The 225,999-nt window shown below is 66.3% G+C and carries 214 protein-coding genes and 3 pseudogenes (2 of these 217 running past the window's edge); 103 read left to right on the top strand and 114 right to left on the bottom strand.

Annotated features, from left to right (window positions below):
* Both BME24068_RS04140 and tdh read left to right on the top strand, forming a co-directional pair.
* Window positions 1-787, top strand: the 3' portion of a protein-coding gene (locus tag BME24068_RS04140; RefSeq protein WP_174925234.1) for a glycine C-acetyltransferase. The gene continues 413 nt to the left of window position 1, outside the view; only the last 787 of its 1,200 coding nucleotides appear in the window; the start codon falls outside the window, past its left edge; its stop codon occupies window positions 785-787.
* Between the two features lie 13 nt (window positions 788-800).
* A complete protein-coding gene (tdh, locus tag BME24068_RS04135; protein WP_096508881.1) occupies window positions 801-1,829 on the top strand; it encodes an L-threonine 3-dehydrogenase in 1,029 nt (342 codons plus the stop codon).
* A 265-nt stretch (window positions 1,830-2,094) separates the two neighbouring features.
* Here tdh and BME24068_RS04130 read toward each other — a convergent pair whose 3' ends face one another.
* A complete protein-coding gene (locus BME24068_RS04130; protein WP_096508882.1) occupies window positions 2,095-3,039 on the bottom strand; it encodes a LysR family transcriptional regulator in 945 nt (314 codons plus the stop codon).
* 155 nt (window positions 3,040-3,194) lie between these two features.
* Here BME24068_RS04130 and leuC point away from each other — a divergent pair, with 155 nt between their 5' ends.
* The 8 genes from leuC to BME24068_RS04090 all read left to right on the top strand — a co-directional run bounded on the left by leuC (window position 3,195) and on the right by BME24068_RS04090 (window position 11,369).
* Window positions 3,195-4,619, top strand: coding sequence for a 3-isopropylmalate dehydratase large subunit (gene leuC / locus BME24068_RS04125; protein WP_174925233.1), 1,425 nt, complete (start codon window positions 3,195-3,197; stop codon window positions 4,617-4,619).
* Window positions 4,612-5,268, top strand: coding sequence for a 3-isopropylmalate dehydratase small subunit (gene leuD, locus BME24068_RS04120; protein WP_096508884.1), 657 nt, complete (start codon window positions 4,612-4,614; stop codon window positions 5,266-5,268). Before leuC ends, leuD begins: the two co-directional genes overlap by 8 nt.
* A 41-nt stretch (window positions 5,269-5,309) precedes the next feature.
* A complete protein-coding gene (locus BME24068_RS04115; protein ID WP_096508885.1) occupies window positions 5,310-6,329 on the top strand; it encodes a 4-hydroxythreonine-4-phosphate dehydrogenase PdxA in 1,020 nt (339 codons plus the stop codon).
* Window positions 6,330-6,441: 112 nt separating this feature from the next.
* Window positions 6,442-7,329: an alpha/beta fold hydrolase gene (locus tag BME24068_RS04110; RefSeq protein ID WP_203368117.1), complete on the top strand. Its 888-nt coding sequence runs from the start codon at window positions 6,442-6,444 to the stop codon at window positions 7,327-7,329.
* Between the two features lie 92 nt (window positions 7,330-7,421).
* Window positions 7,422-8,714 (top strand): MFS transporter, encoded by a 1,293-nt coding sequence (locus BME24068_RS04105; RefSeq protein WP_096508887.1) that lies wholly within the window; start codon window positions 7,422-7,424, stop codon window positions 8,712-8,714.
* A 212-nt stretch (window positions 8,715-8,926) separates the two neighbouring features.
* Window positions 8,927-10,015, top strand: a complete 1,089-nt coding sequence (locus BME24068_RS04100) for a porin (protein WP_174925232.1) — start codon at window positions 8,927-8,929, stop codon at window positions 10,013-10,015.
* A gap of 205 nt (window positions 10,016-10,220) precedes the next feature.
* The gene (locus BME24068_RS04095; protein ID WP_174925231.1) at window positions 10,221-10,835 is read left to right on the top strand and encodes a TetR/AcrR family transcriptional regulator; all 615 of its coding nucleotides are present in this window, start codon (window positions 10,221-10,223) and stop codon (window positions 10,833-10,835) included.
* A 54-nt stretch (window positions 10,836-10,889) separates the two neighbouring features.
* On the top strand, window positions 10,890-11,369 hold the full coding sequence (locus BME24068_RS04090; RefSeq protein WP_096508890.1) for a nuclear transport factor 2 family protein: 480 nt from the start codon (window positions 10,890-10,892) through the stop codon (window positions 11,367-11,369).
* 481 nt (window positions 11,370-11,850) lie between these two features.
* Here BME24068_RS04090 and BME24068_RS04085 read toward each other — a convergent pair whose 3' ends face one another.
* On the bottom strand, window positions 11,851-12,936 hold the full coding sequence (locus BME24068_RS04085) for a tartrate dehydrogenase (protein WP_096508891.1): 1,086 nt from the start codon (window positions 12,934-12,936) through the stop codon (window positions 11,851-11,853).
* A gap of 117 nt (window positions 12,937-13,053) precedes the next feature.
* On the opposite strand from BME24068_RS04085, the gene BME24068_RS04080 reads away from it, so the two are divergent.
* A complete protein-coding gene (locus BME24068_RS04080; RefSeq protein ID WP_174925230.1) occupies window positions 13,054-13,977 on the top strand; it encodes a LysR substrate-binding domain-containing protein in 924 nt (307 codons plus the stop codon).
* Between the two features lie 149 nt (window positions 13,978-14,126).
* Here BME24068_RS04080 and argC read toward each other — a convergent pair whose 3' ends face one another.
* Window positions 14,127-15,074: an N-acetyl-gamma-glutamyl-phosphate reductase gene (gene argC, locus BME24068_RS04075; RefSeq protein WP_174925229.1), complete on the bottom strand. Its 948-nt coding sequence runs from the start codon at window positions 15,072-15,074 to the stop codon at window positions 14,127-14,129.
* A 118-nt stretch (window positions 15,075-15,192) separates the two neighbouring features.
* Here argC and BME24068_RS04070 point away from each other — a divergent pair, with 118 nt between their 5' ends.
* Window positions 15,193-16,077, top strand: coding sequence for a LysR family transcriptional regulator (locus BME24068_RS04070; protein WP_096508894.1), 885 nt, complete (start codon window positions 15,193-15,195; stop codon window positions 16,075-16,077).
* 142 nt (window positions 16,078-16,219) lie between these two features.
* Here the strand turns inward: BME24068_RS04070 and BME24068_RS04065 are convergent, their stop codons facing one another.
* The 4 genes from BME24068_RS04065 to BME24068_RS04050 all read right to left on the bottom strand — a co-directional run bounded on the left by BME24068_RS04065 (window position 16,220) and on the right by BME24068_RS04050 (window position 19,677).
* The gene (locus BME24068_RS04065) at window positions 16,220-16,684 is read right to left on the bottom strand and encodes a hypothetical protein (RefSeq protein WP_098554401.1); all 465 of its coding nucleotides are present in this window, start codon (window positions 16,682-16,684) and stop codon (window positions 16,220-16,222) included.
* Window positions 16,685-16,744: 60 nt separating this feature from the next.
* Entirely contained in the window at window positions 16,745-17,962 is a 1,218-nt protein-coding gene (locus BME24068_RS04060) for a patatin-like phospholipase family protein (protein ID WP_162826148.1), read from the bottom strand.
* A 136-nt stretch (window positions 17,963-18,098) separates the two neighbouring features.
* On the bottom strand, window positions 18,099-18,884 hold the full coding sequence (locus BME24068_RS04055; protein ID WP_115531340.1) for a 3-hydroxybutyrate dehydrogenase: 786 nt from the start codon (window positions 18,882-18,884) through the stop codon (window positions 18,099-18,101).
* Window positions 18,885-18,936: 52 nt separating this feature from the next.
* Window positions 18,937-19,677, bottom strand: a complete 741-nt coding sequence (locus tag BME24068_RS04050; RefSeq protein WP_096501016.1) for an acetoacetate decarboxylase — start codon at window positions 19,675-19,677, stop codon at window positions 18,937-18,939.
* 468 nt (window positions 19,678-20,145) lie between these two features.
* Here BME24068_RS04050 and BME24068_RS04045 point away from each other — a divergent pair, with 468 nt between their 5' ends.
* On the top strand, window positions 20,146-20,727 hold the full coding sequence (locus tag BME24068_RS04045; RefSeq protein ID WP_174925228.1) for an undecaprenyl-diphosphatase: 582 nt from the start codon (window positions 20,146-20,148) through the stop codon (window positions 20,725-20,727).
* Between the two features lie 35 nt (window positions 20,728-20,762).
* Here the strand turns inward: BME24068_RS04045 and BME24068_RS04040 are convergent, their stop codons facing one another.
* The 3 genes from BME24068_RS04040 to BME24068_RS04030 all read right to left on the bottom strand — a co-directional run bounded on the left by BME24068_RS04040 (window position 20,763) and on the right by BME24068_RS04030 (window position 22,673).
* The gene (locus BME24068_RS04040; protein ID WP_096501010.1) at window positions 20,763-20,987 is read right to left on the bottom strand and encodes a hypothetical protein; all 225 of its coding nucleotides are present in this window, start codon (window positions 20,985-20,987) and stop codon (window positions 20,763-20,765) included.
* A gap of 116 nt (window positions 20,988-21,103) precedes the next feature.
* Window positions 21,104-21,925, bottom strand: coding sequence for a siderophore-interacting protein (locus tag BME24068_RS04035; RefSeq protein WP_174925227.1), 822 nt, complete (start codon window positions 21,923-21,925; stop codon window positions 21,104-21,106).
* A gap of 37 nt (window positions 21,926-21,962) precedes the next feature.
* A complete protein-coding gene (locus tag BME24068_RS04030) occupies window positions 21,963-22,673 on the bottom strand; it encodes a PadR family transcriptional regulator (RefSeq protein ID WP_174925226.1) in 711 nt (236 codons plus the stop codon).
* A 245-nt stretch (window positions 22,674-22,918) separates the two neighbouring features.
* On the opposite strand from BME24068_RS04030, the gene BME24068_RS04025 reads away from it, so the two are divergent.
* Window positions 22,919-24,373, top strand: a complete 1,455-nt coding sequence (locus BME24068_RS04025) for an aldehyde dehydrogenase family protein (RefSeq protein ID WP_174925225.1) — start codon at window positions 22,919-22,921, stop codon at window positions 24,371-24,373.
* Window positions 24,374-24,463: 90 nt separating this feature from the next.
* Window positions 24,464-26,077, top strand: a complete 1,614-nt coding sequence (locus tag BME24068_RS04020; RefSeq protein WP_174925224.1) for a GMC family oxidoreductase — start codon at window positions 24,464-24,466, stop codon at window positions 26,075-26,077.
* A gap of 67 nt (window positions 26,078-26,144) precedes the next feature.
* On the opposite strand, the gene BME24068_RS04015 is transcribed toward BME24068_RS04020, so the two are convergent.
* Window positions 26,145-27,032, bottom strand: a complete 888-nt coding sequence (locus BME24068_RS04015) for a SphA family protein (protein ID WP_174925223.1) — start codon at window positions 27,030-27,032, stop codon at window positions 26,145-26,147.
* Between the two features lie 415 nt (window positions 27,033-27,447).
* On the opposite strand from BME24068_RS04015, the gene BME24068_RS04010 reads away from it, so the two are divergent.
* Window positions 27,448-28,422, top strand: a complete 975-nt coding sequence (locus BME24068_RS04010) for a helix-turn-helix domain-containing protein (protein WP_239007631.1) — start codon at window positions 27,448-27,450, stop codon at window positions 28,420-28,422.
* 48 nt (window positions 28,423-28,470) lie between these two features.
* On the opposite strand, the gene BME24068_RS04005 is transcribed toward BME24068_RS04010, so the two are convergent.
* Entirely contained in the window at window positions 28,471-29,421 is a 951-nt protein-coding gene (locus tag BME24068_RS04005; protein WP_174925221.1) for a helix-turn-helix domain-containing protein, read from the bottom strand.
* 628 nt (window positions 29,422-30,049) lie between these two features.
* Between BME24068_RS04005 and BME24068_RS03995 the strand changes: the two genes are divergently transcribed.
* Entirely contained in the window at window positions 30,050-31,537 is a 1,488-nt protein-coding gene (locus BME24068_RS03995) for an NAD-dependent phenylacetaldehyde dehydrogenase (protein WP_174925220.1), read from the top strand.
* Between the two features lie 71 nt (window positions 31,538-31,608).
* Here BME24068_RS03995 and BME24068_RS03990 read toward each other — a convergent pair whose 3' ends face one another.
* The 5 genes from BME24068_RS03990 to BME24068_RS03970 all read right to left on the bottom strand — a co-directional run bounded on the left by BME24068_RS03990 (window position 31,609) and on the right by BME24068_RS03970 (window position 36,548).
* Entirely contained in the window at window positions 31,609-32,700 is a 1,092-nt protein-coding gene (locus BME24068_RS03990; RefSeq protein WP_096500992.1) for a porin, read from the bottom strand.
* 180 nt (window positions 32,701-32,880) lie between these two features.
* On the bottom strand, window positions 32,881-33,603 hold the full coding sequence (locus BME24068_RS03985; protein WP_174925219.1) for an SDR family NAD(P)-dependent oxidoreductase: 723 nt from the start codon (window positions 33,601-33,603) through the stop codon (window positions 32,881-32,883).
* On the bottom strand, window positions 33,581-34,702 hold the full coding sequence (locus BME24068_RS03980; protein ID WP_174925218.1) for a 2,3-butanediol dehydrogenase: 1,122 nt from the start codon (window positions 34,700-34,702) through the stop codon (window positions 33,581-33,583). Before BME24068_RS03980 ends, BME24068_RS03985 begins: the two co-directional genes overlap by 23 nt.
* A gap of 1 nt (window position 34,703) precedes the next feature.
* Window positions 34,704-35,996, bottom strand: coding sequence for an MFS transporter (locus tag BME24068_RS03975; protein ID WP_174925217.1), 1,293 nt, complete (start codon window positions 35,994-35,996; stop codon window positions 34,704-34,706).
* 18 nt (window positions 35,997-36,014) lie between these two features.
* Window positions 36,015-36,548 carry a 2,4'-dihydroxyacetophenone dioxygenase family protein gene (locus tag BME24068_RS03970; protein ID WP_096500984.1) on the bottom strand — a complete coding sequence of 178 codons (534 nt, stop codon included), beginning with the start codon at window positions 36,546-36,548 and terminating at the stop codon, window positions 36,015-36,017.
* Between the two features lie 177 nt (window positions 36,549-36,725).
* On the opposite strand from BME24068_RS03970, the gene BME24068_RS03965 reads away from it, so the two are divergent.
* Entirely contained in the window at window positions 36,726-37,691 is a 966-nt protein-coding gene (locus BME24068_RS03965; protein ID WP_174925216.1) for a helix-turn-helix domain-containing protein, read from the top strand.
* A 75-nt stretch (window positions 37,692-37,766) separates the two neighbouring features.
* On the opposite strand, the gene BME24068_RS03960 is transcribed toward BME24068_RS03965, so the two are convergent.
* The 5 genes from BME24068_RS03960 to BME24068_RS03940 all read right to left on the bottom strand — a co-directional run bounded on the left by BME24068_RS03960 (window position 37,767) and on the right by BME24068_RS03940 (window position 43,707).
* Window positions 37,767-39,332 (bottom strand): GMC family oxidoreductase, encoded by a 1,566-nt coding sequence (locus tag BME24068_RS03960; protein WP_174925215.1) that lies wholly within the window; start codon window positions 39,330-39,332, stop codon window positions 37,767-37,769.
* A 146-nt stretch (window positions 39,333-39,478) separates the two neighbouring features.
* Window positions 39,479-40,447: a helix-turn-helix domain-containing protein gene (locus BME24068_RS03955; protein ID WP_174925214.1), complete on the bottom strand. Its 969-nt coding sequence runs from the start codon at window positions 40,445-40,447 to the stop codon at window positions 39,479-39,481.
* A gap of 345 nt (window positions 40,448-40,792) precedes the next feature.
* The gene (locus tag BME24068_RS03950; RefSeq protein WP_239007630.1) at window positions 40,793-41,593 is read right to left on the bottom strand and encodes a hypothetical protein; all 801 of its coding nucleotides are present in this window, start codon (window positions 41,591-41,593) and stop codon (window positions 40,793-40,795) included.
* 216 nt (window positions 41,594-41,809) lie between these two features.
* Window positions 41,810-42,757 carry an aldo/keto reductase gene (locus BME24068_RS03945; protein WP_096500975.1) on the bottom strand — a complete coding sequence of 316 codons (948 nt, stop codon included), beginning with the start codon at window positions 42,755-42,757 and terminating at the stop codon, window positions 41,810-41,812.
* 329 nt (window positions 42,758-43,086) lie between these two features.
* Window positions 43,087-43,707 carry a LysE/ArgO family amino acid transporter gene (locus BME24068_RS03940; protein WP_096500973.1) on the bottom strand — a complete coding sequence of 207 codons (621 nt, stop codon included), beginning with the start codon at window positions 43,705-43,707 and terminating at the stop codon, window positions 43,087-43,089.
* Window positions 43,708-43,812: 105 nt separating this feature from the next.
* On the opposite strand from BME24068_RS03940, the gene BME24068_RS03935 reads away from it, so the two are divergent.
* Window positions 43,813-44,706 carry a LysR family transcriptional regulator ArgP gene (locus BME24068_RS03935; RefSeq protein ID WP_174925213.1) on the top strand — a complete coding sequence of 298 codons (894 nt, stop codon included), beginning with the start codon at window positions 43,813-43,815 and terminating at the stop codon, window positions 44,704-44,706.
* A 46-nt stretch (window positions 44,707-44,752) separates the two neighbouring features.
* On the opposite strand, the gene fnr is transcribed toward BME24068_RS03935, so the two are convergent.
* The 3 genes from fnr to BME24068_RS03920 form a co-directional block, all read right to left on the bottom strand.
* Window positions 44,753-45,499, bottom strand: coding sequence for a fumarate/nitrate reduction transcriptional regulator Fnr (fnr, locus tag BME24068_RS03930; protein WP_096500969.1), 747 nt, complete (start codon window positions 45,497-45,499; stop codon window positions 44,753-44,755).
* Window positions 45,500-45,629: 130 nt separating this feature from the next.
* Complete coding sequence (locus BME24068_RS03925; RefSeq protein ID WP_096500967.1) at window positions 45,630-46,097, bottom strand: universal stress protein; 468 nt, start codon at window positions 46,095-46,097, stop codon at window positions 45,630-45,632.
* 601 nt (window positions 46,098-46,698) lie between these two features.
* Window positions 46,699-47,106 carry a DUF3005 domain-containing protein gene (locus BME24068_RS03920; protein WP_096500965.1) on the bottom strand — a complete coding sequence of 136 codons (408 nt, stop codon included), beginning with the start codon at window positions 47,104-47,106 and terminating at the stop codon, window positions 46,699-46,701.
* Between the two features lie 277 nt (window positions 47,107-47,383).
* On the opposite strand from BME24068_RS03920, the gene BME24068_RS03915 reads away from it, so the two are divergent.
* Both BME24068_RS03915 and epsC read left to right on the top strand, forming a co-directional pair.
* Window positions 47,384-47,617 carry a hypothetical protein gene (locus BME24068_RS03915; protein WP_096500963.1) on the top strand — a complete coding sequence of 78 codons (234 nt, stop codon included), beginning with the start codon at window positions 47,384-47,386 and terminating at the stop codon, window positions 47,615-47,617.
* A gap of 137 nt (window positions 47,618-47,754) precedes the next feature.
* On the top strand, window positions 47,755-48,675 hold the full coding sequence (gene epsC / locus BME24068_RS03910) for a serine O-acetyltransferase EpsC (RefSeq protein WP_096500961.1): 921 nt from the start codon (window positions 47,755-47,757) through the stop codon (window positions 48,673-48,675).
* Between the two features lie 232 nt (window positions 48,676-48,907).
* Here the strand turns inward: epsC and BME24068_RS03905 are convergent, their stop codons facing one another.
* The 3 genes from BME24068_RS03905 to BME24068_RS03895 form a co-directional block, all read right to left on the bottom strand.
* Window positions 48,908-49,711, bottom strand: coding sequence for an SDR family oxidoreductase (locus BME24068_RS03905; RefSeq protein ID WP_174925212.1), 804 nt, complete (start codon window positions 49,709-49,711; stop codon window positions 48,908-48,910).
* On the bottom strand, window positions 49,711-50,340 hold the full coding sequence (gene folE, locus BME24068_RS03900) for a GTP cyclohydrolase I FolE (protein WP_096500957.1): 630 nt from the start codon (window positions 50,338-50,340) through the stop codon (window positions 49,711-49,713). The genes BME24068_RS03905 and folE overlap by 1 nt, the downstream gene beginning before the upstream one ends.
* Window positions 50,341-50,449: 109 nt before the next feature.
* A complete protein-coding gene (locus BME24068_RS03895; RefSeq protein ID WP_096500955.1) occupies window positions 50,450-51,376 on the bottom strand; it encodes a LysR family transcriptional regulator in 927 nt (308 codons plus the stop codon).
* Window positions 51,377-51,492: 116 nt separating this feature from the next.
* Between BME24068_RS03895 and pobA the strand changes: the two genes are divergently transcribed.
* From pobA to BME24068_RS03860, 7 genes are all read left to right on the top strand, one after another.
* Window positions 51,493-52,725 carry a 4-hydroxybenzoate 3-monooxygenase gene (gene pobA, locus BME24068_RS03890; protein ID WP_174925211.1) on the top strand — a complete coding sequence of 411 codons (1,233 nt, stop codon included), beginning with the start codon at window positions 51,493-51,495 and terminating at the stop codon, window positions 52,723-52,725.
* A 145-nt stretch (window positions 52,726-52,870) separates the two neighbouring features.
* Entirely contained in the window at window positions 52,871-53,587 is a 717-nt protein-coding gene (locus BME24068_RS03885) for a 3-oxoacid CoA-transferase subunit A (RefSeq protein WP_006756646.1), read from the top strand.
* A 19-nt stretch (window positions 53,588-53,606) separates the two neighbouring features.
* Window positions 53,607-54,263 carry a 3-oxoacid CoA-transferase subunit B gene (locus tag BME24068_RS03880; RefSeq protein WP_174925210.1) on the top strand — a complete coding sequence of 219 codons (657 nt, stop codon included), beginning with the start codon at window positions 53,607-53,609 and terminating at the stop codon, window positions 54,261-54,263.
* Between the two features lie 88 nt (window positions 54,264-54,351).
* Entirely contained in the window at window positions 54,352-55,710 is a 1,359-nt protein-coding gene (locus BME24068_RS03875) for a 3-carboxy-cis,cis-muconate cycloisomerase (protein WP_174925209.1), read from the top strand.
* Window positions 55,711-55,724: 14 nt separating this feature from the next.
* Window positions 55,725-56,510 (top strand): 3-oxoadipate enol-lactonase, encoded by a 786-nt coding sequence (gene pcaD / locus BME24068_RS03870; protein ID WP_174925208.1) that lies wholly within the window; start codon window positions 55,725-55,727, stop codon window positions 56,508-56,510.
* Between the two features lie 10 nt (window positions 56,511-56,520).
* The gene (gene pcaC, locus BME24068_RS03865; RefSeq protein WP_044846455.1) at window positions 56,521-56,907 is read left to right on the top strand and encodes a 4-carboxymuconolactone decarboxylase; all 387 of its coding nucleotides are present in this window, start codon (window positions 56,521-56,523) and stop codon (window positions 56,905-56,907) included.
* 213 nt (window positions 56,908-57,120) lie between these two features.
* Complete coding sequence (locus BME24068_RS03860) at window positions 57,121-58,479, top strand: MFS transporter (protein ID WP_096500946.1); 1,359 nt, start codon at window positions 57,121-57,123, stop codon at window positions 58,477-58,479.
* Between the two features lie 131 nt (window positions 58,480-58,610).
* Here the strand turns inward: BME24068_RS03860 and BME24068_RS03855 are convergent, their stop codons facing one another.
* The 4 genes from BME24068_RS03855 to BME24068_RS03840 all read right to left on the bottom strand — a co-directional run bounded on the left by BME24068_RS03855 (window position 58,611) and on the right by BME24068_RS03840 (window position 62,517).
* Complete coding sequence (locus BME24068_RS03855; protein ID WP_096500944.1) at window positions 58,611-58,859, bottom strand: hypothetical protein; 249 nt, start codon at window positions 58,857-58,859, stop codon at window positions 58,611-58,613.
* A gap of 107 nt (window positions 58,860-58,966) precedes the next feature.
* A complete protein-coding gene (locus BME24068_RS03850; RefSeq protein WP_096500942.1) occupies window positions 58,967-59,584 on the bottom strand; it encodes a LysE family translocator in 618 nt (205 codons plus the stop codon).
* 281 nt (window positions 59,585-59,865) lie between these two features.
* On the bottom strand, window positions 59,866-61,155 hold the full coding sequence (locus BME24068_RS03845) for a PAS domain-containing protein (protein WP_174925207.1): 1,290 nt from the start codon (window positions 61,153-61,155) through the stop codon (window positions 59,866-59,868).
* Between the two features lie 627 nt (window positions 61,156-61,782).
* Window positions 61,783-62,517: a PA3715 family protein gene (locus tag BME24068_RS03840; RefSeq protein WP_174925206.1), complete on the bottom strand. Its 735-nt coding sequence runs from the start codon at window positions 62,515-62,517 to the stop codon at window positions 61,783-61,785.
* 367 nt (window positions 62,518-62,884) lie between these two features.
* On the opposite strand from BME24068_RS03840, the gene BME24068_RS03835 reads away from it, so the two are divergent.
* Both BME24068_RS03835 and BME24068_RS03830 read left to right on the top strand, forming a co-directional pair.
* Complete coding sequence (locus BME24068_RS03835; protein ID WP_174925205.1) at window positions 62,885-64,198, top strand: dicarboxylate/amino acid:cation symporter; 1,314 nt, start codon at window positions 62,885-62,887, stop codon at window positions 64,196-64,198.
* 450 nt (window positions 64,199-64,648) lie between these two features.
* Window positions 64,649-66,583: an NHL repeat-containing protein gene (locus BME24068_RS03830; RefSeq protein ID WP_174925204.1), complete on the top strand. Its 1,935-nt coding sequence runs from the start codon at window positions 64,649-64,651 to the stop codon at window positions 66,581-66,583.
* Between the two features lie 84 nt (window positions 66,584-66,667).
* Here the strand turns inward: BME24068_RS03830 and BME24068_RS03825 are convergent, their stop codons facing one another.
* The 10 genes from BME24068_RS03825 to BME24068_RS03780 form a co-directional block, all read right to left on the bottom strand.
* Window positions 66,668-67,969 carry an XAC2610-related protein gene (locus BME24068_RS03825; RefSeq protein ID WP_174925203.1) on the bottom strand — a complete coding sequence of 434 codons (1,302 nt, stop codon included), beginning with the start codon at window positions 67,967-67,969 and terminating at the stop codon, window positions 66,668-66,670.
* Between the two features lie 186 nt (window positions 67,970-68,155).
* Window positions 68,156-68,605: a GNAT family N-acetyltransferase gene (locus BME24068_RS03820; RefSeq protein ID WP_174925202.1), complete on the bottom strand. Its 450-nt coding sequence runs from the start codon at window positions 68,603-68,605 to the stop codon at window positions 68,156-68,158.
* Between the two features lie 65 nt (window positions 68,606-68,670).
* The gene (locus BME24068_RS03815; protein ID WP_174925201.1) at window positions 68,671-69,627 is read right to left on the bottom strand and encodes an LAPAL motif-containing putative phage structural protein; all 957 of its coding nucleotides are present in this window, start codon (window positions 69,625-69,627) and stop codon (window positions 68,671-68,673) included.
* Between the two features lie 196 nt (window positions 69,628-69,823).
* Window positions 69,824-70,846 (bottom strand): MerR family transcriptional regulator, encoded by a 1,023-nt coding sequence (locus BME24068_RS03810; RefSeq protein ID WP_174925200.1) that lies wholly within the window; start codon window positions 70,844-70,846, stop codon window positions 69,824-69,826.
* Window positions 70,847-70,918: 72 nt separating this feature from the next.
* The gene (locus BME24068_RS03805; RefSeq protein ID WP_174925199.1) at window positions 70,919-71,878 is read right to left on the bottom strand and encodes an amidohydrolase family protein; all 960 of its coding nucleotides are present in this window, start codon (window positions 71,876-71,878) and stop codon (window positions 70,919-70,921) included.
* Complete coding sequence (locus BME24068_RS03800) at window positions 71,856-72,803, bottom strand: YncE family protein (protein WP_096500922.1); 948 nt, start codon at window positions 72,801-72,803, stop codon at window positions 71,856-71,858. Before BME24068_RS03800 ends, BME24068_RS03805 begins: the two co-directional genes overlap by 23 nt.
* Window positions 72,804-72,862: 59 nt before the next feature.
* Window positions 72,863-74,155 (bottom strand): MFS transporter, encoded by a 1,293-nt coding sequence (locus tag BME24068_RS03795; protein ID WP_174925198.1) that lies wholly within the window; start codon window positions 74,153-74,155, stop codon window positions 72,863-72,865.
* A gap of 101 nt (window positions 74,156-74,256) precedes the next feature.
* Window positions 74,257-75,174 (bottom strand): dihydrodipicolinate synthase family protein, encoded by a 918-nt coding sequence (locus BME24068_RS03790; protein ID WP_174925197.1) that lies wholly within the window; start codon window positions 75,172-75,174, stop codon window positions 74,257-74,259.
* An 8-nt stretch (window positions 75,175-75,182) separates the two neighbouring features.
* Window positions 75,183-76,355 carry an L-rhamnonate dehydratase gene (locus tag BME24068_RS03785; RefSeq protein ID WP_174925196.1) on the bottom strand — a complete coding sequence of 391 codons (1,173 nt, stop codon included), beginning with the start codon at window positions 76,353-76,355 and terminating at the stop codon, window positions 75,183-75,185.
* A 49-nt stretch (window positions 76,356-76,404) separates the two neighbouring features.
* Window positions 76,405-77,451 carry a 4-hydroxythreonine-4-phosphate dehydrogenase PdxA gene (locus tag BME24068_RS03780; protein WP_174925195.1) on the bottom strand — a complete coding sequence of 349 codons (1,047 nt, stop codon included), beginning with the start codon at window positions 77,449-77,451 and terminating at the stop codon, window positions 76,405-76,407.
* A 156-nt stretch (window positions 77,452-77,607) separates the two neighbouring features.
* Between BME24068_RS03780 and BME24068_RS03775 the strand changes: the two genes are divergently transcribed.
* The gene (locus BME24068_RS03775) at window positions 77,608-78,555 is read left to right on the top strand and encodes a LysR family transcriptional regulator (protein ID WP_096500912.1); all 948 of its coding nucleotides are present in this window, start codon (window positions 77,608-77,610) and stop codon (window positions 78,553-78,555) included.
* A gap of 12 nt (window positions 78,556-78,567) precedes the next feature.
* Here the strand turns inward: BME24068_RS03775 and BME24068_RS03770 are convergent, their stop codons facing one another.
* Both BME24068_RS03770 and BME24068_RS03765 read right to left on the bottom strand, forming a co-directional pair.
* Window positions 78,568-78,750, bottom strand: coding sequence for a hypothetical protein (locus BME24068_RS03770; protein ID WP_174925194.1), 183 nt, complete (start codon window positions 78,748-78,750; stop codon window positions 78,568-78,570).
* A 97-nt stretch (window positions 78,751-78,847) separates the two neighbouring features.
* Entirely contained in the window at window positions 78,848-80,122 is a 1,275-nt protein-coding gene (locus BME24068_RS03765) for an MFS transporter (RefSeq protein ID WP_174925193.1), read from the bottom strand.
* A gap of 308 nt (window positions 80,123-80,430) precedes the next feature.
* On the opposite strand from BME24068_RS03765, the gene BME24068_RS03760 reads away from it, so the two are divergent.
* Window positions 80,431-81,138: a hypothetical protein gene (locus BME24068_RS03760; protein WP_174925192.1), complete on the top strand. Its 708-nt coding sequence runs from the start codon at window positions 80,431-80,433 to the stop codon at window positions 81,136-81,138.
* Between the two features lie 134 nt (window positions 81,139-81,272).
* Here BME24068_RS03760 and BME24068_RS03755 read toward each other — a convergent pair whose 3' ends face one another.
* Entirely contained in the window at window positions 81,273-81,428 is a 156-nt protein-coding gene (locus BME24068_RS03755; RefSeq protein ID WP_174925191.1) for a DUF3309 family protein, read from the bottom strand.
* A 214-nt stretch (window positions 81,429-81,642) separates the two neighbouring features.
* On the opposite strand from BME24068_RS03755, the gene BME24068_RS03750 reads away from it, so the two are divergent.
* The 6 genes from BME24068_RS03750 to BME24068_RS03725 all read left to right on the top strand — a co-directional run bounded on the left by BME24068_RS03750 (window position 81,643) and on the right by BME24068_RS03725 (window position 87,224).
* Window positions 81,643-82,317 carry a histidine phosphatase family protein gene (locus BME24068_RS03750; RefSeq protein ID WP_174925190.1) on the top strand — a complete coding sequence of 225 codons (675 nt, stop codon included), beginning with the start codon at window positions 81,643-81,645 and terminating at the stop codon, window positions 82,315-82,317.
* A 19-nt stretch (window positions 82,318-82,336) separates the two neighbouring features.
* Window positions 82,337-83,368, top strand: coding sequence for a phosphotransferase (locus BME24068_RS03745; RefSeq protein WP_174925189.1), 1,032 nt, complete (start codon window positions 82,337-82,339; stop codon window positions 83,366-83,368).
* A gap of 75 nt (window positions 83,369-83,443) precedes the next feature.
* Window positions 83,444-84,208 carry an SDR family oxidoreductase gene (locus tag BME24068_RS03740; protein ID WP_096500900.1) on the top strand — a complete coding sequence of 255 codons (765 nt, stop codon included), beginning with the start codon at window positions 83,444-83,446 and terminating at the stop codon, window positions 84,206-84,208.
* Between the two features lie 7 nt (window positions 84,209-84,215).
* Window positions 84,216-84,974, top strand: coding sequence for an SDR family NAD(P)-dependent oxidoreductase (locus BME24068_RS03735; RefSeq protein WP_096500898.1), 759 nt, complete (start codon window positions 84,216-84,218; stop codon window positions 84,972-84,974).
* Window positions 84,975-85,012: 38 nt separating this feature from the next.
* Window positions 85,013-86,257: an acyl-CoA dehydrogenase family protein gene (locus tag BME24068_RS03730; RefSeq protein ID WP_096500896.1), complete on the top strand. Its 1,245-nt coding sequence runs from the start codon at window positions 85,013-85,015 to the stop codon at window positions 86,255-86,257.
* A 61-nt stretch (window positions 86,258-86,318) separates the two neighbouring features.
* Complete coding sequence (locus tag BME24068_RS03725; protein WP_174925188.1) at window positions 86,319-87,224, top strand: LysR family transcriptional regulator; 906 nt, start codon at window positions 86,319-86,321, stop codon at window positions 87,222-87,224.
* A 71-nt stretch (window positions 87,225-87,295) separates the two neighbouring features.
* On the opposite strand, the gene BME24068_RS03720 is transcribed toward BME24068_RS03725, so the two are convergent.
* The 4 genes from BME24068_RS03720 to BME24068_RS03705 form a co-directional block, all read right to left on the bottom strand.
* Complete coding sequence (locus BME24068_RS03720; RefSeq protein WP_174925187.1) at window positions 87,296-90,337, bottom strand: FAD-binding and (Fe-S)-binding domain-containing protein; 3,042 nt, start codon at window positions 90,335-90,337, stop codon at window positions 87,296-87,298.
* A gap of 51 nt (window positions 90,338-90,388) precedes the next feature.
* Complete coding sequence (locus tag BME24068_RS03715) at window positions 90,389-91,153, bottom strand: 2-keto-4-pentenoate hydratase (RefSeq protein ID WP_174925186.1); 765 nt, start codon at window positions 91,151-91,153, stop codon at window positions 90,389-90,391.
* A gap of 55 nt (window positions 91,154-91,208) precedes the next feature.
* On the bottom strand, window positions 91,209-92,483 hold the full coding sequence (locus BME24068_RS03710) for an MFS transporter (protein WP_096500890.1): 1,275 nt from the start codon (window positions 92,481-92,483) through the stop codon (window positions 91,209-91,211).
* 149 nt (window positions 92,484-92,632) lie between these two features.
* Window positions 92,633-93,853, bottom strand: a complete 1,221-nt coding sequence (locus BME24068_RS03705; RefSeq protein WP_174925185.1) for a pyridoxal-phosphate-dependent aminotransferase family protein — start codon at window positions 93,851-93,853, stop codon at window positions 92,633-92,635.
* A 183-nt stretch (window positions 93,854-94,036) separates the two neighbouring features.
* On the opposite strand from BME24068_RS03705, the gene BME24068_RS03700 reads away from it, so the two are divergent.
* Window positions 94,037-94,741, top strand: a complete 705-nt coding sequence (locus BME24068_RS03700) for a GntR family transcriptional regulator (protein ID WP_096500886.1) — start codon at window positions 94,037-94,039, stop codon at window positions 94,739-94,741.
* 50 nt (window positions 94,742-94,791) lie between these two features.
* Here BME24068_RS03700 and BME24068_RS03695 read toward each other — a convergent pair whose 3' ends face one another.
* The 7 genes from BME24068_RS03695 to BME24068_RS03665 form a co-directional block, all read right to left on the bottom strand.
* A complete protein-coding gene (locus BME24068_RS03695) occupies window positions 94,792-95,862 on the bottom strand; it encodes a porin (protein ID WP_174925184.1) in 1,071 nt (356 codons plus the stop codon).
* A 112-nt stretch (window positions 95,863-95,974) separates the two neighbouring features.
* Entirely contained in the window at window positions 95,975-97,075 is a 1,101-nt protein-coding gene (locus BME24068_RS03690) for a porin (protein ID WP_174925183.1), read from the bottom strand.
* A gap of 166 nt (window positions 97,076-97,241) precedes the next feature.
* Window positions 97,242-98,876: an HAL/PAL/TAL family ammonia-lyase gene (locus tag BME24068_RS03685; RefSeq protein WP_174925182.1), complete on the bottom strand. Its 1,635-nt coding sequence runs from the start codon at window positions 98,874-98,876 to the stop codon at window positions 97,242-97,244.
* A 17-nt stretch (window positions 98,877-98,893) separates the two neighbouring features.
* Window positions 98,894-100,216, bottom strand: coding sequence for an MFS transporter (locus BME24068_RS03680; protein WP_174925181.1), 1,323 nt, complete (start codon window positions 100,214-100,216; stop codon window positions 98,894-98,896).
* 30 nt (window positions 100,217-100,246) lie between these two features.
* Complete coding sequence (locus BME24068_RS03675; RefSeq protein ID WP_174925180.1) at window positions 100,247-101,896, bottom strand: thiourocanate hydratase; 1,650 nt, start codon at window positions 101,894-101,896, stop codon at window positions 100,247-100,249.
* Between the two features lie 15 nt (window positions 101,897-101,911).
* Window positions 101,912-103,003, bottom strand: coding sequence for a thiohydantoin desulfurase (locus BME24068_RS03670; protein WP_174925179.1), 1,092 nt, complete (start codon window positions 103,001-103,003; stop codon window positions 101,912-101,914).
* 260 nt (window positions 103,004-103,263) lie between these two features.
* Window positions 103,264-104,154, bottom strand: a complete 891-nt coding sequence (locus BME24068_RS03665; protein WP_096500873.1) for a LysR family transcriptional regulator — start codon at window positions 104,152-104,154, stop codon at window positions 103,264-103,266.
* Window positions 104,155-104,253: 99 nt separating this feature from the next.
* Here BME24068_RS03665 and BME24068_RS03660 point away from each other — a divergent pair, with 99 nt between their 5' ends.
* The gene (locus BME24068_RS03660) at window positions 104,254-105,642 is read left to right on the top strand and encodes a dihydroorotase (protein WP_174925178.1); all 1,389 of its coding nucleotides are present in this window, start codon (window positions 104,254-104,256) and stop codon (window positions 105,640-105,642) included.
* A complete protein-coding gene (locus BME24068_RS03655) occupies window positions 105,639-106,910 on the top strand; it encodes a Zn-dependent hydrolase (protein WP_174925177.1) in 1,272 nt (423 codons plus the stop codon). Before BME24068_RS03660 ends, BME24068_RS03655 begins: the two co-directional genes overlap by 4 nt.
* 51 nt (window positions 106,911-106,961) lie before the next feature.
* On the opposite strand, the gene BME24068_RS03650 is transcribed toward BME24068_RS03655, so the two are convergent.
* From BME24068_RS03650 to BME24068_RS03585, 14 genes are all read right to left on the bottom strand, one after another.
* Entirely contained in the window at window positions 106,962-108,089 is a 1,128-nt protein-coding gene (locus tag BME24068_RS03650) for a J domain-containing protein (protein ID WP_174925176.1), read from the bottom strand.
* Window positions 108,090-108,185: 96 nt separating this feature from the next.
* Window positions 108,186-108,608 carry an FCD domain-containing protein gene (locus BME24068_RS03645; protein ID WP_240327302.1) on the bottom strand — a complete coding sequence of 141 codons (423 nt, stop codon included), beginning with the start codon at window positions 108,606-108,608 and terminating at the stop codon, window positions 108,186-108,188.
* 110 nt (window positions 108,609-108,718) lie between these two features.
* Entirely contained in the window at window positions 108,719-109,042 is a 324-nt protein-coding gene (locus BME24068_RS03640; RefSeq protein WP_096500865.1) for a DUF4148 domain-containing protein, read from the bottom strand.
* 153 nt (window positions 109,043-109,195) lie between these two features.
* Window positions 109,196-110,158, bottom strand: a complete 963-nt coding sequence (locus BME24068_RS03635; protein ID WP_174925365.1) for a LysR family transcriptional regulator — start codon at window positions 110,156-110,158, stop codon at window positions 109,196-109,198.
* 57 nt (window positions 110,159-110,215) lie between these two features.
* The gene (locus BME24068_RS03630; RefSeq protein ID WP_174925175.1) at window positions 110,216-110,509 is read right to left on the bottom strand and encodes a hypothetical protein; all 294 of its coding nucleotides are present in this window, start codon (window positions 110,507-110,509) and stop codon (window positions 110,216-110,218) included.
* Between the two features lie 377 nt (window positions 110,510-110,886).
* On the bottom strand, window positions 110,887-111,873 hold the full coding sequence (gene cynR / locus BME24068_RS03625; protein WP_174925364.1) for a transcriptional regulator CynR: 987 nt from the start codon (window positions 111,871-111,873) through the stop codon (window positions 110,887-110,889).
* A gap of 152 nt (window positions 111,874-112,025) precedes the next feature.
* The gene (locus BME24068_RS03620) at window positions 112,026-113,438 is read right to left on the bottom strand and encodes an efflux transporter outer membrane subunit (protein ID WP_174925174.1); all 1,413 of its coding nucleotides are present in this window, start codon (window positions 113,436-113,438) and stop codon (window positions 112,026-112,028) included.
* Window positions 113,432-114,331: an efflux RND transporter periplasmic adaptor subunit gene (locus BME24068_RS03615; protein WP_174925173.1), complete on the bottom strand. Its 900-nt coding sequence runs from the start codon at window positions 114,329-114,331 to the stop codon at window positions 113,432-113,434. The genes BME24068_RS03620 and BME24068_RS03615 overlap by 7 nt, the downstream gene beginning before the upstream one ends.
* Before the next feature lie 2 nt (window positions 114,332-114,333).
* Window positions 114,334-114,558 carry a DUF1656 domain-containing protein gene (locus BME24068_RS03610; RefSeq protein ID WP_096500857.1) on the bottom strand — a complete coding sequence of 75 codons (225 nt, stop codon included), beginning with the start codon at window positions 114,556-114,558 and terminating at the stop codon, window positions 114,334-114,336.
* Window positions 114,555-116,621: an FUSC family protein gene (locus tag BME24068_RS03605; protein WP_174925172.1), complete on the bottom strand. Its 2,067-nt coding sequence runs from the start codon at window positions 116,619-116,621 to the stop codon at window positions 114,555-114,557. The genes BME24068_RS03610 and BME24068_RS03605 overlap by 4 nt, the downstream gene beginning before the upstream one ends.
* Window positions 116,622-117,114: 493 nt before the next feature.
* A complete protein-coding gene (locus BME24068_RS03600; protein ID WP_174925171.1) occupies window positions 117,115-119,493 on the bottom strand; it encodes a DNA polymerase II in 2,379 nt (792 codons plus the stop codon).
* Window positions 119,494-119,573: 80 nt separating this feature from the next.
* Window positions 119,574-119,825 carry a hypothetical protein gene (locus tag BME24068_RS03595; RefSeq protein WP_239007628.1) on the bottom strand — a complete coding sequence of 84 codons (252 nt, stop codon included), beginning with the start codon at window positions 119,823-119,825 and terminating at the stop codon, window positions 119,574-119,576.
* A gap of 335 nt (window positions 119,826-120,160) precedes the next feature.
* Complete coding sequence (locus BME24068_RS03590) at window positions 120,161-120,451, bottom strand: hypothetical protein (RefSeq protein WP_174925170.1); 291 nt, start codon at window positions 120,449-120,451, stop codon at window positions 120,161-120,163.
* Between the two features lie 101 nt (window positions 120,452-120,552).
* Window positions 120,553-121,599 carry an AraC family transcriptional regulator gene (locus BME24068_RS03585; RefSeq protein ID WP_174925169.1) on the bottom strand — a complete coding sequence of 349 codons (1,047 nt, stop codon included), beginning with the start codon at window positions 121,597-121,599 and terminating at the stop codon, window positions 120,553-120,555.
* A 94-nt stretch (window positions 121,600-121,693) separates the two neighbouring features.
* Between BME24068_RS03585 and BME24068_RS03580 the strand changes: the two genes are divergently transcribed.
* The 3 genes from BME24068_RS03580 (at window position 121,694) to BME24068_RS03570 (ending at window position 123,516) form a co-directional block, all read left to right on the top strand.
* The gene (locus BME24068_RS03580; RefSeq protein ID WP_174925168.1) at window positions 121,694-122,677 is read left to right on the top strand and encodes a sterol desaturase family protein; all 984 of its coding nucleotides are present in this window, start codon (window positions 121,694-121,696) and stop codon (window positions 122,675-122,677) included.
* Between the two features lie 252 nt (window positions 122,678-122,929).
* Window positions 122,930-123,217, top strand: a complete 288-nt coding sequence (locus tag BME24068_RS03575; protein ID WP_174925167.1) for a transcriptional regulator — start codon at window positions 122,930-122,932, stop codon at window positions 123,215-123,217.
* A 47-nt stretch (window positions 123,218-123,264) separates the two neighbouring features.
* A complete protein-coding gene (locus BME24068_RS03570; RefSeq protein WP_096500845.1) occupies window positions 123,265-123,516 on the top strand; it encodes an energy transducer TonB family protein in 252 nt (83 codons plus the stop codon).
* 17 nt (window positions 123,517-123,533) lie between these two features.
* Here the strand turns inward: BME24068_RS03570 and BME24068_RS03565 are convergent, their stop codons facing one another.
* From BME24068_RS03565 to BME24068_RS03555, 3 genes are all read right to left on the bottom strand, one after another.
* Complete coding sequence (locus tag BME24068_RS03565; protein ID WP_174925166.1) at window positions 123,534-125,159, bottom strand: histidine-type phosphatase; 1,626 nt, start codon at window positions 125,157-125,159, stop codon at window positions 123,534-123,536.
* Window positions 125,160-125,343: 184 nt separating this feature from the next.
* Window positions 125,344-125,778 (bottom strand): HAD family hydrolase, encoded by a 435-nt coding sequence (locus tag BME24068_RS03560; protein WP_174925165.1) that lies wholly within the window; start codon window positions 125,776-125,778, stop codon window positions 125,344-125,346.
* A 320-nt stretch (window positions 125,779-126,098) separates the two neighbouring features.
* Window positions 126,099-127,457, bottom strand: coding sequence for an NAD(P)/FAD-dependent oxidoreductase (locus BME24068_RS03555; RefSeq protein WP_174925164.1), 1,359 nt, complete (start codon window positions 127,455-127,457; stop codon window positions 126,099-126,101).
* A gap of 100 nt (window positions 127,458-127,557) precedes the next feature.
* Here BME24068_RS03555 and BME24068_RS03550 point away from each other — a divergent pair, with 100 nt between their 5' ends.
* Window positions 127,558-128,511, top strand: coding sequence for a LysR family transcriptional regulator (locus tag BME24068_RS03550; protein WP_174925163.1), 954 nt, complete (start codon window positions 127,558-127,560; stop codon window positions 128,509-128,511).
* A 30-nt stretch (window positions 128,512-128,541) separates the two neighbouring features.
* Here the strand turns inward: BME24068_RS03550 and BME24068_RS03545 are convergent, their stop codons facing one another.
* Entirely contained in the window at window positions 128,542-128,751 is a 210-nt protein-coding gene (locus tag BME24068_RS03545; protein ID WP_174925162.1) for a hypothetical protein, read from the bottom strand.
* Between the two features lie 191 nt (window positions 128,752-128,942).
* On the opposite strand from BME24068_RS03545, the gene BME24068_RS03540 reads away from it, so the two are divergent.
* Both BME24068_RS03540 and BME24068_RS03535 read left to right on the top strand, forming a co-directional pair.
* Window positions 128,943-129,848 carry an AraC family transcriptional regulator gene (locus BME24068_RS03540; RefSeq protein ID WP_096500833.1) on the top strand — a complete coding sequence of 302 codons (906 nt, stop codon included), beginning with the start codon at window positions 128,943-128,945 and terminating at the stop codon, window positions 129,846-129,848.
* 242 nt (window positions 129,849-130,090) lie between these two features.
* Window positions 130,091-130,984 (top strand): NmrA family NAD(P)-binding protein, encoded by an 894-nt coding sequence (locus BME24068_RS03535; protein WP_174925161.1) that lies wholly within the window; start codon window positions 130,091-130,093, stop codon window positions 130,982-130,984.
* A gap of 84 nt (window positions 130,985-131,068) precedes the next feature.
* Here BME24068_RS03535 and tssE read toward each other — a convergent pair whose 3' ends face one another.
* The 7 genes from tssE to tssK all read right to left on the bottom strand — a co-directional run bounded on the left by tssE (window position 131,069) and on the right by tssK (window position 139,187).
* Window positions 131,069-131,494, bottom strand: coding sequence for a type VI secretion system baseplate subunit TssE (gene tssE, locus BME24068_RS03530; protein ID WP_096500829.1), 426 nt, complete (start codon window positions 131,492-131,494; stop codon window positions 131,069-131,071).
* A gap of 22 nt (window positions 131,495-131,516) precedes the next feature.
* Window positions 131,517-131,891, bottom strand: a complete 375-nt coding sequence (locus BME24068_RS03525; RefSeq protein ID WP_174925160.1) for a hypothetical protein — start codon at window positions 131,889-131,891, stop codon at window positions 131,517-131,519.
* 43 nt (window positions 131,892-131,934) lie between these two features.
* Window positions 131,935-134,658, bottom strand: coding sequence for a type VI secretion system ATPase TssH (gene tssH, locus BME24068_RS03520; RefSeq protein WP_174925159.1), 2,724 nt, complete (start codon window positions 134,656-134,658; stop codon window positions 131,935-131,937).
* A 136-nt stretch (window positions 134,659-134,794) separates the two neighbouring features.
* A complete protein-coding gene (locus BME24068_RS03515) occupies window positions 134,795-135,280 on the bottom strand; it encodes an Hcp family type VI secretion system effector (protein WP_006494514.1) in 486 nt (161 codons plus the stop codon).
* A gap of 108 nt (window positions 135,281-135,388) precedes the next feature.
* Window positions 135,389-137,110 (bottom strand): OmpA family protein, encoded by a 1,722-nt coding sequence (locus BME24068_RS03510; RefSeq protein ID WP_244110707.1) that lies wholly within the window; start codon window positions 137,108-137,110, stop codon window positions 135,389-135,391.
* On the bottom strand, window positions 137,107-137,838 hold the full coding sequence (locus tag BME24068_RS03505) for a DotU family type IV/VI secretion system protein (protein WP_174925157.1): 732 nt from the start codon (window positions 137,836-137,838) through the stop codon (window positions 137,107-137,109). The genes BME24068_RS03510 and BME24068_RS03505 overlap by 4 nt, the downstream gene beginning before the upstream one ends.
* Entirely contained in the window at window positions 137,835-139,187 is a 1,353-nt protein-coding gene (gene tssK / locus BME24068_RS03500) for a type VI secretion system baseplate subunit TssK (protein WP_174925156.1), read from the bottom strand. Before tssK ends, BME24068_RS03505 begins: the two co-directional genes overlap by 4 nt.
* Window positions 139,188-139,784: 597 nt before the next feature.
* Between tssK and tssB the strand changes: the two genes are divergently transcribed.
* From tssB to tssJ, 14 genes are all read left to right on the top strand, one after another.
* Window positions 139,785-140,297 (top strand): type VI secretion system contractile sheath small subunit, encoded by a 513-nt coding sequence (tssB, locus tag BME24068_RS03495; RefSeq protein ID WP_096500817.1) that lies wholly within the window; start codon window positions 139,785-139,787, stop codon window positions 140,295-140,297.
* 73 nt (window positions 140,298-140,370) lie between these two features.
* Window positions 140,371-141,903 (top strand): type VI secretion system contractile sheath large subunit, encoded by a 1,533-nt coding sequence (gene tssC, locus BME24068_RS03490; protein ID WP_174925155.1) that lies wholly within the window; start codon window positions 140,371-140,373, stop codon window positions 141,901-141,903.
* An 83-nt stretch (window positions 141,904-141,986) separates the two neighbouring features.
* A complete protein-coding gene (locus tag BME24068_RS03485; protein WP_174925154.1) occupies window positions 141,987-144,455 on the top strand; it encodes a type VI secretion system Vgr family protein in 2,469 nt (822 codons plus the stop codon).
* 30 nt (window positions 144,456-144,485) lie between these two features.
* Window positions 144,486-146,276: an esterase/lipase family protein gene (locus BME24068_RS03480; protein WP_174925153.1), complete on the top strand. Its 1,791-nt coding sequence runs from the start codon at window positions 144,486-144,488 to the stop codon at window positions 146,274-146,276.
* Complete coding sequence (locus tag BME24068_RS03475; protein WP_174925152.1) at window positions 146,273-147,172, top strand: T6SS immunity protein Tli4 family protein; 900 nt, start codon at window positions 146,273-146,275, stop codon at window positions 147,170-147,172. Before BME24068_RS03480 ends, BME24068_RS03475 begins: the two co-directional genes overlap by 4 nt.
* Window positions 147,173-147,198: 26 nt before the next feature.
* Window positions 147,199-147,381: a hypothetical protein gene (locus tag BME24068_RS03470; RefSeq protein ID WP_174925151.1), complete on the top strand. Its 183-nt coding sequence runs from the start codon at window positions 147,199-147,201 to the stop codon at window positions 147,379-147,381.
* Window positions 147,378-148,277: a T6SS immunity protein Tli4 family protein gene (locus BME24068_RS03465; RefSeq protein ID WP_162826152.1), complete on the top strand. Its 900-nt coding sequence runs from the start codon at window positions 147,378-147,380 to the stop codon at window positions 148,275-148,277. The genes BME24068_RS03470 and BME24068_RS03465 overlap by 4 nt, the downstream gene beginning before the upstream one ends.
* Before the next feature lie 332 nt (window positions 148,278-148,609).
* Window positions 148,610-149,695, top strand: coding sequence for a T6SS immunity protein Tli4 family protein (locus BME24068_RS03460; protein ID WP_174925150.1), 1,086 nt, complete (start codon window positions 148,610-148,612; stop codon window positions 149,693-149,695).
* A 10-nt stretch (window positions 149,696-149,705) separates the two neighbouring features.
* The gene (locus tag BME24068_RS03455) at window positions 149,706-150,959 is read left to right on the top strand and encodes a hypothetical protein (protein WP_174925149.1); all 1,254 of its coding nucleotides are present in this window, start codon (window positions 149,706-149,708) and stop codon (window positions 150,957-150,959) included.
* Window positions 150,960-151,433: 474 nt separating this feature from the next.
* Window positions 151,434-155,213 (top strand): ImcF-related family protein, encoded by a 3,780-nt coding sequence (locus BME24068_RS03450; RefSeq protein WP_174925148.1) that lies wholly within the window; start codon window positions 151,434-151,436, stop codon window positions 155,211-155,213.
* Between the two features lie 8 nt (window positions 155,214-155,221).
* Complete coding sequence (tssA, locus tag BME24068_RS03445; protein WP_174925147.1) at window positions 155,222-156,802, top strand: type VI secretion system protein TssA; 1,581 nt, start codon at window positions 155,222-155,224, stop codon at window positions 156,800-156,802.
* Window positions 156,803-156,811: 9 nt separating this feature from the next.
* On the top strand, window positions 156,812-158,626 hold the full coding sequence (tssF, locus tag BME24068_RS03440) for a type VI secretion system baseplate subunit TssF (RefSeq protein ID WP_174925146.1): 1,815 nt from the start codon (window positions 156,812-156,814) through the stop codon (window positions 158,624-158,626).
* On the top strand, window positions 158,590-159,738 hold the full coding sequence (gene tssG / locus BME24068_RS03435; RefSeq protein WP_174925145.1) for a type VI secretion system baseplate subunit TssG: 1,149 nt from the start codon (window positions 158,590-158,592) through the stop codon (window positions 159,736-159,738). Before tssF ends, tssG begins: the two co-directional genes overlap by 37 nt.
* A 67-nt stretch (window positions 159,739-159,805) precedes the next feature.
* Complete coding sequence (tssJ, locus tag BME24068_RS03430; RefSeq protein WP_174925363.1) at window positions 159,806-160,333, top strand: type VI secretion system lipoprotein TssJ; 528 nt, start codon at window positions 159,806-159,808, stop codon at window positions 160,331-160,333.
* A 142-nt stretch (window positions 160,334-160,475) separates the two neighbouring features.
* Here tssJ and BME24068_RS03425 read toward each other — a convergent pair whose 3' ends face one another.
* Entirely contained in the window at window positions 160,476-161,684 is a 1,209-nt protein-coding gene (locus tag BME24068_RS03425; RefSeq protein WP_096501040.1) for a benzoate/H(+) symporter BenE family transporter, read from the bottom strand.
* A 159-nt stretch (window positions 161,685-161,843) separates the two neighbouring features.
* On the opposite strand from BME24068_RS03425, the gene BME24068_RS03420 reads away from it, so the two are divergent.
* The gene (locus tag BME24068_RS03420) at window positions 161,844-162,743 is read left to right on the top strand and encodes a LysR family transcriptional regulator (protein WP_174925144.1); all 900 of its coding nucleotides are present in this window, start codon (window positions 161,844-161,846) and stop codon (window positions 162,741-162,743) included.
* A 27-nt stretch (window positions 162,744-162,770) separates the two neighbouring features.
* Here the strand turns inward: BME24068_RS03420 and BME24068_RS03415 are convergent, their stop codons facing one another.
* Window positions 162,771-163,793, bottom strand: a complete 1,023-nt coding sequence (locus BME24068_RS03415) for a fatty acid desaturase (protein WP_174925143.1) — start codon at window positions 163,791-163,793, stop codon at window positions 162,771-162,773.
* Between the two features lie 280 nt (window positions 163,794-164,073).
* Between BME24068_RS03415 and BME24068_RS03410 the strand changes: the two genes are divergently transcribed.
* Window positions 164,074-164,898 carry a phosphate/phosphite/phosphonate ABC transporter substrate-binding protein gene (locus BME24068_RS03410; protein ID WP_174925142.1) on the top strand — a complete coding sequence of 275 codons (825 nt, stop codon included), beginning with the start codon at window positions 164,074-164,076 and terminating at the stop codon, window positions 164,896-164,898.
* A gap of 13 nt (window positions 164,899-164,911) precedes the next feature.
* Here BME24068_RS03410 and BME24068_RS03405 read toward each other — a convergent pair whose 3' ends face one another.
* Entirely contained in the window at window positions 164,912-165,652 is a 741-nt protein-coding gene (locus BME24068_RS03405; protein WP_174925141.1) for a GntR family transcriptional regulator, read from the bottom strand.
* Between the two features lies 1 nt (window position 165,653).
* Window positions 165,654-167,342 carry a sigma-54-dependent Fis family transcriptional regulator gene (locus BME24068_RS03400; RefSeq protein WP_096500784.1) on the bottom strand — a complete coding sequence of 563 codons (1,689 nt, stop codon included), beginning with the start codon at window positions 167,340-167,342 and terminating at the stop codon, window positions 165,654-165,656.
* A gap of 304 nt (window positions 167,343-167,646) precedes the next feature.
* Here BME24068_RS03400 and BME24068_RS03395 point away from each other — a divergent pair, with 304 nt between their 5' ends.
* The 17 genes from BME24068_RS03395 to BME24068_RS03315 all read left to right on the top strand — a co-directional run bounded on the left by BME24068_RS03395 (window position 167,647) and on the right by BME24068_RS03315 (window position 181,359).
* A complete protein-coding gene (locus tag BME24068_RS03395; RefSeq protein ID WP_239007626.1) occupies window positions 167,647-167,859 on the top strand; it encodes a phenol hydroxylase subunit in 213 nt (70 codons plus the stop codon).
* A 16-nt stretch (window positions 167,860-167,875) separates the two neighbouring features.
* On the top strand, window positions 167,876-168,871 hold the full coding sequence (locus BME24068_RS03390) for a ferritin family protein (RefSeq protein WP_096500780.1): 996 nt from the start codon (window positions 167,876-167,878) through the stop codon (window positions 168,869-168,871).
* A 36-nt stretch (window positions 168,872-168,907) separates the two neighbouring features.
* Window positions 168,908-169,177: an MmoB/DmpM family protein gene (locus BME24068_RS03385; protein WP_096500778.1), complete on the top strand. Its 270-nt coding sequence runs from the start codon at window positions 168,908-168,910 to the stop codon at window positions 169,175-169,177.
* A gap of 38 nt (window positions 169,178-169,215) precedes the next feature.
* Window positions 169,216-170,766: an aromatic/alkene/methane monooxygenase hydroxylase/oxygenase subunit alpha gene (locus tag BME24068_RS03380; RefSeq protein WP_174925140.1), complete on the top strand. Its 1,551-nt coding sequence runs from the start codon at window positions 169,216-169,218 to the stop codon at window positions 170,764-170,766.
* An 86-nt stretch (window positions 170,767-170,852) separates the two neighbouring features.
* Complete coding sequence (locus BME24068_RS03375) at window positions 170,853-171,209, top strand: phenol hydroxylase subunit P4 (protein ID WP_096500774.1); 357 nt, start codon at window positions 170,853-170,855, stop codon at window positions 171,207-171,209.
* A gap of 25 nt (window positions 171,210-171,234) precedes the next feature.
* The gene (locus tag BME24068_RS03370; RefSeq protein WP_174925139.1) at window positions 171,235-172,299 is read left to right on the top strand and encodes an NADH:ubiquinone reductase (Na(+)-transporting) subunit F; all 1,065 of its coding nucleotides are present in this window, start codon (window positions 171,235-171,237) and stop codon (window positions 172,297-172,299) included.
* Window position 172,300: 1 nt separating this feature from the next.
* Complete coding sequence (locus BME24068_RS03365; protein WP_174925138.1) at window positions 172,301-172,657, top strand: 2Fe-2S iron-sulfur cluster-binding protein; 357 nt, start codon at window positions 172,301-172,303, stop codon at window positions 172,655-172,657.
* A gap of 17 nt (window positions 172,658-172,674) precedes the next feature.
* Window positions 172,675-173,619: a catechol 2,3-dioxygenase gene (locus BME24068_RS03360; protein WP_096500768.1), complete on the top strand. Its 945-nt coding sequence runs from the start codon at window positions 172,675-172,677 to the stop codon at window positions 173,617-173,619.
* Window positions 173,620-173,639: 20 nt separating this feature from the next.
* Complete coding sequence (locus BME24068_RS03355; protein WP_096500766.1) at window positions 173,640-174,089, top strand: GlcG/HbpS family heme-binding protein; 450 nt, start codon at window positions 173,640-173,642, stop codon at window positions 174,087-174,089.
* A 67-nt stretch (window positions 174,090-174,156) separates the two neighbouring features.
* Complete coding sequence (locus BME24068_RS03350; RefSeq protein ID WP_096500764.1) at window positions 174,157-175,668, top strand: 2-hydroxymuconic semialdehyde dehydrogenase; 1,512 nt, start codon at window positions 174,157-174,159, stop codon at window positions 175,666-175,668.
* Window positions 175,669-175,696: 28 nt separating this feature from the next.
* Entirely contained in the window at window positions 175,697-176,479 is a 783-nt protein-coding gene (dmpE, locus tag BME24068_RS03345) for a 2-oxopent-4-enoate hydratase (protein WP_174925137.1), read from the top strand.
* 41 nt (window positions 176,480-176,520) lie between these two features.
* Complete coding sequence (locus BME24068_RS03340) at window positions 176,521-177,441, top strand: acetaldehyde dehydrogenase (acetylating) (protein ID WP_174925136.1); 921 nt, start codon at window positions 176,521-176,523, stop codon at window positions 177,439-177,441.
* Window positions 177,442-177,486: 45 nt separating this feature from the next.
* The gene (gene dmpG, locus BME24068_RS03335) at window positions 177,487-178,533 is read left to right on the top strand and encodes a 4-hydroxy-2-oxovalerate aldolase (protein ID WP_174925135.1); all 1,047 of its coding nucleotides are present in this window, start codon (window positions 177,487-177,489) and stop codon (window positions 178,531-178,533) included.
* Window positions 178,530-179,318 (top strand): 2-oxo-3-hexenedioate decarboxylase, encoded by a 789-nt coding sequence (gene dmpH, locus BME24068_RS03330; RefSeq protein WP_096500756.1) that lies wholly within the window; start codon window positions 178,530-178,532, stop codon window positions 179,316-179,318. Before dmpG ends, dmpH begins: the two co-directional genes overlap by 4 nt.
* A gap of 19 nt (window positions 179,319-179,337) precedes the next feature.
* Window positions 179,338-179,529 carry a 2-hydroxymuconate tautomerase gene (locus BME24068_RS03325; protein ID WP_096500754.1) on the top strand — a complete coding sequence of 64 codons (192 nt, stop codon included), beginning with the start codon at window positions 179,338-179,340 and terminating at the stop codon, window positions 179,527-179,529.
* A 37-nt stretch (window positions 179,530-179,566) separates the two neighbouring features.
* Window positions 179,567-180,388: an alpha/beta fold hydrolase gene (locus tag BME24068_RS03320; protein WP_174925134.1), complete on the top strand. Its 822-nt coding sequence runs from the start codon at window positions 179,567-179,569 to the stop codon at window positions 180,386-180,388.
* Between the two features lie 68 nt (window positions 180,389-180,456).
* Complete coding sequence (locus BME24068_RS03315) at window positions 180,457-181,359, top strand: SphA family protein (RefSeq protein WP_174925133.1); 903 nt, start codon at window positions 180,457-180,459, stop codon at window positions 181,357-181,359.
* A 116-nt stretch (window positions 181,360-181,475) separates the two neighbouring features.
* Here BME24068_RS03315 and dbpA read toward each other — a convergent pair whose 3' ends face one another.
* From dbpA to BME24068_RS03290, 5 genes are all read right to left on the bottom strand, one after another.
* Window positions 181,476-182,873: an ATP-dependent RNA helicase DbpA gene (dbpA, locus tag BME24068_RS03310; protein WP_096500748.1), complete on the bottom strand. Its 1,398-nt coding sequence runs from the start codon at window positions 182,871-182,873 to the stop codon at window positions 181,476-181,478.
* A complete protein-coding gene (locus tag BME24068_RS03305; protein WP_040140903.1) occupies window positions 182,870-183,067 on the bottom strand; it encodes a hypothetical protein in 198 nt (65 codons plus the stop codon). The genes dbpA and BME24068_RS03305 overlap by 4 nt, the downstream gene beginning before the upstream one ends.
* Before the next feature lie 266 nt (window positions 183,068-183,333).
* Complete coding sequence (gene mqo, locus BME24068_RS03300) at window positions 183,334-184,977, bottom strand: malate dehydrogenase (quinone) (RefSeq protein ID WP_174925132.1); 1,644 nt, start codon at window positions 184,975-184,977, stop codon at window positions 183,334-183,336.
* A 532-nt stretch (window positions 184,978-185,509) separates the two neighbouring features.
* On the bottom strand, window positions 185,510-185,839 hold the full coding sequence (locus BME24068_RS03295) for a hypothetical protein (RefSeq protein WP_174925131.1): 330 nt from the start codon (window positions 185,837-185,839) through the stop codon (window positions 185,510-185,512).
* Window positions 185,840-185,900: 61 nt separating this feature from the next.
* Window positions 185,901-186,389, bottom strand: coding sequence for an Lrp/AsnC family transcriptional regulator (locus tag BME24068_RS03290; protein WP_096500740.1), 489 nt, complete (start codon window positions 186,387-186,389; stop codon window positions 185,901-185,903).
* Between the two features lie 125 nt (window positions 186,390-186,514).
* Here BME24068_RS03290 and BME24068_RS03285 point away from each other — a divergent pair, with 125 nt between their 5' ends.
* Window positions 186,515-187,552, top strand: a complete 1,038-nt coding sequence (locus tag BME24068_RS03285) for a histone deacetylase family protein (protein WP_174925130.1) — start codon at window positions 186,515-186,517, stop codon at window positions 187,550-187,552.
* A gap of 72 nt (window positions 187,553-187,624) precedes the next feature.
* Window positions 187,625-188,770: a branched-chain amino acid ABC transporter substrate-binding protein gene (locus BME24068_RS03280; protein WP_174925129.1), complete on the top strand. Its 1,146-nt coding sequence runs from the start codon at window positions 187,625-187,627 to the stop codon at window positions 188,768-188,770.
* A 30-nt stretch (window positions 188,771-188,800) separates the two neighbouring features.
* On the opposite strand, the gene BME24068_RS03275 is transcribed toward BME24068_RS03280, so the two are convergent.
* Entirely contained in the window at window positions 188,801-189,682 is an 882-nt protein-coding gene (locus BME24068_RS03275) for a mechanosensitive ion channel family protein (RefSeq protein ID WP_174925128.1), read from the bottom strand.
* Window positions 189,683-189,978: 296 nt separating this feature from the next.
* On the opposite strand from BME24068_RS03275, the gene BME24068_RS03270 reads away from it, so the two are divergent.
* From BME24068_RS03270 to BME24068_RS03255, 4 genes are all read left to right on the top strand, one after another.
* Complete coding sequence (locus BME24068_RS03270) at window positions 189,979-191,349, top strand: M23 family metallopeptidase (RefSeq protein ID WP_174925127.1); 1,371 nt, start codon at window positions 189,979-189,981, stop codon at window positions 191,347-191,349.
* Window positions 191,350-191,851: 502 nt separating this feature from the next.
* On the top strand, window positions 191,852-193,135 hold the full coding sequence (locus BME24068_RS03265) for a DUF6402 family protein (RefSeq protein ID WP_239007624.1): 1,284 nt from the start codon (window positions 191,852-191,854) through the stop codon (window positions 193,133-193,135).
* A 98-nt stretch (window positions 193,136-193,233) separates the two neighbouring features.
* Complete coding sequence (locus tag BME24068_RS03260; RefSeq protein WP_174925126.1) at window positions 193,234-193,542, top strand: hypothetical protein; 309 nt, start codon at window positions 193,234-193,236, stop codon at window positions 193,540-193,542.
* A 617-nt stretch (window positions 193,543-194,159) separates the two neighbouring features.
* Window positions 194,160-194,681, top strand: coding sequence for an RrF2 family transcriptional regulator (locus BME24068_RS03255; RefSeq protein ID WP_096500723.1), 522 nt, complete (start codon window positions 194,160-194,162; stop codon window positions 194,679-194,681).
* A gap of 85 nt (window positions 194,682-194,766) precedes the next feature.
* Here the strand turns inward: BME24068_RS03255 and BME24068_RS03250 are convergent, their stop codons facing one another.
* The 3 genes from BME24068_RS03250 to BME24068_RS03240 all read right to left on the bottom strand — a co-directional run bounded on the left by BME24068_RS03250 (window position 194,767) and on the right by BME24068_RS03240 (window position 197,632).
* Window positions 194,767-195,972 (bottom strand): NAD(P)/FAD-dependent oxidoreductase, encoded by a 1,206-nt coding sequence (locus BME24068_RS03250; protein WP_174925125.1) that lies wholly within the window; start codon window positions 195,970-195,972, stop codon window positions 194,767-194,769.
* A 360-nt stretch (window positions 195,973-196,332) separates the two neighbouring features.
* A complete protein-coding gene (locus tag BME24068_RS03245) occupies window positions 196,333-197,067 on the bottom strand; it encodes a fucose-binding lectin II (RefSeq protein ID WP_096500719.1) in 735 nt (244 codons plus the stop codon).
* Between the two features lie 175 nt (window positions 197,068-197,242).
* Window positions 197,243-197,632: a fucose-binding lectin II gene (locus BME24068_RS03240; protein WP_096500717.1), complete on the bottom strand. Its 390-nt coding sequence runs from the start codon at window positions 197,630-197,632 to the stop codon at window positions 197,243-197,245.
* A gap of 678 nt (window positions 197,633-198,310) precedes the next feature.
* On the opposite strand from BME24068_RS03240, the gene BME24068_RS03235 reads away from it, so the two are divergent.
* Window positions 198,311-198,715 carry a peptide ABC transporter ATPase gene (locus BME24068_RS03235; RefSeq protein ID WP_174925124.1) on the top strand — a complete coding sequence of 135 codons (405 nt, stop codon included), beginning with the start codon at window positions 198,311-198,313 and terminating at the stop codon, window positions 198,713-198,715.
* Between the two features lie 28 nt (window positions 198,716-198,743).
* On the opposite strand, the gene BME24068_RS03230 is transcribed toward BME24068_RS03235, so the two are convergent.
* The 4 genes from BME24068_RS03230 to BME24068_RS03215 form a co-directional block, all read right to left on the bottom strand.
* Complete coding sequence (locus BME24068_RS03230; RefSeq protein WP_174925123.1) at window positions 198,744-199,226, bottom strand: RES family NAD+ phosphorylase; 483 nt, start codon at window positions 199,224-199,226, stop codon at window positions 198,744-198,746.
* Window positions 199,223-199,729, bottom strand: coding sequence for an antitoxin Xre/MbcA/ParS toxin-binding domain-containing protein (locus BME24068_RS03225; RefSeq protein WP_174925361.1), 507 nt, complete (start codon window positions 199,727-199,729; stop codon window positions 199,223-199,225). Before BME24068_RS03225 ends, BME24068_RS03230 begins: the two co-directional genes overlap by 4 nt.
* Before the next feature lie 264 nt (window positions 199,730-199,993).
* Window positions 199,994-200,317, bottom strand: coding sequence for an XRE family transcriptional regulator (locus tag BME24068_RS03220; RefSeq protein ID WP_096500709.1), 324 nt, complete (start codon window positions 200,315-200,317; stop codon window positions 199,994-199,996).
* The gene (locus tag BME24068_RS03215) at window positions 200,314-200,748 is read right to left on the bottom strand and encodes a SymE family type I addiction module toxin (RefSeq protein ID WP_239007622.1); all 435 of its coding nucleotides are present in this window, start codon (window positions 200,746-200,748) and stop codon (window positions 200,314-200,316) included. The genes BME24068_RS03220 and BME24068_RS03215 overlap by 4 nt, the downstream gene beginning before the upstream one ends.
* A 365-nt stretch (window positions 200,749-201,113) precedes the next feature.
* On the opposite strand from BME24068_RS03215, the pseudogene BME24068_RS03210 reads away from it, so the two are divergent.
* A pseudogene (locus BME24068_RS03210) lies at window positions 201,114-201,254 on the top strand (MarC family protein); the annotation flags it as partial.
* Window positions 201,255-201,386: 132 nt separating this feature from the next.
* Here the strand turns inward: BME24068_RS03210 and BME24068_RS03205 are convergent.
* Together BME24068_RS03205 and BME24068_RS03200 are read right to left on the bottom strand one after the other, a co-directional pair.
* Window positions 201,387-202,196, bottom strand: coding sequence for a TlpA family protein disulfide reductase (locus BME24068_RS03205; protein ID WP_174925122.1), 810 nt, complete (start codon window positions 202,194-202,196; stop codon window positions 201,387-201,389).
* A gap of 193 nt (window positions 202,197-202,389) precedes the next feature.
* Window positions 202,390-203,403, bottom strand: coding sequence for a hypothetical protein (locus BME24068_RS03200; protein ID WP_174925121.1), 1,014 nt, complete (start codon window positions 203,401-203,403; stop codon window positions 202,390-202,392).
* A gap of 204 nt (window positions 203,404-203,607) precedes the next feature.
* On the opposite strand from BME24068_RS03200, the gene BME24068_RS03195 reads away from it, so the two are divergent.
* Window positions 203,608-204,333 carry a class I SAM-dependent methyltransferase gene (locus tag BME24068_RS03195; RefSeq protein ID WP_174925120.1) on the top strand — a complete coding sequence of 242 codons (726 nt, stop codon included), beginning with the start codon at window positions 203,608-203,610 and terminating at the stop codon, window positions 204,331-204,333.
* Here BME24068_RS03195 and BME24068_RS34870 read toward each other — a convergent pair.
* Window positions 204,311-204,492 (bottom strand): annotated as a pseudogene (locus BME24068_RS34870) (hypothetical protein); the annotation flags it as partial. The gene BME24068_RS03195 and the pseudogene BME24068_RS34870 sit on opposite strands and share 23 nt — an antisense overlap.
* On the opposite strand from BME24068_RS34870, the pseudogene BME24068_RS03190 reads away from it, so the two are divergent.
* A pseudogene (locus tag BME24068_RS03190) lies at window positions 204,483-204,647 on the top strand (MocR-like pyridoxine biosynthesis transcription factor PdxR); the annotation flags it as partial. The pseudogenes BME24068_RS34870 and BME24068_RS03190 sit on opposite strands and share 10 nt — an antisense overlap.
* A 43-nt stretch (window positions 204,648-204,690) precedes the next feature.
* On the opposite strand, the gene BME24068_RS03185 reads toward BME24068_RS03190, so the two are convergent.
* Complete coding sequence (locus BME24068_RS03185) at window positions 204,691-205,728, bottom strand: aldo/keto reductase (RefSeq protein WP_174925119.1); 1,038 nt, start codon at window positions 205,726-205,728, stop codon at window positions 204,691-204,693.
* A gap of 130 nt (window positions 205,729-205,858) precedes the next feature.
* On the opposite strand from BME24068_RS03185, the gene BME24068_RS03180 reads away from it, so the two are divergent.
* The 6 genes from BME24068_RS03180 to BME24068_RS03155 all read left to right on the top strand — a co-directional run bounded on the left by BME24068_RS03180 (window position 205,859) and on the right by BME24068_RS03155 (window position 211,499).
* Window positions 205,859-206,746 (top strand): LysR family transcriptional regulator, encoded by an 888-nt coding sequence (locus BME24068_RS03180; RefSeq protein ID WP_174925118.1) that lies wholly within the window; start codon window positions 205,859-205,861, stop codon window positions 206,744-206,746.
* Window positions 206,747-206,932: 186 nt separating this feature from the next.
* Complete coding sequence (locus BME24068_RS03175; RefSeq protein ID WP_040139054.1) at window positions 206,933-207,232, top strand: ArsR/SmtB family transcription factor; 300 nt, start codon at window positions 206,933-206,935, stop codon at window positions 207,230-207,232.
* 20 nt (window positions 207,233-207,252) lie between these two features.
* On the top strand, window positions 207,253-208,605 hold the full coding sequence (locus BME24068_RS03170; RefSeq protein WP_174925117.1) for a pyridoxal phosphate-dependent decarboxylase family protein: 1,353 nt from the start codon (window positions 207,253-207,255) through the stop codon (window positions 208,603-208,605).
* A gap of 118 nt (window positions 208,606-208,723) precedes the next feature.
* Window positions 208,724-209,947: a Zn-dependent hydrolase gene (locus BME24068_RS03165; protein WP_096500695.1), complete on the top strand. Its 1,224-nt coding sequence runs from the start codon at window positions 208,724-208,726 to the stop codon at window positions 209,945-209,947.
* 127 nt (window positions 209,948-210,074) lie between these two features.
* Window positions 210,075-210,542 (top strand): cupin domain-containing protein, encoded by a 468-nt coding sequence (locus BME24068_RS03160; protein ID WP_174925116.1) that lies wholly within the window; start codon window positions 210,075-210,077, stop codon window positions 210,540-210,542.
* Window positions 210,543-210,677: 135 nt separating this feature from the next.
* Window positions 210,678-211,499 (top strand): SDR family NAD(P)-dependent oxidoreductase, encoded by an 822-nt coding sequence (locus tag BME24068_RS03155; protein ID WP_096500693.1) that lies wholly within the window; start codon window positions 210,678-210,680, stop codon window positions 211,497-211,499.
* A 119-nt stretch (window positions 211,500-211,618) separates the two neighbouring features.
* On the opposite strand, the gene surE is transcribed toward BME24068_RS03155, so the two are convergent.
* The 3 genes from surE to BME24068_RS03140 all read right to left on the bottom strand — a co-directional run bounded on the left by surE (window position 211,619) and on the right by BME24068_RS03140 (window position 213,624).
* Window positions 211,619-212,398 (bottom strand): 5'/3'-nucleotidase SurE, encoded by a 780-nt coding sequence (surE, locus tag BME24068_RS03150; protein ID WP_096500691.1) that lies wholly within the window; start codon window positions 212,396-212,398, stop codon window positions 211,619-211,621.
* 196 nt (window positions 212,399-212,594) lie between these two features.
* Window positions 212,595-212,897, bottom strand: a complete 303-nt coding sequence (locus tag BME24068_RS03145; protein ID WP_162826153.1) for an AzlD family protein — start codon at window positions 212,895-212,897, stop codon at window positions 212,595-212,597.
* Window positions 212,887-213,624 carry an AzlC family ABC transporter permease gene (locus BME24068_RS03140; RefSeq protein ID WP_098554568.1) on the bottom strand — a complete coding sequence of 246 codons (738 nt, stop codon included), beginning with the start codon at window positions 213,622-213,624 and terminating at the stop codon, window positions 212,887-212,889. The genes BME24068_RS03145 and BME24068_RS03140 overlap by 11 nt, the downstream gene beginning before the upstream one ends.
* Window positions 213,625-213,749: 125 nt before the next feature.
* Between BME24068_RS03140 and BME24068_RS03135 the strand changes: the two genes are divergently transcribed.
* Together BME24068_RS03135 and BME24068_RS03130 are read left to right on the top strand one after the other, a co-directional pair.
* Window positions 213,750-214,208 carry an Lrp/AsnC family transcriptional regulator gene (locus tag BME24068_RS03135; protein WP_096500687.1) on the top strand — a complete coding sequence of 153 codons (459 nt, stop codon included), beginning with the start codon at window positions 213,750-213,752 and terminating at the stop codon, window positions 214,206-214,208.
* Window positions 214,209-214,433: 225 nt separating this feature from the next.
* Window positions 214,434-215,003 (top strand): hypothetical protein, encoded by a 570-nt coding sequence (locus BME24068_RS03130; RefSeq protein ID WP_174925115.1) that lies wholly within the window; start codon window positions 214,434-214,436, stop codon window positions 215,001-215,003.
* A 193-nt stretch (window positions 215,004-215,196) separates the two neighbouring features.
* On the opposite strand, the gene BME24068_RS03125 is transcribed toward BME24068_RS03130, so the two are convergent.
* From BME24068_RS03125 to BME24068_RS03100, 6 genes are all read right to left on the bottom strand, one after another.
* On the bottom strand, window positions 215,197-215,484 hold the full coding sequence (locus BME24068_RS03125; RefSeq protein ID WP_096500685.1) for a helix-turn-helix domain-containing protein: 288 nt from the start codon (window positions 215,482-215,484) through the stop codon (window positions 215,197-215,199).
* The gene (locus BME24068_RS03120) at window positions 215,471-215,896 is read right to left on the bottom strand and encodes a type II toxin-antitoxin system RelE/ParE family toxin (protein WP_239007621.1); all 426 of its coding nucleotides are present in this window, start codon (window positions 215,894-215,896) and stop codon (window positions 215,471-215,473) included. The genes BME24068_RS03125 and BME24068_RS03120 overlap by 14 nt, the downstream gene beginning before the upstream one ends.
* A 142-nt stretch (window positions 215,897-216,038) precedes the next feature.
* Window positions 216,039-216,671, bottom strand: coding sequence for a LysE family translocator (locus BME24068_RS03115; RefSeq protein ID WP_174925114.1), 633 nt, complete (start codon window positions 216,669-216,671; stop codon window positions 216,039-216,041).
* A gap of 176 nt (window positions 216,672-216,847) precedes the next feature.
* Window positions 216,848-217,708, bottom strand: a complete 861-nt coding sequence (locus tag BME24068_RS03110; RefSeq protein ID WP_174925113.1) for a protein kinase family protein — start codon at window positions 217,706-217,708, stop codon at window positions 216,848-216,850.
* A 50-nt stretch (window positions 217,709-217,758) separates the two neighbouring features.
* Window positions 217,759-218,091, bottom strand: coding sequence for a DUF2322 family protein (locus BME24068_RS03105; protein ID WP_096500677.1), 333 nt, complete (start codon window positions 218,089-218,091; stop codon window positions 217,759-217,761).
* A 120-nt stretch (window positions 218,092-218,211) separates the two neighbouring features.
* Window positions 218,212-218,916 carry a flavin reductase family protein gene (locus tag BME24068_RS03100; protein ID WP_174925112.1) on the bottom strand — a complete coding sequence of 235 codons (705 nt, stop codon included), beginning with the start codon at window positions 218,914-218,916 and terminating at the stop codon, window positions 218,212-218,214.
* Window positions 218,917-219,146: 230 nt separating this feature from the next.
* Between BME24068_RS03100 and BME24068_RS03095 the strand changes: the two genes are divergently transcribed.
* Window positions 219,147-219,473: a thioredoxin family protein gene (locus tag BME24068_RS03095; protein ID WP_096500673.1), complete on the top strand. Its 327-nt coding sequence runs from the start codon at window positions 219,147-219,149 to the stop codon at window positions 219,471-219,473.
* A 10-nt stretch (window positions 219,474-219,483) separates the two neighbouring features.
* Window positions 219,484-219,903 carry a secondary thiamine-phosphate synthase enzyme YjbQ gene (locus BME24068_RS03090; RefSeq protein ID WP_174925111.1) on the top strand — a complete coding sequence of 140 codons (420 nt, stop codon included), beginning with the start codon at window positions 219,484-219,486 and terminating at the stop codon, window positions 219,901-219,903.
* Window positions 219,904-219,957: 54 nt separating this feature from the next.
* On the opposite strand, the gene atsR is transcribed toward BME24068_RS03090, so the two are convergent.
* From atsR to BME24068_RS03075, 3 genes are read right to left on the bottom strand one after another with little or no spacing between them, the layout of a single operon-like run.
* Window positions 219,958-221,769: a hybrid sensor histidine kinase/response regulator AtsR gene (gene atsR, locus BME24068_RS03085; RefSeq protein ID WP_174925360.1), complete on the bottom strand. Its 1,812-nt coding sequence runs from the start codon at window positions 221,767-221,769 to the stop codon at window positions 219,958-219,960.
* Window positions 221,770-221,784: 15 nt separating this feature from the next.
* Window positions 221,785-222,285, bottom strand: a complete 501-nt coding sequence (locus tag BME24068_RS03080) for a putative pterin-binding protein (protein ID WP_096500671.1) — start codon at window positions 222,283-222,285, stop codon at window positions 221,785-221,787.
* A 42-nt stretch (window positions 222,286-222,327) separates the two neighbouring features.
* A complete protein-coding gene (locus tag BME24068_RS03075; protein ID WP_174925110.1) occupies window positions 222,328-223,200 on the bottom strand; it encodes a response regulator in 873 nt (290 codons plus the stop codon).
* Between the two features lie 359 nt (window positions 223,201-223,559).
* On the opposite strand from BME24068_RS03075, the gene BME24068_RS03070 reads away from it, so the two are divergent.
* From BME24068_RS03070 to BME24068_RS03060, 3 genes are all read left to right on the top strand, one after another.
* On the top strand, window positions 223,560-224,147 hold the full coding sequence (locus BME24068_RS03070; protein WP_174925359.1) for a tetratricopeptide repeat protein: 588 nt from the start codon (window positions 223,560-223,562) through the stop codon (window positions 224,145-224,147).
* A 120-nt stretch (window positions 224,148-224,267) separates the two neighbouring features.
* Window positions 224,268-225,095 (top strand): hypothetical protein, encoded by an 828-nt coding sequence (locus BME24068_RS03065; protein WP_096500665.1) that lies wholly within the window; start codon window positions 224,268-224,270, stop codon window positions 225,093-225,095.
* 117 nt (window positions 225,096-225,212) lie between these two features.
* Window positions 225,213-225,999, top strand: partial view of a hypothetical protein gene (locus BME24068_RS03060; protein WP_174925109.1) — the 5' portion only. It continues 230 nt past the right edge of the window; the window shows 787 of its 1,017 coding nt (coding positions 1-787); its start codon is at window positions 225,213-225,215; the stop codon falls past the right edge of the window.

The raw sequence follows: 225,999 nt of genomic DNA, 5'->3' as shown, positions 1-225,999 counted from the left end.
CATCATCGACGGCATCCGTCTGTGCAAGGCGAAGCGGTTTCGCTACAAGAACAACGACCTGTCCGACCTCGAGGCGAAGCTCAAGGAAGCCGACGCAGCGGGCGCGCGCCACAAGCTGATCGCGACCGACGGCGTGTTCTCGATGGACGGCATCATCGCCGACCTGAAAGGCATCTGCGACCTCGCCGATCGCTACGGCGCGCTCGTGATGGTCGACGATTCGCACGCGGTCGGCTTCATCGGCGCGCATGGCCGCGGCACGCCCGAGCATTGCGGCGTCGACGGCCGCGTCGACATCATCACCGGCACGCTCGGCAAGGCGCTTGGCGGCGCATCGGGCGGTTATGTCGCGGCCCGCCGCGAGATCGTCGAGCTGCTGCGTCAGCGTTCGCGCCCGTACCTGTTCTCGAACACGCTGACGCCGAGCATTGCCGCAGCGTCGCTGAAGGTGCTGGAACTGCTCGGCAGCGACGAAGGCGCGACGCTGCGCGAGCGCGTGCGCGAGAACGGCGTGCGTTTCCGCGAACAGATGACGGCCGCGGGCTTCACGCTCGTGCCGGGCGCGCACCCGATCATCCCGGTGATGCTCGGCGACGCGCAACTCGCGACGAACATGGCCGACCGGTTGCTCGCCGAAGGCGTCTACGTGATCGGCTTCTCGTTCCCGGTCGTGCCGCGCGGTCGTGCGCGCATCCGCACGCAGATGAGTGCCGCGCATACGCCCGAACAGGTCGATCAGACGGTCGCCGCGTTCGTGCGCGTCGGCAAGTCGCTCGGTATCGTCTGACGGAGGCGCGATCATGAAAGCACTGGCAAAGCTCGAGCGCGGCCCGGGCCTCACGCTCACGCGCGTGAAGCGCCCCGAAGTCGGACACAACGACGTGCTGATCAAGATTCGCCGCACGGCGATCTGCGGCACCGACATCCATATCTGGAAGTGGGACGACTGGGCCCAGAAGACGATTCCCGTACCGATGCACGTCGGACACGAATACGTCGGCGAGATCGTCGAGATGGGGCAGGAAGTGCGCGGCTTCGCGATCGGCGATCGCGTGTCCGGCGAAGGTCACATCACGTGCGGTTTCTGCCGCAACTGTCGCGCGGGCCGCCGGCATCTGTGCCGCAACACCGTCGGCGTCGGCGTGAACCGCGAGGGCGCATTCGCCGAGTATCTGGCGATTCCCGCATTCAACGCGTTCAAGATTCCGCCGGAGATCTCCGACGATCTCGCGTCGATCTTCGATCCGTTCGGCAACGCGACGCATACGGCGCTGTCGTTCAACCTCGTCGGCGAGGACGTGCTGATCACCGGCGCGGGCCCGATCGGCGTCATGGCGGTCGCGATCGCGAAGCACGTCGGTGCGCGCAACGTCGTGATCACCGACATCAACGACTACCGCCTCGAACTCGCGCGCAAGATGGGCGCAACGCGCGCGGTCAACGTCGCACGCGAGTCGCTGCGCGATGTGATGGCCGACCTGCGGATGACGGAAGGCTTCGATGTCGGCCTCGAGATGTCGGGCGTGCCGAGCGCGTTCACGAGCATGCTCGAGGCGATGAATCATGGCGGCAAGGTCGCGCTGCTCGGCATTCCGCCCGCACAGACGGCGATCGACTGGAACCAGGTGATCTTCAAGGGGCTCGAGATCAAGGGTATCTATGGTCGCGAGATGTTCGAGACCTGGTACAAGATGGTCGCGATGCTGCAAAGCGGCCTCGATTTGTCGCCGATCATCACGCACCGCTTCGCGGCCGACGATTTCGAGCAAGGCTTCGCCGCGATGCTGTCCGGCGAAAGCGGCAAGGTGATTCTCGACTGGACGACCTGAATGCCGAAGGGCGGCGCGGCCGTCGCGTCGCCTGCCCGCCCGTATCGGCGTTCGACTTCCCGGCCGTCCGCAGGTCGGGTGCGTGCATAAGGTGAGAAGATTCGGGAGCGCGGTTCAGCCGTCGAATCGGCTCCGCTTCGACGGCTCGATACCCTCCACCGCACACGAGTCGTACCGTAGCGCGCGCCTCCTTGCTGCCGGTTTTCGCGCCGTTGCGCTGTGATTCACCGCGTTTCCGTCGAGCGCCGCCGAAGCCGCTCACCCGTCATTCGCCGCGCGCCATCCAGTTCCGCGCGTTCGCTTTGCCCGCCGCGCGCCCCGCCGTGCCGCCGAACCATTCGACGAGAAAGTCGATGAACGCCACGACCTTCGCCGAAGCGTTGAGCCGCTCACCGCATACCGCATGGACGTCCGCGCCCGGCAGCGACCATTCCGGCAATACCACCGCCAGCGCCCCCGAGCGCAAATGCGGGTAGACGTCCCACTCCGAGCGCATCAGCACGCCGTGGCCTTCGAGCGCCCAGACGAGCGCGGTCTCGCCGTCGTTGCTGCTCAACGCACCGCGGACCTTGATCGTTTCCTGCTTGCGCCCCCGGCTCAGGTGCCACGTCCCGTAGGCCGCATCGTTCTCGCGCAGCACGATGCACTTGTGCGCATGCAGATCGCGCGGCGTGGCGGGCGTCCCGGCCTGCTTCAGATAGGCCGGCGACGCGCATAGCAGCCGGCGGTTCGGTGCGATCCTGCGCGCGACGAGCCGCGAATCGGGCACCTCGCCGAACCAGATGCCGACGTCGTAGGCCTCGTCCGCGAGGCGAATCGAACGATCGGTCAGCGTCAGTTGCACTTCCACTTCCGCATAGCGCCGCGCGAACTCGGATATCGCCGGCGCGATGTGGCGCCGGCCGAAGCCGAAGGTCGCGTTCACGCGCAGCAGCCCTTTGGGTATCGCTCGCGCGCTCGACACCATCCGGTCGAGTTCCTCGAGTTCGAGCAGCAGCCGCGCCCCGTGCGACAGATACAGCTCGCCCTCCTGCGTGACGCTGATGCGCCGCGTGGTGCGGTTCAGCAGCCGGACCCCGAGCCGGGCCTCCAGCCGCGCCAGCCGTGCGGTGACCGCGGGCGGCGTGACGCCGACTTCGCGCGCCAGCGCCGACAGGCTGCCGTGCTTGACCAGTTGCACGAAAAACGCGAGATCGGAGATGGAATCCACTGACAGACCTATTTATAAACTGAAGTTAAAAATAGATTAAATGAAAATGCATTATATGCATCAACCATCTCTATAGACTAGTTCCCATAGCAAGCCCGCTTGCATTCAACGTCCTTCACTGACGTATTCCCTCGCCCCATTCCATCGGAGGAGATGTGTCGCGCACGCTGTATCAGAAACTCGTCGATTCGCATACTGTCGCGAAGCTCGACGCAGAGCACGTCCTGCTTTACGCGGATCTGCACATCATGAACGAGTACACCAGTCCGCAGGCGTTCAACGGCCTCGTCGAGCGCGGCGTCGGCGTGTTGCGGCCGGGGCAGCAGATGGGCGTGGTCGATCATGTGATTCCGACGCGGCCCGATCCGGTCGGCAAGCGCGTGATCGCGATCGATGCGGCCGCACGCCAGGCGGCGAATTTCACGCGCAACTGCGCGCGATACGGCATCAAGCTGTTCGACGTCAACGATCCGCTGCAGGGCATCGAACACGTCGTCGCGCCCGAATCGGGCCTGATTCGCCCCGGCATGGTCGTACTGTGCGGCGACAGCCACACCACCACCTACGGTGCATTCGGCGCGCTCGGGTTCGGCATCGGCACGTCCGAGATCGAGCACGTGCTGGCCACGCAGACGCTGTCGTATCGCGTCGCGCATACGATGCGCATCCGGATCGACGGCCGGTTGCCGGCGGTCAGCACTGCGAAGGATCTCGTACTGTGCGTGATCGCGAAGATCGGCGCGCAGGGCGCGCGCGGCTATGCGGTCGAATACGTCGGCGACGCGATTCGCGCGCTGTCGATGGAAGCGCGGATGACGCTGTGCAACATGACCGTCGAGGCCGGCGCGCGCGCGGTGCTGATCGAGCCGGACGACATCACTTTCGCGTACCTGCGCGCGCATCGCGGCAACCTGGACGAAGCGCGGATGGAAGCGGCGATCGACGCATGGCGCACGCTGCGCACGGATGCCGGCGCCGGGTTCGACCGTGAAATCGCGATCGACGCCGGCGACGTCGCGCCGTACGTCACGTGGGGAACGAGCCCCGACCAGGCGATTCCGGTCGACGGCCTGATTCCCGCGCCGCAAGACGGCGCGGACCGCGTCGCGAGTGCAGCCACCGCCCGCGCGCTGGACTATATCGGTCTCGCGCCGGGCGCATCGATCGAGGGCACGCCGATCGACCGGGTGTTCATCGGTTCGTGCACGAACGGTCGTATCGAGGACCTGCGCGCTGCCGCCGCGATGCTGCGCGACGGGATGCGGGTCGCGCCGACGGTGCGCGCGATGATCGTGCCGGGCTCCGGCACGGTGCGCGCGCAAGCCGAACGGGAGGGGCTGTCGGAGATCTTCATCAGGGCCGGCTTCGAATGGCGTCAGCCGGGTTGCTCGATGTGTCTCGCGATGAACGACGACGTGCTGCGCCCCGGCGAGCGCTGCGCGTCGACCACCAACCGCAATTTCGAGGGCCGTCAGGGGCGCGACAGCCGCACGCATCTGATGAGCCCCGCCATGGCCGCCGCGGCAGCGATCGCCGGGCGCATCACCGACATCCGCAAATGGGAGCACCGCGATGCCTGATTTCTCGCGCATGAACGGCGTGGCCGCGCCGCTGCCGATCGCCAATCTCGACACCGATCAGATCATGCCGAAGCAGTTCCTGCTCGGCACCGACAAGTCGGGCCTTGCCGCCGGCCTGTTGCATGACTTGCGCTTCCTGCCGGATGGCAGCCCCCGCGCCGGCTTCGTGCTGAACATGCCCGCTTATGCCGGTGCGAAGGTGCTGGTCGGCGGCGCGAACTTCGGTTGCGGCTCGAGCCGCGAACACGCGGTGTGGGGGCTGCAGCAAGGCGGCATCGAAGCGGTGCTCGCGCCGAGCTACGGCGAAATCTTCTACTACAACGCGGCGAACAACCGGCTGCTCGCCATCGTACTGAAACCGGAAGAGATCGACGCCATCACCGCGGAGATCTCGAACCCGGCGACCCATCGCATCGCGATCGACGTCGCGGGGCAGACGGTGCGCACCGCATCGGGCCGCACCTATGCGTTTCGCATGGACGAGCGGCACCGGCAGATGTTCCTCGACGGCCTCGACGTGCTCGGCGCGTCGCTGAGGATGCTGCCGCAGATCGACGCATTCGAAGCGCGTCATCGCGCGGACAACCCCTGGGCGAGCGTACTGCCGCTGTCCGGCGACGCGGGTGAACGGCCCGCGCATCGCGAATGAACCCCTGTCTTCCAACTACAACCGATATGGAGAACCCCCGCATGAAACCCCTGATCGGCCTGATGCTCGGCGACGTCACCGGGATCGGCCCGGAACTGATCGTCAAGCTGCTGTCGCTTGCCGAGACGCGGCAGAAAGCCGACGTCGTGATCGTCGGCGACGAGCGCGTGCTCGAACTCGGCATGAAGGACGCCGGCCAGCGTATTCCGTACGTGAAGATCGCGCACGTGAAGGACGCGGTGCACGATGCGGCGGCGGTGCCGTTGATCGACCTGCACAACATCGACCCGGCCCGCTTCCCGCGCGGCGAACTGAACGCGGAATCGGGGCGCCTCACCGGCGAGACGCTCAAGGTGATGACCGACCTCGCGCTGGCCGGCGAGCTGGACGGCATCTGCTTCGCGCCGCTGAACAAGGCAGCGCTGCATCGTGGCGGCTGGAACTACCACGACGAGCACCAGATGTTCGCCGACTGGACGGGCCACGTCGGGTACTTCGGCGAAGTCAACATCATTCCGCAGTTCTCGACGTTTCGCGTGACCTCGCACGTCGCGTTGCGGCAGGCCGTCGACATGGTGAAGCCCGACCGGATCGAAGGCGCGCTCACGCTCGCTCACGACACGATGCGCGCCTTCGGCAAGACCGCGCCGCGCATCGGCGTCGCCGCGCTCAACCCGCACGGCGGCGAAAACGGCCTGTTCGGCGACGAGGAGATCCGGATCATTCGTCCGACGCTGGAAGCCCTGCGCGAGAAAGGTCTCGCGAGCGAAGGCCCGTTCCCGTCGGATACGGTGTTCATCAAGGCGCGCCGCGGCGACTTCGACGCGGTGGTGATCATGTATCACGATCAGGGGCAGATCGCGACGAAGCTGCTCGGCTTCTCGCAGGGCGTCACGTTGACCGGCGGCCTGAAGACCGTCTACGCGACGCCTGCCCACGGGGTCGCGTACGACATCGTCGGGCGCGGCGACGCGGACGTCGGTGCAACTGCGGCCGCCTTCGACGTCGCGACGCGCACCGCGAGCGCCCGGAAGGCGTCGCGCGAGGCGCTCGCGCACTGAACGAGATACGCGGCGTCCGCACCGGCCGCATTCCGCCCCGCTGCGCCGCCTGGAGACGGCGCGCGCAGCGCATCTGCAACAACGCGTTTACGCATTGCCATAGAGGTCAGTCATGCCCATGTTCGAAAATTTCACCAAAACGACGATCAAGACCAGCGGAGCCGAAATCGTGACGGTCAAGGGCGGCGAAGGGCCGCCGCTGCTGCTCATGCACGGCAACCCGTTCAATCACCTGTCGTGGCACAAGATCGCGCCGCGTCTCGCGAAGGAATTCACGGTCGTCTGCACCGATCTGCGCGGCTACGGCGACAGCTCGAAGCCGCCCGGCGGCGGCGACCATTCCGACTACTCGTTCCGCGCGATGGCGCAGGATCAGGTCGAGGTGATGGAAACGCTCGGCTTCACGAAGTTTTTCGCTGCCGGCCACGACCGCGGCGCGCGGGTGCTGCACCGGATGTGTCTCGATCACGGGAGCAAGGTGCTCAAGGCGGCGTTCATGGACATGCTGCCGCAGCACCATCTGCTGAACAACGTGACGCGCCAGTGGGGCAAGTTCTCGTGGCACTGGTTCTTCATGGTGCAGGACTACCCGACGCCGGAGACGATGATGGGCGCGGATCCGGAATTCTTCATCCGCCGCAAGCTGTCGAAGACCGACCAGGGCACGAGTTTCTTCGGCCCCGAGGCGCTCGCCGACTACATCCGCTGCATCAAGAATCCCGACGTGATCCACGCGATGTGCGAGGACTACCGCGCGACCTTCGGCATCGATCTCGACATGGACACCGCCGACTACGACGCCGGGCGCCGCGTGGACGTGCCGTCGCTGATCCTGTGGGGCGAGAAGGGCGGCGTCGGACGCAATCACGATGCCGCGCAGGTGTGGAGCCGCTACGCGAATCGCATCGTGCGGACCGCCACCGTCCCGTCGGGCCACTATCTGCAGGAGGAGTGTCCCGACGAAACCTACGAGGCGCTGAGCAGCTTCTTCCGGGCGTAGGCTTCGCGTCGGTTGTCCCGACCACGCATGCCGGCCGTCGCGACGCGACGCCGGCGCGCGGGTCCCACATAAAACAATGAATGGAGGAAGACATGTCCCTTTCGCAGCCGCAGCGAAGCAGGGCGAGGATCACGTTCGTCCTGCTCTGCATCATGGCGTTCATCATGTACGTCGACCGGACCAACATGTCGGTCGCCGCGCCCGTGATGAGCAAGGAACTCGGCTTCAGCAACACGCACCTCGGCTTCATCTTTTCCGCGTTCGCGCTCGCATACAGTTGCTTCATGATCCCCGGCGGCTGGCACAGCGACCGGATCGGCTCCCGCAAGGGCCTGTTGCTGTACGGCTCGCTGTGGGCGATCGCGACCATCGCGACGGGGCTGGTCGGCAGCCTGGTCGCGCTGGTTGCGGCACGTTTCTTCGTCGGCGTCGGCGAAGCGCCGATCTATCCGACGGCCGCGCGGATGATCGCCCGGGTGATCCCGGAAGAGCGCCGCGGCGCGGCACAGGGCGTGATGCATGCCACCGGGCGCATTGCCAACGCGCTCGCGCCGCTGATCGTCACCGGCCTGATCGTCGCCTTTTCATGGCGGCTCACGTTCATCATTCTCGGCGCGGTTACGCTCGTCTACATGGCGGTGATGTATCTGGGGCTCAACGAAGCCAGGCGGCATGACGACGCGTCGCCCGCCAGCCCCGCGCCGGTACGCAGCCCGGTCGACTGGCGGGACATGATGCGCCGGGTGTGGCCCGCCAGCGCGGCATGCTTCTGCCACGGATGGGTGCTCTGGTTCTTCCTGAACTGGATTCCCACCTTCTTTTCGCAGCGCTACGGGATGAAGCTGTCGCACAACGCGATCTTCTCCGCGCTCGTACTGCTCGGCGGCTCGCTCGGCACGGCAGCCGGCGGGATACTGACCGACTGGCGTTTCACCCGCACCGGCAACCGGTTGCGCGCACGCCGTGAAGTCATCATCTTCGGGTTCCTGTCGTCGATCGTCTGCCTGCTGCCGCTGCTGTTCACCCGCGACGTCACCATCAGCTCGCTCTGCCTCGGCTTCGCGTTCTTCTGCTCCGAACTGGCCGACTCGCCGTTGTGGGTGGTCGGCACGGAAGTCTCGCGCGAGCACTCGGCCACGTCCAGCGCGTGCACCTTCACCGGCATGGCGCTGGCGGGCGCCGTGTCGCCGATCGTCGTCGGCCTGCTGCTCGACGTGTCGCACGGCAGATGGGTGGTTGCATTCGCCGCGTCGATCGTCGTGCTGCTGCTCGGCCCGCTGTTCACGTTGTGGATCCGGCTCGACGATACACCGCCTTCCGCGGGCCGCGCGGAGGAACCGGCAAAGCAGGCCGGCCCCGACGCCGCACCCGCGATGTCCCGCTAGGCCGTCGTGCCGGGCCGGTGAAGATCGGCGGGATCCGCTCGGGCCGCCGGCGGCCGAGGGCGGGCGGCCCGGGAACGGGACACGTCCGCCAATACGATCGAGCCCGGCTCGACGTATTCGTCATCAAATTCAGTACAACTACTCGATAGATCGGCGATCGCTCCATCTCCGTCACGCGGTGGAACGGCAGTCGACACAACCAGGAGACAGTGATGAGCAACAGAGGGGCAACCCGCGGCATGAAGCCGCTTTGGGCGGGTATCGTCGCGGCGTCGTTGAGCGCGGGCGCGCATGCGCAATCGAGCGTGACGCTGTATGGCGTCGCCGATGCCGGCGTGGAGTTTCTCACCGGTGCGCCCGATGCGGCCGGCCACGCTTCGCATCTGGTGCGCGAGGAGTCCGGCGGCGTCAAGAGCAGCCGGATCGGACTCAAGGGCACGGAAGATCTGGGCGGCGGCCTGAAGGCGATCTTCACGCTGGAAGGCGGCATCGACATTACCCAGGGCAAATCGCAGCAAGGCGGACGCATCTTCGGCCGCCAGGCGTTCGTCGGTCTCGACAGCCGTTACGGCGCGCTGACGTTCGGCCGGCAGCGCGTGCCGATGTACGACTTTTCCGTGCGCTACGATCCGCTCGACTATGCCGTCTACGGCCTGAAGCAGACCGACGGGCAATTCACGGGCCGGGCCGACAACTCGGTCAAATACCACGGCCGTGCCGGCGCGGTCAGCTTCGAGGCGCTGTACAGCACCGGATACGACGCGACGATCGCGAACGGCGGCCAGGTGCCCGGAGAATTCAAGGTCGGTCGGGAAATCGGCGCCGCCGTCCAGTACGCCACCGGCCCGTTCGCGGCGATGGTGGTCTACGACATGCGCAACGGCACGTCCATCGCCACCCAGTCCGGCAAGGAGCAGCATTTCGCCGCGGCGGCGACCTATCGGATCGGCAAGGCCAAAGGGTTCGTCGGCTACCGGTGGCTGAGCAGCACCCTGCCGCTGGACTCGAGCACGCAAGCCCATGCCAACGAGTTCTGGGGCGGCCTCGAATATCGCGTGTCCGCGCCGCTCACGCTCGCCGGCGCCGTCTTCTGGACCGACATCACGTCGGCCGGCCAACGGCCGCTCTATCTGGCCGCGACCGCGAAATACCAGTTGTCGAAGCGGACGGCGCTCTATTCCGAGATCGGCTACGTGAAGAACAGCCACGGCTCGAATCTCGGCCTGAACGGCTACGATACCGACGTCGTTGCCGGCCACAATCAGACGGGCGCGATGCTGGGTATCGTTCATTACTTCTGAACCCGACGGGGGGGCGCCCGGCCTCCAGGGGATTCCTTCCTCCGGCGGCCGCGACTTCCGCCTGGCGCCGTGTCATTGCCGATCGTCGACGACCCGGCGAAGCCCCCCGCCCGAGCACCTTTTCGTTACCCGTTCACCCCTTCCGCCGGAAGGGCTTTCCGATGAATCGGTTGACGGAGGAGAATGATCGTTCTACCGTTAACCCATGAACACACATGACCCCCTGCCCGTCGAGCCGGACGTGCGCGCCCGGCTGCTCGACGCGGCCGAAGCGCTGATCTACTCGGGCGGAATCCACGCCACGGGCGTCGATGCGATCGTGAAGCGGTCCGGCGCGGCGCGAAAGAGCTTTTATTCGCATTTCGAATCGAAGGAAGCGCTGGTCGTCGCGGCGCTCGAACGTCGCGACGCGCGCTGGATGCGCTGGTTCGTCGACGCGACGCTGGCGCGTGGCAAGTCTGCGCGCGCGCAACTACTCGGCATGTTCGACGTACTGCGCGACTGGTTTTCGCAACCCGACTTTCACGGCTGTGCGTTCCTGAATGCGTCCGGCGAGATTGCCGACGCCGACGATCCGGTGCGGGTCGTCGCGCGCATGCACAAGGCGCGGTTGCTGGCGTTCGTGCGCGAGCGGTTCGACGCGTACGCCGACGAAGCCGGGATCGAGCGTCGCGGGCTCGCCCGCCTCGCGCGTCAATGGCTGGTACTGATCGACGGCGCGATCGGCGTGGCGCTCGTCAGCGGCGATGCCAATGCCGCGCGCGACGCGCGCGCAACCGCCGACCTGCTGCTCGATACGGTTTCCCGATCATCGAAGTAGTCCGTCCCGACGGCCGCGCTCGTGCGCGGCCGGAACCCTGAACAGGAGCATCCCATGTCCGTTTCCCCGGAAGTTCGTCCGCCCGTTCCGCCCTTCACGCTCGACACGGCGCGCCAGAAAGTGCGCGCCGCGGAGGATGCATGGAACACGCGCGATCCGCAGCGCGTGTCGCTTGCCTATACGCCGCAGAGCCGGTGGCGCAATCGCGCGGAGTTCGTGACGGGGCGCGACGAGATCGTCGGCCTGCTGCAGCGGAAATGGACGCGCGAGCTCGACTATCGGCTGATCAAGGAGCTGTGGGCGTTCGGCGGCAATCGCATCGCGGTGCGGTTCGCGTACGAATGGCATGACGATGCCGGCAACTGGTTTCGTTCATACGGAAACGAGAACTGGGAGTTCGACGAAAACGGCCTGATGGCGCATCGCCACGCGAGCATCAACGATTTGCCGATCCGTGAAGCGGACCGTTTGTACCACTGGCCGCTCGGTCGTCGTCCGGACGATCATCCCGGCTTGTCCGATCTCGGGCTGTGACACGCACGATGGTGTCGCGCCCGATCGTCCGTCGAGCGCGATGCCTGTGTTCAAAGGTGAGGAAATACGGGGGCAGCGCGTTGAGGTGAGCGTTTTCGGGAGAAGGCGCTTTCCGTGCCTGCGGTGTGGTGTTTTACGCGCGGCACCTCACCGATCGATCTTCGCGTGAGGCCGCGCGATTGCGCTGACGGAAGTATCGGACGCACGCGCATTCGCAAGACATGCGGTGAGGTTCGATCGGTGGGTATCCACACTCGATGCAACTCACCGCTCGATTTCAACGCGATACTCATCGCACCGATGCGCCGATGCACAACCGTGCGTGTCATCGAATCGCGTGGCTCACCGTTCGACATCGATACGCATGCACCGATACATACATCGGAATCGGAACAGGTGCGCAGCGGCATGCCGTGTCGCTCACCGCTGAACACGGCATGCATCGACGCCCATCCAGCTGCGCATCGTTCGCGGCGATCGTTCAGCCGGCGATCCGCGCCGCGATCGCCTCGCCCACTTCCCGTGTCCCTGCCTGACCGCCGAGATCGCGCGTGCGCGGCCCCGTGCGCAGCAGGTCCTCGATCGCCGCGACGATCGCGTCGTGCGCTTCGCGCTCGCGTCCCGCGCCGTTGCCGAGGAAGTCGAGCATCATCGCCGCCGACCAGATCATCGCGATCGGATTCGCGACGTACTGGCCCGCGATGTCGGGCGCGGAGCCGTGCACCGGCTCGAACAGCGACGGGAACGTGCGATCCGGATTCAGGTTCGCCGACGGCGCGATGCCGATCGTGCCCGTACAGGCCGGCCCGAGGTCGGAAAGAATGTCGCCGAACAGGTTCGATGCAACGACCACGTCGAAGCGGTCCGGCTGCAGCACGAAGCGCGCGCACAGGATGTCGATGTGCTGCTTGTCGACGGCGATCCCGGGATAGCGTTCGGCCATCTCGGCCGCGCGCGCGTCCCACCACGGCATGCTGATCGCGATGCCGTTGCTCTTCGTCGCGACGGTCAGGCGCTTCGCCCGGCGCTGCGCGAGATCGAACGCGAACTTCAGCACGCGCTCGGTGCCGTGGCGCGTGAAGATCGACTGCTGCATCACCACTTCGCGTTCGGTGCCTTCGAACATCGTGCCGCCGACCGACGAATATTCGCCCTCGGTGTTCTCGCGCACGATCATGAAGTCGATGTCGCCCGCCTTGCGGCCGGCGAGCGGCGACGGCACGCCATCGAACAGGCGCGCGGGCCGCAGGTTGATGTACTGATCGAATTCGCGGCGGAATTTCAGCAGCGAACCCCACAGCGAAATGTGATCGGGCACCGTCGCGGGCCAGCCGACCGCGCCGAACAGGATCGCGTCCATGCCCGACAACTGCGCTTTCCAGTCGTCCGGCATCATCTTGCCGTGCTGCGCGTAGTACTCGCAGCTGGCCCAGTCGATCTGCTCGAACTCGAAGCGGATGCCGAAACGCGCCGTAACGGCGTCCAGCGCGCGCAGCCCCTCGGGCATCACTTCACGGCCGATGCCGTCGCCGGGAATCACGGCAATCTTGTAGGTTCTGTCGCTCATGCAAGTCTCCTAGGCTGGTCGGGCCGCCGGCAGCATGCGCAGCGGAACATGCCGCCATTTTATTTATTTCCATTCGGATTAAAATCCAGCGAAAGGTTAATCGACTTTCCACGAATCGTGAATAAATCGCCGAATCTCGACGACCTGCGCGTGTTCAGCCTGGTCGTCCGTCTGACGAGCTTCAGCGCGGCCGCCGAGCAACTCGCGGTGTCGCCTGCCTATGTCAGCAAGCGCATCGCGTTGCTCGAGGCGCAACTCGGCACGCGGCTGCTGCATCGATCGACGCGCCGCGTGACGGTCACGGAGGCCGGCGAGCGCGTGTTCGCGCGCGCCGAGAAGATTCTCGACGACGTCGACCATCTCGTCGAAGACGTGTCCACCACGCGCACGGTGCCGCGCGGCACGCTGCGCATCTCGAGCAGCTTCGGCTTCGGCCGGCATGTCGTTGCGCCGGCGCTGCTCGACTTCTCCACGCGCTACCCGCAGCTGAACGTGCGGCTCGATCTGTTCGACCGGCTCGTCGACGTCGCGGGCGAAGGCTACGACCTCGACGTGCGCATCGGCGACGACATCGCCGATCACCTGATCGCGCGCCGCCTCGCGGCGAACTATCGCGTGCTGTGCGCGTCGCCCGACTATCTCGCGCGACGCGGCACGCCGCGCTCGCTCGCGGATCTCGCGTCGCACGACTGTCTCGCGATCAAGGAGCGCGACCATCCGTTCGGTGTCTGGCGGCTGAACCTGCGCGGCGAAACGGCAACCGTGAAGGTCGGCGGCGCGCTGTCGACGAACCACGGCGAAGTGGCCGTGCAATGGGCGCTGGCCGGGCGCGGGATCGTGTTGCGCTCGATCTGGGAAGCGGGGCCGCTGATCGAACGCGGCGCGCTGTGCCGCGTGCTGCCGGAAGCGCACCAGCCGGCGAACATCTGGGCCGTGTATCCGGAACGCGTCGCGGCGTCGGCGAAGGTGCGCGTGTGCGTCGATTTTCTGGCCGAGACGTTCGCCGGCCTGAACGCTGCGGCGAACGACGATCCGGGCTGAAATCGGCCAAAGGTGAGCTTTTTCGGGGGCAGGTTCCGGGTATCGTCTGACGCGCGTTTACGGTTCGCAACAGCGTCGTGAGCCGTAAACGCGATGGCGTTGCCGATCTGCTTGCCGAGGGCCGGCTCGCGACGAGGTCGACAGGCGACCTACGCCGCTTCCGCCACGCTCGTCGCGCCGAGCATCAGGTCGAGATTCTGCACGGCCGCGCCGGATGCGCCTTTGCCGAGATTGTCGAACACGGCGGAGAGCAGCACTTGACCGTGCTCGTCGTTGACGAACACGCCGAGCCGCAGGTCGTTCGTACCGTTCAGCGCCTCGGGATCGAGATGCGTGATCGTGCGCGCGTCCGCGAGCGGCGTGACCTCGACATGGCGCGCGCCGGCGTAATGGTGCGCGAGACATGCATGCAGCAACTCACCGGTCGTGCCGGCCGGGAGAAGGCGCAGGTTGATCGGCACGGTCAGCACGATGCCTTGCCGATAGGCGCCGTAAGCCGGCACGAACAGCGGACGATGCGCGAGCCCGGCATGCAGCTGGATCTCGGGCACGTGCTTGTGCGCGAGCGCGAGGCCATAGACCTGCAGCGGTTTCGCGCGAGCGGCACCGTTCGACTCGAATGCGTCGACGGCGCTGCGTCCGCCACCCGAGTAACCGGACACGGCATGGACGCTCACCGGGTAGTCGCGCGGTAGCAGGCCCGCCTGTTGCAGCGGCCGAAGCAGGCCGATCGCGCCCGTCGGATAGCAGCCCGGATTGGTGACGCGCCGTGCGCGTGCGATCTTCTGCGCGTGCCCCTCGACCATCTCGGGAAAGCCGTAGACCCATTCCGGATCGGTACGGTGGGCCGAGCTCGCGTCGATCACGCGTACCGCCGGATTCCGGATGAAGCCGACCGCTTCGCGCGCGGCGGCGTCGGGCAGGCACAGAATCGCGATGTCGGATGCGTTGATCGCTTCGGCGCGCCGCGCGGGGTCCTTGCGCTCCGCGTTCGGCAGCGTGACGAGCCGCAGGTCGGTGCGATCGCGCAGGCGCTCGTGGATCTGCAGTCCGGTCGTACCTTGATCGCCGTCGATGTAGACAGTGGGGAAGCTCATGATGGTCGCGCTCCTTGCTTCGGACGTCGGGAAAACCGTATCGTCCGTCGAACGCCTAGAATAGGAAAAGTTGAATTTCCTGATTACCGGATTCAGTTTTCCTGAACGAGAGGTGGGCATGCGCGAGATCAGCCTGGACCGGCTGCGTACGCTGGTCGCAATCGCCGACCAGGGATCCTTCGTGGCCGCGGCGCAATTGCTTCATCTCGCGCCGCCGACCGTCAGTCTTCACGTCGCCGAACTCGAAAGCCGCGTCGGCGCGCCGTTGCTGTCGCGTACGCGCGGCAACGTGCGGCCGTCGACCATCGGCGAAGTGCTGGTGGAGCGGGCGCGCCGTCTGCTGGCCGAGGTCGAGTCGACACTCGACGACGTGCAGCGGCAGGTGCAGGGGCTGACCGGACGCGTGCGCCTCGGCGCGTCCACCGGAGCGATCGCCCATCTGTTGCCGCAGGCGGTGGCCCGGTTGCGCGAGCAGCATCCGGATATCGATGTCCAGATCGCGGTGCTCACGTCGTCCGACACGCTGGCGCGCATCGCGCAGGGCACGCTCGACGTCGGGCTGGTTGCGCTGCCGCAGCCGGCGGTCGCGGGGCTGTCGATCCGCGCGTGGCGGCGCGATCCGGTGCTGGCCTTTCTACCCGCCGACTGGCAGTTCCCGGCGCGTGTGACGCCGGCCTATCTGGCTGCGCGTCCGCTGATTCTCAACGATGCGACCACGCGCCTGTCGCGGCTCACGACCGAATGGTTCGCGCTCGGCGGCCACCGGCCCGAACCGCGTATCGAACTCAACTACAACGATGCGATCAAGAGCCTGGTTGCCGCGGGTTACGGCGCGACGCTGCTGCCGCACGAGGCGGGTGCCCCGCTGCCCGACGCACGGATCGTGATGCGGCCGCTGCGTCCAGCGTTGTGGCGCGAACTGGGCATCGCGCATCGGGCCGGCCCGGTCGAGCGGCCGACACAGCATGTGCTCGATGCGTTATGGGCGCTTGGCGCGCGATAGGGGGCGGTGGTGCGGGTGGGTTCGCTCGCCATCGTGCGCGGGCGGGGGGCGTTGTGCGGAACGTGCGTCGCAGGTGAGGCGCGGCCGGGCGCAGCATGCATCGCGCGAAGCCGCGCCGGCGCTTGCCCGCTGCCGCAGTCCGTTACAGCCGGTTGTCCTTCGCGAGCATCAGCACGCGCGCCCAGCGCTGCGCGTCGCGCTTGTCCATCATCGGCAGTTTCCATTCGCCGCGTACGCCATCGCGCACGCGCACGACGAGATGCCAGCGGCCGTCGATCGGCGCGGCCTCGCAGCCGTCGAGTTGCGACAGCGTATAGCGGCCGTCCGCGCCGTCATGCGACAGCCACAGCAGCCCCTGCGTCGCGGACACGCGCAACTCGCCCCATGCGCGATGCACGATGTGGGTCCAGCCTTGTTCTTTCGTGTTCGGTGCGATGTCGCGGCGGCGTTTGATCCACCACGCGATCAGCGCGATCAGGATCGCGGCGGCGAGCACGGCGGCCGCGATCGCGACCGGCTGGCCGAACTGCGCTGCGATGACGTGAAACAGGTGAACGGCGCCCCATCCCAGGGCGATGAGCGCGAATAGCGCAATGAAAATCGGCATGTCGAATCGGTAGGAAAGACGGCCCGGCGCATCCATCGCGCCGGGCCGTCGCACGCGGCATTACCGGCGGCGGTGAATGTCGTGCGTAACGAAGCCCGCGTCGTTGACGGGCAGCGCGAGGCCGTCCTTGACCGCGAGCGTCTTGCGGATGTCGTCGAGGCCTGCGGACCAGTGGTCGCGCATCGTCGACAGACCGAACTGATAGTCCTTGTAGTGGTGCTCGTACGCCTTCTGCTGATAGATCAGGTGCTGGATGTTGTACTTCTTCCCGCTCGACATCGCGTCAGCCTCGATGCACCACGGGTCGTTCTTGCGCTGCTCTTCCGGCACCTGGTCGAGCACGTGACGCAGCACGTTGCGGTAGCGCTGTTCGCGCTGCAGCGTGTCGGTGACGAAACGCGTGCGGCTCGAATACTGCACGTCCTTCGTGCGTTCCGCGACGTCGGCCATGGTACGCGGCAGCGGCCCGCGCGCGCTCCACAGATCGACCTGGAACGCGAGCGTGTCGCGGCGCGGACGCGCGCGCAGCACTTCCATCAGCGGCGTGTTCGACACGACGCCGCCGTCCCAGTAGTACTCGCCGTCGATCTCGACCGGCGGGAACGCGGGCGGCAGCGCGCCGGACGCCATGAAGTGCTCGGGCGCGAGGCGAACGCGCGAGTTGTCGAAGTACACGAAGTTGCCGGTGCCGACGTTGACCGCGCCGACCGACACGCGGGTCTCGCCCGAGTTGATCCGGTCGAAATCGCACAGCTTGAGCAGCGTCGCGCGCAGCGCCGACGTGTCGTACCAGCTGATCTTTTCCGGATGATCGGCCACGCCCGGCAGCGGCGGCGGGAAGCGCGGCACGAAGAAGCCTTGCTGGCCCTGCATCATCGCGCTCGCGGCTTGCGACGCCGTGAAGAACGTGCGGACCTGGTCGATGCTGTTGAACAGTGCGAATTCGAACGCGGCCGGAATCGCGGGAAAGAACGCCGGCTGGCAGATCGTTTCCCAGAATTCGCGCAGCCGTTCGACGCGATGTTCGGGGGCATTGCCCGCGATCAGCGCGGTGTTGAGCGCGCCGATCGAGATGCCGGCGATCCAGTCGAGGGGAATGCCCGCCTCGTGCAGACCTTCGAACACGCCGGCCTGATACGCGCCGAGCGCGCCGCCGCCTTGCAGGACGAGCGCGATCGTTTCGTACGGCAGCGACCGCGCAGCGGCCGGCGCGCCGGCTTCGTGATGCAGGTCCGCCGCATCGACGGCCTGCTTTTCTGTACGCGCGTGCGGTTTCATCAATGACTCCGAGAAATCCCGCCATGGATGGCGGAGAGGAACGGAGTGACGCCGATCGGCGGCACGCCGCGTTCCATCGTGACAATGAGCGGTGATGCGGGAGTCGCCTCCCCGTCGGGGAGGGGAGGCGGGGGCGTTACTGCATGAACCAGCCGTGGCTGACGACGAACGACTGGCCGGTGAGCGCGGCGCTCGGGAACGCCGACAGGAACAGCACCGTCTGCGCGACGTCCTGCACCGTCGTGAACACACCGTCGACCGTGTTGCCCAGCATCACCTTCTTGATCACGTCCTCTTCGCTGATCCCGAGCTCCTTCGCCTGCTCCGGAATCTGCTTGTCGACCAGCGGCGTGCGCACGAAGCCCGGACACACCACGTGCGAGCGCACGTTGTGCTTCGCGCCTTCCTTCGCCAGCACGCGTGCCAGACCGAGCAGGCCGTGCTTGGCCGTCACGTACGCCGACTTCAGCGGCGACGCTTCGTGCGAGTGCACCGAGCCCATGTAGATCACGACGCCGCCGCGATCGTCCTTGTACATGTGCTTGAGCGCGGCCTTGGTCGTCAGGAACGCGCCGTCGACGTGGATCGCCTGCATCTTCTTCCAGTCGGCGAACGAGTAGTTCTCGATCGGGTTGACAATCTGGATGCCTGCGTTCGACACGAGGATGTCGACCGAGCCGAACGCTTCGGCCACCTTGTCGATGCCGCTGTTGACCGCGTCCTCGTTGGTCACGTCCATCGCGACGCCGATTGCCTTGCCGCCTGCCTTGTTGATCTCGTCGGCAACCGCGTTTGCGCCGTCCTGGTTCAGGTCGGCGATCGCGACGGCCGCGCCCGCTTTCGCGAGTTCGAGTGCGATTTCCTTGCCGATGCCGCTCGCGGCGCCCGTGACGACTGCGGTCTTGCCATTCAGGTTGCTCATTTCGAATTTCCCGTGGTGAAAGGATTGACAGGGAGAAAGGACTGCGGACGTGTTACTGAGCCAGGTAATCGTAGACGACTTCGCCCAGGCCGAGTGTCAAATCTGCTACGAGGTGGCGTGCCTCGACGATCTCGAGAACCGGCAGATCGGCCACCGGCGCGAGCGCGTGCGGCGCCAGTTCGAGCGATGCGGGGCCCGTCCACGCGCCCTTCATCTTGATGTCCTGCATGTAGTAGCGCACCAGTTCGCACACGCGTGCGGTGCCGTCGACGTGCGGGATGATCTTCAGCAGGAAGTTCGGGCCGGCGAGACGCTTCAGCTGCTCGTCGATGTCGAGTTCCTTGTGCTTGTAGCCCATCGTGCCGGTCGCGACGCGCACCTTGCCGTAGTCGAGCGTGCCCAGGATGTGATCGGTGTTCACGTGCAGCGTGGGCGATGCGAGCTTCTTCGGGAAACCCCACAGCTCGCGGCCGCCGGCGATCGGCGGGTGATCGTCGAGATACATCGCGAGCGTGTAGCCGCCGGCCTGGCCGTTGTATTCGACGGGAATCACCTGGCCGCTTTCGGTGTAGTCGCCGAAGCCGGTCGAATCGGCCATGCGAATGAATTCGTAATGAACGAGCGGCTCGGTGATCTGCAGCGGCTCGGGGACAATTTCACGGAGACGATCCGGATCGGTGCGATACGTGATGATCAGAAACTCACGATCGACGAAACGGTACGGGCCCATCGGGAACGCGGGGCTGGTCAACGGCATCGCAAACGCTTTCGATCGGACATCGCTGGGTTTCATGCGGACTCCTTGTTGTTGATCGCTTCGTGGATGAGTGGTCGTAATCGTATGCCTGTGCGTTGCCGTTGTGCGATGCCGCATCTGGAATTAATTGTTGCCGATTTCGACGTATCAGCGATGTAAATGTTGAGGCGAGCGACACAAACGGCGTGGATTGCGCCCGGCGGCCCGATCTTCGCACGCGTCAATGACGCCACGATGTGAAAAGGGTGAGCCTTTACGGGATAAGTGGTGAGGGTTTCCGGGAGAAGGTCGCGCGGGAATGTGACAATTGTGTGAACTTGTGTTGCGGTGCGGGCTCTAAGTGCGTTCGCCGCGACGAACCGGCCCCGGCCCCGGTTCAGGCGATCCGGACACCGGTGCAGGTCGCCCGGCGCATTAAGCACCCCTTAAGCGAGTGAGCACTAGCATCGTTCGCATCCGACCGGCGCGACCGGTCCCCCCCTTACGTTTCACGCAACCGGATTCATGCAGAACCTCAATCTCACCCTGTTTTCCGCCATCAATGCCGGCGCCGCGCCGAACCCCGGCGTGGCCCGCCTCGCGATCTTCGCCGCCGACTGGCTCGTCTATGCGCTGCCCGTCATGCTGTTGCTGACCTGGATCTTCGGCGAGCGGCCGACGCGGCGTCAGGCGATCGAAGCCGGCGTCGGTACGTGCCTGGCGCTCTTGCTCGCGCAGGTGATCGGGCATTTCTGGTTCTCCCCGCGGCCGTTCATGGCCGGCGTCGGCACGCAACTGATTCCGCATTCGCCGGACAGCTCGTTTCCGAGCGACCACATGACGTTCGCATGGAGCCTCGCGGTCGGCATGCTGCTCGCCGGTACGACGCGGCTGACCGGGTTCGTGATGGTCGCGATGGCCGTGGCGATCGCATGGGGCCGCGTGTATGCCGGCGTGCACTGGCCGTTCGACATGGCCGGCGGCGTGCTGGTCGGCACGGCCGGCGCGCTGGCCGCGCACCTGTACGGGCAACGTGTGGTCGAGCCGCTCGAACGGATCGGCGACGCGGTGCACGCAGTCATGATGGGGCGCGAGCGCGCGCCGTAAGCGGGGCAAGCAGGAGAAGTACGGGCCGGACGCCGTCAGCCGGGCGTCTTGGCCGATTCGGCCGAAGCGGACGTGCCGCCGCCCGCTTCGTGCAGTTCGGGCGTCTCGCCCGGGTGTTGCGCGGCGTCGCGTTCGAGCGAGCTTTCCTTCAGGATCGCGCACATCGCGACGAACAGCGCGAGAACGACTGCGGCCAGGCCGCAATATCCGGCGATCTTCAGGTTGCGAAGGAACGGCGACGCGTGGCTTTCTTTTGTCATGACCGGGCGCTCCTGTACGGGCTGCGGCGGCTGTCGTCCGACAGCGGCGTCGCAGACATACATATATACCAGCCGCGCCGCCGATGCCAACCCCGCCGGCGCGCGCCCTTTCGCGGTCAGTCTTCCAGCGTCTCGTGCACGGCCGCCGCGCCGCGCTTCCAGTATGCCGCCGCGCGGATGCGCGACTTGTGGACCCCGCGCTCGCCGGTCAGGTGCAGGCGCACCGCGCGCATCGACTGCGCTTCGCCGGCCGCCCACACGTAACCGTCGCCGGACGGCGGCAGCGGCAGTTCGCGCACGGCGTTCAGCAGCACGTCGTCGTCCTCCGTCTCGGCTTCGGCGCGAAAGCGCCAGATTTCATGCACGTCGGCACGCGTATCGAACGCGATCTGCGCGCTGCGATCCGCGACCTCCAGCACCACCGCTGCGCGCGAGCCGGCCGGCAATTGCTCGAGACGCCGCGCGATCGCGGGCAGCGCCGTATCGTCGCCGATCAGCAGATGCCAGTCGAAATCGATCGGGACCACGAACGACCCGCGCGGGCCGCCGATGCCGAGCCACTGGCCGACGCGTGCCTGCGCGGCCCACTGCGATGCGGGGCCCGGATGGTTCAGCACGAATTCCAGATCCAGTTCGCAGGCGGCGCGGTCGAAGCGGCGCGGCGTGAAGTCGCGCGCGACGGGCTTCGGTTCACCCTCCGGAAATTCCGGGCCGTTCGCGCCGAGTGTCGGCAGTGCCGGCCGATCGGCGCCGGGCGCCGGGAAAAACACCTTCACGTGATCGTCGAACGACGACGATTCGAAATCCGCGAGGTCGGGGCCGCCGAGCGTGACGCGCAGCAAGTGCGGCGTCACGGCGTGCACGCGCACGACCTGCAGCAGGCGGAACTTGAGGGTATGGCGCACGCGGGTGACGGCGCGCTCGGATGTGTTTTGCATCAATCCGTTCTCCTATGGTTTGACGGGGCGGCGCGGGTTACGCGCCGGTGCCGCCTTCGATTTCGGCCGTCGCGCGGCGCATGATGGCCGCGATGCGACGCTGTTCGTCGGCATCGGCGGCGCTCTTGTGCAGCAGCGCGCGCTTCAGGGCGAGCCGAGCCTCGACGAACTCCGGCAGCCAGCCGGGCTGTGCTTCGTCCGGTGCTTCGTTGCCCGCCGCTTCGCCGGCAAAGGCGCGGCGCATGAACTCCATCTTGCGCGCGAGATGCGTGAGGCGCGCGAACAGGGTGTCGACGCGTTCGCGCTGCGCATCGAGATGCGCGCGGCCGGCGTCGGTGAGGGCGTAACGCTTGCGGTTGCCTTCCGCCTGCGACGCGACGAAGCCGACTTCCTCGAGATACGTGAGTGCCGGGTACACCATGCCGGGGCTCGGGCTGTAGAAGCCGTTCGAGCGCGTGTCGAGCGCCTTGATGAGCTCGTAGCCGTGGCTCGGCTGCTCGGCGACGAGCGCGAGCAGCAGCAGTTGAAGATCGTCGGAGCTGAACTGGCGGCCGCGCGGCATGCCGTCGTCGCCGAAATCGCCAAAGCCGCCGCGTCCGCCACGGCCGCCGAACGGGCCGCCACCGAACGGATCGTGGCCGCGCCGATGGCGGCCGATCGCGTGCCAGAGACCGGCGAACCATTCAGGGCCGGCATGCGCACCATGACCGTCGCATCGGGCATGGCCGCGGGAGGGGTTGTGTCGCATGATCGTATCCTATATGTCGTAAAACATATCTAAAGATATATATCGAAAGATAGGGTGTCAAGGGGGATTATTTGGGGTTCGATGGTGGGTTGCTTCGGCGGCCCACGCCGCCCGCCCATGCACGTGAATCCTGCATCCGGTGCACGGACGTACCAGCAGCGCCAAAAGCCTCGTCCTACAGTGGGCCAGATAAGCCGATCCAGCCGTCATGCGCGGGATCGGCCCTCAATCTGGAGACGAACGACATGGCAGCCGAATACACCCTCAAACACCGGATCGCGGGCGAGCAGCGCGAAGCCGCCCGCGGCGAATGGTTCGAGAAACGCGAACCGTGCACGGGTCAGTTGCTCGCGCGCGTGGCGGCCGGCACCGACGCCGACGTCGACCTGGCCGTGCGCGCGGCCCGTGCGCAATTCGACGGCGGCGCCTGGAGCCGGTTGCCGGGCGCCGCGCGCGCGCAATTGCTGCACGCGCTGGCCGACCTGCTCGAGCGCGACGCCGAGCGCTTCGTCGAGCTGCTGGCGCGCGAACAGGGCCGCCCGGCCATGGAGGTGCGCATGATGGATCTACCGATGTCGATCGACACGCTGCGCTACTTCGCCGGCTGGGCCGACAAGCTCGAAGGCCGGCAGATTCCGACCGGCGGCTTCATGGGGCGTCCGACCGTCAACTACACCGTGCGCGAGGCCGTCGGTGTCGCCGGCCTGATCGTGCCCTGGAATGCGCCGCTGATGATCGCGTGCTGGAAGCTCGCGCCGGCGCTCGCGGCGGGCTGCACGGTCGTGATGAAGCCGTCGGAAGACGCGCCGCTCGCCGTGGGCGCACTGGCGGACCTGGCCGCGGAGGCCGGGTTTCCGCCGGGCGTCGTGAATCTCGTGCACGGCATCGGCGCGTCGGTCGGGGCCGCACTGGTCAATCACCCCGGCGTCGACAAGATCAGTTTCACGGGCAGCACCGAGGTCGGCCGGACGATCGCGCGCGAAGCCGGCGCGACGTTCAAGCGGCTGACGCTCGAACTCGGCGGCAAGGCGCCGCAGATCATCTTCGACGACGCGAATCTCGAGCAGGCGGTCGCCGGCGTCGCGATGGGGCTGTTCGTCAACCAGGGGCAAACCTGCGCGGCGGGCACGCGCGTGCTCGTGCAGCGCCGTCGCTACGACGAAGTCGTCGGCGCGCTCGCGCACGCGGCGCGCTCCGTGAAGGTCGGTACGCCGTTCGATCCGCAGACGCAAATGGGCGCGCTGATCAGTGCGCGTCACGCCGATCGCGTGAAGACGCATATCGCGACGGCCCTGCGCGACGGCGCAACGATGGTCGCGGGCGACGAGCCGGTGCCGTCGCAGGGCTTCTTCGTGCGGCCGACGGTCTTCGCGAATGTCGATCCGGCGATGCGCATCGCACGCGACGAAGTGTTCGGCCCGGTCGGCACGATCATGCCGTTCGATACGGAAGACGAGGCGGTCGCGCTGGCGAACGACACCGTCTATGCGCTGTCCGCATCGATGTGGACGCGCGACCTCGCCACCGCGCACCGCACCGCCGCGCGGCTGCGGGTCGGCGCGGTCGCGGTGAACGCATGGAGCCCGCTCGACGCGCGGCTGCCGTGGGGCGGCTTCAAGGACAGCGGCGTCGGGCGCGACCTGTCGCAGAGCGGGCTCGATGCGTACCTGGAAGAGAAGGTCGTCACGATCGCGATGTAGCGGCCCGCGCGCCGCGCGCGGACCCTCCGACCACACAACCACAAGACCACGGGCGTTGCATCGCATGCCCGCTTACCCCTATCGACTGACATGACTACACAAGACCTGACCTTCGATTACGTCGTCATCGGCGCGGGTTCCGCCGGTTGCGTCGTTGCCGCGCGGCTGATTCAGCAGAACGCCGGCTCGGTCCTGCTGCTGGAAGCCGGCACCCGCGACGACAATCCGTTTCACCGGATTCCGGGCGGCGTGATGATGGTGTTCCAGAAGAAATCGTGGCCGTACATGACCGAACCGCAGCCGAACGCGAACGATCGCCGGATGATCATCGCGCAGGGCAAGGTGCTGGGCGGCGGCAGTTCCGTCAACGGAATGATCTATATCCGCGGCCAGCGCGACGACTACGACGACTGGGCGACGCAGTGGGGATGCACGGACTGGCGCTACGACGACGTGCTGCCGTACTTCATGAAGGCGGAAGCGAACGAAAGCCTGGGGCCGGCGTATCACGGCCAGACGGGGCCGCTACCCGTCAGCGAGAACCGCTATCGCCATCCGCTGACGGCCGCATTCATTCGCGCCGGACAGGAAATGGGGCTGCCCTACGTCAACGATTTCAACGGCGAAGTGCAGCAGGGGATCGGCTATTACCAGACGACGACGCGCAACGGCGAGCGCGCGAGTACGGCGCGAACGTATCTGGCGTCGGTGCGCAACGATGCGAAGCTGAAGGTGGTGACGGGCGCGCTCGTGCACCGGATCAAGACGGATGCGGGGCGCGCGGTCGCGGTCGAATTCAGCGAAGGCGGCAATGCGCCGGTGTCGGTGCAGGTGCGCAACGAGGTCGTCGTGAGCGCGGGGGCGATCGGGAGTCCGAAGGTGCTGATGCTGTCGGGCATCGGGCCGGCGGAGCAGCTCGCCGCGTTCGGTATCGATACGGTGGCGGCATTGCCGGTCGGCAAGAACTTCCACGATCATCTGCACATGTCGGTGCAGGCGTCGATTCGTACGCCGACGAGCCTCTATGGCGAGAACGAAGGGCTCAGGGCGATGCGCCATTTCCTGCAGTGGAAGTGCTTCAGGAGCGGGTTGCTGACCAGCAACATCCTCGAAGGCGGCGCGTTCATCGACACGCTGGGCACCGGGCGCCCCGACGTCCAGTTCCATTTCCTGCCGCTGCTCGACAACTTCGACAATACGCCGGGGGAGAAGCCGCCGGCGGGCGAACACGGCATGTCGGTCAAGGTCGGCCATCTGCAGCCGAAGTCGCGCGGGCAGGTGCAATTGCGCAGCACGGATCCGGCGGATCTTCCCCGGATCGACGCGAACTTCCTGAGCGATCCGGCCGATCTCGAAGGGCAGATCCGCGCCGTCCAGGCGGGGCTCCGGATCCTGTCGGCGCAGGCGCTGCGCGCGCACGTGAAGGACATCGTCGCGCCTGCGCGGGTCGATCCGGACGATCTGCCGGCGATCGAGAAATTCGTCCGTCAGGACATCAAGACCGTCTATCACCCGGCCGGCACGTGCCGGATGGGCACGGACCCGCGGACGTCGGTGGTGGACCAGAAGTCGCTGCGCGTGCACGGTTTCTCGAACCTGCGCGTGATCGATTGCTCGATCTGCCCGCAGGTGCCGAGCGGCAATACCAATGCGCCGGCGATCATGATCGGCGAACGCGGCGCCGATCTGCTGCTCGGCCGGTGAACGGTGCGGCGCAGGGACGACCTGCGCCGCCGCCGCGTCGGCCGCAGCCGGCGCGGACGCTCTCGGGTCACAGCGGAAACACGGCCTTGAGCCAGAATGCCGCCCCTTCGGGGCGGTTCCGCACATCGGTTTCCATCTGGTATTTGGCGGTCACGAACCAGCCCTTCCCGCTGTCGTACTTGATCGACGGCCCGATCGCGAACGACTGGCCGCGATTGCCGGCGATGGTCTGCCCGCCCTGCGCATCGTCCGTCATCTGCCGGTAGTAATAGCCGCCCGCACCGACCGTCAGTCCGTTGCCGAACCCCCAGCCCGCCGAGTAGTCGACGATGAACTCCTGGCCGGACCGGTAGTCCGTCGCGTGATTGCGCTGGTTGAACGTCCACATGAGCTTGGCGTCGAACGCCGGGCCGGTGCGGCCGCCGTACGAGATGCCGGCGATCGGCTGGATCGCCCAGTAATTCCGGCCGATGTTGGCGAGGTCGTTCTTGTCGTACTGGCCGGTCGGCGCGAAGACATCGACGGCGAGCAGCGTGTGGAGCGTCGGCGTGACGTGCCAGCCGAGCGCCGGCCCGAACGTCATGTCGCCGACGCCGGTCTGGCGTTGCGATTGGCCGCCCGCGTGCACGTCGAGCGTGACGAGCGGCAGCAGCGCGTGCATGGCGAGCGACGCTCCCGCGAACGTGTACGGGGTCACCCACACGATGCGCGGCGTCACCGCATACGCCGTGATGCCGAAATCCGGCGGCGCGACGTTGCGGCCTTCGTTGTCGCGCAGTTCGCCGGCGTGGTAGCGCTCGGCATAGATCAGCGCATAGAGCCCCGGCGGGGGCAGCGCGCAGCACAGGTAGCCTTCCGCACCGGTCGGGTACACGGAGCCGCCGCCTTCGGTGGCATGGGCGCCGTGCACGGCGGCGAGCGCGGACAGAATCAGGGAAATACGTAGCCGTTTCATCGTTTGTCTCCTCCGGCGGCGCACGAGCGGCCGCCATTCGTCTCCGGGCGGTGTTCGCGACAGCGCAAGCCGGGTGCAAGGTGTCCGAACGGAAGCAGGTTTCCACCCGTCGGCAGGTTGCCGCGTCGCGCCATCGGCCGCATGTGTTTGCGTGCAGAGCCGTCAGGAGTGCCGTGCAACTAGGTGAAATCTTCAGGGTGTCCGGTGGCGATCCGGCCGCGGATGGGAGTTGTGCGAATTTTTTTTCCGGCCGGCGCGTCGTACGCTACGTCTCGATCCCCTCGATGGATGACGACCGTGCGTCGCCATGCGACCGGAAAGTCGGGCGAGTCGATCATCGTGCCTGGCGTATTCACGCGCAGGCGGCGACGCAATGAACGGACTTGCAAGCCGGACCTTTCTGGAGGCCACTGTCATGATCGATTCGGGATCTCATCCGCCCGCGCCGGGCGCGGACATTGCAGGCTGGTCGGAGCGCATCCGGCATCGGTTCTTTCCGCTGGAGCTCAATGCCGGGTCGTCCGGCGAATTCGACGCGAGCGTCGACGTGTTCGATCACGCGCGCTGCCGCGTGGCGCGCATTGCGGCCGCGGCCCATAGCGCGTCGATCGGGCGCGCCGCGTGCGGGGCGCTCAAGCACCGCTACGTCAAGGTGATCTGGCAACTGGGCGGGGTCGCGCGACTCGAACAGGGCGCGTGCGAAGCGGTCGTGCCGCAAGGGCATTTCACGCTGTACGAGGCGAGCCGGCCGTACTGGATCCAGAGCGAAACGCATGGCGAGTTCGTGACGATGCTGTGCGAAGTCGCGGATCACGATCCGCTGCTGGAGCTGGCCCGCCGCGCGCTCGGCCGCGCGATGCCGACGGCGGGCGGCGCGGCGGTCGCGCTTGCGGCGCTGCAGGCGATGATTGCCGAGGGCCGGCGGATGAATCCGCGCAGCCGCTTCGGCGTGCTGGAACGGGTGGCGACGCTGATCGCCGAGGAAATCGATTTTGCGGACGGGACGGCGCCCGCTTCGCGGCGCAAGGTTCGCGACACGTTGCTGCGCGACGCGCAGCAGTACATTCATCGGCATCTGGACGACAGCGCGCTGTCGCCCGACTGCCTGGCGGCAGCCTTGAAGGTCTGCCGACGCACGCTCTACCAGGCGTTCGAATCGATCGGCGAGAGTCCGCAGGCGATGATCCAGCGGCTGCGGCTCGAAAAGTGCTACGAGGTGCTGTCGCAGACCGGAGCGGACGGCGCGAGCATTACGCGCCTCGCGTTGCAGTCGGGCTTTTCCGATCCCGCGTATTTTGCCCGGCTGTTTCGCCGGCGCTTCGGTATCACGCCGTCGCAGTGCCGGGATGCGGCGATGCAGGAGGCGGGCGGCGCGGCGTCGATGCGCTGATCGTCGACCGGTGCGTCGAGTTTCGGCGGTACCGCGCGATGACGCGCGTCACTCCCCCGGCATCGCGCGGTATGCGACACGATATGCCCCTGGACTACACCCGAACCGCGCCTTGAACGCCCGCCCGAAATGCGTGATGTCCGAAAACCCGCACGCGATCGCGAGTTCCAGCAGCGTGCGGTGGGTATCCGCCGGATCTTCCAGCGCGCGCCGGCTTGCCTGCAACCGGTATTCCTGAATCAAGCTCTGTGGCGTCCGCTCGGTCGCGGCCAGCGCGCTGTACAGCGTGCGCCGCGACACGTTCAGCGCGCTCGCCAGCTTGTCCGGCGACAAATCGGGATCGCTGTAGTGGTGCGACAGATAGAGTTCCGCATTCATCCGCAGCGTCGCGCTGCGCGTATCGGCGCCCATACGCGAATCGCTCGCCTCGCGGCGGATGACCGAATCGAGCAGCATCAGCGTCGACTGCTCGAAGCCGAACAGACTTTCCGGATCGTTCGGCACCTGCCCGTCCATCAGGTAATGGATCGATTGAAGCGCCAGTTGCGCATTGCCGACGGTCCGGCGCACCTGCACGCCCGCCCGCTCCACGAACCAGCGCCACATCGTGCCGCTTCTCGGCGGCGTCAGCGCGGCGACGAAGCGCGACGCGTTCGCCGATTCGATCATGTACGGCTGCGTCGCATCGTAGATCACCCACTCGCCGGGATTGACGGTCGACGTCGCGTTGCGTTGCGTGACGCGGCTTTGTCCGGCGATCTGGAACAGGATCTTGTAGCAGTCGCGGTCGGCGCGCGACGCGAGCGAGCGGTCGCGATCGACGCGAATCGCCGTTGTATCGACGTCCGCCATGCGCAGGCCGCCAACCGTGGCAACGCGCACCGACATCCGGAACTGCGGGCCGGTGTCGTGAAAGATCAGCGGCAGGAAGCTGTCCGCGATCAGGTCGCGCAGATTCGTGCTGCTGTTGCTGGCGTCGACGACGAGTTCGTGTGCCATTGCCGGAAGAGGAAGTGGGCCGGGGAACGCGTCAAGGGTAATGCAAACGGCCGCGACGCGGGTTCAGACGCCGCCATTGTCGGGAGCCCGGCCCCACGGCGTCAATCGTGGTTTCTCCACGTTTTGCCGCGACCTCATTGCACCCCATCGCACCGCATCGATCTGCACGCTCAAGCCAAAAGTGTGCACGCAACGCCGATCGGCGCGGGCGACGCGTCCCTAGAATCGACAGGCGGTCGGCAAGCTGTTCTGTCGAATCGCATGGGCTGGCTCGCGCGATGAAACGCAACCACCGATTTTCAAGGAGACCGTGCCGAAGGCCGGGCAACGGACGCATGCGGCGGCGGCGCGCGCCGGCGACCGTCGTGCGGACGACCGCGGGCGCATGTCAGGATGTCCGATAGCACTTTCGACGACATCGTCGTTGGCGCCGGCTCGGCGGGCTGCACGATCGCGACCCGCCTCGTCGAGCGCCGCAAGGGCGCGTGCTCGGCGGCATCCCGGGCGGCAACACGAACGCGCCGACCATCGCGCTCGCCGAAAAGGCATCGGACCTGATCGCCCAAGCGGCCTGATCGGGCCTTTCACACTCACCTTCACATTCAACGGAATTTCCGGAGGAACACAGATGGCACTGGTTCGGATGCTGGACGAAGTCAAAACGTTTCTCGCGCGCGAACACGGTCACTACATCGACGGCCGCGCGGTGGCCGGCCGCGGCGAACGGATCGACGTGCGCGATCCGTCGACGCGTGCGGTGATCGGCTCGGTCGCCCAGGCGACCGACGACGACGTCGAAGCCGCGATCGCGTCGTCGCATCACGCGTTTCGCGGCGAATGGGCCAGCCTGACGCCGGCCGATCGCGAGCGCATCCTGTTGCGCTTCGCCGACTTGATCGACGCGCACGGCGAAGAGATCGCGCAGATCGAAACCGCGCAGTCGGGCAAGCTGATCGGGCTGTCGCGCGTGATCGAGGTCGGCTGGTCCGCGCGCTGGCTGCGCTATTACGCGGGCTGGGCCACGAAGATCGCGGGCGAAACGCTCGCGCCGTCGTTTCCGAGCATGAACGGCGAGCGCTACACGTCGTTCACGCTGCGCCAGCCGCTCGGTGTCGTGTTCGGCATCATTCCATGGAATTTCCCGGTGATGATCCCGGTGTGGAAGTTCGGCGCGGCGCTCGCGACCGGCAACACGGTGCTGATCAAGTCGTCGGAGTTCACGCCGCTCACGATGCTGCGCATCGCCGAGCTGGCGACCGAAGCCGGCCTGCCGCCCGGCACGCTCAACGTGATCAACGGCACGGGCCAGGTCGGCTCGAAGGTGATCCGCGATCCGCGCGTGGCGAAGGTGTCGTTCACGGGGTCGGTGCCGACCGGCCGCATCATCGGCGAAGAAGCCGTGAACGCGAACTTCACGCGCTTCACGCTCGAGCTGGGCGGCAAGAATGCCGCGGCGTTCCTGCCGGACACGCCGGTCGACAAGATTCTCGACGGCATCATCGAGGCCGGGTTCCTGCACAGCGGGCAGGTGTGCGCATCGGCGGAACGCTTCTTCGTGCATCGCTCGAAATTCGACGAGGTGGTCGAGAAGATGAAGGCGCGTCTCGACAGCTTCCAGCCGGCCGACCCGATGGACGACGCGGGGATGATCGGCCCCGTCTGCAACGAACCGCAGTTCCGCAAGTGTCTCGACGCATTCGAGCTCGCGCGCACGGAAGGCGACACGATCGTGACCGGCGGCGGCGCGTATGCGCGCGACGGCTTCTACGTGAAGCCGACCATCGTGCTGCCGCGTTCGCTGGAATCGGCGTCGTATCGCAAGGAGATCTTCGGGCCGGTCGGCGCGTTCGTGCCGTTCGACGACGAGGAAGCGCTGATCGCGATGATGAACGACACGCCGTTCGGGCTCACCGCGAGCCTGTGGACGAACGACCTGTCGAAGGCGCTGCGCTACGTGCCGCGCATCGAAGCCGGCACCGTGTGGGTGAACATGCATACGCTGGTCGACCCGGCCGTGCCGTTCGGCGGCGCGAAGGGGTCCGGCATCGGACGCGAGTACGGTTCGTCGTTCATCGACGCCTACACCGAGCCGAAGGCGGTGACGATTCGCTTCTGACGGCGTGGCGCCAATGGAAATGCCCGCCCGGGGCGACCCGGGCGGGTATTTTCGTCAAAGGGTGCGGCGCGTCAGAACCGCGTACTGAACCCCACCCGCGCGATCGACTGCACCGTGCCGCTTGCCGCGCCGTCGGCATCCATCACGCCGTTGATCTGCGCATTGCTGCCGTGGCTCGCGCGCTGATACACGCCGGCCACATACACCATCGTGCGCTTGGACAGCCAATACTGAACGGCGGCCAGCAATTGATGCGCGTGCGCATTGTCGAGCGTGTCGTTGCCCTTCATGTACGTGTAGCTCGCGCCGACCACCCAGGCCGGCGACGGATGCCACGCGGCGCCGGCTTCCGCCGACCACGCGCCCGCGCCGTTCCATGCGTTGTGCACGGTCGTGAAGAGCGCCTTCGCGGTGACCGTACCGAGCGTGTAGTGCGCGCCCGCGCCCCAGTTGCGCACGCTCGTGGCCGGCATCCCGTCCGCCGCGCCGTATTTCTGGTTCGTATAGGCGGCGCCCGCGCCGAACGGGCCGTTGTCGTAGCTCGCGCCGACGCTGACCGTGTTGTTCGCGCCGACCGACCCCGCGACGTTGCCGAAGCCGTACAGCGCGCCGAAGGTCAGCCCCGAGATCGATGCGCTCGTGTACTTCACGGAATTCGCGACGCGGTTGCTGCCCGCGACGCGATCCCAGTCGAAGGCGCCGGTCGGGTTGTTCGGCAGCGCGAGCTTGTCGAACGGCCCGTTGCGAAAGCCGTACAGCCCGACGAGATCCTGTGCGATCTCGTTGCCGCTCGCGGCCAGCGCATCGACCATGAACTCGTACTGGTTGCCGAGCGTCAGCGTGCCGTAGCGGTCGTTCTGCAGCCCGACGTAGGCCGTGCGCGCGAACAGCCCGCCGCCGATCATCGAGCCGTTCGCGAGCGAGAACTGATTGACGAGCCGGAAGATCGCGCGCGTGCCGGCGCCGAGGTCTTCCTTGCCCTCGAAGCCGAGCAGGTTCGGGAAGAATATGTTGTCGTCGAATTTCGCGTTGCCGTGGCCGCCCTCGTTGCTGACATAGCTGATGCCGGCGTCGAGCAGCCCGAACATCGTCACGCTGCTCTGCGCGAACGACGCGGCCGGGATCGTGCAGGCCGCGAGGGCCAGCAAGGTCTTTTTCGTCATCTCCAATGTGCTCCTCACATGTTTCCGGTCGTGCCGGAATATTTTTGATGGGACTACTGATTGATATGAAGATAAGGTGTTGCGAAACTACCGATTCGATCGCGCCCGGAACGGAACCGGTCGATCCCGCGGGCGTCGGCGATGTCGATCGGTCGCCGATGCCCGCGCGTACTGCGTCGGCTAGACCGTCGAATACCCGCCGTCCACCGGCACGATCGCGCCGGTGACGAACGACGCGGCGGGCGAACACAGGAACAGGATCACGTCCGCAACCTCGTCGGCCGTGCCCCAGCGCCCGAGCGGCGTGCGCTCGAGAATCCGCCGCGAAGCCTGCGTGTCGGCCATCAGCCCGCTGCTGAGCGGCGTGTCGATCCAGCCGGGCGCGACCGCGTTTACGCGGATGCCGCGGTCGGCCCATGCCTGCGCGAGCGAGCGCGTGAGCTGCGCGATGCCGCCCTTGCTCGCGCTGTACGCCGGGCGATCCTTGCTGCCGAAGTACGTGTACATCGACGCGACGTTGACGATGCTGCCGCCGTTCGCCGACAGCGCCGTCAACGCGGCGTCGGACGCCCGCATCACCGACGTCAGGTTCACGTTCAGCACGAACTCGAACTGGTCCATCCGGTATTCGTCCGCGTGCCGGCTGATGCCGACGCCGTTGACGAGCGCATCGATGCGCGGCAGCGTGCCGATCGTGCGTGTCAGTGCGTCGCTGTCGGTCACGTCGAGTTCGACGCGGCGGACGCCCGGATGGACGGGCGCATGCGGGCCGGTGGCATCGAGCCCGAGCGCGACGACCGATGCGCCCGCTTGCGCGAACCGCAACGCGGTGCGTGCGCCGATGCCGGACGTGCCGCCCGTCACGACGATGGTCTTGCCGTCAAACGACCACTGGCGGCTCATGTTCGATACTCCCGAGGGTGTGAAGGGGGCGCGCCGGCCGGTGCGACGGCGCAACGAGGATCTTGATCTGGGCGCGATCGGCGAGCAGCGCATCGAAGCCGTCGGCGACGGCGTCTTCGAGCGACACGGTGCGCGTGACGATCGACGTGAGGTCGAGTGCGCCCGACCCGACGAGCCGAAGCAGGTCTTCGTACACGTGCCGGTAGCCGACGCTGGCCGTGAAGGTCAGCTCGTCGTTGACCGCGCGGAATGCGTCGAAGCCCACATGCGGCATCAGGCCGACCATCACGAGACGGCCGCCCTTGCGCAGCCCCTGCATCGCCGCTTCGAACGTGGCCGGCAGGCCGGCCGCCTCGAAGCTCACGTCGACGCCGAGCCCGCCCGTGGCTTCGCGGATCGCGTCGCGCAGCACCGGTGCGTCGAGCGAGCGTGCGTCGAACGCATGCGTCGCGCCGAAGCGCGCGGCGGCCGCGAGCCGTTCCGGCGACACGTCGACCGCGACGATCGTCGTCGCGCCCTGCAGCTTCGCGAGCATGATCAGCAACAGCCCGATCGGCCCGAGCCCGAACACCGCGCAGGTGTCGCCGAGGCGCAGCTCGCCGCGCCGCAGCGCGTGCAGCGCGACGGCGGCCGGTTCCATCACCGCCGCCTGTTCGAGGCTCACGTCGTCGGGCAGCCGGTGCAGCATGTAGGCCGGCACGACCGCGAAGTCGGCCATCCCGCCGTCGCCCATCAGCCCGGCGAAGCCCATCGACACGCACAGGTTGTACGACCCGGAGCGGCAGTACGCGCACTGGTGGCAGCGATACTCGGGCTCGATCGCGACGCGGTCGCCCGGGGCCAGTGTCGTCACGCCCGCGCCGACTTCGACGACGGTGCCGCTGAACTCGTGGCCGAGCGTGAGCGGCGCGGTGCGGCCCGACAGCGGATGCGGGGTGCCGACCGGAATCGCATGCGGGCCGTCCGCATATTCGTGCAGGTCGCTGCCGCAGATCCCGCAATAGGCCACTGCGACGCGAACCTCGCCGGGCCCGGCACGCGGCGTGTCGAGATCGGCCAGGCGGATGTCGCGCGGGCCGTGCCATTGAAGTGCACGCATGTCAGCGTCCTCCGAGGTTCTGGGTATCGAGACGGGCGCCGGCACCGGCGAGCGCGCGCTTGCGCAGCACGGCGGGCGCGGTTTCGACGAGACCGAACGACAGCACGCACGCGAGGATCGCGCCGGCGGCCGACGTCCACATCGCGAACTGCAGGCCGTACTTGTCGGCGGCGAAGCCGGCGACGGTCGGCGCGACGAAGCCGCCGATCAGCTCGCCCGCGCCCATGATCAGGCCGAGCGCGCTGGCGATCGCGCGCGGCGGCACCGTTTCGGCCGGGATCGTCGCCATGAACAGCGTGAAGCAGCCGAGGCCCGTGTACGTGACGAACACGAGCGCGCCGAGCGCCCACAGCGCATTGACGTGGATCAGCACGATCGGGCAGATCGCGGCGATCAGCGCGAACGCGATCATCGTCGGCTTGCGGCCGATCCGGTCGGAAATCGCCGGCACCGCGAAGCCCCAGAACACCCACGCGGCGCCGAGGCAGGTCATCACGACGCCCATGTCGGCCGGCGACAGATGGCGGCTCTCGACGAGGAAGACCGGCGCGAACGAGATGATCACGACGAACCACGTGAGGAAGAAACAGCTGATCAGCACGCACAGCAGGATGTTGCGTTCCTTCAGCAGCGCCCAGCGGCTGACCTGCACGCCGGGCGTGGCCGTGCCTTCGGCCTGTGCATGCCGGACGCCGCCGGGCGGCACTTCCCGAACCCAGCGCCAGATGCAGAACGCGATCAGGAAGCCGGGAATGCACGACACGTAGAACGCTTCGCGCCAGCCGTACGCGGTCGCGATGCCGATCACGACCGGCGGCCCGATCATCGCGCCGAGCAGGCCGGCGGCCGAGCCTTGCAGCAGGCCCATGTTCAGCCCGCGGCGGCTCGGCGTCGAGCTCTCGACCATCAGCGATTGCGACAGCGGCAGCACGGGGCCTTCGGCGATGCCCATCAGCGCGCGGAACGCGATCAGGCTCGCGAAGCCGCCGACGAGGCCCGACAGCGCCGAGCAGACGGAAAAGCCCAGCACGGCCGCGATCAGCAGCGGCTTGCGGGTGCCGCGCGCGTCGGACCAGGCGCCGGTGGCGGCGCCCGACAGCGCCCACGTCAGCGCGAGTGCGGACGACACCATGCCGAGCTGCGTATTCGACAGGTGCAGCTCGGCCGACATGAACGGAAACAGGAACGACAGCGCGAGGCGGTCGAAGAACACGAAGCCGAACGTCATGAACAGGATCAGCAGCAGCCTGTTCTCGTACGTCCATGCGGGTTTGGGGGAGGAATGGGATGTCATGGGCGGCCTCGTCGCGCGTCAGCGGAACAGCTTCTCGATCGCCTGCGCGCCGAGGCCGACTTTCTCGTAGTGCGCCTTGCACATCGCGATGTACGAATGCACGTCGAAGTAGCCGTCGGGATTGCCTTCGTCGTCGAGCCAGATCAACGGGCCCTTGACGATGAAGAACGCGCGCATCGGTTCCGGATGATCGAACGCGACGAGCGTATGGCCTTCGCCCGGCGTTTCGTACACGAAATCGCCGCGCGTCGCGGTCCATTCGTGCTCCAGATAGCCCCACTTGCCGGACAGCGTGTACGCGAACACCTCGTGCGGGTGGTAGTGCCGGTTCACGAGCCCCGCTTCCTTCGCCATCAGGATGTCGCACCATTTGTTCTGCGACGGCGAGATCCACAGCGGCCGCGACGAAACCGTTTCGGTGAACGGAACGTAATAGCGCTCGTCTTCGGTGGCCGCGTTCTGGATGTAAGCTTCGGGCAGCGCATCGGGCTTGAACGGATTGGCAATCGGCGCGATGTTTTGCCAGAATTCGGATACGGCTTTGTCGACCACGGTTTGTCTCCTTGCAGGTTGGTGTCGTGGGGACGACTTTAGCCAGCCGGTGCGCGGCGCTCTTGACTGGGCTGGACGAATTGCTTGATCGGGCCGGACATCGCACCGCACCAACGACAAGACGCACCCTTCCCCAATCCGTGCCGCTCCGCACGACAGGCGCCAGCAGGAGGCGACGTGACGAATTCGACCGTTTTTTCACGCACGCGAGGCTCGACGGCCGACGTGCCGGCGCGCGACCGGATGGCGTACTGGGATGCGTTCAACGCCGAGACGCTGGTCGGGCTGCGCTGCTCGTCGCTGTCGCCGGCCGGGCTCGAGGTCGAGAAAACCGATCTCGCGCTGCCGGGGCTGGGCGTCGCGGACATCAGCGGCCGCGATCACGTGATCGAACGCAGCCCCGCGCTGGTGCGCCAGTTGCCGAAGGAGTCGCTGTTTGCGTGCCAGATCCTGAGCGGGCACGCGTATTTCATCCAGCGCGACCGGTGCCTGCTCGCGGAAGCCGGCGACGTGGTCGTGTACGACACCCGCGTGCCTTATCTGTTCGGATTCCTCACACCGATGCGGCAACTGCTGATCGACATTCCGGTCACGACGTTCGACGACCGCTTCGATGCGGAGCTGGCGGCGTTGCCGCTGCGGATCGCGCCGAAGCCGGGGGCGGGCGCGATGCTCGGCGCGACGCTGCGCGCGAGCGTCGAGCGCTTCATGAAGGAGCCGGTTGAGGGCGAGGCCGCGCGCTTCGCCGAGCACACGCGCACGCTGGTTGCCGAACTCATCGACGTCGAAGTGAACGGTGCGGGTGCGTCGCGCGCGTCGCTGTCGTATCTGCTGACCGCGAAGCAGTACATCGCGACCCATCTCGGCGAGCCGGAGCTCGGGCCGCAGGCGGTTGCCGATGCGGTCGGGCTGTCGTTGCGGCACCTGAGCCGGCTGTTTGCCGCCGAAGGCGAGTCGATCACGCAGCACATCTGGTCCGAGCGGCTGTCGCATGCGCACCGCGAGCTGACCGATGCGCGGCTGCGCAAGACGAGCATCGGCGAGATCGCGTTTCGCTGGGGCTTCTCGAGCCAGGCGCACTTCAGCCGCGCGATTCGCGAACGCTACGGCGCGTCGCCGATGACGCTGCGCAGCGCCTGTTGATGCAGCGAAACCGACGTCGAAGCGGCGCGTGATTCACGCGCCGCTTTCATGTTCATTGCCGCGCGGAGTGCGCCGTCAACCCGCCAGCAAGAATTCCGCGCAGCGCTCCGCGATCATGATCGTCGGCGCGTTCGTGTTGCCCGACACGATGCGCGGCATCACCGACGCATCGCAGATCCGCAATCCGTCGATCCCTTGCACCGCGAGACGCGGCGTCACGACCGCGTGGTCATCGCTGCCCATCCGGCACGTGCCGGCCGGATGGTAGACGGTTTTCGCGCGGTGCCGCACGTAGTCGGCCAGCGCGTCGTCGGTCAGCGTCTCGGCTTCGCGCACGACGCGCGCGAGCGACGGCGCACGCAGGATCTGCCGCGCGAGCGCGACGCCGCGCACGAGGCCGTCGACGTCCGCTGGGTCGGATAGCGCGCCGCTGTCGAAACGGATCGGCGCGGCGGGATCGTTGCCGCGCAACTGCACCGAGCCGCGCGAGCGCGGCCGCAACAGGCACGGGTTGATCGACAGGCCGTGGCCGGGCAGCGGTTCGCGATCGACGTCGCCGACGAGCGTCGGCAGCACGTGGAACTGGATGTCCGGACGGCCTTCGCCCGTCGTATCGACGAACGCGCCCGATTCGACGACGTTCGACGTCAGCAGGCCCGTGCGGCTCAGCATCCACTGCAATCCGTGGCGCAGCGCCTTCAACCCGCGATCCTCGCCGAGCAGGCTGATCGGCGCATGGCTGTAGCCGTAGATCGACACTTCGAGATGGTCCTGGTAATTCGCGCCGACCTCGGGGCTGTCGTGCAGCACGTCGATGCCGTGCGCATGGAGATGCGCACCGGGCCCGATGCCCGACAGCATCAGCAGCTTCGGTGTACTGAGCGCACCGGCGGCCAGCACGACGTCGGCCCGGGCGGCCGCCGAACCGGTTGCGCCGCTTTCCGTGCGCCATTCGACGCCGGTCGCGCGCCGGCCGTCGAAGCGCACGCGCGTCACGCGGCAGCCGGTCAGCACGCGCAGGTTCGCGTGGCCGAGCACGTCGGCGAGATAGGTCGCCGCGGTGCTGCCGCGCTGTCCGTCGAAAATCGTCGTGTGATAAAAGCCGGCGCCGTGCTGCGCGGCGCCGTTGAAATCGTCGTTGTACGCGATGCCGGCTTCCTGCGCGGCCTTCACGAACGCGAGGCTCAGCGGATGCCGGAAACGCGTGTCGCCGACCTTCAGCGGCCCGTCGGTGCCGTGGAACGGCTCGGACAGCCGCAGGTGCGATTCGGCGCGCTTGAACACCGGCAGCACGTCGTCCCAACCCCAGCCGGCGCAGCCGAGCGCGGCCCATTCGTCATAATCGGCGCACGTGCCGCGCACGTACAGCATCGCGTTGACCGAGCTGCCGCCGCCGAGCGTGCGGCCCTGCGGCACGTAGGTCTTGCGCCCCGCCGCGCCGGCTTGCGGCTCGCTTTCGAACGTCACCGTGCGCTGCGTACCGAGCACGCGGATGAACGTCGCCGGAATCCGGATGAACAGGCTGTCGTCCTCCGGGCCGTCCTCGAGCAGCAGCACGCGCCTGCCCGCTTTTACCAGTCGATGTGCCACCGTGCAGCCGGCCGAACCGCCGCCGACGACGATATGGTCGTACGTCTCCATCCCGCTTCTTCTCCTTGCTGTCGGGCGGCGGAACGAGCACCGCCGCGCAAGAAGCCAGCTTATCGATGGGCATGCGGACCTATTTGACCGGGACGGCCGCCGTGCTTGCCTCGCAGGGACACGGCGGCGCCGGGCGCGAACGGGCGCTAGCGGGCTTCGGCCGGCACGCGCGTGTCGCTCGGCGTCTCGCCGAAGCGCGCGCGATAGCTGCGGCTGAAGTGCGCGCTGTTGTTGAACCCCCAGCGGAATGCGATTTCGCTGACCGTCAGGTGTTTCAGCGACCGGTCGCGCAGGTCGGCGCGGCAGCGTTCGAGACGCCGCGCGAGGATGTAGCGCGTGAGCGGCATCCCTTCGATCTCGAACACGCGCGCGAGCTGGCGCGGCGACAGGTTGAGCGCGCGGCTGACCGTCTGGCTGTCGAGATCGTCGTCGGCGAGATGGCTGTCGATGAACGTCTTCGCGCGCGACAGCGTATGGGCGGTCGACTTGGTTGGCGACGCGTCGCCGTCGCGCAGCCGCAGCATCGACTGCATCACGTCGAGCATCGTCGCGGCGCGCCGTTCGCGTGCGTCGGGCGTCGCTTCATAAGGCTCGGCGAGCAGCGCGTACATCCGCTGCACGGCCCACGACGTGACGCCGTCGCCGCGGTCGATCTTGACGACGCTGCGGTAGCGCCACGGGCCGACGCGCGCCTCGAAGATGTCGCGCGGCACGTCGAGCACGGTCATCGCCATGTTGGCCGGGAAGCCGTGGCCGTACGGCATCGACGTGTCGTACAGCACGATGTCGCCGGGCGCATGCTGGATGCATTCGACGTCCTGGAACGTATAGCCTTGCCCTTCGTGCATCAGGCAGACGAATACGGCGTCGCGCTGGTCCGCGTGGATGTTGTGCGGCGTGCGCACGACCGCGTGCCGGTTCGCGACGATGTCGCATACGCCGAGCAGGCCGAGGTCGCGCCTGCGCAGCGTCGCGTCGATGCCTTCGGACGATTTTCCGCTGCACTCGATGCGCACGAGCGAGCGGGCGACGTGGTCGACCCAGAAGTCGACGCGTTCGTCGCCGCGTACGGCGCGCGTCGAGATCGTGACGCTTCCCGTGCTGATGTCCGGCATGACGTTCTCCCAATGACCGCCCGAGCGGCGCAGTCTCGGGCACGTCGCGGGGCGCGGTCAATCGGTGAAAGACCCGGGGCCGGGCCGGGACGCGCGAGGGGCGGCGGATTGCGGGCGGATGTCCTTCCGGGTCAACGATGGTGGCCGTGGCAGGCAAGACATGGGCGCGTATTCGGGATAGGGCCTGTTCACGCTAATAACGGGCTTGCGCTGGCCCCACGAATGAATTTTCCAAATAGGGGAACGTGCCTTTCCGCCCGTCCCCTTGGGGGACGGGCGGAAAGGCACGTTCGCAAGCCCGTTATTAGCGTGAACAGGCCCTAGGTTGTCCGGTTTGACGCGGGCTTACTTCGACGAACCGGCCGGCAGTCCGAGCGAAACGTCCTGCTCGTAGCCCATCTTGCTGTCGCGGAACTCGACGGTCACGTGGCCGTCACGCTGTGCATCGGCGACGTTCGCGTAGATCGACGTCATCACCATCCCCGCATCGCATCCGAGCGCGATCGTGCGATCGGTGCGGCCCGTCGCGACGTTCACCGCGCGCAGCGATCGCATCGCGATCCCGCACTGGTCGGACAGCGTGTAGACGCCGACCAGCATGTGCGTTTTCGTACGGGACCACATCGGGACGTCGACGGTGCCGTCGAGCTGCAGGTGATCGCGATCGTTGTCGTTCAGGCGCCCGACTTCGTTCAGCGCGACCGGGAGCGTCTTCCGGCCGTCGTCCCAGAGGCCGGTTGCCGTTTTGCCCGTGACGGCGATCGCGATCGGGCAAGGCTTCGGCCGCGACGGCGATGCGGGCGGCACGACCGGCGATTCGGCAGTCGAGGCGGGCGGCGACGCCTCGCACAGCGTCATGCGGCCGTCGGGCTCGCGATGGCCCTGCAGCGGAATCGGCGTGCGATGCGCGTCGTAGTAGTAGCTGCCGTCGACGCGCCAGCGGCCCGCGTCGTTGTGGTCGAGCGCGTCGTAAGTCTGCAGCGACACGTGGACGGGGGCGCGGCCGATCGTGCCGGTGTAGTTCACGACCTCGTACCAGCCGGCATGGGATACCGCCGGCGCGAACGCGAACGCGAACGCGAGCAGCGCGGCGACGGCCGCGGAGGGCAGGCGGGCGTAACGGGAGCGGCGGGTGTTCCTGGGCATGGGCGGTTCCGTGCGTGGTGTTCGTCCGGGCACGGATACCGGTTCGATCAGGTCGAGCCGCCCGGCCGTCGGGACGCACGCCATTGTATCGAGCCGCCACGCGCGAATTTCATGCGCCCCGCATGCGGCAATACCGGAACGCAGATGACACGGGCCGGCCGCGGAACCGCTGCACGACGCGATTCCACCGACCGGCCTGTGCTGTTGCAGACGACGTCAGGCCGCGCTGGCCTCGTCGATCTTGCGGATATCGCCGTCGTCGAGCTGCACGCGGATCGCTTCGCCGAGCAGCGCGAGCTGTTCGAGCGACGTCGCACTGGCGATCGGCGCGGTGATCGTCGGCCGGGCGATCTGCCAGGCGAGCGCGATCGCGGCCGGCTGCGTGCCGTGCTTGGCCGACACGTCGTCGAGCGCCTTGAGGATGCGCAGCCCGCGCTCATTGAGATAGCCGGCGACGCGACTGCCGCGCACGCTCTTCTTCAGATCGGCTTCGCTGCGGTATTTGCCCGACAGGAAGCCGCTCGCGAGCGCATAGTAGTTGACGACGCCGAGCTTCAGGTCGCGCACGACCGGTTCGAGATCGCGCTCGTATTCGGCGCGGTCGATCAGGTTGTATTCCGGCTGGATCACCTGGTATGCGGGCAGGCCGTCGCGCTGGCTGATGTCGGCGGCTTCGCGCAGGCGCGCGCCGCTGTAGTTCGATGCGCCGATGATGCGCACCTTGCCTGCTTCGATCAGCGTCTGGTATGCGGCGAGGGTTTCTTCGAGCGGGGCCGTGTCGGCGAGATCGCGGTGCGAGAAATACAGGTCGATGTAGTCGGTCTGCAGGCGGCGCAGCGAATCGTCGGCGGCCTTCAGGATGTTGTCCTTGGTCAGCCCCGCGCGCGCGGCGAGCATGCCGACCTTGGTCGCGATCACGACCTGTTCGCGCTTGCCGGAGCGCTTGAGCCACTTGCCGATGATCGTTTCCGATTCGCCGCCGCTGTTGCCGGGCGCCCAGGCCGAATAGACGTCGGCCGTGTCGATGAAGTTGATGCCGGTGTCGGCGAGCGCGTCGAGCAGCGCGAACGATGCGTTCTCGTCGACGGTCCAGCCGAAGACGTTGCCGCCGAAGGCGAGCGGTGAAACCTGGATGTCCGACGTGCCGAGGGTGCGTAGTGCCATGTTTCTCTCCGAAATCTGCGAGGTGACGGGATCGAACTACGGGATGGGACGAGATGACGGCGACGAGACGGCGGGGCGCGACGCGCTTGCGCCGTTGTCGCGGGACTCGGGACATTCTCGCCGATCGCTCGAAATCGTGCAGCCGGCCCGCCGCCGTGGAGGCGGAGGAATCGCGGCGGATAGCGGACGCGTCGTCCGTTGCGTGGTGATCCGGTCGGCTGCGTTCGATCTGGAACTGAATTTCGTCGCGGATGCGGGCGGGAGAAACGGAGGGAGGGTTGCTGCGTGCGGGCGGCAAGCTGCCGCCCGGGCTTCGATCGGCGAACGTGTTATCGCAACTGTACCGCCGCCAGGAACAGCACCATCCCGCCGATCGCGCCGTCCAGCACGCGCCACGCGACGGCCTTGCGGAACCACGGCGCGAGCAGTCGCGCACCGTATCCGAGCCCGAGGAACCACACGACGCTGACCGACATCGCGCCGACGGCGAACGCGAAGCGCGCGCCTTCCGGCTCGCGCGCGCCGGCCGTGCCGATCAGCAGGAAGGTGTCGAGATACACGTGCGGGTTGAGCCACGTGAACGCGAGCGTCATCAGCACGATCGCGGCCGCGCTTTGCGGCGGCGGCGCGACGGCGTCGCCGCGGACGTCGAGCGTTTCGTGCCCCGGCTTGAACGCGCGGCGCAGCGCGTTGATGCCGAACCACGCGAGATACGCGAGACCGACGTACAGCACCGCGTGGACGAAGGTCGGATAGCGTTCGACGAGCACCGACGCGCCGCCGACGCCCGTGCCGATCAGGATCATGTCCGACAGCGCGCACAGCAGCACGATCTTGCCGACATGCGAGCGCATGATGCCTTGCCGGAGCACGAACGCGTTCTGCGCGCCGATGGTGACGATGAGCGACGCGCACAGGGCCACGCCGTGAGAAAAAGCGATCCAGTTCATGATGGGGAATTGACAGCAGTAGACGGGGGAATCGGTTGGCGCTAGTCTGCGGTCAGCCCCGGAATAAGAGAAGCTAATTCACCTAATGTCGATTAAGGAAATCTAATGCTGGACTACGCGTTGCTCGACGCCCTCGCGGCGGTGATCCGGCACGGCTCGTTCGAACGGGCGGCCAGGGAGCTGAACGTCACGCCGTCGGCGGTGTCGCAGCGCGTGAAACTGCTGGAGGAGCGTGTCGGCAGCGTGCTGGTCAAGCGCGGGCAGCCGTGCGTCGCGACGACCTCGGGCGCGCTGCTGTGCCGGCATACGGAGCGCGTGCAGTTGCTCGAGGCCGAACTGGGCGGCCGGATGCCCGTATTGCCGGGCCAGATCGCGAGCGCATGGCCGACGCTGCGCGTGGCCGTGAACGACGACAGCGTCGCGACGTGGTTCATCGACGCGGTCGGGCCGTTCTGCACGGAGCGCGAGACGTTGCTCGACCTCGTGATCGACGATCAGGACTACACGGCCGCGCGCATCCGCGACGGCAGCGTGCAGGGCGCGGTGACCGCGCAGGCCGAGCCGATCCAGGGGTGCAGGTCGACGCGGCTCGGGCGCATCCGCTATCGCGCGGTGTGCTCGCCGGCGTTTCACGACCGTTATTTCGGCGCGGGCATCACGCGCGATGCGCTGCGCCGCGCGCCGTGCGTGATGTTCAATCCGAAGGACGGGCTGCAGGCGCGTTTCATCCGGCGCGTGACGCGTGCGGAGCTCGATCCGCCGCAACACTGGATACCGCACGTCGCCGGGTATCTACGCGCATGCGAAACGGGGCTGGGATGGGGAATGTGTCCGGACCGGATGGTCGATCGCCAGCTGGCAGCGGGCGAACTGGTCGACATGTCGCGCGGGCGGACGGTGGACATCGAGCTTTACTGGCAGAGCTGGCGCCTGTCGATCGGCTGGCTCGACGATTTCAGCGCGGCGCTGAAGGCGCGCGCCGCGCTGTTTCTCGACTGATCGGACGGGGAAGGCATGCGGCGCGTATCGCACGCGCCGGGCCGGGTCAGACGTGATGCAGGCCGTCGAAGTCGACGATCTGCACGAGGCGGCCCTGCATTTCGATCAGGCCGCGCTTCTGGAATTTCGACAGCGTGCGGCTGACCGTTTCGAGCGTCATGCCGAGGTAGCTGCCGATGTCTTCGCGCGTCATCCGCAGGTTGAATTCCGACGGCGAGTAGCCGCGCTTCAGGTAGCGCTGCGACACGTCGAGCAGGAACGCGGCGACGCGCTCTTCCGCATTCAGCGAACCGAGCAGCATCGTCTGCGACGTTTCGCGCACGATCTGCTCGCTCATCAGCTTGTGCATGCGTAGTTGCATCGTGCCGGCTTCCGAGCACAGCGACTTGAGCGCGCTGTACGGAATCACGCAGACCGAGCTGTCTTCCAGCGCGACCGCGGTGCGCGGGTGCGTGTCGTCGCAGATGCCGTCGAGGCCGAGCGCTTCGCCCGCGAGGTGCAGGCCGGTGACCTGTTCGCGGCCGTCATGGCGCGTGGCGACGGTTTTCAGCGAACCCGAACGTACGGCATACAGGTTGTCGAACGCATCGCCTTCGCGGAACAACGCTTCGCCGCGCTTGACCGGGCGAGCCGCGCAGATGACCGATTCGAGGCGGCTGAGCGCTTCGGGTGCGAGGCCCTGCGGCATGCACAGATGACGCATTGCGCACGACGAGCAATGAGGGGCCTGGCGGGGAGCCCAGTTGCCTGCATGGGAAGGGGCGGCGGGGCGTGTGGCGACGGGCGTCAGCATGATCGTTTACTCCGGCGTTGAATCGACAGAATCATTGTCCCACCGCAAATTGGCGCGGTCGGGTGACAAAACGTCGCGACCGCGCGCGCATGCCGGCCGTTGCGTGAGCACGGTGCGCGCGCGAACATGTTCAGCCCTCCTGCTCATCCGTGTGCGAGGCGGCCGGGATCAGCAGCACGGGCAACGTCGCGTGGCGCACGCACTGTTCCGCGATGCTGCCGAGCACGAGGCGGCGGAACCCGCGCCGGCCGTGCGTGCCGAGCACCAGCAGATCGGCGCCGAATGCCTTCGCGCCATCGAGGATCAGCGTCGAGACGTCGTTGAGCGACGACGCTTCGCTCATCAGCGTCTCGCCCTTCACGCCCGCCGCCTGCATCAGCTTCGTGAAATCCGCCGCGAGCGCGTTGCCTTGCGCGACGAGCTGGTCGCGCAGCACGGACGGATCGTAGCCCGGCACGTTGTAGTAGATCGCGGCGTTCTCGACGACGTAGAACGGCTGCAGTTCCGCGCCGTGTTCTTTCGCGAGTGCGAGTGCGGCATCGAATGCATGGCGGGACGTGTCGCTGCCGTCGATGGCAACCAGAATGCGCTTGTACATAGTGTCTCCGAGTGGCGGGTTGAACGGAAGTCGGCCGAACGGCCGGGCAGACCGTGCGTTGCTGCGAGGCAGAGTAAACCAACGGCAGGGACTTTGCATCGACATGCCGGTCGTCTCGATCGGCACGCGCGATCGCGGCGCTTGTGTCGTTGCAGCGGCGCGCGCCGATCGCGAGCCATGCGCGCGCCGCATGTTGCGCTGCGTGACGGGCGCGTTGCGGCAGTCTGCGGCGAGATGACGGCGGACGAGCGCCGTGCGGATACCGCATCGCGACGGCAGCGGCCGCACAGGCGTCGCGCGATGGTCCGGGGTGCGGTACCGTCCGCCGATGCACGACAACGTCCGCTTTGGCGAAGCCGAATCGCGCGCGTGCCTCCATTGGATCGCAACCGAACTGCGAATAACCTGATTTCGATCAACATCGATGCATTCACATCGATCGAAAGCGCGCGGCGCACCCGCGCGTCGCCGCGAACCGGCGCCGGTATCGACACCGATACGGAAGATCGTCCGCGTGCGCGCCGAACACAAGCCGGGCCCGCGCGAACCATCGGCCCGCGCGCCGCTCCGGCAAACGAACGATCGATTCAAACGCCGCGCGCTACCTCGGCACCGCGGCGATCTCGATGACGCGTTCGGGCCGGCGTCCGTGCCCGGGCCAGTACGCGCTGCCGTACATCCGGTGAACCGGGCCGAACAGTTCGTCGCCTGCGTGCGGCGGTGCATCGAAACCTTTCTCGATCACCGTGTAGCCGGCCCGCAGCGCGAACGCCGGGTGATTGCCGCCGGGGCGGCTGTCGAAGCCCGCGAAGCCGTCGCCGGCTTCGGGCATTGCGTTGACGAGCGATGCGTTGCTGCGCGTGATTTGATCGGGCGAGATCGCGCCGCCTGCAAGACGCGACGCCTCGCGATTCTTGCCGTCGGTGTCGACGGTGCTGTCGTGCGTGTCGTCGTTGTCGAGTTCGATGCTGCGCGGATGCGCGGTGTGCGCTTGAGCTGACGATTCCATCGCGGCTCTCCTGGCGGCGAAGCGCTCCGGATCGAAGCAAGTCCCGTTCCGGGCACGACGGGAAAAGGCGCGCGGGCGATCGCCGCGGTCGCGCGGCGCGCATTGATTTGTCGTGATTTATTTCAGCTAGAACACGCGTTTTCTACAGAGTATGATTCTTTTCCTGCGAAGCGGCGAGAGGGGAAGCGATCTCGCCGTCTCTGCCCGCGCCGGGGGCCGCAGCACCCTTAAAGACGGGTAGTGAACAACAAAGCAAGGGACTAGAGGTGGCGGATTCATGCAAGCGACTACTGCCTTCACGCACCGCGGTTATCTGTTGAATTGCGCGCCCGCGCGCGCCAGTGACGGGTCGTTCAAGCCCTATGTCGTGATCTCCCGATCGAGCGACGGGGAACTCGTTGCCAATCGTTTTTTTCCGATCGAACTCCAGTTCAACGACGAAGGCGCTGCGATCGCGCACGCGCGCGACTGGGCCGTGCGCTGGATCGACGCGAGCAGCATCGCGATCTGACGCCGTCGCGCACCGGCCGCATTGGCCATCCGGCCGATCCACCGCGGGCCGCTGCCGGACGAAAAACGCGGTAATCTTGCGGAACCCGTCACTTTATTAGCGGCCGTGCGACTGCGCGCGGCTGCCTGCATTGGCATATGTCGACATCACCCGCCCGTCAGTGGGGCCTCGAAGAAATCGTCGCCGGTTTGCGCGAGTCGCGCGAGGAACTCCATCGCACGCGTCATCCGCGCGGCATTCGCGAACTGCCGTCGCGCGACGCGATCTGCAAGATTGTCACCGGCCTGCGCGCGTCGATGTTTCCGACGCATTACGGTGCGCCCGATCTTACCGACGAAAGCGTCGACTATTACGTCGGCCATACGCTCGAAAGCACGCTGCGCGTGTTGTCCGAGCAGATTCGCCGCGCGCTGCCGTTCCTGCCCGAGCATGTGGACACGCCGTTCGCGGCGCTCGACGAGCGCGCATTCGAGATCGCGCGCGAGTTCGGGCGGCAGTTGCCGTCGGTCCGCGCACTGCTGGTCAGCGACATCCAGGCCGCGTACGCCGGCGATCCGGCCGCGCAGCACATCACCGAAATCCTGCTGTGCTACCCCGGCGTGCTGGCGATGATGCACCATCGGCTCGCGCATGCGTTGCACCGGCTCGGCGTGCCGCTGCTCGCCCGGTTCATCAATGAAATCGCACACTCGGCTACCGGCATCGACATTCACCCGGGCGCGCAGATCGGCCCGAGCTTCTTCATCGACCACGGCACCGGCGTCGTGATCGGCGAAACCGCGATCATCGGCGAGCGCGTGCGCGTGTACCAGGCCGTCACGCTCGGCGCGAAGAGCTTCCCGGCCGACGGCGAAGGCACGCTGGTCAAGGGCAACGCACGGCATCCGATCGTCGAGGACGACGTCGTGATCTACGCGGGCGCGACCATTCTCGGCCGCGTGACGATCGGGCGCGGCTCGGTGATCGGCGGCAACGTGTGGCTCACGCACAGCGTGCCGCCCGGCACGAGTGTCGCGCAGGGCAAGGTTCGGGAAGGCGGGAGCGGCGAGAAGCCGTAACGCGGTGCGCGAACGCCCGGGCGCCGCGCCGTACGACGCAGCGGCATGGGGCGGACGCTGCGGACGAGCTGTGCGAATGCCCGGGCGACGCGGCGGACGAGGTGGAATGGAGTGGACGCCGCACGATGGAGCGACGACCTGACCGCCGCCAGCGAGCGTCGCGCGTGAGCGGCGCAAAGCCGCGCGACCCGGCGCACGCAGGCGGCGCGCAGCCGCCTTCGCTCACCGAGCCTCAGTGCTTGCCGGCCGGCGAGCGGTGCTTGTACAGCACGTCCTGATCGACGCGGATCAGGTTCTGCCCCGCATCGACGACGAAATCCACGCCGTTGTACGCGCTGCCCGTGAGCAGCAGGATCGCGCTGGCGACGTCGTCGGGGCCGGCGATGCGCGCGAGCGGCGTCGATGCGCGGCTCGCGTGTTCGAAGTCGGCCTGCGTCTGGTCGTCGCTCGGCAGCATCAAGCCGGGGAACACCGCGTTCACGCGCAGCACCGTCGACGACGACAGCGCGAGCATCTGCGTGAGGTTGCCGAGCGCGGCCTTCGCGACCGTGTAGCTGAAGTGGTCGCGGTGGAAGTTTTCCTTGATCTTCTGGTCGACCACGTTGACGACGACGCCCTGCGTGCCGGCCGCGCGGGCCCGCTCGTAGAACGCGCGCGTGAGCAGGATCGGCGCACGGCAATTGACGGCCCACGCCTGGTCGAACGCCGCGAGGTCGAAGCTCGGGAAGTGATCCTGCCAGAACACCGACGCGTTGTTGACCAGCACGTCGAGGCGGCCGAAGCGCGCATAGACCTGGTCGATCAGCGCGGTGATCTGCGCGGCATCCGACAGGTCGGCCTGCAGCGCGGCCGAATCGTGCCCGCGTTCGGCGATCGTGCGGGCCGCCGCTTGCGCGGCCTCGGCCGAGCGGTCGTAGTGCACCGCGGTGCGATAGCCGTGCGCGGCGAAATACTCGGCGAACGCGCGCCCGGCCCGGCGCGCGGCGCCGGTCACGAGCACGACGGGCGCGTTCGCCGCTTGCTTCGTAGACTGCATTACGTATTCGTCAGGTTGACTGAAGAAGGATTCGCGACGATCGACAGGAATTCGCGCCGCGTCGACGGATCGGTGCGGAAGGTGCCGAGCATGCGCGACGTGACCATCTCGACGCCCGGCTTGTGCACGCCGCGCGTCGAGATGCACTGGTGCGCGGCTTCGAGAATCACGCCGACGCCCTTCGGCTGCAGCACGTCGAACAGCGTGTCGGCGATCTGCACGGTCATTTTTTCCTGGATCTGCAGGCGCTTCGCGAACGCGTCGACGAGGCGCGCGAGCTTCGAGATGCCGACGACGCGATGGTTCGGCAGATACGCGACGTGCGCGCGGCCGATGATCGGCACCATGTGGTGTTCGCAGTAGCTCTCGAAGCGGATGTCCTTCAGCACGATCATCTCGTCGTAGCCGTCGACTTCGCTGAAGGTGCGCGCGAGGATGTCGCGCGGGTCGAGCGCGTAGCCGGCGAAGAACTGTTCGTAGGCGCGCACGACGCGCGCGGGCGTGTCGAGCAGGCCTTCGCGGGAGGGATCGTCGCCGGCCCAGCGCAGCAGCACGCGAACGGCATCCTCGGCTTCTTCCCGGCTCGGTCGGGATGCGGCCGGCTCGGGCCGCGCGGATTTTTTACCCATCAGGTCGCTCCATCGAATTCAGCCGCCCGCGGCGGCGCGATCCGGTCATTGTTTCATGCTTTCGCGGGTCGTGCGTGCGGCCGCCCGCTCACCCGTCGTTCACCTTTCCTCACTTCGGCCATTCGTCCTGTTCGTCGTTGAACAGCGACGCGACGACCCCGCGCAACCACGCGGTGCGCGGGTCGTTGTGGAACTTGCGATGCCAGTGCTGCTTCAGGTCGAAGCGCGGCAGCGGCAACGGCGGCTCGACCGGCACGATGAACGCGTGCTCGGCCGCATACGCATAGCCGATCGCGTGCGGCACCGTCGCGATCAGGTCGGTGCGGCTCAGGATGAACGGCAGGCTCATGAAGTGCGGCGTCTCGAGCACCGCGCGGCGCTGCATGCGCTGCTTCGCGAGGTATTTCTCCAGCACCTCCTGGCTGCGTCCTTCGGCGCGCACCACCGCGTGCCCGCACGAGAGGAACTGCCCGGCCGTGAACGGGCGCGCCTGTTCGAGCGGATGGCCGCGCCGCATCAGGCAGACGAACCGGTGCGTAAACAGTCGCTGCTGGAAGAAGTTGTTGCCGTCGAGATCGGGGAAGTAGCCGACCGCGAGATCGATCGAGCCGGCTTCGAGGCCGCGGCCGACTTCGTCGTGCGCGAGCGAGACCGAGCGCAGGTTCGCGTACGGCGCGTGTGTCGCGAACGCCTGCAGCAGCTTCGGCAGGAACACGATCTCGCCGACGTCCGACAGCGCGATCGAGAACGTGTGCGTGCTCGCCGCCGGGTCGAAGTCGTGCGGCGCGACGAGGCCGCGCTCGATCTGCGCGAGCGCATCGCGCGCGGCCGGCAGCAGGGCGAGCGCACGCGGCGTCGGCTCCATTCCGCGCGACGTGCGTACGAACAGCGGATCGCCGAAATACTCGCGCAGGCGGCCGAGCGCCGTGCTCACGCGCGGCTGGCTCACGCCGAGCAGGTCGCCGGCGCGACTCACGTTGCGCGTGTCGTCGAGCGCGACGAGGTAGGGAATGAGGTTCAGATCGAGGGCATCCATCGCCAGGCCACTATCGGAAAGACGTATACAACTTATCTCCAAAATCGCGTTGCCGCATAGTCGGGAAAGCGCTCAAATTGTTTCCATTACTCGAACCAATGTTCAGGAGACGAACAATGCGCACCCAAGTCGCCATCATCGGCGCCGGTCCGTCCGGCCTTTTGCTTTCCCACCTGCTGCGCCTGCAAGGCGTCGATTCCATCCTCGTCGAAGCGCGTTCGCGCGAATACTGCGAGAACCGCATCCGCGCCGGCGTGCTGGAGCAGGGCACGGTCGACACGCTGAACGAAGCCGGTCTCGGCGACCGGATGCGCCGCGAAGGGCTCGAGCATCACGGCATCGAACTGCTGTTTTCGGGCCAGCGCCACCGCATCGACCTGAGCGCGCTTACCGGCGGGCGCGCGATCACCGTCTACAGCCAGCATGAAGTCGTGCGCGACCTGATCGCGGCCGGCGACGCGCATGGCCACCCGATGCATTTCGACGTCAGCGACGTCGCGCTGCACGACGTCGAAAGCGAGCGCCCGTTCGTCACGTTCAAGCACGCGGACGGCCGCGCCGAGCGCATCGACTGCGACTACATCGCCGGCTGCGACGGCTTCCACGGCATCGCGCGGCAGACGATTCCCGCCGAGCGGCTGAATACGTTCGAGCGCGTGTACCCGTTCGCGTGGCTCGGCATCCTTGCCGACGCGGCGCCGTCGCTCGACGAGCTCGTCTATGCGCATCATGCGAACGGTTTCGCGCTGTTCTCGATGCGCTCGCCGACGGTCACGCGCCTGTACCTGCAGTGCCAGCCCGACGAAAACCTCGCCGAATGGTCCGACGCGCGGATCTGGGACGAACTGCACACGCGTTTCTCGAACGACACCGGCTGGACGCCCACCGAGGGCCGGATCACGCAAAAGAGCGTGACGCCGATGCGCAGCTTCGTGTCGGAGACGATGCAGCACGGGCGGCTCTTCCTCGCCGGCGACGCCGCGCACATCGTGCCGCCGACCGGCGCGAAGGGGATGAACCTCGCGGTGGCCGACGTCCGCGCGCTGTCCCGCGCGCTCGGCGCGCGCTACCGGAACGGCGACGCGGCGCCGCTCGAGCGCTATTCGGCAACCTGCCTCGAGCGCGTGTGGCGCGCCGAGCACTTCTCGTACTTCATGACGAACATGCTCCACGCGTCGCCGGACGACACGCCGTTCGTCAACCGGTTGAAGCTCGCGGAACTGAAATACGTGACGCGCTCGCGGGCCGCCGCGCAGTCGCTGGCCGAAAACTACGTCGGGCTGCCGTTCGACGATGCGGCGACCCCCGAGGCATCCCGCCTTGACAACGCGCTGTGCGCGACTCTATGATCGGCCCATCGTTCGCTAATCGAATCTAGGTTCGATTAGCGAACAAATGCCGAAGGCCGACGATGGTCTCCGGCGCGGCACGCGACACGCGCGTGTCCCCTCGACAGGCCGCGCATCGTGCCGCGGGTTCGTATCAGGAAGAGACATGGTCAACAAGATTTTCGAATCGCTTCAGTCGGCCGTCGCCGACGTCCACGATGGCGCGACAATCATGATCGGCGGTTTCGGCACGGCAGGCATGCCGTCCGAGCTGATCGACGCGCTGATCGAGCAGGGCGCGCGCGGCCTGACGATCGTCAACAACAACGCGGGTAACGGCGAGACCGGTCTCGCCGCGCTGCTCAAGGCCAAGCGGGTGCGCAAGATCATCTGCTCGTTCCCGCGCCAGAGCGACTCGCAGGTGTTCGACGCGCTGTACCGCGCGGGCGAAATCGAGCTGGAGCTCGTGCCGCAGGGCAACCTCGCGGAGCGCATCCGCGCGGCGGGTGCCGGCATCGGCGGCTTCTTCACGCCGACGGGTTTCGGCACGAAGCTCGCGGAGGGCAAGGAAACGCGCGTGATCGACGGCAAGTCGTATGTGTTCGAGACGCCGATCCACGCCGATTTCGCGCTGGTCAAGGCGTACAAGGGCGATCGCTGGGGCAACCTGGTGTATCGCAAGACCGCGCGCAACTTCGGGCCGATCATGGCCAGCGCCGCGAAGGTCGCGATCGTGCAGGTGTCGGAAGTCGTGCCCCTCGGCGGCCTGAACCCGGAACACATCGTGACGCCGGGCATTTTCGTGCAGCGCGTCGTCGAAGTGCCGCAGGCCGCGCATGCGGCCGAGCTGGCCGCTGAACGTGCCGCATCGCAAGCCGCCTGACCGCCAGAGGAGACCCGACATGAAACGACTGACCCGCGATGAAATGGCCAAGCGCGTCGCCCAGGACATCCCCGAAGGCGCGTACGTGAACCTCGGTATCGGTGTGCCGACGCTGGTGGCGAACCACCTCGATCGAGCCAAGGAAATCTTCCTGCACAGCGAGAACGGCCTGCTCGGCATGGGCCCGGCGCCCGCGCCCGGCGAGGAAGACGACGAACTGATCAACGCCGGCAAGCAGCACGTGACGCTGCTCACCGGCGGCGCGTATTTCCATCACTCGGATTCGTTCGCGATGATGCGCGGCGGCCACCTCGACTACTGCGTGCTCGGCGCGTTCCAGGTGTCGGTGAACGGCGACCTCGCGAACTGGCATACCGGCGCGCCCGATGCGATTCCGGCCGTCGGCGGCGCGATGGATCTCGCGATCGGCGCGAAGCAGGTGTTCGTGATGATGGAGCACCTGACGAAGCAGGGCGAAAGCAAGATCGTCGCGGCGTGTTCGTATCCGGTGACCGGCGTGCAGTGCGTGAGCCGCATCTATACGGATCTCGCCGTGCTCGACGTGACGGCCGACGGCCTCGCGGTGAGCGAGATCTTCACCGACCTGTCGTTCGACGAACTGCAGAAGCTGACCGGCGTGCCGCTGATCGACGCGACGCGCAAGGCCGCGGCCTGAACCGCGAGCGTGCCGGCCCGCTCGTTCGAGCGCACGCCGGCACGCTTGGGTAGACAATAGGCGCACGCCGTTTCCCTACTCTGATGCCATGCTCGAAGACAGCGCCCGCCTGACCTCCCTCATCTGCGGCACCGAGCCGCTCAACCGGATCTGGTCGCCCCGCGCGACGATCCAGCGCATGCTCGACGTCGAAGCCGCGCTTACGCGTGCGCTCGCCGCGCGGCAGGTGATTCCCGCCACCGCGGTTGCGCCGATCGAACGCGCATGCGATGCCGATCGGCTCGATGCCGACGCGCTCGCGCATGGCGCGGCGCTCGGCGGCAATCTCGCGATTCCGCTCGTCAAGCAGCTCACCGCGCAAGTGAAGGCCGACGACCCCGAGGCCGCGAAGTTCGTGCACTGGGGCGCGACGAGCCAGGACATCATCGATACCGCGACCGTGCTGCAGTTGCGCGATACGCTCGACGTGCTGGAGCCGCTGCTCGACGAAGCGTGCGCGTCGCTCGCGACGCTCGCGCGCACGCATCGCGCGACGCCGATGATCGGCCGCACGTGGCTGCAGCAGGCGCTGCCGATCACGCTCGGTCTTAAATTCGCGCAATGGCTCGATGCGCTGCTGCGCCATCGCGCGCGCTTCGCCGAATTGCGCGAGCGCGTGCTGGTGCTGCAGTTCGGCGGCGCCGCCGGCACGCTTGCGAGCCTGCGCGAACACGCATCCGGCGTGAGCGCCGCGCTCGCCGCCGACCTGAAGCTCGCGGTGCCCGCCGTGCCGTGGCATACGCAGCGCGATCGCATCGCGGAAGCCGCGTCGTGCTTCGGCATGCTGACCGGCACGCTCGGCAAGATCGCGCGCGACGTGTCGCTGCAGATGCAGACCGAAGTCGGTGAGCTCGGCGAACCGGCTGCCGCCGGCAAGGGCGGCTCGTCGACGATGCCGCACAAGCGCAACCCGGTCGGCTGCGCGGCCGTGCTGACCGCCGCGGTGCGCGCGCCGAACCTCGTCGCTACCGTGTTCGCGGGGATGGTCCAGGAGCACGAGCGCGCGCTCGGCGGCTGGCAGGCCGAATGGGATGCGCTGCCCGATCTGGCTCGCCTGACCGGCGGCGCGCTCGCGCAGATCGCCCAGATCGTCGCGGGCCTCGACGTGAACACCGAACGCCTTGCCGCGAACCTCGACCTGACGCACGGGCTGATTCTCGGCGAAGCCGTGATGCTCGCGCTCGGCGACCGGATCGGCCGGCTCGATGCGCACCATGTCGTCGAGCACGCGTCGAAGGAAGCCGTGCGCACCGGCGCGACGCTGTTCGACGTGCTCGCGGCCGATGCGACCGTGTCCGCCCACTTGTCGCGCGATGCGCTCGCGCGGCTGCTCGATCCCGCACATTACGTCGGCGAGGCGCAGGCCTACGTCGACGCCGTGCTCGCGCTTCACGCGCGCGCGCAATAACCAGGAGAACATTGATGCCCTTCGCCACTGTCAACGGCGTGAAACTGCATTACCGGATCGACCGTGCCGCGCGCGACGACGCGCCGTGGCTCGTCTTCTCGAACTCGCTCGGCGCCGACCTGCAGATGTGGGCGCCGCAGATCCGCCCGCTCACGCAGCACTTCAACATTCTGCGCTACGACACGCGCGGCCACGGCCATTCCGAAGCGCCGGCCGGCTCGTACACGGTCGACCAGCTCGCGGGCGACGTGATCGGCCTGCTCGACCATGTCGGCATCGATCGCGCGCATTTCTGCGGGATTTCGATGGGCGGCCTGACCGGCGCCGCGCTCGCCGCGCGTTTCCCGTCGCGCATCGTGCGCGCCGTGCTGGCGAACACCGCCGCGAAGATCGGTTCGCCGGAAGTGTGGGCGCCGCGTGCGCAGAAGGCGCGCGCCGAAGGGATGGCCGCGCTGGCCGACGCCGTGCTGCCGCGCTGGTTCACCGACGCGTTCGTCGGGCGCGAGCCGCGCCTGTTCGACGCGATCCGCGACACCTTCGTGCATACCGACAAGGACGGCTATGCGGCGAACTGCGACGCGCTGAACGCGGCCGACCTGCGCGAGGAAGTGAAGGGCATCGCGCTGCCGGTGCTCGTCGTGACCGGCGAGAAGGACATGTCGACGCCGCCCGACCAGGGCCGCGCGCTGGCTGCCGCCATTCCCGGCGCGCGTCACGTCGAATTCGACGCCGCGCACATTTCGAACATCGAGTACGCCGACGGTTTCAACCGCGCGCTGCTCGAATTCCTGACCGCGTAAGGCACCGACGATGGATGATCAGCAACGTTACGAAGCAGGGATGAAGGTGCGCCGCGCGGTGCTCGGCGACGCGCACGTCGATCGTTCGATCGAGAACCGCACCGAGGTGACCGACGAATTCCAGAACCTGATCACCCGCTATGCATGGGGCGAGATCTGGACCCGCGACGGCCTGCCGCGCCATACGCGCAGCCTGTTGACCATCGCGATGATGGTTGCGTTGAACCGCGGCGAGGAACTCGCGCTGCACCTGCGCGCCGCGCGCAACAACGGCGTGACGCGCGACGAGATCAAGGAAGTGCTGCTGCAGACCGCGATCTATTGCGGCGTGCCGGCCGCGAACTCCGCGTTCCATCTCGCGGACAAGATCTTCAAGGAGCAGGATGCGGCCGCCTAGATGCGGCTGAATGACACGACCGGCTCGCGCCGGACGTGACCCGATCGCGACGCCTGCCGCAGCCGGCAGGTGTCGACGATGCATGACGCGCCGGCGGCGAATCGGCGCGCGAACAAGGAAAGACGCGGCCATGAGGCCGCGTTGTTCATATCAGCGTTACATGGGACCGGGAGAGCGCGCAAGCGCCAACGCCGGTCGACAAGGAGACTCGCGATGAATCGCGCACCCGTGGTCGATGTCCAGACCTTCATCAACGAGCAGCCGTTCGGCGGCTTTCAGTGGCTCGTATTCCTGATGTGTTTCGTGATCGTGCTGCTCGACGGCTTCGATACGGCCGCGATCGGCTTTATCGCACCGTCGCTGCTCGGCGAATGGAACCTGACCAAACCCGATCTCGCCCCCGTGCTGAGCGCCGCGCTGTTCGGCCTTGCGTGCGGCGCGCTGGTGTCGGGTCCGCTGTCCGATCGACTCGGGCGCCGCTCGCTGCTGGTCGGCTCGGTGCTGCTGTTCGGCGTCGCGTGTTTCGTGTCCGCGTTCTCGACGACCATCGGACACCTGACGATCCTGCGTTTCGTGACCGGCGTCGGCCTCGGCGCCGCGATGCCGAACGCGGTCACGATGATGGGCGAGTTCTGCCCGGACAAGCGCCGTGCGACCGTGATCAACCTGATGTTCTGCGGCTTCCCGCTCGGTGCGGCGTTCGGCGGCTTTCTCGCCGCGTGGATGATCCCGCATTTCGGCTGGCGCAGCGTGTTGATGCTCGGCGGCGTGACGCCGCTGCTGCTCGGCGTGTTGCTGCTGCTGAAGATGCCCGAATCGGTGCGTTTCATGGTGGCGCACGGGAAGAGCGTCGACCGGATCCGCGCGACGCTCGCGCGCATCTCGCGCGATGCGATGAACGCCGGCTCGTTCGCGATGACCGAAGCGGCGCCGCAAACCGGCAGCCAGGGCCTCGGCGTCGTGCTGTCGCGCTCGTACATCGTCGGCTCGGTGATGCTGTGGGTCGCGTACTTCATGGGCCTCGTGATCTTCTACGCGTCGATCAACTGGATGCCGATCCTGTTGAAGGATGCGGGCCTCACGCCGAAGAGCGCGACGCTGATCTCGGCGCTGTTCCCGCTCGGCGGCGTCGGCGCCGTGCTGTGCGGTGTGCTGATGGACCGCTTCAACGCGAACCGCGTGATCGCCGTGTGCTATGCGCTGACCGCGATCAGCGTGTATGCGATCGGGCAGGCCGCGGGGAACGTCGGGTTGCTCGTGCTGGTCGTGTTCGTGGCCGGCGTGCTGATGAACACCGCGCAATCGTCGATGCCGGCGCTCGCCGCCGCGTTCTATCCGACCGAAGGGCGCGGCACGGGCGTGGCGTGGATGCTGGGCGTCGGCCGCTTCGGCGGGATCGCCGGCTCGTTCCTCGTGGCGGAACTGACGCGCCGGCACTTCTCGTTCGCGGGTGTATTCGCGACGATCGCGGTGGCGGGCCTGCTCGCGTGCGTCGCGTTGCTGATCAAGCAGATGGCACGGCCGCACGGCGTCGCGCAACCGACCGGCAAGATCGAATCGCTCGGGCATTGAGCGGGCGCGGGGCCGGGGCGATGCGCCGGCCCGGTGTGCCGAGGTTGCCGCGGTGGGTCGCAAGACGGCCGACACGCAACGACAGGACGGGTCGCTTCGGCGGCCCGTCGTTCATTCCGGCCGTCGCATCGTTACTCCTCCGCGTCGTGTTCCTTGACGAAGTTGCGCAGATACGCGCGCAGCGCGGCTTCCTGGCTGCGATGATCGGCATGATTCGCGGCGCCCATCTCTTCCTCGTCGCCGAACAGTGTGGGCGGCGCGCAGTACGTACCCACTTCGACGTTTTCTCGCAGCACGCGGATGTCGTGCGTGAGCGGGTGATACTCGGCCATCCAGTGCATGCCTTCGATGTGTTCGCCGGCTTTCAGCATTGGCTTCATCGGCACTCTCCATGCAGCGACGGTGCAACCGCCGAAGCGGTTGCACGCGCCCGTATCAAAAGGGTACGCCTGCATGGGACGAAGCTCAACGGGTGCGCTGTGAGCGCTTACTGCGGGAGCAGGTGCGCGACGAGCGGATACAGCGACAGGATCAGCAGCACGGCCATCGTCACGTTGAAGATGCGCAGCGCGCGGCTGTTCGACAGGAAGCGGCGCAGGCCGAGGCCGAACGCGGCCCACAGGCTGATGCACGGAAAGCCGATCAGGATGAAGACGACGGCCATCCATGCGGCGTTCATGCCGTAGTCGGCGGACAGGCGGATCGTCGTCGCGGCGGTCAGTACCATCATCCATGCCTTCGGATTGACCCACTGGAACGCGGCGGCTTCAAGGAACGTCATCGGCCGCGGCTTGGCGCCTTGCGCCTTCACTTCGCCCGACGTGCCGATGCGCCACGCGAGGTACAGCAGGTATGCGACGCTTGCGATTTCGAGGATCGTGTACAGCACCGGTACGCGGCGGAACGCTTCGCCGAGACCGAAGCCGACACACAGCATCAGGATCGCGACGCCGATGCTGATGCCGAACAGGTGCGGCATCGTGCGGCGGAAGCCGAAATTGACGCCCGATGCGAGCAGCATCGTGTTGTTCGGGCCGGGCGTGATCGACGTGACGAGCGCGAACAGCATGCCGGCGGGCAGCGCGCTCAGGGTGAGGAATTCCATCGCGGATTCTCCATTCGTGTTCGGGACTGGGATGGAGTCAGTGTAGCGACGGTTTTCGGTACAGTACCGGTACAGTTTGTTTGACAATTGCCGGTACGGGGTGGGGGTGGCTGGGGCGGGGTGGTTCCTGTTTTGTTGTTTCGTAGACAACTCGGGTTCAGTTCTTTGAATGAACGGTGCAGCGTGTGGTGGCAGTGATATCGAAGCCGTCTGCGCAATGCATGCCGAGATGGCGAGCGAGCGTTGACTCCCGATATCTCACTGCAATCTTGTTTTGAAAATCAGTTGCTTGATACTTTGAGCTGCAGAAAATCGCTCAAATTACGATAGGTTCTAGTGAATGTGTCCGATTTCGGCGCGGGATTTGCATTCTCGCCGATTGAGTCGAGAGCCTTATCCGTAATGTCGGAGATCATTCCGAAGACTCGATCCGGTTCCTGCGGGTTACGTGTCAGGTACGCCACCAAGCGTATTTTTCGAATCTCACCGCCTGATCTGATGATTCTGAACTCGCTAAAATACTCCAGCCTGGAGGCCGAAGGTCCTTGATCGATCGATGTTACGCAAACCGCTTGCTGCATATCTTCAGGGTGCACAAGCGCACCAAGTTCATCAATGGACCGGGAATCGTCCGTGGTATTGAGAGACAGAATTTTGCGACAATGGTCGTCAAGAGCGATGCGCTTTACGTGGACATCGAATTCAAAAAATCCAATATTGCCAAACCGCGCGACGATATTCAGCCGATCCTGAAGTTGCTGATTTACATCTCGCGACTCGATTTCCCTGGTCGCTTCCCGAGAAATGCAGAGAATCGTTGTCACTTGGCCGGCTGGGCCCATCACAGGGGTCAACATATTATCCCAATGCTGGATCCGGCCATTGGAATCTACGCTGCGTCCCGGGAATCGACCGGACTTGCCATCCTTTGCCAGATTCAATGCAACCCTGCCGGCGGGTTGAATGTCTGCCGGCAACAAATCTAACCAGGGCATGCCAAAAGCGGAATTTTCCGGGATACCCAGTGCCTGACAGCCTGCTTTGTTCATATGCAGCAACATGCCATCGGTCGCAACCAGCTTGATGCAGTCGACGCTGATGTCCAGCATATCGCTCTGAATGGATGCTCGTCTCTCCAGGGAAATCTCCCGGGTCTTGATTTCATCGATATCGAAGAAAATACACAGCCACTCCAGATTTCTGGTTGGCTGAAGGGTAGCGATATACCAGCGTTTGCTGTCGATGTCGCTGCCGTTTAATCGGCATTCGAACGAGATGCAATTTCCCTTCACCAGCGCTGCGCAGAAATTGGAGACTGCGCGATATCTGTCAGAGGGGTTGATTAACTCGGCCCAGGGGTTGTATTTTTGCGGATCGATGGACGGATTTATCAACTTCCGCCACGGTTCGTTCAGCGAAACAACATAGCCTCGACCATCGATAATGCACGCCGGCAGGCAGATCGTGGATAAAACCGCCTTCGGGTCGGAAACGGGTTTGTCTTTGGGTTTGTTGTTCTCTATGTTTCTGAGGTCATTTATCGTATCTGCAATCATGGGTGTCTTCTCCATTTAATGCTCGATCGTGAAAATTTTATCGATGGATGTCGGAAAATACGAGGTATTGTCTTCGTTGTGCACCGGTCCGACTTGTGGGATGGAGAAACACTTTTTTAGTCACATTCCGAGATGCGAATGAGGGTGATCTGTTTTTAAAAAATGAATTAAATAATTTTGATCGATTCGGTTGTAAATAAATTGAAGGAATCGTCAGAATTGTTAATACATTCAGGCTATTTGGGCGGGATGTCAAGTGGCGCGCGGTAATTTGTGTTTGTGTCGAGCGCGTCTTTATCGTGGGCCCGCATAATAGTCAGACAAATGCGACAATTGACGATTAATTGACAACCAGACGTTGATAATTGGTGCGGGGATAAAGCACGGGTTGATATTGACTCTGCGGGTGTCAGAGGCGGGATTTTCGTTCGCGTGCTTCCTCGGCGTATTCGAGGTGCATGCAATGGCGGGGATGTCGGGTTTCGCGATGCTGGCGGCCGGGTTCGTATTGGCATGGCTGGGAACCGACCTCGGGCGCTGGTGTTTTATGGTGCGTCGATGGCGCTGGTCGGTCCGGCATGGCTGCATGCCAAAAAATCACCTGGCGCACAGCTGAGCAGTTCGTGCCGGCCGCGACCACCGCTACGCAAACGGCTGCAGCGCCTTCGGTATCTGGTATTTGCCGTTGCGGTACGGGATCGTGTAGTCGACACGCTTCACGTCGGTGGCGCGCACGCCGCAATCCGGCGACGACGTTCCCTTGTTCGGGCTTGTGTAGGTCGATGACGTTTCCGACGCCGTCAGCGGCGGAGGGGCACCGTTGACGGTCGCCCCGACGGCCAGTTTCCGATTGATCTCCTCGATCTCGCCCGCGCAATCGTCGAAGATCCCGCCCGTGCGCCAGTAGAGCAGCAGCCGGTCGAGAACCGGCGTCACGCGCGAGCCCTCCATCACGTACATCGACATCACGGCTTCCTTCGTGCGCGCCGTGGTGTCGATGTCGCCGTTGACCACCACGATGCCGAACCCGATCCGGTTCCGGTCGAGTGGATAGGGCTTGACGTCGATCGCAAGCCGGTCGAGCACGCGCCAGCTGCGGCGATCGATTCCGTTCTCCTGTTCACCGTGGGCGATCACCTTGCCGGTCGCACTGTCGGCCACGATCACGCCGAGGTCGGTGGAATGTCCGCCGAATGGCAGCGCGGCGATCGTCAGCTTCGGATCGGCCGGCCACGCGAGACATGCCACGTGCGCGGCGTCGACCGTGTGGTCCGGAAAGAGCTTGCCCCATGAACGGGTGAAGTCGTGGCAGTTCGCGTGCGCGAGCGAGGATATGGCGAGGCCGACGGCAAAAGCGAAGCAGGCGCGACGTTTCATTCGGGTGGGTGCCGTGCGAGACAGGAGGTCGGCAGTATGAAACCGATCGATTGCGTTGTCACGCCGGCGGCCGCTTCGGTGGCGAGGCCCAATGTGTCGACGCGGCGATCCGCGCGGAAGGAAGGTGCCGAGGCCAGCCAGGCGCGACGATCCCCGAACCCTGGCCCGTACCACCTCCATGCTTTCAAAATTGAAAGAATGTCCGGCGTTTGCGATAGAATGCCCCCCCTGTTCGCCGTGGCGGTGCCCACGGACGGGCTCCGGCACCCGAAACGGGCATGCGCCGCACCCGCGGCTCTCCGTCCCCGATTCCAGGCCGACGATCTGCCAGCCGTTGGAAACACATGTTCTGTAATTTGGATTGCTAATGAAGAAGAAGCACAACATCACCCGGTACATCGTCATCGCGATGGCGCTGGGTATCGCCGTGGGCTACGCCTGTCATAGCGCGTTTCCCGACCCGAAGATGGCCAGGGAAGTCGCCGGCTACGTGTCGCTGCTGTCCGACGTGTTCCTGCGCCTGATCAAGATGATCATCGCGCCGCTGGTGTTCGCGACGCTCACGGTCGGCATCGCGCAGATGGGCGACGGCGGGTCGGTCGGCCGCGTGGGCGTGAAGGCGTTCGGCTGGTTCTTCATCGCGTCGTTCACGTCGCTGGTGCTCGGCCTCGTGACCGCGACGATCCTCCAGCCCGGCAGCCACCTGAGCCTGCCGCTGCCGGCCTCCGATGCGGCGCTGGGCCTGAAGACGGGCGCGTTCACGCTGAAGGACTTCGTCGTCCACCTGGTGCCGAAATCGATCGCCGAGGCGATGGCGAACAACGAGATCCTGCAGATCGTCGTGTTCTCGATCTTCTTCGGCACCGCGCTGTCCGCGCTCGGCGACGCCGGCAAGCGCCTGACCGGCGTGATCGACGATCTCGCGCAGGTCATGCTGAAAGTGACGGGCGCGGTGATGTGGTTCGCGCCGGTCGCGGTGTTTGCCGCGCTGGCGTCGACGATCACGACCGAAGGGCTGGGCATCCTGCTCACGTTCGCGAAGTTCATGGCGAGCTTCTACCTGGCGCTGGCGCTGCTGTGGGGCGTGCTGACGCTCGCGGGCGTGGCGTTCCTCGGCAAGCGCGCGTTCTCGCTGATCCGCCTGATCCGCGAGCCGTTCCTGCTGTCGTTCGCGACGGCGAGCTCGGAAGCCGCGTATCCGAAGCTGCTCGACGCGCTCGACCGCTTCGGCGTGAACCGCAGGATCTCGAGCTTCGTGCTGCCGATCGGGTATTCGTTCAACCTCGACGGCTCGATGATGTACTGCACGTTCGCGGTGCTGTTCATCTCGCAGGTGTACGGGATCGACCTGCCGCTCGGCACGCAGATCACGATGCTGCTGATGCTGATGGTCACGTCGAAGGGGATGGCGGGCGTGCCGCGCGCCTCGCTCGTCGTGATCGCGGCGACGCTCAGCCAGTTTCATCTGCCGGAAGCCGGGCTGCTGCTGATCATGGGCGTCGACATGTTCCTCGACATGGGGCGCTCGGCCACCAACGCGGTCGGCAACTCGATCGCGGCCGCCGTGGTCGCGAAGTGGGAAGGGCAGCTCGGCGATGCGCGCGACGACGCGGATTCGGAGTCGGACGGCGGCGGCGAGATCGAGCAGGTAGCAGTGCGGGAAACCGCAGCGTCCGCGTGATTTTCCCGTTGTCGTGAAGTTCGCCGGCCTGGATTCGACCTGGATTCAGGCCGGTACGATATTCGCCATCGGTCATTTCTCTACCCCGCATCCGGCGATTTTCCCGATTCGCCGAAAACTCCCTCCGCCATTTCAATACGCCAATACGCCGCATTCGAAAACCGCGGTGATATGCCGGTCGGCGCAAGCTGGACTTTCCCGATATCCAGCAAGCCGCGCGCGTAAGTGACCATTCACTCTCGCGCAGTCGCGTGCGCCGTCGGCCGGCCGGGCCTGCAATTTTTTTCCATTTATATAACGCTATTCTCGGCGGTGCCGATGATCGGATGCACGTCCGATGTCATATCGACCGCGCCGGATGATTTAGCGGAAGTATTGACGCATTGCCGATTTCAAACCATCCGGCCGTCCCTCATGTGAATGATTCCACCATTCAGGAGAGCATCAGCCATGGTCGCCAGACAACCGATTCGGGCCGTGCTGCTCGCCGCCGCGATCGCTGCGATTGCGCCGGCCGGATACGCGCGCAACACCACCGACTGGATCGCGAACACGTACGGCACGCTCGCGGCGCACGTCGGCAACGTCGCGCGCTCGATGTGGGTCGCGCCCGAAGGCGTGATCTACACGTCGTCGATGTGGGACGAGGATGAAGGCGGCGTCGCGATCTACCAGAACGGCAAGAGCATCGGCTCGATCGGCACGCATTCCGAATTCCAGGGCAGCGCGATCACGGGCAATGCGACGTCGCTGTTCGTCGCGCTGCAGCCCGGCAGCGGGTACGGCAGCGGCGCGGTCGGGCGCTACAACCGCGCGACGCGGTTTCGCGACAAGCTCATTCAGATCACCGCGGCGACGAATCAACCACGCATCGACGTCGTCACCGGGCTCGCGACGGCCGGCTCGCTGCTCTATGCGAGCGATTTCTACGGCAATCGCGTGCGGGTGTTCACGACCGACGGCGTCTGGCAGCGCGACATCGGCGTGAGCGCGCCGGGCGCGCTCGCGGTGGACGGCGCGGGCAACGTGTGGGTCGCGCAGAAGGGCGCGGGTTCGATCGTCGAATTCAGCGCGACCGGTGCGCCGCTGAACACGATCCGGATGGCAGCCGGGGCGCAGCCTTCGGCGCTCAGTTTCGATGCGGCGACGGGCCAGTTGCTGGTCGGCGACGAAGGCCCCGACATGAACATCAAGCGCTATGCCGTGTCGGGCCGGCCCGCGCTGGTCGACACGTTCGGCGTGCGCGGCGGCTATCTCGACACGACGACGGGCATCAAGGGGCAGGTGGGCGCGAAGCGCTTCACGCGGGTCGCCGGCATCGGCAAGGACACCGCCGGCAACCTGTACGTGCTCAACAACCCGTGGGGCGGCAGCTGGGATCTCGGCCGCAACGGCGCGACCGACCTTCATGCGTACAGCAGCGCGGGCAGCCTGCGGTGGACGCTGCAGTCGCTGAACTTCGAAGGGATCGCCGCGCCCGATCCGGTGACGGACGGTGCGCTGTTCTACAGCGCGACGCACGTGTATGGCGGCACCGCGGGCGGCACGTTCGTCGCGAACACCGTCGATCCGTTCGCGTATCCGTCGGACCCGCGCATCGACATGAACGATACGCAGCGCGACGAGCACTTCGGGCTGCTGACGTCGGTCGGCGCGAACCGGATCCTCGTCGCGGCGGGCCAGAATCCGCCGGTCTACGCCTTCTTCCACTTCAACGCGGCCAATGGCTACGTCGCGATTCCGGACGGCTCGATCCCGGGGCCCGCGTTCAACACGACGCGGCGCGTGTCGGCCGGCTTCAGCCTCGACAGCAAGGGCGGCGTATGGGCCGGGCTCGACAAGACCGGCGCGATCTATCACTACCCGCTCGCGGGCTTCGATGCGAGCGGCAAGCCGTCATGGGGGCCGGGTGTGCCGACGCCGGTGCCGGCCAGCATCCAGCCGCTGACGCGCATCGTCTATCTCGCCGACAGCGACACGATGGTGCTCGCGCAGGGCGTCGTCGGGAGTACCGACTGGACGTCGATCGGCACGCGCATCGAGGTGTATCACGGCTGGCTCGCGGGCAACACGACGAAGCCGAACCCGGTGATCACGCTGCCGCACAGCGGCGCGAAGTCGATCGACGCGGCCGGCAATCACCTGTTCGTCGGCTACTGGTTCAGCAGCAGTGGGCCGCTGTGGCCAAACATCGATGCATTCAACCTCGACACCGGCACGCTCGACACGACGCTCGTCAACGCGAGCCCCGCGACGGTGGATACCAGCAGCGCGATCGATGCGATGTACAGCGTGCGCACGTATCGCCGCTCGAACGGCGAGTACGTGGTGACGAAGAACAACGTGAAGGGGAACAGCATCACCGTTTATCGGTGGACGCCGTAAGCGGCGGGCGGCGTGTCTTCGAATGGCAGGCGGCCGGAGAGGCGGCCTGCCGCAATGTACGCCTCGTCCGTACGACGCGTCAGGTCAGTTCAGTTCGGCCCGCTTGCGCGTGACGCGATAGCGCATCTTGCCGTTGCGCAGATGTCCGATGGTCGTCACGAGCCACGCGCCGTCGGCGGACAGGCTTTCGTCCCAGTTCGCGATTTCGACGAGATGGCCGCCTTCGTAGCGCCACGTTTCCGACGAGTGGCTGCAGCAGCTGTTGCGGTGAGCGGAGGTAACCTGCTTCCTGCGTGCATCGAAGCCGATCTGCGGCAGGTCGGACAGCGCCTGGTCGAACACGAAGTGCCGGGATTTCGGGTCGAACAGGAAGAAGTTGTCGGTGCTGTTGGGCCCTGCGCCGCCGGAGCTGCCGCCGATCATCAGGTCCGGATGGCCGTCGAAATTGGCGTCGACCAGTGTGAGGCTCGTGTCGCTCTCGCCCCATGGGTCCGCGTAGAAATCGCGGATGACCTGCACGCGTTTACCGGTTGCGCGATCGAGCACCTCGATGGCGACCGCCGTCGCGGGATCGTTGTCGCTCGCTCCCGCCGTGAAGGCGACGCGGAAGCGGAATTGCTTCGTCTTCGGCTGCTGATCGACCCATTTGACGTCGTCGAGATCGTCACGATCGATCCAGCCGTGCGTGGGCGTGCCGTCCTGAGCGAAGCGCTCGACTTCTTCCCATTCCGGGCCGGATGCGACGACGGCCACGTAGCTGCCTGCGGGCAGCATGCCGGACGATGCGCTTCGGTGCGCGCCCGGGAAGAACGGCACGTCTTTCGTCAGGTACTGCACGCTCTGATAGGCACGCGGTGTCGCGAGCACGAAGCGGTCGCCATGGTGCTTGATCGCGTAACGGGGATGCGATTCGCCCTTGTCGTCGTAGTCGGTGCGCAGGTACTTCCGGTCGCTGCCCCAACTGACCGTGAACGCATTGGTCGACCAGTTGAATGCGGCGTCGTCGCCGGAGATGTTGGTGCGGCAGAACGGCTGCACGTCGGAGTATTCGTTCCAGTCGGGAAACGCGTACGCGGGGCAGAGCTTGTTCGGGCTGTTGACGTCGTAGTGATACCCGCCGTCGACGAGGAACAGCACGCGATTCTGCGTGCGGCCCGGGTCGCGGGCGACCACCGCGTAGCTGATCCGAGCGGCTGGCGGCAGCGCGTGTTCGAACGAGTCGTCGTCGATCTCGCCGTAGCTTGCCGGTTTCGCCTTCGGCATCGCGAGGTAACCGTCCGGATCGAGCCGGTAGATGCCGGGTTCGAGCAGGGTCGGCGTGGCGGCGCGGGCACCAGTGAAGAAGGACGGGGCGACGAGCAAAAGCGCGAGGATCGAGGACTTCACGGTGTCAGGTGATTGGGCATGAACGGGGAGGGGAACGGCAGACGATTCTAATCGATCGGTGGAACGGGTTTGGATTCGATCGCGACCGGACGCGAGTCAAGAGGCGATCGGCGGAGCGTGGATCATTGTGGCCGTAGCGCGATGACATCGCCGATGCCGAAGAAGGTCGGGCGCGTGGGGAGATCCTCAAGCGCGCCAGATCAGGTTGGCTCCGGTTGCCGTTTCCGACGCGAACCGGAACCCGAGCCGCTCGTAGAGCCGCCGTGCCGGGTTGCCATGCAGCACGCTGAGCGAAACGGGTACATGCTCGCGTGCGGCTTCGGTCAGCAGTTCGCGCAGCACAGCTTCGCCGATGCCGTGCCCTTGCCGCGACGGATGAATCTGGATCTGGTGAACGTGCCATTCATCGGCGGCGCGCGTCACTTTCAGCAAGCCGATCGGGTTCGCATTGGCGCGCGTGCCTTCGCAGACGATCATCGCGTCTTCGAAGTTCGCCGCGATGCGCCGGTGGTGCGCTTCGTCGTCGGTGGGTGCACCGACGCGTTGCAGGTGTTCGGTCATCGTGAGCCGGCGCAGCGTCAGCAGAAAGGGCAGGTCGGACGGGGACGCGAGACGAAGGCGGATCGCCGGTTTCATGATCGATGTGGATGCGCTCGGGGGGCGAGCTTCGACGCCGATGATTGCAGTATTCGCGAAGCCGGTCAAAGGCCCGGCAACGGAATCTGCCGCCCGGCCGGGCGATGTTCGAGGACATCCGTGACTTCGTATTCGGTTTTTGCTCCGTCCGATGTTTGCCACTGCTGCATACGGACATTGCAGACGAGCACGTCACCCTTGGTGAAACTGATCTGGCTGTTGTTCACGCGCGACAGGAAGCCGGCATCCGTGATCGCCGCGTGAATCGTCGACGCGCCGTCGTACAGCCGCCATTTATTGTCGTCCTTGAACGCGAGCGACACGATCGAGAACGCCATCTTTCGATGTTCGTCGAGAATGAGCGCGTCGGCTTGTCCGGGCGCGTGAAACCATGCGATCTCGTCGCGGGTGACCGTCTCGAACACCTCGGTGTCGGTGCCGGTGGCGAACATCACGATGCCTTCGCGTGCGAGCGGGGCAAGCACTTGCTCGGTTGCCTGTCGGACGCCGACGTCCCGAAGCAGGGTGAGGACGGACAGATCGATTTCGAGTTGCTCGTCGTCCACGTACAGCAACGCGGTGTGCTCCTGCATTCGTACTTGCCGGATCGGGCGCCCGCGCAACCACTTGAGGACGGCGAAGAGACCCTTCCTCGCTTTGGGCGCGGCGATGCCGAGCGCGGTCAGGATCGTGACCGCGTTGGCAAGCGCCGTGCTCTCGTTGCCGCTCAGGATGTCGCGCATGCGGCCGAGAAGCGAGGTCGCGAGCGTGAAGTCGATGCCGAAGCTGCCGGTCTTGAAGCTGCCGCGCACGTTCACCTGCGGTCGAACCTGATCGCCGCACAACGCGCGGGCCGAAGCTTCGAGCAATGCGCCGATCGCAAGCAGTGCGGGCGCGAGTTCGCGCACATCCATTTCGGAAGATTCGAGTGCGGGACCGTCGTAAGTGACGCGAAACTGGCTCATGTCGTCGAAGGGGGCGATATCGGCCCGGCCGGTACGGTTTTCATTGCGTGTGGTCATGCGAAACATGAACTGGAGACGTGGACGATACCGGAAATGATTTCTTTCGGGTGCCTTTCATATTAGGCGGGGTCAGCCGGCGGCGCGCGCTTTTGGCCATCCGGCCAGGGCGGCTGCGTCACGTGCGTCGACGATGTCCGGTAAGCGCCGAATTGCTTGGGATTTGTCCGGTATGCGAGGCAGGCCGTGCGGCGAATCACGCCGCGTCCGGCCTCCGCGCGATCCGTTCGCGAATCTCCGGCGACGCGAGGCACGTCGCCACGGCTTCGTAACCCGGTGCGCCCGGGTAAGGCGCCACGCGGGAAGGCGGCGCGTGATTCGCCGGACACAGGATGATGGCTTCATCGGGCCCGACCGCCGACAGGTCGAGGATCGCCGACGAACGTGTCATCAGGAACAGCGGCCGCGCGTCGGTCGCGGCGCGCGCACGCAGCCACGCGATCAACGCGTGCTGGGTCGGCCGGTCGAGATCCTGTTCGATCATGTCGACGACCAGTGCGCTCGGGCCATCCGCTTCGAGGCAGGCCAGCAGCGCGGTCAGCGCCGGCGATTGCGTCGCGCCGGCGGCGGCGAGCGACGCCGATGCACATTCGACGCGCGCCTTCAATACCGGATCGGCACGCAGCGCGCCCGATGCCGCTGCCGCGGCGTGGTCCAATCGATCGAGTCCCGCGAACACCGCGCCGGACAGCGCGTCGGCGAGCCGCATCGCCAGCCGGGTCTTGCCGCTTCCCAGCGAGCCGATGATGTAGTTCAACGGCCGGATTCCGCGAAACTCGAACCACTCGCCGCCCCACGGCCACGGCAGGCTGAACGCGATACCGGCGCCGCCGTCGTCGAGCAGCCGCGTCAGTTCGCCGCCGTCAGGCATCCGGCCGCGTGCCAGGCCGGCGCGGATCGCGCGCACGCGGTCGAGCTTGCCGACGAGATCCTGAATGCCGTGGTCGAGCGCCGCTTCGTGAGCGGCGAGCGCTTCATCGAGACTGCGCGCGTCGCCGTCGAGCACGCTCGCGACTTGCGCGACGCTCAGGCCGAGCGCACGCAGCGCGACGATGTCGGCCGCGCGCGCGAGGTCGTCGGGGCCGTACATGCGGTATCCCGCCGGCGTCCGCTGCGGCGCGACCAGACCGTGCCGCTCGTAGAGCCGCAGCGCCTTGACCGATACGCCGAGCCGCGCGGCGGCGGCCGACGCGCTCAAGCGAAGCGTGGACGTGCCCATTCGTGACCCCTGTCTGCTGTCGATTCGTTGCGCCCAGCATAAAGGCGACCCCAAGGGCCGGGTCAAGCCCGGTCACGCAATCCGGTACACGCGCATCGCGTTGTCGTGCCAGATCGCGGCGCGCGCGACGTCGTCGAGGCCGGCCATCGCGCGTGCGAACGTGCGCAGCAGCGCCGGATACGACACGCGCAACCCCGCCACCGGAAAATTGCTCGCGAACAGGCAGCGCTCCCAGCCGAAGATCGCGATCGTGTCGCGGATGATCCGCGCGTTGTCCGCGTCGCTCCACACGGCATCGCGCAATCCGAGCTCGGAGATCTTCACGCTCACGCGCGGCGATGCCGCGAGCGCTTCCATTCCGCTGCGCCAGCGCGCGAGCCCGGCGTCCGACCGATCCCACGGCAACCCGGCGTGTTCGAGCACGACGTCGACACCTGGCGCATCGGCCAGCAGCGCGGCTGCTTCGCCGAGATGCCAGAACGGCACGCGCAGATCCCAGCTCAGGCCGTGCGCGGCAAGCCGTTCGAGTGCGGCCGGCCAGCGCGGATCGCGCAGCGTGCCCGGCCCGTCGACATCGGCATCCGCCGACGCAGCGGTGCGCGGCTTGAAGCGCACGCCGCGCACGCGCGGCCACGCGGCCTGTTCGGCGAGCCGCTCGTCCGCGTCGCCGGCGAGCAGGTCGACCCACGCGACGACCGCCGACGGCAGCCCGTGCGCGGCCGCGACCTCATGCAGCCAGCGCGTTTCCGCGAGCGCTTCGTCGTGCGCGCGTTCGGCCTCGACGTGCACGCTCGCGACGATCGGCGCGCCCTGTGCCGCATGCCGCAAATCGGCCACGCCGAAATCGCGGCACAGCGCCGCGTAGTCGCCGAACATGAAGCGCGCCGGATCGTATTGCGCCTGCAGCCACGGATAGCGCGCTCCCGTGCCGAGCTGCCACAGGTGGTGATGCGCGTCGACGAGCCTGGCCGGCCGCGCATTCGGCGACGGCGGTGCGTCGCCGCGTGGCTCAGCGCGTGCCTGCGAGCACATACGACGCATCCGGTTCGCGCAGCGTCGGCAGCGCGCCGACGAAGCGCCACGCATCGAGATCGAGCTCGCGCACGTAGTCGTCCTGGAACGACACGTACGCGACGCGCCGCGACGGATGGAACGACAGCGCGGTCGGATTCGCGGGCAGCGCGACGCGTTCGATCTCCTCGAGCTGCCGCGCGTCGAACACCGAAATCGACCGTTCGCCGGAATTGGTCAGCAGCAGCAGATCGCGGCCGTCCGGCGCGGTGGTGCGGTAGATGCGGTTCGGATCGCTGCGCGTCTTCACGCGGCGGCCGCAGGTCATCGTGTCGGTGTCGATCTCGACGAGCGTGTCGTCGCCGCGATTCGCGACGAACAGCGTGCGCTCGTCGCTCGACAGCGCGTTGCCTTCGGGGCGCGGGCCGGGCATCACCGCGCGCGGCGCGACGGTCGCGTCGCGCGGATGAAACTGCGTGACGGTGTTCGACAGCAGGTGCACGCCGTAGGCGCGGCGCGCATCGCGCGTGAGCGTCACGAGGTGGGTCTTCACGCCGCCGGACGGCACGGCCATGTTCGGCACCGGCTGCCGGGTCGGTTCGTCGAACACGAGCAGCATGTCGTGCGCCTCGCTCATCGCGTACAGCCGGCCGTCGCGGTCGCTCGCCATCCCGTGCGGCCGGTAGTACGGCCACAGGTCGAGCATGCGCGTGTGCGTGCGCTCGACGAGATCGATCTCGGCAATCCGGTGATCGCCTTCATGGCCGCGCGACCATGCGGTCTCGATCCCGAAGATGCCGACGTATGCGTAGCGGTTGTTCACGTCGACGGTGAATTCGTGCGGGAAGTTCGGCAGCACGACATGCTTGAGCGCGGCTTTCGTTTCGAGGTCGTAGAAGCTGAAGGTATGGGCGCATTTCTGCACCAGCAGCAGGATGTCGTTCATGGTGAGTCTCCGTTGTTTCGTGCGCGTGCCGGCTTACCGGCCCGCGCGTATCAGGCGTATCAGTCTTCGCAGCGCCTGGGCAGCGTCAGCGCGAGCAGGCCGGCCACCGCGAGCGTGACCGCGAGGCTGTACACGCCGGCCGCGGCGCTCACGTGCTGGGTCAGCACGCCGACCGCATACGGGCCGCAGAAGCCGCCGAGATTGCCGAGCGCGTTGATCAGGCCGCGTGCGCTGCCGGCCGTCTCGACGCTGCACAGCTTCGGCGGAATCGCCCAGAACACGCCGGCCGCCGCCTGCAGGAAGAAGCCGCAACCGATCAGGAACGCGAACGACACGAGCATCGACGCGTGGGTGAGCACCGACAGCGCGAGGCACGCGGCGAAGCCGACCAGCGGCAGCAGCACGAACAGGCGGCGCTTGCCGGTTCGGTCAGACAAATACGACGTGCCGAACATCCCGATCATCATCGCGACATACGGCAGCATCGCGAGCAGGCCGACTTTCCCCATCCCGCCGTGCGTGAGGTTCTTGAGCAGCGTCGGCAACCACATCGTATAGCCGTAGATGCCGACCTGATAGCAGAAGTTGATCGCGATCAGCAGCCAGATCGTCGGGTTGCGCAGCATCGCGCCGAACGACGCGGCGGCCGGCGTGCCGGCGGCCTGCTTGCGCGCCTGTTCCTCGCGCAGCGCGTCGAGGATGTACGCTTTTTCGCGCGGCGACACCCAGCGTGCGGTCTCCGGGCTGTCGTCGGCGAACATCATCCACGCGACCAGGCACAGCACCGACAGTGCGCCCGCGATGAAGAACAGGTGACGCCAGTCGTACGCGGCGAGGATGAAGCCGGACAGCGGCGCGGTGATCATCCCGGCGAGCGGCACGAACATGATGACCATCGCGTTGGCGCGCCCGCGTTCGCGGTCGGGAAACCAGTGGCTGACCATGGTCAGCACGACGGGCAGCATCCCGCCTTCGGCCACGCCGAGCAGGAAGCGTAACGTCAAAAGTTGCCACGTATGGGTGACGAGCCCGGTCAGCACCGACAGCAGCGCCCAGCTCACGAGCGACCACGCGATGAATCTCTTGCCGCTGCCGAGCGCGGCGCGCCGGCCGGCCGGAATCTGCAGGAACAGGTAGCCGAAGAAGAAGATGCCGCCGGCGAGGCCGGCCATGGTCGCGTCCATGCCGAGATCGGCGTTCATCCCGCCGGGCATCGCGAACGCGATGTTCACGCGATCCATGTACGAAATGATGCAGGCGAGCAGCAGCGGCGGAATCACGCGCAGCCAGCGGCGGCGCGGAACGGTTTCGCCGGCATCGTAGGCCGGGGTGGCCGGGTTCAACAGGTTCATGGTGTCTCCAGTCCATGTGATGAGCGGCGGCAGCCTTCTGTCGGGCCGCCGTCACGCCGATGCGCAACGCACGCGCGTTGCGGGTGCAGGCAAATGTCGGGTCAGCGTCCCCAGCGCAGCACGAGCGGATCGAGCCGCCGCGCCGCGTCGAGCAGGCCGGTGCGCACCTGCGGGTGCAGGTCGGGCCACGGCGCGCGCGGCCGGTCGCACGCGATCACGCCGCCTTCCTTCATCAGCGCCTTCGCGCTCAGGAAGCCCGACTGGCGGTTCTCGTAGTTGATCAGCGGCAGCCAGCGCGCGTAGTGCTCGCACGCTTCGTCGCGACGTCCGGCGAAATACGCGTCGGTGATCCGGCGAATGCCGTCCGGATACCCGCCGCCCGTCATCGCGCCGGTCGCGCCCGCATCGAGATCGGCGAGCAGCGTGATGCCTTCCTCGCCGTCCCACGGCCCTTCGATCGCGTCGCCGCCGAGCGCGATCAGCTCGCGCAGCTTCGACGCCGCGCCGGGCGTCTCGATCTTGAAGTACGACACCGCGTCGATCTCGCGTGCGAGCGTCGCGAGCAACGACGCCGGCAGCGCGACGCCGCTCGCCGGCGCGTCCTGGATCATCAGCGGAATGTCGAGGCCGTCGGCGACGTCGCGGAAGAACGCGCGCACCTGCGCTTCCGGCACGCGGAAGGTCGCGCCGTGATACGGCGGCATCACCATCACCATCGCGGCGCCGAGCGCCTGCGCGTGGCGGTTGCGTTGCGCGCAGAGCCGCGCGCTGAAATGCGACGTCGTGACGATCACCGGCACGCGGCCGGCGACGTGTTCGAGCGTGGTGCGCGTGATGAGGTCGCGTTCGTCGTCGCCGAGCGCGAACTGCTCCGAGTAGTTCGCGTGGATGCAGATGCCTTGCGAGCCGGCGTCGATCATGAAGTCGAGGCAGCGGCGCTGGCCGTCGAGGTCGAGCGCGCCGTGCGCGTCGAAGATCGTCGGCGCGACCGGAAAGACGCCCTGGTAGCGTGCGTTCATGGCGGCCCTCACTCGACGATGTCGAACTGGTCGAGGAATTCGGTCTTCAGCGTGAGGCCGAGACCCGGCACGTCGTCGCGCAGTTGCAGGAAGCCGTTCTCGGCCACCGGCTCGCCGTCGAAGATGTAATAGAACAGCTCGTTGCCGACTTCCACGTCGAACATCGGGAAGTACTCGCTCATCGGCGATGCGAGCGTGCTCATCGTCAGGTGATAGTTGTGCATCTGGCCCGCGTGCGGAATCACCGGCACGCTGTACGCCTCGCACAGCGCGTTGATCTTGTGCGCCATCGTGATGCCGCCGATGCGGTTCGTGTCGTACTGGACGACCGACACGGCCTTGCGGTCGAGCAGCTGCTTGAAGCCGTACAGCGAGAACTCGTGCTCGCCGCCGGAGATCGGGATGTTCGTGAGCTGGTTCAGTTCCGCGTAGCCGTCGAGGTCGTCGGCGATCACCGGCTCCTCGAGCCAGCGCGGCTGGTACTTCTCGAGCTTCGGCAGGATGCGCTTCGCATACTCGAGGTTCCAGCCCATGTAGCACTCGAGCATCAGGTCGTTGTCGTAGCCGATCACCTCGCGGATCGCCGCGACCGATTTCAGGTTCTCCATCACGCCCTGCTGCCCGTGCGCGGGCCCGTAGCCGAAGCGCATCTTGAACGCGCGGAAGCCTTCCTTCAGGTACTTCTGCGCTTCCTCCTGCATCGCCTTCAGGTCGGTGCGATACAGCTTCGAGTAGTAGCAGGGGATCTTTTCCTTGGTGCGTCCGCCGAGCAGCTTGAACACCGGCTTGCCGACGCTCTTGCCGAGGATGTCCCAGATCGCGATGTCGACGGCCGAGATCGCCGCCATGCCGATGCCCTTGCGGCCCCATGCGTGGGTCGCGCGGTACATCCGCTGGTTCAGGTATTCGTAGTCCCACGGATCCTGGCCGATCACGAGCGGCGCGAGGTACTGGTCGATGATCGCCTTCGCGATGTGCGGCGCCAGCGCGACGTTGCCGAGGCCGACGATGCCGTCGTCGGTCTCGACTTCGACGACCGTCCACGCGTGGAAGCGGAACGTGCTCATCGTCTCCTGCGGCGCGTACAGCAGGTCCATCGCGTTCGAGCAGAAATTGCCTTGCGGCGGGACGGTCTTGCCTTTCCACTGGAATACGCGGGCGCGTACGGAACGGATCTTCATGATGGTGTCTCCGGAATCGATGTTGTCGTGTGTAGAAGGCGTGCGAGGGTCACGCGGAAACGGCGGACGTGCGGCGCACGGCGCCCATCCGGCACGCGATCTGCAGCGCCTGCCAGGTCGCGCCGACGTCGGCGCTGCCGCGGCCCGCGATGTCGTACGCGGTGCCGTGCGCGGGCGTCGTGATCGGCACGGGCAGCCCGCCCTGCACGGTCACGCCGCGCGAGAAGCCGAGCAGCTTGATCGCGATCTGCCCCTGGTCGTGGTACATCGTGACGATCGCCTGGTAGTCGCCGGCCTGCGCCTTCAGGAAGATCGTGTCGGCCGGGAACGGGCCGTGGAACGGCGTGTCGGTCGGCCACGCGCGCGCCTGCAGCTTGCGCACCGCCGGCTCGATGATGTCGACTTCCTCGCGCCCGCAGCTGCCGCCGTCGCCGCCGTGCGGGTTGAACGCGGCGATCGCGACCTTCGGCGCGGCGACGCCGTTCGCGAGCAGCGACCGGTAGATCAGTTCGGATGCCTGTTCGATCCGCTCGACGCTCAGCTGGGCCGCCGCATCCTTCAGCGGGATATGCGACGAGATTCGCGCGGTCCACAGCTCGCCGAGCGTGTTGAATTCGCAGAAGTAGCCGGTCACGCCGAGCGCGGCGGCGAAGTGGTGCAGCTCGTCGTCGTGCTGGAGGCCGCCGAGTTTCATTGCGTACTTGTTCAGCGGCGCGAAGCAGATCGCGTCGATGTCGCCGGCGAGCGCGGCGTCGAGGCACTGGTCGAGCACGGTCAGCGTCGAGCGGCCGCCGGCGGCGCCCGCCTGGCCGACGGTGACCTGCGCGGGATCGATCGTGTCGACCGCGACGAACGCGGCGCGCGCGGTGGACGGCCGGCCGCGCACGGCGGCGAGCGACGCGACGGGTTCGACGTCGACCGTCACGCCGGCCACGCGCTGGCCGGCTTCCCACAGCCAGCGGTCGCCGATCAGCACGAGATTCGCGCGGGCGGTCGCGTCGGGCCGCGCGAGCAGTTTCGCGATCAGCTCGGCGCCGATGCCGGCGGGGTCGCCGAGCGTCAGCGCGACGACGGGCAGGGGAGCGGCGGTCGTCATGCGGCGCCTCCGTGGCGGACGGCGGTCGGGTGCTTGTTCATGCTGTGTCTCCGGTGGCGGCGCGTGGCCGTTGGTCTATGGGGTTCATGCTAGGTAGACGGAATGAGTCGGTAAATTGAAAACTCTTGATGAATCGATAACCTGGAGTAATCAAAAATGGGCTCGATCGATCGACGAGACTCGACTCCCCAATTGCTGAACCGGCTGCGGATGCGGCAGATCGCGCTGTTGCTCGCGGTGGACGAATGCTCGACGCTGCGCGCGGCGGCCGGCCAGCTCGGCCTCACGCAGCCCGCCGCGACGAAAATGCTGGCCGAACTGGAAAGCGCGCTCGGCCAGCGGCTGTTCGACCGCGTCGGGCGCGGGCTCGTGCTGAACCGGGCCGGCGAGCGCGTGCTCGGCTATTTCCGCGGAATCCGCGGCAGCGTGGAGGCGCTCAACCGCGAGCTGGGCGAGCTGCAGCTCGGCAGCGCGGGGCGGCTCGCGATCGGCAGCATCATGGCGGCGTCGCCGGGGCGGCTCACCGAGGCGCTGGTGCAGTTGAAGGCGCGCTATCCGCTGCTCGCGATCGACATCGCGGTCGACACCAGCGACCGGCTGATGCCGCAGTTGCGCGAAGGCGTGCTCGAAGTGGTGATCGGCCGGAACGTCGGCACCGATTGCGATTTCCGCGTGGTGGACGACGAGGCGCTCGCGATCATCGCGGGCCGCGACCATCCGCTCGCGGGCGCGGGGCCGGTCGAATTCGACGCGCTGCTCGATTACGCGTGGATCCTGCAGCCGGCCGGCAGCCCGGCGCGCGAAGTGGTGGAGCGCGAATTCCGCGCGCGTCACCAGCCGATGCCGCGCGGGCTCGTCGAAACAGGCTCGATCCTGACGACGATGAACCTCGTCGACCGCTCGCACATGCTCGGCGTGATTCCGCTGACCGTCGCGCGGCGCAACGCCGAGCACGGGCTGGTGGCGATCCTCGATTACGTGCTCGACCAGAAGCTGCCGTCGTACGGCAGCCTCGTGCGGCGCGACAGGCCGCTGAGCATTCCCGCGCAGCAGTTTCTCGCGCTGTTCCATCGGGACGGGGCGGGGGATGACGGCGATGCGTAATGGCGTGGTTTGTCAGCCGAGGCGGCCGAGCCAGCCGCGCCAACCGCGCTGGCCGGTCAAGCCGGTCAAGCCGATCAAGCCGATCAAGCCGAACCAGCCGAACCAGCCAAGCAGGCCAAACATGCCAAGCACACCAAGCACACCAAGCACACCAAGCACACCAAGCACACCAAGCACACCAAGCACACCAAGCACACCAAGCACACCAAACCACTGCCATCACGGAACGCGGTGAAGCGGGATGGCGACACCGGCGAGGCGACTGAGGCAGGCGAACCCGACGCGCGCCGCTTCAGCGCGCCGACGGCGCGGCCGGCGCTTCGACGAGCGACGGCGCGGCTTCCGACAGCGCGCGATCGGGCCGGATCCGCAGCGCGGCGACGATGCCGATCAGCAGCATCGCGACCGAGCCGATGAACGGCACCGTCCAGCTGCCGGTTCGGTCGACGAGATAGCCGAACAGGATCGGCGACAGAATCCCCGAGACCGCGGAACCGGCATTCATCATTCCGCTCGCGATGCCGGCGTGTTTCGGCGCGATGTCGCTCGGCACCGCCCAGATCGGCCCGATCGTCAGTTCGAGACACAGGAACGACCCGGACAGGCACAGCGCGACGCCGGCCGTCGAATGCACGAACGCGAGCGGCAGCAGGCACACGAGCGCGCCGGCGAAACTCGCGACGATCACGCTCTGGCGCGACAGCGCGAGGTTGCCGGTCTGGCGGTAGATGCGGTCGCACAGCCAGCCGCCGACCGTGTCGCCGACCACGCCCGCGAAGAACACGCCCGACGCGAACAGCGCGGTCGACTTCAGGTCGAGGCCCTTGCCGTTCAGGAAGAACGTCGGCAACCACGTGAAGAACAGCCATGCGGTCCAGCCGTAGCAGAAGTACACGAAGATCGTCGGCGCCATCCGGCGGAACAGCGGCCCCCACGGCGTCGGGCCGGACGGCGGCGCGGGCCGTGCGACGGGGCGCGTGCGGCCGTCATCGTCGCCGAGCGGGTATTCGCGGAAGCCGGCGATCCACCAGGCGAGCCACACCAGCGTCACCGCGCCGATCACGAAGAACGCCGCGCGCCACGACAGCCACGTCATCAGCGCGGCGACGATCGGCGGCGTGACCGCGTTGCCGAGCCGCGAGAACGAATGCGTGAAACCCTGCACGACGCCGCGCCGTTCGCGCGAGAACCAGTGCGTGATCGCCCGCGCCTGCGCGGGCAGCGTCGCGCCTTCGCCGATGCCGAGCAGCAGGCGCGCGGCGAACAGCAGCGCGAGGCTGTGCACGAGGCCCGTCATGAAGGTCGACGCGACCCAGATCAGCCCGCAGCCGATCAGCGTGATGCGCGCGCCGAAGCGGTCGGCGATCCAGCCTCCGAAGACCTGGCAGACGGCGTACGAATATGCGAAGGCGGAGAAGGCGACGCCGAGTTCGGTGTTCGATAGCCCGAGTTCGGACTTGATCGCACCGGCCGCGGTCGCGAGGTTCACGCGGTCGACGTAGAGGATGAACGAAAGCGCGCACAGCAGCCACAGCGTGTGGCGCCGTTGACGATGATCGGTATTCATGTGTCTCGCTCCAAGGTCGTGCGCGGCGTTGCAACGACACCGCGTTCACGGGCCGGGCCAGCATCGCGCGCCGGGCGATGCATCGTCTAATGAATCTTTTGGATCAATTGATAACCTGAGGCATTCGGTGTCGCCGCGCCCGGGCGCGGGAGCGGACCTGCCGCGGGTTTGCCGCGAGCGCTTGCGGCATGATGTGGAATGGTCGCGCGGCGGGCGCGCGCATCGACGCGGATGCCGATGCTGCCGGTGCCGCCGCGCTGCGATGATGAAGTGACGAAGCGGTATCGCACAGTCGGGAATGGACGGACATGGAACAACAACTTGCACGCCACCGGGACAGCCGTTTCTGGCAACTGCCGCCGGTGAAATGGTGGATCCAGGGGCATGGCCGCGACGGTTATTCGTTCCGGCTGCTGCTGGTGCCGCTCGTCACCGTGTTCGTGCTCGAATTCGTTTGCGTAATGCTGGACGCGCTGTTCGGCGCGCTGCTCGTGAGCGGCACGATGACGCTGCTGCTCGGGTTCGCCGGGTTTCACGGCGCCAAGCGCGAATGGCTCGCGCCGTCCGCGACGGCGCGCGCGCTCGTGAAGGCGCGCACCAAGCAGGCGGCCGAGCGCTTCTCGTCGCTCGGCGCGGGCGCGACGGTGCTGGCGATCTTCGTCAGCGCGACGTCGCTGTCGCTCGTGCTGTCGGGCCAGCCGATGCTGGACAGCGTGTCGAAGGACACGGTGTCGATCTTCATCGCGTTGGTGTTCCTGCCGGTGTACGTGTCCGGCGCGGTACGCAAGCTGGCGATCGCGCGTGTCGAGGAACTGGAAGCGCTGCGTCAGGCGACCGTGGGCACGCGGCTGAAGTTCGACCGGGCCGGCGCGGTGCGGGCCGTCGTCGTGCAGGGGCCGGAGGCGAAATCGACCGTGTCGGTCGCGGAATACACGCTGCTGGGTTTCGAGCCGCCGCTTGAGCGTGTGGGGCGCGGGACGGGCACGCGACGACTTCGACGGGATCGAACGGCTTGACCGCATGGTCGGCGGTGCCGATACGCAGGCCGGCGAGCGCTGCCGGGTTTGCCGTTCATCGCTTACTTTTGTAAAGAAGCCACGACGACGAAACAGGAAGGCGCGCGACCGTTCGACGGCACGCGCCTTCCTGTCTAGATGCGACCCAGCAGCACCAGGATCACGACGATGATGACGATGAGCCCGACGGTCCCCGATGGCCAGTAGCCCCAGCTTCGGCTGTGAGGCCATGACGGAAATGCCCCGATGAGCATCAGAATCAGGATGATGATAAGGATCGTACCGAGCATCGCACCCCTCCTGGACGTGTTCGACATGACGGTGGCGGCTGCCGCAATTCGCGTGCCGCGACGCGGGGTGCGGACGAAAGCCGGCGCAAGCGCGTTGTCTGTCCAGGGTGAATTCACGCGATGAATACTGACTGATTCAGAAAATAAATTTCAAAAATATAGATCCGGTCGCTATGCTGGGCCTTCGGTTTCCCTCAGGCGGGCAGGGCAGGCAATGGCTGAACTCTTTCTGGTACGGCACGGGCAGGCGTCGTTCGGCACGGACGACTACGACCGGCTGTCCGCCGCGGGCGAGCAGCAAGGCGTCTGGCTCGGCGAATACTTCGCGCGGCAGGGTCTCGCATTCGATCGCGTGATCTGCGGCACGATGCACCGGCACGCGCAGACGGTCGATGCGATCCTGCGCGGGATGGGTCGTGAAGGCGCGCCGGTCGACCGCCATCCCGGCCTGAACGAATACGATTTCCACGGGCTGTTCGCGGCAGCCGCCCGCGACTATCCGGAGATCGCGCGGCTCGCGGCCGGCTCGATGAACGCGCACTTTCGCGCGCTCCGGCAGGTGCTGTACCTGTGGGCTGACGACAAGCTCGGCGACGCGGCCCCCGAAACCTGGGCGCATTTCCAGCAGCGCGTCGCCGACGCGCGCGTCGCGATCCGCCACGGCGGCGGCCGGCGCGTGCTCGCGGTGAGCTCCGGCGGCCCGATCTCGGTGACCGTGCAGCAGGTGCTCGACGCACCGCCGTCGAGCGCGATCGCGCTGAACCTGCAGATCCGCAACAGCAGCCTTTCGCAGTTTTTCTTCAACGCCGAAGCGTTCCACCTCGCGTCGTTCAATGGCATCCCGCATCTGGAGGATCCCGAACGACATGCGCTGCGAACCTACGGCTGACCCACGAACGATCGCGACGATGACGAACCCTTCCCAGCCCCTCGACGTAGCCCGCCTCACGCGCTATCTGGAAGCGCACGTAGCGGGTTTCGAAGGCCCGCTCGACATGGAGAAGTTTGCCGGCGGCCAGTCGAATCCGACCTTCCTGCTGCACGCGAAGAGCGGCTGCTACGTGCTGCGCCGCCAGCCGCCCGGCGAGCTGCTGAAATCCGCGCATGCGGTCGATCGCGAATTCCGCGTGCTGAGCGCGCTGTCGGGCACCGCGGTGCCGGTCGCGCATCCGTATCACCTCTGCGAAGACCGCGACGTGATCGGCAGCCTGTTCTACGTGATGAGCTTCGAGGACGGCCGGATCTTCTGGGATCCGGCGCTGCCGGAACTGCCGAAGAACGAGCGCGCGACCTGCTACGACGCGCTGCTGCGCACGATGGCCGCGCTGCACGACGTGGACGTCGACGCGGTGGGGCTTGCCGACTACGGCCGCCCCGGCAACTACTTCGAGCGTCAGATCGGCGTGTGGACGAAGCAGTATCGCGCGGCGGAAACGGAGCGTCTCGACGCAATGGAGACGTTGATCGACTGGCTGCCGAAAGCGTGCCCCGAGGATATCGGCCGGCCCGCGCTGGTTCACGGCGATTTCCGGATCGACAACCTGATGTTCGCGCGTGACGGCTATCGCGTGCAGGCCGTGCTCGACTGGGAACTGTCGACGCTCGGCAATCCGCTCGCCGATCTCGCGTATTTCTGCATGTGCCTGCGGCTGCCGTCGGGCGGTCAGGTGCGCGGGCTCGCGGGCCAGGATCGCACGGAACTCGGGATTCCCGACGAAGCGGCGATCGTCGCGCGCTATTGCGAACTGCGCGGGATCGAACCGATCCGCGACTGGCATTTCTATCTGGCCTTCAGCTTCTTCCGGCTCGCGGCGATCGCGCAGGGCGTGAAGGCGCGCGCGCTGCAGGGCAATGCGTCGAGCGAGCAGGCGTTGCGCGTCGGCGCGATGACGGGCCGGCTGGCCGAACTGGCCGTGGACGTGATCGGCACGCAGCGCTGAACGCCGGAATCGCCGCAGCCGCCGGGCGGTGGCGCGGCGGCACGGTCAAACATATCAATGGAGGAGCACGACGACATGGCAACGAATCTGTTCGACCTGACGGGAAAGATCGCACTGGTGACGGGCGCAAGCCGCGGCATCGGCGAGGAAATCGCGAAGCTGCTGGCGGAGCAGGGCGCGCACGTGATCGTGTCGAGCCGCAAGCTCGACGACTGCCAGGCGGTTGCGGACGCAATCGTCGCGGCGGGCGGCCGCGCCGAAGCGCTGGCGTGCCACGTCGGGCGGCTGGAGGATATCGCGGCGACGTTCGAGACGATCCGCGGCAAGCACGGCCGACTCGACATCCTAGTGAACAACGCGGCCGCGAACCCGTATTTCGGGCACATCCTCGATACCGATCTCGCCGCATACGAGAAGACGGTCGACGTGAACATCCGCGGCTACTTCTTCATGTCGGTCGAGGCCGGCAAGCTGATGAAGGCGAACGGCGGCGGCGCGATCGTCAACACCGCGTCGGTGAATGCGCTGCAGCCGGGCGACCGGCAAGGCATCTATTCGATCACGAAGGCCGCGGTCGTCAACATGACGAAGGCGTTCGCGAAGGAGTGCGGGCCGCTCGGCATTCGCGTGAACGCGCTGCTGCCCGGCCTCACGAAGACGAAGTTCGCCGGCGCGCTGTTCGCCGACAAGGACATCTACGAAACCTGGATGGGCAAGATCCCGCTGCGCCGCCATGCGGAGCCGCGCGAGATGGCCGGCACGGTGCTGTATCTCGTGTCGGACGCGGCGAGCTACACGAACGGCGAATGCATCGTCGTCGACGGCGGCCTGACGATCTGAGCGCGCGATGAAACTCGACAGCTACGCCGGGCAGGCCGTGATGATCACCGGCGCCGCGAGCGGCTTCGGCGCGCTGCTCGCGAGCGAGCTGGCCGCGATGGGCGCGCGGCTCGCGCTCGGCGACCTGAACGCTGCAGCGCTCGAACGCGTGGCCGCACCGCTGCGCGCGGCCGGCGCCGACGTGATCGCGCAGCGCTGCGACGTGCGGATCGAAGCGGAGGTCGCGGCGCTGGTGCAGGCGGCGGTCGCGCGCTTCGGGCGGCTCGACGTCGGCATCAACAACGCGGGCATCGCGCCGCCGCTGAAGGCGCTGATCGATACCGACGAAGCCGATCTCGACCTGAGCTTCGCGGTGAACGCGAAAGGCGTGTTCTTCGGGATGAAGCACCAGATTCGCCAGATGCTCGCGCAGCGCGAAGGCGTGATCCTGAACGTCGCGTCGATGGCGGGGCTCGGCGGCGCGCCGAAGCTGGCCGCCTATGCGGCGTCGAAGCACGCGGTGATCGGGCTCACGAAGACGGCCGCGCTCGAATACGCGCGCCACGGCATTCGCGTGAACGCGGTGTGCCCGTTTTACAGCACGACGCCGATGGTCACCGACAGCGACATCGGCGAGCGCCAGGACTTCCTCGCGCAGGGCTCGCCGATGAAGCGGCTCGGCCGCCCGGAAGAAATCGTCGCGACGATGCTCACGCTGTGCGCGAAGGAAAACACGTATCTGACCGGGCAGGCCGTCGCCGTCGACGGCGGCGTCTCGGCCTTCTGAACCGAACGAACGGAACACGGAATCTCGAGGAGTCGATCATGGATTTTGGCTACACCCCGAAAGTGGAAGAACTGCGCGAACGCGTCGGCGCGTTCATGGATGCGCACATCGTGCCGCGCATCCGTCAGTGGAACGAGGAGGTGCATGCGGGGCAGTACCCCGTGTCGTTCATGGAGGAGTTGAAGGCGCGCGCGAAGGCCGAAGGGCTGTGGAACCTGTTCCTGCCGCACCTCAAGGACGACGAGCCGGGCACGGGCCTGACGAACCTCGAATATGCGCCGCTCGCCGAGATCATGGGGCGCGTGGGCTGGGCGTCGGAGGTGTTCAACTGCAATGCGCCGGACACCGGCAACATGGAGCTGCTGCACATGTTCGCGACGCCGGAGCAGCGCGAACGGTGGCTGCTGCCGCTGCTGCGCGGCGAGATCCGCTCGGCGTTCGCGATGACGGAGCCCGACGTCGCGTCGTCGGACGCGACCAACATCACGACGCGCATCGAGCGCGACGGCGACGACTACGTGATCAACGGCCGCAAGTGGTTCATCACGAACGCCGCGCATCCGAACTGCAAGATCTTCATCGTGATGGGCAAGACCGACCCCGATGCGGAAACGCACCGGCAGCAGAGCATGATCCTCGTGCCGCGCGACACGCCGGGCCTGACGATCGTGCGCAACATCACGGTGGTCAACCACTACGCGCCGGAAGGGCACTGCGAGATCACGTTCGACAACGTGCGCGTGCCGGCGCGCAACCTGCTCGGCGAGGAAGGCAGCGGCTTCGCGCTCGCGCAGGCGCGCCTCGGCCCGGGCCGCATTCACCACTGCATGCGCTCGATCGGCGCGGCCGAACTCGCGCTGGAGCTGATGATCGACCGCGCGCAGTCGCGCGAGGCGTTCGGCAAGCCGCTGAACCGGCACGGCACGATCGGCGAATGGATCGCGCGCTCGCGCATCGAGATCGACCAGGCGCGCCTCTTGGTGCTGAAGGCCGCGTGGATGATCGACAAGGTCGGCGCGAAGGCCGCGCGCAAGGAGATTTCGATGATCAAGGCGCTCGTGCCGACCGTCTATACGGACGTGTGCGACCGCGCGATGCAGGTGTTCGGCGCGATGGGCCTGAGCCCCGACACGCCGCTCGCCGATCTGTGGACCTGGGGCCGCGCGCTGCGCTTCGCCGACGGTCCGGACGAGGTGCACCTGCAGGCGATCGCGCGCATGGAGATCAAGGATGCCGTGCGCGGATCGACCGAGCCGTACCTGACGCGCCCGCCGCGCGGTTGAGCGGCGCGACGTGGACGAACGAACGGCGCGCGCCGTAAGATCTCGGCAAGGAGATTCGGCGATGCGCCTTTCGAAGATTGATCTGAACCTGTTCGTCGTATTCGAGGCGATCTACAACAAGCGCAACCTGACGCGCGCGGCGGAGGTGCTGAACCTCACGCAGCCGGCCGTCAGCAACGCGCTGGCGCGGCTGCGCAAGACGCTGAACGATCCGCTGTTCGTCAGCACGCCGGCCGGGATGATGCCGACGCCGATGGCCGAGAACATCGTCGGCCGCGTGCGCGAGGCGTTGCAACTGCTCGATTCGAGCGCGCACGAAGGCGACGTGTTCGACCCGGCTTCGTCCGAACGCGTGTTCCGGCTCAGCATGAGCGACCTGACCGAGGCGCTGCTGTTGCCGGCGCTCGGCGAACTGCTGCAGACGCATGCGCCCGGCATGCACGTGCGCAGCTATACGATGGACCGCCGCGAAGTCGCGACCGCGCTCGCCAACGGCTCCGTCGACATCGCGATCGACGCGCCGCTGCTTGCCGATCCGCACCTGCACCAGGCGCTGCTCGTGCGCGACCGCTACGCGTGCATGATCCGCGACGACCACCCGTTCGAGGGCGACACGCTGACCCTGGACGACTACCTGTCGATGGGGCACATCCACGTGTCGAGCCGCCGCCAGGGCAGCGGGCACGTCGATGCGGAACTGACGCGGCTCGGGCTGCGCCGCAACATCCAGATGCGCGTGCAGCACTACATGGTCGCGCCGCTGATCGCGATGCGTGGCGATCTCGCGCTGACGGCGCCGCTGCGGCTGTTGCGGCGCTATCCGGCGCGGATTCTCGAACTGCCGTTCGAGATGCCGGGGCTCGAATACTTCTGCTACTGGCATCGCAGTGCCGATCAGGACCAGGGGAGTCAGTGGCTGCGGGAGCAGTTGATGACGCTGATGGGCGGGATGGGCGAGGTGCAGTGATGCGCCTGCGGCGGCCCGCCGTCACCGGGCAATTGCGCGCCGGGTGGCGTGCCTGAGCGCCGGCGCGGCCGTCAGCCTTGCAGCGCGCGCTGCAGCACGCGTGCCACGTGCACGGCCTGCGTCTGCGCGCCGTCGCGGATCTGGTGCCGGCAACTCGTCCCGTCCGCGACGACGATCGCACCGTCGGCCCGCGCGCGCACGGCCGGCAGCAGCGACAGCTCGGCCATTGCCTGCGACGCATCGTAGTGCTCGGCTTCGTAACCGAAGCTGCCGGCCATCCCGCAGCACGACGATTCGACCGGCGACACCTTCAATCCGGGAATCCAGCGCAGCACGGTCTGCACCGGCGTGAACGCGTCGAATGCCTTCTGATGGCAGTGGCCGTGCACCAGCGCCTCGGCGGTTCCGTCGAGCGCACGCAGCGGCAGCGACAGCCGGCCGGCCGCTTGCTCGCGAACCAGAAACTCCTCGAACAGCAATGCATGACCGGCGAGGCGGGTCGCTTCGTCGCCGTAGCCATACGCGAGAAACTCGTCGCGCATCGACAGCAGGCACGAAGGCTCCAGCCCGACGATCGCCACGCCGCGTTCGAGATACGGCCGCAGCGTATCGAGTGTGCGTTTCGCTTCAGCCTTTGCTTCGTCGACGAGGCCGGCCGCGAGGAACGTGCGGCCGCAGCACAGCGGCCGTTCACCTTGCCGCGCGTTGAAATGCACGGTGTAGCCGGCCGCTTCGAGCACGGCCCGCGCGGCGCGCGCGTTGTCCGGCTCCTGGTAGTTGCTGAACGTATCGACGAAGAGCAGCACTTCGCGGGTGATCGAACCGGCTTGCGGGTCTGGCGCCGGCATCGAAGCCGCACCCGCACTCGCCAGAAACGGCCGCGCAAACGTGGGCAGCGCGCGCTGCGGCGCGAGGCCGATCCACCGCTTCATCACCGGCGCAACGACCGGCATGCCGTTCGCGAACGCGAGCGCGCCGCGCATCCTCGAAGCCCACGGCGCATAACGCGGCAGATACGCGACGAGTCGTTCGCGCAGTGTCGTGCCGTGCGTGCGGTTCCGCACATGGCGCGCTTCGATCTTGAAACGCGCCATGTCGACGCCGGTCGGGCAATCGCGCTTGCAGCCCTTGCACGACACGCACAGATCGAGCGCGGCCTTTACGTCGTCGCCGGCGAGGCCGTCGGCGCCGAGCTGGCCCGTCACCGCGAGCCGCAGCGTGTTCGCGCGGCCGCGCGTCACGTGCTGCTCGTCGCGCGTCGCGCGATAGCTCGGGCACATCGTGCCCGCGTCGAATTTGCGGCAGTGGCCGTTGTTGTTGCACATCTCGACGGCCGACGCGAGCCCGTGCGTGATGTCCGTGCCGCTACCCGGTTCGGTTTCCTCTCCGGTCAGCGGGTTGCGTGTGACGTTCCAGGCCGACCAGTCGAGCGCGGGCTGCAGCGGCAGCGCCGCATAGCCGGGCGCGAAACGGAAGTGCTCGCGCGCATCCATGCGCGGCGGATTGACGATCTTGTCTGGGTTGAAGCGGTTGTCGGGATCGAACAGCCGCTTGATCTCCGCGAACGCGGCGTTCAGGCGTGGGCCGTACTGCCACGCGACCCATTCGCCGCGGCACAGCCCGTCGCCATGCTCGCCCGAATAGGCGCCCTTGTACTCGCGCACCAGCGCGGCCGCTTCGCCGGCGATCTCGCGCATCCGGGTTGCGCCGTCGCGCCGCATGTCGAGGATCGGCCGCACGTGCAGCGTGCCGACGCTCGCATGCGCGTACCACGTGCCTTCGGTTTCATGCTTGTGGAACACCTCGGTCAGGCGGCGCGTGTATTCGGCGAGATGTTCGAGCGGCACAGCGCAATCCTCGATGAACGACACCGGCTTGCCGTCGCCCTTCATGCTCATCATGATGTTCAGCCCGGCCTTGCGCACGTCCCACAGGGCCTTCTGCGCGCCGGCGTCGGTCATCTTCACGACGCTGCCGGGCAGGCCGAGATCGGCCATCAGCTCGGCGAGCCGGTCGAGCTGCGTCAGTTGCGCATCGCGCGATTCGCCCGCGAACTCGACGAGCAGGATCGCCTGGGGCTGCCCGACCAGCGCCCGTTCGATCACGGGCCGGAACGCCGGGTTTTCCATGGATAGCGCGATCATCGTGCGATCGACGAGCTCGACGGCCACCGGCTTCAGCTTCACGATGTGCTGCGCGGCATCCATCGCCTGATAGAAGGTCGGGAAGTTCACGACGCCGAGCGTCTTGTGCGCGGGCAGCGGCGCGAGCTTCAGCGTGATCTGGCGGCTGTAGGCCAGCGTGCCTTCCGAGCCGACGAGCAGGTGCGCGAGATTCGCATGGCCGTCGTCGGTATAGGCGCGCGGGTTCTGACAGTCGAACAGGTCGAGGTTGTAGCCGGCCACGCGGCGCAGCACCTTCGGCACGCGCTCGACGAGCTCGTCGCGCTCGCGCGTCGCGATCCGCTCGACGCCGTGCAGCAGGTCGAGCGTGCGGCGATCGGTGACCGGCTGCGCGAGCGAGCCGAACCGGCAGGCACTGCCGTCGGCGAGGATCGCGTCGATCGCGAGCACGTTGTGCACCATGTTGCCGTACTCGATCGAGCGCGATCCGCACGAGTTGTTGCCGGCCATCCCGCCGATCGTGCATTGCGCGCCGGTCGATACGTCGACCGGGAACCATAGCCCGTGCGGCTTCAGCCACGCGTTCAGGTGATCGAGCACGATGCCGGGCTCGACCGTCACGGTGCGCGCCTGCGCATCGAATTCGACGATCCGGTTCAGCCACTTGCTGTTGTCGACGACGAGCGCCTCGCCGACCGTCTGCCCGCACTGGCTCGTGCCGGCGCCGCGCGCGAGCACCGGAATCTTGCGGTCGCGTGCGATGTCGAGCGCGATCCGCAGGTCGTCCTGGTCGCGCGGCACGACCACGCCGAGCGGCATGATCTGGTAGATCGACGCGTCGGTCGCGTAACGGCCGCGGCTGGCGCGGTCGGCATGGACGTCGCCGCGCAGTTCGGTGCGCAACTGCTCGAACAGCGGCGACAGCGCGGCGCGTTGCGACGGCACGAGATGGACGGGGCGAACCAGCGAAGGCGAGACGGCGGATTTCATGGCGGCGGTCGGTGTCGGTTGAAGGCGGGTCGTGCAAGGATCGGACAAGGATCAGGCGAGCGTGACGCTCACGGGCGGCAATCCCGGGATGCGGCCGGCGGCCGTGCCCGCGGCCCGCGGGAAAAACATGCCCGTGTAGGAGCCGGTCGTGACGACGGTGCCGGCCGGCAGCGCGATGCCGCGCCGCGACGCGTGATTCACGAGCCACGGCAGCAGGCGGTGCGGATCGCCGGCCGGGTTCGTGCCCGACGCGGCGCCGACGATGTCCTGCCCGTCGAACGCGAACGCCGGGCCGGGCGCGACGAACGGGAAATCGGCGCGGTAGCCGGTCATCTCGCCGAGCACGAGCGCGCCGTGGTTCTGCAGGTCGGCGAGCTGTGCGGCGGGCGCGACGTCCGGCCATTCGCGATAGCGGCTCGCGACGATCTCGATCGCGGCGCCCATCTGCGCGATGCCGTCGAACACTTCGTCGTCGGCATATGCGTCGGCACGCGGCGCGAATGCGCGGCCGAAGCGGAACGCGATTTCCAGTTCGAGCCCGAGCGGCCGGAACGCGCCGCGCGGCAGCGTGACGCCGCTCGCGTGCCGGCAATCGTCGGGCAGCGACGCGCACTGGATCGGTCCGTCGGGCTGTTTCGCGCCGACTTTCCACGCGCCGATCGCGGCGCGGCGTTCGGCGAGGATGCGCGCCTGCACCGCATAGGCCGTGTCGGCGCTGGCGGGGACGAGTTCGGGCGGCAGCGTGGCGAACGCGATGCCGTGTTGCCAGCCGGCGACGAGCCGGGCGGCCAGATCATGGGTAGCGTGTTGGGTCATGGATGACGAGAGGGAAAAGGGGGGCGCCGCGATGCCGGCGGCGCACTGATCGGCATCAGGCCGGCGACCGCTTGGCGGCGGGTTGCTCGGTGCCCGATTCGGTGAAGCGGCTGTCGGGCTGCATGCGGAACGCGAGCAATACGCCCACGCCCATCAGCACCATGCTGCCGATGAACGGCAGCTCCCAGTTGCCGAAGCGGTCGATCACGTAGCCGGAGATCACCGGCGACAGGATCGCGGCGAGCGCGGAGCCGGAGTTCATCATCCCGCTCGCGGTGCCGGAGTGTTCCGGCGCGATGTCCATCGGCACGGCCCACATCGGGCCGATCGTCATCTCGGCGAAGAAGAAGCCGGCCGAGAGGCACGCCATCGATACGTAAAGATGGTGCGTGAACAGCAGCGGCAACAGCGACAGCAGCGTGAACAGCATGCAGATCGACACCATCCAGCTGCGCGCGCGCTTGAGGTTGCCGGTGCGCGTCAGGATGCGGTCGGTGACGAGGCCGCCGAGCGTGTCGCCGATCACGCCCGCGAAGAACACCGCCGACGCAAAGATGGCCGATTTCTTCAGGTCGAGGTCGTAGCTGTGCAGGAAGTACTGCGGAATCCAGCTCAGGAACAGCCACAGCGTCCAGCCGTAGCAGAAGTAGACGATCGTGACGGGCATCATCCGGCGAAACAGCGGGCCCCACGGCACCGTCGCGGGCTTCGGCTTCGGCGGCGGCAGCGTGTCGAGCTCGGCCTGCGTGATGCGCGGGTGATCCTTCGGGTGTTCGGTGTAGACGAGCGCCCAGATCGCGACCCACACGATGCTGATCACGCCGCAGATGTAGAACGATTCGCGCCAGCCGTACACGGCCATCACCGCGACGACCGCGGCCGGTGCGACCGCATTGCCGACGCGCGAGAACGCATGCGTGATGCCCTGCGCGAAACCGCGCTTCTCGCGCGGCACCCAGCGCGACATCGCCGAGGTCGCGGCCGGGAACGTCGCGCCTTCGCCGAGCCCGAGCAGCAGCCGTGCGGCGAGCAGCGACATCAGGCCGCCGGCCATCCCGGTGAGCAGCGTCGCGACGGCCCACAGCAACCCGCAGGCGAGCAGCGTGCGGCGCGCGCCGAAGCGGTCGCTGACCCAGCCGCCGATGATCTGGAATACGAGGTACGGATACGCGAACGCGGAGAACACGAGGCCGATCTCGGTCCGGTTCAGCCCGAATTCCCGGCTGAACCCGGCGGCGGCCGTGCTCACGTTCACGCGATCGAGGTACGTGATGAAGTACATCACGCACAGCATCACCAGCACGATGCTGGTCGCTCGGAACAGCTTCATGTTGCGTCTCCTTGATGTTGTCTGGCTTGTAGCTGCAACCGCGCCGGCTCTGGGGCCGGTTTGCCGCGGCAGCAGCGCGGCCGCGCATCGCGCGCGGGCCGCAACGGGGAACGGGCGGCGTGCCGGCGGCGACGCGCCGGCGCGCGCGATCAGGCCGCCGCGCGCAGTGCGGGCGTGTGGGTGCTCGATGCGATGAAATCCATCGCCGCGACGATGCCGCTGCCGGCGAGCGGCACGCCCGCGAGCTTCAGCCCCATCTCGCAGCCGGCGAGCGTGGCCATCAGCGTGAGGTCGTTGCAGTCGCCGAGATGGCCGATGCGGAACATCTTCCCGCGCATCTTGCCGAGCGCCTGGCCGAGCGACATGTCGAAGCGCTCGTAGATGAGCTTGCGCACCGCGTCCGCGTCGACGCCCTCGGGCATCATCACGCCGGTCAGCACCGGGCTGTAGACGGCCGGGTCCGCGCACTGGATTTCGAGGCCCCATGCGCGCACCGCGCGGCGCGTCGCCTCGGCGAGCCGCTGGTGGCGCGCGAACACGTTGTCGAGCCCTTCGCCGAGGATCATGTCGAGCGCTTCGGCGAGCCCGTACAGCAAGTTCGTGTTCGGCGTATACGGCCAGTAGCCGTTCCGGTTCGCTTCGATGATCTCGTGCCAGCCCCAGAACGCGCGCGGCAGCGTCGCGTGCCCGCTCGCCGCGAGCGCCTTCGGCGACACCGCGTTGAAGCTGATGCCCGGCGGCAGCATCAGCCCCTTCTGCGAACCGGACACCGTCACGTCGACGCCCCATTCGTCATGGCGGTAGTCGGCCGATGCGAGTCCCGAGATCGTGTCGACCATCAGCAGCGCCGGGTGGCCGGCCGCGTCGATCGCGCGGCGCACCGCGGCGATGTCGGACGTGACGCCGGTCGACGTCTCGTTGTGCACCACGCACACGGCCTTGATGACGTGCGCGGTGTCCGCGCGCAGGCGCGCTTCTATCATGTCGGGCTGCACGCCGCGGCGCCAGCCTTCGATGCCCGGCAGGCCGAGGAATTCGGGTTTCAGGCCGAGCGCCTCGGCCATCTTCTTCCACAGCGTCGCGAAATGACCCGTCTCGTACATGAGCACCGTGTCGCCGGCGCTCAGCGTATTGGTCAGCGCGGCTTCCCATGCGCCCGTGCCCGAGGCCGGATAGATGACCACCGGCTGCGTGGTCTTGAAGATCTTCTTGATGCCGGCCAGCACCTTGAGGCCGAGCGCGCCGAATTCGGGGCCGCGGTGGTCGATGGTCGGATAGCTCATCGCCCGCAGGATGCGGTCGGGCACCGGGCTCGGCCCCGGAATCTGCAGGAAGTGGCGGCCGGACGGATGGAAGTCGAGGTGCAGCATGGCAGTTCTGTCTCCTTGGTTGCATTTTGAATTTTGCATGCAAAATACTTTAGCAGAGCGATCGCCACGAAACCAAGTATTGATTTCGCCGGAGATGCCGGTGTTTACCCGACATTCGCGGTGCGATATTCGGGTCGGGCGAGTTGCAGTAGAATCGCGTGAAGCAAGAAGGAAGGACTTTGCATGCAAGATTTGAACGAACTGGAGCATGCCGGCGGCGCGCCGGCACTGCCGAAACTCGAGCGGCAGCGGTTGCACGACACGGTGGTCGAGCACCTGCGCAAATTCATCGTCGAGGGCGTGCTGACGCCGGGCATGCGGCTGAACGAGCGCGAGCTGTGCGAAACGCTGGGCATCTCGCGCACGCCGTTGCGCGAGGCGTTCAAGGTGCTGGCGGCCGAGGGGTTGCTCGTGCTGTCGCCGAATCGCGGCGCGAGCGTGTACCGGATGAGCGAATCGGAGATCCGCGAGACCTTCGAGCTGATGTCGGGGCTGGAGGCGTTTTCAGGCGAGCTGGCCTGCGAGCGCATCACGCCGGCCGAGCTCGCGGAGATCAAGGCGCTGCATTACTCGATGCTCGCGTGCCGGCTGCAGAACGACCTGCCGGGCTACTACAGCCGCAACCAGGAGATCCACGACCGCATCAACGAGGCGGCGCGCAACTCGGCGCTGCGCGCGACGTATCAATCGATCAATCGCCGGATCATGTCGATGCGGTTCCGCTCGAACCAGCACGTCGAGAAATGGGATCGCGCGGTGCACGATCACGAGGAGATGATCAAGGCGCTGGAGGCGCGCGACGGCAAGGCGCTCGCCGCGATCCTGCGGCGGCATCTGCTGGAGAAGCGCGACGCGGTGTTGCTGCTGCACGGGGCAGCCGACGCGTAGCGGGTGTGCGTCGCATGCGGCCGCCGTCGCGTCGCGCCGGCGTGCGCGGCTCAGAAGGCGGTGCGCAGGCCGAGTCCGGCCGAATCGCCATTCCCGTAACCGCTCGCGCGGTCGCGCATGAACGCGACGTAGACGTCGGTCCGTTTCGACAGCCGGTAGTCGTAGCCGAGCGCCCAGGTCGTGCGTGACGGGCGGTCGCGGCCGTGGCTCTTCGCGGCCATGACCGATGCGAGCACCGTGCCGAAGCCGAGCGGCACCGCCGCGCCGATCTGCCCGCTATGCGTGCCGAGCCCGCCGCCGTCGATCGCGTCGTGCACGTACTGGTAGAACGCGGTGAACTTCACGAACTTCAGGTCGTAGCCGACGCCGGCCAGCACGGCGTCCTGCTGCGTGAAGCCGGCGATGGACGTGGTCAGGTCGCCCGGCGCACGGTCGTACTTCGCCTGCTGGAATGCGAGCGTCGCGCTGAACGCCTGTTGCCGGTCGTACGTGATGCTGCCGCCCCACTGGTTCGCGCCGGCGTGGCCCGGTGCGTTGCCGGTCGCATAGATCAGGCTCGCCTGCAGTGCCTGCGTGCCGGGCGTCGAATACAGGATCGAATTGCTCCAGCCGTTGTCGCCGACGAGGCCTTGCCCCGCCACGCCCTTGTACATCTGGTTCAGCGCCGGCGCAAAACCGAACGACGTCGAGAACGGGTTGAAGCGCACGACGGAGATGTAATACGGCGTCGTGTTGCGCCCCGCGCGCAGCACGCCGTACGGCGTCGCGACGCCGACATACGCGTTGCGCCCGAAGAACGTATCGCCGCCGAAGCGGCCGGCGCCGCCGTTCGATGGCCGCATGAATGCCTCGAGCGCGAACTGCAGCGCATAGCCGCCACCGAGATCCTCGCGCCCGCCGATGCCCCAGAAGCTCGTCGTGAAGCCCCCCGAATTCATCGCATAGGCGCGTGCGCTGCCGAGGCTGCGTTGCGTGCCGACGTAGACGTCGGCGAGCCCGTACAGCGAGACGGACGACTGGGCCGCCGCATCGCCGGCGATCGCGCAGGCGATCAGCGCCGTGCCGACGGTCGATATCAGGTGCTTGCGCCGGCGGGTATTCCGGTTCGAATGAATAGTCATACTGATCGAATTTTATGAAGGAACGAAATGGAAGGGGCGCCGCCGCGTTGTCGAACGGCGCGTGACGAACGGCGGCGCAGATGCCGCAGCCGGCCGTCAGCCGTCGAAAACGTCAGAACACGTGCCGGATCCCCGTGCGCCCGACCGCCTGCTTCTGGTTGCCGGACGGATTGAAGCCCGCGATCTGCGCGACCGGCGCGTCGCCCGCCGCCTTCTGGAACGCACCCATCACGTAGACGCTCGTGCGCTTGGACAGCGCGTACTCGACGCTCAGGTTGAACTGGTGGTATTTCGGCTCCGCGTTCGTCGCGTGGTCGCGGCCCGTGGTGTACGTATAGCCGGCGCCGATCGTCACCGCGGGCGTCGGCGTGACGAGCGTCGACAGCTCGTAGTTCTGGAATGTCGCGTCATGCCCCGCGCTGCCCTGCTGGAAGTTCGTGTTCGTGAAGTCGGCCAGCAGCTTGAGCCACTGAACGACCTGGTACGACGCGCCGACGCCGAACACCTTCTGCGCGCGCGCCGCGTCGAGGTAGTTGCCGTAGATCGCGTTCGTGAAGCCCGGATAGTTCTGGTAGCCCTGCGTCGACACGCCCGGGTTGTTGATGCGCAGATAGCCGATGCCGAAGCCGACCGGCCCCGCCGCGTAGCGCGCGCCGACGCTGAACGTCGCGTTGTCGGAGAAACGGCCGGGCTGCCCGCCGAATGCATAGAGACCGCCGAACGTGATGCCCGCGATCGTCGGGCTGCGGTACTTGACCGCGTTCGAGATCGGGAAGCCGTTGTCGGTGTTGTCCATGTCGTTCGGGTGCGCGAAGTAGTAGCCGCCGACGTTGCCGTTCAGCGTGAACGGCTCGACGTAGTCGACGATCGAGTCCCACTGGCGGCCGAGCGTGAGCGTGCCGAGCTTCGCGTCGTTCAGCCCGACGTAGGCATTGCGCGAGAATGCGAGCCCGCTGCCGAGGCGGCCGGCGTTGAGGTCGAAACCGCTTTCGAGCCGGAAGATCGCGCTCAGGCCGCCGCCGAGATCCTCGGTGCCGCGCACGCCCCAGCGGCTGCCGGCCGTCACGCCCGACGCGAGCTGCACGAGATGCTTGCCTTGCACGTTCGACACGTAGTCGACGCCGTCCTCGACGATGCCGTACAGCGTGACGCTGCTTTGCGCGTGAGCGGTGGCGGCCGCAGCGAGCGGCAGCGCGAACAGGATTCTTTTCATGATGCGGGTCCGTGTAGGGTGGTGGTGAGACGGCGAGCGAGCGGTGCTTCGATCCGGTTGCATACGGGAACGTAGGGACGTGCATGCCCCGCGCCGCGATCGGGCGACGATCGCGGTGGCGGGTGCGGCAACTAAACGGTGAAACGCGGGAAGAGCGGTGCGCCGCTCAGTCGCGATACGCGCGCAGCAGCGTATCGGCGGCGCGGAAGTCCGGCGTGAGCGGGCGGTCGCGCTGGAGGAACGCGACCTTCGCGCGCAGTGCGCGATAGAGCGGCTGCGTGGCCGGCGCGAGCGCGAACGACGGCTGCTTGCGCTGGCGCAGGTCGATCGCCTGCGCGGCTTCGATCAGTTCGAGGCCGAGCAGCGTGTAGCTCGCGTCGATCTGCTTCTGCACGCGCTGCACGACGTCGGGCGCGTTCGTCGCGACGTCCTCGATGCCGCCGGCGACCGGCAGGTAGTCGAGCGACACCGGCATCGCGAGCGACTTCACCGTCATCGCGAGCGCGGTCGGCGGCTTCTCCATCGCGCCGAATGCGTGCACGGTCTCGTCGGTGCCGAGGAAGCGCGACAGGCCGGTGAGGTGCGGGTCGTTCAGCTTGACGATGCGCTGCGCGGATGCGAGCGCGTTGTGGCCGAGCGCGAGCCCGAGCTGCTCGAACGCGAGCACCCACGGCAGCGGCTCGAAGTTCGCGCTCGGCAGGACCGCACCGCCGCCGTCGACATAGCCGGCCGCGTCCTGCGCGCGGTTCGACTTCGGCGTGACGCCGACCGCGACGCCCGGGTTGTCGTCGCTCGAATTGAGCTGGATCTGCAGCAGCGCGCGCGCTTCGTCGTAGGTGCGATCCTCTTCGCCGAGCAGATAGACGCCGGAGCGGAAGCTGAGCGGATCCTGCAGCGGCCGGTCCGGATCGCGATTCCACAGGCTGCTGCCCGCGAGCAGCGTGCGCAGCGTCGCGCCCGCGCGCAGCGTGGCCGGGAACGGCCGCAGCGCCAGCGTGTCCTCGCGGAACGGTGACACGTTGCCGTTCAGCCCCTGCAGGCTCAGCGCGAACACGACCTTCGACACGTGCGCGAAACGCGCCATGTCGGTGAGCGCCAGCGCCGCCATGCCGGCCGAATACGCGTTGGAGCTGAGGATCGCGAGCGCGTCCTTGCCGTACGGACGGATCGTCGCGATGCCGGCCGACTTCAGCGCGTCGGCGGCCGCGAGCTTGCGGCCCTGGTAGTACACGTCGCCTTCGCCGAGCATCGCGAGCCCGACATGGCTCAGGATCGTGATGTCCGCTTCGCCGATCGAGCCGTCCGCCGGCATCGCCGGCGTGACGCCGCGATTGAGGAACTGCGCGTACGCATCGACGATCGCCGGCTGCACGCCGGCCCCGCCGTCGAGCATCGCGTTCAGGCGCGCGGCCATCGCGGCGCGGGCCACGCGCACGCTCATGTCGGGGCCGACGCTGCCCGAGTGGGCATGGATCAGCCCGATGTTGAAGCGCGTCGATGCGTCGATCACCTCCTGGCTCAGCTTGCCGTGCGCATCGACCATTTCGCGATCCTTGTTGAGGCCGACGCCGACCGTCAGCCCGTAGATCTGCTGGCCGGCCGCGGCGGCCTTCAGCAGCACGTCGTGCGCGGCGACGACCCGCTGGCGGGCAGCCGGCGCGATCGACACGGCTTCGCCGTCGGCGATGCGCGCGATCGATTCGGGGGTGGCGGAGCGGCCGTCGAGCGTGACGTCCGCGAAGGCCGGGACAGCAGTGAAAAGCGCGAGCGCGAGCGCGCTCCGCATGAGGAAGCGTGGCATGAAGCAGTTCTCCGGTTTCAGGCGTGACGTGACGTGGAAGACAGTGCGGCGATCGATACGAGGGCGATGGTGCTGGCGGCCATCACGTACCAGGCAGGCGCGAACGGGTTGCCGGATCGCTGCGTGAGCCACGCGAGAATTGCCGGCGCGAAGCCGCCGAAGATCGTCGTGGCGATGTTGTAGGACAGCGACATGCCGGTTGCGCGCACGCGGGTCGGGAACAGCTCCGACAGGGCGGCGGGCGCGACGCCGGTGAAGATCGCGACCATCACGCAGAACGCGCTTTGCACCGTGACGAGCGCGGCGAGCGTGTGCACGTCGGCGAGCCAGTGCAGCAGCGGATACACCGATACGAGCATCAGCGTGGCGCCGGCCGCGAGCACCCTGCGCCGGCCGAAACGATCCGACCAGCTGCCCGCGCACACGCAGGTGACGGCCATCAGGCAGTTGCCGACCAGCGACGCGATGAACGCTTCGCGTCCGTCGAAATGCAGCGCACGCTGCACGTGCGTCGGCATGTAGATCACCAGCGCATACACGCACACGGCCCACAGCACCGAGAATCCGGTCCCGACGACGAGCGCGCGCGGATAGTCGCGCACGACCTGCAGCAGCGGCGTCTTGTGCTCGGCCGGCGCGTGGGCGGCACGTGCCATCTCCGCGCGGAAATGCGGCGTTTCGTCGAGCGTCTTGCGCAGCCACAGGCCGACCGGCGCGATCGCGAGGCCGAGGATGAACGGAATCCGCCAGCCCCAGTCGCCGATCTGTTCGCGCGACAGCGTGAGCGTCACGGCGGTCGCGACCAGCGCGCCGAGGATGTTCGACGCGGCCATGCTGGCCTGCAGCCACGATGCGTAGCGGCCCTTCTTGTCGGCCGGCGCGTGCTCGATCAGGAACGCCGCGGCGCCGCCGACTTCGCCGCCGGCCGAGAAGCCTTGCAGCAGGCGGCCGCACAGGATCAGCAGCGGCGCGCCGACGCCGATCGCGGTGAACGGCGGCGCGAACGCGATGATGCCCGTGCCGGCCGCCATCACGAGGATGGTCAGCGTCAGCGCGGCCTTGCGGCCCGCGCGATCGCCGTACACGCCGATCGCGAGCGCGCCGAGCGGCCGCGCGATGAAGCCGATCCCGAACGCCATGAAGGCCTCGACCAGCTCGGTGCCCGTGTCGCCGCGATGGAAGAAATTCTGCGCGATGTACACGGCAAAGAACGCGTAGACGGAAAAGTCGTACCACTCCAGCGCGTTGCCGATCGACGCCGCGGCGATCGCGCGCCCGGCACTCGATGCGGGGGGCGACACGGCGTCGGCCGTGTCGAGGGGAACCGCGGTTTGCTTCACTTCGATCTCCTGTCGTCGTGCGGAACGGCCTTACAGCCGGATGTGCGGAATCTGCTTGCGTTGCGCTTCGTCGAGCGCTTCTTCGTAGCCGGCGTCCGCGTAGCGGATCACCCCGAGCGCGGTGTCGTTGGTCATCGACAGCGTCAGCCGTTCGTCCGCCGCCGCGCTGCCGTCGGCGACGACGGTGACGCCCGCGCTCGTCATGTAGCCGCTGTAGCCGCCGCCGCCCGAATGGATCGCGACGAGATCGGCCATCGACGCGCAGTTCATCATCGCGTTCAGCAGCGGCCAGTCGGCCACCGCGTCGGAGCCGTCGCGCAGGTTCTCGGTCATGATGTTCGGGTGCGCCATCGCGCCCGCGTCGAGGTGGTCGCGCGTGAACGCGACCGGCCCGGCCAGCACGCCGTCGCGCACCATCGCGTTGACCGCGAGCGCGAGCCGCGTGCGCTCGCCGTGGCCGAGCCACGCGATGCGCGCGGGCAGGCCTTCGAACGGCACGCATTCGCGCGCTTTCCGGATCCAGTTCGTGACGATCCGGTTGTCCGGAAAATGTTCGAGCAGGTAGTCGTCGATGATGCGGATGTCGTTCGGGTCGTTCGACAGCGCGATCCAGCGGAACGGGCCGATCGCGCGGCAGAACAGCGGGCGCAGGAACGCCTCGGTGAACACCGGGATCTCGAACGCGCGCGCGACGCCGCCGTCCTTCGCATGCGTGCGGATCAGGTTGCCGTTGTCGAACACGATCGCGCCGCGATCCTTGAAGCCGAGCATCGCTTCGACGTGCCGCACGATCGACGCGCGGCTCGCGTCCATCAGCCGCGTTCGGTCGCTGTCGCGCAGCGCGCGCACGTCGTCGAGCGTGTAGCCCGACGGCACGTAGCCGTACACGAGATCGTGCGCGGCCGTCTGGTCGGTGACGATGTCGGGCACGACGCCGCGCGCGAGGATCGCCGGGAACACGTCGGCCGCGTTGCCGAGCAGGCCGACCGAGATCGGCTCGCGCCGCGCTTGCGCGTCGCGGATCAGCGCGAGCGCCTCGTCGAGATCGCGCGCCTGCCGCTCGAGAAAACCGATCTGCAGCCGCTTGTCGATGCGCGTCTGATCGATCTCGACGACGAGCGTCGCCGCATGGGCCATCCGCCCCGCGAGCGGCTGCGCACCGCCCATCCCGCCGAGGCCGGCCGTCAGGATGAAGCGCCCGCGCAGGTCGTTGTCGAAATGGCGCTCGGCGATCCGCGAGAAGATTTCGTAGGTGCCCTGGATCACGCCCTGCGAGCCGATGTACTGCCAGTCGCCGGCCGTGAGCCCGCCCCAGCAGATCAGGTTGCGTCGCTCCAGTTCGTAGAAGTGCTCGGCCTTCGCCCACTGGCCGATCAGGTTGCAGTTCGCCATCACGACGAGCGGCGCGCTCGCATGCGTGCGCAGCAGCGCGACGGGCTTGCCGGACTGGACGACGAGCGTGTGGTCCTCGTCCATCGTCTTCAGCGTGCGCACGATCGCGTCGTGCGACGGCCAGTCGCGCGCCGCGCGCCCGAGCGCCGCATAGACGATCAGTTGATCGGGGTCCTCGCCGACGGCGAGCACGTTTTCAAGCAGCCGCAGCAGCGCTTCCTGGCGCCAGCCCTTGCAGCGCAGCGTGGTGCCGGACGTGACTTCGAAGGTGCGGGTCGTCTGGTTCATCGTCGTGCCTCCCGTTCAGCGCGCGAGCGCATAGTCGGCGATCGAGATGCCGAGCGCGGCTTCGACCGGCGGGTACACCGCCGGATCGAACACCGACGACGACAGCGGAATGTGTGCCTTCGCGACCCGCAGCACGTGGATCTCCATCCCTTCCTTCAACCGGCCCGCGCTGACGGGGCGGCCTTCGGCGTCGAGCGTCGTGATCACGTCGGGGTAGGTCGCGATCCGTTCGCCGTGCGCGTCGTCCACCGCCATGTGTTCGTTCATCACGTGAATGACCGCGCGCTGCGCGCCGCTGCCGACGTAGACGAGCCCGACGTCGAATGCTTCGCGCGTGTATTCGAGCGTATTGCGCTCGACCTTGCCGCTCGCGATGATCTCGCCGTGCGTGGCCGCGCAGATCGCATCGATCACCGCGCTGCCGCCGCGCCGTTCGGCGTCGATGATCGCTTCGCCCAGTGCGAGTGCGCGGCTGATGCCGCCGAGCGCCGCATGCTGGCGCACGTACGACGCGCGAATCGGGTTGCGGCAGCTCGCGATGAAGCCGCCCGCCATGTCGGCCGCCTTGCGCAGCACCGGCGACACCTTCGCGGTCGCGCCGCGCACGACCACTTCCATGTATGCATGCCGTTCGCGGTTGCCGCCGGCCGCTGCCTGGATCATCGGCGTCGTGCTCGACGCGAGGCCGAGCGAGCCCATGTCGCCGGTCGGATGCGCGCGGATGTCGCCCACCGCGTCGACCACCTTGGTGCCGAGCAGCGCGGACGGCAGCCACGCGTTCAGCGTGCTGGACATCCCGTTCTGCCCGATGATGAGCCCCGCGAGCGGCGCGCCGAGCGCGTCCTGCACGAGCTGCGCGGCCTTCACGTAGTCCGAGCCGAGCATTTGCCAGTCGGTGAGGCCGCCCGGCGCGCCGATCGCGGCGGCGGTGGCGATCCACGCGTCGTCGGGCAGCTCGTCGATGCTCACCAGTTCGGGGCGGCCGATCGTGACCGCGAGCGTGCCGAGTTCGCGGCCGTGGTCGGCCCAGCCGCCGCCGCCGCATGCGAAAACCGAACCGCCCTTGACGGCGGCTTCGACGTCTTTCGAAGACAGAATGCGTCCCATGTGTCGTTTGTCCTGAGAGGGGAAAAGGGCTGTACGCGCCGGCCGGAAAGCCTTGTGTGGCGGTACTGTCCAAACGATTCTAGGGACGCCGAATATTGAGCGTTATTGCTATTTTATGGAGACTTCATAACGCAATGTTAAGCGTAGGGTAATCCCGGTGACGCTCGAGCGACGGGTCGCGAACGGGGTGATCCGCCGCCTCCGGTGCGACGACGAAATGCAGGCTGGACAAGGATTCCAGCCCGTTCAGATAACGAAATTCATGCGTCCGCGGAAAGCGCGTGCAGCGTGTCGATGAATTCGTGCGCGAGGCGCGACAGCGGCGCGAGCACCGGGTGCAGCACGCTGACGGGGGCGGCGATGGTCGGCACGATCGGCTTCACGACGATCTGCGGCCATACGGGCCCGGCAACCGTCAGTTCGTCGATCAGCGCGATGCCGGTGCCGGCCTGTGCGAGCGCGCACGCGACGTGCGCCTGCTGCACTTCGATCTTGACCTGCGGCACGAGCCCTTCGTCGCTGAACAGCCGGCGCACCAGTTGCCCGAGCGGAATGTCGCTGCCATAGCCGATCAGCGGCTGGTTCGCGAGATCGCGCACGGCCAGCGTCTTGCGCCGCGCGAACGGGTGCGACGCAGGCACGGCCGCGACCATCCGGTTTTCATAGAGGCGCTGGCTCTCGACGTTCGGATGCGTGTCCTGCAGGAACGCGATGCCGAGTTCGACCTGTTGCGTGAGCACGGCCTGCAGCAGCACGCTCGGGATCATCGTGTGCAGGATGATGCGCACGTCGGGAAAGCGCGCGTAGAACGCCGCGATCGCACGCGGCAGCAGCGATTGACCGAGGTTGGGGCTGCACGCGATGCGCAGGTGGCCCATCCGGTTCTCGATCAGGTCTTCCGCAATTTCGTTCACGCGCTGCACGCCCTGGTACACCGCATTGACCTCGACGAACAGCCGCTGCGCTTCCGGCGTCGGGTAGAGCCGCCCCTTGATGCGCTCGAACAGCGCGAGGCCGAGCCGTTGCTCGGCATACGAAATGAGCCGCGAGACGGCCGGCTGCGACACGTGCAGCAGCTTCGCGGCGCCGCTGATCGAGCCGGTCAGCATGATGGCGCGAAACACCTCGATCTGGCGCAGATTCAGACGCACAGCCTTAACTCCATGTTATGTGGGGACGATAAATCGGCATGAGACATTCTGGCAGAGCGCTGCCTAAACTGCTCGTGATCAAAAAAGCAGGAGGCGAAGATGAGCGAATTCGAACAGGTCGTGCGCGGCCGGCTGGTCGATGCGCACGAGGTAGTCGACGACGGCTGGCTCGCGATTCGGGATGGACGGATCGCCGCGCGCGGCACGGGCGTGCCGCCGGCGGCGCGCGATACGGTCGATGCGCGCGGGCAGTGGGTGCTGCCGGGCGTCGTCGACGGGCAGGTTCATGCGGCCAGTCAGGCGAACCAGGAGGGGCTCGGTCACGCGTCGCGTGCGGCCGCCGCCGGTGGCGTGACGGTGATGGTCGACATGCCGTACGACGATCCGGAGCCGGTTGCGTCGCGTGCGCAACTCGACCGCAAGATCGCGGAAGCCGAGCGCGACTGTCACGTCGACGTCGCGCTGTACGGCACGCTCAACGCGAAGCACGGCCTCGAAGCGGCGGCCGGTCTGATCGACGGCGGCGTGTGCGCATTCAAGTTCTCGACGTTCGAGGCGACGCCCGGCCGGTTCCCGCGCGTCGAGGAGGATGTGCTGTACGAAGCATTCCGGCTGATCGCGCCGTCGGGTCTCGCATGCGGCGTGCACAACCAGATGCAGGACCTGACGCGCAAGAACGTCGCGCGCATGATCGAAGCGGGCGACACGGGCTGGGATGCGTTCCTGCGCGCGCATCCGCCGCTGATCGAGAACCTCGCGACCGCATTGATCTACGAGATCGGCGCGGAAACGGGCGCCCGCGCACACGCGGTGCACGTGTCGACGTCGCGCGGCTTCGAACTGTGCAACATGTACCGGCGTGCCGGCCATCGCTCAAGCATCGAGACCTGCGTGCAGTACCTGATGCTCGACCACGAAACGCATACGAAGCGCTTCGGCGCGAAGACGAAGCACTACCCGCCGATCCGGCCGCGCGCCGAACAGGTGCTGCTGTGGACGCACATCGCGCGCGGCGAATGCACGTTCGTGTCGTCGGATCACGTGAGCTGGGGGCTGGAACGCAAGGGCGACCCGAACGTGTTCCGCAACGCGTCGGGCGGGCCGGGGCTCGAAACCCTGCTGCCGGCATTCTGGACCGGCTGCGAGCGGCACGGCATCGCGCCGACGCGGGTGGCCGAACTGCTCTCGACGAATCCGGCCCGGCATTTCCTGCTCGACGATCGCAAAGGGTCGCTCGATATCGGCGCCGATGCGGACTTCGTGATCCTCACGCCGGAACGTTACGCGTTCGATCCGTCGCGCAGCCTGTCGGCCGTGCAGTGGAGCGCGTTCGAAGGGATGGAATTCACGGTGCGGATCGCCGCCACCTACTGTCGCGGCGCACTCGTGTACGACGGCGAGCGCATCGTCAACCCGGCAGGTTCGGGCCGCTTCCTGAAGCCGCACGGCAGCCGGTCGATCGCCACGCAACAGGAGCCCCACGCATGAATCCGACGTCTTTTCCGCCGCTGAACGCCGAACGCCTGAACGCGCGCGTCGAGCAACTGGCGCGCTTTACGCGGCCCGACGTGCCGTGGACGCGCCGCGCCTTCTCGCCGCTTTTCACGCAAGCGCGCGCATGGCTTGCCGCGCAGTTCGCCGAAGCCGGGCTCGCGGTGTCGATGGACGCGGGCGGCAACCTGATCGGCCGCCGTGAAGGCAGCGGCCGCTGCACGAAGCCGCTCGTCACGGGGTCGCACTGCGACACGGTCGTCGGCGGCGGCCGCTTCGACGGCATCATCGGCGTGCTCGCCGGCATCGAGGTCGCGCATACGCTGCACGAGCAGGGGATCGTGCTCGACCATCCGTTCGAGGTGATCGACTTCCTGTCGGAAGAGCCGAGCGACTACGGCATCTCGTGCGTCGGCAGCCGCGCGCTGTCGGGCGTGCTCGATGCCGGCATGCTGCGTGCGACGAACGCCGAAGGCGAAACGCTCGCCGAAGCGCTGCGCCGCATCGGCGGCAACCCGGACGCGCTGCGCGAACCGCTGCGCGCGCCGGGCAGCACGGCCGCGTTCGTCGAGCTGCATATCGAGCAAGGCCCGGTGCTCGAGACGCGCGGCTTGCCGATCGGCGTCGTGACCAACATCGTCGGCATTCGGCGCGTGCTGATCACCGTGACCGGGCAGCCCGACCACGCGGGCACCACGCCGATGGACATCCGCCGCGACGCGCTCGTCGGCGCCGCGCACCTGATCGAGGCCGCGCATGCGCGGGCGTCGGCGCTGTCGGGCAATCCGCATTACGTGGTGGCGACGATCGGGCGGATCGCGATGACGCCGAACGTGCCGAACGCGGTGCCGGGGCACGTCGAGCTGATGCTGGAGGTGCGCAGCGACAGCGACGCGGTGCTCGACGATTTCCCCGAGACGCTGCTGGCCGGTGCGGCCGCGCGGCTCGACGCGCTACGGCTGAGCGCGCGTGCCGAGCACGTGAGCCGTGCGCGGCCGACCGATTGCCAGCCGCTCGTGATGGACGCGGTCGAGCAGGCGGCCACGCAGCTCGGCTATCCGAGCATGCGGCTGCCGAGCGGTGCGGGGCACGATGCGGTGTACGTCGCGCCGACCGGGCCGATCGGGATGATCTTCATTCCGTGCCTGGGCGGCCGCAGCCATTGTCCGGAGGAGTGGATCGAGCCGCGGCAACTGCTCGACGGGACGCGCGTGCTGTACCAGACGCTCGTGGCGCTCGATCGCTCGCTGGCCGGTGCGGCGTAGCGCAAGGGGCGCAGCGCGGGGGCCGCTATCGATGGGTGCGGCCCGCTTCGCTCAAAACGAATCGTCGTCGAAGCGCGAAGAGACCGGCCGCCGCTTCATGTCCTTCAGCCAGTCCCGGACCTTGTCCGGATCTTCGAACTCGCGCAGCGCGACGGTCAGATCCTGATTGCCGCGCTGCATGCCGGCGATGTCGCGCGCGAGCATGCGCACGACGGTATCGGGGGCGATCTTGACCGACGACGCGATGCCGTACGTCCGCCGGAAATCGCGCTCGACGTGCGCGATCTCCCGATCGAGTTCGCGCAGCTGTTCCTCCAGGATGCCGTTGTAGCGCGCGAGCCGCGCTTCGCCGAGGCCGTCGATCGCACGGCGATCGATCTGTTCGATCTCCAGCTGCAGTTCGAGCAGCTGCAGCAGATTGCCCTTCTCGTAAGCGTGGTTGACCCGCTGCATCAGCACGGTCTTGCGCTGCTGTTCCTGCGGATCGGTTTCGCGATCGGGATGCAGCGCGCTGGCGAGCTTGCGATAGATCTCGCGGATCGACTTGCTCGATTCGGCCTGCTCGGCTTCGATCCGGGCCTGCGCGGCCGATTGCTTCGGCGCTTTCTTGCGCTTCGCGCGCTGCGCCTCGCGGGCCGCGTGCGCGGCCATGTCGCGCTCGAACTGGGCGTCGAGTTCGGCCTGCATCCGCTCGGCGAGTTCGTCGGGCGACAGCGCGTCGAGATCGTTCGCCGGCGTCGGGTCAGGTTCCGGTTTCGGTTTCGGTTTCGTCGGCGCAGGCTCGGCCGCTGCGTCGCCGACGTTCGCGGAGGCGCGATGCCGGTCGTACATGGCCTTCAGCCCGGCATCGTCGCTGACGTGCAGCAAATCGCCAGCCATATCGACGATCAGGTCGGACAGCGTACGTTGTTCGGCCTTGCTCAAGCCCTTCTGCAGAAACGCATCGTCGAGCAGATGGAGCAACCGGATCCGCAGTGCCGTCGATTCCCGTTCGAGCGGCAGCAGCCCGTCGACGAACTTCTTCTGGAACGCCGGCGTGACGGCTTCCCACGCGCCGAGACGCTCGCGCCGCTTTTCGATCTGCTTGACGAGCGTATTGAACGTTTTCTGGGCTGTCGACAGGCTGGCTGTCTCGTGACCGGGCGCAATGGCGACCTCGGCACCGCGGCGTGCGGTCATGATGAATATCCTCCGGCCGCGGCGGATGGCGCGGCAGGCCGGTATTCTAGCCGGGCGGGCGCGCGTGCCGGCCCGCGGTGCACCGATGCGGCTGCGTTACAGCACCGCCATCGATTCCGTCATGTTCTGCTTCATGTAGTCGAGGAAGCGCTTCTGGAACAGCATCGTGTGTTCGTGCGCGGCCCGCTCGGCCGCATCGGCATCGCGCCGCGCGATCGCGTCGATCAGTTCGTCGTGGTCGCGGCCGAGCTTGGCCGCCGTCGGCGAACTCACCGTGAAATCGAAATGCAGATGCAGCAGGCGCTGGCCTTCGCCGAGCAGCCGCTCGTAGTAGCCGATGAAGTACGGATTGTTCGCGGCGTGCGCGATCGCCATGTGCAGCGCCTTGTTGGTCTCCGACATCGCCTGGAAGTCGCCGCTCGCGACGGCTTCCATGTAGACGTCGTCGGCCTTGCGGATCTTCGCGAGGTCGGCATCGGAGCGCTGCGTGGCCGCGAGCCGCGTGACCGCGCGCTGGATCAGGTCGAGCGCCGAGATGTATTTCGGGAATTCCTCGATTTCGAACGGCGTGACGAGCGTCGTGCGGTTCGGCCCGGCAAGCGATGCTTGCCGCGGCGCCCGGCGGCGCGTTATCGCTTCACCGCGGCGACGGCCGGTGCGCCCGAAGACGTGCCCGGTGCGCCGCTCGGGCCATATGCGGCTTCGCTGCTCTTGTGCTCCGCGACGCGTTTCGCGGCCAGGCGTTCCTGGGCGGCGATCAGGTCGTCCGGATAGTTGTCGCTCTCGCCGGTTGCCGGATCGTAGCCGACCGATTCGAGGTCGAGCAGTTCCTGGCGAACCTGTGCGCGCGTGAGCGTCGAGTGCGACGACTGCGCGTAGGACGCGGTCGGTGCGGCGAGCAGGACGGTAGCGGTAGCGGCGACAGTGGCGATGGTGACGATGATGGATTTCACGATTTCCTCAGAAGGTTTCGTTGCGGTTCGGCGCGAGTGCGATGGCCTGAACCGACGTGACAAGTTTAGGAACCCGGATCGCCGGGATATACGGCCAATCCTGGCGAGCTCTGTTCCAGATCGAGTGAAAGTGGGCGACGCGCGACGCGACGTTCACGCATCGGCAATCGCCGCATCGGCGACCCTCGTGTCGGGCATGCGGTTCGCGTTGAGCGTGCCGGCGGCACGCGGCGCGCCGATCGACGGCAGCCTGAATCGTTCGGCCGCGAGGTCGACGAACGCGCGCACCTTGCCGGGCAGGAACTCGCGGCCCGGGTACACGAGCGACACGGTCACGCCGTCGTTCACGATCCGGTAGTCGCCGAGCACGCGCGTCAGCGTGCCGATGCGCAGGTCGCTGGCGACCGCGTATTCGGGCAGCAGCGCGATGCCGCCGCCGGCCAGCGCGAGCTGGCGCTGCATCAATGCGCTGTTCACGGTGAGCGGCGCATCGAGCTGGATCGCATCGAGCGTGCCGTTCGGGCCGGCCCATCGGCAGGTTCTCGGGCCGGCCGAAAGACCGACGATCCGGTGGCCGTCGAGGTCGGCCGGCCGCTGCGGTGCCGCCGCTTCGAGCAGGTAGCCGGGGGATGCGACCGCGACGAGCGGTGCATGCACCAGCGTGCGCGACACGACGGACATCGACGTGATCATCGAGTCGGCGACGATGCCGGCGTCGAAGCTGCCGCCGAGCAGATCCACTTCCGATTCGGTCAGCGTGATGTGCAGCGACACGTCCGGATGACGCGACTGGTATTCGGCGAACAGTCCGGCGAGCTCCGCCGACATCAGGCTGTGGAGCACGACGACGTTCAGGTCGCCGGCAATCTGGCTCGATGCCTGCGTGGCGCGCGACTCGACTTCGGACAGATCCATCAGCAGCGCGCGGCACCCTTCCGCATAGCGGACGCCAACTTCGGTCAGTACCGTCTTGCGCGTCGAGCGTTGCAGCAGTTTCACGCCCAGGTGCGCTTCGAGATCGCCGACGTAACGCGTGACCAGCGACGGCGAGAGATTCAGCTGGTGCGCGGCATGAGAGAAATGATGCGTGTCTGCAACCTTGAGAAAGACCCGCATCGCACTGAACAGATGGTTCACGACGATTCCTGTAGCTGGGCGTTGGAGGCGGTGCGATCAGCTGCCGAAGTAGACGTTGCAGAAGCTCACGGGGCCGACGCAGTCGGCGTCCGCGGCGCGCTGGCGGCCGGCCGGCGCAGGGCGAAGCGGGACGACGGCCTTCGTCGCGGCGGCGGCGCGCGCATTGCCGACGTCGTTCGAGCGGGCGGCGAGTTGCGCGGTGTAGACGGGGGCGGCTGCTTGCGATGCCGGTTGTTGTTGCTGCTGTTGCGCGTATGCGCTGGCGGCTGCGGCGACGCCGGAAAATGCAATGAGAACGGCGGCGACAGGTGTTGTGACAAACTTGAACATTTAGGATTCCGATAATATATATAAGGTATTTTTCCTGTTCGATTCGGTATGTCGGCGTATCGCGGAAAGATCGTGCGGCCGGGGCGCTGGCGCCCGCCGCGTCGGGATTCGGCGCGGCCGGATTACCTTGAATCGATGACGAAAGGATGAAGGAAAACCCTGATCGTGTCCAAGGCGAATTTCCGATCCGGTCGATAAGGCAAATCGATTGTCGATCGATGAAAGTTATTGCATCAATGCAGGATTGAAAATACGGAATCCAAAATTACCAGGACGCGTGCATGCGTACGATCGCCGCGCCCGTCATGCGGGCGCGGCGTCGGGCCGGCTGGATGATTCGTGCGGGATTCGCCGCCCGTCGGGCGACGAAGTGGAGGTCACGCGTTATCGCGTGGCGTCAGCGTGCGCAGCGACGCCAGGCTGCCATGTTCGAGCATCTCGCGCACCAGCGCCGCGAACGCGGTCGACGCGACGGTGCGATACGCGCCCTTGCGACGCAGCAGCGCGACCGTGCGGACCGGAAACGGCGGATCGAGCGGCACGTACTGCAGGTCGCGATGCTCGAACTCGATCGTGCCGGGCAGGATCGTCGCGATCTTGCCGCGGCTCACGATCTTCAGCACCGCGCTGATCGAATTCGCCTGCAGCGCGACGTCGGGCTGCATGGCGTACGACTGGAAATAGCTGTCGACATAGAAGCGCGACACGAAGCTCGTCGTCAGCAGCGCGAGCGGCGTGCCGGCGAGCTGCGTCGGCGTGACGGGCTCGCGCTGCGCGGTCAGCGGATGGGTGCGGCCGACCACGAGCATCAGTTGTTCGGGAAACAGCGCCTCGGCCTCGATTTCGTCGGAGCGCACGTCGACGAAGCCGAACGCGAGATCGACCTGATCGTCGCCCAGCGCGGTTTCCACCGCATCGAGCGACATCTCGGTGATCTCGATCACGATGCCTGGATAGCGCTCGTGGAACTGCTCGATCACAGGTGCGACGAGATATTCGGTGAAGGTCGGCGTGAAGCCGATCCGCAGTTGCCCGCGCGACAGGTCGTGCACGTCGTGCAGCGCGCGCTGCGCGGTCAGCAGGTCGTTGTGCGCGCGGCGCGCATATTCGAGGTAGACGCTGCCGAAATCGGTGAGCTGGACCATGCGCCCGCTGCGGTCGAACAGTTGCGCGCCGAGTTCGTCCTCGAGCTGGCGCACCTTCTGCGACAACGCCGACTGCGACACGCTGAGCGCTTCGGCGGCCCGCGTGAAGTTGCGGTGCTCGTCGATCGCCAGCAGATAGCTGATGTTGCGAAGCAGGGGGCTGCGTTGGGTGAACTTCATCTTGCGCGGATTGAGTCGCGGGTCGCGTGGGTCGGGCATGGCGACATTATGCGCTGGTTGCGACGCGGCGGGCCGCGCTCGCGCGGTGCGCGGGAAGACGTCGGCGCGCGCGGCAACGCCGGTGTCGGGCGTGGTTGCCGCTACCGGCGCGAGCGCGGTATCGCGTTCGATCGTCAGGTCGTCGGACATGCTCATCGCCAGCCGCCTCCGAGCGCCAGGAACGTCGAGATCTGGTCGTTGTTCACGTCCTGCCGCGCGGCGGCGACGGCCGTTTCAGCGGCCAGCCACGTGCGCTGCGCATCGAGCGCCGCCAGCCCGCCGACCCGGCCGCCGCGCCGCAGCTCGTCGGTGCGGTTCATCACGTCGCGCGCCGCGTCGCGCGACGCCTCGAGGCGTTGCAACCGGTCGAGCGCACCCGCGTAGGTATCGAGCGACGTTTCGGTTTCGCGCAGCGCGGTGAGCACGGTCGCGTCGAAATGGGCAAGGCTCGCGCGGCTGTCGGCATGTGCGGCTTCGATGCGGTCGCGGATCGTGCTGCGATGCAGATCCCACGTGACCATCGGGCCGACCGCGAAGCGGTTCGTCAGCGGCGTGAAGAACGCGGCGGCGCCGCCGGTCGAGCCGATGCTCGCGCCGAGCTTGATGTCCGGATAGAGCGCGGCCGTTTCGACGCCGATGCGCGCCGTCGATGCCGCGAGCCGGCGCTCGGCCGCACGCACGTCGGGGCGGCGTTTCAGCAGCGCGCGCCCGTCGCCGGCTGGAAGCGGTTTCGACAGTCGCAGCGGCGTGCTGCACGTCAGCAGCGTGCGATCGTAGTTTTCCGGCGGCTGCCCGGACAGCGTCGCGAGACGGAACGCCGCGTTCAGCCGGCGCGCCTGCAACGGCGCGAGCTGCGCGCGGCTGTTCTCGATGCCGCCCTGGTCGCGCTGCTGCTCGAACGTCGGCGCGCGGCCGTTCGCGATCAGCTGGCGCGTCAGCGCGAGGCGCTGCTGCTGGACTGCGATGGAACGCTGCAGCACGTCGATCTGGTTGCCGGCATTGCACAGGTCCGAATACGCGCGCGTCACTTCGGCGGCGACGTTCACGCGCACGAGATCGCGCGCCGCGGCGACGGCCTCGTTGTCGGCGGACGCCGCCTCGATCCCGCGCCGGATGCCGCCGAACAGGTCGAGGTCGTAGCTCATCGTGAGCCCCATGTTGTAGATCTCGTGACGCGGCGGCTCGACGTGCGACAGCACCGAGGCCGCCGACTGCTGCGTGTAGTTCGTCGACGCGTCGACGCCGACGCTCGGCTCGCGCGCCGTGCGCGTCGCCGCAAGCAGTGCGTTGCTGCGTTCGAGGTTCGCCTGCGCGGCGCGCAGGTCGACGTTGCTCGCCAGCGCCTTTTCGATGAGCCCGTCGAGCACCGGATCGGTATAGAGCCGCCACCAGTGATCGGGCAGCGGATCGGCCGACGCAATCGATGCGCCCGCAACGAACGCGCCGTTCGCGGCCGGTGCGTTCACGAGCGCGTTCGACGGAACGCGATAGTCGGGGCCGACCTCCGCGCACGCGGCGAGCGCGATGCACAGCGCCGCGAGGGCGGTCGTGCGCAGGCTCACCATGGCAGGCTCCTGCGTACCGTCACGTCGCCGGCCCGCGCATGAATCTCGACCGACGCGGTCTGCCCCGGCACGAGCCGCACGCCGGGCGGCACCGAATCGATCGCGACGCGCACCGGGATGCGTTGCGCGAGCCGCACCCACGTGAACGCCGGGTTCACGTTCGCGAGCTGCGCATCGCCGCCCGCCCGCTCGCGGTCCTCGACGCCGCCGGCGATGCTCTGCACGTGGCCGCGGATCTCGGTTGCGACACCCATCAGGTAGATGCTGGCCGGATCGCCGACATGAATGGCCGGCAGCTTGGTTTCCTCGAAGTAGCCTTCGACGCGCAGCGACGCGTCGTTCACCAGCGCCATCGCGCCCTTGCCGGCGTTCAGGTAGACGCCCGGCAGCAGCCCGACGTTGGTCACGGTGCCGTCGATCGGCGCGCGCACCAGCGTGCGCGCCAGGTTCAGCGCGGCAAGATCGCGTGCGGAGTGCGCCTGCGCGAGCGCGGCGCGCAGTTTCTCGACGCGCGTCGTGCCCTGCTGCGTCGATTCTTCGGCGACCACATCCGGCATCGCGCGATTGCGGCGGTCTTCGCGCACCGCTTCGTCGAGTTCGGCCTGTTCGCTTGCGACGTTCGCATCGGCCTGTTCGAGCGCGATGCGGTAGCGCGACGGATCGATCACGAGCAGGACCTGGCCTTTCGTGACCTTCTGGTTGTCGTGCACGCGCACGTCGGTGACGAGGCCGCTCACGTCGGGCGCGATCGGCACCACGTCGGCGCGCACCTTGCCGTCGCGCGTGAGCGGCTCGATCTGGTAGCGCACCCACAGCCCGTAGATCGCGCCGAGGATGCCGAGGATGATCGCGACCGTCAGCACGGTGCGCAACAGGGGGATGATTCGCTTCATGGTCAGGAAAGGAGGCGATACGGGAAACAGGCGTCGGCGAGACGGGCGATGCCCCACCACAGCACGAAGAACGTCGCCAGCTCGAGGAGTGCCGGTTGCCACAGCAGCACGCGCAGCGGCAGGCGCAGCAGCACGCCGCGCAGCAGGAACGTGACGGCCAGCGCGACGACGGCCCATGCGAGTGCGGACGGCATGTAGATGCCGAAAATGTGGATCTCTTCGATCATCGCGTCGCTCCTTCGACGAGTTGGACATGCGGGAACAGGTTGCAGCGCATGCCGACCAGCGCGAGCAGCGTGGCCTCGTCGCGGCCGGTGGCGTTGCGCGCGGCGGCGCTGATCGCGCGGTTCAGCGTGCGCATCAGCGCCGCCGTCGCCGGAATCGGGTGATGCGCGTCGGCGCGTGCGCGGTACAGGTTCGACACCGCTTCGAGTGCGGCTTCGATCGCGATGCGCGTCTGCGCATCGCCTTTGTCGAGGCCTTCGCGTACCTGGATGATGTTGCGGCCGATGCGCAGGTCGCTCAGCCCGTCGACGGCATGCAGCGCGTCGCCCGGGTTCGCGAATGCCATGCGCGCGGCCACCTGGCCGAGCCGGTCGACCGCGCGCGCGGTCCACGCGGGCGCGTCGAGCGGCCGGTGCGGGTCGGCCATCTGCGCGAGATCGGCCCAGTTCTGACGCACGATCCGGTACGCGGTCCAGCGCGTGCTGGCCGAGCGGAAGAGTTTGGTCACGACCAGCGTCGTGACGATGCCGCCGACCTGTGCGAGCCCCGTATTGAGGAACAGCGCGAAGTCGGCCTGGAAACGATCGAGAAAGCCCATGGCGACGATGAAGCAGGAGAACATCGGAAGCGCGCGCGCGGTGCGCGCGGGATCGGCCTGGATGTAGCCCATCCAGACGAAGGCCGGCGCGAGCGTCAGGATCAGCATTCCGGCGCCGTCGACACGTGGCAGGATCACGAACAGATACAGCGCGGCGAGCGGAAAGGTGACGAGCGTCGACATCAGGTAGCGGCCGATCACCGGCGCGGGATCGTCCTGCGCCGCGAACGAGCAGGTGACGAGCGCGGCGAACGCGGCGGTGGCCGAACCGTTTGGCCACGCGAGCAGGATCCACACCGCGCAGTAGATGACGATCGCGGTGGCTGTCGCGGCGCCCGCGAGCAGCGCGAGCCCGTGGTCGCGCGCGAGCCGGAAGCGCTGCGTGCCGTCGACGGGCGGCAGATGGCGTTCCAGCTCGGCATCGCTTTCCGCGAAGGTCCGCACGAGTCCGCGCGCGGCGTGCAGCGTGTCGATGAAATCGGCGGTGCGGTCGAACAGGTTCGCGGCGAGCAGCGACGTCCAGGTCGGATCGAGCAGGCGCTCGGCCGCCAGCGTGCGGCAGCGCGCGGCGAGGCCGACGTCGAGCGCTTCGCCGACTTCCTGCGACGCCTTCAGATCCTCGACCACGGCATCGACCAGCGCGGCGGTGTCCGCATCGACCGCGTTCAGCGCGCGCAACTGGTCGAGCCGGTTCGCGGCGGCCGATGCGATCGACAGCAGCGCGGCGAGGCGGTGTTGCAGCGCGGTGACCGTATCGCGCGTCGCGAGCGCGAAGCGCTGGTCGAACGGCAGCGTCGTCGCGATCATCCCGAGCTCGGTCACGTCGGCCGCGAGCTTGCGGCGATGCTCGTGTTCGAGCCGTGTGTGCTGCGTACCGAAGGCGTCGACCGTCCAGCGGCACGCGTCGCCCAGAAACGACAGCGCGCGCTCGTGAATCACCGGCCGGCTGTTCGCGGGCTTCAGCAGCATGTGCGTGATCGTCACGCACAGGATCGCCACCGTCATTTCCTCGACGCGCGACACCGCGGTGATGAAGATGTTGGTCGGATCGTCGAGATACGGGAAGCAGATCACGGCCGAACTGAACGCGGCCATCTGGAACAGGAACGCGCGCGGCGTGCGGTCCAGCACCGCGAGATAGATGCAGAAGCCGATCCACAGCGCGAGACACAGCACCAGCAGGGCCGGCGAGTTCTGCAGGTTGGGCGCGACCACGACCGTCACCACCGCGCCGGTCGCGATGCCCGCGAGCCGGTAGATGACCTTCGGGCGAAATGCGCCGGCCATCGGCTGCGCGGTCACGTACACGGTCAGCAACGCCCACCACGGGCGCGGAAAGCTGACGGTAAACGAGATCAGCAGCACAAGCGCGGCGGCGATAAAAGTGCTGATCGAGAAAAGGAGCTTTCTCGGATCGATAGAGAATGGATCGCGCGGCCGTAGCGGCGCGACGGTGGCTTGCGACACGTCGGTTTCCTTGGGCGAGACAGGCGAAGAGCGTTGCTGCGGCCGGGTTACGGCGTCGGAGGCGGCGTGCCGCGCGTCATGCCGTGCGGCGCCGGTTTGCGGCATGCGCCGTGGCGGAGGGCGGTGGGGTGTGCGGGAACAGGAGACCGCACGAAAAGGAGGTGTGTTGCAGGCATTTCAAGCACGGCGTGCGCGCCTTTTCCTTTTGATTCAAGCGCATGGCGACGCCACGTCGATGGCCGCGGGCACCACGAAAACTCGGTTGCGAAGGATCAGGGTTTCGTTCGATTGCGATGGACGAAATTGTGCGCTGCGGCGTGCGCGGCGTCCAAGTCGGATTTCTGACCGGGTCGATCGGTTTTACTTATCGCTCGGCGCAAGAGCCGGCATGAATGCCGATCGGCGCGGATGTGCCGCCATGAAGGGCATGGTGGGCGAGAAGCGGTTGCGAGCGCAACCGTGTGACGGGACGGGGCCTCGCGATGCGGCCGGGTCAGTCGCCGAACAGTTGCCCCTGCCCCGAAATCACGCGTTCGAAATCGTCCCGCAAAAACGGCAGGATCGCATCGGCGACCGGTTGCAGCTGGCGGCTCACGTAGAACGCGTAGTCGATCGGCGAGCGCATCGTCTCGAGCGGCTCGGGGCCGGCCGTCGTCATCACGTAGCTGATCCAGCCGCCGCGCTGATACTGGAGCGGCCGGCCGCGCGCCTGGTTGAATTCGTCGGCGATCCGCGCGGCGCGCACGTGCGGCGGCACGTTGCGTTGATATTCGCTCAACGGCCGGCGCACGCGCTTGCGATAGATCAGTTGCGCGTCGAATTCCCCGGCGAGCGTGCGGCGCACGTAGTCGCGCACGAAGTCCTGGTACGGCTCGCGCTTGAACACGCGCCGGTAGAGTTCGCGCTGGAATGCCTGCGCGAGCGGCGTCCAGTCGGTGCGCACCGTTTCGAGCCCCTTGAACACGAGGTCTTCGCCGCCGTCGGCCGCGAGCGCGAGGCCCGCGTAGCGCTTCTTGCTGCCTTCCTCCGCGCCGCGCACGGTCGGCATCAGGAAGCGGCGGTAATGCCGCTCGTACTGCAGCTCCAGCGCGCTCTCCAGCCCGAAGCGATCGTGCAGGTGCGCGCGCCACCAGCGGTTCACGTGCTCGACCAGCGCGCGGCCCTTGCCGGCGGCTTCGTCGTCGTCGTGCGCACGACCGAGCCACACGAACGTCGAATCGGTGTCGCCATAGATCACTTCGTATCCCTGAGCTTCGATCAGATCGCGCGTGCGATGCATGATCTCGTGGCCGCGCATCGTGATCGACGACGCGAGGCGTGGATCGAAGAACCGGCAGCCGGTCGAGCCGAGCACGCCGTAGAACGAGTTCATGATGATCTTCAGCGCCTGCGACAGCGGTGCGTTGCGCTGCCGCTTCGCTTCGTCGCGGCCTTCCGATACGCGCCGCACGATGTCGGGCAGGCAATGCGCGGTGCGCGAGAAGCGCGCGCCGAGAAAACCGGGCACGGAGGTGTCGTCGCCCGGCTGCGCGAGCCCTTCGATCAGCCCGGCCGGATCGATCAGGAACGTGCGGATGATCGACGGATACAGGCTCTTGTAGTCGAACACGAGCACCGAGTCGTACAGGCCGGGCCGCGAATCCATCACGAAGCCGCCGGGGCTGTTCTGCCCCGTCACGTCGCCGAGATTCGGCGCGACGTAGCCGAGCCGGTGCATGCGCGGCAGGTACAGGTGCGTGAACGCCGCGACCGAGCCGCCGGTGCGATCGGCCGCGAGCCCCGTGACCGTCGCGCGTTCGAGCGCGAAGGACAGCAGGTCGGCCTTGTCGAAGATGCGCGTGACGAGCTCGCAGTCCTTCAGGTTGTAGCGCGCGAGCGCGGGCTTGTCGTGATCGAAGCGGCGCTGGATCTCGTCCATCCGCTGGTACGGATTGTCGATCGACTTGCCTTCGCCGAGCAGCGACTGCGACACGTATTCGAGGCTGAACGACGGGAACGTCCACGTCGCCGATTTCAGCATGTCGATGCCGTCGAGGATCAGCCGGCCCGCCGCGCCCGCGAAGAAGTGGTCGGGCTGCTGGCCGTGCGCGCGCCAGTCGAGCACGCTGCCGCCGCGGCCGAGCTGCAGCGGCACGCCGTACTGCTCCGCGTGTGCGTGCAGGATGCGCAGGTCGAACTGCACGAGATTCCAGCCGATCACCGCATCGGGATCGTGTTCGTCGAACCACGCGTTGAGCCGCGCGAGCAGCTCGGGCCGGCTGTCGCAGTAGTCGAGCCGGAAGTCGAGCGAGGGCGCGGGCGCGTCGCCGTTCGGCGGCCCGAGCATGTAGACCTGCCGCTGTCCGCAGCCTTCGAGCGCGATCGAATACAGCTCGCCGTGGACGCTCGTTTCGATGTCGAGCGACACGCAGCGCAGCGCCGGACGATAGCCGGTCGCGTTTTTCAGTTCGCCGTCGGCCAGCGTGCCGTCGCGGCCGGGCACGCCGCGAAACTGCACGGGCGCCGTGATGAAGCGCTCCATCATGTAGCGGTCGGGCGGCTGCACGTCGGCTTCGTAGACGTCGACGCCGGCCGCGGCGAGGCGCTTCTGGAGCCCGGACAGATGACGGTAGCGCCGGCAGTAGAGGCCGACGACCGGGCGCTGACGGAAATCGCGCAGCGCGAGCGGGCGCAGCTCGGCGTCGCGTTCACCGGCCAGCGCGCGTTCGGCGAGTGCCTGCTGCTCGGCCGGCACGAACGCGACGGCTTCCTGCGGGCGCAGCCGCACGCGGCGCGGGCCGTGTTCGGTTGCCAGCCAGAACTCGATCTCGATGCCGGACGCGGTGTCCCGCCAGTGGCGGGTGAGGATGAAACCCTGCTCGAACTCCGTCAAAACGCTTGCTCGTCGTGGATGCCCAGGCGGCGGATTTTAGCGCTGTCGTGCGGTTCCCGCCGGAGTACGTGCCGATGGCATCAGGTGGCGGGAAGCCGTCGCGCGATTCGCCACGCGGTGCGTGTCGCGTCGGCTGGATGAAGCCGCCAGCGTCGCGCGACGACCGTATGGCGCTTGCTCGTCACGTATTCGTCGACGTCGGGTTCGAGCGCGTCGTGTTCCCGCTGCGATAGCGTTGCCACCGCACCCGAGCCATCCGCGAATTCGATCACCGCGGGATGCGGCGTCGCGGCAGCGTCGCGGGATTCGAGGCGTTTCTTCGGAACATACATTGGCTATGCATGTATATTGAAGCCACGTACCGGAAAAAACCCCCGACCGCATCATGGTGCGGCCGGGACAGAAAACACCTTCTCTTGGCACGAGGATGGTGCGCGGCAAGTATAAGATGCGACGCACGATTGAAAAATATTGATACTCAAAAAAGGGCGTCATTTTGTAATTGACTCCGATCAGGAGATATTCGCGTAGCGCGGCCGGCATCGGAATTGACCGTCGATTTGCCGCGAACGTCGTCCCACCCGCGTCGCGCGGGTTTCTTTTTTCAGGGTCAGGCGTTACCCGAAGGCGGCGGACGTGCCGATTCGCACGTCGGGCCGGCCGCGCGTCAGAAGTCGTCGCGCATCTTGTGGAGCAGGTCGCGCGGCGACTGGCGCGTGTCCACTGCGGTCAGAACGTCGGTCAGAAACCAGGGCAGGTTCAGTTGCGTATCGGAATCGCCGACGCACACGCGAATCGGCGGGGCTTTCGACGTGGCGCGGGAGCTGGAGGACGGCACGCAATTCCGCGCTGGCCGGGCAACCGGTGGGGCGGCATGGTCCGCGCCGGTATCGGCGGCGGCCGGCAAGCTGGCCGCGGCGAGCAGGATTAGGGCGATGAGCGGGGCGGTGCGTTTCATTTGAATCTCCGGCGATGTTCGTTCGACATCGCCGGGCAGGCCGAGTTCGGGGATCTCCGCGCCATCCGCCCCTGTCTTTCCGCGTCGTCGGCGACGCGGCTTCATCCACGCGCGACGTTCGCGGCGCGTGTCGGTTGGCGGCTGCGCCACTGTTGCGGCGATTCGCCCGTCCAGCGGCGAAACGCGCGCGTCAACGCGCTGTGTTCCGAATAGCCGAGCAACCACGCGACTTCCGCGAGCGTCAGGCGCGGATCGTTCAGGTAGTCGATCGCGAGCCGCCGCCGCGTGTCTTCGCGCAGCGTCCGGAAATTGAGCCCGAGTTCGGCGAGCCGCCGATGCAGCGTGCGCGACGACACGTGCATGTCGGATGCGACCTGTTCGATGCTCACTTCGCCGCGCGTGAGCAGCCGCGCGACAGCCTCGCGCACCGACTGTTCGAGATCGTCGGTCTGCCGCAACTCGGCGAGTAGCGCGCTTGCCTGCCGTTCCATCATCTGCAGCAGCGCATCGTCGGGCTGGCGCAGCGGCTGCGCGAGCAGGTGCAACGGAAACGCGAGCCGGTTGACCGGCTGTCCGAACCGCACCGGGCAGCCGAAGTAGTCGGCGTAAGGCTGCGTGTCGACGGGCGGCGGATGCACGAAGCACACTTCGGCCGGGCCGTCGCGCGTGCCGGTGATGTTCCGCGCGAACTGGACGATCGCGGTGAGCGCCACTTCGTCGACGAGCGCGCCGAGCGGTTCGGGCGCATCGTGCCATTCGATCGCGATCGACGCCGCTTCGACGCGCACTTCCATGCGCGCGACGTTCGCGATCAGGTGTTCGTATTGCTGCCAGCGCGCGAGCGCCGCGCCGGCGTCGCGGCACGCATGCAGCGCATAGCCGAGCGCGCCCAGATGCGCGGGCGAGATCCGCTGGCCGACATGCAGCCCGAGCAGCGGGTCGCCGAGCGCATCGGCGGCGCGTTCGAGCAGGCGCCGCCAGTGCGCGCTCGCGTACAGCGTGAGCCCGCGATCGTCCTCCGGCGGCCGCGCTTCGCCGAGCACGCGCGCCGCGTCGCGCCCTTGCTCCGACAGATAGTCGAACAGCAGCCGGACGTAGGTGCTCGAGTAGTAGACGCGCTGCGTCGGTAGCGGGGAGGCGGCGGGCATGGCGGAAAGTGTCAAAGAATCGTCCGCAAGTGTCAACGCGGGCCGACCCGTGCACGACCATACTGGCCGTCAATTCCCGACAGAGGCGATCGATATGCCGGCAGAGTGGATGACGTGGCTGCATGCGTTCATGGGCCACGACGTGGACTGGAAACAGGTGCTGCTGATCGGCATGACGCCGGTGTTCCTGGTCGCGTTCATGATCGAGTTCGCGATTGCAACGAAGCGCGGCCGGCGCGAGCAGTTTCGCTGGAAGGAGATCGTCGCGAACCTGTCGCTCGGCGCCGGCTATCAGGTCGCGGAGACCGTGATGGGGATCCTGTTCACCGGCGCGATCTTCGCATGGGTGTATCGGCATCGCCTGTTCGACGTGCCGGTGAACGGCTTCACGATCGTGCCGATCTTCGTCGTCGTCGAGTTCTGCTACTACTGGTTCCACCGCACGTCGCATCGCGTGCGCTGGTTCTGGGCCGCGCACGTGCCGCATCACAGCGGCGAAGTGATGAACTTCACGACCGCGATGCGGCAGTCGCTGCTGAATGCGTTCGTCGGCGTGTTCGTGTTCTATCTGCCGCCGGTGTGGCTCGGCATTCCGCCTGCGGTCGTGCTGTTCCTGCTCGCCGTCGATCTCGCGTACCAGTACTTCGTGCATACCGAAGCGATCGGGCGGCTGCCGCGCTGGTTCGAATACGTGTTCGACACGCCGTCGAATCATCGCGCGCACCACGGTCGCAATCCGCGCTACATCGACAGGAACTACGGCGGCGTGCTGATCGTCTTCGACCGGATGTTCGGCACGTATGTCGAGGAAACGGAGCCGGTCGACTACGGCATCACGCAGCAGATCCGTTCGTACAACTTCCTGGTGCTGAACCTTCACGAGTTCGTCGACATGTGGCGCGACGTGTTCGCGCCGGGGCCGCTCGCGCAGCGGATCCGCCATCTGTGGATGCCGCCCGAGTGGGAGCGGCCCGGACACCGGCCGATTCATACCTGGAGCGTCGAGCGAAAGGGCGACGGGGAAGAGGATGCGGTCGAGGTGGCCGACGTGAACGAGGCCGCCGAACACCGCGCGTGACCGCGATGCGCGGCGGATCGCGCGTGAAACGTTAAGAATCGTTTGAATCGCCGGTTCGATGCTTGCGATGCGCAACGCGCTCCTTTACTGTGCCGCCACGACGACGCCGACATCGGGCGTCAAGCCAGATCGCAAGGAGCATTCGTCATTACCGCATCGAATCGTCGCACGCATGTTCGTGCATTTCTCGTGGCGTCGGTCGCCTATTTCAATCTCTCGTACCCTGCGTCGGCGGCCTATACGGAGTCTTGGATGAGCGACCAGGACGTGAAGGCGTACTCGCGGCAGGTCAAGCAGGCGCCCGTTGCAACGCGCCGCCCGGCCGCGGCGAAGCCGGCGCAGCGGCCCGCTGGTTCGCAATCGACCGCGCCGGCCGCCGCGCACGCCGACGCGAAGCCTGCGTCAAAGGCGCCGGCGGCTGCCGTTGCCGCGAAGACCCGGAAGGTGCAGCATGCGGGCAAGGCCGACCCGAAGCAGCAAGCCGCCGCGAAGTCGAAGGCCACGCGGGTGGCACGCACGGGCGCCGAGACCGTACATTGAGGCATACGCGCCGCGCGTCGCGGCATCGAACGGATGCGGAGCACATCATGTCGCTGATGGATCGCCTGTTGTCACGCGGTGTGCAGAGCGCGTCGTCGCGACGGCGCGTGATCGTGCGAGTCTGGCTCGACGAGCACGGGCGTGTCCGCGATCTCAAGGTCAGGCACAGTTGCGGCGACGCGGCGCTCGACGAGAAGGCGCTTCATGCGATCGCCGTGATGCGCTTCCCCGCCGGTCATCTCGGCTCCGGCGGGAAATCCGCGAAGCGCTGGCATGATCTCGATTACGCGGTGGACTGACGACGCGCCGCCGCGCATCACGGATATCCGTAACAGCGCTTCAGCCCCGCGTAGTCGTAGAAGTGGCTCGCCGGTGCGATCTTCGCGCCGTCGCACGCCGCCTGGAAATCCGTCTCGCGCTCGTTGTACAGCATCTTCACGATGAGCCGCGAGCCGTTGCGATACACGTCCCACTGCATGTTCGCGGCCATCGGCGACACCTGGTCGCCGCGCCACGGGTTGTTCGCATACGTGTAGGTCTGCGCCTGCGGCGTCGGCACGAACACGTTCTTCAGGTTCATGATCGACGCAAACGGAATCACGATCTCCGCATGCGTGAAGCGCAGCTTCGCGGCACGCGTCAGGTCGCCGCGCGCGATCGCGTCGACTTCGTTGAAGAAGTCGTCCTGCAACACCTTCGCCATCCGGTACGTGACCGGATTCGCTTCCTGGATGCCGGGCCCCTTCTGGTAATAGTCCTCGGCGTCCTGCAGGTATGCGAGCGTCTGCGCCTGCTCCGCGCCGATGTATCGCTCCATCGTGACGCCGCCCGTTTCGGCCGTCATGGCCGGTGCGACCTGCAGCAGGTTGTACAGCACGTTCACGGCGTCGACGGCCGACGCGATCTTCGTCTTGCCGTCGCCCTTCAGCGTATTGGTGAACTTGCCGTCCGACGACGTGAACGCGTAGGTGCCCGTGTTCGCGAACGTGTAGCCGTCCGTGCCGAGCTTCGCGACGAACGCCTGCGACACGAGCGCGGACAACACCGTCTGCGCGACTTGCGCGACCTGCGGATCCGCCTTGATCGTCTTGAGCTTGTCGGCCGCCGTCGCATCGCTCGAATAGGCCTGGTATGCCTGGCTCGCCTGATAGGTCGCGTAGTACGGATCGGACGTATCGGTCACGAGATCGGTGGCCGGCTTCAGCGAGTGGAAATACAGCAGGAAGCGATTGGTGCCGGCGGGCTGCGCGACCGGCGCGCTCGCGGGATAGCCGGTCGGCGCGGCCGGCAGCGTGATCGCGGCGGCCAGTGCCGGTTGCGCGGCGACGAGCGCGGCCGAGAAGTAGGTCGAGCTGTCGACCGCGCGGTCCTGCCCCGAGTTGACGACGACGATCTGCCGGCCGCCCGACGAGAACAGCGCCGGCAGCCGCTGCGCGAGACGCGCGGCGAGTTGCTGGTGCTCGCGGATGCCGGTTTGCGTGAGATTGCCGTAGCCGGGCGTCGAGATTCCCTGTACGCCATAGCCGAGCAGCGCGTTGGCCTTCATCATCGCGTACGTGTCGGCTTTCAATTGCGCGCCGAGCGCGGTCAGCGCGCCGTCGGCCTCGGCCTTGACCAGCATCGAATAGATCGCGCCGTCGTACTTGAAGCCCGACAGCCCGCGCGAGCCGTGCCGCGCGACGAGTTCCGCATAGACCGGCGTGTAGCCGGCCGGCGGCGCTTCGTAGGTGGCCGCGTCCTGCTGCGGACGATACGGCGTCTTCGTCTGATAGTAGGTCGCGGGTGTCGGCGTGGGCTCTGGCGTGGGCGTCGGCTGCGGTTCGGTCGGCGTGCCGCTGTTGTCGGTCGACGTGGCGGGCGGATTCGACGTCTCGCCGCCGCACGCGGCAAGCAGCAGGCAGGCAAGGGCGACGGCGGAGGCGGTGCGGGAAGGACGTGTCATCGTGGCTTGAAGCGGACGCGACGGCGCGGATGCGCGCCGTCGCGGTTCCGGGAGGAATCGGTCGAGCCCGGAAGTGTCGCAAGCGACTTTGACAGCAAAATGTCAGGATTCGGTCGGGCAATCGTCGGCATGCCGACGGGATGCGACCGGCCGGCGGTTGCCGGCCCGTGTGCAGGTGCTCAGGTCAGTGCACGCCTGCCGACGCGATCGACCGCACCGTGTCGGTGATGCGCACGCAGCGCGACAGGCCGAAGACTTCGGCTTCGCGGCGTTCCGGTTCGCTGCTCGCGACGGCGACCGCACGTTCCGGCGGCACGCCGAGCGCCTGCAGCGCGACGTCGAACGGATGCTGATTTGCTATGGAGTCCTGCTGGTTTGCGGCGCTCACGACGACCGAGAAGCGGTCGAGGTTCGCGCGGCCGAACTGGCCTTCGAACATGTCGCTGAGCCGGTCGGCCGGCAGCGTCGTGACGAGACCGAGTCGATAGCCTTGCTCCGATGCGCTGTCGAGCCACTGGATGATCGCATCGCGCTGGTTGCGCGATTCGTGCGAATCCGGGGTCGCTTCGATCTGTGCGAATGCGGCGTCGAGACGGGTGACGATAGCTTCGATGACCACGGTGATTCTTCTCCTGAGACGTGAAGATCCGTTCGCGGACGGGAATGCCGCATACCTTAGCGTCCACCCGGAATATGCGACCAATTAATATTTATATGCGACTCATACGATTCGACTAATGAATCGGGCGGCAGGCCAGCGCCGGCGCGGGATGCGCGCGATGCGGGCCCTGCGCGTGAATGGCATCGTATCGACGGGCTTCAATGTGATGCGCCAAACGCGTGCCCGATTCGAATGCACCGGTTGTGTGCATGTAAAAAAACGGCATACCGGGCGATGAACCCGATACGCCGTCATGTGCCGTGCGCGTGTGCGCGCGATCAATGCAGCTTGATCGACGGCTGGTTGCGGCTTTGCAGCCAGTGGCTCAGCGACTGGAACAGTGCGCGCTTCAACCCGTACACGCTGAACAGGTGCTTGCGATACAGGAACTTGTACAGGCCGATCGCAGCGAGCCCGTCGACGATCAGCGAGCGCGAGCGCACGCCGAGGTCGCCCTGGTACACCGCGCCCGCCTGTCCGAGCGACACGACCGTACCGGCGTCGCGGAACGTGAAGCCCGTCACCGGCTTGCCGGCATGGCGCCGCACGAGCGCTTCGCCGAGATACACGGCCTGCTGGTGCGCGACCTGCGCGCGCGGCGGCAGGAACCCGCCCGCATCGGCCGACGGACACGCGGCGCAGTCGCCGAACGCATACACGTGCGGATCGTCGGGCGTCTGCAGCGTGTCGGTCACGAGCACCTGGTTCGACCGGTTGAGCGCGATATCGCCGAGTTCCCGCAGGATCGCGGGGCCCGCGACGCCGGCTGCCCAGATCGTGATGTCGCTCGCGAGGCGCTCGCCGGTCGCGGTCGTGACCGCGTCCGCGCCGACTTCCGCGACGCGCGTATCCGTCAGCACGTCGACGCTCAGCGTGCGCAACTGCGCGTGCATCTTGCCGGACAACCGCGCGTCGAGCGCGGGCAGGATGCGCGGGCCGCCTTCGATCAGCCGGATGTGCACGTCGCGCGCGGACACCAGCGCCTTGAAGCGATACGTCGTCAACTGCTGGACCGCGTGCCGCAGCGCCGCGGCCAGCTCGACGCCGGTGGCGCCCGCACCGATCACGTTGATGCAGATCGGCGCCGTGCGCCGCGCGGGCTGCTGCTCGGCCAGGTGATTCGCCTTCGTGCACGCGGCGAGGAACTTGCGGCGGAAATCCTCGGCCTGGTCGAGGTTTTCGAGCGGCAACGCGTGGCGCGCGGCGCCCGGCACGTTGAAGAAGTTCGTCACGCTGCCGACGGCCAGCACGAGATCGTCGTAGTCGAGTTCGCGCTGCGGCAGGATTTCCGTGCCGTCCGCATCGTGCACGGCGGCGATCGTCGCCGTGCGGGTCGCGCGGTCGACCTGCTGCAGCGCGCCCTGCACGAAGCGGAAGCCGTGGCGCTTCGCCTGCGCCGCGTATTCGATCGTGTGCGATGCCGGATCGCGATGGCCGGACGCGGCTTCGTGCAGCAGCGGCTTCCAGAAGTGCGTCGGGTAGCGGTCGACGAGCACGACGTCGGCTTGCCCGCGGCGCCCGATCGTGTCGCCGAGGCGCGTGGCGAGGTGCAGGCCGCCGGCGCCGCCGCCGACGATCACGATGCGCGGCACGCGCGGTGCGCGATCCGTTGCAAGGGTAGGCGTGATGTTGTCCATGTTGTGGCTCCCGCTGATGACGATTCGGATGACATTGCTCAAGAACCGACGATATAGTTTCGAACCCACTCGAACAATTTAATGTTTATAAGCGACTCATATGTATTCACTTATAGGAAAGACCGCGACGTTCCGGCAGCTGAAGGCGCTGGACATGATTGCGCGGCTCGGCAGCGTGTCGCGCGCGGCCGAGGCGCTGAACCTCACGCAGCCGGCGGTATCGCTGCAGGTTCGCCTGCTCGAGGAGGCCGTGGGCGCCGCGGTGCTGCAACGGGTGGGGCGCGGCGTGCAGCTGACCGCGGCCGGGGAGATCGTGTCGCGCTATGCGCGCGAGATCCTGCATCTGTGGAGCGAGGCCGGCGACGAAGTGGCCGCGCTGACGGGCGATCTCGGCGGCACGCTGCGGATCGGCGCGATCACGACGGCCGAGTACCTGATCCCGCCGCTGCTGGTGAAATTCACCGCCACGCGGCCGCACGTGAAGACCTATTTCAAGGTCGGCAATCGCGACGACATCATCCGGATGCTCGCCACCCATGAAATCGATCTCGCGGTGATGGGCAGCGCGCCGAAGGAGCTGCGCACGCACGCGGTCGAATTCGCGAAGCATCCGATGGTGTTCGTCGCGGCGCCGGGGCATCCGCTGATGCAGCGCAAGCGCGTCGTGCTGAAGGATCTCGAATCCGCGCACCTGCTCGTGCGCGAACGTGGCGCCGGCACGCGCTCCACCGTCGAGAGCCTGTTCAAGACGGCCGGCTACCGCTTCCATGTGGGCTCCGAACTGTCGAGCAACGAGGCGATCAAGCAGATGGCGGAGGCCGGGCTCGGCATCGCATTCCTGTCGTTGCACGCGTGTGCACTCGAGTTGCGCGCGGGGCTGCTCGGGCAACTGCCGTTTCCCGGCAACCCGATCGTGCGCGAGTGGTACGTGATCACGCTCGCCGACCGGCGGATCTCGCAGGTGACGGGGCTGTTCCGCGACTTCCTGATCAAGCAGGGCGCACCGGTGATCGACGGCGCGACGGCGGCGCCGCAGGAGCGGCGGCGCAAGTAGGCGATCGGCGCGCGCCGGGCGTGTCGCGCGTCAGCCGATCCCGAAGTCGTCGTTGCTGTCGGGAATCGATGCGAGCAGCCGTTCGAGCCGGTACCAGCCGAGCAGGCGCAGGCATTGCGCGGCAATCGCGGTTCGGAGGCTGCCGAAGCGGGAGTCGGAACGGGGCGGGGACGCAACGCGGGCGGCGCCGGACGGCGGCGGCGCGGCGAACGCCGCGCGAGGCGGGCAGCAATCGGGCATGACGGGCTCCGTAGGTGTCGGATGAGGCGATCGTAGGCGTCGCCGCGCCCGCTGGCGCGCACGCAAGGATGGGCCGGAGCAGAAACGGATGATCTTTTTCCGCAATGCGCGGGAATGGCCGGCCAGGCCCGGCAAGCGTCCCGAAAAGGCGTCACAATGCGCGATCGACACCGATCGGGTGGAGGGACACCATGAGCGATCCGATTCTCGCCGCGCCCACGGACAACGGCGTGCCGGTCAGCCTGCGTTCCAGCCGCGGCCTGGGCTGGCGCGGCTTCGGCGCGGCGCTGCTGGAGATCCGCGCGGGCACGTACCGGATTCCCGCCGCCGATCATCACCGCATCGGCGTGCATATCGGTCCGGCGGTTCGCGCGGATTGCGTGTGCGACGGCGAGCGCGTGTCGCGCATCCAGGCGCATGGCGACGTCGACGTGATTCCGGCCGGCCTGCCGGGCCAGTGGACCGACAGCGCGGACTGCCGGATCCTGCACATCGCGCTCAGCGACACGTTCGTGCGGCGCACGTTCGAGCAGCTCGAACTGAAGCCGTCGCAGGCGCAGATCCGTCGCCGGTTGCAGGTGCGCGATCCGCGCCTGCAGCACATCGCGTGGGCGATGGCCGCCGAACTCGAGGCGGAGGATGCGTCGGATCCGCTCTATGCGGAGAGCCTGTGCACGGCGCTCGTCGCGCGGCTGGCCGACAGCCAGCCGGCGTTCCGCGAGCGTCGGCGCACGCTCGCGCCGAAGGCGGCGGCGCGCGTGATCGACTATGTCGAGGCGAATCTCGAGCGGCGCATGACGCTCGCCGAGCTCGCGGCGCTCGTGTCGATCAGCGTGCCCCATTTCAAGGTGCTGTTTCGCGAGACGCTCGGGATGCCGGTGCACCAGTACGTGGTGCGGCGGCGCGTCGAGCGCGCGAAGGCGTTGCTGCTCGAAGGGCGGCTGAGCATCAGCCAGATCGCGCTCGAAGCCGGCTTTGCGCATCAGAGCCACATGGCGAACTGGATGAATCGCGTGCTGGGGGCGACGCCGACGGAGATCGCGCGGTCGGGAGCGCGGGGCGGGCTGAGGCTTGCGCATGACGGTGGGAACCGTTGAGCAACCGCGGCGGCAGGCGGGTGCGCCGCGCGGGCCGGCGGCCGGGGAATCCGCTGGCCGTCGGGCATGGGCATGCCGGCAAAAATCAGTTTGTTCGACAATGACTGCGCCGGCCATGCAGCGGACGAATCCGACAGCCGCCTGATCCGTCATCCTTTCCTGTTCCGTTTTATCCATCCCTGCGCGCCATCGCGGCCGCGCGTGCCGACAATCACCTCACCTTCATTCCCCGGGAGCGGATCGTGTTCGTGATTTTCGGTGCATCAGGCAACGTCGGCCTGTCGACTGTAACGACCCTGCGCCGCGCAGGGCACCCCGTGCGCGCGGTGCTGCGCGACGCACGCCACCGCGAACGCTTCGCGCAGCTCGGCTGCGACGTCGTGCTCGCCGATTTGACGGATGCCCCGGCGGTCGCCGCGGCGATCGCGGGCGCGCAAGCGGTGCAGATACTGTGTCCGGTGCCCGTCGCGGACAGCGACCCGGCCGTGACAATGGAGCGGACGATCGACATCGCGACCGGCGCGCTCGTCGCGAACCCACCGCCGCTACTGCTCGCGCTGTCGGACTACGGCGCGGAGCGCGACGGCAACACGGGCATCACGCGGCTCTTTCATCGTATGGAAGAGAAGCTGAAAACGGTGCCGACCCGGCTCACGCTGCTGCGCGCGGCCGAACACCTGCAGAACTGGGCACGCGTGCTGCCGGTCGCGCTCGGCACCGGCGTGTTGCCGAGCTTTCATCATCCGGTCGACAAGATGTTTCCGACGGTGTGGGCGCCCGACGTGGGTGTCGCGGCGGCGCGGCTGCTGCTCGATCCGGCGCAACCGGGCAACGGACCGCGCATCGTCAGCATCGAAGGGCAGCGGCGCGCGAGCGTGCGGGATATCGCGGCAACACTCGGCGCGGCGGCCGGGCGCGAGATCGTCGCACGCGAACTGCCGCGCGACGCATGGACCGCAACGCTGCTGCGCGCGGGGCTCGGCGAACGCCATGCGCAGTTGATCGTCGATCTCTACGACGTGCACAACGCGGGGCAGATCGACGTGGAGGCCGGCGTGTCGGCGCGGGTTTATGGTGAGACGCCGTTGGCGGAGGCGCTGGCAGGGCTGATGCGAGAGCACGCGGCACCCGCGTGACGCAGGCAGCCGGCATGTGGCGTGGGTATTGACCGACCGGGATTGGCCAGCGACGAATCCAGGGCCCGGACTTCCGGGAGCACTTTAACCATGCCCCGAAATCCTGCGTTTCACCCACATGCGCCCGGGCGGCTCGAAGTACGTCCCGAACCGCACGAGCCCGGCCTTCTTCAAATGACACGTCATCTCGAAACTCACCAGCACGCCAGGATCATCATTTTCGAGGATGTCGACGTCGATGGAGCGGATGCGAGGCTCATATTTCAGGAGCGTCGCCTCCATCTGCTGCTTGAGCATGTGGGCTGATGCGGGCAGCGCCTTGTAGATGTTCGTCAGATCCGGCAGACCATAGTCCGGCAGGTGTTTCAGCGCGCCGGCACGCGAGTTCAGGATGCGCTGCACATTTTGCTGGACGCTCATGCACTCGAGTGTCCGGTCGTCGTGAACGTCAAGCGGCTCACCGCCGATCCGGCCGAGCAGGACGTCGTAAAGCGAGGGGCTGGCGTTCATTGTGTCGCAGTTCCGATGTTGTTCAATTTCCACATTCGGTCCTGTTTAGACGGCCCAAAACGCGGTCGAGCAGCGGCCGAAGGCATGCGATCAGCAACGCAACCGCTGCCACGGCCAGGAAGAGCCAGAGCGCCGCCCATGCAAACCAAATGATTGATTCCAGGCCGCCAGCTTTGCTACCGCTGACGCCAGCCCCAGCAATCGCGATTGTCAGGAGGAGCGGAAGCGGAGCGGTAACGGCATAGACGAATGCATAGCGAAGTAATCGTCCCCACGACAGGAAGCACCAGATCTTCGGAGGCTCGCGCCACATGCGGAAAATTGTGTAGGGAATGTGTATCAAGTTGAACGTGTAATACAGCCATCCAAGCAACAAAAGCAACGCAATCACTTCCATGTGGTGTCCTTGACGTCGAACCGTGGTGGAGTGGGTTTGGCCATCATTGAGGTAGGGAAGATGTCTGGTTCGAGTAATCTGCGGTGATGTGCCGATCGACAAAATCGATCGTCAGGTTCCCCTCGGCCGAACTCGACAGCACGATCTTCTCCGGTGGGGCACAGGTGGTCATGCGCGCAAGCAGTTCGCGCGACACGCTCGGCAGGATTCGCTGATCGAGGAACGCATCGACATTGCGCGCACCGGACTCGCGCGCGAGGCAAAGCTCGGCCATCGCGTCGATCAACGACTCGTCGCACGCCAGCTCGACGCCGTGTTGCCGGCGCAGGCGGTCGGCGACCTTCGACAGCTTGAGCCGTACGATCGACGCGAGCGCGGCGGCGTCGAGCGGCCGATAGACGAGCGGCTGGAAGCGCGCGAGCAGCGCGGGCTGGAAGTGCGCCACAAGCTGCGGGTGGATCGACTCGAGCAACGTCGCGTGAGAAATCTCGGGATCGTCGGCGGTCATCTCGTCAATCCGTGCGCTGCCGAGATTGGACGTCATCAGGATCACGCAATTGCGGAAGTCGATCTCGCGTCCTTCGCCGTCGCGCATCATGCCGCGGTCGAACACCTGATAGAACATGTCGAGCACGTCGCGGTGAGCCTTTTCGACTTCATCGAGCAGCACGATGCCGTACGGCCGCTGCCGCACGGCTTCGGTCAGGATGCCTCCGCGGCCGTAGCCGACATAACCGGGTGGCGAACCTTTAAGTTGCGACACCGTGTGTGCTTCCTGATATTCCGACATGTTGATCGTCGTGAGCGCAGCCTCGCCGCCGAACAGCAGGTCGGCCAGGGCCAGCGCCGTTTCGGTCTTGCCGACGCCCGATGGTCCTGCGAGCAGAAAGACACCGAGTGGCGCATGTTCATTCTTGAGGCCTGCCTTTGCGGTGCGCAGGCTCTCGGCGAGCGCAGCCAGCGCGTCGTCTTGTGCGACCACGCGCCGGGCCAGTTGCTGTTCGAGATTCAGCAGGCTCAGCAGTTCGTCGTCGACGAGGTTGCCGACCGGCACACCCGTCCATTCCGCAACGACACGTCCGACGGCCGCCGCATCGACGTCGACAGAGATCAACGGCGCCTTGCCTTGCCGGTCGGCCAGTCGGCGTTTGATATCGTCGAGCTGGCCGTGGCGGGTCGCCGAGCGGTCTTCGGCGATTTCGGCGCGATACTGGTGAACGAGGCGCACCAGCTCGAGTTCGTCGGCATGGCGCGCCTGCAAGCCCGTCAGGATGTTTCGCGCCTCGGACAATGCGCTCTCCAGCGTCGCGCGCCGAGGCGCAACGTCATCGATACCGGCCCGCGCGTCCGCGTCGAGCGTCGCCTGTTCGAGTTCGAGAGCGGAGACTGCGGCGCGCGCGCGCTGCAGCTCCGCGGGCGGCGATTCGAGTCCCATTCGCACCCGTGCGGCAGCGGTATCGATCAGGTCGACGGCCTTGTCCGGCAGTTGCCGCGCGGGGATATAGCGTCGCGAGAGCTTCACTGCCGCGATGAGCGCATCATCCCGAATGTGCACGTTGTGATATTCCGCATAGCGGCTTTTCAGGCCCCGCAACATCAGGCACGCCGCATCGTCGTCGGGTTCGTCGACCTTGATGATCTGGAAGCGACGCTCGAGCGCGGCGTCGCGCTCGAAGAATTCCTTGTACTCCGACCAGGTCGTTGCCGCGATCGTACGCAGTTCGCCACGTGCGAGCGCCGGCTTGAGCAGGTTGGCAGCGTCCGCACCGCCGGCGGCGTTGCCCGCGCCGATCAGTGTGTGCGCCTCGTCGATGAAGAGCAGGATCGGCTCGGGCGAAGACTGGACCTCGTCGATGACGTTCTTCAAGCGCTGCTCGAATTCCCCCTTTACGCCGGCGCCGGCCTGCAGCAGGCCCAAATCGAGCGTCAGGATGCGCACGTCACGAATCACGTTCGGGACGCTTGCCTCGGCGACACGCAGCGCGAGGCCTTCGACGAGCGCGGTCTTGCCGACGCCCGGTTCGCCGACGAGGATCGGATTGTTCTTGCGCCGACGCGCGAGCACGTCGACCATCTGCTGGATTTCGCGATCGCGACCGAACACCGGATCGATGGCGCCGCGTCGAGCCTTGTCCGTCAGGTCGATCGTGAAACGGGAAAGGGCGTTGCCGTCGGTGGTGTGCCGGGGTGCGAGCGTTGCTGCCGCGACGGGCGCGGTCGATGCGGGCGTCTGATCGGCTACAGGAGCGATCGGGTGGTCATCCGCTCCGGCTTCGATGTCCTTCGGACGCAAGCTCTCGCACGAACGATGGGCAAGTCGCGGCAGGACGCGCTGGATCTGCGTGCTGCTGACGGACAGCAGCGGCCAGGCGTTTTGTGCACGCAATACATGGGGCCGATCGACGATCGCCTGCAGCAGATCGCCGGATCGGATGGTCGCGTCGTCGGTCTCGGACGCTGCATGGAGCCATGCGTCTTGCAGCATGGTTGCCAGTTGCGGAGAGAGGGCCGGTTTGCCGCGAAGGTTGCGTGGAAGGTGCTCGATCGAGGCGAGCAGCGCATTCCAGACGGTGTCGATGTCGATACCGTAATGCCCCAGAATTGCAGGGATGTCTCCGTCACCGGCTTCGATCAGTTTCAGCAGCCAGTGCTCGACGGTGATCTCGTCCGCGAGACGCGTCTGGCATAAGCTCACGGCCGCTTCGAGCGCCTTCGCGCAGTGTGGATTGAGTCGACGGAGCAGGTGGGTCGTGTCGCGCGGAGTCATGTCGATGTCTGAAGAGGGAGGAGGCGAGGAGCGGCCGTTGGCCGGGCCCGGTGTCTAGGACAGGAAGACCAGCCTGAACCGGTCAGGCTGGCAAAAGAACCGCTCGCGGAGCCGGCGGTTCGATCCTCGGCAAGGATCAGGACCGCTCGTTCCAGGTGTCCTTGTGGATAATGTTGCCGTCCTTGTACGACCAGGTGATCGTTTCGTAGCGAAGCTCCACGTTTTCGAGGTGGTTGTGCTTCTCGTAGTCCGGGTTCTTGATGTCATGCATGACCGGATTCACGGCGACGATCTTCACGTTGTCGAGCTTCGTGTTGAAGTACTCCTTTTCCTTGCCCGCGTCGTCGATCTTGTACCACTTGATCTCGACCGACTTGAGCGTCTGGCCGCTCGTCACGGCCTTGTACAGGTACGGCGTCGACGCGTCGGTTTCCTTCGTCAACGTGATCGGCTTGTGGACGCGCGTGCCCGTCAGCTTGCCGGTGTTGCCGTCGGTCGGGATATGCACGCCGTGGTCGAACGCAACGAGTTCGACGCTGCCTTCGCGGTCCTGAACCGTCACCGAACCTTTGATGTCGGCGCCGCCGTCGTCCTTGAGCCACATATAGGCCGGAATTGCCATTTCCTTACTCCTTTTCTTCTACTGTTACGCACTACTGAACTCACCGGGAGCTAGCCCTTGAGCTTGAGAATCCCGAAGCGGATTGCCTCGGGGGCTGAACCTGAATGGCTACTTTTCCGTGTCCGGCACCAGGGTAATTTCCACGCGACGGTTTCGCGCGCGACCGTCGGGTGTGTCGTTGCTCGAAAGCGGGCGCGTCATGCCGTAGCCTTGAATCGCAAACCGGGTCGCGGAAATGCCGGATGCGTCGACCAGCCAGTCGCGCACGGCCTCCGCGCGCGCGGTCGACAGCTTCAGGTTGCTGTCCGGATTGCCCACGTTGTCGGTGTAGCCGGCGACGAGGATGCGTTTATCGGGATGCGCGTTGATCATGTCGAGTGCGCTGACCATGGCACGGTTCGACCCCGGCTTCAGCAGTGCCTTGCCGCTGTCGAACAGTGACATGCTGTCGAGCGAGACGACAGCAGGCGGGGGTGGAGGCGGCTCGTAAGATGCGATCGCGTTGTTCAGCACCGGCATCAGCTGTGCGCCCCGATACATGCCGAACGACAAGCGCAGCGGAATACCGGTGCGCGCGTAGCGGTCGAGTTGATCCCGATCGGCCACGAGCGCCTGCAGCGCGTCCCGCTTTGCGTCATCGTGCTTTACCGGGATTGTCGAATAGCGGCCGAGATCGGCGGCGATACGATCCAGCAGTGCTTCGTTGTTCCTGGCTGCACCCCAGAATGCGACGGCAGCGGTGCAGGCGAGCAGGGTCAGGGCGTGGCCCACGGCGGCCTGACGAGGAGACATCCAGTATCGCCGCGGCATCGCCTCGATCAGCGACTGCGGGAGCGGCCACGGCGTCGGCGAGGCGGTGGAGGTTACACGCGCCACGCGCGTCCGCATTTCGACGTCGCGTTCCCACGGATTTCGGGGCGCACTTGCCGGTCCGCAGTCGATCCAGCCGGCGCCGAACAGCGCGCATTGCGCCGCCGGCTGTTGTCGGTCCGTCAGTGCGCCGAAAACCACGCGCTGCGTCCAGCCGACGATGGAGGCCAGGGCGGCGGCGCGCGTTGCCGCAACGCGATCGCCGGCCGCGCGCTCGACCTCGTTTTCCGCTGCGCGGACCACGGATTCGAAACGTTGGCCACCCGTCAGGCGCGCGGCCGACGACACGCCGTACCACATCGGCGTCGAGAGGTCGACAGGGCCGGTGGTGAGCCGCTGGTAGACCGCGACGTAGCCGGGTAGCCGCGTACCCAGCATGCGGGCGGCATCGGCGACGGCCTGCCGTACGGCACGCAAGTTTTGCGTCAGCGTGTCGGTTTCCGCGTGCAGCGCAGGCGCGACGGACAGCACGACGCCGTCCGGCGCCCGCCCGTCGCGCCACTGCCTGACCGCAACGGCCAAGCGCGGCAGATCCTGGGGGCGATCGACGCGCAGCCAGATGCCGCCGTCGCCGAGGTGCACGTGCCGGGCCTCTCCCGTACGGTCGAACAGTGCGGGCAGACCGTCGCCGGTCACCAGCACGAGCGGCATGCGCGTGCGCAGCGTGACCGGAATGTCAGCCGTCGCTGCGCCCAGCGCGGCCAGCACCTGCGCGCTCTGGCTACGCGCGTGGCCAAGCCTGCACGTACACCACACCGTTAGCGCGAGCGCGACCATCCCGGCGATGGCCGAAAGTGTCCAGGCGACGCCGGACCCGAGCGGAAGCACCAGCCAGATCACGGCGAGCCCCAGCACAGTTGCGAACGTGACCATGACCCGGGATGGGTACCCGAGCCCTTCGTGGCCGCGATCGGGCGGCCGCTTCGATGCTGCAGAGAGAGCAGGCAGGTCGGATTTCACGGGCGAATGGCCTTTGTCGCCACAAGGTGTGCGAGCTGCCCGTCGAGTATGGTCGACCAGACGCCCCATACGATCGCGGCGGCGATGCACGCGAGTCCGGCGATCGCCCATGGAGACAGCCGGTAGAACCAGTCGGACACGCGCCGTTCGACGCGATCCGCGATGAATGGCCGATCCGGGGCGGGGCGCAGTGTTTCCAGTCTGGCATTCAACGACGCGATCAGCGCAGTCCGCTCGGCTTCACCGTCACGAGCGTACCGGCCGACGAATCCCATCCCGAGGATGGCCGAGTAACACTCGAGCAACGCGACGGGCGGCGCTGGTTCGCGCATGCGCGCGTCGATCCGCTCGAATACGCGTTCACCGGCTTCGTGCAGATTGAACTGTTCCACCTGTAGCGGCTCGCGCTCCCATGCAGCCCGGGATTCACCGGGCAGGTGTCGCAGCGCTGTCTCGTCGAGCAGCCCGCACTGCGCAATCAGTACCTCGTTGCGCACGTCGTCCGGAAATCCCCGTTGCTGGAGGGCGCTCGAGAATTGTTCGACAAGCTGCTTGCATCGGGCCCGCAAGGCGACCGAGTCCTGAGCCCGTCCGCCGGAAGCGAGCGTCGTCACAAGCAGCGCGGTGTCGCGCAGCAGATCGCGCATCCCGTCTCTGGGCGGGTTGCTGGCGCCCGTCGCGTTCGGCATCAGGGCGGTGTCGTTTCGGTTGGTAGTCAGGGCGTTCATGAACGCAACACGGCGTAAAGTTCGAGCGAAGCGTCCGGTACCGACGAGGGCAGGTAGATCTGGCAGGCTCGCGCGGCAAGCATCTTCGCGTGCACGGCACTGGACGCGTCCAGCGCGAAATACTGATTGTCCAGACGCACCGGGATCGCGCCCGGCACGCGATGGACAGCCTTGAGCGGGACGCCTAGCAGAGCCGAATTGATGATGTGTTCGACGTCGTCGGGAGCACCGATCTTGCAAAGCCGTGGAAACTGTTCGACCAGCTCGAACACGGGCATCGGCGCGTTGACCGACAGATACCAGTCGGCGGCATCCGCGACGATCCGTTCGTCGAGGAACTGGCCAGTCCAGGTGGTCGGCCCCTTGCGGGTGAGGCCGATCGATACGACCCGCGACGGAATGATGGCGTCGAGCAGATTGCGGATCAGCGATTCCAGTCTCGCGAACACCTCGTCGGCTCGCGCATGGTCGTACGCCGGAATGTCGGTGAGCTGCGCTTCGGTCGAGAACGTCATCAGCGCGCTCGTCAATTGCGCGAGTGTCGTGTACAGATGCTCTGGAGGGCGACCCGGATGCGCGGCGAACAATCGCAACTGCGGCCATGCCGCGTGGATGCAATGCAGCAGCCAGAAGAGTTGCACGTCGGCCACGCCGTATTCCGCGACCTCGGCGATGCGTTCGCTGCGACGCGTACCGAGCGCGAGCGTCCTGGCGTGCAGGATGTCTGCCAGACGATTGATCCGCTCGATGTGCAGTGGATGGCCGCCGAGCGTGAGGCACGGCGGCACGAATTGTCGATCGACCTGGAACTGGCCGCCAGATCCGCGCGTCAGTCGCGCGATCGCACAGACCGTGTCGTCGGCGTGCGACTCGAAGTCGAACACCAGCCGCACTGCATGCCGTTCGACTGCGATTTCCGCGTCGCCGGCTCCGTTCAGGTCGCCGACCTTGACGAATTCACGGTAAGCGCGCCGTGGGCGAGCGAGCGACGTCTCGTCGAAACGGCAGTTGCTGCCATTCGCATCCGATAACGCGAGCGCTGCGAACACAACGACGCTCTGCATGTCCGCTGGCACACCTTGCGTCAGATCGCGCGCAGACGGGAGTGTATCGGCGACGGTCGTATCGATCGGGGTGCCGTCCGGAAAACACAGCCTCAGGCGGGCGAGTTTCAGGCGCCCTGTCGACAGCGCTTCTTCGTCGATCTCTACGCCAAGCGTTCCCCACGGCTGCGCCATAGCCGCGCAGGCGTACTGACGTAGCGCAAATTCCGCCCATCTATCCTGTTGCTGAAAATGCTGCTGCGTCAGGATGAGGCCCTCGTGCCATAGCGGCTTCGCGATTCGCATGGTCTCTCGTGTGGTGTGTCTGTTCGTTATTCGGTTCAAGGGCGTAACCTATACATGACATTTTTTGTGCCGTACAACAATTTTTTGAAAATAACATTAGTTCGGTTTACTAATGACAAACCTGGAAATGTGAACAAATGAGACGGTTCGTTGAGCGATTATTTTTGGGATATATGGATTTTCGGACGGGTTTTGTGTCCGTGGAAAGACGGGCATGTGGGCAGTGGGAAACGAAAAGTCCTTCGTCCGATAAGGGGTGCCGGAGGTCGTGGACGAATTGGAATGGTGCTATTCCTGGTTGGAGTGACATTTATCTCTAAAATATTCGGTGTCTTTTCAATTTGTTAATTGTTTCGGAATGTTTGCGATTTTTTGCATTTGGTGATTGTGGTTTTTGAACGACGCGCTTTGACTGCGTAAGCGTTTGCCGTGTATAAGTTCGATGCGATTCATTCATGCGAGCGGAGATCATGCGATGAAGTATCGATCGAGACATGCCGCGCATTGAATCCCACGCGTGATGTATCGACGAGACCATCGTGTTGAATGCGCCGTGCTCCTGTCCAACGCTTGATCACCACTAAATAAGGATTGCAAATGGATAGCTTCCAGAGGGAAATTCCAAAGAGCCGTGTCTCGATTACGCTGGATTTGCATACGGGCGGGGCCCAGAAGAAGGTCGAGTTGCCGTTGAAGCTGCTCGTCGCGGGCGACTTCAGCGCGGGCCGTGAACAGGCGCCGCTGGCCGAACGCAAGAAGGTCAATATCGACAAGAACAACTTCGATGCAGTCCTGGCCGACTACGCGCCGGATCTCAAGATTGCCGCGGAGAACACCCTGACCGGCGACGGCTCGGAACTGCCCGTCAATCTCTCGTTCCGCTCGATGAAGGATTTCGAGCCCGAGCAGGTTGCTCGCCAGATTCCCGAGCTGCAAGCGATGCTGGCGATGCGCAATCTGTTGCGCGACCTCAAGTCGAATCTGCTCGACAACGTCATGTTCCGCCGTGAGTTCGAGAAGATCCTGAAGGACCAGCGCCTCTCCGACAAGCTGCGTGGCGAACTGGGGCAAATCGCGACGGCTACCCTGCAACAGGAAGGCCATGCGTGAGCGCGGCCGGCCCAAGAAGGCCGTCACCGCCTCCCGCAACCAGGCAGCCATACCAAACGTGACTGAGAGACACATGAACCAGAATGAATCGCGCCAGGGCGCTACGGAAACGATGGTGCTCGAAAACGACAGCGTCTACGCCACGCTGTGCAACAAGATCAACCTGAAGCCGGTCGCCGAGGCGCGGCCGCTGGAAGCATTCCGCGACAACGACGCATTGTCGGAGGCATCGGCCGACGAGCGGGTCGCGCGCGGCATGGACGCGCTGCTCAACCTGATCGCGAAGGAACGCAAGCCGGTCGACCGGCTCGACAAGTCGCTGCTCGATTTTTACATCGGGCAGCTTGACCGGCAGATCGGCCGTCAGCTCGACGCGGTCATGCATGCACCGGATTTCCAGGCGCTCGAAGGTCGCTGGCGCGGCCTGAAGATGCTCGTGTCGCGCACGGACTTCCGCAGGAACGCCCGAATCGAGGCGCTGGATGTATCGAGGGATGCGCTGCAGCGCGACTTCGAGGACTCGCCGGAGCTGATTCAGAGCGGCCTGTATCGTCTCGCGTACATTGAGGAGTACGACACGCCGGGCGGACAGCCCATCAGCGCGATGATCAGCGATTTCGAATTCGCGAACTCGCCGATGGATGTCGCGCTGCTGCGCAATATTTCGAAGGTTGCGGCTGCGGCGCACATGCCGTTCATCGGCTCGGTGGGGGCAGCGTTCTTCGGCAAGCATTCGATGGAGGAAGTCGCGTCCATCCAGGACATCGGCAACTACTTCGATCGTGCCGAGTACATCAAGTGGAAGAGTTTTCGCGACACCGACGATGCGCGCTATGTTGGCCTGACGATGCCGCGCGTGCTCGGCCGCCTGCCGTACGGCAAGGATACGACGCCGGTGCGTGCGTTCAACTACGAAGAGGCGGTGAAGGGCCCGGATCACGACAAGTATCTGTGGGTTAACGCGTCATTCGCGTTCGCGGCCAACATGGTGCGCAGTTTCGTCAGCAACGGCTGGTGCGTGCAGATTCGCGGCCCGCAGGCAGGCGGCAAGGTGGAAGACCTGCCGGTTCACCTGTATGACCTCGGCACCGGTGTGCAGCCGAAGATTCCGACCGAAGTGCTGATCCCGGAAACGCGCGAGTTCGAGTTCGCGAATCTCGGCTTCATTCCGCTGTCGTTCTACAAGAACCACGACTTCGCATGCTTCTTCTCGGCCAGCTCGACGCAAAAGCCGGCGTTGTACGAGACGAAGGAGGCGACGGCCAATAGCCGCATCAACGCGCGCTTGCCGTACATCTTCCTGCTGTCGCGCATCGCGCACTACCTGAAGCTGATTCAGCGCGAGAACATCGGCACGACCAAGGACCGGCGTCTGCTCGAACTCGAGCTGAACAACTGGATCAAGGGGCTCGTGACCGAGATGAAGGATCCGGGCGACGAGCTGCAGGCGTCGCACCCGCTGCGCGAGGCGAAGGTGACGGTCGAGGACATCGAGGACAACCCGGGCTTTTTCCGCATCAAGCTGTTCATCATCCCGCACTTCCAGGTCGAGGGCATGGACATCGGCTTGTCGCTCGTGTCGCAGATGCCGAAGGCCAAGGGCTGATCCGACGTTTCATGCATGACCCGCCGGGGCGCCGATGGCTGCTCCGGCGGCACCGTTGTGTTCGTGCACCTGAGAGAAAAACCATGTCGATGATCCTGCCGTCGCAGGCTTATGAATTGAAGCTGGCGCCGCACCCGGCGCCGACGTCCGTGCTGCGGTTTACGGGCCGGGACGCCGTGAGCGAGTTGTACCGCTACGACATCGAATTCACGAGCCCGATGGCGGGTATTCCGATGGATCAAGTGGTCGGCCGCCCCGCGAAATTCATCGTCGCACCGGTCGATCCGAACCTGGACTATCTGCGCAGAATGTTCGGCGAGAACGCCGGGCAATTCAGCACGATGTCGCCGGCATATACGATCCACGGCGTCATCACGCAGTTCGACGAGTTCGGTAGTTCGGCCGATCAGACCCACTATCGGGTGCGGCTCGAGCCGAAGCTCGCCGACTTGAACCGAGGCGCGACGAGCCGGCTGTTCCAGAAGCAGTCCGTCGAGGAGATCGTGACCGACACGCTGCGCCATTACGGCTACCGGGCTGGGGTCGACTTCCTGTTTCAGCTGCGCGGCGAATACAAGCGGCGCGAATACATTACCCAGTATCACGAAACGACATTTGTCTTTATCCAGCGTATTTGCGCGGAAGAAGGGATCTGGTTCCGCTGGGAGCAGAAGAAGGATCACGCGGTGCTCGTGTTTGGCGACGATCTGGATGCCTACGCACGCAAGCAACGCATCGTGTCGTACCGACGAGACGGCGGGCTCGAGAGTGCCGGCGCGGACGCGATCAAGACGCTCGAGAAGCGGACCCGGCGTGTACCTGAGGCCGTGCGGCTGCACGAATATAACCATCGGCAGGCCGGTGTGTCGCTGCTGGTCGAGGAAAATGCCGCGCGCGACGACACGACGACGAGCGGTGTTGACTATCGTTGGGGCGAGCATTACGAGACGCCGGAAGAGGGTAAAGGTGTGGCCCGCCGGCGTCACCAGGAGCATCTCGCAGCGCAGATCGCGTTCAAGGGCACGGGCAATCCGTTCTGGCTCGAAGCGGGTGAAGTCATGCGGATCGAGCCGAACCGGGCCGACGCGAAGCATGGGATCTTCATCACGGCGGTGGAGTCGCAGGGCGGGCGCGATCAGTCGTATTGGATGACCTTCGAGGGGATTCCGTCTGATCGTGTGTGGCGCACGTCGATCGATACCATCGAGCGACCGGCCATCGACGGCATTTTGCCCGCACGCATTACATCACCCGGTGATTATAAGTATGCCTATCTGACCGAACAGGGCTGGTATGTAATCAAGCTGCCGTTCGATCTCGATGAGTGGAGCCCGGGTGGGACAAGCCGGCCTGTGCGGTTCGCGAAGCCGTATAGCGGTGACAACTACGGGCATCACTTTCCGCTAATCGATGGGGCGGAGGTGGCCGTTGTGTTCACGCAAGGTCATCCGGATCGGCCTGTGATCATCGGGGCGCTGCATGACAGCGTGCATCCGGATCTTGTCACCAGTCAGAACCATACCCGGAATCTGATCCGCACCGCCGCGCAGAACGAACTGCGGATGGAGGATAAGGAAGGTGTCGAGCACGTTCATCTGACGACGCCGTTTCAGACCAGTGAGCTCAATCTGGGGCATATGGTTGACGGTGAACGCGAGGAACGTGGGCGTGGCGCGGAGCTCCGAACGGACGGCCACGTCGCCATTCGCGGTGCAAAAGGCGTTCTAGTCACGGCAGAGGCCCAACCGGCAGGCAATGGTCAACAGCTCGCGATGGAGCGTGCGCAGGGATTACTCGATCTGGCGCTTCAGCAAATGCGTGGGCTCGGAGAGGCCGCCCAAACTGCGCAGGCCGTGGCGGCCGACTATGACCGCCAGCGCGTGTTGCTTGACGAGACGTTGAAAGAACTCAAGAAGGCAGGGGTTCTCGTGAGCGCCCCGGACGGCATGGGCCTCACTTCAGGAACGGATCTTCAGATCACCGCGAACGACAATTTGATTGCCACTACCGGCGGGAATGCCGATTTCGGCGTCATGAAGCGGTTTACCGTGTCAGCCGGCGAACTCGTATCGATCTTCGCGCAGAAACTTGGCTTGAAGCTCTTTGCCGCCCGGGGAAAAGTTGAGATCCAGGCACAAAGCGACGACATGCACCTGATGTCCGACAAGGACATGCGAATCACGAGTGCGAACGGGCGGGTCACGATCGAGGCGAAAGAGGAGTTGCTCCTCAAGTGTGGTGGATCGTACGTCCGCATCGCTCCGACGGGCATTGAGGACGGCACGCGTGGCAATCGCACGATCAAGTCGGCCGCGTTCAGTCGGCAGGGGCCGAGTTCGCTCGCTGAAACGATGAATACGTGGAAGCACGCGAGGTTTGACGATTCCTATGTCGTGCGAAACCCGTCCACCGGCGAGCCGCTGACCAATGTGCAGGCCGAGATCAAGCGGGACGACGGCAGTGTGCTCAAGGTGTTGACGGACGAGCTCGGTAAGACGCCGCAACAGAAGAGTCTCTTCACCGAGCATGTTCGCATTCGGCTGCTGGACTGAATTCACCGACCTATTTTTCGGAGCAACATCATGACAGATGCTACATCCGTTTTGCATCATAGCGTGGTCGACGAAAACGGAGACCAGTACAGCATCGCGACACTAACTTCCACGGAAGATCAGCGCGAAAAAATAGTGCTTGCCAAGCCTTACGTGATCCCGATTCTCTTTCTGCCCGGGATCATGGGAACGAACCTGCGCAAGACGGTTGGCAAGGCCAGCGTCTGGCGACCGCCCAACAAGGATCCGCGCGGCGCGGCCGATCTGATCGGACAGTTGTTCAGCTACCTGTTCAAGAGTACAAACGAACGTGCCGGCGATCTGGTGACCAACTCGGTAGAGATCGATCCCAGCGGGCCTATCGATGCTGGCGAGAGCGGCCTGCCGAAGAATGTGCTGGTCGCTCGTGGTTGGGGCGCGCTGATGCGCTCCAGCTATCACCCGTTCATGGCAAAGCTTCAACATCTACTGAACGATCTGTCTCGGTACGACTTTCAGCGTTGCGAGGCCGATCTCCGGAAATGGGCTGCTGAAGCTGGGCAGGACGCGCCGACCGAATGGGGCGCTAAAGAAGGCGATGCCCTTACGCGTGAAGAGATCCTGCATGCGGCCAACTATCAGTTCGATGTCTGGGCAGGAGGATACAACTGGCTGCAAAGCAACCGGGACTCCGGCGCTGCCATCAAGGAGCTCATTGAGCAAACCATCCTGCCGTTCTACAACGAAGGCAAGAGCGTCATCGTGAAGGACACGCCGGATGGCAAGGGCGGATCAAACTGTACCAACGAGCGCCCGGCCCCAAGCCGGCCCATGGCGGAGAAGGTGATCATCGTGACTCATTCGATGGGCGGGCTCGTCAGTCGCGCGCTTACCGAGCTGCATCAATGTGACAAGGTGCTGGGCGTCTCGCATGGCGTGCAGCCGGCGACTGGCGCGCCCGCTACTTATAAGCGCATGCGGTCCGGTTTTGAAGGCGCGGAGCAAGTGTTCCTCGGGCGCAATGCGGCCGATGTCGTGGCGATTCTTTCTCAATCACCGGGCGGGCTGGAACTGCTGCCTACAGCGGATTACAACGACGGTAGGCCTTGGCTCAAGGTGCGTGACAAAGAGACCGGTAAAGAGATTCTTGCTCTGCCGCAGAACGGCGATCCGTATAACGAAATTTATTGCTCGCCTGCGTGGTATGGGTTGGTGCCGGAGGGGAATTTGGGGCTAATGAGTCCGGGAAAGGAGACGGGCCGGACAAATCCGGTGGGCGAATCTGAATCTGGCGAATTGTCGCGAAGAGACAAGCTCAACGCGACTATCGGGGACATTCGCGAGTTTCATACCGGGATTCAAGGTCGCTACAAGTCTCCAACTTATGCACACTACGGTGCGCAGGGAAGACGCGAGACAGAGAAGGACTCGGGCGGGCTCTTGGGGACGGGCGTGTTGGCGAGCAAGAGCCGGTTCAGTTGGGGCGAGGTGTCGTGGGAGGGGAGCGGCCTAGACGGTCTTGAAGCAGTTGGAGTGGTCATTGCGATTGATGATGGAAATGGCACGCTCAAAACTACCTCTGGCGTCAAGCTGACCATCGGCGAACCCGATTGCCCCGGAGACGGAACAGTGCCCGTGTATTCCGGCCAAGCGCCAGGCGAGGCAGGCGTTGCCATGAGTTTTTCTCACGGACAGGGCCATCCCGGTAAATCCAACGAGCATTTCGGTTACGACCATCAAGGCAGCTATGGCGATGAGCATGGGCGATCGCTGTACGCCACCATGTATGCCATCGTCAAGATATCCCAGCAGGCCCGCTGGCATAAAAAGGAGTCGGCATGAAGAAAGACTGGAGAACGCACGCAATCGGACGACATCTGGTCGATTTGCCCGCAGAGGCAGCCACGGTCGAAGCCTATTCATATAACGGGGACCGCATTGAATTGATGCCTGATACCAAGACTCAGGAAAATTTCAGCATCCTCGTCAATCGGAAGGAGCAAGAGCTGCGTGAGGCTAAGCACGTTTTGCATGGGAGCATGTTCGTCGAGAGGGTGCCTCATTTCAACGGCTCCGTGACGCTCATATCATGGGGCAACGAGAACTCAGAGCGGCAATATCGTTTCGACTCGTACTTTAAAGCTGGTACAAAATTCTTGAGGTACCCCGGCAATGTCGGTCGCGATAGGAAAAGGTTAATACTAGATTTCTGTGAAGATCTGGCTCGAGAGTGGCAAGAGATTCCGTCCGGGAAGATACCGGACGATATCGGTTTTGTGGCAGGCGATACCATCTTGGTCGACAAGGATTTCAACCGCGAAGGCTGGGAATTGGACATTCAATTGCCCAATAGACCCGATGTCTGGTTCCGACTAACCGCCTATGCGCAAAAGAGCGTTGGGCCCAGCCTGCGCGCGCGCGCGGGCGGCATCTTGCCAGCATTGCTTGCGACAGTGGCGGGGGTTGGGCAACTGCGCAATAGCGGCCGGTCGGTTGGCCCGATAGAAGCCGACGAGATTCTAGTGGCTGGCACGCAGGACGGAAAGCGGACCTACGGCTTCAAATGGGAAGCGCCCGGCAAGGCATACTCGCTGGCCGAACCTAACTTGAACGCATCGCTGCGTGTCGGCGAGAGCGCATACCTCACGAACAAGGAATCGTTCGCCAACGACAGCGAGGCACTCGAGCTATGGGATGGCGTCGTGGACTCGATTCGGCTGCGTCCGGGGGCGGTATGAAAACGTTGTCTCGACGCGAAGCTTTGATGACGCTTCTTGTCATGCCGGTTGTCACGATGTTTCCTCGCGTCTCGGTGGGCGCGCCGCGGATGATGACAGTGAACGAGGCGATGCGTTTTTTGTGCGATGAGGTGTTTCCGTCGCCGCGTCAGAAGCAAAGCGAATTGTATTGCGCTTCCGAGCGCCGACACAAGACAGGAGTGGTATGAAGCAAGACTGGAAAACATGCGCTATCGGACGGCATCTGGTGGATGTGCCTAATGAGGCGACAACCGTCGAGTCATACAAATACAACGGAGTAAGGATTGAGTTGCTGCCTTCGATTACGACGCAGGCAATGTTCAATAACATGGTTTCGCAAAGAGAGAAGGACCTTCGAGCTGCGAAGCACGTCACGCACGGCAACCTGTTTGTCGAGCGAGTACCGCACGACACTGGCTCAGTGACGTTGATCTCATGGAGTCGCCCGACGGGAGAAATACTTTATCTCTTCGACACTTACTTTCAGGTAGGCTCAAAATACATGTTGTATTCAGGGGAGGTTTCGCCAGACCGCAAGACGGTCGCGTTGGCTACGCGCCAAAAACTTTCCGGCGAATGGCACGAAATCCCGTCCGGGGTGTTGCCAGAAGGGATGGGCTTCGTGGCGGGCGACGCTATCTTGGTAGCGAAACGCTTCAACCTTGAAAGCTGGGAGTTGAACATTCGACTGCCGGACAAGCCCGATGTTTGGTTCCGGTTGACGGCCTACGCGCAGGAACGAGTAGGCCTAGGCTTGCGTGCCCGCGCGGGCGGTGTTTTGCCCGCATTGCTCGGGACGGTGGCAGGTGTAGGCCAGTTGCGCAATCGAGCCCGGCCGGTCGGGCCGATCGAAGCCGACGAGATTCTGGTGGCTGGCACGCAAGACGGAAAGCGGACCTACGGCTTCAAATGGGAAGCGCCCGGCAAGGCGTATTCGCTGGCCGAACCCAATCTGAACGCATCGCTGCGTGTCGGCGAGAGCGCATACCTCACGAACAAGGAATCGTTCGCCAACGACGGCGAGGCACTTGAGCTATGGGATGGCGTCGTGAACTCGATTCGGTTGCGTCCGGGGGCGGTATGAAAACGCTGTCTCGGCGGAAAGTTTTGATGACGCTTCTTGCTATACCGGTTGCGGCGATGCTTCCTCGCACGTCGTTAGGCGCACCGCGCGTGCTCGTGTATGACCGTGAGGACCAGTATTCAGCGTGTAATTAATCCTGCCAAGTAAACGGCGACAGTGCGATCCCTATTCGGTCGGGTCGTGCGTCAGCAATCTATGTAAAAAGCTCGCGTAGCCTTCGAATGAGCTGAATACGAGGATGCATATAACCCGCTTCCGTGCCGACTTTTCGGTCTCCGCGCAATTACGCGGTTGGTAAGCAACGTCAAGGGCACGTCCATGGAATACACATCATGCTGAAGACTGGTTGGTTGGTCTGCGCAGTATTTTTGACGAGTTGCAGTGCCAAGGACATAAGGTTAACGGAACAGGAACAGGGGACGGTAGCGGAAATGACAACGAATATGAAGCCGCGCTGTGTTGGGCGCTATTTGATTGACCTACCGAACAATGTGCTGCCCATTGGCGATGCAAATTTTGAGGGCGTGAGGGTCCATGCGAAGTCCATGTCGTTAGAGCAGTTTAAGAGCGATATGCATCAGCGAGAATCAGAGCTGAAGGCGACAAAAAGTGCGATCGGATATAAATTATTTTTCGATGGTGGCGTTGTGCACGGCGTTGAAAATTCGCAATATTTCGTGTCGCTTGGCGATTCTGGGGCGGTAAGTGACATCGAGCGTGTAATTGAGGTGCATAAGTGGGATCGAGGGTACGGGCTTTACCTGCGTGTTTTGGGGGTTGATTCAATTCATGCGGAATACACAAAAAAATATCAAGGCACCCCATATGGCATTGTAGATCTGAGGAACAATGTCCCCGAGAAGACGCAGTTGGCTTTCGATCTGATTGAGAAGTTACAAGGTCGTTCCGAAGATGAGATTCCGACTATGCCTGGCACGTGCTTCGTCGGAGGGTTCATGCCGGGCAAGGCAATTTCGGAAAAGGAGAAGGTTTCGACTAGCTACGTACTCGCGGACAAGGCGGATGTGTCATTCACTTGGGACAGTTTCGCTGGTTTACAGGCAACCAGCACATTGCTGCCTCGCATACGGAGTACGGACGTCCAGGATGCGTTGAAGACGGCCCAGGGACGTGTGATTCGATCCGGGAGTATCGAACTGCCCAGCGGCATGAAAGTGGACGAGGCATTGATATCGTCACTCACACTGGTGAATGTGCAGGGAAGTCATGGCTCGCTGGAAACGAATTACCAGGGTAGCCCTGAAGCACCTTACATCGTTTTCGACATGCTAAGCGCGAGTCCGAATTTTCTGGCAGAGGCCGATACAGTCAAACGATCTTCACTCACGGAGGGGGAGGCCCTAGCCTTGTGGGATGCGGTGTCTCGTAGCCTTCGGCCTCGACCCAACGCCTTTTGAGAATTGATCGATGCCTATTGACTTCGACAAACTGCCACCAGAGAAACCAGTACCGGACCGTCCTCCGTCGCGCCTCGTCTGGACGATTGTGTTTTTCGTCATCGTGCTTGCGGGCATATTCGCAGTGCTGCTTCTCTGGCCCAAAGGCGAATCGACGCAATCCCTCTGGTTCCGGATATGCATCACGGTGTATCCCGTTGGCGTTGCGACCTTCGTCGTGTTACGACGCTATAGCGTTTTCGAGGGCCGACGTTTGGACGCGATCGCGTGGAACGAAGCGCGAGAAAAATACCTGAATCGCGTGTTCGAGGGCGCCAGCCATCCGCTTGCGCTGGTTGCCGCGGCATACCGATTCACGAGCGACGCAAAAGACGATGGGTTCGACAAACTGCTGGGTGGTTCAATCAAACTCGAACCGCGAATCGCGCTGAAACACGATGCGCCGCCGGTGAATGCGCGCTGGTTTGATCAGCCTGAAACAGACGAGGATGGCAATCGGTTCAATAGTGACGATGAGCGGCAACGCCACGTGCGCGAGTGGGTGTTCGGCGCGTTGATCAGTGATGTTGCCGGTGCCATCCGTGCGTTGCCGTCGGAGTTGAGCCTGGCGATTCAGTTGGAGTTACCCGGCGTTGCGAATCTGGATGAGGCGTTAGCGTCGTGGGACAAGCAATGGGCGAAATCCGATCTCCAGCCATTGAAAGCCGAGGTTGCGCACGATTCGCCCGATTTGATGGCCCTCGACGCGTGGCTGGATCGAATCAACCAGACGCGTGATCAGGAAGCGCGCCTGCTCGTCTTCGTGCGGTTGAATCCGGTTCTTCAAACGCTTCCGCCGGACGGTAGCGCGGAAGCCGGTGTCGCGCTACTCGTGGTGCCGGAACCAATGCAGCGTCGATTCAAGATCGACTCGATTGCAAGGCTGCATCGGCCAAATGACACCGACAACTGTCCGGCGGATGTTGCCCTTGCACGCGCATTGCGCTGGGGGCGCATGGAACCCTCTGCTTTGAGTCGTATTTGGCAGTGCGCCCTTGACCCAGCCTCGACAAACGCAGTGACAGCCGCAGCGGTCAAGGCGGATATCGCCGCGAGGGTGGCAAACATCGATTACATGGTGGGGCACGCAGGTGAAGTCGCGTCCTGGCTTGGCGCAGCTTGCGCAGCCAAGGCGGTTGCTCGGGATGGCACGCCCCAGCTTCTGGCAACGACCGGGAAGACGGGGGTTTGCTTCTCTGTTTTGCGGAATGGCGATCCGCAATGACGGAGGCCCGAGCGGGTCTCTGTCTCTACATCCTCACATAGCCGCGCAGTGCACAACTTTTCTCTGAATTGGGGAGGACAGATCATGGTCAGGCGGTACGACATTCTGAAAGGCGACAAGACAACATCGAATGGCATTGTCTTGGGCGGCGATTCGAACGACAGAATCGGGAATTGCGAACAGGCTTACGAGCGTGATGATGTCTGGTGTCCCGCATGTGATACGACGGGGCACATCGTATGCGACGGCCCGCGCTTCTCGATGAAGGGCCCTGACGGCAGAGAAGGCGCCCTGAGCGATGATCTGTGCGTATGCAAGTGCGATCCACTGCCGCGCTTGCTTCCCTCGCAATACGCCTCCTATGTCGATGTCTGAGCGTAAGCGTCCTAACCGATCGAACATTGGCCAGGACCACTGCCAACGAAATGCGGAGCGGCATTCATCTGGTCAATCTCGATTCAATTTCTATTCAATATGCGCAAGTTCCGGATCGACACTCTAAGCATCGTCATAGCGGTTATCCTGCCTGGATTGCTGATCTGGTTCGCAGGCGATACCTGGGTGGGCCTGCAATCGGTCGAAAGGCGTGCGGGATGGATCGTCGTGCTTTGCATCGTATTCGTCGTGCTGTTCCTATGGAATAGCTTCGATTCGTCATCTCGCCCGGCGGTAGCAGCACGACGTCTTCTGCATTGGGTCAAGAAACAGACAAGCTCGTCATCCGAGCGGCGCGATACGGGAACCTCTGATGGCGGCACACGCGTTGCGGCTTTACGTAGCCGTCTTCGCGACCGCCACGGATGGCGCTGGCGCTATCGCGAACGATGGGTGCTCGTTGCCGGCGACGTACCGCTGGTGAAACGCCTGGCACCGGGTCTCGTCGACGCGGGATATCTGATCACCGGCGATACGGTCCTGCTATACGCCAATCAAACCCGCGACACGCTCGACACCGAATGGCTCGACCATATCCGCCGCCTACGCCGCCGTCGCCCGGTCGATGCAATCGTCGCAGTCACACGTAACCGCAATTCTGTCGATGCCCCGTTCGACACCGACAATCTTTCCCAGCGACTCGCGCGCCACGCGCGCGCGCTGCGCTGGGCCGCGCCGGTCTATCTGCTCAATGCGACGGATTTCGGCAGCGAGGCGTCGAGTCCCGACGAGGCGATCGGCTTCACCTGGTCCAACGCACGCGTCAGCGCCGAGGCGATCGACGCGTCGCTGCAAGCCCTCACCGACAACCTGGCGGATGCCGGTGTCGTGCGCCTGACGAAGGACGCAGGCGATCGTTTTCCCGCCGAACTGTCGCAGCATATTTCGAACCTTGGGCGCGCACTGTCGGGCCTGGTGCTGCAAACCTCGCAGTCACGTATCCGGCGGCACGCAGTCCACGGCCTGCTGTTCGCACCGCTATTCAAGGAACGGGAACTGACGCCGCCGCAGGCACCCGCCGGCGCGAGCGACGACGAACCGCCGGTCGGCCCGCGACACCGCACGATATGGCAAACCGTCGCCGAACACAGTCGCAAGATCCACGGCCGCCGCGCAGGCTTCTCGTTGTCGACCGCGGCCGCGTGGTTCACAACCGGCCTGATCGGCTGCTGGATCGCCGGCACGATGCTTTCCGGTTTCGCCAACCGTGCAACGATCCGGAGCACCGCAGACACGATCGCGAATCTCTCCACGGTGCAGGACCACACGCAGGCCTTGCAGGCCCTGAACACCCTGGACCGCCAGATCGACACGCTCGAAGTCCATCAGCGCGAAGGCGCGCCCTGGGCATCGCGATTCGGCCTGAATCGCGACGGCGCACTGCTCGACGCCGTGCGGCCGAGCTATGCCCTCGCGGCGAACCGCATCCTCGTCGCCCCGATTCGCGAGAAGCTCGAAGCGCGCCTGCAACAGCTTGCATCCCTGTCCGACGCTCAGATTGCCGACGGCGGCAACGCACAGATCCAGGCCGCCTACGACACGCTCAAGGCCTACCTGATGCTCGCGAAGCCGGAGCGTGCCGTGGCTGCCTTTCTGACGCCACAGCTTGCCGCGACGGCCGTGCCCGCGCGCCCGTCCGATTCCTCCTTGTCGCCGGGCGCCTGGGAAGACCTGCGTCTGCACGCCATCGCGTTCTTCGCAAACCATCTCGGCCAGGCCCCCGCTTCGAATGCTGCCGCGTTCGCGATCACACCGGACGGTAACCTGATTGCGTCAGCCCGCCAAACGGTGATTGGTGTGCGGGGCATCCAGAACTCCAGGGATGCGCTCTACCAGCAGATCATCGATGAGGCGACCCCGAAGTATCCGCCGGTCTCTCTCGCGACGCTGCTCGGCGACACGACGAGTCGAGGCCTGTTCAATACGACCGCGACCGTTCCCGGCGTTTTCACGCGTGCGGCCTGGGAGGAGCGGATCTCGAAGGCGATCGACGACGCCAGCGCACAGCGTGACGTGTCGGGCGACTGGGTGCTGCGCCCGGAAGGCAGTCCCCGTGGAGAATCTGACACCAACGCCAGCAACCCGCCCCCGTCGACATTGAAAGCCGAATTGCGTCAGCGCTACTTCGATGACTACGCGCGTACGTGGGCACTGTTCCTGAACAGCGTGCGCTGGCAATCCGCGCCAACGCTGTCAGCTACCGCCGACCAGCTGACGCTGCTGGGCGACTCGCAACGCTCGCCGCTCGTTGCGCTGATGAACGCGATCGTCTACCAGGCAGGCGCGGGCGCGAATGCGCAGTCGCTTTCCGAGAGTCTGATCAACAAGGCGCAACAACTGGTCGGCGCCGACGAGAAGGATCCGTCGAAGCAGGCTCAGCCGCAGCTTGCGCCGCTTGCGTCAGCCTTTGGCCCGATCCTGCGCCTGACCGGTAGCGATCTGGTGTCCGGCGCGCCGGCCAACGGCAAGACCGCCGCTCAACTGGCCGCGACCGGCGACCTCAGTCTCGCACGCTATCTCGAGCGGGTCACGGCGATGCGTCTGAAGGCATCGCAGATCGTCTCCGGTGCCGATCCGGATGCGATCGCGCGGCTGGCCGCTCAGTCGGTTCTGCAGGGCAAGACGTCCGATATCTCGGATAGCCGCGATTACGCGAGCCGTGTGGCCGCGAGCCTGGGCGAACAGTGGGCAGGCTTCGGCGCGCTGTTTCGGGCACCGTTCGATCAGGCGTGGCAGGTCGTCGTGCAGCCTGCCGCGTCGAGCCTGAACGAAATCTGGCGGATGGCGATCCTGGCCGACTGGAACAAGTCGTTCGGCGGCCGATATCCGTTCTCGGACGCCGACAACGATGCGTCGCTGCCCGAGATGGCGCGCTTCATGCGGCCCGACAATGGCGTGATCGCCCAGTTCGTTGCAACGCAGCTCGCCGGCGTGATTGAGCGGCAGGGCGACCGGTGGGTCGTCGCGCAAGGGGCCGACCAAGGCGCGCTCACGATCGATCCGGTTTTCCTGAGCGGCCTGAACAAGCTCACGCGGCTCTCGACCGTGCTGTTCCCGTCCGGAGATGCGCGTGTGCGATACGAAATGCAGGCAGTGCCCGCACCGGGCGTCACCGACATGAAGTTCGTGCTGTCCGGCCGCGAACTGCGCTACTTCAACCAGAAGCAGGAATGGGTGCCGTTCGAGTGGCCGGGCCAGTCGCTCGAGAACCTGTCGCATATCGAATGGCAAACCGAGCAGGGCGGATTGCGCACGGCGCTCGACGCGCAGGGGCGCTTCGGCCTGATCCGGTTGCTGGAGCGTGCGAAAGTCGCGCAGCAGGACAACGCACGTTACTTGCTGACCTGGATGCCGGACACGAGCCAGGGCATTCCGCTGAAGGTGCAATTGCGCAGCGAGGCGGGCGCCGGGCCGCTCGACGTACTCCAGTTGCGCAACTTTGCGCTACCGGCGCGGATTTTCGTGACCGGGGCGGCGAGTACCGGGGCGAAGGTGTCGACGGCCAGTCCGCCGCCGTTGCCTGCCGCGGCAATCGCAGCGGCAAAGCACGCGGCGGTGCCGCTGCCGCCGGGGCTTCCGGGTGCGACGTCGTTGCAGGATGAGCCACTGCCGGCGACGCCGAACCCGGCGCCTCGTCGAACTGCCGCGGCGGACTCGCCTCGGGCAGACGTGCAGCCCGCTACGTCCGGCATGAAGTCGCCCAGGGCCAATCCGGGGATGACAGTGTCGTCGCTGGCGACGACTGCGATATCCGCCGACGCATCCGCCAAACCGTTCGGACACGCCCTCCGGTTGCTGGGCGACGCATTTGCGTTTTGAGACCTGCCATGACACTTGCCAATTTCGTCAAGACACTCGTCGGCGGTCCACGCATCGATTCGCTGCAGGAAGCGCGCCGCAATACCTGGGCGGCATGGCTTGCCCCGATACCGGGGGAGCATGCGTATGGCCGCGATCCCGGCTACGAGGATGCATTCTTCGAATTGAAGGACGAAGCGACAAAGCTGTCCGGAATCGACGACGGACTGATCATCCGCGCATGCGAACAGCTTCTCAAGGAAACCGGAAAGGATCTGCGTCTGGTCGGTTACTACGCATTTGCGCGGCTGCGTCAGGATGGTCCCGCCGGGTTCGCCGACGGACTTGAGCTGGCCGCTTCACTGGTCGACCGGTTCGGCGAGACCTTGCTGCCTGCCCGGGCCGAGGCAAAGCGGGCGGCGCTGGAAATGCTGTCGACCGCGCGAATGATCGAGACGCTGGACAGTCGCGGAGACTTCGCACCCGTGGATCTCGAGCGCGCGATGGCGGCGCTCGACGTGCTCGTCACCCGCACGGCTGCGTGGCCCGATGCCGCCCGTCCGAGCCTGCATCCGCTTGCGTCCCGCTTCGGGAACAAGGATGAACCGGTGCGCAACGTGAGCCCGGACATGGCGATGGCGCAGACGTCCGCTTCCACAAGTGCATCGAGCGGATCGATCGCATCGGCGCGCGATCTGCTCGATCAGGCCCGCGCGATGTCGGCATGGCTGCGCGATCAGGAAAACGGCTATTTGCCGTCGGTGCGTATCGCACGCAGCGTTCGGTGGGACACCTTGCACGATGTGCCGCCGTCGGATGCCGCGTTGCACACGCGCCTGACACCGCCGCGCGCCGAGTTGCGCCAGCAGATGAAGCGGCTCGTGTTGCAGAAGCAGTGGCACGAACTGCTCGAGCGCGTCGAAGGTGCGTTCATGGAAGGCGTGAATCATCTCTGGTTCGACCTGCAGTACTTCCAGCACGTCGCGCTCGATCACGTCGGCGCGCCCTACCACACGTGGAGCGAATTGCTGCGCGCGGACTTTGCGTTGTTTCTCGAGCGATTGCCGGGCGTCGAGCGGCTTTCGTTCAGCGACGGCACGCCATTCTCCGACGACACGACGCTCGAGTGGATCGCCCGGCACGCCGTCGTGCGCGACCTCGAAGCGGGCGAGACCGTTGCGCCGCTGCCCGTGTCCGCGGATAGCGAAGGCGATGCCGGCGACTGGCCGGAAATCGAGGCGCAGGCTCGCGAGCTGGTCGCACGCGACGGCGTCGAGGCCGCGTTCGCATGGCTCGACGCGCTGCCCGGCATGAAGACCGAGCGTCACCGCTTCCTGCAGCGGCTCGTGATGGCACGCCTGGCCGATCATGCCGGTCGACCCGATACGGCCCTCGCATTGCTGGTCGAACTCGACACGTCGTCGCGCTCGCTGCCGGTGATGCGCTGGGAGCCCGCGCTGGCGTTCGAGGTCAAGCAGCAACTCCTGCGGGCGTTGAGGGCGACGAGCAACCGCAAGGACGCCGACAAACCGACGCTCGCGCGCCGCATCGGCGAACTGCAGGCGGAACTTACCGTGCTCGACCCGGCTCGAGCGCTGACTCTTTCGTAACGGGAATCCATGGCAAACGACGATCCTATCCTGCGATATTACGAAGCGGAAATGCGCTATTTGCGCGAGTCCGGCAAGGAATTCGCGAAGGCGCATCCTGATCGCGCACGGCTGCTCAACCTCGACCGTGTCGGCGATCGCGATCCGTACGTCGAGCGACTGTTCGAGGGTTTCGCATTCCTGACCGGGCGCCTTCGGCAGAAGCTCGACGACGAGTTGCCGGAGCTGACGGAAGGGCTGGTCAGCCTGCTATGGCCGCACTACTTGCGAATGATCCCCTCGTTGTCGGTCGTGGAACTCATCTCGCTGTCGGAAAAACTTCAGAAGACCGAAATCGTGCCGGCGGGCGTATCGATACGCTCCGCGCCGATCGTCGTACCGCCGCCCGCGGGCGCGGAAGGTTTATCGCCGAAAACCGTGCAGTGCATTTACCGGACCACGCAAGCGGTCGCGCTGCAACCGGTCACGGTGACGCATGCCGGGCCGGCCGTGCGTCACGACGGCCGCTCGGTGATCCGGCTCGGTTTCTCGCTCGGCGGGTCGGCACGCCGGATGGAAACGGATCTGTCCCGGTTGCGCCTGCACCTGAACGCGGATTTGCCGACGGCGTTTGCGATGCACCTTGCCCTCACGCGCCAGGTCGACACGATCCACTTGCGCATTCCCGAGATCCGCGACGGCGAGGCGATACCGCTCGCCGGTGTCACGATCGAACCGGCCGGCTTCTCGACCGAGGAACGACTGTGGCCGAAGGCCGATGCGGCCTTCTCCGGCTATCAGTTGCTGCTCGAGTACTTCACGTTCCGCGAGAAGTTCCTGTTTGTCGACCTTTGCGGACTGGACGTCACGAAGCTGCCCGAACGGACCACCCGGTTCGAGCTGGAGATTGTGCTGACGCAGACCTATCCGTCGGACCAGCGCTTCAGCGCGGAAAACGTGCGGCTATTCTGCACGCCCGTGATCAACCTGTTCGAACTGGACGCCGAGCCGATCGAGATCGATCACCACGAAACCGAATATCGTGTGGTGCCGGCTGGCCATCAAGGCGAGCATGTCGAAACGTATTCCGTCGACGCGATCGAGGCTTTCGACCACGAAACGGCCGAGCGATATGAATACGTGCCGTTTGCGACGTTCCGTCACCGCGGCGGCATGCTGCGCCACGAGGCGCCGGAGCGGTATTTCCATTCGCGCGTGCGCTCGGGTGCGGCCGGGTTGCACGAAACGTGGGTGGTGCTTGGTGGCCATGCATGGGAAACCATGGATGCACTGCCCGAGGAAAGCCTGTCGTTGCGCGTGACCGGCACGAACGGAATGCTGCCGCGCAAGGGGCTACGGGAAGCCAGTCTCGACGAAATCGCGACCAGTTCGCAGAACATTGCCGGGGTGCGCAATCTCGTCTCGCCGACGCTGCCGCTGTATCCACCGACGGAAGACCGGTTCCAGTGGCGCGTACTGTCGCATCTGGCGCCGAATTTCCTGTCGATGATGGACGCGGAAGTGCTGCGCGGGGCGCTTGCGCTCTACGACTGGACGAACGACGAACTGAACCGTCGACGGCTCGCGGGCATCCTGTGGGTGTCACAGGCACTGATCGAGGAGGTGTCGGGTGGTTCGGTCGAGCGAGGCGTGCTGATCGAGGTCACGCTCGACAGCCATGCGTTCGCCGGGGATGGCGACGTGATGCTGTTCGGCGAACTTCTGCATCGGTTCTTCGCGCTCTACGCGGACATCAACCTGTTCACGAAGCTCGCGATCGTCAGCCTGCCGTCGCAGGCCCGGATCGAATGGCCACGCAGCAAGGCCGAGCGGGCGCCGCTATGAAACTGCACCTGCACGACTTCCCGAATCTCGACCCGCTGGTCGCCTCGCTCCTGACGCGTGCACCGCGGATGAACTTCATGCAGCTTTGCCGGTTGCTCGAGGTGCGTTTTCCCGATCGGCCCGGGTTCGGCACACGGGATGCGCTCGATCATGAACCGGTGCGCTTCCGGCCGCGGCCGCGAATGGGTTTTCCGGCAAGTGAAATCGCGTCGGTCGAGTTTGACGACGGATTGGACACGTTCGGGCCTGGTTCACCTCCGACCGTGCGCACGACTTTCATGGGACTGTACGGCGTGGATGCGGCGATGCCGTCGCACATGATCGACGAAATCGTGCTGCGCGAGGAAGGGCACGAGGTGGTCGAGGCGTTTCTCGACCAATTCAATCACCGGTATGTCACGCTGCTGTATCGCGCCTGGCGGAAGTATCGCTATCCCGAACACTTCCGGCCTGGCGGCATCGATGTGCATTCGCGCAACCTGCTGTGTCTGGCCGGGTTCGGCTGGGGCGACAAACCGAAGCGCGCCGGCCTGCCCGATTCGCGGATGCTGGCGCTGCTGGGACTCCTGATTCAACGCACACGCACACCGGAGGGGCTGGCGGGCGTCGTTGCGCTGACCATCCCGCGAGTCGAGGTTCGGGTCGACGAGTTCTGGCCGGTCGTGACGTCGACGGGGCGGCCGCGGCCGCTTACCGGTGCCGGGCCTGCTGTCGGGATATCGGAAACCTGCCGGCGTAACGGGTTGGGTGGAGGCTACGTATTGGGAAAGCGGATGGCGTATCGAAGCCGGGCGGTACGGGTGACGTTGCGTCCCGCGGATGCGCGGCAGGCGCAGGACCTGTTGCCCGGTGCAGGGCTGCATCGCGATTTGATGGCCTTTGTGCAGCTATATGTCGGCGTCAAGGCGGACGTACACCTGCGTATGGAAGTGTCGTCGCGATACACGCCGGAGCCGGTGATCGGTCAGGGAAATGCCGGGCCGGCGCCTCGGCTCGGATGGACGACCGTGCTGCCCGCTGACGAGGAACGTATCGTCAATATTGCACTCGGCGTCTACGAAGCGTTCCCGGTACCAGGGCCCAATCCACACATTACTGCCTTGCCTGCATGACGGCGAACATGCGTCGCTAACGAGATAAATATCCGTGAAGACTTCCGACAATTTTCCAGGAACGCCAATGTCCATCCGTTTCGCTGTTTCAACGGTCTTGTCCGTTCTGCTGCTGTCTGCGTGCGGCGCCTGGCAGTCCGTCTCGGACACCTCTTCCAGCGCATATCGCGCGGTGTTCTTCAAGCAGGTCAAGGTGCTCGACGTCGATCTGTCCGCTCGGGAGGCATTGAACCCCGACGACGCCGGTCGAGCGACATCGGTCGCGGTGCGCGTGTATCAGTTGAAGGACCGCAAGATGTTCGATGGCGCGTCCTACGAGGACCTGCTGAAGAGCGACCGGACGATCCTTGCACAGGATCTGCAGGCGAACCTTGCCGCCGTGCTGAACCCGGGGGCGTCGGCAAGCCTTTCGCAGCCGATGCAGGCCGATACGAAATACATCGCGATCGTGGCGTTCTACCGCAACCCGGGCAACGGTGACGGGTGGAAGTACGTGATCGAAAAGAAGAAGCTCGATGCGGACAAGCCGTTGAAACTCGAACTTGTCGATCAGCTTCTGCTGGCCAGCGGCGCCCGTCGCGACACAGCGAGGTAATGCGTGGCTAGCGGAGTGCCGTGGCGCTCCGAAATGTAAAGGACATGGTCTGACCCGCGCACCGGATGAACCGCGAAATCCGGCGAACCCGCGCCCGGGAAGGCGTTGCATTGAGTGATTGAGGGTGGCACCGTGCGCCAGCTCAAACGTCCCGACGCCCCCGCGTCCTGCTGGTCACAACATACGCCACCGACCCGATCACGATCCCCCAGAACGCGGAACCGAGCCCGAGCCACGTCATCCCCGACGCGGTCGCGAGGAACGTGATCACCGACGCTTCGCGGTGTGCTTCGTCCTCGAAGATCCCGTGCACGTTCGACCCGATCGCGCCGATCAGCGCGAGCCCCGCGAGGATCGCGACGAACGCCTTCGGCAGCGCGAAGAACAGCGTGACGATCGTGCCCGCGAAGAGCCCGCCGATCAGGTAGATCACGCCGTTCGCGATGCCCGCGATATAGCGCCGGTCCGGATCCTCGTGCGAATCCTTGCCCGTGCACAGCGCCGCGGTGATCGCCGCGACGACGATCGTGATCCCGCCGAAGCACGCGACGACGAGCGACATCACGCTGGTCGCGGTGATGATCGGCCGTGCGCTCGTGTGATAGCCCGACACGCGCAGGATCGCCATGCCCGGCAGGAACTGGCCGGTGAGACTCACGACGACGAGCGGCAGCGCGAGGCTGAGCGTCGTGCCGAGCGTCCATTCGGGCGCGATGAAGATCGGCCGCGCGATGCTCGGCGACACGTTGCCGAGATGCGTCATTCCGAGCAGCGTCGCGAGCGCGGCGCCGGTCAGCAGCACGAGCACGATGCTGTAGCGCGGCAGCACGCGCTTGAAGATCACGTACGCGGCGATCATCCCGAATCCGAGCACCGGCTGCGCGGTGGCGGCGGAGAACGCGTGCATGCCGAACGGCAGCAGGATGCCGGCCATCATCCCGCACGCGATGCCGCGCGGAATGTGGCGCACGAGCCGGTCGAAATAGCCGGTGATGCCGATCACGAGGATGATCAGCGCGGCGGTGATGTACGCGCCGACGGCCTGGTTCAGCGTCAGTTGCGGAAAGAGGCCGACGAGCAGCGCGGTGCCGGGCGCCGACCACGCGGTGATCACCGGCACCTTCAGCTTCCAGCTCGCGAACAGGCCCGACACGCCGGCGCCGATCGAGATCGCCCAGACCCACGACGACACCATCGCATTGGACGCATGCGCGGCCTGCGCGCCCTGGAAGAAGATCGCGAGCGGGCCCGCGTACGAAATCAGGACCGCGAGAAAGCCCGCGGTAATCGCGGAGACGGACCAGTCGTTGCCGATCGAGCGGATCGCGCCGGGCGAGGTGTTCGGTTGCATCGTCATAGGGGTAACGCGCGCGGCCGGGGGCCGGATCCACGGCGGAAGGTTGTCTGATAGCCCGGAGGTGCCGATATTTTCGGCGTTGTCGATGGAATTGACAATTCATCGACAGATATCAACACTGTTTACTTTTGATAAACAGTCAGGGCGAACGAGATGGACAGATTGCTGGCGATGCGGCTCTTCACGTGCATCGTCGATTCCGGCAGCTTCACGCGCGCCGCGCAGCAGCTCGGCATGCAGCGCGCGTCGGCGACGCAGATCATGAAGCAGCTCGAGTCGCATCTCGGCGCGCGGCTGCTGGTGCGCACGACGCGGCACGTGAGCGCGACGGTCGACGGTGCGGCTTACTACCGGCGCTGCGTGGATATCCTGGACGGGATCGACGAGGCGGAAGCGTCGTTCTCGCACGCGGCGCGCCATCCGCAGGGCGCGCTGAAGGTCGATCTCGCGAGTTCGTTCGCGCGGCTCGTCGTGATTCCGGCGCTTCCCGAATTCTTCATGCGCTATCCGCAGGTCACGCTCGACATCAGCGTCGGCGACCGCCGCGTCGATCTCGCGCGGGAAAGCGTCGACTGCGTCGTGCGGATCGGCGAGCTGACCGATTCGTCGCTGGTTGCGCGCCGCGTCGGCCTGCTCGAGCAGGTCACGTGCGCGAGCCCCGGCTATCTGGCCGCGCATGGCCGGCCGCGCAACTTCGCCGATCTCGCGAAGCATCGGGAAGTCGCGTATGTGTCGGCGTCGAGCGGCAAGCGCGTGCCGCTCGTGTTCGGCACGGATGGCAACGCGCGGACGACGGAACTGCCCGCATCGGTATCGGTCAACAACGGCGACGCATACGTGACGGCCTGCGAGGCCGGGCTCGGGATCATTCAGGTGCCGCGCTATCACGTGGCGGAGAAGCTGCGCGGCGGCACGCTGACGGAGATCCTCACGCGGCTGCGCCCGCCGCCGTTGCCGCTGTCGGTGCTGTATCCGCATCGCGGCCATCTGTCGCCGCGGCTGCGGGTGTTCATCGACTGGATCGGCGAGCTGGTGCGCGAGCGCGCCTGGTGACGCAGGTGATGCAGGCCCGGCGAGCCGTCACGTACTGATCCGGGGATAGCCGTCGACGGCGGCCACGTGCGCGCCGTTTCCGGTCGACAGCGACGCCGTGCCGCGATCGAACGGGTGCACGGGCGTGTCGGTCGGCGTCCACGCATGGCGTGTCAGCAGCGCGCGATAGCCGCGAATCACGAAGCCGCCGTTTTTTTCCGCATACGCCGCGCGCCGCATCCGGTACGCGCGCGGCAGGTCGTACCACGGCAGCTTCGGCAGGTCGTGATGGACGAGGTGATAGTTGTTGTTCAGGTACAGCAGCCGCATCGCGAAGCCGGCTTCGTTGATCGCGATGCGCGCCTTCGGGTGCGGCGCGGCGCGATGCTCGAACAGCGAGCGGATCATCGCGAGCGACAGCGCGGGCCATGTGATCGCCAGCAGGTAGTACCACCACGGCACGCCGATCGACCACTGCAGCCAAGCGAGCAGGGCGGCCACGCTCGCCGCGTGCGTTAGCCACATCGGCAGATAGCGGAAGTCGCCGCGTCGAAGCGCGGCGAACGCATCGACGAACATTGCCGCGATGCTCGTCGGCGGACCGAATACCAGTCGTCCGGAGAAGGTTGTACGCGCAACCGTGAGTGCGCGACGCCAGCGCGGCAGCTGCACCCACCGGTCGCGCGACACGTAGTTGGTTTCCGGATCGACGCCGGGCACGGTCAGGTCTTCGTCGCGGTGATGGTCGAGGTGCGTGTCGCGATACAGCGTGTACGGATACCAGACCGTCAGCGGCGGATAGCCGAGCAGCCGGTTCACGAATGGGGAACGCGTCGGATGGCCGTGCAGCAGTTCGTGCTGCAGCGACATGTGCCACGCGCCGAGCAGGATCAGCGGCGGCGTCGCGGCCGCGAGCGATAGGCGCTCCGCGCGCACGAGCAGCAGCACGGCAAGCCAGCCGCCGTAGATCGCGACGACGAGCAGCCAGGTCGGCCACTCGGTGCGGGCAGTGAAGCGGGCGTCCAGCGCGGCGATCGCGCGCGCGTGGTCGACGTCGAAGTATTCGGCCATGTGCTGACGGGGACGGAACGGAGGCGGTGCGGGACGCGGAGGGTCGGGCGGGGCCGGATCGGGCGCGCTCGCCGGATTTACCTGCCGGCTCGCGGCGCGTGCCGGCGCGTATTCGTATGCGAACGATATCGGGCCTGCGTCGTGAGCCAAACCAATCGATTCGGATTTGCTTATCGCTGCTGCGCCGATAAGCTTTGGCGCGCGCCGTGCCGGCTTCGACGCCCGTTACGGTATGCGAACCGGTTGACGCCGCGCGCCCGACGATGCGTAGAATGCCCGCATGAGCCCCTGGATCGCCGCACTGCCGATGTACAACGTGACGCCGCGCCACGCCGCACTGTGGCGCGCGCTGCTGCGCGACGCGCTCGATGCGTTCGCACGTACCGGCGGCCTCGCCGGCGTTGCGCTGCCCGACGAGCCGTTCGGCGATCTGCACGCGCTGTGGCGGCGCGGCGACCTGCTGCTGTCGCAGACGTGCGGCTATCCGTACCGGATGCTCGGATTACGCGATGCCGTGCGGTTGATCGCGACGCCGGCTTTCGATGCGCCGGGTTGCGACGGTGCGCACTACAGCAGCGTGCTGGTCGTGTCGGCGCGGGTGCATGATGGCGGCGCGACGACGCTGGCCGGCTGTCGCGGGTTGCGCGCCGCATTGAACGGGCACGATTCGCACAGCGGGATGAACGCATTCCGGCATGCGGTCGCGCCGCATGCGCATGACGGGCGCTTCTTCGGTTCGGTGCAGGCATTCGGCTCGCACCTGGGCGTGCTGCAGGCACTGGCCGCCGGCGACGCCGACTGTGCGGCGATCGACTGCGTGACGTTCGCGTATGTGCGCGACGCGCTACCCGAGCGGTTGAACGACATCCGGATCGTCGGCACGACGGCGACCGCGCCGGGATTGCCGTTCATCGCGTCGAAGGCGCTCGACGGAGCGCGCGTGCACGCGTTGCAGGCGGCGCTCGATCATGCGGTCGCGGCCGATCCGCAACGGGCGAGCGTGCTGCGGCTGACGGGGTTCGAGCGGCTGTCGCCCGACGCGTACGACGCGATCGCCCGCTTCGAGCAGGACGCCGCCGCGCACGGCTATCCCGAGCTGGCGTGAGCGGGGCATCGTCCTAAAACGGCAACGTACCGGGCGGCGCATTGCGCACCACCGCGAGCGTCGTGCCGATATGGTCCTCGAGCGCGAGGGCGGCGCGCGCATCGGCGCGGCGCATCGCGGCTTCGAACAGGCACGTGTGCTCCGCGTGCACGTCGCGCTTCGAATCGCCGAGCCCGATGCACACGCGCCGGTAGCGTTCGCTTTGCTGCGACAGCATGCGCAGGATCAGGTAGGTCCATGGCGTCGCCGCCGCCGAGATCAGCGCTTCGTGAAAGCGCCGGTTGCACGCTTCCCACGCGGCGCGGTGCTCGATCGACACCGGCTGCTCCCACGCCGACAACTGGTCGAAGCTCTGGCGCACGCGTTGCGCCCATGCATCGTCGCCGCGCCGCACCGAGTCGCGCAGCGCATCGACCTCGATATGGATGCGCAGCCGCGTGATCGCTTCCAGATCGTCGACCGACATCGGCGTGACGCGAAACCCGCGCTGCCCTTCGGCCACGACCAGCGCATCGCTGACGAGCCGCGTGAGCGCCTCGCGCAGCGTGCCGGCCCCGACGCCGTACACGTCCTTCAGGTGTTCGACGCGCAGCTTCGCGCCGGGCGGGTAATGCCCTTCGATGATGTGCTGCCGGAGCTGGTGATACGCATGCTCGCTGAGCGTGCGGGCATGCGGTTCGGTGTCGTCGGCGGCGGCCGGTTCGAGCGCCGGCAACGCGTCGTCGAACGGATGGGCGGGCAGGATGGTGTTCATGTCACGCGTCCTCCTGATCCTGTTTGCGGTTGAGGCGATAGCTGAGCTGCGCGCGCGTCAGGCCGAGCAGGCGCGCGGCGGCCGACAGGTTGCCGTTCGCGCGGTCGACGGCTTCGTGCAGCAGCGCGCGCTCGAGGCCGTCGAGCCCGCCGCTGCCCTGCAATTGATCGAGGATCGTCGCGCAGTCGATCGACATCGCGGGCGCCGGCCGGATCTGCCCGGCCCGGTCGACCGTCGCGCCGCCGGGCGAGCCGACGCCGGGGAACAGGTCCTTCGCGTCGACCGGCCGGTTCGGGCGCGACAGGATCACCGCGCGCTCGATCAGGTTCTCGAGCTCGCGCACGTTGCCGGGCCAGCGGTAGCCGCGCAGCGCGTCGTACGCATAGTCGGTCAGCGTCGGCGCGGGCTTGCCGTGCAGCGCCGCGAAGCGTTCGAGCATCGCGTCGGCGAGCGGCGCGATGTCGTCCTGCCGTTCGCGCAGCGGCGGAATCAGCACCGGGTACACGTTGATCCGGTAATAGAGATCGGCCCGGAAGGTGCCGTCCCGCACGGCCTGTTCGAGATCGCGATTGGTCGCCGCGACGACGCGGACGTCCACCTTCCTGCCGTCGGTCGCGCCGAGCCGTTCGACCTCGCCTTCCTGGAGCACGCGCAGCAGCTTCGCCTGCACGTCGAGCGGCAACTCGCCGATTTCGTCGAGAAACAGCGTGCCGCCGTCCGCGCGCTCGAAGCGCCCGGCGCGCGCGGCCTGCGAGCCGGTGAACGCACCTTTCTCCGCACCGAACAGTTCGGACTCGATCAGCGCATGCGGAATGGCCGCGCAGTTGATCGCGACGAACGGCTTCGCCGCCCGCGGGCTGAGGCTGTGCAGCGCGCGCGCGAAGCGCTCCTTGCCGACGCCCGTTTCTCCGGTGAGCAGCACGGCGACCTTGGTCGGCGCGGCCGTCTCCAGCAGCGCATAGGCGGCGCGAAACGCATCGGAGCGCCCGACGAGCCGGGTCCGGCCATCGTCGGGCGTCATTTCCAGGCGCAGCGATTCGACCTCGGTCTGCAGGTCGCGGATCGTGTTGATCAGCGAGTCGGCCTTGAACCACGACGAAATCTCTTCCGCGTCGGGCCATTCGTCGGCCGGCTTGCCGACGATCGTGCAGTGCGGGTCGTGCATGCCTACGCAGGACGTTTCCTTGAACAGGATCGTCCGGCCGATGAAGGCGCTCGTGTAGCCGGTCGCGTAACCGATCAGCATCCAGCACACGGGTTCGGGCTGCGGCCCGAACGTGCGGCGGTGCACGTCGGCCTCCCACGAGTGTTCCCAGCGGTATTCGCAGTAGAACGCGCCCGTCGCGGGATCGGCCTCGAAACGCAGCGGCGTGACCTGCACCGCGCCTTCGAGCATGTGCAGCTGGGGGCCGACATGGAACATGTCGAACAGCGATGCGCCGCTGCGGATCTCGCGGGCGAGCGCCGCGTCCCGTTCGCCGGCGGCGAAGCCGACCCGGGTGAAGAAACGCCGGGTCTGCGCGGGGCCGGCGCTTTCCATCAGTTCCTGGCGCAGCGTCGCCAGTGCGCCGGCATGCAGCAGCACCATCCGCTGTCCGGCCAGCCAGATGCGACCGTCGCTTGCCGAAAAATGGATCAGCTTGCGCAGGTCGGTGTCCGGCGGCAAAGGGGGCAGGCTGGGCCGCGTCATGTCTCCTCCATCGAGATTTCTCGTGATTTCAATAATTTTGGCGATCGGCGCCGCGACGGGTACATCGATTTGATCATTTCATCAAATGCGCCGAAGCGGGTTGCTCAAATGATGAAGAGGGCCGCCGGACATGAGGTTTGGCGCGATCGCCGACGCCCGTTTTCCGTTCTGGTTAACCGCTATTGTGGGTCGCTAAATTGAACTTCGCGTCAGGGCTTTCCCTGAATTATCGAGATTTTTTGTCACCCCGGCCGAACGTGGCACGGATGCTGCATTGAAGTCCGGCATGGAGGCGACACCGATCATGAATCAGCACCCCACCGATCTTCCCCCGCTCGATCCCGGCCGCAAGTGCGTCCGCGTGACCGGCACGAACATCCGCGGCTTCGTCGAATTCGAGTTGTCGATCGGCGGCGCGCCGGAACTGTTCGTCGAGCTGACGTTGTCTCCTGCCGCCTTCGATGCGTTCTGCCGCGAACAACGGGTGACGCGGCTCGATGTCGAAGCGAACCCATGACCTTGAGGAGCAAGAAGTGACCATCGAGCTGAAGACAGTCGACATCAAGCCGCTCCGGCACACCTTTGCGCATGTCGCGCAGAACATCGGCGGCGACAAGACGGCGACGCGCTACCAGGAAGGCATGATGGGCGCGCAGCCCCAGGCGAACTTCCATTACCGGCCGACCTGGGATCCGGACTACGAGATCTTCGATCCGTCGCGCTCGGCGATCCGGATGGCGAACTGGTACGTGCTGAAGGATCCGCGCCAGTTCTATTACGCGTCGTGGGCGACGGCGCGGGCGCGCCAGCAGGACGCGATGGAGTCGAACTTCGAGTTCGTCGAATCGCGCCGGATGATCGGCCTGATGCGCGACGACGTGGCCGCGCGGGCGCTCGACGTGCTGGTGCCGCTGCGCCACGCCGCGTGGGGCGCGAACATGAACAACGCGCAGATCTGCGCGCTCGGCTACGGCACCGTGTTCACGGCGCCCGCGATGTTCCATGCGATGGACAACCTCGGCGTCGCGCAGTACCTCACGCGTCTCGCGCTCGCGATGGCCGAGCCCGACGTGCTGGATGCGGCCAAGGCGGCCTGGACCCACGACGCCGCGTGGCAGCCGCTGCGCCGCTACGTCGAGGACACGCTGGTCGTGACCGATCCGGTCGAGCTGTTCATCGCGCAGAACCTCGCGCTCGACGGCCTGCTGTATCCGCTCGTCTACGACCGCTTCGTCGACGAACGGATCGCGCTCGAAGGCGGCTCGGCCGTCGCGATGCTGACCGCGTTCATGCCCGAGTGGCACACCGAATCGAACCGCTGGATCGACGCGGTCGTGAAGACGATGGCCGCCGAATCCGACGACAACCGCGCGCTGCTCGCCCGCTGGACGCGCGACTGGTCCGCGCGCGCCGATGCGGCGCTTGCGCCGGTCGCGGCACACGCGCTGCAGGACGCCGGCCGGGCCGCGCTCGACGAAGTGCGCGAGCAGTTCCAGGCGCGCGTCGCCAAGCTCGGCATCGCGCTCTGACGACGGGAACCCTCCCTTAACCCAAGGAAAGCCAGCATGTCCAACGTATTCATCGCCTTTCAGGCCAATGAGGACTCCAGACCGATCGTGGAGGCGATCGTCGCCGACAACCCGCGCGCGATGGTGGTCGAGTCGCCCGGCATGGTCAAGATCGACGCGCCGGACCGGCTGACGATCCGCCGCGAAACGATCGAGGAACTGACCGGCACGCGCTTCGACCTGCAGCAGCTCCAGGTCAACCTGATCACGCTGTCCGGCCACATCGACGAGGACGACGACGAGTTCACGCTGAGCTGGTCGCACTGAACGCCGCGCAACGCGCACCGACAATACCGGAGACACGAATGGACACGCCAACGCTCAAGAAAAAGCTCGGCCTGAAGGACCGCTACGCAGCCATGACGCGCGGCCTCGGCTGGGAGACGACCTATCAGCCGATGGACAAGGTTTTCCCGTACGACCGTTACGAGGGCATCAAGATCCACGACTGGGACAAGTGGGTCGATCCGTTCCGCCTGACGATGGATGCGTACTGGAAATACCAGGGCGAGAAGGAAAAGAAGCTGTATGCGGTGATCGACGCGTTCACGCAGAACAACGCGTTCCTCGGCGTGAGCGACGCCCGCTACATCAACGCGCTGAAGCTGTTCATCCAGGGCGTGACGCCGCTCGAATACCTCGCGCATCGCGGCTTCGCGCACGTCGGCCGGCACTTCACCGGCGAGGGCGCGCGCATCGCGTGCCAGATGCAGTCGATCGACGAGCTGCGGCACTACCAGACCGAAACGCACGCGATGTCGACGTACAACAAGTTCTTCAACGGGTTCCATCACTCGAACCACTGGTTCGATCGCGTCTGGTATCTGTCGGTGCCGAAGTCGTTCTTCGAGGATGCGTATTCGTCGGGGCCGTTCGAGTTCCTGACCGCGGTCAGCTTCTCGTTCGAATACGTGCTGACGAACCTGCTGTTCGTGCCGTTCATGTCGGGCGCCGCCTACAACGGCGACATGTCGACCGTCACGTTCGGCTTCTCCGCGCAATCGGACGAATCGCGCCACATGACGCTCGGCATCGAATGCATCAAGTTCCTGCTCGAACAGGATCCGGACAACGTGCCGATCGTGCAGCGCTGGATCGACAAGTGGTTCTGGCGCGGCTACCGGCTGCTGACGCTGGTCGCGATGATGATGGACTACATGCAGCCCAAGCGCGTGATGAGCTGGCGCGAATCGTGGGAGATGTACGCGGAGCAGAACGGCGGCGCGCTGTTCAAGGATCTCGCGCGCTACGGCATTCGCGAGCCGAAGGGCTGGCAGGACGCCTGCGAAGGCAAGGATCACATCAGCCACCAGGCGTGGTCGACGTTCTACGGCTTCAACGCGGCATCGGCGTTCCACACCTGGGTGCCGACCGAAGACGAGATGGGCTGGCTGTCGGCGAAGTACCCCGACTCGTTCGATCGCTACTACCGCCCGCGCTTCGATTACTGGGGTGAGCAGGCGAAGGCCGGCAACCGCTTCTACATGAAGACGCTGCCGATGCTGTGCCAGACGTGCCAGATCCCGATGCTGTTCACCGAGCCGGGCAACCCGACGAAGATCGGCGCGCGCGAATCGAACTACCTCGGCAACAAGTTCCATTTCTGCAGCGATCACTGCAAGGAAATCTTCGATCACGAGCCGCAGAAATACGTGCAGGCGTGGCTGCCGGTGCACCAGATCTACCAGGGCAACTGCTTCCCGCCCGATGCGGACTCAGGCGCGGAAGGCTTCGATCCGCTCGCCGCGGTGCTCGACTACTACGCGGTGACGATGGGCCGCGACAACCTCGATTTCGACGGCTCGGAAGATCAGAAGAACTTCGCGGCCTGGCGCGGCCAGGCCACGCGCAACTGACCCGCAACCGACAGGCAACCGACAAGCAATCTTGACGAGGGCCCGCGAAGCGCCGATGCGCGAACGCGGGCCGACAGGAGACAAACATGGCCGTCATCGCGCTCAAACCCTACGACTTCCCGGTGAAGGATGCCGTCGAGAAGTTTCCGGCGCCGCTGCTCTACGTGTGCTGGGAAAACCATCTGATGTTTCCGGCGCCGTTCTGCCTGCCGCTGCCGCCCGACATGCCGTTCGGCGCGCTGGCCGGCAACGTGCTGCCGCCCGTCTACGGCTATCACCCCGACTTCGCGAAGATCGACTGGGCGCGCGTCGAGTGGTTCCGTTCGGGCGAGCCGTGGGCGCCGGACCCGGCGAAGAGCCTGGCCGACAACGGCCTCGGGCACAAGGACCTGATCAGCTTCCGCACGCCGGGCCTCGACGGCCTCGGCGGCGCGAGCTTCTGAGCGCCGTGCGGACGAGCGAACCATCATGAGCCACCAACTTACCATCGAGCCGCTGGGCGTCACGATCGAGGTCGAGGAAGGACAGACGATGCTCGATGCCGCGCTGCGCCAGGGCATCTACATTCCGCATGCGTGCTGTCACGGGCTGTGCGGCACCTGCAAGGTCGCCGTGCTCGACGGCGAGACCGATCTCGGCGATGCGAACCCGTTCGCGCTGATGGATTTCGAGCGCGAGGAAGGCAAGGCGCTCGCGTGCTGCGCGACGCTGCAGGCCGACACCGTGATCGAGGCCGACGTCGACGAGGAGCCGGATGCGGAAATCATCCCGGTCAAGGACTTCGCGGCCGACGTCACGCGCATCGAACCGCTCACGCCGACCATCAAGTCGATCCGGCTGAAGCTGTCGCAGCCGATCCGCTTCCAGGCGGGCCAGTACGTGCAGCTCGAGATTCCCGGCCTCGGGCAGAGCCGCGCGTTCTCGATCGCGAACGCGCCGGCCGACGTCGCGGCCACCGGCGAGATCGAGCTGAACGTGCGGCAGGTGCCGGGCGGGCTCGGCACGGGCTATCTGCACGAGCAACTGGCGGCGGGCGACCGCGTGCGCCTGTCGGGTCCGTACGGCCGCTTCTTCGTGCGCCGCTCGGCCGCGCTGCCGATGATCTTCATGGCCGGCGGGTCGGGGCTGTCGAGCCCGCGCTCGATGATCGCGGACCTGCTCGCAAGCGGCGTCACCGCGCCGATCACGCTGGTCTACGGTCAGCGCAACGCGAAGGAGCTCTATTACCACGACGAGTTCCGCGCGCTGGCCGAACGCCATCCGAACTTCACGTACGTGCCGGCGCTGTCGGAAGGCGCGCCGGACGCGGGCGGCAATGTCGCGCAAGGGTTCGTGCACGACGTCGCGAAGGCGCATTTCGACGGCGACTTCTCCGGGCACCAGGCGTACCTGTGCGGGCCGCCCGCGATGATCGACGCGTGCATCACGACGCTGATGCAGGGGCGCCTGTTCGAGCGCGACATCTATCACGAGAAGTTCATTTCGGCGGCCGACGCGCAACAGACGCGCAGCCCGCTGTTCCGGCGGGTGTGACATGGACGCGGGCCGCGTATGCGGGACGGTCACGATCGCGCAGACCGACGAGCGCTATGCGTGCGTGTCCGGCGAGTCGCTGCTGGCCGGCATGGCGAAGCTCGGCCGGCGCGGCATTCCGGTCGGCTGCCTGAACGGCGGATGCGGCGTGTGCAAGGTGCGCGTGCTGCGCGGTGCGGTGCGCAAGCTCGGGCCGGTCAGCCGTGCCCATGTGAGCGCGGAAGAAGAGCACGACGGCTATGCGCTCGCGTGCCGCGTCGTGCCGGACGGCGACGTCGAACTCGAGGTGGCCGGCCGGCTGAAGAAGCCGTTTTTCTGCGGCACGGCATGTGCCGGCACGACGGCGATCAACAAGTAACCAGGAGGAGACTCACCATGGGTGTGATGCGTATTGGTCATGTCAGTCTGAAGGTGATGGACATGGAAGCGGCGCTGCGTCATTACGTGCGCGTGCTCGGCATGCAGGAAACGATGCGCGACGCGGCGGGCAACGTCTACCTGAAATGCTGGGACGAATGGGACAAGTATTCGCTGATCCTGTCGCCGTCCGATCAGGCGGGGCTCAAGCATGCCGCCTACAAGGTCGAGCACGACGCCGACCTGGATGCGCTGCAGCAGCGCATCGAAGCGTACGGGATCGCGACCGAGATGCTGCCTGAAGGCGCGCTGCCGGCGGTCGGCCGTCAACTGCGGTTCCTGCTGCCGAGCGGCCACGAGCTGCGCCTGTTCGCGCAGAAGGAACTGGTCGGCACCGCGGTCGGCTCGCTGAACCCCGATCCGTGGCCGGACGACATTCCGGGCTCGGCCGTGCACTGGCTCGACCATTGCCTGCTGATGTGCGAACTGAATCCGGAGACCGGCGTGAACCGCGTCGAGGAGAACACGCGCTTCATGGCCGAGTGTCTCGACTTTCATCTGGCCGAGCAGGTGATGGTCGGCCCGGGCAACACGATCCAGGCCGCGACCTGGATGTTCCGCAGCACGACGCCGCACGACATCGCGTTCGTCGGCGGCCCGCGCAACGGCCTGCATCACATCGCGTTCTTCCTCGACGACTGGGCCGACGTGCTGAAGTCGGCCGACGTGATGGCGAAGAACAAGGTGAAGATCGACGTCGCGCCGACGCGGCACGGCATCACGCGCGGCACCACCATCTACTTCTTCGACCCGAGCGGCAACCGCAACGAGACGTTCGCGGGGCTCGGCTACCTCGCGCAACCCGATCGCCCGGTCACGACGTGGACCGAGGAGGAGCTCGGGCGCGGGATCTTCTTCCACTCGGGCGAGTTGAACGAAGCGTTCACGACCGTCTACACCTGATCTCCAAGGAGCACGGCGCCATGCATCGAAACGATACGAACCGGAGCGTCGACGTGCGCACGATCGACTGGCTCGCCGCGTCGCGCGCGGCGCAGGCGGCGGCCGAGGCAGCCGAGCGGCTCGGCGTGCGCGTGAACGTCGCGGTGGTCGATGCGGCCGGCCTGCTCGCGGCCTTCGTGCGCATGCCCGGCGCGCCGCTGCATTCGATCGACATCGCGATCGACAAGGCGTACACGGCCGCGAGCTTCGGCTTGCCGACCGGCGCGTGGCACGACGCGCTGGCGACGCACTCGGACGCGGTACGGCAGGGCCTCGTGCTGCGCGCGCGCTTCGTCGCGTTCGGCGGCGGGCTGCCGATCGTCGACGACGGCGCGTTGATCGGCGGCATCGGCGTATCGGGCGGCAGCGAGGCGCAGGACGAGCAATGCGCGCACGCGGGGCTCGACGCGGCCGGCTTCGGCGGCCCGTGAAACACGACGCGCGAACAGGCTTCCCACCCCCACGGATCACGGATTCACGACCATCGGTACCCACATCATGTACGACACCGAACCCCTCGCCGCGACACGCGGCCCCGCCGGCGGGCAGCCGGAACCGCGGCTCGTCCGCAACTTCATCGACGGCGATTATCGCGCGGGCGAACGCTGGTTCGACAAGCGCTCGCCGCTCGACAACGCGGTGATCGCGCGCGTGGCCGAAGCGAGCCGCGCCGATGTCGACGCCGCGGTACAGGCGGCGCGCGCGGCGCTGGCCGGGCCGTGGGGCGGCCTGAGCATCGCGCAGCGCGTCGAGATCCTGTATGCGGTGGCCGACGGCATCACGCGCCGCTTCGACGATTTTCTCGAAGCGGAAGTGGCCGACACCGGCAAGCCGGTGAGTCTCGCGAGCCATATCGACATCCCGCGCGGCGCGGCGAACTTCAAGGTGTTCGCCGACGTGGTGAAGAACGTGCCCGGCGAAACGTTCGAAATGGCGACGCCGGACGGCGCCGGCGCGCTCAACTACGCGATCCGCCGCCCGGTCGGCGTGGTCGGCGTGATCTGCCCGTGGAACCTGCCGCTGCTGCTGATGACGTGGAAGGTGGGGCCGGCGCTCGCGTGCGGCAACACGGTGGTCGTGAAGCCGTCGGAGGAGACGCCGCAAACGGCCGCGCTGCTCGGCGAAGTGATGAACGCGGCCGGCGTGCCGCGCGGCGTCTACAACGTCGTGCACGGCTTCGGGCCGGGCTCGGCCGGTGAATTCCTGACCACCCATCCGGGCGTGAACGCGATTACGTTCACCGGCGAGACGCGCACCGGCGCGGCCATCATGAAGGCCGCGGCCGACGGCGCGCGGCCCGTCAGTCTCGAGATGGGCGGCAAGAACGCGGCGATCGTGTTCGCCGACTGCGATTTCGACGCGGCCGTCGAAGGCACGCTGCGCTCGTGCTTCGCGAATACGGGGCAGGTCTGTCTCGGCACCGAGCGCGTCTATGTCGAGCGTCCGCTGTTCGAGCGCTTCGTCGCCGCGCTGAAGGCCGGCGCCGAGCGGCTGCGGCCCGGCCGCCCGGAAGCGGAGTCGACCGGCCTCGGCCCGCTGATCAGCCAGGAACATCGCGACAAGGTGCTGTCGTATTACCGCCTGGCAGCCGAACTCGGCGCGACGGTCGTGACGGGCGGCGGCGTGCCCGACATGCCGGACGACCTGCGCGACGGCGCGTGGGTACAGCCGACGATCTGGACCGGGCTCGGCGACGATTCGCCGATCGCGCGCGACGAGATCTTCGGGCCGTGCACGCTCGTGATGCCGTTCGATTCCGAAGCCGAGGCGATCGGCCGCGCGAACGCGAATGCGTACGGGCTGTCGACCGCGATCTGGACCAGCAACCTGTCGCGCGCGCATCGCGTCGCGGCGTCGATCGACGTCGGCATCGCATGGGTCAACTCGTGGTTCCTGCGCGACCTGCGGACCGCATTCGGCGGCGCGAAGCAATCGGGCATCGGCCGCGAAGGCGGCGTGCATTCGCTCGAGTTCTACACGGAGCTGCGCAACGTCTGCGTGAAGCTTTGACCCACCCGTTACCGACCGGAAAACTTTTATGGACTCCACGTTGATTACCACGCTGGGCGACCGGCTGTACGACGCGATGACGTCGCGCACGCCCGTCGCGCCGCTGACGTCGCAGCACGAAGACCTGTCGGTCGACGATGCCTACCGGATCCAGCAGCGCTTCGTGCAGCGCCGCCTCGATGCAGGCGAGACCGTCGTCGGCAAGAAGATCGGCGTCACGTCGAAGGCGGTGATGGACATGCTCGGCGTGTACCAGCCCGACTTCGGCTACCTGCTGTCGGGCATGGTGTATGGCGAAGGCGAGTGCATCGCGCTCGACACGCTGATCCAGCCGAAGGCCGAAGGCGAGATCGCGTTCGTGTTGAAGCGCGACCTGCTCGGCCCGGGCGTGACGAACGCGATGGTGCTGGCGGCGACCGAATGCGTGATGCCGTGCTTCGAGATCGTCGATTCGCGCATTCGCGACTGGAAGATCCGCATCGGCGACACGGTGGCCGACAACGCGTCGTGCGGCGTGTTCGTGCTCGGCGACCGCGCGGTGAGCACGCGCAGCGTCGATCTGGCGACCTGCGGGATGGTGCTCGAGAAGAACGGCGACGTGATCGGCACCGGCGCCGGTGCGGCCGCGCTCGGCTCGCCGGTGAATGCCGTCGCGTGGCTCGCCAATACGCTCGGCCGCCTCGGCATTCCGCTGAAGGCCGGCGAAGTGATCCTGTCCGGCGCGCTCGCGGCAATGGCGCCGGTCGGACCCGGCGACAACTTCCGCGTGTCGATCGGCGGGATCGGCGCGTGTTCGGTGCGGTTCGCGTGAGCGTCGCACATTCCCCATTTCAGTCAAACGAGGCATTCCCCATGACCCGAAAGATCCGTTGCGCGCTGATCGGCCCCGGCAACATCGGCACCGACCTGCTCGCCAAACTGATGCGCAGCCCCGTGCTCGAACCCGTGTGGATGGTCGGCATCGATCCCGATTCGGACGGCCTGAAGCGTGCGCGCGAACTCGGCCTGAAGACCACCGCCGAGGGCGTCGACGGCCTGCTGCCGCACGTGCAGGCCGACGGCGTGCAGATCGCGTTCGACGCGACGAGCGCGTACGTCCACGCGGAGAACAGCCGCAAGCTGAACGCGCTCGGCGTGCTGATGATCGACCTGACGCCGGCCGCGATCGGCCCGTACTGCGTGCCGCCCGTGAACTTGATGGATCACATCGGCTCCGGCGAGATGAACGTCAACATGGTCACCTGCGGCGGCCAGGCAACCATTCCGATGGTGCGCGCGATCTCGCGCGTGCAGCCGGTCGCCTACGGCGAGATCGTCGCGACCGTGTCGTCGCGCTCGGTCGGCCCCGGCACCCGCAAGAACATCGACGAATTCACGCGCACCACGGCGGCGGCCGTCGCGCAAGTGGGCGGCGCGAAGCAGGGCAAGGCCATCATCGTGATCAACCCGGCCGATCCGCCGCTGATCATGCGCGATACCGTGCATTGCCTGACGGAAAGCGCGCCCGACGAAGCGCGCATCGTCGAATCGGTGCACGCGATGATCGCCGACGTGCAGCGTTACGTGCCGGGTTACCGGCTCGTCAACGGGCCGGTGTTCGACGGCAACCGCGTGTCCGTCTATCTCGAGGTCGAAGGCCTCGGCGACTACCTGCCGAAATACGCGGGCAACCTCGACATCATGACGGCCGCCGCCGCGCGCACCGCCGAAATGTTCGCCGAGGAGCTGCTGGCCGGGCGCCTCACGCTGGCGTCGGCCGCGCAGGCGGCCTGACGCGCGCAGATGCGACTTCCACGACCGGACAAAGAGGAAACGGCAATGAATCTCAAAGGCAAACGCATCACCGTCCACGACATGACGCTGCGTGACGGCATGCACCCGAAGCGTCACCAGATGACGCTCGACCAGATGCGCTCGATCGCGACCGGGCTCGACGCGGCCGGCGTGCCGCTGATCGAGGTCACGCACGGCGACGGCCTCGGCGGCTCGTCGGTCAACTACGGCTTTCCCGCGCATACCGACGCGGAATATCTCGGCGCGGTGATCCCGCTGCTCAAGCGCGCGAAGGTGTCCGCGCTGCTGCTGCCGGGCATCGGCACCGTCGATCACCTGAAGGAAGCCCATGCGCTCGGCGTGCATACGATCCGGGTCGCGACGCACTGCACCGAGGCCGACGTGTCCGAACAGCACATCGCGATGGCGCGCAAGCTCGACATGGACACCGTCGGCTTCCTGATGATGAGCCACATGAACAGCCCGGAAGGGCTCGTGAAGCAGGCGAAGCTGATGGAGTCGTACGGCGCGAACTGCATCTACATCACCGATTCGGCCGGCTACATGCTGCCCGACGACGTGAAGGCGCGCCTCGGCGCGGTGCGTGACGCACTGCAGCCCGATACCGAACTGGGCTTTCACGGCCACCACAACCTCGCGATGGGCGTCGCGAACTCGATCGCCGCGATCGAGGCCGGCGCGAACCGGATCGACGGCGCGGCGGCGGGGCTCGGCGCCGGCGCGGGCAACACGCCGCTCGAAGTGTTCGTTGCCGTGTGCGAGCGGATGGGCATCGAAACCGGCGTCGACGTGTGGAAGATCCAGGACGTCGCGGAGGATCTCGTCGTGCCGATGATGGACTTCCCGATCCGCATCGACCGTGACGCGCTGACGCTCGGCTATGCCGGCGTCTACGGGTCGTTCCTGCTGTTCGCGAAGCGGGCTGGCGAGAAGTACGGGATCCCGGCGCGCGACATCCTCGTCGAGCTCGGCCGGCGCGGCATGGTCGGCGGGCAGGAGGACATGATCGAGGACACCGCGCTGACGCTCGCGAAGGCGCGCGCCGCGCAAGCGAAACGGGAGGCCGCATGAACCTGTCGATTGACACGATCGAGTCGCTGGCCGCGCATCTCGACGACTGCATGCGCGAAGCGCGCGACACGCCGAAGATCACCGACCGTCATCCGGAGATGGACTGGGACGACGCGTACGCGGTGCAGGATGCGATCCGCCGCCGGCAGCTCGCGCGCGGTGCGCGCATCGTCGGCTACAAGGCCGGCCTGACCTCGCACGCGAAGATGCGTCAGATGGGCGTCGACACGCCCGTGTTCGGTTTCCTGACTGACGTTTACGACCTGCCCGACGGCGGCGAGTGCGACACGTCCGCGCTGATTCATCCGAAGGTGGAGCCGGAGATCGCGTTCGTGACGAAGGCCGAGTTGAAGGGGCCGGGCTGCCATGTCGGCGCGGTGCTCGCCGCGACCGACTTCGTCGTCGCCGGGATCGAGGTGATCGATAGCCGCTACCGCGATTTCAAGTTCGACCTGAAAAGCGTGGTGGCCGACAACACGTCGGCCGCGCGTTTCGTCGCGGGCGGCCGCCCGCTGGCGGTGGACGGCGTCGACCTGCGCACGCTCGGCATCGTGCTCGAGAAGAACGGGCAGCCGGTGGCGTTCGGCGCCGGCGCGGCGGTGCTCGGCCATCCGGCCGCCGCGATCGCGATGCTCGCGAACCACCTGGGCGCGCGCGGCGAATCGATTCCCGCAGGCAGCCTGATCCTGTCGGGCGGCATCACGGAGGCGGTGGCCGTCGCGGCCGGCGACAACGTGACGCTGCGCGTGCAGGACATCGGGTCGGTCGGCCTGCGCTTCATCTGAACCGAACAAGGAGGCCATCGTGCCGGTAGCGCATCTGTACATCCTCGAAGGCCGTAGCGACGACAAGAAGGAACGCCTGATCGCCGAGGTCACCGAAGCCATCCATCGCTCGCTCGACGCACCGATCGAATCGGTGCGCGTGATCATCACCGAGATGCCGAAAGAGCATTTCGGGATCGGCGGGCAAAGTGCGAAAAAGCGCGGACGCTGACGCAGCGTGCGCCACGGAAATCGACTGGAGGAGCGTCATGTCAAGCAACCCTGAAATCGGCCGCCGGATCGTCGCGGGCGGCCTCGACACCAACTATCACGACGTCGGCGACGGGCCGCCCGTGCTGCTGATCCACGGCTCCGGCCCGGGCGTCACGGCTTACGCGAACTGGCGGCTTACGATGCCCGCGCTCGCGACGCAGTTTCGCGTGATCGCGCCCGACATGGCCGGGTTCGGCGAAACCGAACGGCCGAGCGGCTACGCTTATTCGATGGACAACTGGGTCGATCACGCGCTCGGCCTGCTCGATGCGCTCGGCGTCGAGCGCGCGCACGTGATCGGCAATTCGTTCGGCGGTGCACTGGCGCTCGCGCTGGCGATCCGCGCGCCCGAGCGGGTCGGGCGGCTCGTGCTGATGGGGGCGGCGGGCACGCGCTTCACGCTGACCGAAGGGCTCGACGCCGTCTGGGGCTATACGCCGTCGATCGCGAACATGCGCGGTCTGCTCGACATCTTCGCGTTCGACCGCACGCTCGTGAACGACGAGCTCGCGAAGCTGCGCTACGACGCGAGCGTGCGGCCCGGCTACCAGGAGGCGTTCGCGAACATGTTCCCCGCGCCGCGTCAGCGCTGGGTCGATGCGCTCGCGAGCGACGACGCGAAGCTGCGCGCGCTGCCGCACGACACGCTGATCGTCCACGGCCGCGAGGATCGCGTGATTCCGCTCGACAGTTCGATGAGGCTGCTGGCGCTGTTGCCGAACGCGCAACTGCACGTGTTCGGCCGCTGCGGGCACTGGACGCAGATCGAGCACGCCGCGCGCTTCAACCGGCTCGTGATCGAGCACTTCAACGAATAGGCGGAACGGTAGGGCGATCAGGGCGGACATAAAAAATCAATTCAGTAGAACGAATATTGGAGACATCGATGAAACGAAAGGCTGCATTCGGACTGGTCTCGCTCGTCGCCTGCGCGGGCATGGCGCTGAGCACGGGAGCACGGGCGACGGAGGGCGGCGGCGACACGATCGGCGAGGGCGCGGAGGCGTTCTTCGCCGGCGCGTTGCCGCCGGCCGGGCTCTACGGGTTGCTGTACTACACCCATTACCATGCGTCGCACTTCAACGATTCCCACGGCAACAGCTCGGTGCCGGGCTTCAAGCTCGATGCCGACGTGCTGATTCCGCGCGTCGTCTGGATGTCGAACCTGTCGGTGCTCGGCGGCCGTTACGGCGCGTATGCGGTGCTGCCGATGGAGCATCTGGCGCTGGATGCGGGCGGCGCGTCGTTCGACCGCACCAATCTCGGCGACCTGATCGTCAGCCCCGCGTTGATCGCATGGGGTTCGGGCGCGCTGCGCACCGTCGCGGCAATCGAGTTCGTGTTCCCGACCGGCCAGTACGACATGCATGCGGCGCTGAACACCGGCAAGAACTACTACACCGCGCGGCCGGTATTCGGCGTGTCGTGGTTGCCGAACGACAAGGTCGAGGTGTCCGCGAAGATCACGTACAGCTTCAACTCGCCGAACAACGACACGCACTACCACTCGGGGAACCTGTTCCACTTCGACTACTCGGCGAGCTATGCGGTCACGCCGAAGGCGCGGGTCGGCCTGTCGGGCTACTTCATCAAGCAGACGACCGACGACATGCAGAACGGGCAGGCCGTCGGGGGCGACGGCTTTCGCGGACAGGCGTTCGCGATCGGGCCCGGCTTTCGTTACCAGTTCAGCAAGGTCAGTCTGGAAGCGCGCGTCGTGAAGGAGTTTTTCGTGCGCAACCGGCCGGCCGGCGAGGCCGTGTGGGCGAAGGCCGTCATTCCGTTCTGACGCGCCGGCGCGCGCGGCCGGCGCGGCGGGGAATGGGGCGCGGTGCGGCAGTATCTGGCGATGCTCGGCGGGCGTGCCGCATAGGCGCTGCGGCCCGCCCGTCCGGCATCACCTCGTCACGCTTCGTCCATCAACCGGACCTTGACCCGCTTGCCCTTGATCTTCCCCGCATTGAGCTTGCGCAGCGCGTCGTGCGCGACGCCGCGCTCGATCGCGACATAGGTCGAGAACTCGGTCACGTTGATCTTGCCGATCTGCTTGCCGTCGAAGCCGGCGTCGCCGGTCAGCGCGCCGAGCACGTCGCCGGGGCGGATCTTGTCCTTGCGTCCGCCGAGGATCTGCAGCGTCTCCATCGGCGGCAGCAGCGTGCCGTCGCCGGCCGGCTTCAGTTCCGCGAGCGGATGCCATTCGACGTCGCGCTTCTGCGCCTGCTCGATCGCGCCGACGCGGCCCATCTCGTCCATGCTGGCGAGGCTCAGCGCCCAGCCTTCCTGGTCCGCGCGGCCGGTGCGGCCGATGCGGTGCACGTGCACTTCGGGGTCGGGCGTCACGTCGACGTTGATCACCGCTTCGAGTTGCGCGATGTCGAGCCCACGCGCGGCGACGTCGGTTGCGACCAGCACCGAGCAGCTGCGGTTCGCGAACTGGATCAGCACCTGGTCGCGCTCGCGCTGGTCGAGCTCGCCGTGCAGCGCGAGCGCGTGGAAGCCCTGCGCGTGCAGCACGTCGAGCAGGTCGCGGCATTGCTGCTTGGTGTTGCAGAACGCGATCGTGCTGACCGGACGGTAGTGGTTCAGCAACTGGCCGACCGCGTGCAGCCGATCCGTTTCCGCCACTTCATAGAAGCGCTGGCGGATCTTGCTGTCGTCATGGCGTTCCGCGAGCTTCACTTCCTTCGGATTGCGCAGGAACTGCTGGCTCAGCTTCGCGATGCCGTCCGGATAGGTCGCCGAGAACAGCAGCGTCTGGCGCGTCGTCGGGCACATCCGTGCGACCTTCGCGATGTCGTCGAAGAAGCCCATGTCGAGCATCCGGTCGGCTTCGTCGAGCACGAGCGTGTTCAGCGCATCGAGCTTCAGGTTGCCGCGGTCGAGGTGATCCATGATCCGGCCCGGCGTGCCGACGACGATATGCGCGCCGTGCTCGAGGCTCTGCGCCTGCGGGCGCATCGGCGTGCCGCCGCACAGCGTCAGCACCTTCACGTTTTCCTCGGCGCGCGCGAGGCGGCGCACTTCCTGCGTGACCTGGTCGGCAAGCTCGCGTGTCGGGCACAGGATCATCGCCTGCACGTCGAAGCGGCGCGTGTCGAGGCGCGAGAGCAGCGCGAGCGAGAACGCGGCGGTCTTGCCGCTGCCCGTCTTCGCCTGGGCGATCAGGTCATGGCCGGCCAGCGCGATCGGCAGGCTCGCGGCCTGGATCGGCGTCATGTCGACGTAGCCGAGCTGCGCGAGGTTCGCGAGCGCGGCGGGCGTCAGCGGCAGCGCGCTGAACGGCGTGGCGGTCGGTTGGGTCAAGAGAGGTCTCCGAGGTAGGGACGGCCTTCCATCTGCTCGTAGACGACGTTGCCTTCGTCGTCTTCGAAGCGCTCGAGATAGTTGCGGGCGCCGCACAGCGGGCAGCGGAACAGCAGCCCCTGGCCTTCGTCCTTGATGACGACGTCGGACGTTTCCCACTGCGTGCCGCAGCTCTGGTTTCGGCAGGTAAACACGGTCTTTCTCCAGCTGAATTCGGTTGGTGACGCGCCCGGGCGGGCGCGGCAACGGCGGGCGGCGCTCGCGCGGCTCGGGCGCGGGCCGCACCGGCGGTTGCTCGGATTGCGTCGATGCGGGTGATGGATCGGGCGGCGACGGGGTCGCGCGTGCCGCAATTCTAGCGGAAGCGGGCACCCGCGCGGGTGCCTTCACCGTTGCGCATCATGAAAAACGGCCACCCCGAAGGGCGGCCGTGCGAGGCGGCGAACCGGTGCCGGGCGCGTTACAGCGCCATGTCGGCGGCGGCCTTCGCGGCGCGTGCCGGAGTCGCGCCCGTCGCTTGCGACGGCACGTTCACGTCGATCCGCGGCGGCGGCGCGAGTTGCAGCACGTCGCTCGTGTAGGCCCATTCGTCGACGACCTTGGCCGGGCTGTCGTTCAGCTTCGTGCCGTAGCTCGGCACGATCTGGCGGATCTTCTGCTGCCACTCGGGCGTCGCGACCTTGTCCTTGAACACCTTCTGCATCAGGTTCAGCATGATCGGCGCGGCGGTCGACGCGCCCGGCGATGCGCCGAGCAGGCCCGCGATGCTGCCGTCCTGCGCGCTGACGATCTCGGTGCCGAGCTTCAGCACGCCGCCTTTTTTCGGATCGCGCTTGATGATCTGCACGCGCTGGCCGGCTTGCCACAGGCGCCAGTCTTCCTTCTTCGCGTTCGGGAAATATGCCTTCAGCGCGTTGAAGCGGTCGTCGTCCGACAGCATCAGCTGGCCGGCCAGATACTCGACCAGCGGGAATTCGTCGACGCCCACGCGCATCATCGGCGCGACGTTGTGCAGGTTGGTGCTCTTCGCGAGGTCGAAGTACGAACCGTTCTTCAGGAACTTGGTCGAGAACGTCGCGAACGGCCCGAACAGGATGATCTTTTTGCCGTCGATGATCCGCGTGTCGAGGTGCGGCACCGACATCGGCGGCGAGCCGACCGACGCCTTGCCGTACGCCTTCGCGAGATGCTGCTTCACGACGTCGGGGTTGTCGGTCACGAGGAACGAGCCGCCGACCGGGAACGCGCCGTAATCCTTCGCCTCGGGGATGCCCGACGCCTGCAGCAGGCGCAGCGCACCGCCGCCCGCGCCGATGAACACGAATTTCGCGTCGACGGCCTGCGGCGGTTCATCCGAATGCAGCTTGACCCACGACACGTGCCACGTGCCGTCCGCGTTGCGCGAGATCTCGCGCACCTCGCTCGACAGCGACAGCGTGAAGTTCGGCTGCGTCTTCAGGTAGCCGACGAACTGGCGCGTGATCTCGCCGAAGTTCACGTCGGTGCCGATCGGCGTCCAGGTGGCGGCGACCTTCTGCGCGCGGTCGCGGCCTTCCATCATCAGCGGCACCCACTGCTTGATCCGGTCGTAGTCTTCCGAGTACTGCATCCCGCGGAACAGCGGGCTCGCCTGCAGCGCGTCGTAGCGCTTCTTCAGGAAACGGACGTTGTCGTCGCCCCACACGAAGCTCATGTGCGGCGTCGAGTTGATGAACGAATGCGGGTTCTTCAGCACGCCCTGCTTGACCTGCCACGCCCAGAACTGGCGCGAGATCTGGAACGACTCGTTGATCTCGATCGCCTTCGAGATGTCGATCTTGCCGTCCGCCTTCTCCGGCGTGTAGTTCAGCTCGGCCAGCGCCGAGTGGCCGGTGCCCGCGTTGTTCCAGCCGTTCGAGCTTTCCAGCGCGACGCCGTCGAGGCGTTCGACCATCGTCATCGACCAGTCGGGCTGCAGCTCGTGCAGCCATACGCCGAGCGTCGAGCTCATGATGCCGCCGCCCACCAGCAGGACGTCGACCTTCTTCGTATCGGCGGCATGCGCGGACGACGCGGCGACGCACAGCGCGAGCGCCGACAGTATTACCCGTAACGTTTTGATCACAGCAGATCCTCTTTTTCAACTTGAATGCATCGGCTTGCCATCCCGCCCGGCGATGCTCGATCGCGACCGGCTCGCGCATCCGGAGATCCGGAGCGCGAATCCGGAATTCCGGATCGACCCGGTTCGCCGTTGTATTTGCGCACGCGAAATCGTTGCGCAGGACACCTTCGGATCGGCGCCGGCCGGTCATGCCGTTGCGCGCGTCGCAGGCGTGCGCGACGCGCATCGGCCCTTGCCGCAAGCCTCGCCGTTCGGCGTGTCGGGTTGCGTAAAAAGAGGCCGCGCGCGACGCGTCGAGCGGGGGCGGGACAGAAAGGGGCGCGTAATGTAACCGAACTCGATTGGCGTGTCGCCGGTGCCAAATAGCCCTGATTTTCGTGGGGATTTTTACGTGTCCGGGTTTCCGGAATGACGGTGCGCGGTACGGGAAAATCCGCCGGCACGAGGGCGTGCCGCGCATGCGACCGGTGCGCCGCCCGCACCGTCGGTTCTTCATCCGGTCGCGGCGTTGCACCGCGACCGGTTACCCGCGTCACTTCCCGCCGCCGTTCCGGCAGAACTGCTCGTACACCTGTGCGGAATTCGCGAAGCCATGCGCCTTCGCGAGTTCCCACGGACGCTCGCATTGCTGCGTGCGTTCGCACCATGCGTAACCGGCCGAGCCGATGCAGCCGTGCGCATCGCGATCGCCGCCGACGATCGGCGGGGCGGCCTGCGCGGTCTGTGCAGTTTGCGTGTCCTGCGTGTCTTGCCCGGCGACATTGGGCGGGAGCGGCGCAGGCGGTTGCGTCGCGCATGCGCTCAATGCGAGCGCGACGGCGATCGCGGCGGCAATCGACGAGGAAGGCATGAAGGATTTCATTACGTAGCGCTCCATGGGATGACGATCGACAACGGATGCCCGCGCACGGGCGAAGAGGCGTTCACGCATCCGGCACCGGCACGCGCGACGAGAACTTGATCTCGCGTAACGCGAGGCTCGACTGGATCGACGACACGCCGGCCTGTTTTCGCAGCACGTGTTCGACGAATTCCGCATACGCGTCGAGATCGGCCGCGACGACCTGCAGGATGTAGTCGGCCGCGCCGGTGATCTTGTGGCACGACGTCACTTCGTCGTGACGCCGCATCACGTCCTCGAAGTGATCCGAATCCTGGCCCGAATGCATGTTGAACGTGACCTGCACGAACGCGAACACGTTCATCCCGAGCGCGCGGCGGTCGAGGTTCGCCTGGTAGCCGGTGATCACGCCTTCGTCCTCGAGCCGCTTGCGCCGCCGCCAGCACGGCGTGACGCTCAGCGACAGCCGCTCGCCGAGCGTCGCGTTCGACAGCGCGCCGTCTTCCTGAAGCAGGCGCAGCATCGCGCGGTCGACGCCGTCCAGCTCCGCTGAAGCGCGATTTTTGCTCATTCCAGGGTCTCCGTAGGCGGTTTTCTCAAAATTGTACGAAACGAAGAGGTGAAAAGCAAAGCTATTGCCGGTTGGCGTCAATAGACTGTTGCCACCCCTCACAGCCCTCACAGCAACGGTCAACCATGCTCACGGTCTACAGCAGCGATCATCATCTGCATCGCGGCGTCGAACTGAAAGACGGCGCAATCACCGATTCGTTCGAGAATCCCCTTCGCGCCGAAACGGTGCTCGCGCAGGTTCGCGCGGCCGGCCTCGGCGACGTGATCGCGCCGCGCGCGTTCGATCGTGCGAGCTATGCCGGCGCGCACAGCGCGCGTTATGTCGACTTTCTCGCCGGCGCGTGGGACGAATGGACCGCGACCGGCCGCACGTGCCAGGCGCTGCCGCTCGTCTGGCCGGTGCGCGCGATGCCGGCGGCGGCAACGCTGCCCGAATTCATCGACGGCAAGCTCGGCTTCTTCGCGATGGATGCCGGCGCGCCGATCAACGCCGGCACGTGGGACGCGGTGAGCGCGAGCGCGAACTCGGCGCTGACCGGCGCCGACCTGCTGTCGAACGGCGGCGCGCGCGCGGCGTTCGCGCTGTGCCGGCCGCCCGGCCACCACGCGGGCCGCGAATACATGGGCGGCTACTGCTACCTGAACAACGCGGCGATCGCCGCGCAGCACGGCATCGCGAGCGGCGCGGCGCGCGTCGCGGTGCTCGACGTCGATTTCCACCACGGCAACGGCACGCAGGACATCTTCTACGACCGTTCCGACGTGCTGTTCGCCTCGATCCACGGCGAGCCGCCGGTGTCGTACCCGTACTTCTCCGGCTATGCGGACGAGCGCGGCGCCGGCGCGGGCGAAGGCTTCAACCTGAACCTGCCGCTGCCGAAGGGCACGCAATGGCGCACCTACGCGACGGCGCTCGACCAGGCGGCGGCCGCGATCGCCGCGCATGCCCCCGACCTGCTCGTCGTGTCGCTCGGCGTCGACACGTTCGAGCACGACCCGATCAGCCATTTCCGCCTGCGCTCGCCGGACTATCTGCGCATCGGCGAAACGCTCGCGCGCCTGAACCTGCCAACGCTGTTCGTGATGGAAGGCGGCTACATGGTCGACGAAATCGGCATCAATGCGGTGAACGTGCTGCTCGGATTCGAAGGGCGCGCGTGAGCGCATCTCGCGTTGCCTCCTCTGAACGAGGGTCCTGATCATCAACGAAGAGCGATAACGAAGGAGACGAACATGAATCGGCATCAGAAGAAGACGGCATGTGCGGCCGCGGTCGGGCTGGCGTGCGCACTGTCCGCGGTTTCCGCGCGGGCGGATGAAATCGTGCGCATCGGGCACGTCGCGCCGCTGACCGGCGCGATCGCGCACCTCGGCAAGGACAGCGAGAACGGCGCGCGGCTCGCGGTCGAGGAAATCAACGCGAAGGGGCTCGTGATCGGCGGCAAGAAGGTCACGCTGCAGCTCGACGCACAGGACGACGCGGGCGATCCGCGCCAGGCCACGCAGGTCGCGCAGCGGCTCGTCGACGACAAGGTGGTCGGCGTGGTCGGCCACCACAACTCGGGCACGTCGATTCCGGCGTCGCGCGTCTATCGCGACGGCGGCGTTGTGCAGATCTCGCAGGCCGCGACCAACCCGATGTACACGCAACAGGGTTTCAAGACGACCTATCGCGTCGTCGCGACCGATGCGCAGCAGGGGCCCGCGCTCGCCAGTTACGCGGCGAAGAACCTGGGGATCAGGACGGTCGCCGTGATCGACGACTCGACCGCCTACGGGCAGGGCCTCGCGACCGAGTTCGAGAAGGCCGCGAAGGCGTCGGGGATGAAGGTCATCTCGCACGATGCGACCAACGACAAGGCGATCGACTTCCGCGCGATCCTCACGAAGATCAAGGGCGAGAACCCCGACGCGATCATGTACGGCGGCATGGACGCCACCGGCGGCCCGCTCGCGAAGCAGGCGCGCCAGCTCGGCCTGCGCGCGAAGGTGCTCGCCGGCGACGGCGTGTGCTCGACCGACCTGCCGAAGCTCGCGGGCCCGGCGTCGGACAACGTCGTGTGCTCGGAAGCCGGCATCGCGCTCGAGAAGATGCCCGGCGGCGCGGCGTTCGTGAAGCGCTACGAAGCGCGCTACCATCAGCCGATGCAGGTGTATGCGCCGTTCTCGTACGACGCGGTGTACATCATCGTCGACGCGATGAAGCGCGCGAATTCGACCGATCCGGCGAAGGTGCTGGCCGCGATGCCGACGACCGACTATCACGGCGTGATCGGCGAAACGAGCTTCACGCCGCAGGGCGACCTGAAGCACGGCGCGATCTCGGTGTTCACCTACAAGAGCGGCAAGAAGGCGCTGCTCGACATCGTCAGGATGTAATGGCGACGGGGCGCGCCGCGCCCCGTTGCGTCACGATGCCTGTGCGCGACGCGCTTCCGCCGGCGGCCGCTGCTGCTGTTCGACGTCGTGCACGATATGCAGCTCGCGCGTGCGGATCGGCAGCGCGCAGTCCGCATCGGCGAGCGTCTTGCGCACCTGGCGCGCGAGACGCCAGCGCATCGCCCAGAACTTGTCGGTATGCGTCCACACGCGCATGTTCGCGATCGCCGTGCTGTCGTCGAAGCGCATCACCATCACGTCCGGCGCGGGATCGTGCAGCACGTCGGGGTCGGCCGCGGCCAGCGCGCGCAGCGCGTCGAGTGCGCGATCGATGTCGTCGTGCACCGACACTTCCACTTCGAGATCGAGGCGGCGCGTCGGATTGCGCGTGTAGTTGCGGATCGCGCTGCCCCACAGCGCGCTGTTCGGGACGTACTCGCAGATGCCGTCCGGCTTCGTGAGCCGCGTCATGAAGAGCCCGACCTCGTCCACCGTTCCCGCGACGCCCGTGCCGCCGTCGATGTAGTCGCCCACCTTGAACGGCCGCAGCAGCAACAGCATGATGCCGGCCGCGATGTTCTGCATCGTGCCCTGCAGCGCGAGCCCGATCGCGAGGCCGGCCGCGCCGAGCACCGCGACGATGCTCGCGGTCTGGATGCCGAGCTGCGACAGCGCGCCGACGATCGCGACGATGCGGATGCCCCACACGGCGACGTCGCAGAGAATCGGCCGCAGCGTGTCGTCGACGCGCTCCTTGTTCGCGAGCAGGCGGCTCAGCCAGTTGCCGATGCGCTTCGATAGCCACCAGCCGACGACGAGCAGCGCGAGCGCGCCGCAGAGCCTGATCGAGAGCGTGGACAACGCGTTCCACAGGAACGTCCAGCGTTCCGGATGAAGATGGTCGAGAAACATGACGGGATTCCGGTTTGAAGAAGGAGCGTGCGACACGCAGCGTGTCGGCAGCCCTCGACTGTACACGGCATGCCGAGTGTCGCGCGAGCGCAGGAGGCCGGATTTCCGCGCGTTCCGGCGATGCAATCGCGATTTCGTTCGAGTACTAAGCCGATATCTGAAAAAATAGGATTGGTCCTATTTAGTGAAGCAGGGCGCGTCGATACACTCGATTCCTCATTGCCGGATCGCGATGATCGTTCCTCCGCGAGATCCGGCGCTTTCCCGATTTTTCATTGATAGCGAGTGACGACGCGATGCGGTTCGACCTGTGTTTACGTCTCGCACGCGAACGAGGTCGTTGCGCGCCACGCGGCGCCATCCGCTTGCCGAATCGCCGCGCGCTGCTGCGCGGTGTCGTCGCGGCGGCGTGGCTTGCCGGCGCGCAGGGCGCGGTGGCGCTGGCATCATCCGGCGCCGCGCCGGTCATGCCCGCGCTGGCGCAGGCGGCCGACCTCTTCGACGTGCCCTTTTTCAATTCCGCCCGCACCGTCTGGGGCGGCCTGCTCGCCTCGACGGCGGTGCCGCGTGTCGTGCATGCGCCGGATGCGGCGGGTGCGCGGACGGACGATCGACCGGGCGCATTCGTCGTTCGTGCCGGCGCATGCGCGCCGTATGTCGTGCTCTGCGATGCCGCGCGCGATGCGATCGAGCGCGATTACGCGGGCCGCTTCGACTACGGTTTTGCATCGCCGTTGCCCGCGATCGGCGTGCCGTTCGCATGGGCGTCGCGCGATGCGGGTCTGGCATCGGCCGAGCCGTTCGTGCTCGCGGAGCCGGCGGGCGGCGCGCGGGTCGGCGCGATCGCCGGCAGCCTGCGTGCTTCGCTCGCGCGTGCGGATCTGCCGGCCGGCGTCGCCGCACAGGTCACGCGCATGCTGGCCGGTCGGCTCGACCTGAAGCAGCAGGGTGCCGTGGGCGATACGTTCCGCGTGGCCTTCGAACCGGCTGACGACGCATCGTTATCCGGCGCCCCGCGCGTGACCGCGCTCGATATCCGCTTTCGCGGCCAGCGCGTCGCGGCGGTGTGGTTTGCCGCCGATGCGCGGTCGCCGGGCGCTTACTACGATCTCGACGGCGTGCCGCTCGCCGGCACCCGGTTCGCGCTGCCGGTCAGCGCGACGCGCACCAGTTCGCGTTTCGGCACGCGCGTGCATCCGGTGACGGGCGCGCGTCATGTGCACTCGGGCGTCGATCTCGCCGCGCCGACGGGCCGCACGGTCCGTGCATCGGAGCGCGGCGTCGTGTCGTTCATCGGCACGGAGCCGGGCGGCTACGGCAAGTACGTGGTGGTGCGGCACGACGGCGGCTATGCGTCGTATTACGCGCATCTGTCGGCGTTCGAACCGACGCTGCGTACCGGCATGCGGATCGCGCGCGGGCAGCGCGTGGGGGCGGTCGGCAGCACCGGGACGGCAACCGGGCCGCATCTGCATTTCGAAGTGCGGCGGCACAACCGGCCGGTCGATCCGGTCGCGCTGGTGCGGGCCGCGAAGGAGGGCGCGCTGAAGGGGCCGCAGCGCGTGGCGTTCGAGCGTGTCGCGAAGGGCGCACGCACGCAGCTGGCGTCGGCTGCGTGGTCGCAGCCGGTGGTGGCGGAGCAGCGGGGCGCGTCGTCGGCCGGCTGACTGCTTTCCTCGTGAAGGGGCGGCAACGGGCCGGTTAAATGAAAAAGCCACCGAATTTCGAGCGCGCGCGTTGCTTGCACGATACGCCTAATCTCGAAATTGAGTGCTGGTCAGGTGTATCAGGTCGGCGCAATGCGATATTGGCTGCAAGAATCAGTCTCGTCCGATAGGCACCGAGGCAACGGGTCACTATGCTTGCGCGGGTGCGGTGCCGGTGGAGTGCCCTGTTCATGTTCGGAGTGAGTCGGTCAACGATCTTCGCCGGCGCCGCACCTCCTCCCGGTTGCGATCCGGCTTCGGCGTGGGCGTTCGGTGGTGGCCGGTGGGCGCGGCCACGACAGAGAAAGACGATGTTGAAACAGCACGCTGCCATATGCGAGCGCCGAGCGCCTGCGCCGAAACCGGGGCAAGACGATGAGCGCAGCATTTGCTTGCTCGGCTTAGCCAGTGTCCATGCTGCGGGCGTGTCAGCAACGTATTACCTTCACGACACAGTAAGACTATGCCAGACGTCAGAAAAGTGCCGTATTACGAAATCAAGACGTCGTCGATTCCATTCTCGCTGCCGAAGTGGAAGGAGCACGCTGGCGCTAACGGATGCATTCCTTTGAATACACCGCAAGGTGTTTGCATGGACAGGCTTGCTCCTGGCGAACCCAAGCTTTTCAAGCTTCTAGATCCCAAGCCATCGACGCATGAGTCGATGAAAACACCGGAGCCAGCAAAGGCTCCGCCAGCAAAGCAGGCCACACCTCCCAAGCCGTCCGAGTCAGTCGACGCAGAAGACTGCGAAAATCCTCCTCCCTTTGACTTACTGGATGTCCCTGAGGCAATGCAACGAATGAAATGGCCTGTTGCGGCCAAGCTTGCCAGGCGATGGTTTGGTGGCCCCAAGCACGTTTGGGATAACAGCTTCAAGACGAACCAGCCGTTTGACAATACCACCGTCACCCTTGAGTGGGCCCTCAAGTTTGGGAAGGTCAAGGCACGATATAGTCAGCTCATCTCGAAAAATATCTACAACGAAAATGCCAGAGCAAGGTTGAAAGATCTGCTGCATCGCGTGGTAAGAGAAAAATTCAGATCTTCGGTGGATTTTGATTTTCAGACGGTTGATGACAAAGGCAATCTCGTCGAGTTTTGCAAGAAGTGGCAATTTCAACTGGTGAATGTGTCCAGCTTCGATACAACGGGAGGTGTCCCGTATGCACCCACGGACCTGACGGCAGCGCTGGCGAACTTCAACATCTATGCTGCCATTGGACGGGCGGAGTTTTCTGGAGATAGGTATTATAAATACAATAATCGTGAAAAAACAAAATCCTACTGCGCCGACTTGACTGCATCCATAACGCATATCTACGTATACATAAAGGATAGCTACTCCTTTAATGATGAAAAGTCGCCGTCAAGCAGTCAGTATTTGGGGCACTGGAATAAAAGTGGCATGATTATTACGAATGGAGGAAGAATCAGGGGGTTTCTATATCGGAGCGGCGTCAACTCGAACCTCGGTGATTCTCTCGATGTTGAGTCGACGATTAACTGGAAATATCTGATTAACGATTTTCTTGATAAACCGATAGATACACGAAAAGGTGTTGTTAAGAAATTCAGGGCGTGCGATGTGCACTATCCAGTTTTCAACAAAACCTATAGTGATTGGAGGGTGAAGCATAATCGCGGAGAGGATTTTGTGATATATTCCAATCTGCAATATCTCAAATTGGCCATTCCCATAAAATTTAGTTTGGGTGAAATATGCAGATCGCCAGAAAAAATGTAATCGCGGTCGCGCTTGTTTTGGTAGCGATAATTTCGACTCTCGCGTTGCGGAGCTCATATGAGGGCTGCGCGATTTATACGCAGGATCTTAACGGGGGAATGAGAGAGTTCGGTGGCGAGAAGTATGAAATTGAACTATGTGGGGCGCGCCGCTTTCTTGGCGACGGCGATGAAATTCGACTTCAGGTATTGGGTTCGGCAGGGGATGTTTTGGTCGAGAGATTTTTTGCGGTGCGCACAATTAACGATGCAGCACCCAGGGAACTGGAGTACGGGGACGACACTATTTTTTACTACGACCAGTCGAAGTCGTCCCCGTTGCGCTTCATTGCCATGCCGCCATCCAGGATGGACTGGTTGACGGCGAGAATACCCTTGCTACAACGACTGATCGCGGTCTTTTCATGAGATTGAGAATCAGAGAGCAATGGATTGAGCGGTGAAGGCGCTCCCCATCATCCTCAGAACTGCTGCAGGCGCTGTCGCCGCGTCCTTGGCCGGTGCCATCGCATAGGCGGATTCCCTCGCCATTCCTACCTACTACGAGGCCTGCCCGCTATTCAAAAAATCACCGGCCACGTCGGCCTCCGGGGCGCGTCTCGCTAGAACGACAAATGTGCGCGCCACCGATGACATATAGACCGGCCGACACCCTCACGGGCACCCCTTCCGCCGTGGGCGGCAACACGTATTCCAGCGGTACGACGATCACGAAAGGTACGCTGTCGGTGGCAGTCGATAATGCATTCGGTATATCTTCAGGAAACCTGAATTTCGATGGCGGCACGCCGCGACTCGGCAGTGAGCATCAGTGCACGATTACCGGGAATGAGAGCGTGCGGTGAGCGTGGTGATCGGATGGCGGCGAAGGCGATACGTTGACCGGCGGATCGGCACGGGCATTCGATCGTTTTTGCAGGGGCGCGACCCCGGATTGCCGCCGTGCGATCGATGCGAGCAGAACGGATGACTTTGTCGCCATCCTGCGCTACGCTCCCAACTCCGATACCCCGAGTCGCAATATCATGTCGTTCATCAGCACCGGCGTCGAGTATGGCCTGCATTGCCTGCTCTATCTCGCCGACACTTCCACCGGCGTGCGCGATGCGAGCGTGCGCGATCTGGCCGAGATGCAGGGCGTGTCCGTCGATTACGCGGCGAAGCTGTTCACGCGTCTCGCGAAGGCCGGGATCGTCGTCTCCAGCGAGGGCATTCGCGGCGGCTTCACGCTGGCGAAGCCGGCGCGCGACATCTCCGTGCAGGACGTCGTCGCGGCGATCGACGGCGACAAGCGGCTGTTCGACTGCCGCGAGGTGCGCGGCCAATGCGCTGTGTTCGAAGGCGACGCACCCGCGTGGGCCACGCGCGGCACCTGTTCGATTCATGCGGTGATGCAGGTGGCGGAGCAGGCGATGCGCGCGGAGCTCGAGAAGCAATCGCTCGCCGATCTCGCCGCGCGCGCCTGGTCGAAAGCGCCGGCCAGCTACGGCCCGAAAGTGATCGACTGGTTTGCCGATCGCGCCGCGAGCCGCGGCGGCGAGCGCTGAGTCGCGCCATGGTGGCGCGACTCAGCGCGACAACCCGCGGAGCGCGTTTGCCGCCGCCCGCGCATTGTCGGCGCCGGCGCGCCGCTCAGGCCACGACGATCCGCAGCGGATCCGCGGCGGCCAGCGCTTCCGCGCGATCCGCACGCGGCGGATAGATCCACTCGGAATTGATCCGGTGTTTGAGCTGCTTCGCTTCCGCGCCCGTCAGCTTCACTTCGCGCTCCCAGCCTTCTGTATAAACCGCGCCCCACGGGCCGAGGTCGAGGCACGTCACGTACTTCGGCTGACTGTACGGAATCTGCTCCAGCCCCAGCAGGTCCGCCGCCGCGTTGTGCCCGGCCGAACGGCCCAGGTTCATCGCGTGCTGGCACGACATCATCGTATGGTTGCCGTCGTCGTCGGTTGCCGCATACGCGACGTCGCCCGTCGCATAGACGCCCGGCACGCCGTCGACCGCGAGGTTGCGATCGACGTGCAGGCGCCCTGTTGCGTCCCGGCGCCCCGGAATCTGTTCGGTCAACGTGCTCGCACGCAGGCCGGCCGTCCAGATCACGGTATTCGACTCGATACGTTCGCCGTGCGCCGTCGTGATGCCGCTCGCGTCGACCGATGCGACACCGTCTCCGAGCTTCCACGTCACGCCGAGCGTGCGCAGCGCTTCCTCGATGACGGGCCGCGGGCCCGCGCCCAGATCGGGGCCGATCGCGTCGCTGCGCTCGACGATCACGACCCGCACGTCCGTCTCCTCGCCCAGCGCGGCGCGCAGGCGCGTCGGCATTTCCGCGGCCGTTTCGATGCCCGTGAAGCCGCCGCCCGCGACCACGATCGTATTGCGCGCCGCTGACGCCGGCTGTTGCGCGAGCGCGCGCAGATGGGCTTCGAGCTCGACGGCCTCGTCGGTCTGGTCGACGCTGAACGCATGTTCCGCCAGCCCGGGAATCGCCGGGCGGAACAGTCGGCTGCCGCTCGCCAGCACGAGGCGATCGTAGTCGAGCGTCGACGCTTCGCCGTCCATGCGTTGCACGTCGACAGTCCGGCGCGCCACGTCGATGCGCGCGACCGTGCCCTGGACGAACTTCACGCCGACCGCATCGAAGATTTCTCCGAGCGGCGCGCGGAAGTTCGCCGGGCCTTCCTCGTAAAGGCGCGGCCGAACGTGCAGATGGGCATCCGGCGCCACCACGGTAATTTCCACGTCGGTCCTGTGCTGCTCGTCGAGCAAGCGTGCCGCGCTCAGCGCGCTCCACATGCCGGCGAAGCCGGCCCCGATAACAAGAATGCGATTTGCCACTGTTCAACTCCGGTTGAGTGATGCCTGAGGCCGGTGGAACACCGGCCTTGTCTGATGCATCGATGCGCTCGATAACTACGATTCTATGAGTCGTAGTTATCGAGCGCAAGTCCTGTGTTCGGAACAGGCAGCTGAAAAATCGGGGAATGACCCGACGAGAGGTCGCGGCGAGAACAGGGTGTTGCGTTGCCGTGAGGGCGGTCGACGCGCGGTCGCACGAGTCGCGCAGCCTTGCTGCGGCGGGCCGGATGTGCCGATTTGCCACGGCGGCAGGAAGCATGCGCAGAGGCAGGTACGGCGTACCCGCGCAAACCGCCACGCCGGGCGGCGTGGCGAGGGTCGGTTGGCCGGGTGCGGCTCTTAGCCCAGCGGCCAGTTCAGGATCGCGATCCCGTCGTTGTAGTCGCCATCGGTGCCGTCCTCCGAGCCGACGAGCCCGAAGTAGGTCTTCTTGAAGATGTCGACCTGGCGCGAACCGATCTTCGACGGCTTGCCGTTCGCCGTCACGACCACGCGCACCTTCCCCTTGCCCGAGTTCAGGACTTGCGTGTTGAGGTTCACGTCCTGCGTGCCCGCGCCCTGGAACGTCGCGGCCGGTTTCGCGTTGTCGTCGACATAGACGTCGATCGTCTGCTGCGCGGACGAATTGACGAGCGCGGTCACGCCGAACGCGATGTTCGGCGGCAGGTTGAAGACGCCGTCGCGTTCGCCACCACCGGTGGTGGCGGGATCGGGCTGCACGGGTTGCGGCGTCGCCTTCAGGAAGTAAGTGACCACTGCGCCGACACCGAACTTCGCCGCTGCGGCGGGCAGCACGCCGGGCGCGCCGGCCCACGTCACCGTGCAGGCGACCACCTGTCCCGCCGCATCGGTCTTCACCTTGTTCTGCCAGCTGCCGACGTCGAAGCTGTACGGGATCGTCGCGATGTCGACGAACACGTCGTATTGCGGCAGCTTCTCGACGAGTTGCGCGGTCATGAACTGACGCATCCGGTCGAGCACCGCCTGATCGCCGTTCGATTGCACGGCGGTGGCGTCGTTGCCGGCGAGTTGCAGGAGCGCGTACAGGTCGTCATGGGTAAACGGTTGTTGCATGTCGTCCTCGTCTGATGGAATGTCCGTCTGTATGCGGCCGGTGAACACGTTTACCGGGCCGCGTGTGCGGCAATACGTGGAACAGCAATTAATCGGCGATACGTTGGCCCCGTCGCCATTGCGATGCGGGCCGCGGGGCTGACGTGCCCCGGGAGGCCGGCATCGACAGGTTGTTTCAGCCGATCGGCCACTGCAGCACGACGATGCCGTCGTTGTAGTCGCTGTCGTGACCGTCTTCCGATACGACGATCCCGAAATTGACCGTGTATGCCGAGCCGTTTGATTTCTTGCCGGTGATCGGCGCGAGCCGCGCGTCGGTGGCCGACGTCTTGCCGTTCACCGTCACTTCGAAGCGCAGCTTGCCGTTACCCGAATTCAGCGTGGCTTCGCGCGGGCCGTCGCGCGTGGTGAGCTTGTGATAAGCCGCCGGTTCCTTGCTGTCGCCGATGAACAGCTTGATGTGCTGCTGCTCGGCGGCATTCGCGAAGAAGATCGCGCGGAAATCGGTGTTCGGCGGAATCGAAAACTCGCCGGCACGGTTCGAGGACGTTTGAGAGTCGGCCATGCTTGCCTCCTGATAGAAGATGGATAACGCGTATCACCGTGTCGCGCAAACGTTTGCCGTTTCAAACACGGTTCGGCCAGCATGGCGAAAAATAAATAAAAAAATATTCGGCCTGGCGTGGAATGGATTCAGAAAATCGAACGCCGAAATGGTCCGATTCAATGATGCGAATTTCAGCGATGGTCATTCGATATATTTTCGAAACTATATCGACGCATGCTGCGATTTCCTGAATGACGGGTGAACGTGCAGGCGGGAATGGTGGGGAAATCCGGTTTCGGCGCAGGCGCTCGGCGCTCGCATATGGCAGCGTGTTGTTTCAACATCGTCTTTCTCTGTCGTGGCCGCGCCCACCGGCCACCACCGAACGCCCACGCCGAAGCCGGATCGCAACCGGGAGGAGGTGCGGCGCCGGCGAAGATCGTTGACCGACTCACTCCGAACATGAACAGGGCACTCCACCGGCACCGCACCCGCGCAAGCATAGTGACCCGTTGCCTCGGTGCCTATCGGACGAGACTGATTCTTGCAGCCAATATCGCATTGCGCCGGCCTGATACACCTGACAGGCACTCAATTTCGAGATTAGGCGTATCGTGCAAGCAACGCGCGCGCTCGAAATTCGGCGGCTTTTTCATTTAACCGGCCCATTGCCGGGCCCATCACGAGGAAAGCGTCATGACGAAACCCGATTCCCTGAAAGGCGACATCAAGGGCCAGGCCCAGGAGGCCGACCGCCACAACCTGGCGCGGCCCGCCGTGAACGGCGCGCTATGGGCGCGCGGACTGACGACGCAGCGGGTCGCCGATCTGTTCAGGACGCTGCCGGGCCTGCCGGGGCACTGGATGCAGTTGCAGAACGAGGTCAATGCCGGGAATCGCTATTTCTACGGCGTGCAGAACGGCCATCAAACGACCGACGAAGGGAAGGAACTGATCCGCTGGATCGCCGATGCGGTGGTCAGCGCCGCACAGAAGGCGGGGTTCGATTTTCCGCTGCAGCAGCTTCGGTTCGCGGCCGATACGGGGTGGCTCAAGCTGCAGCGCGTGTCGGGGCGCGTGATGGTGCTGTCGCGGCCTTGATGCGAACGAGGTACGCGAGACGTCGAATTCACCTCGCCGCGTGACCGAACAGTCTCGGATCCAGCGTGAAAGGTTCAGTGCGAACGACCTTGACGGCGCTCATGTCAGGATGCGTCGGATTCAGCAGCAGATTGGCATCGGTCGGACATATGACCGACGGCACGCGTATCACCAGTTGTTTGCCTGCCTCGAGCCATTGCCGACCCAATTCCGTCGTGGATTCAGGATCGCACGTCAGGTCTGCCCAGTCATCCGGTAGCGTAGGGGCAAACGCCTCGCTGCAAGCGGCATTCGGCACCTCCAGGGCCACCAGGTGATATCCACCGGTCGGCATCAAGCCGGCCGTGTGTACCAGCGCCTCCAGCAATGCAGTCGATGCGTGCGCACACGTATACGCGACGCGCATGCCGCGCGGGTTCCAGCACCCGCCTGCCAGTGCGGCGCCATTCCCGCTCAGGTCGTCGGCCCGGTAATAGCCGCGCCGCTCCTCGGCGAGCCGATAAACTCTCATGCGCCAATTCCGTGAATGACCCGCATCAGGAGCTCTCGTACGCGGTCATATCCCGGCTGTGAATCCAGTACTTCGAGCGGCCGCAGCCCGGTCAGCTCGGCATGTGGCAACTGCATCCATTCCGCGGCCAGCCCCTCGCTCTCGAATACGTCGACCGCAAGCCGGAAGACGTACAGTACGCGCGCGACGCGATCCGATTCCGCAGGCGAAAGACGCTCCGTTCGCGCGATCTTGCGCAGGATCGTCGAGCTCGGGAGACCGAGACTCGAGAGCAAGGTCTGGACGGGCACATGCAACAGATCCTTCGCGACGCGGTCGATGATGCTGGACGCCATGCCTTCACGAATCTGCCGACGCTGTTCGAGCGCATCGAACTGGCCGAAGAACAGCGCGATATCGGGGGCGTGAGCGGCGAATTGCCGCTTGCCGGCCAACGGCTTGGCTGCCTTCGTCGCAGTCGGGCGATCGGTCGTATGACGGCCGGCGGGGGGATTCCTCGCCATGGCGAGATGACGCTCAAATGAGAATTTATAAGTTCTCGTTTGAGAGGTATTCGAATGGGAGTCAAGATTTTCTCGTTTGGGAATCATGCGGGTGCTCCAGAAGTAGGGGCCATCGACGCGCGGCGCTCGCTTGCAGAATCAGTCTGGCCTGATTGGCTGTAACGATCGTTCACGTTAAATTGAACAGGGGTGGTGCCGGACGGGCTTCGGCGGCGGTCGAGCCCGACCGCCGCACACGGGTGCTTTCGTCTACCTCCCCGGCCGTCAACCCGAAACCGTGACGCCTGCCGACTGCGAGTGCCCCGCATGCCGCACCACGATTTCCACCTGCTGACCAAACGACACCAGCGTCAACAGCAGTTGCTCCAGCGAAACGTTTCGAAGTCTGGCGCGTTGCTCCGGGGTGACGGTCGGCGCGGCCATCTCGGCGAGCGCCGCAGTCTCTTCCTCGGTCAGGCCGCGCGACGCGATCATTGCGTTGAGCTTCAGCACAAGTTTCGACTTGGCGGCCAGTATGCCGGCGTCGAGGTCACGGTCGAGGTCGGCCGGCATGTCGTCAGCGCGTCGATATGCGTGATTGCGATTCATCGCACCACCTCCGTCATCGTCGAAAATTGCTGCGATCCCGTCGCGCGATCGATATCGGCGCGTCCATCGCTCCCGCAGTCACCGCCGAGGTTCGCGTCGAGCGGCGTGATCACCAGCCGCCTGTTCGACACATCGACCCGCAAGCATTGCCCGGGCGCGAAACCCGCTTCCTCGATCCATCGGCTGGACAGCTTCATCCAGAGATGGAGAACAGGCGGCGCCTCATCGTCGAACCGGATGGACGGCGGCGTGCGGCGGTTTTGAAACGACTCCTGAACGGAGACGAAACCATCCTCGTAAAGCGGTGGTGCGCTATGATTCGCGTCAGCCATGGTCAACTCTCCTTGGTTGAGTTGGTTGTGGTCAGCGGCTCGCAGGTGCGTGAACACCTGCGAGCCGCGCTCGTTTACGCCACGGATTTCGATCGTCATCCCGTCACATAATTCGCATTGCGAAATGACTTGGTCGGCCGCGCGGAAACGTGGAACCACTTTAGCTGAGATTGGCTGCTGTCTGATATCGGTCTTGTACGGTTTTATCGATATTGGCCATTCGACCTATGTCCTGCATCCTTGCGATTCAACGATTCCAGCGACATCGCGCCAGCCAGCCGCATCGTCACTTCATCGCAGATGTGTCAGGAAACGTGTCGGCCGATCGCCCCGCCCCGCCCGCCGCCCGTCGCCCGCCGCACAAGGATGTCTCCGCGCGTTGCCGATACCGTTCGAACTCGCGTGCGAACGCCACAGCATCCCCCGCCAGCGCCAGCACTTCCATCGATGCGCCGGTCGCGTTCGCGATCCGGCAGATCTACAGTCGCGCGCCGACGCTCGCGCGCTATCTCGGCAGCGACGGGACGAAGGTGGCGTTGTGGGTGTCCGCGTTTCTGCTGCTGTGCGCGGGCGTGCGGATCATGCTGACGGGGCCGGCGGGGTGACGTTCCGTGCGGCCGCGGCACGAATCGGCCGTCGAGCCTGTCGTCGATGCCGACCGCTCCGGTGATCGACATCCTGCATCGATCCCGCACCGCGCAGGATGCGCCGATCGCGAAAGCGTGGCGTACGCGTCGTCAGGGCCCGACACGCTGTGCCAGCGCATCCTTCAGCCGCGCGGCCGTGATCTCGCCCATGTGCGATTCGACGAGGTTGCCCTTCGCGTCGAAGAACAGCGTCGTCGGCAAGCCGCGCGACCCGTACGTGTGCATCGCATGCAGCGTGCGATCGAGCAGCACGTGATCGAACCGCAAGCCCTTTTGCGCGAGGAACGCGCGCACGGTTTGTGCATCTTCGCCCTGGTTGACCATCAGCACCGTGATGCCCGGATGATCCTGCTGCGCCTGTGCGAGGATCGGCATTTCGCGCTGGCACGGCGGGCACCACGTCGCCCACAGGTTCACGACGACGGGCTTGCCGACGAAACCTTGCGGCGCCACGGGCGTTGCATCGAGCGCTTCGAGCCGCAACGCGGCGAGCGGCGGCGCGCCGCGCTGCAGCGTCGCGAGCGTGCCCTGCGCGATGCCCCATGCGGCGAGCCCCACGACGATGCCGGCTGCTACCGGGCGGCGCAGCGCCGGCAGACGCCGCAGCCGCCATGCGGCGAACACCAGCGCGGCCACGATGCCGATGCGCCAGTCGAAGCCGCCGTCGCCGAGCGCGATGATCGATCGCGGTGCGGCCGCATAGTCGCGCCACCATTGCGCGACGTAGCCGACACGCGCGGCGATCAGCCCGAGCAGCAGCACGTCGAGGATCAGGCCCGACGCCGTCTTGTGCTGGCCGTCCGGCGGGCGGCGCTGCATGAAGCGCGCGACGAGCCACGCCAGCAGCGCGGCGGCGGCGACCGCGACGACGCGGATCGAAAAGGGACCGATGCTCAACATGGGAAGGAAAGGCTGGAGGATGGAGGAGCGGCCGGCAAGGGCGATGTCGCCGCCGGTCGTGTCGCGTTTCGACCCCGCGTCAGGCGCAGGGGTTCCCGGTTTTTCCCGCGTCAGCGCGCGACGCGCATCGTCGGCATTCAGGACGACATCGCTTTCATGCCGGCGTCCCGAGTATCGGGCACGCGCGCGCCGGTCACATCCCGTTGCCGTCGGAGCGGGGCGCCGAGCCGCCGAGTCGGTACGCGGTGAAGAACTCGGCCCATGGCGAACCGGCGGCAACCGGCACGTGCAGCGCCGACGTCCGCTGTTTCAACGCGGTAAACACGTCGTTGATGCGCGCGGTCTGCGCGGGATCGCTGAACGGCCGCGGCCGCACCCGGCCGGCTGCGAACGCACCGTAGGCGATCGCGAGCAGGCGCGCACTGTCGTCGAACGAGAAGATCGAGCCGTTGATCGCTTCGACGAGGCGCGGCCGGTCCTCCTCGCGTGACGCGGCGAGGCATTGGTACACGATTGCCGATACCTCGTGCAGATCGTTCGCGCGCAGCAATGCCGGCAGCTTCGACGCGATCCGGTCGGCCTGTTCTTCCTGTACGGCCTTGCCGAAGTCGAGCACGGCGGCCATCGGATTGCTGTCCTGCTTCGCGCGATCGAGCGCCGATACCTGCGCCGCGACCGCCGCTTGCGCGTCGTCCGCGGGAGCGGCTTGCAGTACCGCCGCCACCTGCTGTTGCCATTCCGGAAAAATCATCCGCACGTTGCCGAACTGCTCGCCGCCCTGTGCGGCGGAATTCCACCGGTAGACGATCGTGCCGCCGTGAATGAACGGCGAATACAGATGCTCGGGCGTTTGCGGCAGCGGCCGCCGGTTGATCGCCAGCCACGCGAGCGTCAGCCAGTCGTAACGGCCGGTGGCCGGCACCGACGGGCTCGAACTCGCGACGACCTGCCACGTGCCGCGGTTCGCATAGCGGCGGCGTGCGTCGGGCACCGCGACGGTCTGCTGTTTCGCGGTGTCGAAGTAAGTATTGCCGGTGACGATCGCGCCGCTGTCCCTGGCCGGCGTGAGGGTGGCGATGACCCACGACGCACCGTCGGGCGAACGATAGTCGGACGGCTGCAGCGTGGCGACGTCGTGCACCATGCGCGTTTCGGCGGCGACGGTGCCCGGCGGGAGATTGGCGGGACCGGAGACGATGCTCGGCATGGATTTTCCTCGAAATCGGGTGCGTATCGTCGAGCGGCGACGAGGCGCGATGAAGCACGGGATTTTCTCGTAACTGTAGAACGTCGCCGCCGGAAACGGAAACCGGCCGGCGCTCGAGCCGCACGCACGCGCGGCCGCTTCGGCTTACCATCGGCTCCTGGGCCAACACGCCGAACATCGAACGAACCCCGGACCGACGCGCCGATGACCGACACGAAAACCATCACCGAACACTGGACGTACGTTGCCGACCAATGGATCGACTGGGCCGGCAGGCCGGGCCACGATGCGTTCTGGAAATATCGCGAGGGGCTTGCCGCGTATATCGGCCGCGGAACCGGCCGCGCGCTGGAGATCGGCTGCGGCGAGGGTCGCGTGAGCCGCGAGTTGAAGGCGCTGGGCTATGACGTGACGGCGAGCGATGCGGTTCCCGCGATGCTCGACGCCGCGCGTCGTGCCGATTCCGCGCACCGCTACGCGCTTGCCGACGCCGCATCGCTGCCGTTCGATCCAGCCAGCTTCGACATCGTGATGGCGTACAACGTGCTGATGGATCTCGACGACATGCCGGCTGCGCTGCGCGAGGCGCGCCGCGTGCTGAAGCCGGGCGGGCTGCTGTTCGTGTCGCTCGTGCATCCGTTTCGCGATCGCGGCCGCTTCGCGGGGCCGCAGCCCGACGCGCCGTTCGTGCTCGACGGCACGTATTTCGGCCGCGCGCATTTCGAGGGCGTGGAAACGCGCGACGGGCTGTCGATGCACTTCGCGGGCTGGTCGCTGCCGCTTCAGGCGTACATGGATGCGCTGGAGGCGGCCGGCTTCGCGATCGTGTCGCTGCGCGAGCCGCCGCCCGACCGCGCGGATACGGACCCGTTGAAGCAGTGGTCGCGCGTGCCGCTGTTTCTGTGGATCAAGGCGCGGCCGCTGGATTGAATGCCCCGCGGCCGCGCAGCGTGCCGCGTGATCGGCGCGGCAACACCTTTCGATAGATCACGATCCCGTTTTCTCCGCGACGGTGTCGTAGAGCCGCATCGCGGTGTGATTCGTTTCGTGCGTCTGCCAGTACACGCGCTCGGCGCGATGCGCACGGGCTGACCCTGCGGCCGCTGTCGTCGTTCTGCCTGCCGGGCACCGCGCACGGCTACAACGGGCTCGTGCTCGGCTACGGCGGCGTGCCGGCCGAGCGGATGGACGCGCTCGCGCGCCGGATCGGCGAGATGATCGACCGCGTGCTGGCCGGGCGGTGACGGCTGGCGCGCCGTGTCGGCGTGCGGCGGCGCGCTCGCCGGCTTACCCGCGCATCGGCGGGTTGAGCCGCGCGAACGCGTCCTGCCGGCGATACGGGAAGTACGGATACGGCGCTTCGACCGCACTCGCCGCGTCGAGCGTCGCGATCTGCGCGTCGGTCAGCGACCAGCCGACCGCGCCGAGGTTCTGGCGCAGCTGTGCTTCGTTGCGCGCGCCGACGATCACCGACGACACGGTCGGGCGCTGCAGCAGCCAGTTCAGTGCGATCTGCGGCACGGTCCTGCCGGTTTCCTCGGCGATCGCATCGAGTGCATCGACCACGTCGTACAGCCGTTCTTCGTCGACCGGCGGCCCGAAGCCGGCCGTGTCGTGCAGGCGGCTGCCTTCGGGCAGCGGCGCGTTGCGCCGGACCTTGCCGGTGAGCCTGCCCCAGCCGAGCGGGCTCCACACCAGCGCGCCGAGACCTTGATCCGCGCCGAGCGGCATCAGGTCCCATTCGTAGTCGCGGCCGACGAGCGAGTAGTAGACCTGGTTCGCGACGTAGCGCGACCAGCCGTGGCGATCCGCCGCCGCGAGCGACTTCATGATTTGCCAGCCGGCAAAATTCGATACGCCGATGTAGCGCAGCTTGCCCGCGCGCACCAGGTCGTCGAGCGTCGACATCACTTCCTCGACCGGCGTGGCCGCGTCGAATGCGTGAAGCTGCAGCAGGTCGATGTAGTCGGTGTCGAGCCGGCGCAGCGCGTCGTCCACCGCGCGGATCAGCCGCGCGCGCGACGTGCCGGCGTCGTTCGGGCCGTCGCCGGTCGGCAGGCCCGTCTTGGTCGAGATCAGCACCCGGTCGCGCCGGCCGTGGATCGCGGCGCCGAGCACGCGCTCGGATGCGCCGTCCGAATACACGTCGGCCGTGTCGAACAGGTTCACGCCGGCTTCGAGGCAGATGTCGATCAGCCGGCGCGCTTCGTCGACGCCCGTGTTGCCCCATGCGCCGAACAGCGGGCCGGCGCCGCCGAACGTGCCTGCGCCGAAGCTCAGCACGGGAACCTTGAGGCCGGAGCGGCCGAGCGTGCGGTATTCCATGTCGTGTGTCCTCTCGTCGTCGGGGAGCCGGCGCAGGCGTGCGTCGGCAAGGTCGATCCTCACTGTAGCGCTTGCGGTTCGTCCGGATAATTGGGCAGACTTCGAAAATATCATTCGGAGAAAGCGAAGAATGCTGCTCGATAATCTCGCGCTGTTCCTGCGCATCGTCGAGAAGGGCGGATTGGCCGCGGCTGGCCGGGAAGTCGGCCTGTCGCCGGCGACGGTCTCCGAGCGGCTGACCGCGCTCGAGAGCTACTACGGCGCGGCGCTGCTCACGCGCACGACCCGTGCGATCAGCCTGACCGACGAGGGCCGCACGCTGGTCGCGGGCGCGCGGCGCCTGCTCGCCGAGGCCGACGAACTCGAAAGCCGCGTGCGGCTCGGCGCGCAGACGCTGTCGGGCCCGGTGCGGCTGAGCGCGCCGGCCGATCTCGGGCGGGCGCGCGTCGTGCCGGTCGTCGACGCGTTCCTGGCCGAGCATCCCGGCGTCACGATCGATCTGCACCTCGGCGACGGTTACGTCGATCTGGTCGGGCAGGGGCTCGACTTCGCGATCCGGCGCGGCACGCTCGCGGACAGTGCGCTGCGCAGCCGCTTGCTCGGCCGTTCGCGCCGCGTGGTGTGCGCCGCGCCCGCGTATCTCGCCGCGCACGGCACGCCGCGGCACCCGGATGAACTCGCCGCGCACGACTGTATCGTGATGCGCTTCGGGCAGGAGCTGTATGCCGAATGGCCGTTCCGGATCGACGACGACCTGAGACGCGTGATGGTGCGCGGCCGGCGCGTGGCCAACGACGGCGCGCTGGTGCGGGCGTGGTGCGTCGCGGGGCACGGCATTGCACTGAAGTCGCTGCTCGACGTCGAGCAGGACCTGGCGTCCGGCGCGCTCGTCGAAATCCTTCGCGATTTCTCGCCGGGCGAAGTCGACTTGCAGATCGTCTATCCGGGCGCCGGCGTGCAGCCGCGGCGCGTGCGCGCACTGATCGAACGGTTGACGCAGGCGCTGACGGCGGCTTGATCGCACACCGGTCGCGCCGGATCGGGCGCGCTCCCATGCCGGCTTTCGACGTCGCCGTGTCGCATACGATGCTTCGACGTCCGGCTCGGCCCGAACCCGACGACGAACGTACACACGATCCAGTCAACCCGTTGCTCACGTTTCGTCATTTAGCTAATATTCGAAACGTTAAACGAGGCCGAACCCATGGACGACGTCACCCGCATCAGCGCACTGGCCAACGAAAGCCGCCTGGCCGTGATGCGCTGGCTCAAGCAGCCGCGCAAGCATTTCCCGCCGCAGCCGCACGGCGACTTCGACGAACTCGGCGTGTGCTGCACCTACATCACCGAGAAGCTCGGCATCGCGCCGGCGACGACCACGCGCCACATGCGCATCCTCGCGGATGCCGGGCTCGTCCGGGCGACGCGCGTCGGCAAGTTCACGTATTACAAGCGGATCGACGATGCGCTGCATCGACTGGGCCGCGACCTCCTGCAACTCTGATCTTCACAGAGGCAATCGACATGGATGAACTCGCTCTGCTGTCCGACGCCGACCGGCGCGCGCATGACTACCTCGCAGCGGCGGACGACCGGCGCGCGTATCCCGACGCCGCCGCGCTGGCCGGGCTGGCCGCATTCGACGAGCCGCTGCCCGATACGGGCCGCCCGGCCGACGACGTGCTGCGCCTGCTCGACGAGCAGGGCACGCCCGCGACCGTCGCATCGAACGGCCCGAACTACTTCGGGTTCGTGATCGGCGCGACGCTGCCCGCGGCGGCCGCGGCCGAGCGGCTGATGCTCGCATGGGACCAGTGCGCGTCGTCGTTCGCGAATTCGCCGGTGGCCGCGACGATCGAGCGGCAGGCCGCGCGCTGGGTCGTCGACGTGCTCGGGCTGCCGGAAGACAGCGCGGTCGGCTTCGGCACGAGCGCGACGGCCTGTACGCTCGTCGCGCTGGTCGCCGCGCGGCGCGCGCTGCTGGCGCGCAAGGGCTGGAACGTCGACGAGGACGGCCTGATCGGCGCGCCCGAAGTGAAGGTCGTGCTCTCCGAACTCGCGCACATCACGGTGAAGAAGGCGCTGCGCGTGCTCGGTTTCGGGATGAAGCGCCTCGTCGTCGCACCGGTCGACACGCATGGCCGGATCGATCCCGCGCAATTGCCGCCGCTCGACGACATGACGATCCTGTGCGTGCAGGCCGGCGAAGTGAACACCGGCGAGTTCGATCCGTTCGCGACGCTGATTCCGCGTGCGAAAGCCGCCGACGCATGGGTGCACGTGGACGGCGCGTTCGGCCTGTGGGCGCGCGCATCGGCGAAGCGCGCGCTGACCGACGGCATCGACGGCGCGGACAGCTGGACCACCGACGGTCACAAATGGCTCAACACGCCGTACGACGGCGCGATGGTGATCTGCCGCGACGCGGCCGCGCTCGCGACCGCGATGAACAGCGACGCCGTCTACCTGAGCGGCGCGCAGGATGCGCAGAAGAACCTGAACCTCGAATTCTCGCGGCGCGCGCGCGGCATTCCCGTGTGGGCCGCGTTGCGCTCGCTCGGCCGCGCCGGCGTGGCGACGATGGTCGAGCGGCATTGCGCGCAGGCGTCGCGCGTCGCCGACGGGCTGCGCGCGGCCGGCTACGACGTGCTCAATCGTGTGGTGCTGAACCAGGTGCTCGTGCGCGCCGGCACCGACGCCGAGACGCTCGCGATCCTTCAGGCCGCGCAGGATTCGGGCGACGTGTGGTTCGGGCAGACCGTGTGGCAGGGGCGGCCGGCGTTCCGGATCAGCGTGTCGTCGTGGCGCACCGGGGACGAACACATCGATCGTCTCGTCGCACTGCTGACGAAGCTGCGCGGCGTGCACGTGGGTTGACGCTGCTTACGTGTGGTCGGCCGCGCCCGGGAGGCGCGTCGACACCGCCGCGATGAAATCCGGGATTTTGCTTATCGGGCCGAGCGTATATGCTCGGAGCTTTTCAGGAGCGGCCACGATGATTCTCGTTCACCAGCAACGGCTGTGGGATTCGCTGATGGAGATGGCGACGATCGGCGCGACCGCGCGCGGCGGCAGCTGCCGGCTCGCGCTGAGCGCCGACGAAGTGCTCGGCCGGCAACGCTTCATCCGCTGGTGCGAGGAAGCCGGATGTGACGTCCGCATCGATCCGATCGGCAACGTGTTCGCGCGCCGGCCCGGCACACAGCCCGACGCGCCGGCCGTGATGTGCGGCAGCCATCTCGACACGCAGCCGCTCGGCGGCCGCTTCGACGGCGTCTATGGCGTGCTTGCCGGGCTCGAAGCGATTCGCACGCTGAACGAGCATGGCGTCGTCACGCGCCATCCGATCGACGTCGTCGCGTGGACCAACGAAGAGGGCTCGCGCTTCACGCCGGGCATGATGGGCTCGGCCGTCTATGCGGGCACGCTCGATCTCGACTACGCGCTGGCCCGGCCGTGCATGCAGACGGGCGTGCTGCTGCGCGACGAACTCGCGCGCACCGGTTTCGCCGGCCGGGAGCGCGAGCGGCAGATGCCGAAGGCCTATTTCGAAGCGCATATCGAACAAGGCCCGGTGCTGGAGAATGCCGGTGTGCCGATCGGCGTCGTGACCGGCGTGCAGGGCATCTACGAACTCGACGTCACGGTGACCGGCTTCGAGTCGCATGCGGGCACGACGCCGATGCGCGTGCGCCGTGACGCGATGGGCGTGGCGGCCGCGATGATCGCCGCGATCGTCGAGCATGGGCACGCGTTCGATGCCGATGCGCGCGTGACCGTCGGCCACGTCGCGTGCCAGCCGAATTCGCCGAGTACGATTCCCGGGCGGGTGCGCTTCAGCGTCGACGTGCGCCATCCGTCGCAGCCGGCGTTGCAGCGGCTCGTCGCCGATATCGCAGCGATCTGCCGCGAGCGCATCCCGCTGCGCGGCACGCAGGTTCAGGTGCAGACCATCGCCGAATACGAGCCGGTGGTGTTCGATGCCGATTGCGTCGCGCGCGTGCGGCAGGCGACGGTGGCCGCCGGCTATCCGTATCTGGAGATGTGCAGCGGCGCGGGGCACGATGCGGTGAACCTGTCGTACGTCGCGCCGAGCGCGATGGTGTTCGTCCCGTGCAAGGCGGGCCTGAGCCACAACGAGGCCGAGGATGCCGATCCGCGGCACCTCGCGCAGGGCGCGTCGGTGCTCGCGAACCTGCTGGCCGATTGCGCGCGGTAGCGGGGCGCGGCAACGCGTGCGGACGCGTTTCTCGTCTGCGTGAAAATGTCGGACAATGGCGCGGCATGTGCGCCGCGCCGGCCCGGGCGGCGCGTTCAACCGCTGCATTCACGCTGACGAGATCCCCATGTCCATGACACCTCCCCGGGAACTGCTGAAAGCCGCTGACATCGCGAAGATGGAACCGACGCGCGCAGTGCATTCGCTGAATCCCAATGCCGTTCTCCTCAAAAGACAACTCAGCGACCTGACGGGCCTCACGCAGATCGGTACCCATCTGCTCACGCTGATGCCGGGCAGCGAGTCGTCCGAGTATCACCGTCACCTGTACGAAGAGGAATGCACCTACGTGCTGTCCGGCACGGGCGTCGTCACGATCGGCGAGCTTCGTCACGACATCGGCGCGGGCGACTTCCTCGGCTTCCCGCGCGGCGGCGAAGCGCACGTGCTCGAGAACACGGGCGATGCGCCGCTCGAACTGCTGATCATGGGCCAGCGCCTCGAACACGACGTGTGCGAATACCCGCGAATCGGCAAGCGGCTGCATATCGCCGGCGAACTCGAAGACTTCGTCGAACTGCCTGCGCGCTCCTGAGCGCGGGTCGCCGGGCGCGCACCGTTTCCGGTGCGATCCCTTCCGCGCGATCCGGATGGCAGTGGCCGTCATGTTCGCTCGCGGTCGCGGCGTCGCGCTTATGATGCGGGAACGCCACCGACAGGATTTCATGCCATGGACGCGCCGCATCCGCCGATGAACGCCCCGGTTCCCGAAACGGAACCTGAAACCGAAACCGTCGCCGAGCCGCGTGCGGCGCGCGTGCAGCGGCCCGTCGCGCTCGTCACCGGATCGACGTCGGGGATCGGCGCGGCCATCGCGCGCCGCCTGGCGGCGGACGGTTACGCGGTGATCCTGCATTCGCGCAGTTCCGCCGACACCGGCCGCGCGATGGCGCGCGAACTTGGCGCGGCCTACGTGCAGGCCGATCTCGCCGACGATACGGCGCGCGTGCGATTGATCCGCGATGCGCTCGCGGTGCACGGCCGCCTCGACGTGCTCGTCAACAATGCGGGCGTCAGCCGCGTGATTCCGCACGACGATCTCGCCGCCGCGACGCCCGACGTGTGGCGCGAGATGCACGAGATCAACGTGATCGCGCCGTTCCGGCTCGTCGCCGAAGCGCAGCCCGCGCTGCTCGAAGCGGCGTCGCGCGGGCGTGCCGGTTGCGTCGTGAACGTCAGCTCGCATGCGGGCGTGCGGCCGAAGGGCGCGTCGATTCCGTATGCGGCGGCCAAGGCCGCGCTCAATCACACGACACGCCTGCTGGCGCGCACGCTCGCGCCGGCGATTCGCGTCAATGCGGTCGCGCCGGGGCTCGTCGATACGCCGCTGACCGCCGACTGGACTGAAGCGCGGCAACTCTGGCGCGAGCGGGCGCCGATGCGCCGCGCGGCGACGCCGGACGACGTCGCGCAGACGGTTGCGATGCTCGTCGCGTCCGATTACGTGACGGGCGAGATCGTGATGCTCGACGGGGGCATGAATCTGACGTGACGGAGGGCGGTTGACGGGCGGTGTTGATCAGGGCGGTTGATGCGACGCGGCGGCCTCGTGCCCGCGTCACCCGCCGGCGGCGAAGCCGCCTGGCGGTTTCACCGTCCCCGGTCTCGAAGTCAGCCGAGCGTCGACCGCAGCCGCGCGAGCGCCTGGTCGTGCGTGCGTTCGAACTTCAGCGGCGTGACGGCGATATGGCCTTCGCCGAGCGCGGCCGTTTCCGAATTCGCATCGTCGTCGCGCGGCCCGCGAGCCAGTTTCAGCCAGTGGTATTCGATGTCGCGCGGATCGCGCCCCGACACGATCTCGACGCCCTGCAGCGTGCCGGCGCCCTGGTTCGTCACCTTCAGGCCGCGCACGTCGTCGGCCGGCCGCGGCGGGAAATTCACGTTCAGGCACGCGTCGCTGTCCCAGCCGGCCGCGACGAGCCGGCGAATCACGTCCGGCGCATGCGTGAGCGCCGTATTCCACGGCACCGCGTTGCGGTCGCTGAACGCCTGGCTCAGCGCGATCGCCGGCACGCCGACCAGCATGCTCGTCATCGCGGCGCCGACCGTGCCGGAGAACACCGTTTCGGTGCCGAGGTTCGCACCGCGATTCACGCCGGACAGCACGAAGTCGGGCCGCGCGTCCTTCATCAGGTGGCTGACCGCGATCGCGACGCAATCGCCCGGCGTGCCGCGCACCGCGAAGCGGCGCTCGCCCTTGCGATGCACGCGCAGCGGCTCGTGCAGGCTCAGCGAATGCGACGTGCCGCTCTGGTCCTCGGCCGGTGCGACGATCCAGACTTCGCGCGCCAGTTGCGTGGCGACTTGCTCGAGCACTTCAAGGCCGGGAGCGTCGAATCCGTCGTCGTTGGTGAGCAGGACGCGGTCGAACAGCGGGCGGGTTTCTTGCATCGGGACGATCCTCGCGGGTAGGCAGTGAGAGGGGACAGGCATCGCGGGTACATCCGCAAGGCTAGCATCCCGTTGCGGCGCGTGTCGTGTCGAGCGCGGCCGCACGCGGCACGCGCATGCGAAAACGGGCGCATGGCGCGCCCGTTCCCCGATTCGAGAAACCGCCCGTGCGGCGGGTCGGAACCGCGTTCGCGCGTTACCCGAGCCAATGCCGCAGCAGGCCGGCCGATGCGACGCCGACGATCACGGTCGGCAGGATCGACAGGCGTGTCGCCGCGAGCAGCGTGACGGCGAGCGCGAGCAGGTCGGCCGGACGCGTCGACACGAAGGCCGGTGCGATCACCGAGATCAGCACGCAGCCCGGCACGTTCTCCATCACCGACGCCATTCGCGGGCTCAGCGTGCGGTTGCGCAGCAGCACGTAGCCGAGCACGCGCGACAGGTAGGTCGTCGACGCCATCAGCACGATGGTCGCCACCGTCGCGAAATCAGGCAGCATCGCGCGGCTCCCACAGCAGCGCGGCGATCAGGCCCGCGCATGCACCGGCCGCGACGTACCACGCGCCGGGCACGGCCAGATGGGTGGCCGCCGCGACGACGAGGCTTACGAACCACGGACGGCTCGCGCGCATGCCCTTCCACATCCCGCGCAGCAGCACCAGAAACACGGCCGTGAACGCCATGTCGAACCCGTACTGCTCGACGTTGCCGATCGTCGGGCCGACCGCCGCGCCGAGCGTCGTCATCGAGATCCACGTCAGGTAGAGCCCGGAACACACGCCCGCGTAATACGGGACGCTGATATGCGTGGCCGAGCGGGAGCGCGCGTCGGCGAGCGACATCGCCCAGCTCTCGTCGCACATGAAGAACAGCGCGGCGAACGCGCGGCGGCGCGGCAGGCGCCGGATATACGGTTCGAACGCCGCACCCATCAGGATGTGGCGCGAATTCACGAGGAACGACATCGCGACGATCAGCGCGATGTGCGGCGGCGACGTCCACAGATGGATCGCCGCGAATTCGGAGCCGCCGCCGAAGTTCAGGCCCGTCATCATCGGCACCTCGAACAGGCTCAGCCCTTTTTGCGCGGCCTGCGCGCCGAGCACCAGCGCGAACGGCACGAAACCCAGCATGACGGGCAGCGCCGCGCGCAATCCGCGACCCATCTCGGCGACATAGGCGGGCTTGTCGCGAAGCCCGGACGACGTTGAAACGCTACTGCTCATTACTCCTCCTTCTGGGACGAGGATTGTCTGCTTTTTTGACTCGAATCGGGTTGCGTTGCGGACCAACATTTCGGAGAATTTGGCATCAAACGTGTGATTCGAGATTTTTTTGGAATTGGATGCCAATGAAGCTGGATGCTATCGACCGCCGGATCCTGAGCGCGCTCCAGCGCGACGGCCGCATGCAGAACGTGGAACTCGCGCACGAGGTCGGGCTGTCGCCGTCGCCGTGCCTGCGCCGCGTGCGGCTGCTCGAGGAAGCGGGCGTGATCGAGAAATACGTGGCCGTGCTGAACCCGGCGAAGGTCGGCAAGGGGCTGACGATCTTCACGCGCGTCTGGCTGAAGGGGCAGGACGCGGGAACCGTGAACCGCTTCGCCGAGGCCGTCCGGCAGATGCCGGAAGTCGTCGAGTGCCATCTGATGGCCGGCGACTGCGATTTCCTGCTGCGCGTGGTGGCGGCCGACATCGACGACTATCGGCGCTTCCAGATGGAATACCTGACGCGTATTCCGGGCGTGCTGAGCGTGAAGACCGACATCCCGATGCAGCAGATCAAGCTCACGTCGGCGCTGCCGACGTAACGCGATGCGGGCGGATGGCGAAGGCGGGAAGAATGGTCATCGGCCGGTGACAATCGCCCGATAAACTGGCAGGACAAGCCGCTTCGCCGCACACCGGATGCATCGCTTTCCGGCGTTCCGCGTGCAAGCAACTAACGGTCAACCGCGTGGCGATCGGACGGGCGCGATGCGCGGCGTTCTTCGCAGGTCGGTGCGTTGTCGGTGCGTTTACTCGTCGGGTCGCGCATGCAGCCATTCAATACTCCGTGGAATTCGCTGGAAATCGTCAAGCTCGTGCTCGGCGTGCTGACGCCGTTGTCGGTCGCGTGTCTCGGCTGGCTCGTCGCGCGCCGGCTGAAGCGGCTCGAACTCGTGCAATGGACCAACCAGCGGCTGATCGAGAAGCGGCTCACGCTGTACGACACGGTCGCGCCGCAGCTCAATGCGCTGCTGTGCTTCTACACGTGGATCGGCTACTGGAAGGACATCTCGCCGGACGACGTGATCCGCGCGAAGCGCGAGCTCGACCGCACGTTTCACATCTATCGCTACTTGTTCGACGACGACGTGTACGACGCGTATCACACGTTCATTCACGCGCTGTTCGAGATGCACACGGGGCCGGGCCGCGATGCGCGGATCCGTTCGCTGATCCAGGCGCCGGACGGCGACCGCAGCGTGCACGGCACGTATGAATGGAAGCCGGCATGGGCCGAGCGTTTCTCCACCGCGAACGTGACCGACAAGGCCGACGTGCTGGAGCACTACACGCGGTTGATGGAGCGGCTGCGCGTCGCGCTCGGCGCAAATCGCTGAACGCCGCTCGCTCGTTGCTCGGTGCTTCTCGCGCGCCGGCATCGGAATCCGCTACCGGCGGCGCGGATCGATCCTCTCTCGCGCGCAGCGGCGGCGGCTGACGTGCTCACGGCCATCACCACTCGCGCGAGGTGCGCATGCTTGTCGACCCGGATGCTTCGTCGTTCATGATCCGCCGGCCGGGTGCGGCGACTCAAGCGAACGAGATCACGAGTTTCTTGCCGCAAGCGGTTGCGTACTTGCGCAACGTATCGATGGACGGTGAATGCTGGCCCGTTGCGAGCGCGCGCTCGAGGCGCGTCACCGCCGGTGCCTTCGTGCCCATGCGCTCGGCCACATCGGCTTGCGACAGCCCGGCGGCGCGACGCGCGGCCAGCATCGCGTCGAGCAGTGCGAGGTCTTCGCGGTTCAGCCGTTCGTATTCGGCGCGCACCTCGGGGTCGGACAAAGCGCGTTCGCGCAGGGCCTTATACGTTGCCATCTTGAACCTCCTTCAGTCGGCGGCGCGCGGTTTCCAGTTCTTTCCGTGGCGTCTTTTGCGTCTTCTTCACGAAACAATGAAGCATGACGATACGCCGGTCGACGATCGCGCAGTAGAACACTCTGGCGATGCCTTCGGCACCCTTGAGTCGCATTTCGTACAGCCCGTTGCCCATCGACTGGGTGTGCGGCTCGCCGAGGTTCGGGCCGTACTGCTCCATGCGGTCGGCGAGCGCGAAAAAACGGGCGAGCAGCGTCTTCGGTAACGTGATAACGCCCGTTTCCACGCGCGCATCGAAGAACTGAATCTCATACGCAGTAGCCATCATAGTAACAAATATGTTATGTGGACGCAAGCGCGATTTCCGGCCGCGGCTGCGAATGCAGGCGGCCGGGCGCGTTCGCGACGTCATGACGTCGCTCGAGGGGCTCGACTAAAAGGGGAAAGGCCCGACCGCATTCGAGCGGGCCGACGCGCGCGAGGCGCGATGCGGTGTCAGTGCGGACAACGTCCGTTGAAAGAACCGTCCGGGGCGATGGCAGCCGGCGACAGCGTCAATTCCGCCCGGCCACCGCAAGCCGCGCGGCCAACCCCACGAACACCGTGCCGAGCAGATACTGCGGCAGCTTCGACGGCCGGCGGCGCGCGCCGATCCGCTGGGCCAGCCGGCTCGCGGACAGAATCACCGCACCGTTGACGACGATCCCGATCAGGTTGAGCACCGTCGCGAGCACGAGAATCTGCACGGCGATCGATCCGTGCTCGGGCCGCACGAACTGCGGGAACAGCGCGAGCACGAACAGCGCCATCTTCGGATTCAGCAGGTTCGTCGTCAGCCCCTGACGGAAAATCGCGCCGGTCGAGCGGCGACGTTGCGACGCAACGGGCGATAGCGCGGTCGCATCCGAGCGGAAGGTTTTCCATGCGAGATACAGCAGATAGGCGGCGCCCGCGAAGCGCACGGCGTCATAGGCGATCGGCACCGCGACGAAGAGCTGCGACAGCCCGAGCGCGGCCGCGAGCGCATGGCAGTACGTGCCGGCCTGGATGCCGGCGAGCGTGGCGAACCCCGCACGGCGGCCCTGGCTCACGCTGCGCGATGCGATCAGCAGCATGTCGGGGCCCGGTGTGGCGGTCAGTGCGAGACACGCGCCGGAGAACAGTGCGAGCGTGGAGAGGTCGATCATCGGAGTCCCTTTGGGCTGGAGAGGCGTGAAAGGGAGGCCAGTTTAGGAGCGTCGGCCGCGAAGGGCAATCGACCGAACGGCCGATGATTCGACGCGCCGGCACGGCGGGTGTCCGACGGATTCTGCCGATTGCCGGGACGACGCCCGCACGACGCCGGCTCGATCGCCCGCGCCGGTTACTGCTTCCTGCAAGCCACCTGGTAATCGATCACGGTATTCGCGGACGGCGTGTCCGGCTCGCCGCCGACCGTGGTCACGCCGAGCACGCCGGCCGCGCTTCGATACCGCAGCGCGCAATAGCCCATGCCGGTGCCCGAGCACGCTTCGGCTTCGATGATCCCGTGTTTCGCGAGCGTCGCCGCGCCGTCCATCGCGTCCGGCTTTTCATGCGGCCGCAGCGGCTGCCAGCCGTGCGCGATCAGGATCTTGCGCGCCGCGTCGAGCGGCTTCCCGTACACGTTGGGCACGACCGCCCGCCCATGACAGTACGTCCGTTCGGCGGCGACCGCGGTCAGCCGCAAGCCGCCGTTCTCTTCTCGCAGCTCGCCGACGGGCGGCGCCGGGCCGTCGCCGCCCCAGACCAGCAGCGCGCCGCTTTCGAGCGGATCGACCGAGCCGAGTTGCCAGCGGGCCGCACGCGCCGTGTAGCCGAGCGCGACGAGCGCTGTGCCGTCGAACACGCCGATGTTGGCGTGGCGCGCATAACAGATCGCGCTCGTTCCCGGCTTGAACCCGCTCGCGAACGTGACGACCGTGTAGCGGCCGAGCGGCGCCTCGGACGTCACGAGCCAGCCGAGCTTCGCGACGTCGCGGCCGGCCGCGGTGGCGGCCTTCACGCGATATCGCGCGCAAAATTCGTCGAGCGAGCCGTTCTCCGGCGAGCGCGGCAGCGTGCCGAGCGGAACCAGCGACGCGCCCGCGATATCGGACGCCGTCCGCAGCGTATCGGCCGCCGCCGCGCCGCTGACCGCGACACACGCGAGCGCCGCGATCGATGCGATGCGGCGGGCAAACGGCTGGGCATGAATGCGGGGCACGTGATCTCCGGGAAAAGCGGGCGGCGGCACGCCTGCCCGTCGCGCGCGACTCAGTCCTTCGCGACCACGTCGATCCGCAGCGCTTCGCCGCCGGCGACGATCGCCAGCAGTCGATCGACGTTCGGATGCGCGCCGGGGCGGTTGCGCGCATCGGCGGTGTGTTCCGCGAACACGGCGAGGCCGTGCTCGGCCGCCTTCGCGTCGAGCGTGCCGAACGCCTGCTTCAGATAGTTGTACACCGCGAGCGAGCCTTGCTTGCCCGGCTGGTTCTCGATGCTGGCGACCACGTCGCCGTTGGCGCCGACGAGATCGATGCGCGCGATGCCGTCGATGGCCGGCAGTTGCGCGAGGTTGTCCTTGAATACTTGGGTCGGTTGAATCACTGGAAACACTCCGTCGGTTCGGTCATGGGCCAATCAGCATGGCCGGCCGTATCTTATCCGATGGCGTCGCGGGCCGTGCCGCGCAGCGTTCCGCCGGCGGCCCGGCGGGTCCGGCGCGCGTCATCGCGGCGCGGCATCCATCGACATCCCCGCGTCGCGCGAGCGTTCGACGTCGGGGCTGCGATACGCGCGCTCGGGAATCTCGGCGAGCCGCGACGTATGCACCTGATGCGGCGCAAGGCCGTAGAACTTTTGAAAACTCATGATGAGCGGCGACCATTTGTCGGGATCGATGCGGTCCGGATGGCCGTCCATCAGCAAGTCCGGATGCACGTGCACGCGCTGGATGCGCACCTCGAACACGCGAATGCGGCCGCGCAGCTCGGGCGTGTCGTCGCCGATGCCGTGCGTGGCGGCGACCACCGCTTCCAGATGCACCGGGCATTCGAGCGCACGCGGCGGCGCGACGCTCAGCGAGGCCGTTTCGGTGAGCCCGGCCGTGCCGAACTTGTCGGGTTCGTGGACATAGCCGCGCGCCAGCTTCGATTCGGGCACCGGGTCCGTGCCCGTCGTGCGCGCGATCCGGTCGACCGCATGCGCCTGAGCCGACGACGGCAGGTTCAACACGCACTCGCCGGTGCGCAGCAGGTTCTGCGTGGTCTGCGAACTGGCGGCGAGCCCGAGCATGCAGCGCCAGCCGAGCCAGAAGGCGGACGACATCGGCGCGAGATTGGCCGTGCCGTCGGGGTTGAGCGTGCTGATCAGCACGACGGGCGTGCCGAAATAGAGGATGTTCGGTTCGGTGACGCGATGCGGAGCGTTCATGGTCGGTCCTTCGTCGACGGGATCAGTCCGCATGCTGATCCCGGCGCGGCCGTGCCGCGCTCCGAATCTTGTCGTGTCATTCGACTGGCAGGCGCGTGCCGGCCCGCCTGCGCCCGCCCGAGCGCCGTCGGCATCGCGCGCGCTTTTCCGCTAGAGTGGGAGATCACCGGTCGCGCACGCAGCCCGCACGGGCGCGCGGCGGCCACTCCGCCATTGCACACGAGGGCCCGATGGACATTGAGCAACGCTACACCGCCAACGCACCGACCCGTGCGGAAGTCGACGCACTGGCCGGTGCCACCGTCATCGAATTCGGCACGAACTGGTGCAGCATCTGCGCGGGCACGCAGCCCGCGATCGTCGCGTCGTTCTCCGCGCATCCGGCCGTGCGGCACCTGAAGATCGAGGACGGCCCGGGCCGTCCGCTCGGCCGTTCGTTCGGCGTGAAGCTGTGGCCGACGCTGGTGTTCCTGCGCGACGGAGTCGAAGTCGCGCGCGTGGTGCGCCCGGCCGACGCGAAGCAGATCGAAGCGGATGGCTTCGCGGCGCTCGCCTGAGGTCGCGATCATGCAACAGGCCATCACGCACGTCGGTGTCGATACGCGCGGCAGCGGCCTCGTCGAGTTCACGCCGCAGGTGCGGGCATTCGTCGACCAGCAGGCGATCCGCACCGGCCTGCTGACCGTGTTCTGCCGCCATACGTCCGCGTCGCTGCTGATCCAGGAGAACGCCGATCCGTCGGTGCAGCGCGATCTCGAACGCTACTTCGCGACACTCGCGCCCGAGGACGATACGCGCTACGAGCACGACACCGAAGGCGCCGACGACATGCCCGCGCATCTGCGCGCGGCGCTCACGCAGGTGCAGCTGTCGATCCCGGTCGAGCACGGACGCATGGTGCTCGGCACCTGGCAGGGCATCTACCTGTTCGAGCATCGCCGCGCGCCGCACCGGCGCGACATCGTGCTGCATCTGATCGGCGAGTAGACGCGGAGCTGAAGCGGGCGCGGCCGACGCCGCACGCAACCCTACCCGCCGCGTTCAGCCGAGCAGCTTCTCGACGAGTGCGCCGAGTTCGCTCAGGTGAACCGGCTTCGGCAGGAATGCGTCGAACACGCGCCGGTTCTGACGCAGCGCGGCCGATTCGTATGCGCTGACGCCGAGCAGCGACGGGAACCGCCCGTCGCCGTCCGGCTGCGCGACCGTCCGGATCCGCTGCGCGACTTCGAAGCCGCTCAGGTCCGGCAGTTCGAGATCGAGCACCACGAGATCGTAGTGTCCTTCGCCGAAACGCGTGATGCCTTCGTGCCCGGTGCCGCACAGATCGGCGTCGAAGCCCAGTGCGGACAGCATCGCGCCGAGCGTCTCGCGCGCGTTGTCGTTGTCGTCGACCACGAGCGCACGCCGATTGCGATGCGTGGCGACGGCGGCCCAGGCGGGCGCGTCGCCGGCCGTTTCGGCGACATCCGGCGTATCGGCCGGCAGCGTCACGACGAACTCGCTGCCTTCGCCGACGACGCTGCGCACGTCCACATGGCCGCGCAGCGTCGTCACGATTTCGCGCACGACGGCGAGCCCCATGCCGATCCCGTCCACGTGCAGGCCGACCGCGTCGTTCGCGCGGTAGAACGGCTCGAAGATTTTCGGCAGGTGCTGCTTCGCGATGCCGGCACCCGTGTCGCGCACGGCGAGCTTCAGTTGCCGGCCGGCCGGCGCATCGGCGAGCGCGATCGATACGCGGACCGATCCGTCGAGGGTGTACTTGACCGAATTCTCGATCAGGTTCGACAGCACCTGCCGCAACAGCTTGCGATCGGAGCGGATCGCGAGATCGTGCGGCTCGACCTGCTGCACGACCTCGATCCGCCTGGCCGCGATCTTCTCGCGCAGCGGATCGAGCACCTCGGCGAGCAGCGACGCCATGCCGACCGTCTCCGATTCGGCGAGGCGCTTGGTGGAGCGCAGCTTGATGTAGTCGGTCAGATCCTTGACCAGCGCTTCGAGCGACGACGCGGAATTCTGCAGCCGCCGGATCGTCTTCAGGTTCGCATCGGACTGCGGCCGCGCAAGCAGGATCTCGATCGACCCGCAGATCGCCTGCAGCGGCGTGCGCAGCTCGTGGCTGACCATCCCGAGGAACGCGTTCTTCGCCTCGATCATCTCGAACGCGCGATCGGATGCCTTGCGTTCCGCGTCGAGCGCCGCGTCCTGCCGCTCGAGCAGGTCGTCGCGCGTACGCATCGTATAGAACAGCAGCAGGAACAGCGCGCACAGGATCACGCCGAGGATGATGCCGAGCGACAGGATCGCGCGCTGCTTTTCCTTCAGCTGATGGAACGTGAAGTCGCGCTGCGCCATCTCGATCGCGCGGAAGTAGTTCGCGAGGCCGTTGACCTTCGGCCAGTACCGGTCGACCTCGTCCATCACGCGCGGCGCACCCTTCGGCGCGTCGCGCAGCGCTGCCACGTCGTGCTTCAGGTGCGTCATGAATTCGCCGAGCACCGCGATTTCGTCGCGCGCGCGCGGGATGCGCAGCCAGTATTCGGACACCTCGGACGGCCGCTGCAGGAACCCGAACGACACCGACAGGCTGTCGAGCTGCATCTGCACGTGATCGAAGTTGTCGTCCACGTGCGTCGCGTAGAGGATCAACTGGCGGTCGAAGCGCGTATAGACGTTGCGGTATTGCGCGGCGGTCCAGAACACGCCTTCACGCGGCCCTTCGAGCCCCCCCTCGTTGACCGACGTCGCGAGCAGGTCCGACAGCAGGAACGCCCACGCCGCGAATCCCATGATCCACAGCGTTCCCAGAACCACGATGATTTTCTGGTTTTTCCATCGTCCGCGCCTCAGCCTCATGTCGCGCGCTTACTTCACGGTCAGGCCGATGATCTGCCACGCGAACTTCGCTTCGCCGAGCGGCGTCTTCAGTTCGTCGGGATACTGGTCGCGCGGATACATGACCCACAGCGGGCCGTAGTTGTCGTTGTCGAGCACCTTGCCGTTCATCGTGCGCGCGAGGATCACGCCGTACTTGTCGGCGTCCGAGACGGGGATCGTGAACGTGTATTCGTCGATGCAGCGGAACTCGATCTCGGTGCCGTGCGCGTCGACCGTCTTCAGCACGTCGGACAGGCTCGGGCCGGTGAAGGTCGACGTCGGCGTCCAGCTCGTCGACGTGACGATCGTGTGCTGCGGCAGCGCCATCAGCGCCTGCTCGGAAAAGACGAACGACGTTTTGCCGGGCTGGTTGCTGCGGCCGATGCTGCCGTCGACGGTGAACGTGAAGGGCGCGGCCCAGCTCGCGGCGGCCATGCCGAGCAGGGCCGCCGCGGCCACGCTCTTGATCCACATCGTCGAAACTCGCATGTCTTTTCCTCGTTGGTGTAATGGTTGGTTGTCGTTGGGGTGTCAGTTCGGCACGGCGGCGGCCGGCAGCGCGATCTTCAGTTCGCGCGCCACTTCGGCGAACAGGATCGGCAGGCGCACGGGTTTTTCCTCGCAGCGCGCGTTGTAGTGCGACACGATATGCGCGATCTCGTCCTCGCTCGCTTCGCCGGTCGAGATCTTGCCGGTCAGCAGGAAGATCGGCGCACCGCCGTTCTCGCTCGAGCGGATGCCGCGCACGAGATCGGCGGCCGTCTGGTCGCCGAGCATCCAGTCGAGGATGTAGCCGTCGAAATCCTCGACCTCCAGCGCCTTGCGGAACGATGCGCCGTCATAGTACGGGATCGCATTCACGCCCTTTTCGATGAAGTATTCGCAGAGGGTTTCGGCGACGTCCTGCGAATCGTCGACCACCGCGATGCGAGCCGCATACACGTTCGGCTGGCTCGAGCGCAGCTCGATGACGTCGACCGGATACGTGCGCCCTTCGCGCGCGTGCTGGCGTTCGGTGACGATCCATTCGCCCTGCCACTGCAGCGCGACGAAATCCGTTTCGATCTGGCTGCTGGCCTTCGTCGAGATCGCCGCGCGGCAGCGAAAGCGGCGCGATTCGATCACGAGCGTCGCGTCGATCATCTCGGCGGCGGCGGGCTGCGCGCCCTTGTCGTCGAGCAGGAACGCGGGCGGCACGCCGAAGTGCGTCGCGATGTCCTGCAGCTGCGACAGGTTCCACGGGATCAGGCCTTTCATCTTGCGCGTGACGACCGAGAAACTCAGGCCGAGCACGTTCGCGATCGTCGTGTTGTGACTGCGCGGCGGAATGCCGTTGCGCGTCAGCAGATCGCGCACCTTGGTGGCGGTGATGAGATCGACGTTGGCCTGCTCGCTATTGGACATCTTGAAGGGGTCTCCCGGGTTTCAGCGACGAAGAGGATATTCAAAAGTGACGCGATACGCAAACTTTGAAATCACAAATCACCTTGACATGCCATATTTCTTCATTATTATTGCTCACCACGTCACTATTGTTTGTCGCGTCAGGTTTGAAAGCTGATGTCGACAACAGTCGGCACAGCGAAAAGCGGCTGCGACGAGGTGACTGAACGATTCGAAAGAGAACCTGAGAGAGCCTTGGACTGCGTGTCGGCGTTGGCGGATTGTATTCGCCTCGCCGCGCGCAAACCGGGTGCGCGCTCGCGGGGGTGAATGGGGCGCGAGACAGTGCGGCGCAGATAAAACGTGGGGAAGACAAAAAAATGGTTCGCCGTTTACTTGCACCGGGGCTGCTGTTGCTATTGGCCGCGTGCGCGCAGGATCCGTCCGTTACGAGCAACACGGTGCGGATCTGCGATGAAACCGGTTGTTTTGATCGTCCAAAAGATCAGGTGTCCTATCAAAAAAGGGACGATTCGGACGACCGTGAAGACCCGCGCATCGTATCGCTGAAGCAGGCCGCGAAGACCCAGCCGAAGGCCGCCTACGACCTCGGTCTGCGCTATTTCCGCGGCGACGGCGTGCGCCAGGACAGCTACCAGGCACTCAAGTGGATGCGTGATGCAGCCGAGCGGGGCGATCTGCAGGCGCAGAAGGCGCTCGGCAGTTTCTATCTGTTCGGCCTCGAGGAGATGGGCTCCGATCCGCGCGAAGCGGACAAGTGGCTGTCGATCGCGGCGGCCCGCGGCGACAAGGAATCGAAGAAGCTGCTCGAGCTCGCCCGCAAGGCCAAGAAGGAAGACGAAGAAGACTGGAAATGGCGCACGCAGTGGCGTGACGTCTATTACGGCTATTGGAATTCGGGCTATCCGTACTACGGCGTCTGGCATCAGACGTACTGGTACTACTGACCGGGCCGACAGCAACGGGGGCTGCAGCGGGGAGACCACCATCGCGCGCCACGCCGGGGGGCTTATCGAAGTTCGCACGGACACATAAGCCGAACAACGACTCTATCGATCGACAACGACATGAAGACCATCCTTTCCCAACGTCTTACTCAAGGTGCGCTGGTTGCAGCGCTTTGCGCGTCCGTCGCCGGCTGCGGCGGTGTGGTGACGCCCGGCGGCCAGAATGCCGGCGTGACGGGTGCCGCCGCCGGCGGCACCAGCGCCGGTGCCGATTCGGGCCTGCAGCGCTGCACGTCGCCGCTCGGCACGATCGCCGTCGACGACGGCCGCAATGCCGACTGGTGGGGCCCGTTCGGCAGCGCGACCAAGATGACGACCATCGACCCGCTGCTGCGGCTGGCCGTCCAGCAGTCCAACTGCTTCGTGATCACGTCGATCGGCAACCAGAAGAGCGACGCGCGCCTGTCGCGCATCACGCAACTGCAGCGCAACTCGGGCGAATACCGCGCGGGCTCGAAGCAGCACAAGGGGCAGCGCGTCGCGGCCGACTACTACATGGAACCGCAGATCGTCATCAACGATTCGCCGATCGGCGGCATCGGCAGCATGATCGGCGGGCTGATCGGCAACAGCGCGGTGGCGGCGGTGGCCGGCCACCTGCAGACGAAGGCATCGGTCGTGACGCTGACGCTGTTCGACGTGCGCTCGGCCGTGCAGATCGCGGCATCCGAAGGCAGCTCGACGGCGACCAACTACGGCGCGGCGCTCGGCGGCTTCGGCGGCGGCGTGGGCGGTGCGCTCGCCGGCTTCTCGTCGACGCCGGAAGGCAAGGCGACGGTTGTCGCATTCATCGACGCGTACAACAAGATGGTCGTCGCCCTGCGCAGCTACAAGGCGCAGGACGTCAAGGGCGGCCTCGGCCGCGGCGGCCAGCTGCAGGTCAACTGACGCTCCCGGGCCGGCGGTGAATGCCGCCGGCCGATTTCCGGTACATGACCGTCCGTGCGCGCGGCGCCGTTCGCGCGTACCGGCTTCGTTCGTTCTTTTCGCTTCGAGGTGATCCCGATGAAAGCTGCCGCACTGATCGCACTGACCTGTCTGGCGCTGACCGCTTGCGGCGGCGGCGACGACAATGCCTCGCCCGCCACGGACGGCGGATCGGGGACGAGCAACAACGGCGGCAGCGGCGGTAACGACAGCGGCAACGGCGGATCCGGCGGATCCGGTGGCTCGGGTGGCTCGGGCGGCAGCACGCTGACGTGGCGCTACGATGCGCAGACGCCCGCGGCGGACGGCCCGGGCTTCCTGACGCTTCTCAACAGCGAAGGCGCGAAAGGCTATCGCTACCTGGGCGACTTCTACTACGATCCGGCCAACGGCGGGACGCGCTCGATCTTCGTGAACGACGGCACGGCGCAGACCTACACGTATCAGCTGCAATCGCCGCCGACGGACTGGCCGGGTTTCCTCGGCCAGGCCAACGGGCAAGGCGCGAACGGCTACCGCTACGAAGGACCGTACGGTTTCGGGTATCTGTATCGCAAGGACGGCGGCTCGTCGGCCACCTACACGTATGCGACGACGGGCCTTCCGGGCGACCCGAACGCATTCCTCACCCAGGCGAACGCGCAGGGCCAGTCGGGCTACTGGTTCTTCAGCGCGATGGTCGTCGGATCGGTGCAGGCGAACGTGTACATGAAGAACAACGCATCGAACGCGACCTATACGTACGATGCGCTGGCCCCGGCGACGACCATCAACGACTTCATCGCGCAGGCCAACAGCGAAGGCGCGAAAGGGTATCGCGCGAAGGGCGGGCAGGTGTTCGGCAGCACGATGTCGTGGATCTACG

The organism is Burkholderia anthina (assembly GCF_902498995.1).
Lineage (GTDB): Bacteria > Pseudomonadota > Gammaproteobacteria > Burkholderiales > Burkholderiaceae > Burkholderia > Burkholderia anthina.
The sequence above is the reverse complement of the archived record's forward strand: the minus strand, read 5'-3'. Positions and strand labels throughout refer to the sequence as shown.

Excerpts from the sequence above, each read along its gene's own strand:
- tdh (WP_096508881.1), top strand. The coding sequence starts at position 801 with ATGAAAGCACTGGCAAAGCTCGAGCGCGGCCCGGGCCTCACGCTCACG.
- leuD (WP_096508884.1), top strand. The coding sequence starts at position 4,612 with ATGCCTGATTTCTCGCGCATGAACGGCGTGGCCGCGCCGCTGCCGATC.
- BME24068_RS04115 (WP_096508885.1), top strand. The coding sequence starts at position 5,310 with ATGAAACCCCTGATCGGCCTGATGCTCGGCGACGTCACCGGGATCGGC.
- BME24068_RS04110 (WP_203368117.1), top strand. The coding sequence starts at position 6,442 with ATGCCCATGTTCGAAAATTTCACCAAAACGACGATCAAGACCAGCGGA.
- BME24068_RS04105 (WP_096508887.1), top strand. The coding sequence starts at position 7,422 with ATGTCCCTTTCGCAGCCGCAGCGAAGCAGGGCGAGGATCACGTTCGTC.
- BME24068_RS04100 (WP_174925232.1), top strand. The coding sequence starts at position 8,927 with ATGAGCAACAGAGGGGCAACCCGCGGCATGAAGCCGCTTTGGGCGGGT.
- BME24068_RS04095 (WP_174925231.1), top strand. The coding sequence starts at position 10,221 with ATGAACACACATGACCCCCTGCCCGTCGAGCCGGACGTGCGCGCCCGG.
- BME24068_RS04090 (WP_096508890.1), top strand. The coding sequence starts at position 10,890 with ATGTCCGTTTCCCCGGAAGTTCGTCCGCCCGTTCCGCCCTTCACGCTC.
- BME24068_RS04085 (WP_096508891.1), bottom strand. The coding sequence starts at position 12,936 with ATGAGCGACAGAACCTACAAGATTGCCGTGATTCCCGGCGACGGCATC.
- argC (WP_174925229.1), bottom strand. The coding sequence starts at position 15,074 with ATGAGCTTCCCCACTGTCTACATCGACGGCGATCAAGGTACGACCGGA.
- BME24068_RS04070 (WP_096508894.1), top strand. The coding sequence starts at position 15,193 with ATGCGCGAGATCAGCCTGGACCGGCTGCGTACGCTGGTCGCAATCGCC.
- BME24068_RS04065 (WP_098554401.1), bottom strand. The coding sequence starts at position 16,684 with ATGCCGATTTTCATTGCGCTATTCGCGCTCATCGCCCTGGGATGGGGC.
- BME24068_RS04060 (WP_162826148.1), bottom strand. The coding sequence starts at position 17,962 with ATGAAACCGCACGCGCGTACAGAAAAGCAGGCCGTCGATGCGGCGGAC.
- BME24068_RS04055 (WP_115531340.1), bottom strand. The coding sequence starts at position 18,884 with ATGAGCAACCTGAATGGCAAGACCGCAGTCGTCACGGGCGCCGCGAGC.
- BME24068_RS04050 (WP_096501016.1), bottom strand. The coding sequence starts at position 19,677 with ATGAAACCCAGCGATGTCCGATCGAAAGCGTTTGCGATGCCGTTGACC.
- BME24068_RS04045 (WP_174925228.1), top strand. The coding sequence starts at position 20,146 with ATGCAGAACCTCAATCTCACCCTGTTTTCCGCCATCAATGCCGGCGCC.
- BME24068_RS04040 (WP_096501010.1), bottom strand. The coding sequence starts at position 20,987 with ATGACAAAAGAAAGCCACGCGTCGCCGTTCCTTCGCAACCTGAAGATC.
- BME24068_RS04035 (WP_174925227.1), bottom strand. The coding sequence starts at position 21,925 with ATGCAAAACACATCCGAGCGCGCCGTCACCCGCGTGCGCCATACCCTC.
- BME24068_RS04030 (WP_174925226.1), bottom strand. The coding sequence starts at position 22,673 with ATGCGACACAACCCCTCCCGCGGCCATGCCCGATGCGACGGTCATGGT.
- BME24068_RS04025 (WP_174925225.1), top strand. The coding sequence starts at position 22,919 with ATGGCAGCCGAATACACCCTCAAACACCGGATCGCGGGCGAGCAGCGC.
- BME24068_RS04020 (WP_174925224.1), top strand. The coding sequence starts at position 24,464 with ATGACTACACAAGACCTGACCTTCGATTACGTCGTCATCGGCGCGGGT.
- BME24068_RS04015 (WP_174925223.1), bottom strand. The coding sequence starts at position 27,032 with ATGAAACGGCTACGTATTTCCCTGATTCTGTCCGCGCTCGCCGCCGTG.
- BME24068_RS04010 (WP_239007631.1), top strand. The coding sequence starts at position 27,448 with ATGATCGATTCGGGATCTCATCCGCCCGCGCCGGGCGCGGACATTGCA.
- BME24068_RS04005 (WP_174925221.1), bottom strand. The coding sequence starts at position 29,421 with ATGGCACACGAACTCGTCGTCGACGCCAGCAACAGCAGCACGAATCTG.
- BME24068_RS03995 (WP_174925220.1), top strand. The coding sequence starts at position 30,050 with ATGGCACTGGTTCGGATGCTGGACGAAGTCAAAACGTTTCTCGCGCGC.
- BME24068_RS03990 (WP_096500992.1), bottom strand. The coding sequence starts at position 32,700 with ATGACGAAAAAGACCTTGCTGGCCCTCGCGGCCTGCACGATCCCGGCC.
- BME24068_RS03985 (WP_174925219.1), bottom strand. The coding sequence starts at position 33,603 with ATGAGCCGCCAGTGGTCGTTTGACGGCAAGACCATCGTCGTGACGGGC.
- BME24068_RS03980 (WP_174925218.1), bottom strand. The coding sequence starts at position 34,702 with ATGCGTGCACTTCAATGGCACGGCCCGCGCGACATCCGCCTGGCCGAT.
- BME24068_RS03975 (WP_174925217.1), bottom strand. The coding sequence starts at position 35,996 with ATGACATCCCATTCCTCCCCCAAACCCGCATGGACGTACGAGAACAGG.
- BME24068_RS03960 (WP_174925215.1), bottom strand. The coding sequence starts at position 39,332 with ATGGAGACGTACGACCATATCGTCGTCGGCGGCGGTTCGGCCGGCTGC.
- BME24068_RS03955 (WP_174925214.1), bottom strand. The coding sequence starts at position 40,447 with ATGCCGGACATCAGCACGGGAAGCGTCACGATCTCGACGCGCGCCGTA.
- BME24068_RS03950 (WP_239007630.1), bottom strand. The coding sequence starts at position 41,593 with ATGCCCAGGAACACCCGCCGCTCCCGTTACGCCCGCCTGCCCTCCGCG.
- BME24068_RS03945 (WP_096500975.1), bottom strand. The coding sequence starts at position 42,757 with ATGGCACTACGCACCCTCGGCACGTCGGACATCCAGGTTTCACCGCTC.
- BME24068_RS03940 (WP_096500973.1), bottom strand. The coding sequence starts at position 43,707 with ATGAACTGGATCGCTTTTTCTCACGGCGTGGCCCTGTGCGCGTCGCTC.
- BME24068_RS03935 (WP_174925213.1), top strand. The coding sequence starts at position 43,813 with ATGCTGGACTACGCGTTGCTCGACGCCCTCGCGGCGGTGATCCGGCAC.
- fnr (WP_096500969.1), bottom strand. The coding sequence starts at position 45,499 with ATGCTGACGCCCGTCGCCACACGCCCCGCCGCCCCTTCCCATGCAGGC.
- BME24068_RS03925 (WP_096500967.1), bottom strand. The coding sequence starts at position 46,097 with ATGTACAAGCGCATTCTGGTTGCCATCGACGGCAGCGACACGTCCCGC.
- BME24068_RS03920 (WP_096500965.1), bottom strand. The coding sequence starts at position 47,106 with ATGGAATCGTCAGCTCAAGCGCACACCGCGCATCCGCGCAGCATCGAA.
- BME24068_RS03915 (WP_096500963.1), top strand. The coding sequence starts at position 47,384 with ATGCAAGCGACTACTGCCTTCACGCACCGCGGTTATCTGTTGAATTGC.
- epsC (WP_096500961.1), top strand. The coding sequence starts at position 47,755 with ATGTCGACATCACCCGCCCGTCAGTGGGGCCTCGAAGAAATCGTCGCC.
- BME24068_RS03905 (WP_174925212.1), bottom strand. The coding sequence starts at position 49,711 with ATGCAGTCTACGAAGCAAGCGGCGAACGCGCCCGTCGTGCTCGTGACC.
- folE (WP_096500957.1), bottom strand. The coding sequence starts at position 50,340 with ATGGGTAAAAAATCCGCGCGGCCCGAGCCGGCCGCATCCCGACCGAGC.
- BME24068_RS03895 (WP_096500955.1), bottom strand. The coding sequence starts at position 51,376 with ATGGATGCCCTCGATCTGAACCTCATTCCCTACCTCGTCGCGCTCGAC.
- pobA (WP_174925211.1), top strand. The coding sequence starts at position 51,493 with ATGCGCACCCAAGTCGCCATCATCGGCGCCGGTCCGTCCGGCCTTTTG.
- BME24068_RS03885 (WP_006756646.1), top strand. The coding sequence starts at position 52,871 with ATGGTCAACAAGATTTTCGAATCGCTTCAGTCGGCCGTCGCCGACGTC.
- BME24068_RS03880 (WP_174925210.1), top strand. The coding sequence starts at position 53,607 with ATGAAACGACTGACCCGCGATGAAATGGCCAAGCGCGTCGCCCAGGAC.
- BME24068_RS03875 (WP_174925209.1), top strand. The coding sequence starts at position 54,352 with ATGCTCGAAGACAGCGCCCGCCTGACCTCCCTCATCTGCGGCACCGAG.
- pcaD (WP_174925208.1), top strand. The coding sequence starts at position 55,725 with ATGCCCTTCGCCACTGTCAACGGCGTGAAACTGCATTACCGGATCGAC.
- pcaC (WP_044846455.1), top strand. The coding sequence starts at position 56,521 with ATGGATGATCAGCAACGTTACGAAGCAGGGATGAAGGTGCGCCGCGCG.
- BME24068_RS03860 (WP_096500946.1), top strand. The coding sequence starts at position 57,121 with ATGAATCGCGCACCCGTGGTCGATGTCCAGACCTTCATCAACGAGCAG.
- BME24068_RS03855 (WP_096500944.1), bottom strand. The coding sequence starts at position 58,859 with ATGAAGCCAATGCTGAAAGCCGGCGAACACATCGAAGGCATGCACTGG.
- BME24068_RS03850 (WP_096500942.1), bottom strand. The coding sequence starts at position 59,584 with ATGGAATTCCTCACCCTGAGCGCGCTGCCCGCCGGCATGCTGTTCGCG.
- BME24068_RS03845 (WP_174925207.1), bottom strand. The coding sequence starts at position 61,155 with ATGGAGAAGACACCCATGATTGCAGATACGATAAATGACCTCAGAAAC.
- BME24068_RS03840 (WP_174925206.1), bottom strand. The coding sequence starts at position 62,517 with ATGAAACGTCGCGCCTGCTTCGCTTTTGCCGTCGGCCTCGCCATATCC.
- BME24068_RS03835 (WP_174925205.1), top strand. The coding sequence starts at position 62,885 with ATGAAGAAGAAGCACAACATCACCCGGTACATCGTCATCGCGATGGCG.
- BME24068_RS03830 (WP_174925204.1), top strand. The coding sequence starts at position 64,649 with ATGGTCGCCAGACAACCGATTCGGGCCGTGCTGCTCGCCGCCGCGATC.
- BME24068_RS03820 (WP_174925202.1), bottom strand. The coding sequence starts at position 68,605 with ATGAAACCGGCGATCCGCCTTCGTCTCGCGTCCCCGTCCGACCTGCCC.
- BME24068_RS03815 (WP_174925201.1), bottom strand. The coding sequence starts at position 69,627 with ATGACCACACGCAATGAAAACCGTACCGGCCGGGCCGATATCGCCCCC.
- BME24068_RS03810 (WP_174925200.1), bottom strand. The coding sequence starts at position 70,846 with ATGGGCACGTCCACGCTTCGCTTGAGCGCGTCGGCCGCCGCCGCGCGG.
- BME24068_RS03805 (WP_174925199.1), bottom strand. The coding sequence starts at position 71,878 with ATGTGCTCGCAGGCACGCGCTGAGCCACGCGGCGACGCACCGCCGTCG.
- BME24068_RS03800 (WP_096500922.1), bottom strand. The coding sequence starts at position 72,803 with ATGAACGACATCCTGCTGCTGGTGCAGAAATGCGCCCATACCTTCAGC.
- BME24068_RS03795 (WP_174925198.1), bottom strand. The coding sequence starts at position 74,155 with ATGAACCTGTTGAACCCGGCCACCCCGGCCTACGATGCCGGCGAAACC.
- BME24068_RS03790 (WP_174925197.1), bottom strand. The coding sequence starts at position 75,174 with ATGAACGCACGCTACCAGGGCGTCTTTCCGGTCGCGCCGACGATCTTC.
- BME24068_RS03785 (WP_174925196.1), bottom strand. The coding sequence starts at position 76,355 with ATGAAGATCCGTTCCGTACGCGCCCGCGTATTCCAGTGGAAAGGCAAG.
- BME24068_RS03780 (WP_174925195.1), bottom strand. The coding sequence starts at position 77,451 with ATGACGACCGCCGCTCCCCTGCCCGTCGTCGCGCTGACGCTCGGCGAC.
- BME24068_RS03775 (WP_096500912.1), top strand. The coding sequence starts at position 77,608 with ATGGGCTCGATCGATCGACGAGACTCGACTCCCCAATTGCTGAACCGG.
- BME24068_RS03765 (WP_174925193.1), bottom strand. The coding sequence starts at position 80,122 with ATGAATACCGATCATCGTCAACGGCGCCACACGCTGTGGCTGCTGTGC.
- BME24068_RS03760 (WP_174925192.1), top strand. The coding sequence starts at position 80,431 with ATGGAACAACAACTTGCACGCCACCGGGACAGCCGTTTCTGGCAACTG.
- BME24068_RS03755 (WP_174925191.1), bottom strand. The coding sequence starts at position 81,428 with ATGCTCGGTACGATCCTTATCATCATCCTGATTCTGATGCTCATCGGG.
- BME24068_RS03750 (WP_174925190.1), top strand. The coding sequence starts at position 81,643 with ATGGCTGAACTCTTTCTGGTACGGCACGGGCAGGCGTCGTTCGGCACG.
- BME24068_RS03745 (WP_174925189.1), top strand. The coding sequence starts at position 82,337 with ATGACGAACCCTTCCCAGCCCCTCGACGTAGCCCGCCTCACGCGCTAT.
- BME24068_RS03740 (WP_096500900.1), top strand. The coding sequence starts at position 83,444 with ATGGCAACGAATCTGTTCGACCTGACGGGAAAGATCGCACTGGTGACG.
- BME24068_RS03735 (WP_096500898.1), top strand. The coding sequence starts at position 84,216 with ATGAAACTCGACAGCTACGCCGGGCAGGCCGTGATGATCACCGGCGCC.
- BME24068_RS03730 (WP_096500896.1), top strand. The coding sequence starts at position 85,013 with ATGGATTTTGGCTACACCCCGAAAGTGGAAGAACTGCGCGAACGCGTC.
- BME24068_RS03725 (WP_174925188.1), top strand. The coding sequence starts at position 86,319 with ATGCGCCTTTCGAAGATTGATCTGAACCTGTTCGTCGTATTCGAGGCG.
- BME24068_RS03720 (WP_174925187.1), bottom strand. The coding sequence starts at position 90,337 with ATGAAATCCGCCGTCTCGCCTTCGCTGGTTCGCCCCGTCCATCTCGTG.
- BME24068_RS03715 (WP_174925186.1), bottom strand. The coding sequence starts at position 91,153 with ATGACCCAACACGCTACCCATGATCTGGCCGCCCGGCTCGTCGCCGGC.
- BME24068_RS03710 (WP_096500890.1), bottom strand. The coding sequence starts at position 92,483 with ATGAAGCTGTTCCGAGCGACCAGCATCGTGCTGGTGATGCTGTGCGTG.
- BME24068_RS03705 (WP_174925185.1), bottom strand. The coding sequence starts at position 93,853 with ATGCTGCACCTCGACTTCCATCCGTCCGGCCGCCACTTCCTGCAGATT.
- BME24068_RS03700 (WP_096500886.1), top strand. The coding sequence starts at position 94,037 with ATGCAAGATTTGAACGAACTGGAGCATGCCGGCGGCGCGCCGGCACTG.
- BME24068_RS03695 (WP_174925184.1), bottom strand. The coding sequence starts at position 95,862 with ATGACTATTCATTCGAACCGGAATACCCGCCGGCGCAAGCACCTGATA.
- BME24068_RS03690 (WP_174925183.1), bottom strand. The coding sequence starts at position 97,075 with ATGAAAAGAATCCTGTTCGCGCTGCCGCTCGCTGCGGCCGCCACCGCT.
- BME24068_RS03685 (WP_174925182.1), bottom strand. The coding sequence starts at position 98,876 with ATGCCACGCTTCCTCATGCGGAGCGCGCTCGCGCTCGCGCTTTTCACT.
- BME24068_RS03675 (WP_174925180.1), bottom strand. The coding sequence starts at position 101,896 with ATGAACCAGACGACCCGCACCTTCGAAGTCACGTCCGGCACCACGCTG.
- BME24068_RS03670 (WP_174925179.1), bottom strand. The coding sequence starts at position 103,003 with ATGGGACGCATTCTGTCTTCGAAAGACGTCGAAGCCGCCGTCAAGGGC.
- BME24068_RS03660 (WP_174925178.1), top strand. The coding sequence starts at position 104,254 with ATGAGCGAATTCGAACAGGTCGTGCGCGGCCGGCTGGTCGATGCGCAC.
- BME24068_RS03655 (WP_174925177.1), top strand. The coding sequence starts at position 105,639 with ATGAATCCGACGTCTTTTCCGCCGCTGAACGCCGAACGCCTGAACGCG.
- BME24068_RS03650 (WP_174925176.1), bottom strand. The coding sequence starts at position 108,089 with ATGACCGCACGCCGCGGTGCCGAGGTCGCCATTGCGCCCGGTCACGAG.
- BME24068_RS03635 (WP_174925365.1), bottom strand. The coding sequence starts at position 110,158 with ATGCGGGTCTTTCTCAAGGTTGCAGACACGCATCATTTCTCTCATGCC.
- BME24068_RS03630 (WP_174925175.1), bottom strand. The coding sequence starts at position 110,509 with ATGTTCAAGTTTGTCACAACACCTGTCGCCGCCGTTCTCATTGCATTT.
- cynR (WP_174925364.1), bottom strand. The coding sequence starts at position 111,873 with ATGCCCGACCCACGCGACCCGCGACTCAATCCGCGCAAGATGAAGTTC.
- BME24068_RS03620 (WP_174925174.1), bottom strand. The coding sequence starts at position 113,438 with ATGGTGAGCCTGCGCACGACCGCCCTCGCGGCGCTGTGCATCGCGCTC.
- BME24068_RS03615 (WP_174925173.1), bottom strand. The coding sequence starts at position 114,331 with ATGAAGCGAATCATCCCCCTGTTGCGCACCGTGCTGACGGTCGCGATC.
- BME24068_RS03610 (WP_096500857.1), bottom strand. The coding sequence starts at position 114,558 with ATGATCGAAGAGATCCACATTTTCGGCATCTACATGCCGTCCGCACTC.
- BME24068_RS03595 (WP_239007628.1), bottom strand. The coding sequence starts at position 119,825 with ATGTATGTTCCGAAGAAACGCCTCGAATCCCGCGACGCTGCCGCGACG.
- BME24068_RS03590 (WP_174925170.1), bottom strand. The coding sequence starts at position 120,451 with ATGAAACGCACCGCCCCGCTCATCGCCCTAATCCTGCTCGCCGCGGCC.
- BME24068_RS03585 (WP_174925169.1), bottom strand. The coding sequence starts at position 121,599 with ATGCCCGCCGCCTCCCCGCTACCGACGCAGCGCGTCTACTACTCGAGC.
- BME24068_RS03580 (WP_174925168.1), top strand. The coding sequence starts at position 121,694 with ATGCCGGCAGAGTGGATGACGTGGCTGCATGCGTTCATGGGCCACGAC.
- BME24068_RS03575 (WP_174925167.1), top strand. The coding sequence starts at position 122,930 with ATGAGCGACCAGGACGTGAAGGCGTACTCGCGGCAGGTCAAGCAGGCG.
- BME24068_RS03570 (WP_096500845.1), top strand. The coding sequence starts at position 123,265 with ATGTCGCTGATGGATCGCCTGTTGTCACGCGGTGTGCAGAGCGCGTCG.
- BME24068_RS03565 (WP_174925166.1), bottom strand. The coding sequence starts at position 125,159 with ATGACACGTCCTTCCCGCACCGCCTCCGCCGTCGCCCTTGCCTGCCTG.
- BME24068_RS03555 (WP_174925164.1), bottom strand. The coding sequence starts at position 127,457 with ATGGACAACATCACGCCTACCCTTGCAACGGATCGCGCACCGCGCGTG.
- BME24068_RS03550 (WP_174925163.1), top strand. The coding sequence starts at position 127,558 with ATGTATTCACTTATAGGAAAGACCGCGACGTTCCGGCAGCTGAAGGCG.
- BME24068_RS03545 (WP_174925162.1), bottom strand. The coding sequence starts at position 128,751 with ATGCCCGATTGCTGCCCGCCTCGCGCGGCGTTCGCCGCGCCGCCGCCG.
- BME24068_RS03540 (WP_096500833.1), top strand. The coding sequence starts at position 128,943 with ATGAGCGATCCGATTCTCGCCGCGCCCACGGACAACGGCGTGCCGGTC.
- tssE (WP_096500829.1), bottom strand. The coding sequence starts at position 131,494 with ATGAACGCCAGCCCCTCGCTTTACGACGTCCTGCTCGGCCGGATCGGC.
- BME24068_RS03525 (WP_174925160.1), bottom strand. The coding sequence starts at position 131,891 with ATGGAAGTGATTGCGTTGCTTTTGTTGCTTGGATGGCTGTATTACACG.
- tssH (WP_174925159.1), bottom strand. The coding sequence starts at position 134,658 with ATGACTCCGCGCGACACGACCCACCTGCTCCGTCGACTCAATCCACAC.
- BME24068_RS03515 (WP_006494514.1), bottom strand. The coding sequence starts at position 135,280 with ATGGCAATTCCGGCCTATATGTGGCTCAAGGACGACGGCGGCGCCGAC.
- BME24068_RS03505 (WP_174925157.1), bottom strand. The coding sequence starts at position 137,838 with ATGAACGCCCTGACTACCAACCGAAACGACACCGCCCTGATGCCGAAC.
- tssK (WP_174925156.1), bottom strand. The coding sequence starts at position 139,187 with ATGCGAATCGCGAAGCCGCTATGGCACGAGGGCCTCATCCTGACGCAG.
- tssB (WP_096500817.1), top strand. The coding sequence starts at position 139,785 with ATGGATAGCTTCCAGAGGGAAATTCCAAAGAGCCGTGTCTCGATTACG.
- tssC (WP_174925155.1), top strand. The coding sequence starts at position 140,371 with ATGAACCAGAATGAATCGCGCCAGGGCGCTACGGAAACGATGGTGCTC.
- BME24068_RS03485 (WP_174925154.1), top strand. The coding sequence starts at position 141,987 with ATGTCGATGATCCTGCCGTCGCAGGCTTATGAATTGAAGCTGGCGCCG.
- BME24068_RS03480 (WP_174925153.1), top strand. The coding sequence starts at position 144,486 with ATGACAGATGCTACATCCGTTTTGCATCATAGCGTGGTCGACGAAAAC.
- BME24068_RS03475 (WP_174925152.1), top strand. The coding sequence starts at position 146,273 with ATGAAGAAAGACTGGAGAACGCACGCAATCGGACGACATCTGGTCGAT.
- BME24068_RS03470 (WP_174925151.1), top strand. The coding sequence starts at position 147,199 with ATGACGCTTCTTGTCATGCCGGTTGTCACGATGTTTCCTCGCGTCTCG.
- BME24068_RS03465 (WP_162826152.1), top strand. The coding sequence starts at position 147,378 with ATGAAGCAAGACTGGAAAACATGCGCTATCGGACGGCATCTGGTGGAT.
- BME24068_RS03460 (WP_174925150.1), top strand. The coding sequence starts at position 148,610 with ATGCTGAAGACTGGTTGGTTGGTCTGCGCAGTATTTTTGACGAGTTGC.
- BME24068_RS03455 (WP_174925149.1), top strand. The coding sequence starts at position 149,706 with ATGCCTATTGACTTCGACAAACTGCCACCAGAGAAACCAGTACCGGAC.
- BME24068_RS03450 (WP_174925148.1), top strand. The coding sequence starts at position 151,434 with ATGCGCAAGTTCCGGATCGACACTCTAAGCATCGTCATAGCGGTTATC.
- tssA (WP_174925147.1), top strand. The coding sequence starts at position 155,222 with ATGACACTTGCCAATTTCGTCAAGACACTCGTCGGCGGTCCACGCATC.
- tssF (WP_174925146.1), top strand. The coding sequence starts at position 156,812 with ATGGCAAACGACGATCCTATCCTGCGATATTACGAAGCGGAAATGCGC.
- tssG (WP_174925145.1), top strand. The coding sequence starts at position 158,590 with ATGGCCACGCAGCAAGGCCGAGCGGGCGCCGCTATGAAACTGCACCTG.
- tssJ (WP_174925363.1), top strand. The coding sequence starts at position 159,806 with ATGTCCATCCGTTTCGCTGTTTCAACGGTCTTGTCCGTTCTGCTGCTG.
- BME24068_RS03425 (WP_096501040.1), bottom strand. The coding sequence starts at position 161,684 with ATGCAACCGAACACCTCGCCCGGCGCGATCCGCTCGATCGGCAACGAC.
- BME24068_RS03420 (WP_174925144.1), top strand. The coding sequence starts at position 161,844 with ATGGACAGATTGCTGGCGATGCGGCTCTTCACGTGCATCGTCGATTCC.
- BME24068_RS03415 (WP_174925143.1), bottom strand. The coding sequence starts at position 163,793 with ATGGCCGAATACTTCGACGTCGACCACGCGCGCGCGATCGCCGCGCTG.
- BME24068_RS03410 (WP_174925142.1), top strand. The coding sequence starts at position 164,074 with ATGAGCCCCTGGATCGCCGCACTGCCGATGTACAACGTGACGCCGCGC.
- BME24068_RS03405 (WP_174925141.1), bottom strand. The coding sequence starts at position 165,652 with ATGAACACCATCCTGCCCGCCCATCCGTTCGACGACGCGTTGCCGGCG.
- BME24068_RS03400 (WP_096500784.1), bottom strand. The coding sequence starts at position 167,342 with ATGACGCGGCCCAGCCTGCCCCCTTTGCCGCCGGACACCGACCTGCGC.
- BME24068_RS03395 (WP_239007626.1), top strand. The coding sequence starts at position 167,647 with ATGAATCAGCACCCCACCGATCTTCCCCCGCTCGATCCCGGCCGCAAG.
- BME24068_RS03385 (WP_096500778.1), top strand. The coding sequence starts at position 168,908 with ATGTCCAACGTATTCATCGCCTTTCAGGCCAATGAGGACTCCAGACCG.
- BME24068_RS03380 (WP_174925140.1), top strand. The coding sequence starts at position 169,216 with ATGGACACGCCAACGCTCAAGAAAAAGCTCGGCCTGAAGGACCGCTAC.
- BME24068_RS03375 (WP_096500774.1), top strand. The coding sequence starts at position 170,853 with ATGGCCGTCATCGCGCTCAAACCCTACGACTTCCCGGTGAAGGATGCC.
- BME24068_RS03370 (WP_174925139.1), top strand. The coding sequence starts at position 171,235 with ATGAGCCACCAACTTACCATCGAGCCGCTGGGCGTCACGATCGAGGTC.
- BME24068_RS03365 (WP_174925138.1), top strand. The coding sequence starts at position 172,301 with ATGGACGCGGGCCGCGTATGCGGGACGGTCACGATCGCGCAGACCGAC.
- BME24068_RS03360 (WP_096500768.1), top strand. The coding sequence starts at position 172,675 with ATGGGTGTGATGCGTATTGGTCATGTCAGTCTGAAGGTGATGGACATG.
- BME24068_RS03355 (WP_096500766.1), top strand. The coding sequence starts at position 173,640 with ATGCATCGAAACGATACGAACCGGAGCGTCGACGTGCGCACGATCGAC.
- BME24068_RS03350 (WP_096500764.1), top strand. The coding sequence starts at position 174,157 with ATGTACGACACCGAACCCCTCGCCGCGACACGCGGCCCCGCCGGCGGG.
- dmpE (WP_174925137.1), top strand. The coding sequence starts at position 175,697 with ATGGACTCCACGTTGATTACCACGCTGGGCGACCGGCTGTACGACGCG.
- BME24068_RS03340 (WP_174925136.1), top strand. The coding sequence starts at position 176,521 with ATGACCCGAAAGATCCGTTGCGCGCTGATCGGCCCCGGCAACATCGGC.
- dmpG (WP_174925135.1), top strand. The coding sequence starts at position 177,487 with ATGAATCTCAAAGGCAAACGCATCACCGTCCACGACATGACGCTGCGT.
- dmpH (WP_096500756.1), top strand. The coding sequence starts at position 178,530 with ATGAACCTGTCGATTGACACGATCGAGTCGCTGGCCGCGCATCTCGAC.
- BME24068_RS03320 (WP_174925134.1), top strand. The coding sequence starts at position 179,567 with ATGTCAAGCAACCCTGAAATCGGCCGCCGGATCGTCGCGGGCGGCCTC.
- BME24068_RS03315 (WP_174925133.1), top strand. The coding sequence starts at position 180,457 with ATGAAACGAAAGGCTGCATTCGGACTGGTCTCGCTCGTCGCCTGCGCG.
- BME24068_RS03295 (WP_174925131.1), bottom strand. The coding sequence starts at position 185,839 with ATGAAATCCTTCATGCCTTCCTCGTCGATTGCCGCCGCGATCGCCGTC.
- BME24068_RS03290 (WP_096500740.1), bottom strand. The coding sequence starts at position 186,389 with ATGAGCAAAAATCGCGCTTCAGCGGAGCTGGACGGCGTCGACCGCGCG.
- BME24068_RS03285 (WP_174925130.1), top strand. The coding sequence starts at position 186,515 with ATGCTCACGGTCTACAGCAGCGATCATCATCTGCATCGCGGCGTCGAA.
- BME24068_RS03280 (WP_174925129.1), top strand. The coding sequence starts at position 187,625 with ATGAATCGGCATCAGAAGAAGACGGCATGTGCGGCCGCGGTCGGGCTG.
- BME24068_RS03275 (WP_174925128.1), bottom strand. The coding sequence starts at position 189,682 with ATGTTTCTCGACCATCTTCATCCGGAACGCTGGACGTTCCTGTGGAAC.
- BME24068_RS03270 (WP_174925127.1), top strand. The coding sequence starts at position 189,979 with ATGCGGTTCGACCTGTGTTTACGTCTCGCACGCGAACGAGGTCGTTGC.
- BME24068_RS03265 (WP_239007624.1), top strand. The coding sequence starts at position 191,852 with ATGCCAGACGTCAGAAAAGTGCCGTATTACGAAATCAAGACGTCGTCG.
- BME24068_RS03260 (WP_174925126.1), top strand. The coding sequence starts at position 193,234 with ATGAGAGAGTTCGGTGGCGAGAAGTATGAAATTGAACTATGTGGGGCG.
- BME24068_RS03255 (WP_096500723.1), top strand. The coding sequence starts at position 194,160 with ATGTCGTTCATCAGCACCGGCGTCGAGTATGGCCTGCATTGCCTGCTC.
- BME24068_RS03245 (WP_096500719.1), bottom strand. The coding sequence starts at position 197,067 with ATGCAACAACCGTTTACCCATGACGACCTGTACGCGCTCCTGCAACTC.
- BME24068_RS03240 (WP_096500717.1), bottom strand. The coding sequence starts at position 197,632 with ATGGCCGACTCTCAAACGTCCTCGAACCGTGCCGGCGAGTTTTCGATT.
- BME24068_RS03235 (WP_174925124.1), top strand. The coding sequence starts at position 198,311 with ATGACGAAACCCGATTCCCTGAAAGGCGACATCAAGGGCCAGGCCCAG.
- BME24068_RS03230 (WP_174925123.1), bottom strand. The coding sequence starts at position 199,226 with ATGAGAGTTTATCGGCTCGCCGAGGAGCGGCGCGGCTATTACCGGGCC.
- BME24068_RS03225 (WP_174925361.1), bottom strand. The coding sequence starts at position 199,729 with ATGGCGAGGAATCCCCCCGCCGGCCGTCATACGACCGATCGCCCGACT.
- BME24068_RS03220 (WP_096500709.1), bottom strand. The coding sequence starts at position 200,317 with ATGAATCGCAATCACGCATATCGACGCGCTGACGACATGCCGGCCGAC.
- BME24068_RS03215 (WP_239007622.1), bottom strand. The coding sequence starts at position 200,748 with ATGACGATCGAAATCCGTGGCGTAAACGAGCGCGGCTCGCAGGTGTTC.
- BME24068_RS03205 (WP_174925122.1), bottom strand. The coding sequence starts at position 202,196 with ATGTTGAGCATCGGTCCCTTTTCGATCCGCGTCGTCGCGGTCGCCGCC.
- BME24068_RS03200 (WP_174925121.1), bottom strand. The coding sequence starts at position 203,403 with ATGCCGAGCATCGTCTCCGGTCCCGCCAATCTCCCGCCGGGCACCGTC.
- BME24068_RS03195 (WP_174925120.1), top strand. The coding sequence starts at position 203,608 with ATGACCGACACGAAAACCATCACCGAACACTGGACGTACGTTGCCGAC.
- BME24068_RS03185 (WP_174925119.1), bottom strand. The coding sequence starts at position 205,728 with ATGGAATACCGCACGCTCGGCCGCTCCGGCCTCAAGGTTCCCGTGCTG.
- BME24068_RS03180 (WP_174925118.1), top strand. The coding sequence starts at position 205,859 with ATGCTGCTCGATAATCTCGCGCTGTTCCTGCGCATCGTCGAGAAGGGC.
- BME24068_RS03175 (WP_040139054.1), top strand. The coding sequence starts at position 206,933 with ATGGACGACGTCACCCGCATCAGCGCACTGGCCAACGAAAGCCGCCTG.
- BME24068_RS03170 (WP_174925117.1), top strand. The coding sequence starts at position 207,253 with ATGGATGAACTCGCTCTGCTGTCCGACGCCGACCGGCGCGCGCATGAC.
- BME24068_RS03165 (WP_096500695.1), top strand. The coding sequence starts at position 208,724 with ATGATTCTCGTTCACCAGCAACGGCTGTGGGATTCGCTGATGGAGATG.
- BME24068_RS03160 (WP_174925116.1), top strand. The coding sequence starts at position 210,075 with ATGTCCATGACACCTCCCCGGGAACTGCTGAAAGCCGCTGACATCGCG.
- BME24068_RS03155 (WP_096500693.1), top strand. The coding sequence starts at position 210,678 with ATGGACGCGCCGCATCCGCCGATGAACGCCCCGGTTCCCGAAACGGAA.
- surE (WP_096500691.1), bottom strand. The coding sequence starts at position 212,398 with ATGCAAGAAACCCGCCCGCTGTTCGACCGCGTCCTGCTCACCAACGAC.
- BME24068_RS03145 (WP_162826153.1), bottom strand. The coding sequence starts at position 212,897 with ATGCTGCCTGATTTCGCGACGGTGGCGACCATCGTGCTGATGGCGTCG.
- BME24068_RS03140 (WP_098554568.1), bottom strand. The coding sequence starts at position 213,624 with ATGAGCAGTAGCGTTTCAACGTCGTCCGGGCTTCGCGACAAGCCCGCC.
- BME24068_RS03135 (WP_096500687.1), top strand. The coding sequence starts at position 213,750 with ATGAAGCTGGATGCTATCGACCGCCGGATCCTGAGCGCGCTCCAGCGC.
- BME24068_RS03130 (WP_174925115.1), top strand. The coding sequence starts at position 214,434 with ATGCAGCCATTCAATACTCCGTGGAATTCGCTGGAAATCGTCAAGCTC.
- BME24068_RS03125 (WP_096500685.1), bottom strand. The coding sequence starts at position 215,484 with ATGGCAACGTATAAGGCCCTGCGCGAACGCGCTTTGTCCGACCCCGAG.
- BME24068_RS03120 (WP_239007621.1), bottom strand. The coding sequence starts at position 215,896 with ATGACGTCGCGAACGCGCCCGGCCGCCTGCATTCGCAGCCGCGGCCGG.
- BME24068_RS03115 (WP_174925114.1), bottom strand. The coding sequence starts at position 216,671 with ATGATCGACCTCTCCACGCTCGCACTGTTCTCCGGCGCGTGTCTCGCA.
- BME24068_RS03100 (WP_174925112.1), bottom strand. The coding sequence starts at position 218,916 with ATGAACGCTCCGCATCGCGTCACCGAACCGAACATCCTCTATTTCGGC.
- BME24068_RS03095 (WP_096500673.1), top strand. The coding sequence starts at position 219,147 with ATGGACATTGAGCAACGCTACACCGCCAACGCACCGACCCGTGCGGAA.
- BME24068_RS03090 (WP_174925111.1), top strand. The coding sequence starts at position 219,484 with ATGCAACAGGCCATCACGCACGTCGGTGTCGATACGCGCGGCAGCGGC.
- BME24068_RS03080 (WP_096500671.1), bottom strand. The coding sequence starts at position 222,285 with ATGCGAGTTTCGACGATGTGGATCAAGAGCGTGGCCGCGGCGGCCCTG.
- BME24068_RS03075 (WP_174925110.1), bottom strand. The coding sequence starts at position 223,200 with ATGTCCAATAGCGAGCAGGCCAACGTCGATCTCATCACCGCCACCAAG.
- BME24068_RS03070 (WP_174925359.1), top strand. The coding sequence starts at position 223,560 with ATGGTTCGCCGTTTACTTGCACCGGGGCTGCTGTTGCTATTGGCCGCG.
- BME24068_RS03065 (WP_096500665.1), top strand. The coding sequence starts at position 224,268 with ATGAAGACCATCCTTTCCCAACGTCTTACTCAAGGTGCGCTGGTTGCA.